At 72.9% G+C, this 224,344-nt stretch carries 225 protein-coding genes, 5 tRNA genes and 2 pseudogenes (2 of these 232 only partly in view); 103 read left to right on the forward strand and 129 right to left on the reverse strand.

Annotated elements, in window-relative coordinates:
• Both FB388_RS29545 and FB388_RS29550 read left to right on the forward strand, forming a co-directional pair.
• Positions 1-816 carry the 3' end of a dynamin family protein gene (locus FB388_RS29545; protein ID WP_142105375.1) on the forward strand. Its footprint begins 990 nt before the window's first position, so 816 of the gene's 1,806 nt are visible here — the last part of the coding sequence; its start codon lies beyond the left edge, outside the window; it ends in the stop codon at positions 814-816.
• A complete protein-coding gene (locus FB388_RS29550; protein WP_142105376.1) occupies positions 813-2,306 on the forward strand; it encodes a dynamin family protein in 1,494 nt (497 codons plus the stop codon). The genes FB388_RS29545 and FB388_RS29550 overlap by 4 nt, the downstream gene beginning before the upstream one ends.
• Positions 2,307-3,029: 723 nt before the next feature.
• Here the strand turns inward: FB388_RS29550 and FB388_RS29555 are convergent.
• Together FB388_RS29555 and FB388_RS29560 are read right to left on the reverse strand one after the other, a co-directional pair.
• Entirely contained in the window at positions 3,030-5,624 is a 2,595-nt protein-coding gene (locus tag FB388_RS29555) for a helix-turn-helix transcriptional regulator (RefSeq protein ID WP_142105377.1), read from the reverse strand.
• A 198-nt stretch (positions 5,625-5,822) separates the two neighbouring features.
• A complete protein-coding gene (locus FB388_RS29560; protein ID WP_142105378.1) occupies positions 5,823-6,509 on the reverse strand; it encodes a hypothetical protein in 687 nt (228 codons plus the stop codon).
• Positions 6,510-6,701: 192 nt separating this feature from the next.
• Between FB388_RS29560 and FB388_RS29565 the strand changes: the two genes are divergently transcribed.
• The 4 genes from FB388_RS29565 to FB388_RS29580 all read left to right on the forward strand — a co-directional run bounded on the left by FB388_RS29565 (position 6,702) and on the right by FB388_RS29580 (position 11,205).
• A complete protein-coding gene (locus tag FB388_RS29565) occupies positions 6,702-8,489 on the forward strand; it encodes an Hsp70 family protein (protein ID WP_142105379.1) in 1,788 nt (595 codons plus the stop codon).
• Positions 8,490-8,615: 126 nt separating this feature from the next.
• Positions 8,616-9,635 (forward strand): LLM class flavin-dependent oxidoreductase, encoded by a 1,020-nt coding sequence (locus FB388_RS29570; protein ID WP_142105380.1) that lies wholly within the window; start codon positions 8,616-8,618, stop codon positions 9,633-9,635.
• A 44-nt stretch (positions 9,636-9,679) separates the two neighbouring features.
• Entirely contained in the window at positions 9,680-10,312 is a 633-nt protein-coding gene (locus FB388_RS29575; RefSeq protein WP_142105381.1) for an NYN domain-containing protein, read from the forward strand.
• Between the two features lie 182 nt (positions 10,313-10,494).
• Positions 10,495-11,205, forward strand: a complete 711-nt coding sequence (locus tag FB388_RS29580) for a helix-turn-helix domain-containing protein (protein ID WP_142105382.1) — start codon at positions 10,495-10,497, stop codon at positions 11,203-11,205.
• On the opposite strand, the gene FB388_RS29585 is transcribed toward FB388_RS29580, so the two are convergent.
• On the reverse strand, positions 11,187-11,765 hold the full coding sequence (locus FB388_RS29585; protein ID WP_142105383.1) for a dihydrofolate reductase family protein: 579 nt from the start codon (positions 11,763-11,765) through the stop codon (positions 11,187-11,189). The two genes, FB388_RS29580 and FB388_RS29585, sit on opposite strands and share 19 nt — an antisense overlap.
• A 156-nt stretch (positions 11,766-11,921) precedes the next feature.
• Complete coding sequence (locus tag FB388_RS29590) at positions 11,922-12,356, reverse strand: Rrf2 family transcriptional regulator (protein WP_142105384.1); 435 nt, start codon at positions 12,354-12,356, stop codon at positions 11,922-11,924.
• Between the two features lie 124 nt (positions 12,357-12,480).
• Between FB388_RS29590 and FB388_RS29595 the strand changes: the two genes are divergently transcribed.
• On the forward strand, positions 12,481-13,230 hold the full coding sequence (locus tag FB388_RS29595) for an SDR family NAD(P)-dependent oxidoreductase (RefSeq protein WP_142105385.1): 750 nt from the start codon (positions 12,481-12,483) through the stop codon (positions 13,228-13,230).
• Between the two features lie 24 nt (positions 13,231-13,254).
• On the opposite strand, the gene ychF is transcribed toward FB388_RS29595, so the two are convergent.
• Entirely contained in the window at positions 13,255-14,328 is a 1,074-nt protein-coding gene (gene ychF / locus FB388_RS29600; protein ID WP_142105386.1) for a redox-regulated ATPase YchF, read from the reverse strand.
• 85 nt (positions 14,329-14,413) lie between these two features.
• Between ychF and FB388_RS29605 the strand changes: the two genes are divergently transcribed.
• The 6 genes from FB388_RS29605 (at position 14,414) to FB388_RS29630 (ending at position 20,014) form a co-directional block, all read left to right on the forward strand.
• The gene (locus FB388_RS29605; protein WP_142105387.1) at positions 14,414-15,142 is read left to right on the forward strand and encodes a DedA family protein; all 729 of its coding nucleotides are present in this window, start codon (positions 14,414-14,416) and stop codon (positions 15,140-15,142) included.
• Between the two features lie 31 nt (positions 15,143-15,173).
• Complete coding sequence (locus FB388_RS29610; RefSeq protein ID WP_142105388.1) at positions 15,174-15,569, forward strand: hypothetical protein; 396 nt, start codon at positions 15,174-15,176, stop codon at positions 15,567-15,569.
• Positions 15,570-15,635: 66 nt separating this feature from the next.
• A complete protein-coding gene (locus FB388_RS29615; RefSeq protein WP_142105389.1) occupies positions 15,636-17,132 on the forward strand; it encodes an AlkA N-terminal domain-containing protein in 1,497 nt (498 codons plus the stop codon).
• The gene (locus FB388_RS29620) at positions 17,129-17,644 is read left to right on the forward strand and encodes a methylated-DNA--[protein]-cysteine S-methyltransferase (RefSeq protein ID WP_142105390.1); all 516 of its coding nucleotides are present in this window, start codon (positions 17,129-17,131) and stop codon (positions 17,642-17,644) included. Before FB388_RS29615 ends, FB388_RS29620 begins: the two co-directional genes overlap by 4 nt.
• Positions 17,645-17,843: 199 nt before the next feature.
• Positions 17,844-19,382, forward strand: a complete 1,539-nt coding sequence (locus FB388_RS29625; RefSeq protein WP_142105391.1) for a DNA recombination protein RmuC — start codon at positions 17,844-17,846, stop codon at positions 19,380-19,382.
• On the forward strand, positions 19,379-20,014 hold the full coding sequence (locus tag FB388_RS29630; protein ID WP_142105392.1) for a DUF6542 domain-containing protein: 636 nt from the start codon (positions 19,379-19,381) through the stop codon (positions 20,012-20,014). Before FB388_RS29625 ends, FB388_RS29630 begins: the two co-directional genes overlap by 4 nt.
• Before the next feature lie 13 nt (positions 20,015-20,027).
• Here the strand turns inward: FB388_RS29630 and FB388_RS29635 are convergent, their stop codons facing one another.
• Positions 20,028-20,984 (reverse strand): 4-hydroxy-3-methylbut-2-enyl diphosphate reductase, encoded by a 957-nt coding sequence (locus tag FB388_RS29635; RefSeq protein ID WP_142105393.1) that lies wholly within the window; start codon positions 20,982-20,984, stop codon positions 20,028-20,030.
• 196 nt (positions 20,985-21,180) lie between these two features.
• Between FB388_RS29635 and FB388_RS29640 the strand changes: the two genes are divergently transcribed.
• From FB388_RS29640 to FB388_RS29650, 3 genes are read left to right on the forward strand one after another with little or no spacing between them, the layout of a single operon-like run.
• On the forward strand, positions 21,181-21,768 hold the full coding sequence (locus FB388_RS29640) for a lipid droplet-associated protein (RefSeq protein ID WP_142105394.1): 588 nt from the start codon (positions 21,181-21,183) through the stop codon (positions 21,766-21,768).
• Positions 21,765-23,045, forward strand: a complete 1,281-nt coding sequence (gene xseA, locus FB388_RS29645) for an exodeoxyribonuclease VII large subunit (RefSeq protein ID WP_142105395.1) — start codon at positions 21,765-21,767, stop codon at positions 23,043-23,045. Before FB388_RS29640 ends, xseA begins: the two co-directional genes overlap by 4 nt.
• Positions 23,042-23,260: an exodeoxyribonuclease VII small subunit gene (locus tag FB388_RS29650; protein ID WP_142105396.1), complete on the forward strand. Its 219-nt coding sequence runs from the start codon at positions 23,042-23,044 to the stop codon at positions 23,258-23,260. Before xseA ends, FB388_RS29650 begins: the two co-directional genes overlap by 4 nt.
• A 99-nt stretch (positions 23,261-23,359) precedes the next feature.
• On the opposite strand, the gene FB388_RS29655 is transcribed toward FB388_RS29650, so the two are convergent.
• Positions 23,360-24,583, reverse strand: a complete 1,224-nt coding sequence (locus tag FB388_RS29655; protein ID WP_142105397.1) for an FAD-dependent monooxygenase — start codon at positions 24,581-24,583, stop codon at positions 23,360-23,362.
• 179 nt (positions 24,584-24,762) lie between these two features.
• On the opposite strand from FB388_RS29655, the gene FB388_RS29660 reads away from it, so the two are divergent.
• From FB388_RS29660 to FB388_RS29675, 4 genes are all read left to right on the forward strand, one after another.
• Positions 24,763-25,662, forward strand: a complete 900-nt coding sequence (locus FB388_RS29660; protein WP_246122498.1) for a TetR/AcrR family transcriptional regulator C-terminal domain-containing protein — start codon at positions 24,763-24,765, stop codon at positions 25,660-25,662.
• Between the two features lie 71 nt (positions 25,663-25,733).
• Positions 25,734-26,435, forward strand: coding sequence for a hypothetical protein (locus FB388_RS29665; RefSeq protein WP_142105399.1), 702 nt, complete (start codon positions 25,734-25,736; stop codon positions 26,433-26,435).
• A gap of 30 nt (positions 26,436-26,465) precedes the next feature.
• The gene (locus FB388_RS29670) at positions 26,466-26,879 is read left to right on the forward strand and encodes a hypothetical protein (RefSeq protein WP_211362264.1); all 414 of its coding nucleotides are present in this window, start codon (positions 26,466-26,468) and stop codon (positions 26,877-26,879) included.
• Between the two features lie 12 nt (positions 26,880-26,891).
• On the forward strand, positions 26,892-27,887 hold the full coding sequence (locus tag FB388_RS29675) for an FAD-dependent oxidoreductase (protein WP_142105400.1): 996 nt from the start codon (positions 26,892-26,894) through the stop codon (positions 27,885-27,887).
• Here the strand turns inward: FB388_RS29675 and FB388_RS29680 are convergent, their stop codons facing one another.
• Complete coding sequence (locus FB388_RS29680; RefSeq protein WP_170225882.1) at positions 27,888-28,475, reverse strand: DUF4245 domain-containing protein; 588 nt, start codon at positions 28,473-28,475, stop codon at positions 27,888-27,890. It abuts the gene before it with no gap.
• Positions 28,476-28,620: 145 nt separating this feature from the next.
• Between FB388_RS29680 and glpX the strand changes: the two genes are divergently transcribed.
• From glpX to FB388_RS29695, 3 genes are all read left to right on the forward strand, one after another.
• A complete protein-coding gene (gene glpX / locus FB388_RS29685; RefSeq protein WP_142105402.1) occupies positions 28,621-29,697 on the forward strand; it encodes a class II fructose-bisphosphatase in 1,077 nt (358 codons plus the stop codon).
• Between the two features lie 314 nt (positions 29,698-30,011).
• Positions 30,012-31,421, forward strand: coding sequence for a class II fumarate hydratase (locus FB388_RS29690; protein WP_142105403.1), 1,410 nt, complete (start codon positions 30,012-30,014; stop codon positions 31,419-31,421).
• A 957-nt stretch (positions 31,422-32,378) separates the two neighbouring features.
• Complete coding sequence (locus FB388_RS29695; RefSeq protein ID WP_142105404.1) at positions 32,379-33,542, forward strand: EAL domain-containing protein; 1,164 nt, start codon at positions 32,379-32,381, stop codon at positions 33,540-33,542.
• A gap of 3 nt (positions 33,543-33,545) precedes the next feature.
• On the opposite strand, the gene FB388_RS29700 is transcribed toward FB388_RS29695, so the two are convergent.
• On the reverse strand, positions 33,546-34,538 hold the full coding sequence (locus tag FB388_RS29700) for a zinc-dependent alcohol dehydrogenase family protein (RefSeq protein WP_142105405.1): 993 nt from the start codon (positions 34,536-34,538) through the stop codon (positions 33,546-33,548).
• A gap of 193 nt (positions 34,539-34,731) precedes the next feature.
• Here FB388_RS29700 and FB388_RS29705 point away from each other — a divergent pair, with 193 nt between their 5' ends.
• From FB388_RS29705 to FB388_RS29715, 3 genes are read left to right on the forward strand one after another with little or no spacing between them, the layout of a single operon-like run.
• A complete protein-coding gene (locus FB388_RS29705) occupies positions 34,732-36,240 on the forward strand; it encodes an ATP-dependent DNA ligase (protein WP_142105406.1) in 1,509 nt (502 codons plus the stop codon).
• Between the two features lie 49 nt (positions 36,241-36,289).
• On the forward strand, positions 36,290-36,790 hold the full coding sequence (locus FB388_RS29710; protein ID WP_142105407.1) for a hypothetical protein: 501 nt from the start codon (positions 36,290-36,292) through the stop codon (positions 36,788-36,790).
• A 12-nt stretch (positions 36,791-36,802) separates the two neighbouring features.
• Positions 36,803-38,242 (forward strand): GuaB1 family IMP dehydrogenase-related protein, encoded by a 1,440-nt coding sequence (locus FB388_RS29715; protein WP_142105408.1) that lies wholly within the window; start codon positions 36,803-36,805, stop codon positions 38,240-38,242.
• 58 nt (positions 38,243-38,300) lie between these two features.
• Here the strand turns inward: FB388_RS29715 and phoH2 are convergent, their stop codons facing one another.
• Positions 38,301-39,638, reverse strand: coding sequence for an RNA 5'-3' helicase PhoH2 (phoH2, locus tag FB388_RS29720; protein WP_211362265.1), 1,338 nt, complete (start codon positions 39,636-39,638; stop codon positions 38,301-38,303).
• Positions 39,639-40,455: 817 nt separating this feature from the next.
• On the opposite strand from phoH2, the gene FB388_RS29725 reads away from it, so the two are divergent.
• A complete protein-coding gene (locus FB388_RS29725) occupies positions 40,456-40,866 on the forward strand; it encodes a hypothetical protein (RefSeq protein ID WP_142105409.1) in 411 nt (136 codons plus the stop codon).
• A gap of 86 nt (positions 40,867-40,952) precedes the next feature.
• Here the strand turns inward: FB388_RS29725 and FB388_RS29730 are convergent, their stop codons facing one another.
• On the reverse strand, positions 40,953-41,723 hold the full coding sequence (locus FB388_RS29730) for an isoprenyl transferase (protein WP_170225883.1): 771 nt from the start codon (positions 41,721-41,723) through the stop codon (positions 40,953-40,955).
• Between the two features lie 234 nt (positions 41,724-41,957).
• On the opposite strand from FB388_RS29730, the gene trhA reads away from it, so the two are divergent.
• The gene (trhA, locus tag FB388_RS29735; protein ID WP_142106380.1) at positions 41,958-42,581 is read left to right on the forward strand and encodes a PAQR family membrane homeostasis protein TrhA; all 624 of its coding nucleotides are present in this window, start codon (positions 41,958-41,960) and stop codon (positions 42,579-42,581) included.
• Positions 42,582-42,621: 40 nt separating this feature from the next.
• Entirely contained in the window at positions 42,622-43,053 is a 432-nt protein-coding gene (locus tag FB388_RS29740; RefSeq protein WP_142105410.1) for a PPOX class F420-dependent oxidoreductase, read from the forward strand.
• 22 nt (positions 43,054-43,075) lie between these two features.
• Here the strand turns inward: FB388_RS29740 and FB388_RS29745 are convergent, their stop codons facing one another.
• The 4 genes from FB388_RS29745 to mca all read right to left on the reverse strand — a co-directional run bounded on the left by FB388_RS29745 (position 43,076) and on the right by mca (position 47,088).
• Positions 43,076-43,684, reverse strand: a complete 609-nt coding sequence (locus tag FB388_RS29745) for a hypothetical protein (RefSeq protein ID WP_142105411.1) — start codon at positions 43,682-43,684, stop codon at positions 43,076-43,078.
• Between the two features lie 203 nt (positions 43,685-43,887).
• A complete protein-coding gene (locus FB388_RS29750) occupies positions 43,888-45,906 on the reverse strand; it encodes a thioredoxin domain-containing protein (protein ID WP_142105412.1) in 2,019 nt (672 codons plus the stop codon).
• A gap of 12 nt (positions 45,907-45,918) precedes the next feature.
• Positions 45,919-46,194 (reverse strand): hypothetical protein, encoded by a 276-nt coding sequence (locus FB388_RS29755; RefSeq protein ID WP_142105413.1) that lies wholly within the window; start codon positions 46,192-46,194, stop codon positions 45,919-45,921.
• Between the two features lie 21 nt (positions 46,195-46,215).
• Positions 46,216-47,088 carry a mycothiol conjugate amidase Mca gene (mca, locus tag FB388_RS29760; RefSeq protein WP_246122500.1) on the reverse strand — a complete coding sequence of 291 codons (873 nt, stop codon included), beginning with the start codon at positions 47,086-47,088 and terminating at the stop codon, positions 46,216-46,218.
• A 566-nt stretch (positions 47,089-47,654) separates the two neighbouring features.
• Between mca and greA the strand changes: the two genes are divergently transcribed.
• Positions 47,655-48,149 (forward strand): transcription elongation factor GreA, encoded by a 495-nt coding sequence (gene greA, locus FB388_RS29765; RefSeq protein ID WP_142105415.1) that lies wholly within the window; start codon positions 47,655-47,657, stop codon positions 48,147-48,149.
• Between the two features lie 81 nt (positions 48,150-48,230).
• Here greA and ilvA read toward each other — a convergent pair whose 3' ends face one another.
• Complete coding sequence (gene ilvA, locus FB388_RS29770) at positions 48,231-49,463, reverse strand: threonine ammonia-lyase (RefSeq protein WP_142105416.1); 1,233 nt, start codon at positions 49,461-49,463, stop codon at positions 48,231-48,233.
• A 117-nt stretch (positions 49,464-49,580) separates the two neighbouring features.
• On the opposite strand from ilvA, the gene FB388_RS29775 reads away from it, so the two are divergent.
• The gene (locus FB388_RS29775; protein WP_142105417.1) at positions 49,581-49,808 is read left to right on the forward strand and encodes a hypothetical protein; all 228 of its coding nucleotides are present in this window, start codon (positions 49,581-49,583) and stop codon (positions 49,806-49,808) included.
• A gap of 5 nt (positions 49,809-49,813) precedes the next feature.
• Here the strand turns inward: FB388_RS29775 and FB388_RS29780 are convergent, their stop codons facing one another.
• Both FB388_RS29780 and FB388_RS29785 read right to left on the reverse strand, forming a co-directional pair.
• On the reverse strand, positions 49,814-50,170 hold the full coding sequence (locus FB388_RS29780; RefSeq protein WP_142105418.1) for a nuclear transport factor 2 family protein: 357 nt from the start codon (positions 50,168-50,170) through the stop codon (positions 49,814-49,816).
• Positions 50,171-50,242: 72 nt separating this feature from the next.
• Positions 50,243-51,391 (reverse strand): cystathionine gamma-synthase, encoded by a 1,149-nt coding sequence (locus FB388_RS29785; protein WP_142105419.1) that lies wholly within the window; start codon positions 51,389-51,391, stop codon positions 50,243-50,245.
• 221 nt (positions 51,392-51,612) lie between these two features.
• Between FB388_RS29785 and FB388_RS29790 the strand changes: the two genes are divergently transcribed.
• The 3 genes from FB388_RS29790 to FB388_RS29800 are packed head-to-tail and all read left to right on the forward strand — an operon-like array spanning position 51,613 to position 54,991.
• Positions 51,613-52,317 (forward strand): hypothetical protein, encoded by a 705-nt coding sequence (locus FB388_RS29790; RefSeq protein ID WP_142105420.1) that lies wholly within the window; start codon positions 51,613-51,615, stop codon positions 52,315-52,317.
• Positions 52,314-54,341 (forward strand): ATP-binding protein, encoded by a 2,028-nt coding sequence (locus FB388_RS29795; protein WP_142105421.1) that lies wholly within the window; start codon positions 52,314-52,316, stop codon positions 54,339-54,341. The genes FB388_RS29790 and FB388_RS29795 overlap by 4 nt, the downstream gene beginning before the upstream one ends.
• Complete coding sequence (locus tag FB388_RS29800; RefSeq protein ID WP_142105422.1) at positions 54,338-54,991, forward strand: response regulator; 654 nt, start codon at positions 54,338-54,340, stop codon at positions 54,989-54,991. The genes FB388_RS29795 and FB388_RS29800 overlap by 4 nt, the downstream gene beginning before the upstream one ends.
• Position 54,992: 1 nt before the next feature.
• Here FB388_RS29800 and FB388_RS29805 read toward each other — a convergent pair whose 3' ends face one another.
• A complete protein-coding gene (locus tag FB388_RS29805; RefSeq protein ID WP_142105423.1) occupies positions 54,993-56,357 on the reverse strand; it encodes a cystathionine beta-synthase in 1,365 nt (454 codons plus the stop codon).
• Positions 56,358-56,623: 266 nt separating this feature from the next.
• Between FB388_RS29805 and shbA the strand changes: the two genes are divergently transcribed.
• Complete coding sequence (gene shbA, locus FB388_RS29810; RefSeq protein WP_246122502.1) at positions 56,624-57,253, forward strand: RNA polymerase sigma factor ShbA; 630 nt, start codon at positions 56,624-56,626, stop codon at positions 57,251-57,253.
• 25 nt (positions 57,254-57,278) lie between these two features.
• Here shbA and FB388_RS29815 read toward each other — a convergent pair whose 3' ends face one another.
• The 3 genes from FB388_RS29815 to FB388_RS29825 form a co-directional block, all read right to left on the reverse strand.
• A complete protein-coding gene (locus FB388_RS29815; protein ID WP_142105425.1) occupies positions 57,279-58,526 on the reverse strand; it encodes an RNA polymerase sigma factor in 1,248 nt (415 codons plus the stop codon).
• A complete protein-coding gene (locus tag FB388_RS29820) occupies positions 58,523-58,882 on the reverse strand; it encodes a YciI family protein (protein ID WP_246122504.1) in 360 nt (119 codons plus the stop codon). Before FB388_RS29820 ends, FB388_RS29815 begins: the two co-directional genes overlap by 4 nt.
• A gap of 85 nt (positions 58,883-58,967) precedes the next feature.
• On the reverse strand, positions 58,968-59,423 hold the full coding sequence (locus tag FB388_RS29825; protein ID WP_142105426.1) for a pyridoxamine 5'-phosphate oxidase family protein: 456 nt from the start codon (positions 59,421-59,423) through the stop codon (positions 58,968-58,970).
• A gap of 136 nt (positions 59,424-59,559) precedes the next feature.
• Between FB388_RS29825 and FB388_RS29830 the strand changes: the two genes are divergently transcribed.
• Positions 59,560-60,780, forward strand: coding sequence for an acetyl-CoA C-acetyltransferase (locus FB388_RS29830; RefSeq protein ID WP_142105427.1), 1,221 nt, complete (start codon positions 59,560-59,562; stop codon positions 60,778-60,780).
• Positions 60,781-60,877: 97 nt separating this feature from the next.
• Entirely contained in the window at positions 60,878-61,498 is a 621-nt protein-coding gene (locus FB388_RS29835) for an antibiotic biosynthesis monooxygenase (protein WP_142105428.1), read from the forward strand.
• Between the two features lie 58 nt (positions 61,499-61,556).
• Here FB388_RS29835 and FB388_RS29840 read toward each other — a convergent pair whose 3' ends face one another.
• On the reverse strand, positions 61,557-62,369 hold the full coding sequence (locus FB388_RS29840; protein WP_142105429.1) for a Bax inhibitor-1/YccA family protein: 813 nt from the start codon (positions 62,367-62,369) through the stop codon (positions 61,557-61,559).
• 100 nt (positions 62,370-62,469) lie between these two features.
• The gene (locus FB388_RS29845; protein WP_142105430.1) at positions 62,470-62,868 is read right to left on the reverse strand and encodes a hypothetical protein; all 399 of its coding nucleotides are present in this window, start codon (positions 62,866-62,868) and stop codon (positions 62,470-62,472) included.
• A gap of 152 nt (positions 62,869-63,020) precedes the next feature.
• Between FB388_RS29845 and FB388_RS29850 the strand changes: the two genes are divergently transcribed.
• Together FB388_RS29850 and FB388_RS29855 are read left to right on the forward strand one after the other, a co-directional pair.
• The gene (locus FB388_RS29850; protein ID WP_142105431.1) at positions 63,021-63,263 is read left to right on the forward strand and encodes a hypothetical protein; all 243 of its coding nucleotides are present in this window, start codon (positions 63,021-63,023) and stop codon (positions 63,261-63,263) included.
• Position 63,264: 1 nt separating this feature from the next.
• Complete coding sequence (locus FB388_RS29855; protein ID WP_211362266.1) at positions 63,265-63,741, forward strand: OsmC family protein; 477 nt, start codon at positions 63,265-63,267, stop codon at positions 63,739-63,741.
• 4 nt (positions 63,742-63,745) lie between these two features.
• On the opposite strand, the gene FB388_RS29860 is transcribed toward FB388_RS29855, so the two are convergent.
• Complete coding sequence (locus FB388_RS29860) at positions 63,746-64,450, reverse strand: alpha/beta hydrolase (protein ID WP_142105432.1); 705 nt, start codon at positions 64,448-64,450, stop codon at positions 63,746-63,748.
• A gap of 237 nt (positions 64,451-64,687) precedes the next feature.
• Entirely contained in the window at positions 64,688-65,512 is an 825-nt protein-coding gene (locus tag FB388_RS29865) for an SAM-dependent methyltransferase (RefSeq protein WP_142105433.1), read from the reverse strand.
• A gap of 224 nt (positions 65,513-65,736) precedes the next feature.
• Here FB388_RS29865 and FB388_RS29870 point away from each other — a divergent pair, with 224 nt between their 5' ends.
• A complete protein-coding gene (locus tag FB388_RS29870; RefSeq protein WP_142105434.1) occupies positions 65,737-66,630 on the forward strand; it encodes a helix-turn-helix domain-containing protein in 894 nt (297 codons plus the stop codon).
• Positions 66,631-66,713: 83 nt separating this feature from the next.
• On the opposite strand, the gene FB388_RS29875 is transcribed toward FB388_RS29870, so the two are convergent.
• Complete coding sequence (locus FB388_RS29875) at positions 66,714-66,950, reverse strand: DUF397 domain-containing protein (RefSeq protein WP_142105435.1); 237 nt, start codon at positions 66,948-66,950, stop codon at positions 66,714-66,716.
• A gap of 557 nt (positions 66,951-67,507) precedes the next feature.
• Here FB388_RS29875 and FB388_RS29880 point away from each other — a divergent pair.
• Positions 67,508-67,747, forward strand: coding sequence for a hypothetical protein (locus FB388_RS29880; RefSeq protein ID WP_142105436.1), 240 nt, complete (start codon positions 67,508-67,510; stop codon positions 67,745-67,747).
• Positions 67,748-68,035: 288 nt separating this feature from the next.
• Here the strand turns inward: FB388_RS29880 and FB388_RS29885 are convergent, their stop codons facing one another.
• From FB388_RS29885 to FB388_RS29905, 5 genes are all read right to left on the reverse strand, one after another.
• Entirely contained in the window at positions 68,036-68,827 is a 792-nt protein-coding gene (locus FB388_RS29885) for a class I SAM-dependent methyltransferase (RefSeq protein ID WP_142105437.1), read from the reverse strand.
• A gap of 27 nt (positions 68,828-68,854) precedes the next feature.
• Positions 68,855-69,220 (reverse strand): DsrE family protein, encoded by a 366-nt coding sequence (locus tag FB388_RS29890; RefSeq protein WP_211362267.1) that lies wholly within the window; start codon positions 69,218-69,220, stop codon positions 68,855-68,857.
• Between the two features lie 129 nt (positions 69,221-69,349).
• Positions 69,350-70,432: an alpha/beta fold hydrolase gene (locus tag FB388_RS29895; protein ID WP_142105439.1), complete on the reverse strand. Its 1,083-nt coding sequence runs from the start codon at positions 70,430-70,432 to the stop codon at positions 69,350-69,352.
• A 19-nt stretch (positions 70,433-70,451) separates the two neighbouring features.
• Positions 70,452-72,005: a hypothetical protein gene (locus tag FB388_RS29900; protein ID WP_142105440.1), complete on the reverse strand. Its 1,554-nt coding sequence runs from the start codon at positions 72,003-72,005 to the stop codon at positions 70,452-70,454.
• Between the two features lie 260 nt (positions 72,006-72,265).
• On the reverse strand, positions 72,266-72,982 hold the full coding sequence (locus FB388_RS29905; RefSeq protein ID WP_142105441.1) for a TioE family transcriptional regulator: 717 nt from the start codon (positions 72,980-72,982) through the stop codon (positions 72,266-72,268).
• A 64-nt stretch (positions 72,983-73,046) separates the two neighbouring features.
• Here FB388_RS29905 and FB388_RS29910 point away from each other — a divergent pair, with 64 nt between their 5' ends.
• The gene (locus FB388_RS29910; RefSeq protein ID WP_142106383.1) at positions 73,047-73,592 is read left to right on the forward strand and encodes a putative immunity protein; all 546 of its coding nucleotides are present in this window, start codon (positions 73,047-73,049) and stop codon (positions 73,590-73,592) included.
• A gap of 27 nt (positions 73,593-73,619) precedes the next feature.
• On the opposite strand, the gene FB388_RS29915 is transcribed toward FB388_RS29910, so the two are convergent.
• The 3 genes from FB388_RS29915 to FB388_RS29925 all read right to left on the reverse strand — a co-directional run bounded on the left by FB388_RS29915 (position 73,620) and on the right by FB388_RS29925 (position 75,273).
• Positions 73,620-74,480 (reverse strand): FAD-dependent thymidylate synthase, encoded by an 861-nt coding sequence (locus tag FB388_RS29915; protein WP_142105442.1) that lies wholly within the window; start codon positions 74,478-74,480, stop codon positions 73,620-73,622.
• A 123-nt stretch (positions 74,481-74,603) separates the two neighbouring features.
• Complete coding sequence (locus FB388_RS29920; RefSeq protein WP_142105443.1) at positions 74,604-74,954, reverse strand: DoxX family protein; 351 nt, start codon at positions 74,952-74,954, stop codon at positions 74,604-74,606.
• Positions 74,955-74,967: 13 nt separating this feature from the next.
• Positions 74,968-75,273, reverse strand: coding sequence for a hypothetical protein (locus tag FB388_RS29925; protein ID WP_142105444.1), 306 nt, complete (start codon positions 75,271-75,273; stop codon positions 74,968-74,970).
• Between the two features lie 100 nt (positions 75,274-75,373).
• Between FB388_RS29925 and FB388_RS29930 the strand changes: the two genes are divergently transcribed.
• Complete coding sequence (locus FB388_RS29930) at positions 75,374-76,285, forward strand: LysR family transcriptional regulator (RefSeq protein WP_142105445.1); 912 nt, start codon at positions 75,374-75,376, stop codon at positions 76,283-76,285.
• A gap of 23 nt (positions 76,286-76,308) precedes the next feature.
• Here the strand turns inward: FB388_RS29930 and FB388_RS29935 are convergent, their stop codons facing one another.
• Positions 76,309-76,743, reverse strand: a complete 435-nt coding sequence (locus tag FB388_RS29935) for a VOC family protein (protein WP_142105446.1) — start codon at positions 76,741-76,743, stop codon at positions 76,309-76,311.
• An 86-nt stretch (positions 76,744-76,829) separates the two neighbouring features.
• Here FB388_RS29935 and FB388_RS29940 point away from each other — a divergent pair, with 86 nt between their 5' ends.
• A complete protein-coding gene (locus FB388_RS29940; protein ID WP_142105447.1) occupies positions 76,830-77,828 on the forward strand; it encodes a helix-turn-helix transcriptional regulator in 999 nt (332 codons plus the stop codon).
• Between the two features lie 29 nt (positions 77,829-77,857).
• Here the strand turns inward: FB388_RS29940 and FB388_RS39685 are convergent.
• The 9 genes from FB388_RS39685 to FB388_RS29980 all read right to left on the reverse strand — a co-directional run bounded on the left by FB388_RS39685 (position 77,858) and on the right by FB388_RS29980 (position 85,915).
• A tRNA-Ser gene (locus FB388_RS39685) sits at positions 77,858-77,969 on the reverse strand.
• Between the two features lie 357 nt (positions 77,970-78,326).
• Positions 78,327-79,013, reverse strand: a complete 687-nt coding sequence (locus FB388_RS29945; protein ID WP_142105448.1) for an alpha/beta fold hydrolase — start codon at positions 79,011-79,013, stop codon at positions 78,327-78,329.
• A 446-nt stretch (positions 79,014-79,459) separates the two neighbouring features.
• Positions 79,460-79,533: transfer RNA gene (locus FB388_RS29950), tRNA-Leu, on the reverse strand.
• Between the two features lie 38 nt (positions 79,534-79,571).
• Positions 79,572-80,849, reverse strand: a complete 1,278-nt coding sequence (locus FB388_RS29955; protein ID WP_142105449.1) for an FAD-dependent oxidoreductase — start codon at positions 80,847-80,849, stop codon at positions 79,572-79,574.
• A gap of 1 nt (position 80,850) precedes the next feature.
• Entirely contained in the window at positions 80,851-81,390 is a 540-nt protein-coding gene (locus tag FB388_RS29960; protein WP_170225884.1) for a TetR/AcrR family transcriptional regulator, read from the reverse strand.
• A 201-nt stretch (positions 81,391-81,591) separates the two neighbouring features.
• A complete protein-coding gene (locus FB388_RS29965; RefSeq protein WP_142105451.1) occupies positions 81,592-82,962 on the reverse strand; it encodes an NAD(P)/FAD-dependent oxidoreductase in 1,371 nt (456 codons plus the stop codon).
• 10 nt (positions 82,963-82,972) lie between these two features.
• Positions 82,973-83,701 carry a uracil-DNA glycosylase gene (locus tag FB388_RS29970; RefSeq protein WP_142105452.1) on the reverse strand — a complete coding sequence of 243 codons (729 nt, stop codon included), beginning with the start codon at positions 83,699-83,701 and terminating at the stop codon, positions 82,973-82,975.
• Between the two features lie 28 nt (positions 83,702-83,729).
• Positions 83,730-84,950: a YncE family protein gene (locus FB388_RS29975; protein ID WP_170225885.1), complete on the reverse strand. Its 1,221-nt coding sequence runs from the start codon at positions 84,948-84,950 to the stop codon at positions 83,730-83,732.
• 11 nt (positions 84,951-84,961) lie between these two features.
• Positions 84,962-85,915 carry a Ppx/GppA phosphatase family protein gene (locus FB388_RS29980; RefSeq protein ID WP_142105453.1) on the reverse strand — a complete coding sequence of 318 codons (954 nt, stop codon included), beginning with the start codon at positions 85,913-85,915 and terminating at the stop codon, positions 84,962-84,964.
• Between the two features lie 162 nt (positions 85,916-86,077).
• Here FB388_RS29980 and FB388_RS29985 point away from each other — a divergent pair, with 162 nt between their 5' ends.
• The gene (locus FB388_RS29985; RefSeq protein ID WP_281290507.1) at positions 86,078-87,700 is read left to right on the forward strand and encodes an acyl-CoA dehydrogenase family protein; all 1,623 of its coding nucleotides are present in this window, start codon (positions 86,078-86,080) and stop codon (positions 87,698-87,700) included.
• Positions 87,701-87,800: 100 nt separating this feature from the next.
• On the opposite strand, the gene FB388_RS29990 is transcribed toward FB388_RS29985, so the two are convergent.
• The 3 genes from FB388_RS29990 to eno form a co-directional block, all read right to left on the reverse strand.
• Positions 87,801-88,277, reverse strand: coding sequence for a DUF501 domain-containing protein (locus tag FB388_RS29990; protein WP_211362372.1), 477 nt, complete (start codon positions 88,275-88,277; stop codon positions 87,801-87,803).
• 29 nt (positions 88,278-88,306) lie between these two features.
• Positions 88,307-88,711, reverse strand: coding sequence for an FtsB family cell division protein (locus FB388_RS29995; RefSeq protein ID WP_342787938.1), 405 nt, complete (start codon positions 88,709-88,711; stop codon positions 88,307-88,309).
• A 120-nt stretch (positions 88,712-88,831) separates the two neighbouring features.
• Positions 88,832-90,130 (reverse strand): phosphopyruvate hydratase, encoded by a 1,299-nt coding sequence (eno, locus tag FB388_RS30000; RefSeq protein WP_142105454.1) that lies wholly within the window; start codon positions 90,128-90,130, stop codon positions 88,832-88,834.
• A gap of 159 nt (positions 90,131-90,289) precedes the next feature.
• Between eno and FB388_RS30005 the strand changes: the two genes are divergently transcribed.
• From FB388_RS30005 to efeB, 4 genes are all read left to right on the forward strand, one after another.
• Positions 90,290-90,700: a tetratricopeptide repeat protein gene (locus FB388_RS30005; RefSeq protein ID WP_142105455.1), complete on the forward strand. Its 411-nt coding sequence runs from the start codon at positions 90,290-90,292 to the stop codon at positions 90,698-90,700.
• A gap of 113 nt (positions 90,701-90,813) precedes the next feature.
• Positions 90,814-91,635: an iron uptake transporter permease EfeU gene (gene efeU, locus FB388_RS30010; RefSeq protein ID WP_142105456.1), complete on the forward strand. Its 822-nt coding sequence runs from the start codon at positions 90,814-90,816 to the stop codon at positions 91,633-91,635.
• A gap of 17 nt (positions 91,636-91,652) precedes the next feature.
• Positions 91,653-92,795, forward strand: a complete 1,143-nt coding sequence (gene efeO, locus FB388_RS30015) for an iron uptake system protein EfeO (protein WP_142105458.1) — start codon at positions 91,653-91,655, stop codon at positions 92,793-92,795.
• On the forward strand, positions 92,792-94,030 hold the full coding sequence (efeB, locus tag FB388_RS30020; protein ID WP_142105460.1) for an iron uptake transporter deferrochelatase/peroxidase subunit: 1,239 nt from the start codon (positions 92,792-92,794) through the stop codon (positions 94,028-94,030). The genes efeO and efeB overlap by 4 nt, the downstream gene beginning before the upstream one ends.
• Positions 94,031-94,212: 182 nt before the next feature.
• Here the strand turns inward: efeB and FB388_RS30025 are convergent, their stop codons facing one another.
• The 5 genes from FB388_RS30025 to mfd all read right to left on the reverse strand — a co-directional run bounded on the left by FB388_RS30025 (position 94,213) and on the right by mfd (position 101,091).
• Positions 94,213-94,923 (reverse strand): lytic transglycosylase domain-containing protein, encoded by a 711-nt coding sequence (locus tag FB388_RS30025; RefSeq protein ID WP_142106388.1) that lies wholly within the window; start codon positions 94,921-94,923, stop codon positions 94,213-94,215.
• A gap of 114 nt (positions 94,924-95,037) precedes the next feature.
• On the reverse strand, positions 95,038-95,985 hold the full coding sequence (locus FB388_RS30030) for a nucleoside triphosphate pyrophosphohydrolase (RefSeq protein WP_142106389.1): 948 nt from the start codon (positions 95,983-95,985) through the stop codon (positions 95,038-95,040).
• Positions 95,979-96,884 carry a hypothetical protein gene (locus tag FB388_RS30035; RefSeq protein ID WP_142105462.1) on the reverse strand — a complete coding sequence of 302 codons (906 nt, stop codon included), beginning with the start codon at positions 96,882-96,884 and terminating at the stop codon, positions 95,979-95,981. Before FB388_RS30035 ends, FB388_RS30030 begins: the two co-directional genes overlap by 7 nt.
• 36 nt (positions 96,885-96,920) lie before the next feature.
• Positions 96,921-97,424 (reverse strand): RDD family protein, encoded by a 504-nt coding sequence (locus tag FB388_RS30040; protein ID WP_142105464.1) that lies wholly within the window; start codon positions 97,422-97,424, stop codon positions 96,921-96,923.
• Positions 97,425-97,533: 109 nt separating this feature from the next.
• On the reverse strand, positions 97,534-101,091 hold the full coding sequence (gene mfd / locus FB388_RS30045; protein WP_142105466.1) for a transcription-repair coupling factor: 3,558 nt from the start codon (positions 101,089-101,091) through the stop codon (positions 97,534-97,536).
• Positions 101,092-101,423: 332 nt separating this feature from the next.
• Here mfd and FB388_RS30055 point away from each other — a divergent pair, with 332 nt between their 5' ends.
• The 5 genes from FB388_RS30055 (at position 101,424) to FB388_RS30075 (ending at position 104,016) form a co-directional block, all read left to right on the forward strand.
• Positions 101,424-101,621, forward strand: coding sequence for a helix-turn-helix domain-containing protein (locus FB388_RS30055; protein WP_170225887.1), 198 nt, complete (start codon positions 101,424-101,426; stop codon positions 101,619-101,621).
• An 89-nt stretch (positions 101,622-101,710) separates the two neighbouring features.
• Complete coding sequence (locus FB388_RS30060; RefSeq protein ID WP_142105470.1) at positions 101,711-101,899, forward strand: helix-turn-helix domain-containing protein; 189 nt, start codon at positions 101,711-101,713, stop codon at positions 101,897-101,899.
• Positions 101,900-101,903: 4 nt separating this feature from the next.
• The gene (locus FB388_RS30065) at positions 101,904-102,101 is read left to right on the forward strand and encodes a helix-turn-helix domain-containing protein (protein WP_281290493.1); all 198 of its coding nucleotides are present in this window, start codon (positions 101,904-101,906) and stop codon (positions 102,099-102,101) included.
• A gap of 46 nt (positions 102,102-102,147) precedes the next feature.
• Positions 102,148-102,939 carry an SAM-dependent methyltransferase gene (locus tag FB388_RS30070; RefSeq protein ID WP_142105472.1) on the forward strand — a complete coding sequence of 264 codons (792 nt, stop codon included), beginning with the start codon at positions 102,148-102,150 and terminating at the stop codon, positions 102,937-102,939.
• 132 nt (positions 102,940-103,071) lie between these two features.
• Positions 103,072-104,016: an LLM class flavin-dependent oxidoreductase gene (locus FB388_RS30075; RefSeq protein ID WP_142105473.1), complete on the forward strand. Its 945-nt coding sequence runs from the start codon at positions 103,072-103,074 to the stop codon at positions 104,014-104,016.
• A gap of 26 nt (positions 104,017-104,042) precedes the next feature.
• On the opposite strand, the gene FB388_RS30080 is transcribed toward FB388_RS30075, so the two are convergent.
• Positions 104,043-107,357 (reverse strand): S41 family peptidase, encoded by a 3,315-nt coding sequence (locus FB388_RS30080; RefSeq protein WP_142105475.1) that lies wholly within the window; start codon positions 107,355-107,357, stop codon positions 104,043-104,045.
• A 68-nt stretch (positions 107,358-107,425) separates the two neighbouring features.
• Here FB388_RS30080 and FB388_RS30085 point away from each other — a divergent pair, with 68 nt between their 5' ends.
• Complete coding sequence (locus FB388_RS30085) at positions 107,426-108,661, forward strand: PQQ-dependent sugar dehydrogenase (protein ID WP_142105477.1); 1,236 nt, start codon at positions 107,426-107,428, stop codon at positions 108,659-108,661.
• Between the two features lie 208 nt (positions 108,662-108,869).
• Here FB388_RS30085 and FB388_RS30090 read toward each other — a convergent pair whose 3' ends face one another.
• The gene (locus tag FB388_RS30090) at positions 108,870-109,370 is read right to left on the reverse strand and encodes an Lrp/AsnC family transcriptional regulator (protein WP_211362268.1); all 501 of its coding nucleotides are present in this window, start codon (positions 109,368-109,370) and stop codon (positions 108,870-108,872) included.
• A 92-nt stretch (positions 109,371-109,462) separates the two neighbouring features.
• Here FB388_RS30090 and FB388_RS30095 point away from each other — a divergent pair, with 92 nt between their 5' ends.
• Positions 109,463-110,659, forward strand: a complete 1,197-nt coding sequence (locus FB388_RS30095) for an MFS transporter (RefSeq protein ID WP_142105479.1) — start codon at positions 109,463-109,465, stop codon at positions 110,657-110,659.
• On the opposite strand, the gene FB388_RS30100 is transcribed toward FB388_RS30095, so the two are convergent.
• The 6 genes from FB388_RS30100 to FB388_RS30125 all read right to left on the reverse strand — a co-directional run bounded on the left by FB388_RS30100 (position 110,577) and on the right by FB388_RS30125 (position 116,108).
• The gene (locus FB388_RS30100) at positions 110,577-110,960 is read right to left on the reverse strand and encodes a DUF2277 domain-containing protein (RefSeq protein ID WP_425468578.1); all 384 of its coding nucleotides are present in this window, start codon (positions 110,958-110,960) and stop codon (positions 110,577-110,579) included. The genes FB388_RS30095 and FB388_RS30100 overlap by 83 nt on opposite strands.
• 93 nt (positions 110,961-111,053) lie before the next feature.
• Entirely contained in the window at positions 111,054-112,079 is a 1,026-nt protein-coding gene (locus FB388_RS30105) for an NAD-dependent epimerase/dehydratase family protein (RefSeq protein WP_142105481.1), read from the reverse strand.
• Positions 112,080-112,136: 57 nt separating this feature from the next.
• Positions 112,137-112,817, reverse strand: a complete 681-nt coding sequence (locus FB388_RS30110; protein WP_142105483.1) for a PIG-L deacetylase family protein — start codon at positions 112,815-112,817, stop codon at positions 112,137-112,139.
• A 13-nt stretch (positions 112,818-112,830) separates the two neighbouring features.
• Positions 112,831-113,709 (reverse strand): sugar phosphate nucleotidyltransferase, encoded by an 879-nt coding sequence (locus FB388_RS30115; RefSeq protein ID WP_170225888.1) that lies wholly within the window; start codon positions 113,707-113,709, stop codon positions 112,831-112,833.
• Entirely contained in the window at positions 113,706-114,929 is a 1,224-nt protein-coding gene (locus FB388_RS30120; RefSeq protein WP_142106394.1) for a class I SAM-dependent methyltransferase, read from the reverse strand. The genes FB388_RS30115 and FB388_RS30120 overlap by 4 nt, the downstream gene beginning before the upstream one ends.
• 240 nt (positions 114,930-115,169) lie before the next feature.
• Positions 115,170-116,108 carry an acyl-CoA desaturase gene (locus FB388_RS30125; protein ID WP_142105485.1) on the reverse strand — a complete coding sequence of 313 codons (939 nt, stop codon included), beginning with the start codon at positions 116,106-116,108 and terminating at the stop codon, positions 115,170-115,172.
• 181 nt (positions 116,109-116,289) lie between these two features.
• Between FB388_RS30125 and FB388_RS30130 the strand changes: the two genes are divergently transcribed.
• A tRNA-Gln gene (locus tag FB388_RS30130) sits at positions 116,290-116,360 on the forward strand.
• A gap of 265 nt (positions 116,361-116,625) precedes the next feature.
• Positions 116,626-117,009 carry an EVE domain-containing protein gene (locus FB388_RS30135; RefSeq protein ID WP_142105487.1) on the forward strand — a complete coding sequence of 128 codons (384 nt, stop codon included), beginning with the start codon at positions 116,626-116,628 and terminating at the stop codon, positions 117,007-117,009.
• Between the two features lie 171 nt (positions 117,010-117,180).
• Here FB388_RS30135 and FB388_RS30140 read toward each other — a convergent pair whose 3' ends face one another.
• Complete coding sequence (locus FB388_RS30140) at positions 117,181-117,618, reverse strand: OsmC family peroxiredoxin (protein WP_142105488.1); 438 nt, start codon at positions 117,616-117,618, stop codon at positions 117,181-117,183.
• A 143-nt stretch (positions 117,619-117,761) separates the two neighbouring features.
• Positions 117,762-118,235, reverse strand: coding sequence for a L,D-transpeptidase (locus FB388_RS30145; protein WP_142105490.1), 474 nt, complete (start codon positions 118,233-118,235; stop codon positions 117,762-117,764).
• Positions 118,236-118,476: 241 nt separating this feature from the next.
• Between FB388_RS30145 and glmU the strand changes: the two genes are divergently transcribed.
• A complete protein-coding gene (gene glmU / locus FB388_RS30150; RefSeq protein ID WP_142105492.1) occupies positions 118,477-119,997 on the forward strand; it encodes a bifunctional UDP-N-acetylglucosamine diphosphorylase/glucosamine-1-phosphate N-acetyltransferase GlmU in 1,521 nt (506 codons plus the stop codon).
• 5 nt (positions 119,998-120,002) lie between these two features.
• The gene (locus FB388_RS30155; protein ID WP_142105494.1) at positions 120,003-120,974 is read left to right on the forward strand and encodes a ribose-phosphate diphosphokinase; all 972 of its coding nucleotides are present in this window, start codon (positions 120,003-120,005) and stop codon (positions 120,972-120,974) included.
• 76 nt (positions 120,975-121,050) lie between these two features.
• On the opposite strand, the gene FB388_RS30160 is transcribed toward FB388_RS30155, so the two are convergent.
• Positions 121,051-121,866 (reverse strand): DUF4190 domain-containing protein, encoded by an 816-nt coding sequence (locus FB388_RS30160; protein WP_142105496.1) that lies wholly within the window; start codon positions 121,864-121,866, stop codon positions 121,051-121,053.
• Positions 121,867-122,424: 558 nt separating this feature from the next.
• Here FB388_RS30160 and FB388_RS40065 point away from each other — a divergent pair.
• Together FB388_RS40065 and pth are read left to right on the forward strand one after the other, a co-directional pair.
• Positions 122,425-123,054 (forward strand): 50S ribosomal protein L25/general stress protein Ctc, encoded by a 630-nt coding sequence (locus FB388_RS40065; RefSeq protein WP_211362269.1) that lies wholly within the window; start codon positions 122,425-122,427, stop codon positions 123,052-123,054.
• 2 nt (positions 123,055-123,056) lie between these two features.
• Positions 123,057-123,641: an aminoacyl-tRNA hydrolase gene (gene pth / locus FB388_RS30170; protein WP_142105500.1), complete on the forward strand. Its 585-nt coding sequence runs from the start codon at positions 123,057-123,059 to the stop codon at positions 123,639-123,641.
• Here the strand turns inward: pth and FB388_RS30175 are convergent, their stop codons facing one another.
• Entirely contained in the window at positions 123,642-125,156 is a 1,515-nt protein-coding gene (locus FB388_RS30175) for an FAD-dependent monooxygenase (protein ID WP_142105502.1), read from the reverse strand.
• 84 nt (positions 125,157-125,240) lie between these two features.
• Between FB388_RS30175 and FB388_RS30180 the strand changes: the two genes are divergently transcribed.
• Positions 125,241-125,822 (forward strand): TetR/AcrR family transcriptional regulator, encoded by a 582-nt coding sequence (locus tag FB388_RS30180; protein WP_142105504.1) that lies wholly within the window; start codon positions 125,241-125,243, stop codon positions 125,820-125,822.
• Here FB388_RS30180 and FB388_RS30185 read toward each other — a convergent pair.
• Positions 125,808-127,475, reverse strand: a complete 1,668-nt coding sequence (locus FB388_RS30185) for a fatty acyl-AMP ligase (protein ID WP_142106395.1) — start codon at positions 127,473-127,475, stop codon at positions 125,808-125,810. The genes FB388_RS30180 and FB388_RS30185 overlap by 15 nt on opposite strands.
• Positions 127,476-127,518: 43 nt before the next feature.
• Here FB388_RS30185 and FB388_RS30190 point away from each other — a divergent pair, with 43 nt between their 5' ends.
• Positions 127,519-128,859 (forward strand): dipeptidase, encoded by a 1,341-nt coding sequence (locus FB388_RS30190; protein WP_142105506.1) that lies wholly within the window; start codon positions 127,519-127,521, stop codon positions 128,857-128,859.
• A gap of 156 nt (positions 128,860-129,015) precedes the next feature.
• Here FB388_RS30190 and FB388_RS30195 read toward each other — a convergent pair whose 3' ends face one another.
• On the reverse strand, positions 129,016-129,573 hold the full coding sequence (locus FB388_RS30195) for a TetR/AcrR family transcriptional regulator (RefSeq protein WP_142105508.1): 558 nt from the start codon (positions 129,571-129,573) through the stop codon (positions 129,016-129,018).
• A gap of 84 nt (positions 129,574-129,657) precedes the next feature.
• Here FB388_RS30195 and FB388_RS30200 point away from each other — a divergent pair, with 84 nt between their 5' ends.
• Complete coding sequence (locus FB388_RS30200) at positions 129,658-130,095, forward strand: nuclear transport factor 2 family protein (RefSeq protein WP_142105510.1); 438 nt, start codon at positions 129,658-129,660, stop codon at positions 130,093-130,095.
• A 4-nt stretch (positions 130,096-130,099) separates the two neighbouring features.
• Here the strand turns inward: FB388_RS30200 and FB388_RS30205 are convergent, their stop codons facing one another.
• The 3 genes from FB388_RS30205 to FB388_RS30215 all read right to left on the reverse strand — a co-directional run bounded on the left by FB388_RS30205 (position 130,100) and on the right by FB388_RS30215 (position 133,899).
• Positions 130,100-131,584, reverse strand: coding sequence for a glycosyltransferase family 39 protein (locus tag FB388_RS30205; protein WP_246122510.1), 1,485 nt, complete (start codon positions 131,582-131,584; stop codon positions 130,100-130,102).
• A 222-nt stretch (positions 131,585-131,806) separates the two neighbouring features.
• Positions 131,807-133,060, reverse strand: a complete 1,254-nt coding sequence (locus FB388_RS30210) for an MFS transporter (RefSeq protein ID WP_142105511.1) — start codon at positions 133,058-133,060, stop codon at positions 131,807-131,809.
• 47 nt (positions 133,061-133,107) lie between these two features.
• Positions 133,108-133,899, reverse strand: a complete 792-nt coding sequence (locus FB388_RS30215) for an MBL fold metallo-hydrolase (RefSeq protein ID WP_246122513.1) — start codon at positions 133,897-133,899, stop codon at positions 133,108-133,110.
• 88 nt (positions 133,900-133,987) lie between these two features.
• On the opposite strand from FB388_RS30215, the gene FB388_RS30220 reads away from it, so the two are divergent.
• Positions 133,988-134,590 (forward strand): ABATE domain-containing protein, encoded by a 603-nt coding sequence (locus FB388_RS30220; RefSeq protein ID WP_142105513.1) that lies wholly within the window; start codon positions 133,988-133,990, stop codon positions 134,588-134,590.
• Between the two features lie 33 nt (positions 134,591-134,623).
• Here FB388_RS30220 and FB388_RS30225 read toward each other — a convergent pair whose 3' ends face one another.
• The 6 genes from FB388_RS30225 to metG all read right to left on the reverse strand — a co-directional run bounded on the left by FB388_RS30225 (position 134,624) and on the right by metG (position 143,693).
• Complete coding sequence (locus tag FB388_RS30225; protein ID WP_142105515.1) at positions 134,624-136,396, reverse strand: ABC-F family ATP-binding cassette domain-containing protein; 1,773 nt, start codon at positions 136,394-136,396, stop codon at positions 134,624-134,626.
• Complete coding sequence (locus tag FB388_RS30230) at positions 136,396-137,361, reverse strand: 4-(cytidine 5'-diphospho)-2-C-methyl-D-erythritol kinase (protein ID WP_142105517.1); 966 nt, start codon at positions 137,359-137,361, stop codon at positions 136,396-136,398. Before FB388_RS30230 ends, FB388_RS30225 begins: the two co-directional genes overlap by 1 nt.
• Positions 137,362-137,537: 176 nt before the next feature.
• Positions 137,538-138,392 (reverse strand): 16S rRNA (adenine(1518)-N(6)/adenine(1519)-N(6))-dimethyltransferase RsmA, encoded by an 855-nt coding sequence (gene rsmA / locus FB388_RS30235; protein WP_142105519.1) that lies wholly within the window; start codon positions 138,390-138,392, stop codon positions 137,538-137,540.
• 16 nt (positions 138,393-138,408) lie between these two features.
• The gene (locus FB388_RS40970) at positions 138,409-140,655 is read right to left on the reverse strand and encodes a resuscitation-promoting factor (protein WP_142105521.1); all 2,247 of its coding nucleotides are present in this window, start codon (positions 140,653-140,655) and stop codon (positions 138,409-138,411) included.
• A gap of 280 nt (positions 140,656-140,935) precedes the next feature.
• Complete coding sequence (locus tag FB388_RS30245) at positions 140,936-141,820, reverse strand: TatD family hydrolase (protein ID WP_142105523.1); 885 nt, start codon at positions 141,818-141,820, stop codon at positions 140,936-140,938.
• Between the two features lie 79 nt (positions 141,821-141,899).
• Positions 141,900-143,693, reverse strand: a complete 1,794-nt coding sequence (metG, locus tag FB388_RS30250) for a methionine--tRNA ligase (protein ID WP_142105525.1) — start codon at positions 143,691-143,693, stop codon at positions 141,900-141,902.
• Positions 143,694-143,873: 180 nt separating this feature from the next.
• On the opposite strand from metG, the gene FB388_RS30255 reads away from it, so the two are divergent.
• The 3 genes from FB388_RS30255 to FB388_RS30265 all read left to right on the forward strand — a co-directional run bounded on the left by FB388_RS30255 (position 143,874) and on the right by FB388_RS30265 (position 146,817).
• A complete protein-coding gene (locus FB388_RS30255; RefSeq protein ID WP_142105527.1) occupies positions 143,874-144,350 on the forward strand; it encodes a cation:proton antiporter regulatory subunit in 477 nt (158 codons plus the stop codon).
• A 9-nt stretch (positions 144,351-144,359) separates the two neighbouring features.
• On the forward strand, positions 144,360-145,556 hold the full coding sequence (locus FB388_RS30260; RefSeq protein ID WP_142105529.1) for a cation:proton antiporter: 1,197 nt from the start codon (positions 144,360-144,362) through the stop codon (positions 145,554-145,556).
• A 208-nt stretch (positions 145,557-145,764) separates the two neighbouring features.
• Positions 145,765-146,817, forward strand: a complete 1,053-nt coding sequence (locus FB388_RS30265; RefSeq protein ID WP_142105531.1) for a polysaccharide lyase family 7 protein — start codon at positions 145,765-145,767, stop codon at positions 146,815-146,817.
• Here the strand turns inward: FB388_RS30265 and FB388_RS30270 are convergent.
• Positions 146,814-147,722 (reverse strand): LysR family transcriptional regulator, encoded by a 909-nt coding sequence (locus FB388_RS30270; protein WP_142105533.1) that lies wholly within the window; start codon positions 147,720-147,722, stop codon positions 146,814-146,816. The genes FB388_RS30265 and FB388_RS30270 overlap by 4 nt on opposite strands.
• Positions 147,723-147,800: 78 nt before the next feature.
• On the opposite strand from FB388_RS30270, the gene FB388_RS30275 reads away from it, so the two are divergent.
• Both FB388_RS30275 and FB388_RS41100 read left to right on the forward strand, forming a co-directional pair.
• A complete protein-coding gene (locus FB388_RS30275) occupies positions 147,801-148,979 on the forward strand; it encodes an MFS transporter (RefSeq protein ID WP_211362271.1) in 1,179 nt (392 codons plus the stop codon).
• A gap of 103 nt (positions 148,980-149,082) precedes the next feature.
• The gene (locus FB388_RS41100; RefSeq protein WP_342787939.1) at positions 149,083-149,322 is read left to right on the forward strand and encodes an SbtR family transcriptional regulator; all 240 of its coding nucleotides are present in this window, start codon (positions 149,083-149,085) and stop codon (positions 149,320-149,322) included.
• 34 nt (positions 149,323-149,356) lie between these two features.
• Here the strand turns inward: FB388_RS41100 and FB388_RS30280 are convergent, their stop codons facing one another.
• The 4 genes from FB388_RS30280 to FB388_RS30295 all read right to left on the reverse strand — a co-directional run bounded on the left by FB388_RS30280 (position 149,357) and on the right by FB388_RS30295 (position 153,693).
• Complete coding sequence (locus FB388_RS30280; RefSeq protein WP_142105534.1) at positions 149,357-149,956, reverse strand: hypothetical protein; 600 nt, start codon at positions 149,954-149,956, stop codon at positions 149,357-149,359.
• A complete protein-coding gene (locus FB388_RS30285) occupies positions 149,949-151,553 on the reverse strand; it encodes a vWA domain-containing protein (RefSeq protein WP_142105536.1) in 1,605 nt (534 codons plus the stop codon). Before FB388_RS30285 ends, FB388_RS30280 begins: the two co-directional genes overlap by 8 nt.
• Positions 151,550-152,653, reverse strand: coding sequence for a hypothetical protein (locus FB388_RS30290; RefSeq protein ID WP_142105538.1), 1,104 nt, complete (start codon positions 152,651-152,653; stop codon positions 151,550-151,552). Before FB388_RS30290 ends, FB388_RS30285 begins: the two co-directional genes overlap by 4 nt.
• A gap of 113 nt (positions 152,654-152,766) precedes the next feature.
• Positions 152,767-153,693 (reverse strand): LysR family transcriptional regulator, encoded by a 927-nt coding sequence (locus FB388_RS30295; RefSeq protein WP_142105540.1) that lies wholly within the window; start codon positions 153,691-153,693, stop codon positions 152,767-152,769.
• A gap of 100 nt (positions 153,694-153,793) precedes the next feature.
• Between FB388_RS30295 and FB388_RS30300 the strand changes: the two genes are divergently transcribed.
• On the forward strand, positions 153,794-154,792 hold the full coding sequence (locus FB388_RS30300; RefSeq protein ID WP_246122517.1) for an aldo/keto reductase: 999 nt from the start codon (positions 153,794-153,796) through the stop codon (positions 154,790-154,792).
• Positions 154,793-154,886: 94 nt separating this feature from the next.
• On the opposite strand, the gene rsmI is transcribed toward FB388_RS30300, so the two are convergent.
• Positions 154,887-155,741 carry a 16S rRNA (cytidine(1402)-2'-O)-methyltransferase gene (rsmI, locus tag FB388_RS30305; protein WP_142105542.1) on the reverse strand — a complete coding sequence of 285 codons (855 nt, stop codon included), beginning with the start codon at positions 155,739-155,741 and terminating at the stop codon, positions 154,887-154,889.
• A 24-nt stretch (positions 155,742-155,765) separates the two neighbouring features.
• On the opposite strand from rsmI, the gene FB388_RS30310 reads away from it, so the two are divergent.
• Positions 155,766-157,376 carry a dolichyl-phosphate-mannose--protein mannosyltransferase gene (locus FB388_RS30310; protein WP_142105544.1) on the forward strand — a complete coding sequence of 537 codons (1,611 nt, stop codon included), beginning with the start codon at positions 155,766-155,768 and terminating at the stop codon, positions 157,374-157,376.
• A 17-nt stretch (positions 157,377-157,393) separates the two neighbouring features.
• Here FB388_RS30310 and FB388_RS30315 read toward each other — a convergent pair whose 3' ends face one another.
• Positions 157,394-158,296: an EamA family transporter gene (locus FB388_RS30315; RefSeq protein ID WP_142105546.1), complete on the reverse strand. Its 903-nt coding sequence runs from the start codon at positions 158,294-158,296 to the stop codon at positions 157,394-157,396.
• 109 nt (positions 158,297-158,405) lie between these two features.
• On the opposite strand from FB388_RS30315, the gene FB388_RS30320 reads away from it, so the two are divergent.
• A complete protein-coding gene (locus FB388_RS30320; RefSeq protein ID WP_142105548.1) occupies positions 158,406-159,026 on the forward strand; it encodes a helix-turn-helix domain-containing protein in 621 nt (206 codons plus the stop codon).
• On the opposite strand, the gene FB388_RS30325 is transcribed toward FB388_RS30320, so the two are convergent.
• Both FB388_RS30325 and FB388_RS30330 read right to left on the reverse strand, forming a co-directional pair.
• A complete protein-coding gene (locus FB388_RS30325) occupies positions 159,023-159,589 on the reverse strand; it encodes a hypothetical protein (RefSeq protein ID WP_142105550.1) in 567 nt (188 codons plus the stop codon). The genes FB388_RS30320 and FB388_RS30325 overlap by 4 nt on opposite strands.
• Before the next feature lie 104 nt (positions 159,590-159,693).
• Positions 159,694-160,455: a TetR/AcrR family transcriptional regulator gene (locus FB388_RS30330; protein ID WP_142105552.1), complete on the reverse strand. Its 762-nt coding sequence runs from the start codon at positions 160,453-160,455 to the stop codon at positions 159,694-159,696.
• Positions 160,456-160,500: 45 nt separating this feature from the next.
• On the opposite strand from FB388_RS30330, the gene FB388_RS30335 reads away from it, so the two are divergent.
• Positions 160,501-161,232 carry a VOC family protein gene (locus tag FB388_RS30335; protein WP_142105554.1) on the forward strand — a complete coding sequence of 244 codons (732 nt, stop codon included), beginning with the start codon at positions 160,501-160,503 and terminating at the stop codon, positions 161,230-161,232.
• A 43-nt stretch (positions 161,233-161,275) separates the two neighbouring features.
• Here FB388_RS30335 and FB388_RS30340 read toward each other — a convergent pair whose 3' ends face one another.
• Entirely contained in the window at positions 161,276-161,701 is a 426-nt protein-coding gene (locus tag FB388_RS30340) for a PPOX class F420-dependent oxidoreductase (protein WP_342787940.1), read from the reverse strand.
• 99 nt (positions 161,702-161,800) lie between these two features.
• Here FB388_RS30340 and FB388_RS30345 point away from each other — a divergent pair, with 99 nt between their 5' ends.
• Genes FB388_RS30345 through FB388_RS30375 form a run of 7 tightly spaced genes read left to right on the forward strand, consistent with a single transcriptional unit; the run spans position 161,801 to position 170,974 of the window.
• Entirely contained in the window at positions 161,801-162,982 is a 1,182-nt protein-coding gene (locus FB388_RS30345) for a cytochrome P450 (protein ID WP_211362272.1), read from the forward strand.
• Positions 162,983-163,966: a 3-oxoacyl-ACP synthase III family protein gene (locus FB388_RS30350; protein WP_142105558.1), complete on the forward strand. Its 984-nt coding sequence runs from the start codon at positions 162,983-162,985 to the stop codon at positions 163,964-163,966.
• 2 nt (positions 163,967-163,968) lie between these two features.
• The gene (locus FB388_RS30355; RefSeq protein WP_142105560.1) at positions 163,969-164,709 is read left to right on the forward strand and encodes a glycosyltransferase family 2 protein; all 741 of its coding nucleotides are present in this window, start codon (positions 163,969-163,971) and stop codon (positions 164,707-164,709) included.
• A complete protein-coding gene (locus tag FB388_RS30360) occupies positions 164,706-165,821 on the forward strand; it encodes a cytochrome P450 (RefSeq protein WP_142105562.1) in 1,116 nt (371 codons plus the stop codon). Before FB388_RS30355 ends, FB388_RS30360 begins: the two co-directional genes overlap by 4 nt.
• Entirely contained in the window at positions 165,814-167,328 is a 1,515-nt protein-coding gene (locus FB388_RS30365) for a class I adenylate-forming enzyme family protein (protein ID WP_142105564.1), read from the forward strand. The genes FB388_RS30360 and FB388_RS30365 overlap by 8 nt, the downstream gene beginning before the upstream one ends.
• On the forward strand, positions 167,328-168,206 hold the full coding sequence (locus FB388_RS30370; protein WP_142105566.1) for an NAD-dependent epimerase/dehydratase family protein: 879 nt from the start codon (positions 167,328-167,330) through the stop codon (positions 168,204-168,206). The genes FB388_RS30365 and FB388_RS30370 overlap by 1 nt, the downstream gene beginning before the upstream one ends.
• 35 nt (positions 168,207-168,241) lie before the next feature.
• Positions 168,242-170,974 carry a hypothetical protein gene (locus FB388_RS30375; protein ID WP_170225890.1) on the forward strand — a complete coding sequence of 911 codons (2,733 nt, stop codon included), beginning with the start codon at positions 168,242-168,244 and terminating at the stop codon, positions 170,972-170,974.
• Between the two features lie 116 nt (positions 170,975-171,090).
• On the opposite strand, the gene FB388_RS30380 is transcribed toward FB388_RS30375, so the two are convergent.
• Complete coding sequence (locus FB388_RS30380) at positions 171,091-171,435, reverse strand: EthD domain-containing protein (RefSeq protein WP_142105570.1); 345 nt, start codon at positions 171,433-171,435, stop codon at positions 171,091-171,093.
• A complete protein-coding gene (locus tag FB388_RS30385) occupies positions 171,432-172,889 on the reverse strand; it encodes an MFS transporter (RefSeq protein ID WP_211362273.1) in 1,458 nt (485 codons plus the stop codon). Before FB388_RS30385 ends, FB388_RS30380 begins: the two co-directional genes overlap by 4 nt.
• Positions 172,890-172,990: 101 nt before the next feature.
• On the opposite strand from FB388_RS30385, the gene FB388_RS40070 reads away from it, so the two are divergent.
• Positions 172,991-173,872 carry a helix-turn-helix transcriptional regulator gene (locus tag FB388_RS40070; protein ID WP_211362274.1) on the forward strand — a complete coding sequence of 294 codons (882 nt, stop codon included), beginning with the start codon at positions 172,991-172,993 and terminating at the stop codon, positions 173,870-173,872.
• 5 nt (positions 173,873-173,877) lie between these two features.
• Here FB388_RS40070 and FB388_RS30395 read toward each other — a convergent pair whose 3' ends face one another.
• From FB388_RS30395 to FB388_RS30425, 7 genes are all read right to left on the reverse strand, one after another.
• Positions 173,878-174,654, reverse strand: coding sequence for a maleylpyruvate isomerase family mycothiol-dependent enzyme (locus tag FB388_RS30395; RefSeq protein WP_142105572.1), 777 nt, complete (start codon positions 174,652-174,654; stop codon positions 173,878-173,880).
• A gap of 96 nt (positions 174,655-174,750) precedes the next feature.
• Positions 174,751-175,440 (reverse strand): helix-turn-helix domain-containing protein, encoded by a 690-nt coding sequence (locus FB388_RS30400; protein ID WP_142105574.1) that lies wholly within the window; start codon positions 175,438-175,440, stop codon positions 174,751-174,753.
• A gap of 283 nt (positions 175,441-175,723) precedes the next feature.
• Positions 175,724-175,796 (reverse strand) — tRNA-Ala (locus tag FB388_RS30405).
• A gap of 45 nt (positions 175,797-175,841) precedes the next feature.
• On the reverse strand, positions 175,842-176,795 hold the full coding sequence (locus FB388_RS30410) for a gephyrin-like molybdotransferase receptor GlpR (RefSeq protein ID WP_142105576.1): 954 nt from the start codon (positions 176,793-176,795) through the stop codon (positions 175,842-175,844).
• A gap of 138 nt (positions 176,796-176,933) precedes the next feature.
• A complete protein-coding gene (locus FB388_RS30415) occupies positions 176,934-177,614 on the reverse strand; it encodes a GNAT family N-acetyltransferase (protein ID WP_142105578.1) in 681 nt (226 codons plus the stop codon).
• Positions 177,615-177,623: 9 nt separating this feature from the next.
• Positions 177,624-178,850 carry a molybdotransferase-like divisome protein Glp gene (gene glp, locus FB388_RS30420; RefSeq protein WP_142105580.1) on the reverse strand — a complete coding sequence of 409 codons (1,227 nt, stop codon included), beginning with the start codon at positions 178,848-178,850 and terminating at the stop codon, positions 177,624-177,626.
• Between the two features lie 4 nt (positions 178,851-178,854).
• On the reverse strand, positions 178,855-179,754 hold the full coding sequence (locus FB388_RS30425) for a UTP--glucose-1-phosphate uridylyltransferase (RefSeq protein WP_142105582.1): 900 nt from the start codon (positions 179,752-179,754) through the stop codon (positions 178,855-178,857).
• Positions 179,755-179,790: 36 nt separating this feature from the next.
• On the opposite strand from FB388_RS30425, the gene FB388_RS30430 reads away from it, so the two are divergent.
• From FB388_RS30430 to mscL, 4 genes are all read left to right on the forward strand, one after another.
• Complete coding sequence (locus FB388_RS30430; RefSeq protein WP_142105584.1) at positions 179,791-180,396, forward strand: 5-formyltetrahydrofolate cyclo-ligase; 606 nt, start codon at positions 179,791-179,793, stop codon at positions 180,394-180,396.
• A 65-nt stretch (positions 180,397-180,461) separates the two neighbouring features.
• Complete coding sequence (locus tag FB388_RS30435) at positions 180,462-180,773, forward strand: FmdB family zinc ribbon protein (protein ID WP_142105586.1); 312 nt, start codon at positions 180,462-180,464, stop codon at positions 180,771-180,773.
• Between the two features lie 81 nt (positions 180,774-180,854).
• On the forward strand, positions 180,855-181,496 hold the full coding sequence (locus FB388_RS30440; protein WP_246122519.1) for an SAF domain-containing protein: 642 nt from the start codon (positions 180,855-180,857) through the stop codon (positions 181,494-181,496).
• A gap of 1 nt (position 181,497) precedes the next feature.
• A complete protein-coding gene (gene mscL, locus FB388_RS30445; protein ID WP_142105588.1) occupies positions 181,498-181,905 on the forward strand; it encodes a large conductance mechanosensitive channel protein MscL in 408 nt (135 codons plus the stop codon).
• On the opposite strand, the gene FB388_RS30450 is transcribed toward mscL, so the two are convergent.
• A complete protein-coding gene (locus FB388_RS30450) occupies positions 181,896-182,054 on the reverse strand; it encodes a hypothetical protein (RefSeq protein WP_246122520.1) in 159 nt (52 codons plus the stop codon). The genes mscL and FB388_RS30450 overlap by 10 nt on opposite strands.
• 34 nt (positions 182,055-182,088) lie before the next feature.
• Between FB388_RS30450 and FB388_RS30455 the strand changes: the two genes are divergently transcribed.
• Positions 182,089-182,376: a hypothetical protein gene (locus tag FB388_RS30455; protein WP_142105592.1), complete on the forward strand. Its 288-nt coding sequence runs from the start codon at positions 182,089-182,091 to the stop codon at positions 182,374-182,376.
• 30 nt (positions 182,377-182,406) lie between these two features.
• Here FB388_RS30455 and FB388_RS30460 read toward each other — a convergent pair whose 3' ends face one another.
• From FB388_RS30460 to FB388_RS30475, 4 genes are all read right to left on the reverse strand, one after another.
• Positions 182,407-182,895: a MogA/MoaB family molybdenum cofactor biosynthesis protein gene (locus FB388_RS30460; RefSeq protein WP_425468593.1), complete on the reverse strand. Its 489-nt coding sequence runs from the start codon at positions 182,893-182,895 to the stop codon at positions 182,407-182,409.
• Positions 182,896-183,151: 256 nt separating this feature from the next.
• Complete coding sequence (locus tag FB388_RS30465) at positions 183,152-184,612, reverse strand: S1C family serine protease (protein ID WP_142105596.1); 1,461 nt, start codon at positions 184,610-184,612, stop codon at positions 183,152-183,154.
• 41 nt (positions 184,613-184,653) lie between these two features.
• Entirely contained in the window at positions 184,654-186,117 is a 1,464-nt protein-coding gene (locus FB388_RS30470; protein ID WP_142105598.1) for a sensor histidine kinase, read from the reverse strand.
• Positions 186,114-186,815: a response regulator transcription factor gene (locus FB388_RS30475; RefSeq protein WP_142105599.1), complete on the reverse strand. Its 702-nt coding sequence runs from the start codon at positions 186,813-186,815 to the stop codon at positions 186,114-186,116. The genes FB388_RS30470 and FB388_RS30475 overlap by 4 nt, the downstream gene beginning before the upstream one ends.
• Positions 186,816-187,071: 256 nt before the next feature.
• On the opposite strand from FB388_RS30475, the pseudogene FB388_RS40625 reads away from it, so the two are divergent.
• Positions 187,072-187,716 (forward strand): annotated as a pseudogene (locus FB388_RS40625) (tRNA ligase subunit PheS family protein); the annotation flags it as partial.
• A 107-nt stretch (positions 187,717-187,823) separates the two neighbouring features.
• Positions 187,824-188,210 (forward strand): hypothetical protein, encoded by a 387-nt coding sequence (locus FB388_RS40630; RefSeq protein ID WP_246122521.1) that lies wholly within the window; start codon positions 187,824-187,826, stop codon positions 188,208-188,210.
• 122 nt (positions 188,211-188,332) lie between these two features.
• Here the strand turns inward: FB388_RS40630 and FB388_RS30485 are convergent, their stop codons facing one another.
• Entirely contained in the window at positions 188,333-189,055 is a 723-nt protein-coding gene (locus FB388_RS30485) for an SIR2 family NAD-dependent protein deacylase (RefSeq protein WP_142105601.1), read from the reverse strand.
• A 95-nt stretch (positions 189,056-189,150) separates the two neighbouring features.
• Here FB388_RS30485 and FB388_RS30490 point away from each other — a divergent pair.
• Positions 189,151-189,226: transfer RNA gene (locus tag FB388_RS30490), tRNA-Arg, on the forward strand.
• Between the two features lie 111 nt (positions 189,227-189,337).
• Here FB388_RS30490 and FB388_RS30495 read toward each other — a convergent pair.
• Complete coding sequence (locus FB388_RS30495; protein ID WP_142105603.1) at positions 189,338-189,775, reverse strand: RrF2 family transcriptional regulator; 438 nt, start codon at positions 189,773-189,775, stop codon at positions 189,338-189,340.
• Positions 189,776-189,851: 76 nt separating this feature from the next.
• Between FB388_RS30495 and FB388_RS30500 the strand changes: the two genes are divergently transcribed.
• Positions 189,852-190,712, forward strand: a complete 861-nt coding sequence (locus tag FB388_RS30500; protein WP_142105605.1) for an NAD(P)H-binding protein — start codon at positions 189,852-189,854, stop codon at positions 190,710-190,712.
• 55 nt (positions 190,713-190,767) lie between these two features.
• Complete coding sequence (locus FB388_RS30505) at positions 190,768-191,991, forward strand: multidrug effflux MFS transporter (RefSeq protein WP_142105607.1); 1,224 nt, start codon at positions 190,768-190,770, stop codon at positions 191,989-191,991.
• A 43-nt stretch (positions 191,992-192,034) separates the two neighbouring features.
• Here the strand turns inward: FB388_RS30505 and FB388_RS30510 are convergent, their stop codons facing one another.
• Genes FB388_RS30510 through FB388_RS30545 form a run of 8 tightly spaced genes read right to left on the reverse strand, consistent with a single transcriptional unit; the run spans position 192,035 to position 199,430 of the window.
• Positions 192,035-192,235 carry a hypothetical protein gene (locus FB388_RS30510; RefSeq protein WP_170225891.1) on the reverse strand — a complete coding sequence of 67 codons (201 nt, stop codon included), beginning with the start codon at positions 192,233-192,235 and terminating at the stop codon, positions 192,035-192,037.
• A gap of 47 nt (positions 192,236-192,282) precedes the next feature.
• Entirely contained in the window at positions 192,283-193,062 is a 780-nt protein-coding gene (locus FB388_RS30515; protein WP_142105611.1) for an ABC transporter ATP-binding protein, read from the reverse strand.
• A gap of 27 nt (positions 193,063-193,089) precedes the next feature.
• Positions 193,090-194,229, reverse strand: a complete 1,140-nt coding sequence (locus FB388_RS30520; protein ID WP_142105613.1) for a FecCD family ABC transporter permease — start codon at positions 194,227-194,229, stop codon at positions 193,090-193,092.
• Positions 194,226-195,497, reverse strand: a complete 1,272-nt coding sequence (locus FB388_RS30525) for an MFS transporter (protein WP_246122522.1) — start codon at positions 195,495-195,497, stop codon at positions 194,226-194,228. The genes FB388_RS30520 and FB388_RS30525 overlap by 4 nt, the downstream gene beginning before the upstream one ends.
• Complete coding sequence (locus FB388_RS30530; protein ID WP_142105615.1) at positions 195,494-196,792, reverse strand: opine metallophore biosynthesis dehydrogenase; 1,299 nt, start codon at positions 196,790-196,792, stop codon at positions 195,494-195,496. The genes FB388_RS30525 and FB388_RS30530 overlap by 4 nt, the downstream gene beginning before the upstream one ends.
• A 31-nt stretch (positions 196,793-196,823) precedes the next feature.
• Positions 196,824-197,609: a class I SAM-dependent methyltransferase gene (locus FB388_RS30535; RefSeq protein ID WP_142105616.1), complete on the reverse strand. Its 786-nt coding sequence runs from the start codon at positions 197,607-197,609 to the stop codon at positions 196,824-196,826.
• Entirely contained in the window at positions 197,602-198,441 is an 840-nt protein-coding gene (locus FB388_RS30540; RefSeq protein WP_211362275.1) for a histidine racemase CntK family protein, read from the reverse strand. The genes FB388_RS30535 and FB388_RS30540 overlap by 8 nt, the downstream gene beginning before the upstream one ends.
• On the reverse strand, positions 198,438-199,430 hold the full coding sequence (locus tag FB388_RS30545; protein ID WP_142105618.1) for an ABC transporter substrate-binding protein: 993 nt from the start codon (positions 199,428-199,430) through the stop codon (positions 198,438-198,440). The genes FB388_RS30540 and FB388_RS30545 overlap by 4 nt, the downstream gene beginning before the upstream one ends.
• Before the next feature lie 298 nt (positions 199,431-199,728).
• On the opposite strand from FB388_RS30545, the gene FB388_RS30550 reads away from it, so the two are divergent.
• The gene (locus tag FB388_RS30550; RefSeq protein WP_211362276.1) at positions 199,729-200,358 is read left to right on the forward strand and encodes a TetR/AcrR family transcriptional regulator; all 630 of its coding nucleotides are present in this window, start codon (positions 199,729-199,731) and stop codon (positions 200,356-200,358) included.
• 25 nt (positions 200,359-200,383) lie between these two features.
• Here the strand turns inward: FB388_RS30550 and FB388_RS30555 are convergent, their stop codons facing one another.
• Entirely contained in the window at positions 200,384-201,250 is an 867-nt protein-coding gene (locus FB388_RS30555) for an alpha/beta fold hydrolase (protein ID WP_142105620.1), read from the reverse strand.
• Entirely contained in the window at positions 201,247-202,446 is a 1,200-nt protein-coding gene (locus tag FB388_RS30560) for an MFS transporter (protein ID WP_246122523.1), read from the reverse strand. The genes FB388_RS30555 and FB388_RS30560 overlap by 4 nt, the downstream gene beginning before the upstream one ends.
• Positions 202,447-202,557: 111 nt before the next feature.
• Between FB388_RS30560 and FB388_RS30565 the strand changes: the two genes are divergently transcribed.
• Entirely contained in the window at positions 202,558-202,977 is a 420-nt protein-coding gene (locus FB388_RS30565) for a winged helix-turn-helix transcriptional regulator (protein ID WP_246122524.1), read from the forward strand.
• Positions 202,978-203,087: 110 nt separating this feature from the next.
• On the opposite strand, the gene FB388_RS30570 is transcribed toward FB388_RS30565, so the two are convergent.
• The 7 genes and pseudogenes from FB388_RS30570 to FB388_RS30600 all read right to left on the reverse strand — a co-directional run.
• A complete protein-coding gene (locus tag FB388_RS30570) occupies positions 203,088-205,478 on the reverse strand; it encodes an ATP-binding cassette domain-containing protein (protein WP_142105624.1) in 2,391 nt (796 codons plus the stop codon).
• A 32-nt stretch (positions 205,479-205,510) separates the two neighbouring features.
• Positions 205,511-205,723 (reverse strand): hypothetical protein, encoded by a 213-nt coding sequence (locus tag FB388_RS30575; RefSeq protein ID WP_142105626.1) that lies wholly within the window; start codon positions 205,721-205,723, stop codon positions 205,511-205,513.
• Positions 205,724-205,725: 2 nt separating this feature from the next.
• Positions 205,726-206,145, reverse strand: coding sequence for a VOC family protein (locus tag FB388_RS30580; RefSeq protein ID WP_211362277.1), 420 nt, complete (start codon positions 206,143-206,145; stop codon positions 205,726-205,728).
• 5 nt (positions 206,146-206,150) lie between these two features.
• Positions 206,151-206,600, reverse strand: a complete 450-nt coding sequence (locus tag FB388_RS30585) for a helix-turn-helix transcriptional regulator (RefSeq protein WP_142105630.1) — start codon at positions 206,598-206,600, stop codon at positions 206,151-206,153.
• A 36-nt stretch (positions 206,601-206,636) separates the two neighbouring features.
• On the reverse strand, positions 206,637-207,497 hold the full coding sequence (locus FB388_RS30590) for an alpha/beta fold hydrolase (protein ID WP_246122525.1): 861 nt from the start codon (positions 207,495-207,497) through the stop codon (positions 206,637-206,639).
• Positions 207,498-207,537: 40 nt separating this feature from the next.
• Entirely contained in the window at positions 207,538-208,350 is an 813-nt protein-coding gene (locus FB388_RS30595; RefSeq protein WP_246122526.1) for an SAM-dependent methyltransferase, read from the reverse strand.
• Positions 208,351-208,424: 74 nt separating this feature from the next.
• Positions 208,425-208,636 (reverse strand): annotated as a pseudogene (locus FB388_RS30600) (IMP dehydrogenase); the annotation flags it as partial.
• On the opposite strand from FB388_RS30600, the gene FB388_RS30605 reads away from it, so the two are divergent.
• Positions 208,614-208,814, forward strand: coding sequence for an MmyB family transcriptional regulator (locus FB388_RS30605; protein WP_170225892.1), 201 nt, complete (start codon positions 208,614-208,616; stop codon positions 208,812-208,814). The pseudogene FB388_RS30600 and the gene FB388_RS30605 overlap by 23 nt on opposite strands.
• A 15-nt stretch (positions 208,815-208,829) precedes the next feature.
• On the opposite strand, the gene FB388_RS30610 is transcribed toward FB388_RS30605, so the two are convergent.
• Positions 208,830-209,570 carry an SDR family oxidoreductase gene (locus tag FB388_RS30610; RefSeq protein WP_142105634.1) on the reverse strand — a complete coding sequence of 247 codons (741 nt, stop codon included), beginning with the start codon at positions 209,568-209,570 and terminating at the stop codon, positions 208,830-208,832.
• 58 nt (positions 209,571-209,628) lie between these two features.
• Here FB388_RS30610 and FB388_RS30615 point away from each other — a divergent pair, with 58 nt between their 5' ends.
• Positions 209,629-210,099 carry an RrF2 family transcriptional regulator gene (locus tag FB388_RS30615; protein WP_142105636.1) on the forward strand — a complete coding sequence of 157 codons (471 nt, stop codon included), beginning with the start codon at positions 209,629-209,631 and terminating at the stop codon, positions 210,097-210,099.
• A gap of 53 nt (positions 210,100-210,152) precedes the next feature.
• Here the strand turns inward: FB388_RS30615 and FB388_RS30620 are convergent, their stop codons facing one another.
• Both FB388_RS30620 and FB388_RS30625 read right to left on the reverse strand, forming a co-directional pair.
• Positions 210,153-210,998, reverse strand: coding sequence for an NmrA family NAD(P)-binding protein (locus FB388_RS30620; protein ID WP_142105638.1), 846 nt, complete (start codon positions 210,996-210,998; stop codon positions 210,153-210,155).
• Between the two features lie 18 nt (positions 210,999-211,016).
• The gene (locus FB388_RS30625; protein ID WP_246122528.1) at positions 211,017-211,961 is read right to left on the reverse strand and encodes a nucleoside hydrolase; all 945 of its coding nucleotides are present in this window, start codon (positions 211,959-211,961) and stop codon (positions 211,017-211,019) included.
• A 199-nt stretch (positions 211,962-212,160) separates the two neighbouring features.
• Between FB388_RS30625 and FB388_RS30630 the strand changes: the two genes are divergently transcribed.
• Together FB388_RS30630 and FB388_RS30635 are read left to right on the forward strand one after the other, a co-directional pair.
• The gene (locus FB388_RS30630; RefSeq protein ID WP_246122529.1) at positions 212,161-212,919 is read left to right on the forward strand and encodes an alpha/beta fold hydrolase; all 759 of its coding nucleotides are present in this window, start codon (positions 212,161-212,163) and stop codon (positions 212,917-212,919) included.
• Positions 212,913-213,719 (forward strand): MerR family transcriptional regulator, encoded by an 807-nt coding sequence (locus tag FB388_RS30635; protein ID WP_142105642.1) that lies wholly within the window; start codon positions 212,913-212,915, stop codon positions 213,717-213,719. The genes FB388_RS30630 and FB388_RS30635 overlap by 7 nt, the downstream gene beginning before the upstream one ends.
• Here FB388_RS30635 and FB388_RS30640 read toward each other — a convergent pair.
• The 7 genes from FB388_RS30640 to FB388_RS30670 all read right to left on the reverse strand — a co-directional run bounded on the left by FB388_RS30640 (position 213,685) and on the right by FB388_RS30670 (position 219,720).
• On the reverse strand, positions 213,685-214,275 hold the full coding sequence (locus FB388_RS30640; RefSeq protein WP_142105643.1) for a TetR/AcrR family transcriptional regulator: 591 nt from the start codon (positions 214,273-214,275) through the stop codon (positions 213,685-213,687). The two genes, FB388_RS30635 and FB388_RS30640, sit on opposite strands and share 35 nt — an antisense overlap.
• Positions 214,276-214,284: 9 nt before the next feature.
• The gene (locus tag FB388_RS30645) at positions 214,285-215,511 is read right to left on the reverse strand and encodes a cytochrome P450 (protein ID WP_142105645.1); all 1,227 of its coding nucleotides are present in this window, start codon (positions 215,509-215,511) and stop codon (positions 214,285-214,287) included.
• A gap of 79 nt (positions 215,512-215,590) precedes the next feature.
• Positions 215,591-216,562, reverse strand: a complete 972-nt coding sequence (locus FB388_RS30650; protein WP_142105647.1) for a VOC family protein — start codon at positions 216,560-216,562, stop codon at positions 215,591-215,593.
• Between the two features lie 14 nt (positions 216,563-216,576).
• Positions 216,577-217,602, reverse strand: a complete 1,026-nt coding sequence (locus FB388_RS30655; protein ID WP_246122531.1) for a PrpF domain-containing protein — start codon at positions 217,600-217,602, stop codon at positions 216,577-216,579.
• Positions 217,599-218,285, reverse strand: a complete 687-nt coding sequence (locus tag FB388_RS30660; protein WP_142105651.1) for a 4-carboxy-4-hydroxy-2-oxoadipate aldolase/oxaloacetate decarboxylase — start codon at positions 218,283-218,285, stop codon at positions 217,599-217,601. Before FB388_RS30660 ends, FB388_RS30655 begins: the two co-directional genes overlap by 4 nt.
• On the reverse strand, positions 218,282-219,019 hold the full coding sequence (locus tag FB388_RS30665; RefSeq protein ID WP_142105653.1) for a PIG-L deacetylase family protein: 738 nt from the start codon (positions 219,017-219,019) through the stop codon (positions 218,282-218,284). Before FB388_RS30665 ends, FB388_RS30660 begins: the two co-directional genes overlap by 4 nt.
• 89 nt (positions 219,020-219,108) lie before the next feature.
• Positions 219,109-219,720: a TetR/AcrR family transcriptional regulator gene (locus tag FB388_RS30670; protein ID WP_142105655.1), complete on the reverse strand. Its 612-nt coding sequence runs from the start codon at positions 219,718-219,720 to the stop codon at positions 219,109-219,111.
• 54 nt (positions 219,721-219,774) lie between these two features.
• On the opposite strand from FB388_RS30670, the gene FB388_RS30675 reads away from it, so the two are divergent.
• From FB388_RS30675 to FB388_RS30690, 4 genes are all read left to right on the forward strand, one after another.
• Complete coding sequence (locus FB388_RS30675) at positions 219,775-221,043, forward strand: TIGR03618 family F420-dependent PPOX class oxidoreductase (protein ID WP_142105657.1); 1,269 nt, start codon at positions 219,775-219,777, stop codon at positions 221,041-221,043.
• Between the two features lie 83 nt (positions 221,044-221,126).
• A complete protein-coding gene (locus FB388_RS30680; protein WP_246122532.1) occupies positions 221,127-221,954 on the forward strand; it encodes a methylenetetrahydrofolate reductase in 828 nt (275 codons plus the stop codon).
• A gap of 253 nt (positions 221,955-222,207) precedes the next feature.
• The gene (locus FB388_RS30685) at positions 222,208-223,692 is read left to right on the forward strand and encodes a hypothetical protein (protein ID WP_142105659.1); all 1,485 of its coding nucleotides are present in this window, start codon (positions 222,208-222,210) and stop codon (positions 223,690-223,692) included.
• A 33-nt stretch (positions 223,693-223,725) separates the two neighbouring features.
• A protein-coding gene (locus tag FB388_RS30690; RefSeq protein ID WP_142105661.1) for a hypothetical protein crosses the window boundary here: on the forward strand, positions 223,726-224,344 show its 5' portion. Its footprint extends 59 nt past the window's final position; 619 of the gene's 678 nt are visible here — the first part of the coding sequence; it begins with the start codon at positions 223,726-223,728; the stop codon falls past the right edge of the window.

The raw sequence follows: 224,344 nt of genomic DNA on the forward strand, positions 1-224,344 counted from the left end.
CGCTGGCAAGTCACCCTCAACGACGCCATCGCCGACCTGTCCTCCGACGTCGACCACGACCTGCGCGACCGGCTCCGCACGGTGATGCGGGAGGCCGAGACGCTCGCCGACGACGCCGACCCCGCCGACGTGTGGGACCAGCTCGCGAAGTGGGTGCAGCACCAGGTCACCTGCGCCGCGTCGGCCAACTTCGTCTGGGCGAGCGAGCGTGCCGGTGCCCTCGCGCGCCGGGTGGCCGCGCTGTTCGCCGAGGACGGGCAGGTCGCCCTCCCCGACCTGCCCGTTGCCACGGCCGGCCCCGCGCCCCGGGTCGCGGCGCTGGAGCCACCCGACATCCAGCGGATGAGGTTCGGCGAGGCGGTCCTCACCGGGATGCGCGGCGGGTACGGGGGCGCGCTGATGTTCTTCATGCCGCTCAGCCTCATCCCGGGGCTCGCCATCGCCGCGCCGTTCGCAGCGATCGGCGGCGCGCTGCTCCTGGGGGGCAAGCAGCTCAAGGAGGAGAAGCAGCGGGCGCTGCAACGGCGGAAGGCCGAGGCCAAGATGCTCGTCCGCAAGCACATCGACGAGGTCCAGTTCCAGGTCGGCAAGGACTCCAAGGACCTGTTGCGGCGCACCCACCGCACGTTGCGGGACCACTTCACGGCCCTCGCCGAGGAGATGCAGACGTCGATGGCCGAGTCGGTGGCGGCGGCGCAGAGCGCGGTGAAGGCCACCCAGTCCGAACGCGGCACCCGGATCGGTGACCTCAAGGCGGAGCTCGAGCGCGTCGAGCACCTCGCCAACCGGGCTCGCGCCCTGATGGAGGCATCGTGACCGCGGCGGCCGGGGGCGGCTCCCCCGTGCTCCGGGACTCCGTCCGTGCGGTGCTGCGGCGTGCGGTCGAGACCTACCGGGACAGCCCGGACGCCCTCCGCTGGCTGCGCCACCACCTGGACCGCTACGACGAGCCGCTGCGCCTGGCCATCGCGGGCAAGGTGAAGGCCGGCAAGTCGACGCTCCTCAACGCGCTCGTCGGGGAGGAGATCGCCCCGACCGACGCGGGCGAGTGCACGCGCGTCGTCACGTGGTACCAGGACGGCCACGCCCCCGCCGTGACGCTGTACCCGCACAGCAGCCCGCCCCGTCCGCTGCGGATCGCGCGCGATGACGGCGCCCTGCAGATCGAGATGGGCGTGCCGGCGGACACGGTGGACCGGCTGGAGGTCACCTGGCCGTCGGCCAGCCTGCGTGCCACCACGCTGATCGACACCCCGGGCATCGCCTCGCTGTCCCTGGACGTCTCGGCCCGCAGCGAACGGTTCCTCGCCCCCGAGGACGCGCCGTCGGCCGCCGACGCCGTGCTGTACCTGATGCGCCACCTGCACTCGGCCGACATGCGGTTCCTCGAGTCCTTCCACGACAAGGGCGTCGCGCGGGCGGCCCCGGTCAACACCATCGCCGTGCTGTCGCGCGCCGACGAGATCGGCGTCGGCCGCGTCGACGCACTGCGCTCGGCCCGCGTGATCGCAGCGCGCTACCGGTCCGACGAGACGCTGCGCGCGTTCTGCCAGACCGTCGTCCCCGTGGCCGGACTGCTCGCGGTCACCGGTCGCACCATGCGCCAGGACGAGTTCGCGGCGCTGACCAAGCTGGCCGCCCTCCCGCCGGAGCAGCTGGACGCCCTGCTGCTCACCGTCGACCGCTTCGTCACCTCCGACGACGGCACCGAGCTCCCGACCGCGACCCGCGCGAAGCTGCTCGAACGGTTCGGGATGTTCGGCCTGCGGCTGTCGACCACCCTCATCCGGCAGGGTGTCGCCGACTCCTCGGCGCTCGCCGCCGAGCTGGTGCAGCGCAGCGGGCTCGTCGAGCTGCGCGAGGTGCTCGCCAGCCAGTTCTCCCAGCGCCGGGACGTGCTGAAGGCGCGCTCGGCCCTCATCGCCCTCGACCTGGTGCTGCGCCGCGAGCCCCGGCCGACCGCGGCGCCGCTCGTCGTCGACGTCGAGCGGATCCTCGCGGGCGCGCACGAGTTCGCCGAGCTACGGCTGCTGTCCGACCTGCGCGGCCGGGTCCTGCGGCCCCCGAAGGATCAGGCCGGGGAAGCGGAGCGGCTCATCGGCGGCGACGGGAACGCACCCAACCAGCGACTCGGCCTCCCACCGGACGCCGCCCGGGACGAACTGCGCGCCGCCGCACTCGACCGGCTGACGGTGTGGCGACGGCGCGCGGAGAGCCCGCTGGCCAGCCGGGCCATGGCCAACGCCGCACGCGTGGTGGTACGGAGCTGCGAGGGCATCCTCGCGGGGCTCGACCAGCGGCTGTAGATCGTTCACGGCCATGATCAGCAAGCTGGCCGCGTACTGCCCAGGACCGCTGGTCACGACCTCGGCGGGCGTTCCGCGGAATGCAGGGGTGTCGTTGTGGTGGGAACCGTTCCGGTGGGCGCGCCGTTCCGGCTCTGGCCTCCCGGCGCTCGCTTCCGCCCCCCGGGCGCCCGATTGGTGCCGGGTTGGTCTCGCCCGGCCATGCAGGATTGGCTGAGGATGAGGGTCGGGACCACCGCAGGTCGCGTGGCACCCTGGGCGGCGGTGTTGTCCCGACCGCCGTGCCCCCGCGTCGGGGACGGCCGTCCACGCAACCACGGAATTCGGTAGTGAACCCAACGCGGCCCCCCTGACAAAGGCGAGGGGCCCCGGAAATAGGCGACTCACCCGAGAGACCGGCAGCGGGAGGGATCGCCGGGAGGCCCGAGCCGGGAACGGCGCGCCCACCGCGGCTTCCTGACCAGGCCAACTCGACGGGAACCGATCAACAAACGCAGGGACCGCACCGGTCGGACGACCATGATTCGAACTGGAGGTTGTCCACGGTCGTCCCCACGACCATGGAGACCCGACACACCGGGTCTTGACCACCAAGATCACGTGTATCGGTTGCTCACGGCTGTCGGCACAGCCATAGCGAACCGATACTCCGGATCATGGTCACGGCCACCGCCGAACGGGCCACGGTGGGAGCACCGAGCGGAACTCCCGGTGTACCAGCGGCTACTTGCCCTCGTCGACCAACATGCGGAGGTGGGCGAAGAGCTCACCGCGGCTGCCGGAGCCCAGCCGTTGCCGCATCCGCGCCACGTGGTTCTCGACGGTCTTCGCGGAGATGAACAGCTGCTCGCCGATCTGCTTGTAGGTGAGCCCGGACAGGACGAGCTCGGCGACCTCCCGCTCCCGCCCGCTGATCGCGCCGGCTGCGCTGTCCGTGCTCTGCTGCTCCGGGACCTTCACGCGACGTACCGGCTGGGCTCGGCCGGGTGCGGCTTCCGCGGGCGCTGCGCTGGGCGCCGCCTCGGCACCGGCCTGCAGGGCGCGGGCGCAACCGAGCAGGGCGTTCATGCTCTTGCGGTCCCGGCAGCGGATGGCCGCCTGGCTGGCGAGCCGCCCACCTTCCCAGCTGAGACCGGCCGAATGCAGACCCCGTGCGGCGGATTCCACCGCGTCGGCGTCGACGTCGCCCGCGAGGCTCCGCAGCCACTCCCGCCCGGCCCCGGCCACCGCCGTGGCGTACCTGCTGGTGGGGGCGGTGCGGTCCAACGCGGCCGCGTGCCGCTGCGCGGTGGCGCCGGCATTGGAAGCGATCGCGGCCTGCAGCCCGGACCAGTGCAACGCCACCGCCCACAGCGGCGGCTTGCCCAGCCGGTCGAGCAGCGCCTCGGCCTCGTCGAGGTACGGCTGCACCCAGCCCTGCTCGTTCAGGCGGGCCGCGCCGACCACGAGCTCGCCGAGCGGCTGCAGCGAGTACAGGTCGACGGGGTGCCGGACGACGGCTTCGCGGGCCCGGCGCCATCCGGCGAGCAGCCCGGCGAGGTCGCCCGCCCGGCGCGCGAGCCCGACGTCGAGCGCGGCGGCCAGCAGCTCGTCCCGCGGCTCCAGCCGTCCCGGGTCCGACGCCGACTGCAGCAGGGCCCTCGCCTGGACGCTGGCCCCGCGGTGCATCGCGACCAGCGCCTGCAGCAGGAGGTGCCGGGCCGCGACCACGCGACCGCCCAGCTCCGCGGCGACGGCCTGGCCCAGCACGGACTGGGCGACGTCCAGCTCCCCGCAGTGGATCGCGACCAGCGCGGCCAGCGCGGCGGGGCTGTCCGGCAGCAACGCCGCCCGCCCGGACGCCTCCAGCAGCGCGGCCGCACGCGTGAGCTGGGAGAGCGCGGCCGTTGGCGTGCCGGCGACCGTGTCGTGGATGCCGTGGGCGAGCAGCGCCTCGGCGCCGGCCAGCACGGTGGGCAACCGGCCGGACGTCGCGTCCAGGATCTCCCGGGCCTCGTCGAGCGCCCCGATGCCGACGAGCGCCGGCACCGCGAGCAGGGTGGGGCCGCCGAACGGCTGCGTGGCGAGCCACCGGTACAGCTCGGCGCTGCGGCTGAGCATGCCGCGGTGCGCGAGCACCGCCGCGGCCACCTCCACGGCCCGCCGCGCCGCGGCGCCGTCCACCGCCGCCGGTTCGGCGAGCACCTGGTCGGCCCGCCGCAGCGCGGCGTCCAGGTCGCCGACGAGCAACGCGGCCTCGGCCCGCCGCGCGGCGAGTGCCAGCGGAGGCGCTCCGGCCTCGACCGCGGCGGCGAACAGGTCCGCCGCGACGGGCAGGCACTCCCGCAGCGCCTCGTCGCCAGCGCGTTCGAACGCGCTGGCCACCCGCGCGCCGGTCGCCCCGCTGCCGATCAGGCCCCGCGCGGCGACGAGCACACTGCCACCGGCGTCGAGCTGGATCTCGGCCAGCCTGCGCTGGAGCACGAGCCGGTGGGCGGCCGGGACCACCCGCTGCATCGCGTGCCGCAACAGCGGCACGACCGCGCCGTCGGTCGCCATCAGACCGGTGGCCGCAGCCTGGTCCAGCAGCTCCCCCACCGCGCCGGGGGGCACGTCGAGCAGCGCGCCGAGCACCTCGGGGTCGAGGGGCGCGCCGACGGTGCGTCCCAGCAGCAGCTCGCGGACGGCCACCGGCTGCGCGTCGATCTCGTACCCCAACTGCCGGACGACGGCGGTGGGCGGCTCACCCGCGGACCCGAGCCGGTCGAGAGCCCGGTCGTCGCGCAGTCCCACGAGCAGCCGGTCGACGAGGTCGGGCGAACCACCGGTCTGCTCGAACACCAGGTCCACCAGCTCGGCGGTGGGTCGCTCGCCCAGCAGGAGGTTCGAGCGGGCGGCGACGCCGGGGCGGTCGAGCGGCCCCAGCACGACCGGGCCGCGGCCGGCCCCGAACGCGACGGCGATCGAGGCGAGCGGGCCACCGCGCGGCCATGGCCGGTGGGCGAGCACGACCTGGGACCCGGGTTCGGCGGCCCAGGCCCGCACCCGTTCCAACGCCTCGTCGTCGAGCTTGTGGGCGTCGTCGACGAGCAGAGCAGCGTTCGGGTCGAACGGCTCGTCGGGTCCGGGGACGTCGCGCCGCACCGTGACCCCGGCGGCCCCGTAGAGCGCCTCCAGCACGCCGAGCAGCACGGACTTGCCGCTGCCGCCCGGTCCGACGACCACCCTGCGGCGCTCCGTCCTGGGCGCCGAGGCGACCTCCCGGTAGAGCCTGCGGGCGGCGGGTGCGCCGGCGAGCGCGCTGTCGGAGGCAGCGCCCTCGGACTTCACTGCGGTCATCACGGTCCGGCCGCCACTGATGTGCACCGCAGCATGCCCTCCCGTGTCGATACCGTCGTCCGTCGCCGTACCTGACGTGTCGCTGCGAACCCGGGGAAGCCCGATGAGAGTAGCGACCCGACCTGGTACAGGAGACGGCCGAACGGGCCCTGATACACAGTGCGCGCGGTGTATCCCTCGGATGCCGCGCTCGAGGCGTTAGCTCACCGGGAAAGGCTCGCCGGGGTCGTCCGCGCCCGCAGGGACACCGGGGTCGGGAATGCCCCCGTCGATGGGACCGTCGTCGAACGTGTCGTCGGTGTCGGCCGCGTCGGTCGGCTGCGCCGCGAACGGGTCGTCCTGCGCGAGGTCGGGAAGGTCCTCGTCCGCCTGACCGGCCGTGGCGTCGTCGAGTTCGACGATCTCGTGGGACGCGGTCTCGCCGGGAGCGTCCATGAAGGCCGCGCCCTGGCCGGGGTCGGTGTCGAGGTCCGTGTCGAGGTCCGCGTCGAGATCGATCTCCGAGTCGAGATCGTCGTCGAGCTCGGTGTCGGCGTCCAGGTCGGCGCTGTCCAGGTCGGGGTCGTCCAGGTCGCTCTCGGTGGTGCCGAGCGTCTCGTAGCCGACGACGTCGAGGTGCTCGTTCTGGGCGAGCTCGCGCAGGTAGCGGTCGGCGTGCTCCTCGGGGGTCTCACCGGGCTGCTGCGGCGGCGGGACGAGCGCGGGTGCCGGCCCGTCGGCCGATGCGAAGTCGGCGCGGAGGTTGTCGAGGAAGATGGGGAGGAGCTCGGCGACCTCGGCCGCGCTGAACCCGTGCGCGTGCGCAATCACGGACGGACTGGTCCCGGGACTGTCCAGGATCATCCGCGTGACCTCCCAGATGGAGGCGCTCGGCTCAGCAGACACGTGGCAACCCTACGAAGTGCGGGGCGCGTCGCAATCAGGGATGCGACGGATTCGGAACGTGCCCGCACCGGACCCCGGTGGCCGTCCGCCTTGGGGGGTTTAGGGGATCCGACCGCGACTTGCGGTCCGGGGGATGACCGCGGCCATGCGGCCATGGAGGCTCCGATCGGAACGGGCGTAGGGGGCCAACCCATGAGCTATCAACTCGGGATCGATCTCGGAACCACGTACACGGCGGCGGCGGTGTCGCGCGCGACGGAACAGCAGCACGCCGATCCGGAGATGGTGTCGCTCGGCGACCGCTCGGTGCAGGTGCCGTCGGTGCTGTACTTCGCCCCTGACGGCTCGGTGCTGGTGGGTGAGGCGGCCGAGCGACGGGCGTCGACCGACCCGGATCGCGTGGTGCGCGAGTTCAAGCGGCAGGTGGGCGACGAGATCCCGTTGGTGGTCGGCGGTCGGCCGGTCCGGGCCCACGAGCTGGCCGCGACGCTGGTGGTCTGGGTCGTCCAGCGGGTGGCCGAGCGGGAGGGCGGCCCTGCCCGCCGGATCGCGCTGACCCACCCCGCCTCGTGGGGGCCGCACAAGAAGGAGCTGCTGCACGGGGCACTGGCCGCGCGTGGGCTGAACGTGGCGTTCCTGGCCGAGCCGCAGGCGGCCGCGCTCAGCTACGCGGCGGCGGAGCGGGTCGAGCGCGGGTCCACCATCGCGGTCTACGACCTGGGCGGCGGCACGTTCGACTCCGCGGTCGTGCGCAAGAACGGCACGTTCGCGCTGCTGGGCCGGCCGGAGGGCATCGACCGGCTCGGTGGCGTCGACTTCGACGACGCGGTGTTCACGCACGTCCGTGATGCGGTCGGGAGCGCGTTCGACGAGCTCGACCCCGCCGACGACACCGTGCTCGGCGCGGTGTCGCGGCTGCGGCGCGAGTGCAAGGAGGCGAAGGAGGCGCTGTCGGCCGACACCGAGGTGCGGATCGCCGTCCTGCTGCCCGGGATGCAGACCGCGGTGCGCCTCACCCGCGGCGAGTTCGAGGCGATGATCCGCCCGCAGCTCGAGGAGAGCGTCGACGCGCTGCACCGCGCGGTGGCGTCGGCCGGGCTGTTGCCATCGGACCTGACCGCCGTGCTGCTCGTGGGCGGTTCCTCGCGGATCCCGCTGGTCGCCCAGCTCGTCTCGGCTGCGTTCGACCGTCCGGTCGCGGTGGACGCCGACCCGAAGAACGCGATCGCGCTCGGCGCCGCGCTGTCCGTCTCGCCACGCCCGGAGTCGTGGCCCGCGGCCAACATCCCGCCGATCCCCCGGACCGCGCCGCCGACGCCCACACCGGTGCCGGCCGCCCGGACGGAACCTCTGTCGCCAGCGGCCGACCCGCCGCGCCCGCCGGTGCCCTCCCTCGCGTCGACCGTCTCCCCGCCGCTCAGCGCGAGCGGCGCGCGGCGGCCGGTGGTGGTGTTCGGTGCGGGCGGTCTGCTGGTCGCGGCGGCGATCGGCGCCGCACTGCTGTACGGGCCGAACGGGACGGCTCCGGCTCCCACGAGCGGGACGACCACGGCCGTGGTGGAGGTCCCCCAGCTGACGGAGATTCCCGCCCCCGCGCCCGCCGCCGTCGAGGAACAGGGTGGCGGCCAGGCCCCGGCGCAGAACCAGGGCCGGGCGGCACCGCGGCCGCAGAACGGCGGCGCCCGCCCTGCGCCGCAGCAACCCGCCGGGAACGACGACAACGGCGACCCAGGAACCGAGCCGACCACCACGACGACCACGACGACCACCACGACGCCGCCGCCAACCACCACGACCACCACGACCACACCGCCCCCGGTGGTGACGACATCGGCTCCACCCGTGATCGACCCCGGGAATGGGAACGGGAACACCGGCCCCTCGTCGGTGGAAGGCCAGCCGAACGAGAAGGGCGGCGCGACGGACGTGCCGGTCAAGGACCCCGCCGACGACGACCAGGAGAGCACCCCCACGGAGTAGAGGCGGACTTCACAAACCCAGCCGGTACTTCACAAAGGGCCGGCCTTTGTGAAGCGGGGGCTGGGTCTGTGACGTCGGTGTTCCGGCGCGTGGAATGCCGCTCGACGCCCCAGAGTTGGTTGCACCGTGAAGAAGATTGGGTTCCTGTCCTTTGGGCACTGGTCGGACTCGCCGCACTCGCTGGTCCGGTCCGCCGCGGACGCCCTGGTGCAGTCGGTCGAGCTCGCGGTGGCCGCGGAGGAGGCGGGCGCCGACGGCGCGTACTACCGCGTGCACCACTTCGCCCAGCAGCTGGCCTCCCCGTTCCCGCTGCTGGCCGCGGCCGGGGCGCGGACCAGCCGGATCGAGCTGGGCACCGCTGTGATCGACATGCGGTACGAGAACCCGCTCTACATGGCCGAGGACGCAGGCGCCGCGGATCTCATCTCCGGTGGCCGGCTGCAGCTCGGCATCAGCAGGGGATCACCGGAGCAGGTGGTCGACGGCTTCCGCTACTTCGGTCACGTGCCGACCGATGGCAGGAGCGACGCCGACATGGCCCGCGAGCACACCAAGGTGTTCCTCGAGGTGCTCAAGGGTGAGGGCTTCGCGAAGCCGAACCCGCGTCCGATGTTCCCCAACCCGCCGGGCCTGCTGCGGATCGAGCCGCACTCGCCGGGGCTGCGGGACCGGATCTGGTGGGGTGCAGGCACCCGTGCGACGGCGGAGTGGACGGCCGAGCAGGGGTTGAACCTGATGAGCTCGACGTTGCTCACCGAGGACACCGGTGTGCCGTTCCACCAGCTGCAGGCCGAGCAGATCCAGCGGTTCCGGGACGCCTGGAAGGCGGCCGGGCACACGCGCGAGCCGCGCGTCTCGGTGAGCCGCAGCATCTTCCCGATCGTGAGCGACATCGACCGGCAGCTCTTCTGGCGGGACCGCGACAGCACCGACCAGGTCGGCTGGCTGGACGGGGGCACCGCCCGGTTCGGCCGGAGCTACGCGGGTGAGCCGGACAAGCTGGTGGCCGAGCTCGCCGAGGACGAGGCGATCGCCGCCGCCGACACGCTGCTGCTCACGGTGCCCAACCAGCTGGGCGTCGACTACAACGCCCACGTCATCGACAGCGTGCTCACCGATCTCGCCCCCGAGCTCGGCTGGCGGTGATCTCGCATGCCGGAACTGTCAGGGTGGCCCGATAACGTTTTCAGGTGCGCACGAACGTCTACGTGGACGGGTTCAACCTGTACTACGGGTGTCTGAAAGGCACGCCCTACAGGTGGCTCGACCTCGAGGCGTTGTGCTGCCGGTTGCTCCCCACCAACTCGATCCACCGCATCAGGTACTTCACCGCCCGGGTCGCCGCGCGGCCGAACAAGGCGCACGACCCGATCCACCAGGAGATCTACCTGCGTGCGCTGCGAACCCTTCCCACGGTCACGATCCACCTCGGTCACTTCCTGACCAAGCCGGTCACGATGCCGCTGGCCGCCCCGGCCCCGGGTGGACCCAGGTTCGCCGAGGTCATGAAGACCGAGGAGAAGGGGTCGGACGTCAACCTCGCCACGTACCTCGTCGCAGACGCGTTCCGGAACGATGCCGACTGTTTCGTGCTCATCAGCAACGACAGCGACCTGACGGAGCCGCTGCGGATCGTCCGTCACGAACTGGGGAAGGTGGTCGGACTTCTCAATCCGCAGCCCCCGGCGAAACGCAGTCGCGCACTTCTGGCGTGCAAACCGAGCTTCTTCAAGCAGATCCGGGCCGGCGTCCTGGGAAGGAGCCAGTTCCCCCCGAACATGAAGGATGGCGCCGGGGCCTTCACGAGGCCACGCGGCTGGTGAAGGGGGCCGGAAAAGCAGAGGCCCCGCCTTCCGGCGGGGCCTCGCACCCAGGACCCGAAGCTCCTGGGGGGATGCCTTCACGATACATGCTCAGCGTGGCTTGTCCACCTGACCCGATCACCATGACGGGACACCTCCGCACCACGTTGAGCCGGCCGCACCGGGGCCTGGAGACTGCGCACATGGGACTGCGGTTCACCACCCGCCTGTCGGACTCACCGTGGGTCGATGCCGTGTGGACCTGCACCAGCGACCGGGTCGGTGAGATGACGTCGGTGGCGGCGACCCGATGCGGGCTGATCTTCTGGGAGTGCGACGGGCGGTATCACGCCGGGGTCACCGGTCCCGAGACCGCGACCGGTACCGCGCCGGTCCCGGAGGACGCGACCTTCGTGGGCATCGAGCTCGCCATCGGTACCTCCCTGCGGGGTGTTCCGCTGCCGTCCGTCGTCGACGGTGCGGTGGAGCTCCCGGACACGACCCGCAGGTCTTTCCGGATCGCCGGGTCGCGCTGGGAGAGACCGGGTCCGGACGACGCCGAAGCCCTGGTCGAGCGCCTCGTCCTGGACGGCGCGGTCGTTCGGGACCCGATCGTCGACGAGGTGCTGCGGGGTGGTCGTCCCGAAGTCTCCGATCGCACCCTCGAGCGGAGGTTCCGAGCGGCGACCGGCCTCACCCGGGGTGCCGTGCGCCAGATCGAGCGAGCCCGCGAGGCGGCCCACCTGCTGGCGGCCGGGAAAACCGCCGCCGATGTCGTCGCCTCGCTGGGCTACTTCGACCAGCCGCACCTGGCGCGAGCGCTTCGACGCTACGTCGGGCGTACGGCCACGCAGCTGCACGAAGGAAGTGGCGGCGCCCTCGCGCTGGACCTCCCTCAGGCGACCACGTCGTAGAGCAGCTTCACGATGCCGTTCGGGTAGGCCTGGGACTCGCGCAGCCGCAACTTCTGCCTGTCGCGGTCGGCGTCGCTGAACAGGCTCTTGCCTGCACCGAGCAACAGCGGGAAGACCAGCAGGTTGTAGCGGTCGACCAGTCCCGCGTCCGAGAGCCTGCGGGCCAGCTCGGCGCTGCCGTGGATGAAGATCGCCCCGCCTTCACCCTCCTTGAGCTTCGCGACGTCGGCGCTGGAGCGCAGGATCGTGGTCTCGCCCCAGCCCTCGACGAGGTCGGTCTCGGAGATCGTCGAGGAGACCACGTACTTCGGCAGTTCCTTGTAGGCCGCGTGGTCCTGCGAGTCGCGCCACGTCGGGGCGAAGGCCTCGTAGCTGCGCCTGCCGAACATCAACGCCGTGGTCTCGGCGAGCTCCTCACCCTTGAGCGCGAACGCCTCGGGCAGGAACTCGACGTCCTTGAACACCCAACCACCGCTGCGGTGCTCCTCACCCGGCCCACCGCCGGGTGAGTCCACGACGCCGTCGAGCGACATGAAGGCGGTGTAGACGAGGTCGCGCATGCTGCGGTTCTCCTTCCGGTTCGACGGCAGGCCGCCGTCGACGTCCTCTGCGCGCGGACGTTATGCGGCGGAGGGCCGCGGGTCTTGGACAGAACCGACACCCGGACCGGGGTTACCCGTACAGGTGTGCCGGGCTCGTGATGCCTTCCTGCTGCCTCAGCGCGGTACCGCGAGGACGTCCCGGAGCACGTCCTCCATCGTGACGCGGGCCAACTCGGCCCTCAGCGTCTCCTCGATGCCCCCGTAGATGCCCTGCATCGCCGGCCGGATGCCGTGGCCCACCACGCACCCCTGGTCCGGCGTGGCGCGGTGCATCGCGAACAGCGGGCCGGGCTCCACCGCCTCGTACACGTCGAGCAGGGTGATCGACTCCAGCTCGCGCGCCAGCGACCAGCCGGCACCCACGCCACGCCGGGACTCCACGAGCCCCGCCTTGCGCAGCTCGCCGAGCAGCCGCCTGATCACCACGGGGTTGGTGTTCGCGCTGCCCGCGATCTGCTCGGACGTGGCCACCTCATGGCCCTGGCGCTGGTAGTGGCCGATCCAGGCGAGCGCGTGAGCGGCGATGGTCAACCTGCTGTTGGCGCTCACGAACCCTCCCCTCGGCCGTAACGCGCCATGTTACGACCGCCCTGTCGTAACAACAACAGTTGCTACAGTCAGTCGTAACAACTAGTGTTACGACTACGACTGATCGAGCAGCGAGGTGGGAAGAATGAACGGATCGCTCAACGGCAAGGTCGCCCTGGTCACCGGAGGGTCTCGCGGACTGGGAGCCGCTACCGTCAGGCTCCTGGCCGAGCAGGGCGCCGACGTGGGGTTCACCTACGTCAGCTCGGAGAAGCAGGCACAGGCCGTCGTCGACGAGGTGCGCGGCACGGGCGCGAAGGTCGCGGCCTTCCGGTCCGACCAGGCGGACACGAGCGGGGCGCCGGCGCTGATCGACGAGGTGGTCGCGTACTTCGGCGGCCTGGACATCCTCGTCAACAACGCGGCGATCGGTGCGCAGGGCCGCGTGGACGACCCGGACGCCGACACCGCCGCGCTGGACCGCATGCACGCCACGAACTACCTCGGCGTGATCGCGATCATCCGGGCCGCCTCCCGGGTGCTGCGCCCGGATGGCCGCATCATCACGGTGAGCTCGGGACTGGGCACCCGGGTCGGCGTCCCCGGCCTCGCCGACTACTCGGCGACCAAGTCCGGGATCGAGCGGTACACCATGGGCGTCGCTCGCGACCTCGGACCCCGGGGCATCACGGCCAACGTGGTGGAGGCCGGACTGATGGAGAGCGGGATGGAACCGCCCGACCCCGAGACCCTCAAGGCGATGCTCAGCGCACTGTCATTGCAGCGCATGGGCCATCCGCGGGAGATCGCCGCCGCGATCGCCTTCCTGGCGAGCCCTGCCGCCTCCTACGTCACGGGCGCGGTGCTGGACGTCCACGGCGGCTACAACGCCTGACCCGAGGCCGTTCTCGTGGGCGGGCTACACGTTGAAGCGGAACTCGACCACGTCACCGTCGGCCATGACGTAGTCCTTGCCCTCCATCCGCACCTTGCCCGCGGACTTGGCCGCGGCCATCGAGCCGGCCTCGACGAGGTCATCGAAGGAGACGATCTCGGCCTTGATGAACCCGCGCTCGAAGTCGGTGTGGATCACGCCGGCGGCCTGCGGGGCGGTGGCGCCCTTCTTGATCGTCCAGGCGCGCGACTCCTTCGGGCCCGCGGTGAGGTAGGTCTGCAGGCCGAGGGTGTGGAAGCCGGCGCGGGCCAGCGAGTAGAGCCCCGGCTCGTCCTGGCCGATCGACTCCAGCAGCTCGCGGGACGACTCCTCGTCCAGCTCCAGCAGCTCGGCCTCCACCTTGGCGTCGAGGAACACCGCGTCGGCGGGCGCCACGAGCGCGGCGAGCTCCTTGCGGCGGCCCTCGTCGGAGAGCACGGCCTCGTCGGCGTTGAAGACGTAGAGGAAGGGCTTCGTGGTGAGCAGCGACAGCTCGCGGAGCGGCTCCCGGTCGACGCCGGCCGCGAACAGAGTGGTGCCGCCGTTGAGGATCTCCACGGCACGCTCGGCCGCCTCCAGTGCCGGGCGGCGGTCCTTCTGGGTGCGCGCCTCCTTCTGCAGGCGCGGCACCGCCTTCTCCAGGGTCTGGAGGTCGGCGAGGATCAGCTCGGTGGAGATCGTCTCGATGTCGCTCGCCGCGTCGATGCGGCCCTCGACGTGCACGACGTCCGGGTCGTCGAACACGCGCACGACCTGGCAGATCGCGTCGGACTCCCGGATGTTCGCGAGGAACTTGTTGCCGAGCCCCGCGCCCTCGGACGCGCCCTTCACGATGCCCGCGATGTCGACGAACGACACGGTGGCCGGTACCGTGCGCGCCGACGCGAACATCTTCGCCAGCACGTCGAGGCGCGGGTCGGGCAGCGGTACCACCCCGACGTTCGGCTCGATGGTGGCGAACGGGTAGTTCGCGGCGAGCACGTCGTTGCGGGTGAGGGCGTTGAACAACGTCGACTTGCCGACGTTGGGCAGCCCGACGATGCCGAGGGTGAGTGACACGGGGCTCCAGGGTAGTCGCGTTAGCGGCGACCACCCCTGGCCCCGGGGTAAGGGTCTCCCCGAGGCCGATCGGGGGGTTGCCCCGATGGTGCCCGTGATCTCGGGACGGCAGCGTGACCAGCGTGATCAGCTGCCAACCACCGCCGTGCTGACGGCCCTCCTCGACACCGTCGCCGGCTGGCCGATACCCGTCGTCCTGACGGTGGCGAGCGCGCTGCTGATCGTGGAGAGCGGGGCGCTCGTCGGCATCCTCCTGCCCGGCAGCACGCTGCTGGTCGCACTCGGGCTGTGGTCGCACACCGCGCCGCACGTGCTCGTCCCCGCCGTGGTCGCGGCTGCGGCCGCGACCGTCACCGGCGCGCATCTCGGCTGGTTGCGAGGACGGTCCGGGGCGGCGGTCGGCCGAGCCGGCAGCAGGCTCGCCGCGCCCCGCGTCCAGCGGGCAGGCGCCTGGCTCGCCGAGCGGGGCCCGCCGGCCACCGCGTTGCTGCTGGCGTGCGGCCACTGGGCCGCGGCCGCCCGGCCCGTGCTGCCACGCGTCGCGGGCGCGGCCGGGGTGCCGTACCGCACGGTCGGCCCGGCGCTGGTCGTGTCCGGCAGCGGATGGGCGACGACCCTCGTGCTGCTGGGCAACCGGGTGGGCGCGTTCGTGGTCACGACCGCGGCCTGGGTCCCGGTCCTGCTGGTGGTGCTGGTGATCACGGCGCTGGTGCTCCACTCCCGCATCGGCGACAAGGCGATGCGCCGCTCGGCGCGCCCGTTCGGCCGTTCGCGGAACCGGGATAACGCGGGCGGACCCGGTCCGATGGTCTGAGTGGACCTGCTGCTGAATGAAGGGTGTCGTCGTGCGGTTCCCGCCCCGACTCGTGCTCGCTGCTTCGGCCCTCTGCATGGTCGCCGCCAGCAGCGGCACGGCGCTGGTGATGTCCGGGAAGGCCGACGTAGCGCCCGTGCCGGTCCCCGAGATCACCTCGGTGAGCCCGGAGGTGCAGTCGCCCGCCCCTTCCGAACAGGTCGGGTCCACCGGGCCCGCGATCACCGGCGCGCAGATCGCCGCCCTCGCCCTCGCGCCTGCGCGCGACCGGGCCGCCGCGCTGATCGAGGAGCAGGTCCGCGCCGAGGCCGAGCGGGCCAGCGACGAAGGGGATGACTCCGACGACGAGCGGTGGGACGAGCTGCGCGACAAGATCCGCGAGGCCTGCGACGACGGCCGGCTCCGCGGCCCCATCTGCCGCTCCTGAGTGGACGCATCGGCCGCGGCCGATTTCCGCCAGTCCTAGGCGGCTGCGGGTGGCAGAGTCGATGACGTGCTGCTCGACCAGGAACGTTGCTACCGCGCCGTCGCCTCGCGCGACGCCCGCTTCGACGGGCATTTCATCACCGCTGTGCGCACCACCGGCATCTACTGCCGGCCGTCGTGCCCGGCGGTCACGCCGAAGCGGCACAACGTCGAGTTCCTGCCGACGGCGGGCGCGGCGCAGCAGCGCGGGTACCGCGCGTGCCGGCGCTGCCAACCCGACGCCGTGCCGGGATCGCCCGACTGGAACCTGCGGGCCGACCTCGCCGCACGGGCGATGCGCCTCATCGCCGACGGGGTGGTCGAACGCCAGGGCGTTCCCGGGCTCGCCGCCCGGCTCGGCTACTCGGAGCGGCACCTGAACCGGGTGCTCACCGCGGAGCTCGGCGCCGGTCCGCTCGCCCTCGCGCGGGCTCACCGCGCCCACACCGCCCGGCTGCTCATCGAGACCACCCCGCTCGGGATGGCCGACATCGCGTTCGCGGCCGGTTTCGCCAGCGTCCGGCAGTTCAACGACACCGTCCGCGAGGTCTACGGCGTGGCGCCCACGACCTTGCGCACCGAGGCGGGGCGCCGCGGCGGCACCGTGCCGGCCGTCGCCGGCACGCTCGTGCTGCGACTGCCCTACCGCAGGCCGTTCGACGCCGACGGGCTGCTCGCGTTCTTCGCCGCCCGGGCCGTCGAGGGCGTCGAGTCGGTCGAGGACGGCACGTACCAGCGCACGCTCCGGCTGCCGCACGGCGCGGCGACGGTGGCACTCGACCTCACCCCCACCCCGCGCAACGGCCACGTCGTCGCCACGCTGCGGCTCGCCGACCCGCGCGACCTCGGCCCCGCGGTCGCCCGGCTGCGCAGGCTGCTCGACCTGGACGCCGACCCGGAGGCCGTCGACGCCGTGCTCGGCGCCGACCCGGACCTCGCACCGGCCGTCGCGGCGGTGCCCGGGATCCGGCTCCCGGGCACGGTCGACGGCGTCGAGACGGCACTGCGGGCGGTGCTGGGCCAGCAGGTGTCGGTGGCCGCCGCCCGCACCGCGGCGAGGCGGCTCGCCGCCGCGCTCGGCGAGCGGCTCCCGCCCGGCCTGGCGGGCGACGGACCGGACCTGCTGTTCCCCACCCCGGAGGTGATCGCCGAGCGCGGAGCCGAGGTGCTCACCGGACCGCAGCGGCGGATCGCGACCGTGCTCGGGCTCGCCACGGCCGTGGCCGACGGCTCGCTCGTGCTCGACCCCGGCTGCGACCCCGCGCAGCTGCGAACCACGCTCTGCGCGCTGCCCGGCGTCGGGCCGTGGACGGCGGGCTACCTCGCGATGCGGCTGCTCGGCGACCCCGACGAGCTGCTCGCCACCGACCTCGGCGTGCGCCGCGGCGCCGCTGCCCTGGGCCTCCCGTCCGACCTCGCCGGTCTGACGGCCCGAGCCACCGGCTGGGCGCCATGGCGCTCGTACGCCGCAACCCACCTCTGGCGGGCCATGCCCGTCACCACCTCGAAGCGGAGGACATCATGAGCGCCGAGAAGAACACAGCGACCTGGGCCACGATCGACACGAAGATCGGACCGTTCACCGCCGTCGTCGACGCCGACGGGGCCGTGCTGGCCTCGGGCTGGACCAGGGAGCTCGACGAGCTGCTCCCGCAGGTCCACCCGACGTTGCGGCCGACGGAACTCGTCGAGGGCGACCTGGGCCCCGTCGCCGCCGCGATCGTCCGCTACCACGACGGCGACCTCTCCGCGATCGACGACGTGCCCGTCCGGCAGCGGTCGGGCGAGTTCCTCGAGCACGCGTGGGGCGTGCTGCGGACGGTGCCGGCCGGCGCACCGGTGACCTACACGGAGTACGCCGCCAAGTCCGGCCGCCCCCTGGCCGTGCGCGCGGCCGCGTCGGCCTGCGCCCGCAACGCGGCGGCCCTGTTCGTCCCGTGCCACCGGGTGCTGCGCACCGACGGCACCCTCGGCGGCTTCCGCTGGGGTGTGGACGTCAAGCGGGCGCTACTGGCCCACGAGACCCAGTCGGCCTGACGGACGCACCCAGAGCGCGACTCGCCCGCACCCACACCGCGACTCGCGGGGAGTGGCACCACCCTCTCCGCGAGTCGCGGTCTGGGTGTACGCGAGTCGCGGTCTCCGCTCGACCGTTCGTTCGACCGTTCGGCGATCGACTCGCCCGTGCCCCGCGTGCCTTCCGCGGATCGGCGACCCCGTCGGTGACGCTGGTCGGATGGACACCGCGACCGCATCCGTGCTGCTCATCGGCCTGATCCTGGGCGGGGTGCTCGGCGCTGGGGCCGTCTGGTTCCTCCTGACGTCGCGCGCCCGGCTGTCCGCCGCCGAGGCGGCGCGGGCCACCGCCGACGCCACCGCGATGCTGCGCGCCGACGCCGCCGGCCTGCGCGCCGAGCGGGCCGGCCTCGTGCGGCGGCTCGACGAGCTGACCGCCGCTCACGACGTCACGGTCGAGCGGCTCCGGCAGGCCGAGGCGGAGGCGGCGGCCGCCGCGGCGGCACTGCGCAGCGAGCGGGAGGCGGGCGCTCAGCGGGAGGCCCTGCTCACCCGGCGCGACGCCGAGCTGAAGCAGGCGTTCCAGGCGTTGTCGGCCGACGCGCTGGCCCGCAACAACGAGCAGTTCGTGGCGCTGGCCGAGGGCCGGATCAAGGAGGCGACGGCGGCGCTCACCGCGAAGGCCGACGGCGACGCGGCGGCTCGTGCGCAGGCGATCGGCCAGCTGCTCGACCCGGTCTCCGCCACGCTGCAGCGGGTGGAGGGCCAGCTGCGCACGGTCGAGAAGGAGCGCGAGTCGGCCTACGCGGGCCTGCGGGAGCAGGTCACCGCGATGCGCGCGAGCTCGGAGCGGCTGCAGGACGAGACGAAGGCGCTGGTCAACGCGTTGCGCGCCCCGCAGGTGCGCGGACGGTGGGGTGAGCTGCAGCTGGAGCGGATCGTGCAGCTGGCCGGGATGGTCGAGCACTGCGACTTCTCGACGCAGGTCGTCGCGCAGGGCGAGGACGGCGGTGTTCGCCCCGACCTGGTGGTGCACCTCGGCGGTGGCAAGCAGATCGTGGTGGACGCGAAGGTGCCGTTCGCCGCGTACCTGGAGGCCGTGGAGTCGCGCGACCCCGAGGTCCACCGCGAGCGCCTAACCGCGCACGCCCGCCAGCTGCGCCAGCACGTCGACTCGCTGAGCGCCAAGAGCTACTGGGCGGCGTTCCAGCCGTCACCGGAGTTCGTGGTGCTGTTCGTGCCAGGGGACCCCTTCCTGGAGGCCGCCCTGCAGTCCGACCCGGCCCTGCTCGAGCACTCGTTCTCGAACAACGTCGTGATCGCCACCCCGACGACGCTCATCGCGCTGCTGCGCACGGTCGCGTACACGTGGCGGCAGGAGGCACTCGCGCGCAACGCCGCGCAGGTGCACCAGCTGGGCAAGGAGCTGCACAGCAGGCTCGCGACGATGGGCACGCACGTCGCCAAGCTCGGGCGGAGCCTCGACTCCGCGGTGGCGAGCTACAACCAGACGGTCTCGTCGCTCGAGGCACGGGTGCTGGTCACGGCGCGCAAGCTCACCGACCTGGGGGCGGCCGACGGCGACATCGACGAACCGCAGCAGGTCGAGCGCGCCCCGCGGACCGTCGCCGCCCCGGAGCTCGTGGCGTCGGCGGCCGACTCGCTGATCGCGTTGCACGAGCTGAACCGGGTGGACCGCCCGGGTGAACGGCTCGGCGGTGACGGTCGCGCCGAGTCGCGGGCTACCGTGACGGGATGACCGACCCGGCCGGCGAGCGCCCCCGACGCCGCCCGTCCACCGCCTCGGCGCGGGGCGGCTCCTCCCGCCCGCGGTCCGGCACCTCCGACCGGCCCGCGAAGGCCCGCACCGCGAGCCGGCCCGCGGACGACGAGGCACCCGCGAGGCCGCGCAGATCCGCGACGACCGTCGAGAAGCCGGTGAGCGAGCGCCCGGAGCGGGAGCGCGGAGCGGGGGGTCGCTGGCCGATGGCCGACCGCTCGGTGCTGCCCACCGTCCTCGGCGTGCCACCGATCGCGGCGGTCGGCCTGGCCACCGCGCTCACCGCGATCGGCGTTCTCGTCGACCTGACGCGGATCGGCAACCTCGGCACCGTGTTCACGATCTGCCACATCAGCGGGTGTGTGCTGGCGGTGATCTGGGTGCGCCGCAACGGGTTGTTCGGGCCGATGGTCCAACCGCCGCTGCTCGTGGCCGCCGCCGTGCCGGTCGTGGTGCTGCTGGCCGGCTCCCCCCGCCCCGGTCAAGGCGTGGCCGAGCAGCTGCTGGTGATCGGGGCGCCGCTCGTCAACGCGTTCCCGGTGATGGCGTGGGCCACCGGGATCGTGCTGGTGCTCGGCCTGCTGCGGATCGTGCTGCAGCGCGCCGCGTGACGGCGGCCGCACGCTAGCGGGCCGTGCGCGCGGGGCGCAGCTCCCTCGGCAGCGAGAACCTGAGGGTCTCCTCGGCGGTGGTGACCTCCTCGACCGACTCCCAGCCGCGCTCGGCGAGGTGGTCGAGCACGCCGCGCACGAGCACCTCGGGCACCGACGCACCGCTCGTGAGGCCGACCGTGGTGACGCCGTCCAGCCAGGCGTCGTCGATCTCGCGGGCGTAGTCGATGAGGTGCGCCGCCCCGGCGCCCGCGGTGAGCGCCACCTCGACTAGGCGCACGGAGTTCGAGGAGTTCTTCGAACCGACGACGAGCACGAGGTCGCACTGCGGCGCCATCGCCTTCACCGCCACCTGCCGGTTCTGCGTGGCGTAGCAGATGTCGTCGCTCGGCGGGTTCTGCAGCGACGGGAACCGCTCGCGCAGCGCCCGCACCGTCTCCATCGTCTCGTCGACCGACAGGGTGGTCTGCGAGAGCCACACGACCTTGTCCGGGTCGCGGACCGTCACGCTTGCGACGTCCGCGGCGGTCTCCACGAGCTGGATGTGCTCGGGCGCCTCGCCGGAGGTGCCCTCGACCTCCTCGTGCCCGTGGTGGCCGACCAGGAGGATGTCGTAGTCCTCGCGTGCGAAGCGCTTGGCCTCGCCGTGCACCTTGGTGACGAGCGGGCAGGTGGCGTCGATCGTGCGCAGGCCGCGGTCCTTCGCCTGGTCCCGCACGGCGGGTGAGACGCCGTGGGCGGAGAACACGACGAGCGCGCCCTCCGGCACCTCGTCGGCCTCGTCGACGAAGATCGCGCCACGCTCGGTGAGGGTCTCGACGACGTGCACGTTGTGCACGATCTGCTTGCGCACGTAGACCGGAGGGCCGTGCTGCTCGAGCGCCTGCTCGACGGCCTCGACGGCCCGGTCGACACCCGCGCAGTACCCGCGCGGTGCGGCCAGCAGGACGCGCTTGGAAGCAACGGACATACCTCCAGCCTACGGACGCACCGCGCGTGCACGACGCCCCCGCGACGAACCCCACTCCCGTTCCGACGAACGGCGCGTTCGTCGGTACCTATCCGACGAACGCGCCGTTCATCGGAATTGCTGCCGGTCGCAGGCATCCGGTTGGTCCGCACGCCCCAAGGGTTGAGACGCCGGACTTGCGGGGGAGACTGTGGGTATGAGCCCGCTGCCGCTGCCGGTCCGTGTCGCCGCCGGCCTCGTCGCGTCCGCCGTGGAACAGGCCAGGGAGCTGCCGCGCCTCGTGGTCGAGCTGCCGGTCACCGCCGTCAGCCAGGCCCTGCAGGCGTCCATGCGCGTGCAGCAGAAGGTCACCGAGCTGGCGATCAAGGGCGACCAGGCCCTGAGCACGCTCCGGCCGGCGGAGGAGCGGCCGAGCTGGGCCACGTTCGACGACGAGGACGAAGACCTCGCCTCCGGCAACGGCGCGAGCGCGGTCAGGGAGCTGCGGCCGCACCGTACGCCCGCTCCGCCCGCTGAGACGGCGGTGGAGACGGCCGCCGCGGCCACCGCGGCCGCAGCCGAGGGCGACACCCCGGAGCGCGCCGAGCCCGCGCAGCCCACCGCGTCCGGACCGAACGCGCTTCCCGGCTACCAGGACCTGACGATCCCGCAGCTGCGCGGCCGGCTGCGCCACCTGACGGCCGACGAGCTGCGCACGCTGCTCGAGTGGGAGACCACGCACGACAACCGCGCGCCGTTCGTCACGATGCTCACCAACCGGATCACGACGGTCACCGAGGGGTGACGGGACCGACGACTCCGGAGCAGCCCTGGCCGGTGCGCACGGTGGCCCGCAAGATCGCCGAGTGGGTCGACCGGCTCGGCGCGGTGTGGGTGGAGGGCCAGCTCGCCCAGGTCACGGCCCGGGCCGGCACGGGCACCGCGTTCCTCGTGCTGCGGGACCCGGCTGCCGACGTGTCGCTGCAGCTCACCGCGCCGATCGGCCTGGTGCGCGACGGCGGCCCCGCGGTCGCGGAGGGCAACCGGGTGGTGGTGCACGGGAAGCCGTCGTTCTTCCTGGGCCGCGGCACGCTCTCCCTGCGCGTCGACGACATCCGCGCCGTCGGCATCGGGGAGCTGCTCGCCCGGATCGAGCGGCTGCGCCGGCTGCTGGCCGCCGAAGGCCTGTTCGACACCGCCCGCAAGCGCCGCCCGCCGTTCCTGCCGCGCTGCATCGGGCTGGTCACGGGCCGGGCGTCGGCCGCGGAGCACGACGTGGTGACGAACGCGCAGGCCCGCTGGCCCGCGGTCCGGTTCCGCATCGAGTCGGTCGCGGTGCAGGGTGCGCTGGCTGTGCCGCAGATCGTCGACGCGCTCGGCGTGCTCGACCGCGACCCGGACGTCGACGTCATCGTGCTGGCCCGCGGCGGCGGCAGCGTCGAGGACCTGTTGCCCTTCTCCGACGAGACGCTCTGCCGCGCCGTCGCCGACTGCCGTACGCCGGTGGTCTCGGCGATCGGGCACGAGCCGGACACCCCGCTGGTCGACCACGTCGCCGACCTGCGCTGCTCCACCCCCACCGAGGCCGGTCGCCGGCTCGTGCCGGACATCGCCGAGGAGACCGCCCGGATCGCCGGCCTGCGCGACCGCGCCCGCCGGGCACTGGCGGGCTGGGTGGACCGGGAGGAACGGCTGCTCGCCGCGTTGCGCCACCGGCCGGTGCTGGCCGAGCCGTTGCGCGCGATCGACGCCCGCGGGGTCGAGGTCGAGCGGCTCCGCGATGCAGCGCGCGCGTGCGTCGAGCGCGGGCTGGACCGGCGCGCCCACGACCTCGAGCACGTCGGCGCCCGGCTGGCCACCCTCGGCCCGGCCGCCACCCTCGCCCGGGGCTACGCGGTGGTGCAGCGGGTCACCGACGACGGTGCCGGCCCGCTCCCGGTGCTGCGGTCGGTCGACGAGGTCGGGCCGGGCGACCGCCTGCGGATCCGGGTGGCCGACGGAGCGGTGGCCGCGACGGTCGGGGACGCCGCCACGAAGCGGAACGGCGCACGCACGAAGAAGACGAAGGCGAGCACGACATGAATGAACGCCCTGCCGTCGAGGGGCTGGGCTACGAGCAGGCCCGCGACGAGCTCGCCGAGGTGGTACGGGCCCTGGAGGCCGGTGGCCTCGGCCTCAACGAGTCCGTGGCGCTGTGGGAGCGCGGTGAGGCGCTGGCCCGCCGCTGCGAGGAGCAGCTGGCCGGCGCCAGGGAGCGGGTGCAGAAGGTGCTGGACGAGGCGGAGTCCTCCGACTGAGGCCCTGTCCTCTTCCGACGAGCGGCGCTGTCGTGCCACTGATGGCTCCGCGCTTGCTTCGCGGCGCGCGCAGCCATCAGACATGCATGGCGTCGGTACCTATCCGACGAAGGCGCCGTTCGTCGGAAGGGTCGGTTCGTGGTCGGGGAGCTCGATCGCGTCGGCCTTGCCGAACTGGGCCGCCATGAGGTTCCGCAGCGGCCAGCGGGTCATCCACCGAACCATGTGCGCCCGTAGCGCGATCGCAAGGCGCGTCTTCGGCACGAACCCGTTCACGCCGCCGGGCGGCAGCTCCTGCGCCTGGGCGGTGTAGGGCCGCATCACGTCCTCGTAGGCGGCGAAGGCGGCCCGGTGGTCACCCCCGGCCCTCGTGAGCTCGCCGGCCAGCACGTAGGCGCCCACCAGCGCGGCGCTGGTGCCGAGGCCGGTGAGCGGCGACGGGCACCACGCGGCGTCGCCCAGCAGCACGACGCGGCCCGCGGACCAGGAGCCGACCCGGACCTGGCCGAGCTCCTCCAGCACGAGGTCGTCGGTGTCCCGGAGGTCGGCCACGACCTGGTCGGCGACCCACCCGGTGCCGGTGAACGTCCGGGTGAGCAGCGCGCGGTGGGCGTCGACGTCGCGCCGGTGCACCCCCGCGGGCGGCGTGCGCAAGGCCATCATGGCCTTGGCCCGACCCGGCGCCCGGTCCGGGCGCAGCGCCAGCATGGTGCCGGGCTCGTTGTACATCCGCATCCACCCGTCGAGCCCGTACCGGTCCGGAACCGTGAAGAAGGCCAGGACGCAGCCCAGCGGCCGGACGAACTGCTCCTCGGGACCGAACGCGAGCGCCCGCACCCCCGAGTGCAGCCCGTCCGCGCCGACGACCAGCCCGAACCGGCGCTGCGGGGAGCGCTGGAAGCGCACCGTGACGCCCTCGGCGTCCTCGTCGATGCCGGTGATCGCATCGTCGTAGAGGTACTCGACGCCGTCCTGGGCGGCGTCGAGGAGGACCTGGGCGAGGTCGCCGCGCATCACCTCGATCTCCGCGACGATGCCCTCCCCACCGAACGCCTCAGCGGCCATCCGCCCGAGCGACCGTCCCGCGGTATCGACGTAGGAAATGCCGCGCTCCTCGACGGTCACCGCGCGGACGGCGGGCATCAGTCCCATCCGCTCGACGACGGTGCGCCCGGCGCCCCGGAGGTCGACCGTCTGGCCGCCGGGACGCGGCGCGGGGGCGCGCTCGACGATCGTGGGCCGGTAACCGGCGCGGACCAGCCAGTAGGCGAGGGCGGGACCCGCGATCCCTCCGCCGGAGATCAGAACACTCTTCTCGTGCACCGTACGACTCCCTTCGGTTTCCGGACACCGCCGACCGTACGGCGTACAAACACACCTAACAAGCACCGTTCCCGTCTTGAGCTGCGTCTTTATGGGAGGAGCACTAGTGCACTATGGTCATGACGAGTGCTCCGCCGGACTCGGCCGCACTAGTGCACCTGCAGCAGGGAGGCCCTCACGTGACCGAGACCACATCCGCGCGGATCGCCGCCGACCTCCGGTCCCGGATCGCCGCGGGCGAGTTCGGCCCCGGCGACCGCGTTCCGTCCACCCGGGACCTCACCCGGCGATGGGGCGTCGCGATGGCAACGGCCACCAGGGCGCTCTCCCTCCTGCAGGACGAAGGTGTGCTGCGGTCGGTGCGCGGGGTCGGCACGGTCGTCGCCGCCCGCCCGGCCGGCACCCGCCCCGCCCGGCGCCGCGCCACGGCGAGCCCGGCCCGGGACGACGTCGTCCGGGCCGCGATCGAAGTGGCGGACGCCGAGGGGCTCGCGACGCTGTCGATGCGCCGGATCGCCGCCGAGCTCGACATCCCCACGATGTCGCTGTACCAGCACGTGGCGGGCAAGGACGAGCTGATCGTCCTCATGATCGACCGTGCGTTCGGCGAGCAGCCGCTGCCCGCGGAGCCCGCGCCGGACTGGCGTGCCGCGCTGGAGATCGCCGCACGGCTGGAATGGGCCGCCTTCCGGCGCCACCCATGGCTCGCGCCCGCGATGTCGCTCACCCGTCCCCAGCCCGTCCCGAGCGCGCTCGCCTACACCGAATGGGTGCTCGGTGCCCTCGACGAGCGCGGGTTGGACCCGATCACGGCCTTCACCGTGCACGTCATGCTCTTCAGCCACGTGCGAGGCATGGCGGTGAACCTCGAGTCGGAGGCCCAGGCCGAGGCCGAGAGCGGCCTGACGGCGGACGAGTGGATGGACGCGCACGTCGGTGCGATCACCGCCCTCGCCGAAGGCGCCGAGTTCCCCTTCGTCACCCGGATGACCGGCCTCGACTTCGACCTCGACCTCGACGCCCTGTTCGAGCTCGGCCTGCGCTGCCTGCTCGACGGTCTGCGCGGCGTCCTGCCCTGACCCGAGGACCAGGGCTCGGGTCAGGGTCGTTCCCGATCACACCGCCCGTCCGCCGGGGCACCGTTCCGGGCGTGTCCGGAAACGATCGAACCTGGCGGCAGCTGACGGTGTGGCTGCACGTCGTCTCATCCGTCGGCTGGATGGCTCTTGCGCTGACGTTGCTCGCGCTGCTCGCCCTCGCCACCACCGAACCCGGCAGCGCGCCGAGCGCGACGGCGATGGCCCACTTCCTCGACACCGTCCTGCTCGCGCCGCTGGCCAACACGTCGGCGTCCACCGGTCTGGTGCTCTCGCTCGGCACCGCGTGGGGGTTGGTCCACCAGCGCTGGGTACTCACCAAGTTCGCCATCACGCTCGTTCAGCTCTACGCCGGGATCTTCCTGCTCTCCAGGGCGCTCGACGACGCGGCCACCGCCGCTGAGGCAGCGCCCGCGATGGTCGGCGGGACACTGGCGATGGCGGGCGCGCTCGGCTTCCAGGCGTGGCTCTCGGTCACCAAGCCGTGGCCGCGGACGCGTTGGGCCCGGCACCGCCGGACCGGCCGCCCGGTCCGGCTCCCGACCGCCCCGCCCGCGCTCTTCGCCTTCGCCGTGCTCGCCCCGCTCGTCGACATCGCCGTGGGGACGTTCGTCGGCTTCCCGACGCCCGTCCTGTCGCTGCTGTCGGTGGTGGCGGCGGCCGTGATGCGGCAACGTTCGCTGCGTGCCCCGGAGGCATCCGGACGGGTGCAGACGAGCCCCACCGTCCCCGCGATCGGCGAGACTCGTCCGTGACCCACCGGTCGAGGCGAGTGAGGTGCGGCGATGAGCTTGACCAACGTGTGGGTGCAGACCGGCTCCGACGGGCTGGTGCGCGCCGACCAGGTCGTCGGCATCGAGGCGCACTCGACCGCGGGTCTGCGGGACACGCAGTCGCACTGGCTGCTCGACGTCGTGCTCGCCACCTCGGTCGGCAGCGGGTACCGCGAGGCCTGGAACGTCACGGCGCTGCACCGCACCCTCGCCCAGACCACGGCCGCGCCGGAAGGAGCCTCCGTCGCGCTCGCCCGGCTGCTCGCCCAGCTCGACACGGTGAGCGCAGCCGGCGTCGTCACCACCGAGAAGGTGGGCACCCGGCAGAACGACGGGTTCAGCACGAGCGCTGGGAGCATCCGCTTCCGGTTCGTACCGTTCGAGGCACCGGTGCGGGACGACCGCACCGACGCGGAGTACCTCTGAGGGGTGGCGGGGATGCGGGTAGCCGTGGTGGGTGCGGGTGTGGTGGGCCTGTCGGCGACCGCCGCGCTCATGCAGCGCGGCGCGGAGGTGGTCTGCTACGAGCGGGCCGACGAGCCGATGACCGGGCGCTCGGTCGGGTCGTCACGGATCTTCCGCCTCGCCCACCGGGAACCCGAGCTGGTGCGGCTGGCGGTCGACGCCCGCGCCGGGTTCGACCGGTGGGCCGAGCAGGCCGGCCGTCCCATGCTCGTCCCGAGCGGATGCGTGATCAGCGGCGCCGACGTCGCGGAGTGGGCGGCTGGCATGGAGGCGGCGGGCGTGCCGCTCGAGATGCCGGCGACCCCCGACCGGCTGCGGCTGCCCACGCGCCGGCCTCCGAGCGAGGCGCTGCTCGACCCGTCCGGTGGGGTCGTCGACGTCGACGCGGTCCGCGAGTACCTCACCGGGCTGACGAAGCGGGCGCTGCGCCACGAACCCGTCGACGCCGTCGACGACGATGGGCACGTGTGGACCCGGAGCGGGCCCGCCCGGTTCGACGCCGTGGTCCTGGCGGCGGGGGCGGGCACTCCGCAGCTCGCCGCACAGGCGGGGATCGCGGTACCGGGCGAGCTCCAGCACCACGCCCGCTTCACCTTCCCCGTCGACCCCACGGTCGCGTGGCAGAGCTGGATCGACCTCCCCGCCAACGGGCTCGGCACCTACCAGCACGCGAGCGGCCCGGGCCGGTGGGCCGTCGGGGGCCACCTCGACGCGGCCGTCACGGCGTGGGAGGTCGGGCGGGACGCGGCCACCACGGCCTCGCGGGAGGCGGTGCTGGAGTACGCGCGCGAGCACCTCGCCGTGGAGCCGCGGATCGTCGAGACGGTCTACTGCACGCCGATGCCCGGCCTCGGCGACGGGTTCCACGTCCAGCGTGCCGGCCGGGTGGTGGCGGTGCACGGGGAGAACCTGTTCAAGTTCGCCCCGGTGCTCGGCGCGGCCCTCGCGGCGGCGTGCGAGCTGGTGTGATCAGCGGCTGACGACCTCGCCGCGCACCGCGGCCACGGCGAGCGTCCGGAAGTCCGCGTCGCTCGCGCTGCCGGTGACCAGCAGCCGCACCCCGTCGAGGTCGGTGATCCAGATCGGTTCGGCGCGCTCACCGGTGTAGGCCACCCACTGCTGGCCTTCGACGTCCACGGTGCCCTGCGCGGGTGCCGCCCCGCCGCCCGCCTCGGCGCGCAGCATGGCCTCCTCGGTGGCGTCGCCCTGCTGCAGCCGCAGGTACCGGCCGTCCGGGGTGAGGAAACCGGTGCTGACGACGCGGCCGCCCTCGGGGATCGAGGTCCGGTTCACGGCGTTGGCCCGCCAGCCGTCCGGGACGGCCGGGACGCGCAGCGGGAACGTCGAGCCCGGTGCGAGGCGCGTGAGCTCGGCGGCGACGGCGACCGTCGGGAGCCGGGAACCGTCGACGGTGGGGCCGGTCGGCGCGAACGTGCACGAGCGCGAGACCCCGCCGGCGGCGAGCACCACCAGCGCGAGCACGACGAGGGCACCGACCATGTCGCGCATGGTCAGTGCGGAACGCGGAGGCTTCGCCGAAGGGCCGGATTCGCTCACGGTCTCCATCGTGCAGCACGAGTGGATGACCCGTCGTGCCGATGGTCTCAGTGTGGATCGACAGGACCGCGGAGCGTGGCGGCATCTGCGAGGATCGGACTCCACGATTCCCGCGCCGTCGTCGCCGCGGGAGAAGGAGGGCGAGATGACGACATCGGAGGGCGTGGCGACCCCACGCGAGAGCCGACGCGAGGCACCGGACCGCAACCTGGCCATGGAGCTCGTCCGCGTCACCGAGGCGGCGGCGATGGCGGCGGGCCGGTGGGTGGGCCGCGGCGACAAGAACGGCGGTGACGGCGCGGCGGTCGACGCGATGCGCCAGCTCATCGGCACCGTGTCCATGCGCGGCGTCGTCGTGATCGGCGAGGGCGAGAAGGACGAAGCGCCCATGCTGTACAACGGCGAGCCCGTCGGCGACGGCACCGGGCCCGACTGCGACGTGGCCGTCGACCCCATCGACGGCACCACGCTGATGGCCAAGGGCATGCCCGGGTCGGTCGCCGTGCTCGCGGTGGCCGAGCGCGGCGCGATGTTCGACCCGTCGGCCGTCTTCTACATGGAGAAGCTCGCGGTCGGACCGGAGGCGGCCGACGTCATCGACATCACCGCGCCCATCGGCGAGAACATCCGCCGCGTTGCCCGCGCGAAGCGGCTCGAGGTCAGCGACGTCACGGTCTGCGTGCTGGACCGGCCGCGGCACGAGTCCATCGTGAAGGAGATCCGCGCCACCGGGGCGCGCATCCAGTTCATCTCCGACGGCGACGTCGCCGGCTCGATCTCCGCCGCCCGCCCCAACACCGGCATCGACCTGCTGGTCGGGATCGGTGGCACCCCCGAGGGCATCATCAGCGCGGCCGCCCTCAAGTGCATGGGCGGCGCCATCCAGGGCCGGCTGTGGCCGCGCGACGACGAGGAGCGGGAGAAGGCCGTCGCCGCAGGGCACGACCTCGACCGCGTCCTCAGCACCGACGAGCTCGTCCGCGGCGACAACGTCTTCTTCTGCGCGACCGGCGTCACCGACGGCGACCTGCTGCAGGGTGTGCGCTACTGGGCGGGCGGCTGCACCACGCAGTCGATCGTGATGCGCTCGAAGTCCGGCACGGTGCGCATGATCGAGGGCTACCACCGGCTCACGAAGCTGCGCGAGTACTCCTCGGTGAACTTCGACTTCTCCGCCGAGCAGCTCGCGGCGTTCGAGCACACCCCGCCACCGCTGCCCTGACCCGCCGGACCAACTCACCCGCGCGGAGGACCGGACCGCAGGGCCAGCGGACACCAGCACCGCGGCGCCGCCCGTGCGCAGCACGCTCCGGGCGGCGCGGTGCCGGGCCCGTCACGCGCAGTCTTCTCGCGTTCGGAGAACCCGCTCCCGGCCCCCGGACCGGGCCGCTCGCGGGGGCGGGAGCGGGAGAACGGCATGCACCGATCGTTGCGGCTCCGGGCCGGGGGCGGGATACGCACATCTGCGTACCCGGGCGGGGTGGGCGCCGCCACCTCCTGATGCACTCCGGCACGGGGTGGGACGAGACTGGGCACATGTCCACCGACGACGGGTTCCGGATCGAGCACGACACGATGGGCGAGGTCAAGGTGCCCGTCGACGCACTGTGGCGCGCGCAGACCCAGCGCGCCGTCGAGAACTTCCCGATCTCCGGGCGCGGCCTCGAACGCGCCCAGATCCGCGCTCTCGGCCTGGTCAAGGGTGCCGCCGCGCGGGTGAACAAGCAGATCGGCGTGCTCTCGCCCGAGCTGGCCGACGCGATCGCCGCCGCGGCCGACGAGGTCGCAGCCGGAATGCACGACGAGCACTTCCCGGTCGACGTGTTCCAGACGGGCTCGGGCACCAGCTCCAACATGAACGCCAACGAGGTGATCGCGTCGATCGCCGCCCGTGCCGGCGTCGAGGTGCACCCGAACGACCACGTCAACGCGTCGCAGTCGTCCAACGACGTCTTCCCGACCACGATCCACGTCGCCGCCACCGAGGCGCTGCTGAACGACGTCGTCCCCGCGCTGGAGCACCTGGCCGCCGCGCTGCGCCGCCGCGCCGAGGACTGGGCGGACGTCGTCAAGGCCGGGCGCACGCACCTCATGGACGCCGTGCCGATCACGCTGGGCCAGGAGGCGGGCGGCTGGGCGACGCAGATGGAGTACGGCGCCAACCGGGTCCGCGACGTGCTGCCCCGGCTGGCGCAGCTCCCGATCGGCGGCACCGCGGTCGGTACCGGGCTGAACGCGCCCGAAGAGTTCGCCCGGCGGGTGGTCGAGGAGCTGCGCACCGCCACCGGCCTGCAGGAGCTCACCGAGGCCGAGGACCACATCGAGGCCCAGGGCGCACGCGACGGGCTCGTCGAGGCCTCCGGCGCCCTGCGGACCGTGGCCGTATCCCTGTTCAAGGTCGCCAACGACATCCGCTGGCTCGGCTCCGGCCCGCGCACCGGCCTCGCCGAGCTGCGCCTGCCCGACCTGCAGCCGGGCAGCTCGATCATGCCGGGCAAGGTCAACCCGGTGATCTGCGAGGCCACGATGATGGTGGCCACCCAGGTCATCGGCAACGACGCCACGGTCGCGTTCGCGGGATCGCAGGGCAACCTCGAGCTGAACGTGATGATGCCGGTCATGGCGCGCAACCTGCTCGAGTCGGCCCGGCTCCTCGCGGCAGCGGCGCGGGTACTCGCCGACAAGGTCGTCGACGGCACCGAAGCCGACCTGGAACGCACCCGCGAGCTCGCCGAGTCCTCACCGTCGATCGTCACCCCGCTCAACCGGTACATCGGCTACGAGGAGGCGGCCTCGATCGCGAAGCAGTCGCTCAAGGAGCGCAAGACGATCCGCGAGGTCGTGCTCGAGCGCGGGCACGTCGACGACGGCAAGCTCACGATGGAGCAGCTCGACGCCGCACTCGACGTGCTGGCGATGGCGCGCGGGGGCAGGTCAGCGGGGTAGTTCCGACGCGCTCAGGACGCTTCGGTGGCACCAAACCCGTCCAGGCAACCTCCCCGCCAGGCCTTCGGTGGCGCCGCGCATCATGCGGGGCCGCCCCTCACGCCTCAAGGGCGCTCCGCGATCGCTACCGCGACCCTTGACCCGTGAGCCTCTGCGGCCCCTGATGGCCCGCTTCGCGGGCAGGCCACAGGCCAGCCCCTTCCTGCGCGCGGCGCCACCGAAGGCCGGCCTCACCATCATGATCACGGCTTCGGTGCGAAAACGGCGATAACCAGCCGGGAACGCGCCGAACCGCCGATCATGGGGTGGGAGCCAGGTCGCGGCGACCCTGATCGGCGCGAGGAGCACACCAGGGCCGCGGGCGAGGCCGTCACGTACTTCTCGGGAGTAATCCGCAAGGTTCACGCACACGTTCTCGGGCCGCGCGGCCCGTCGACCGGTTGTGTGGACCGACAAGGGATGCGCGAGCACATACCCGGTGCGCGAAGGCAACCAGATGCCCGACACCGGCCTCCTGACGGCGCCGCGCGCCCAGGAGGGCAGGCCCTTGGGCCTGCCCGCGAAGCGGGCCTGAAAGGGGTCGCAGAGGCTCGCAGGTCAAGGGTCGCGCCAGCGATCGCGAAGCGACGCGCAGCGCCCTTGAGCTGTGAGGGGCGGCCCCGCACAGTGCGCGGCGCCGCCAGGAGGCCCTAGAGAAGGGCAACCTTGAGCCAGGAGACCTTGAGCTGGGCACGGACTGACGGTGCACCGCGTGCGGGATGCGCAGTGGGCAGTGGCCCTGCGGGCCGGCGAGCAGCGCCCTCCTGGCTCTCGATCTGGCTGATCGCGGGACACCCTCGACTGCTCCGAACAGGGGAGAACCTGGCTACGAACCGTGAGGTTTCACTCAGCGTTCACCACTCCCCGCAGCCGTTCGTGATTGCATCCCCGGGCGGGCTGAAGGGAAGTGCATGCACGATGGGTGACCACGGTCGTTTCGCGTTCGAGCCGCTCCTGAACCTCACCAACGGCCGGCCGGTCGGCCTGGAGGTGCTGCGTTGCCAGGCGCGGGACCAGGTCGAACACGTCGCACGCAACGCCGTGTGGGGCACCCGCCAGCTCGCCGAGTTCGACTCGGGCATCGCGATCGCGTCCGTCCTGCACGGGGCCGACTACGACGCCACCGTGCCGCTGCACGTCGACGTGCTCGCCGACACGGTGGTGAACGCGCGGCGGCGGATCGCACAGGTGCGCGCCTCGCTCGTGTCCCGGAGCGGGCCCCACCCCGTGCCCCCGATCCTGCTGGAGATCAGCCCGGCGCTCTCGGCCGCGCCCGCTGCCGCGCTCACCGAGGGTGTGGCCGAGCTGCGTGCCGCCGGTTTCGGGATCGGTCTGGACGGCCCGGCCCGTGGCTTCGGCCTCGACACGGTCGCCGACCTGGCACCCGATCTCGTCAAGCTCGACCGCGACCTGGTGGCCCGCCTGCCGTACCAGCCGCTGGCCCGCACGGTGGCGAAGGCACTGGTCGAGGTGTGCCGGGAGGTCGGCGTGCGGGTCGCCGCCACCGGCGTGAGCACGCCGGAGCAGCTCGCCGCGGTACGGGACCTCGGGATCACCTGGGCCCAGGGCTCGCTGCTCGCCGAGCCGCGCAGGCGCCCGTCCACCGAGGGCATCCTCCTGCCCGCCGACCTGATGCCCCGCAGGCGTCCGGCCGTTCCCGCGCAGCGGACGGCGGCCCGGGCCGCACCGGTGGCGGGCCTCGGCCAGGCCGCGGTCACCCTGTGGGACGACGTGCCGGCCGAGAGCGTGCGGCAGGCGCTCGCCGATCACCCGCAGGCCGGCAGCGTGGTCCTGCTCGACGCCGCGGGCCGCCCGACCGGGTTCCTCGACCGCAACCGGTTCATGCTCGCGATCTCGGGGCCGTTCGGGAGGGCGCTCTACGCCAACCGACCTGCGCAGACGCTCGCGGAGCCGCCGCGCACCCTCCCCGCCCGCACCGACGTCCGCACCGCCCTGCAGTTCTGCCTCGGTGGCGACCGCGAGCGCAGCTACGACGACATCGTCCTGCTCGACGACGCCGGTGCCTGCAGCGGCATCGTCCGCGTCACCGATCTGCTGCAGGAGGCGACGGTCGCCGCCTGACCTTCAGGGCACGAGGACGGCGGCGCCGGTGATCCGGTCGCCCGCGAGGTCGGCGAGGACCCGGTCGGCCTCGGTGAGCGGCCGTGGCGACACGGTCGGCCGCACGCGCAGCGCCGCGGCCAGCCGGAGGAACTCCTCGCCGTCGGCGCGGGTGTTCGCGGTGACGCTGCGCAGCTGCTTCTCCCGGAACAACTCGTCGGCGTAGACGAGACGCGGCACGTCCGTGAGGTGGATCCCGGCGACGGCGAGCGTGCCGCCCTGGTCGAGCGCGCGCAGCGCAACCGGGACGAGGTCGCCGACCGGCGCGAAGAGGATCGCCGAGTCCAGCAGCTCCGGTGGGACATTCGAACCGGCAGACGCCGCTCCCAGCTCTCGGGCGAGCTCCTGCGCCTCGGCCGAGCGCGTGACCACGTGCACCGTGGCGCCCTGGGCGACCGCCACCTGCGCGACGACGTGCGCCGACGCCCCGAAGCCGTAGATCCCCAACCGCCCGCCCGGCGGCACCTCGGCCCGCAGCAGCGCCCGGTAGCCGACGATCCCGGCGCACAGCAGCGGCGCGGCCGTCACGTCGTCGAGCGCGTCGGGCAGCCGGTAGGCGAACGCCTCCGGCACCACGGCGTGCTCGGCGTAGCCGCCGTCGGCGTCCCAGCCGGTGAAGACCGCGGAGGGGCAGAGGTTCTCCCGACCGGTCCGGCACCAGCGGCACCGCCCGCACGTACCGCGCAGCCAGGCGATCCCGATCCGCTCCCCCGGCGCGAACCGCTCGGAACCCGGGCCGATCGCGTCGACCACGCCGACGACCTCGTGCCCAGGCACGGTCCGCGGCCGCCGCGGCGCCAGGTCACCCTCGGCCAGGTGCAGGTCTGTGCGGCACACCCCGCACGCCGTCACGCGAACCCGCACCTCCCCCGGGCCCGGCTCGGGATCGGGCAACGTCACGGCCTGCAACGGCCCCTGCGCGACCGGCCCCGGCCGCTCCACCACCCACGCGCGCACCCCATCATCCTGGCGCCGAACGAGCACACCCAGAGCGCGACTCGGACGCACCCAGACCGCGACTCGCGGACACAAGGCGCGCCCGACCTCCGCGAGTCGCGGTCTGAGTGCACGCGAGTCGCGGTCTGGGTGCAGGTGAGTCGGGGTCTGGATGCGGACGCCGGATGTCGGTGCCCGCTGTCAGGATGTATCGGTGCTGCTCACCGACGTCGTCGCCACCTCCGCCGCTGTCGGGGCCACGCGCGCCCGCACGGCGAAGACGGCCGCGCTGGCCGCGCTGCTGCGCCGCGCCGACGGCGACGAAATCGAGCCCGCCACCGCGTGGCTGGCCGGCGAGCCGCGGCAGAGCCGGCTGGGCACGGGCTGGCGCACCCTCGCCGGCATCGATGCCCGCCCGGCGCAGCGGCCCACGCTGGAGGTCGCGGCGGTCGAGCAGACCCTCGACGAGCTGGCGGCCACCACCGGCGCAGGCTCCACGGCCCGCCGTGCCGCGCTGCTCGGCGAGCTGTTCGGCGCCGCCACCGCCGACGAGCAGGCCTTCCTGCGCCGGCTGCTCACCGGGGAGCTGCGCCAGGGCGCCCTGGAGGGCGTGATGCTGGAGGCGATCGCCGCGGCAGCCGAGGTCCCGGCCGCGGTGGCGCGGAGGGCGTTCATGCTCTCCGGGCAGCTCCCGGCCACCGCCCGGCTCGCGCTCACGGAGGGCGTCGCAGGCCTCGAAGCGGTTTCGCTGCAGGTGGGCAGGCCGGTCCGGCCGATGCTGGCCTCCCCCGCCGACACGCTCGACACCGCACTCGCCGAGCTCGCGCCCGAAGCGAGCGTCGAGTTCAAGCTCGACGGCGCGCGCGTCCAGGTCCACCGCGACGGCGACGTGGTGCGGGTCTGGACGCGCACGCTGCGGGAGATCACGTCGAGCGTCCCGGAGCTGGTCGAGGTGGTGCGCTCCCTGCCCTGCCGGTCGGTGGTGCTCGACGGCGAGACGCTCGCGCTGCGCGACGACGGCAGGCCACGCCCCTTCCAGGAGACGATGAGCCGCTTCGGTGCGGCCGCGGGCGAGCTTCTGCTGCAGCCGTTCTTCTTCGACTGCCTCCACCTCGACGGCGCCGACCTGCTCGACGAGCCGCTGCACGTCCGGCTCGACGCGCTGGAGCGGGCCGCGGGTGCCCATCGCATGCCAGGGGCCGTACGGCCGACCGCGGAGGAGGCTGCCGACCTGCTCGAACGCGCCCTCGAAGCGGGGCACGAGGGCGTCATGGTCAAGTCGCTCACGGCCCCGTACGCGGCGGGCCGGCGTGGCCGGGCGTGGCAGAAGGTCAAGCCGGTCCACACGCTCGACCTCGTCGTGCTCGGCGCCGAGTGGGGCTACGGCCGCCGCACCGGATCCCTCTCCAACATCCACCTCGGCGCGCGCGACCCGGACGGCGGCGAGCCGATCATGGTCGGCAAGACGTTCAAGGGCATGACCGACGAGCTGCTCGCCTGGCAGACGGCCACGTTCCCGGCGCTCGCACGGGAAGAACGCGGCCACGAGGTGCTGCTGCGTCCCGAGCTGGTGGTCGAGATCGAGCTCGACGGCGTGCAGCGCAGCCCGCGCTACCCCGGCGGCGTCGCGCTGCGGTTCGCCCGCGTGCTGCGCTACCGGCCGGACAAGACGCCCGCGGAGGCCGACACGATCGACGCGGTCCGGGCGCTGCTGCGCGACTGATCCGAAACGGCTTGCCGGTCGTCGAGGCGATCCACGAGGGTGGCGAGCCGTGCTCCTGTGGACGTTCCAGCCGCTCGAACGGGTCGGCGTGCTCGAGGCCGGGGGCGAGCTCGTCGGCTCGTGGGAGCACGTGCCGTCCAGCACCGGCGATGCGATCCTGGTCGCGTACCGCGAGATGGTCGCCGCCATGGAGCGGGCGGGCGTGGCCACGGCAGGCCGTCCGCCGGTCTGGGCGTGGGGCGGCGGGGGCGGCGTCACCGTCCAGGACGCGCTCATGCTCGTCGGCGAGCCCCTCTGGGACGGCTACGCCACCGTCGAGTTCGCAGCGCCGGAACGGCTGACCCACGTCACCGGGTACGGCGCGTGGTGCGACTACCTGTTCGCCCTGTTCGACGGCCCCGCCGATCCGAGCGGGTGGGACGTCCCCACCGCGATCCAGGGCGAGCTCGTGCAGGTGTGCCTGCCTGTGTTGCGTGCCGGGTGGGTGCACGAGGTCCGGCCGCTCCCCCGTTCTCCGGAGGAGGTCACGAACTGGTCGGCACGCGCGTAGACTCGTCGTCTCGTGCGCTTCCTCGACGGGCAAGACCCCAACCACGACCTCACCTACGACGACGTCTTCCTCGTCCCGGGCCGGTCGTCGGTGGCCTCCCGCTTCGACGTCGACCTCACCACCGCCGACGGCAGCGGAGCCACGGTCCCGGTTGTCGCCGCGAACATGACGGCGGTCGCCGGGCGCCGGATGGCCGAGACCCTCGCCCGCCGCGGCGGCCTCACCGTGCTGCCGCAGGACGTGGCACCCGAGGCGGTGGCCGAGATCGTCGCGTGGATCAAGTCACGGCACCCGGTGTGGGACACCCCGCTGGTGCTCACGCCTGAGGACGCCGTTGCCGACGCGCTCAACCTGCTTCCCAAGCGGGCGCACGGCGCGGTCGTCGTGGTGGACCAGGGCGGCCGGCCGGTCGGCACCGTCGACGAGGCAGCCTGCAGCGGGGTCGACCGCTTCACCCGGCTCCGCGACGTGCTCGACCCCGGTCCGCTCACGCTCCCGCTCGACACGCCCCCGCGCGAGGTGTTCGAGGCGCTCGGGTCCCGCCGGGTGGCGCTCGGGCTCGACTCGGACGGCCGCCTCGCGGGCCTGCTCACCGGGCTCGGCGCGCTCCGGGCGGAGCTCTACCGGCCCACGCTCGACGGCGCGGGCCGGCTGCGCACCGCCGCCGCGGTGGGGATCAACGGCGACGTGGGTGTCAAGGCGAAGGCCCTGCTGGAGGCGGGCGTCGACGTGCTCGTCGTCGACACCGCGCACGGTCACCAGGACAAGATGCTCGACGCGCTGCGCGCGGTCCGGAAGGCCGTGTCCGACACCGGCTCGGCCGTGCCGGTCGCGGCGGGCAACGTCGTCACCGCGGAGGGGGTGCGCGACCTGGCAGCCGCGGGCGCCGACATCGTCAAGGTGGGCGTCGGGCCCGGCGCGATGTGCACCACGCGGATGATGACCGGCGTCGGCCGTCCGCAGTTCTCCGCGGTGCTGGAGTGCTCGGCAGCGGGCCGGGAGCTTGGCGTGCGGATCTGGGCGGACGGCGGGGTGCGCCACCCGCGTGACGTGGCGTTGGCGTTGGCGGCGGGCGCGTCCGCCGTGATGATCGGTTCCTGGCTGGCCGGCACCTACGAGTCGCCGGGCGACCTGCAGCGCGACGAGAGCGGGCGCCCGTACAAGGAGTCGTTCGGCATGGCGTCGAAGCGGGCCGTGAGCGCCCGCACCCGGGACGAGAGCACGTTCGACCGCGCCCGCAAGGCCCTGTTCGAAGAGGGCATCTCCAGCTCGCGCCAGCTGCTCGACCCGGTCCGCCCCGGGGTGGAGGACGTGCTCGACGAGATCTGCTCCGGCGTCCGCTCGGCCTGCACCTACACGGGCGCCCGGACCCTCGACGAGCTGCACGAGCGCGCGGTGGTGGGCGTCCAGACGACGGCCGGCTTCGCCGAGGGAACGCCGCACGGCCTCTGAACCGACGAACGGCGCGCTCGTCGGAACCTATCCGACCAGCGCGCCGTTCGTCGGATTGCTACGCCGCCGGCCCCTCCAGCATCTCCGTCACCAGCGCCGCGATCGGGCTGCGCTCGCTGCGGGTGAGCGTGACGTGGGCGAAGAGCGGGTGGCCCTTCAGCGCCTCGATCACGGCGGCGATGCCGTCGTGGCGACCGACGCGCAGGTTGTCGCGCTGCGCCACGTCGTGCGTGAGCACCACGCGGGACGCGGTGCCGAGCCGCGAGAGCACGGTGAGGAGCACGTTCCGCTCCAGCGACTGCGCCTCGTCGACGATCACGAACGCGTCGTGCAGGGAGCGCCCGCGGATGTGCGTGAGCGGGAGCACCTCGAGCATGCCGCGGGCGATGACCTCCTCGAGCACGTTCGGGCTGACCAGCGCGCTGAGGGTGTCGAAGACGGCCTGGGCCCAGGGGGCCATCTTCTCGCTCTCGCTGCCGGGCAGGTAGCCGAGATCCTGCCCGCCGACGGCGTACAGCGGCCGGAACACGACGACCTTCCGGTGCTGCTGGCGCTCCATCACCGCCTCCAGGCCCGCGCACAGCGCGAGCGCGGACTTGCCGGTGCCGGCCCGGCCGCCGAGGGAGACGATGCCCACCTCGGGGTCGAGCAGCAGGTCGAGCGCGATGCGCTGTTCCGCGGAGCGACCGTGCAGGCCGAACGCCTCGCGATCGCCGCGGATCAGCCTCACCCGCTTGTCCGCGGTGACGCGTCCCAGCGCCGCCGACGATCCGCCGACCAGCCGCAGCCCGGTGTTGGCAGGCAGCTCGCGGGCGGCGTCGTGGTCGATCACGCCGTCGCGGAAGAGCGCGTCGACGTCCTCGGACGCGACCTCCAGGTCCGCCATGCCCGTCCACCCCGATGGCACCACGTCGAGGGCGTGGTACTCGTCGGCCTGCAGCCCGACGGCGGCGGCCTTCACCCGGAGCGGCATGTCCTTGCTCACCAGCACCACCTCGCCGCGCCCTTCGACCTTCCGCTCGGCGGCGAGGTTCAGGGCGCAGGCCAGGATCCGGCTGTCGTTGGAGTCGGTGCGAAAGCCAGCGGGGAGCACCTCCGGGTCGGTGTGGTTGAGCTCGACGTGCAGGGTTCCGCCTGCGGTGCCGATCGGCACCGGCGCGTCCAGGCGGCCGTGTTCGATGCGCAGCTCGTCGAGCATGCGCAACGCCGTGCGGGCGAACCACCCCAGTTCCGGGTGGTGCCGCTTGCCCTCGAGTTCGGAGATCACCACGAGCGGCAGGACTACCTCGTGCTCGTCGAACCGGGTCAGCGACCACGGGTCGGACAGCAGTACGGAGGTGTCGAGCACGTAGCAGCGGGTGGTGGGCGAAGCGGGGGCAGTACGACGGTCGGTCACGGAGGCTCCTCGCTAGCGCTCGCTACGACCGCCACCCGTGCCCGTGGTGCCGGGCCCGGACGAGCGGCCGACGAGTGCTCCCTGGTGGACACGGCACCGCGTCCACGTCACCGGTGGGCCGGTCGGCCCTGGCTCGGACGCTTCCGACGACCTGGAGCTCGTCGCCGAACACGCCCACGAGGGCCGGGTGCCGGCCCTCACTGGTGCAACAGCCACCACGACCAGGGCCTCCCCGACGGTCCGCATCGGGTACGAACCGCCAACGTGAACGCTACCGGCGGTCACCCGGGTGCGGTCAACAGCAACGCTGTGTTGTCCTTCGACAGCGAACCGAGAATTAACAGAACGGACTACCGTTCATCGCTCCGCAGACACCGCCCGTCGTGGCGCGTGTGGGCGGCCTGACCCGTTCGGCCGCGCGCGGCGAGACCTCCCGGCACCCCTGGCGCTCGTGCCCCCGGGCGGCCGGCGGGGCGATCCGATGACTGCGGCGCAAGAAGGCCGGAATGGGCCTTCGAGAGGCGCGAACACGCTCCGTCTCCATCGAAAAGGATACGCACGCATTCGAGTGATTACCCCTCACGGCACGTGTCGATCAAGCACCGAAGCAGGGCTCGGGGCCGACGCCCGGCACCCCCGAAAGAGGGCGTAACCAAACGGAGAGTATTCGATTCATCCGATAGTGGTAGGTAGTTTGTTCTGACCCGGCGCGGCCCGCTAGCTTTTTCCTCAGTCAGCGAGGGCTCCCCGGTCATAAACGCTGACTCTGAATGGGATCGGCTCCGGTCGACTCCGGACACTCAACAGGAGATGAACTGTGCTGAAGAAGGCTGGAATTGTCGTGGCTGCGGCCGCTGCCGGTCTGCTCGCGGTGAGCCCGCTCGCCTTCGCTGGCGACAAGGATGACCACAACGGTCACGGGCACCACGGCAAGAGCAAGGTCGAGGACGTCAACGCCGTTGACCAGTCGAACGAGGGCCTGATCAACGTGGCCGGCAACAACATCGCCGTTCCGGTCAACGTCTGCGACAACCAGGTGCCGATCAACGTTCTGGGTGTCCAGGTGCCGCTGAACGACACCCACGTGCTCGCCGACCTGACCGGTGCGCTCGGCCTCGGCCTGCTGGGCGACGCCGACACGGACGCCGACTCCGACGGCGACAACACGATCGACGACTCCTGCACCGCCGCCGCCGACACCGGCGACAGCGCCGAGATCGACGACTGATCTTCGGATCTAGCGCGACAGCGGCGCCGGGCCTTCGGGTCCGGCGCCGTTTTCGTGTTGCCGTGATCTGATTTCACTCGCTGATTTCAGGAGCCGAATCGGCGATGCCGGGCCGCGTAGTCGCGCAGCGCGCGCAGGAAGTCGACGCGGCGGAACTCGGGCCAGTAGGCCTCGCAGAACCAGAACTCCGAGTGTGCGGACTGCCAGAGCAGGAAGCCGGACAGCCGCTGCTCGCCGGACGTGCGGATGACCAGGTCGGGATCGGGCTGGCCCGAGGTGTACAGGTTGGCGGCGATGTGATCGACGTCCAGCACCTCGGCGAGCTCCTCGATCGAGGTACCCGACTCCGCGTGCTGCAGCAGCAGCTTGCGCACGGCGTCGGCGATCTCCTGCCGGCCCCCGTACCCGACCGCGACGTTGAGCTCGAGCCCCGGCCGCCCCTGCGTGCGCGCCGCCGCGGTGGAGAGCTTGTCGGCCATGTCGCCCGGCAGCAGCTCGAGGGCACCCACCACGCGCAGCCGCCAGCGTGCTGCGGGCCCGGAGAGCTCGTCGACGACGTCGGTGATGATCTCCAGGAGCGGCTCGAGCTCCCCGGGAGGGCGCTTGAGGTTGTCGGTGGACAGCAGCCACAGCGTCACGACCTGGACGCCCGCCTCCTCGCACCACGCGAGCAGGTCTGCGATCTTCGCGGCACCGACCCGGTGCCCGTCGTTGACGTCGACGAACCCCGCGTCCCGCGCCCAGCGACGGTTGCCGTCGAGCATCACCGCCACGTGCCGGGGCCGGGCGGCCGAACCGGCCAGCTCTCGGCTCAGCTTGCGCTCGTACACCGAGTACAGCAGGTCGCGGACACCCACGGCGGAACAGCGTACGCCCGGCCCGTCGACCGCTAGCAGAGGAGCGAGCTTGCGAGCGGATCCGTGTCACAGCGCCTGCGCGAAGCGCCGGGCGAGCGCAGCGAGGCCGAGCGAGGAGCAGGTGCGTTCACGCACAGGACACCTCGACGGCGCCGCTGCTCCCGTAACCTCGGGTGGGTGACCACCGGAACCGTGGGCTCGCCATCCCCGGGCGGGCCGCTGCTCAAGCCCCGGATGCGTGGCTGGCTGCACTTCTGGTCGTTCACCGTCTCGGTCGCGGCGGGCGCCACCATGATCGCCGTGTCGGCGGCCCTGGTCGGAACGGCCGCCGCGCTCGCCGCCACGGTGTACGCAGTCACCACGCTCGGCCTCTTCGGCGTGAGTGCGCTCTACCACCGGCGCACGTGGCGCACCCCGCGCAGCCGGGCCGTGATGCGCAGGCTCGACCATTCGATGATCTTCCTGTTCATCGCAGGCACCTACACCCCCGTGGCGGCCCTCGCCATGGACCCGGCCACCGCCCGCACGGTGCTCACCGTCGTGTGGGTGGGCGCGCTCGCCGGTGTCGTGCTGAAGACGGCCTGGCCGAATGCGCCCGCGTGGATCGGCGTCCCGATCTACATCGCCCTCGGCTGGGTCGCCGTCTTCGTCATCCCCGCGATCCTCGTCGGCGGTGGCGTGGCGGCGCTGGTGCTGATCCTGACGGGCGGCCTGCTCTACACCGTCGGCGCGGTGTTCTACGCGACGCGCCGACCGAACCCGTGGCCCGCCACGTTCGGATTCCACGAGTTCTTCCACGCCGCCACGGTGGTCGCCGCCATCTGCCACCACGTCGCGATCTGGCTCATCCTGTTCTGACCGGCGGAATGCAGACCGCCACACCGCGGTTGGCCGGGGCATGACCGCCACCGACTTCGATCCGCACGAGCTGCTCGCCGCGAGCCGGATCGGCGTGCTCGCCACCCTCCGCGCCGACGGCCGGCCGCAGCTCTCCCCCGTCACCCCGTACTACGACCGGGACGCGGGGATCATCTACGTCTCGATCACGGAGGGCCGGGCGAAGACGACCAACCTCCGGCGCGACCCGCGCACCGCGCTCGAGGTGACCAGCGCCGACGGTTGGGAGTGGGCGACCGCCGACGGCACGGCCGAGCTGATCGGGCCCGGCACCGACCCGCACGGGCCCGAGGTGGAGGCCCTCGTCGGCTACTACCGGTCGGCCGCGGGCGAGCACCCCGACTGGGACGAGTACCGCGCGGTGATGGTCGCCGACCGGCGGGTGCTCCTGGCCTTGCACGTCGAGCGCGTGTACGGCCAGAAGATCCGCTGACGCAGGCCCACCCGGATCAGGCTCAGGCGCTACCGCTGCCACTGCCGCTGGTCGGACCCTTGCTCCGCAGCTCGTCCACCCGCGCCATCGCGTCCCGCAGCTCGCTCAGCCACTCGTCGGCGTGCTGGCCGACCAGCTTCACCGCCCAGGCCAGCGCGTCCGATCGGGAGCGCGCGACGCCGGAGTCGACGAGCGTGTCGAGCACGATGCGCTCCGGCTGACGCAGCCGCGTCATCACCGGCACCGAGGCCACCGTGAACAGCTCCTCGGTGTCGCCGATGCGGGCACCCCACGCCACCTTCCGCTGGTAGCGGTGCTCGGCCTGGCGCGCGATCTCGATGCGCTCCTCCCGGGTGGTCTCGCGGAACCGCGAGATCCGGCCGGCCACGGCCGCCGCCCGATCAGCCCGGCCTGCCTCGGTGTCCGGGAAGTCGCCCTCGACCGGCGGCAGCTCCCCGACGACGACGATCTCCTCCCGATCGACCGTGACCTCGGGAGTGCCCGTGAACCACCCGTCGGGCAGCCGGCCCTGGAGCCACGCCGCCGCGTCGTCGGCGCCGGGCAGGTCGGCCTGCTGCCAACCACCCCGCCCCGGCCCGCGCCCCCGCCCGCCGGGCCACCCGCGATGCATCCGTCCGCTCATCATCCCTACCTCCGACCTCGATGCTTACGAGATTACACCGCAACAGGCCCTGCGCAGAGGTGTTCTCAGCAGGCGAACGGGCGCGAGCGGACCGCGACTCGCGTACACCCAGAGCGCGACTCGCGGGGTAGGGGCCGAACGCCCGCGAGTCGCGGTGTGGGTGCGCGCGAGTTGCGCTGTGGGTGCAGTCGTCAGGGGCGCAGGAGGAGGCTCGCGGTGAGCTCCTCCGACGTGGTGGCCGGGCGGTCGCAGACGAAACCGCGGCAGACGTAGGCGGCCGGCGCGCCGTCGACGAGGGGGCGGTCGGCGAGGAGGGGGACACCCGGGGCGTCCGGGCGTCCCGGCACGACGACCGTGCCGCCGGGGGCCAGCAGGCGGGCATGGGCGAGCAGCTCGTCCCGGGCCGGGTCGCCGTCCGCTCCGACCACCGCGACCTGCAGCGGGCCGCGCACCATCGCCTCCGCCGCCGTGAGCCAGTGGCCGGCGAACCGCGGGTGGTTCTCCGCCACGAAGCCCGCGGAACGCAGGGCCGCTTCAGCAGCTGTCCGGTACCGGTCCGGCTCCGCCACGAGCACCGATGCCGTCAGCAGGGCGGACGCGAGCGACGACGCCCCGCACGGCGAGGCGTTGTCCGTGACGTCGCGGGGCCGGTGGAGCAGCGCCTCGGCGTCGTCGGCGGTGTCGAAGAACGAGCCCGGCTGATCCGTGTCGGCGAAGTGCGCGAGCGCCGTGTCGAGCAGGTCGGTGGCGGCGTCCAGCCAGCGCGGCTCGCCGGTGGCCTGGTGCAGCGCGAGCAGGCCGTCGGCGAGGCAGCCGTGGTCCTCGAGGACGCCCGCTGCCGCACCCACCGTGCCGTCGCGCGACGAGCGCCGCAGCCGCCCGTCCACCAGGTGCAGCCGCAGCAGCAGGTCGGCGGCCTCACCCGCGGCGGCCACCCAGTCGGGGCGCACGAGGGCGGCCCCGGCCTCGGCGAGCGCGAGGATCGCCATGCCGTTCCAGGACGTGACGACCTTGTCGTCGCGGGCGGGCTGCGGCCGCTGCGCCCTGGCCGCCAGCAGCGCGGAGCGCACCCGCTCCCAGCGGGTCGGATCGTCCGGGTCGGCGAGCAGCTGCAGGGTGGACGAGCCGTGCTCGAACGTCCCGGTCTCGGTGACGGTGAGCAGCGCGGCCGCCCACTTCCCGTCCTCGTCACCGAGCACGTCGCGCAGCTGCTCGGGGGTCCAGGCGTAGGTGAGGCCCTCGACGCCCTCGGTGTCGGCGTCGAGGGCGGAGGCGAACCCGCCCTCCGCCGTGCGCAGGTCGCGCAGCAGGAATGCCGCCGTCTCCTCGGCGATCCGCCGCGGGAGCGGGTCCTGGGACACCCGCGCGAGGTGCGCGTACACGCGCAGCAGCAGGGCGTTGTCGTAGAGCATCTTCTCGAAGTGCGGCACCACCCAGCCCGCGTCGACGCTGTAGCGGGAGAACCCGCCCGCGAGCTGGTCGTACATCCCGCCGCGGGCCATCCGCTCGCACGTCACCGCGACGCCGGCCGGCACCTCGTCGCCGCCCACGCGCTCGTGCCGCCGCAGCAGGAACTCCAGCGCCATCGACGGCGGGAACTTGGGCGCGCCGCCGAATCCGCCCGATCGCGGGTCGAACTGCCCTTCGAGGGTTGCGGCGGCCCGGTCGAGCAGGTCGGGGTCGATCCCCGCCGACGGCAGCACCGCGGCCGCGCTGTCGGCGAGCCGTGCCGCGATCTCACCGGCGGCTCCGCGCAGGCGGGCACCGTCCTCCCGCCACGCGGTGGTGACGGCATCGAGGAGCTGGCGGAAGCCGGGCAGCCCGCCCCGCGGGGTGGGCGGGTAGTAGGTGCCGCAGTGGAACGGCTCCCCGGCCGGGGTGAGGAAGCACGTCATCGGCCAGCCACCCTGACCGGTCAAGGCCTGCGTCGCCGACATGTAGACGGCGTCGATGTCCGGTCGTTCCTCGCGGTCCACCTTGATCGCGACGAAGTCGCCGTTGACCTGCTCGGCCGTGGCCGGGTCCTCGAACGACTCGTGCGCCATCACGTGGCACCAGTGGCACGCGGCGTAACCGACCGAGAGCAGCACCGGCACGTCCCGGCGCGCGGCCTCGGCGAACGCCTCGTCCGACCACTCCCACCAGTCGATGGGGTTGTCGGCGTGCTGGAGCAGGTACGGACTGGTGGCCGAGGCCAGGCGGTTCGGCATGCTTTCAGCCTGTCAGGCGGTGTCGCCGTTCGCTGGTTCGCCGCCCGCCTTCTCCTTCTCGCCCTTCTCCTGCGGGGTGTCGAAGCTCGCGGGCAGGCGGCGGATGCGCTTGCTCATCCCCCGGATCAGCAGGATCGTGACCAGCGCCAGCGAGAGGATGACGACGAGCGCGACCGGCGACGCCTTGCCGAACTCCTCACCCTTCCCCGGCGGCGGGGCGGGGTTCTGCACCGGCACGGCGATCTGTGCCGCGGCGGCTGGAACTGCCTCGACCAGCAACGGACTCACCCGGCAAACGGTACGCGCCTCTCAGACCGCCGGCCGCACCGCCACGGGCGAGCGGATGCCGGCGAACAGGTCGTCCTCGGGAGTGGGCGAGTCGACGAAGCTGCGGACGAGCTCGTAGTCCTCGGTGGGCCAGATCTCGCGCTGGATCTCCAGCGGCACGAAGAACCACCGGCTCGTGGGGTCGATCTGGGTCTCGTGGGCGAGCAGCGCCTTGTCGCGGGTCTCGAACCAGTCGGCACACCGCACCCGGGTGGTGACGCGGTCGGCGGGGTCGGCCCGGTCGGCCGGCCAGTTCTTCAGCCACTCCTCGTAGGGCGACTCGAGCCCGCGGGCCAGCAGCGCCTCGTGGAACGCCACCATGCGCCTCTTGGAGAACCCGTGGGAGTAGTACAGCTTGAGCGGCTGCCACGGCTCACCCGACTCGGGGAAGCGGTCGGGGTCGCCCGCCGCGTCGAAGGCGGCCACCGAGATCTCGTGGCAACGGATGTGGTCGGGGTGGGGGTAGCCACCGTTCTCGTCGTAGGTGACGAGCACGTGCGGCCGGAACTCGCGGACCACCCGCACGAGGCGCTCGGTGGCGACGTCGAGGGGCTGCGTGGCGAAGCAACCCTCGGGCAGCGGCGGCTTGGGGTCGCCCTCCGGCAGCCCGGAGTCGACGAAGCCGAGCCACCGGTGCTGCACGCCGAGGATCTCGGCGGCCCTCGCCATCTCGGCGCGGCGGATCTCGGCCATGTTGTCCAGCACTTCGGGCCGGTCCATGGCCGGGTTGAGGATGCTGCCGGCCTCGCCTCCGGTGCACGTGACGACCATGACCTCGTGGCCTTCGGCGACGTAGCGCGCCGTGGTGGCCGCGCCCTTGCTCGACTCGTCGTCGGGGTGCGCGTGCACCGTCATGAGTCGCAAGGGCCCGGCGCTGCTCGGGTGGATCGAGGACATGGGAACGGCCGCGTTCCTTCCAACTCGGGCCCGGGTGGACGGGCCGATGCCATGGATGATCGGGGATGTCGATGGTTCCAGACACGCCCGACAGTTCTTGCAACGCGGCCAGGGTCCCGCCCCTTCCCTGCCTGGTGGTCACGCTCCGTGTTCGGCCGCTCTCACCTGCGGGAGGAGGCATCCCGACCGTCGCAACGCTCGCGTCCCCCGCGCGAGATCGCTACGATGAGCGGCCTTCCTGCGGCCGATCGGCGCAGGGCGCTGTGCGCGCAGGTGCACGTGCAGCGGCTTGACCAGCAGCTATGTACCCCTCGGGAACTTCATCGGGTACCCAACCGTTCGTCGAAAGGCTGCGACGAGCGGCAGGCCCCGTGTTACCGTGGAACCCACACGGCCCGCAGGCGGGTCGTGTTTTTCCTTACTCGGGGCTTTGCCGCCCTCGAACCGGGCCGCCCTCGCGGGCGGTCGTGGCCGCGGGCGAAGTGGTCCGTGAGTCACATGGACCCCGACAGGCTGGAGGAGTGATGACCGTGACGGATACCCAGGCGACCTGGCTGACCCAGGATGCCTACGACCGGCTCAAGCAGGAACTCGATGAGCTGATCGCCAACCGCCCGGTCATTGCAGCCGAGATCAACGCCCGCCGCGAGGAGGGCGACCTCAAGGAGAACGGCGGCTACCACGCCGCACGCGAGGAGCAGGGCCAGCAGGAGGCCCGCATCCGCCAGCTGCAGGAGCTGCTGCGCACCGCCAAGGTCGGCATCGCCCCCACCGACTCCGACACGGCCGCTCCCGGAATGGTGCTGAAGATCCGCTACGAGGGCGACGACGACACCGAGACCGTGCTCCTCGGCTCCCGCGAGGAGGGCAGCCGGGCCGACCTCGAGGTCGTGTCGCCCAACAGCCCGCTCGGCGGGGCGCTCCTGGGAGCCCACCCGGGCGACACCCGCAGCTACCAGCTGCCCGACGGCGGCAGCATGCAGGTCACGCTGGTCTCCGCGGAGCCGTTCCGCGCCTGACCACCCCTCCGGCCCGCGAGTGGACACGCTCCGCTCGCGGGCCGGCGGCGTTCCGGGGTGAGCCGCCGGACGGCGGGTCGATCAGACGCTCTCCACCACGGCGTGGCCGGCGGCGTGCAGCGCGTCCACCAGTTCGGCGCAGTGCTCGGGGCCTCGGGTCTCCATCGACAGCGCCACCTCCACGTCGCCGAGCGGGAGGGCGCCCGCGATCCGGGAGTGGGACACGTCGAGCACGTTGGCCCCGTGGGATCCCACGAGCGCGAGCAGCTCCGCCAGCGCTCCGGGCCGGTCGCCCACGCGCACCCGGAGTGACAGGTAGCGGGCCGCGGCCGCCATGCCGTGCTCGATCACGTGCAGGAGGACCAGCGGGTCGACGTTCCCGCCCGAGAGCACGGCCACGGCGGGCGTCGCGAAGCGCTTCGGGTGTTCCAGCAGCGCCGCCACCGCCGCCGCTCCCGCGGGCTCCACGAGGAGCTTCGCGCGTTCCAGGCAGTGCAGCAGGGCGCGGGAGAGCGCGTCCTCCCCCACCGTCACGATCTCGTCGACGAGCGCGGCGACCTGCGGGAACGTCACCTCGCCGGGCCGGCCGACCGCGATGCCGTCGGCCACGGTGCGCATGCTGGGGAGCGCGCGCGGCTCACCGGCGGCGAGCGACGGCGGCCATGCGGCGGCGCCTTCGGCCTGCACTCCCACCACGGTGATCTCCGGTCGCTGCCCCTTGACGGCCGCGGCGATCCCGCCGACCAGCCCGCCGCCTCCCGTGCAGACGACGACGGTGCGGACGTCCGGCACCTGCTCCAGCACCTCGAGGCCGACCGTGCCCTGCCCGGCGATCACGTCCGGGTGGTCGAAGGGGTGCACGAACACCGCGCCGGTGCGCGCAGCGAAGTCGGTGGCGGCCTCGATGCTGCCGTCGATCGTCTCGCCGACCAGGTGGACCTCGGCGCCGTAGCCGCGGGTGGCGCCGACCTTCGGGATCGCGGCCCGCTCGGGCATGAAGACGGTGGCCTTGATGCCGAGCATCTGCGCGGCGAGCGCCACACCCTGCGCGTGGTTGCCGGCGCTCGCGGCGACGACCCCGCGGGCCCGCTCCTCCGCGTCCAGGCGGGCGATCCTCGTGTAGGCCCCGCGGATCTTGAACGAACCGGTCCGCTGGAGGTTCTCGCACTTGAGCCACACCGGCCCGCCGCACAGCTCGGACAGCGCGCGGGAGCCCGCCACGGGCGTGGCCGACACGACGCCGGCGAGCAACCGACGCGCCGCTCGGACGTCGTCGACCCCGACCGGGGGAACGCGCGTATCGGCGGGGCCCATGCGGGCATCCTCGCACCAGCCGGCGACCACCGTCGCGGCACCACGAGCGCCCTCCCGGTAACCTCGGGAGGCGAGGAGTGGCGCGCCGTAGGGGCCGCCACTGCTGGGGAGGTCGGGATGACACGGCTGCGGGCCATCGCTCCGCTGCTCGTGGCCGCGGTGCTCACCGCGATCGCGGTGGTCACGGTCAAGAGTGCGGGATGCGACGACCCCGGACGCTACGAGCTGGTGGCGGGCGGCTACCAGCTCGTCGGCGGTTGCATCGCGCCCGGCGACATCGTGGTGCCCGAGCCGGCACCGGTGGCCCCGCTGCCCGCCGCGGGCTCCGCCCCGGCCAAGGGCTGACCGGCCTAGGAGGCCTTCCGCACCTCGTAGGTGTCGAACACCAGGGTGTCGGAGACGATCAAGCCGTCCTCGACGACGAGGTGGTCGACGGCGCGCAGGGTGCCGAACGGCCCGGTCGCCATCTCGTACATGATCATGGCGCGCTCATCGTCACCGACGACGGCGACGATCGACACCCCGGCCACGACCTGCGCGAACTCCGCCATCGCCGCGAGCACCGGCTGCGCGCCGGTCAACGTGGTACGAGGGCTCTCGAATACGACGTCGTCGGCGAGGTAGCCGGCGACGGCCGCCATGTCACGGCGTCCGAACGCCTCGACGAACGCGGACGCCACGGCGGCGGGGGTGCGGTTCGCACTCACGGATGGTTCTCCCTCGGCTCGTTCCGATCGGGCGGGTACCCACCGACGACAGACCCGCGGAACGGGGAGAAATCATCGATCGGCAGCGCTCAGGGCCTGCCGGAGGTCCTCCGCGAGATCCTCGACGTCCTCGATTCCCACCGAGAGGCGCACCAGGTCGTCCGGCACCTCCAGCGCCGAACCCGCCACCGAGGCGTGCGTCATGGCCCCGGGGTGCTCGATGAGCGACTCGACGCCGCCGAGCGACTCGGCGAGCGTGAAGATCTCGGTGGCCGCGCACACGCGCAGCGCCGCGTCCCGGCCGCCTGCCACGGTGAACGACACCATCCCGCCGAAGCGGCGCATCTGCTTGGCCGCGATCTCGTGACCGGGGTGCTCGGCGAGGCCGGGGTAGTACACGCGCGTGACGGCCGGGTGGGCGGCCAGCAGCTCGGCGATCCGCTCGGCGTTGTCGCTGTGGCGCTCCATCCGCACCGCGAGGGTCTTCACCCCGCGCAGCGTGAGCCACGCGTCGAACGGCCCGGGCACCGAGCCGACGGAGTTCTGCGTGAAGCGGATCGCATCGGCGAGCTCGTCGTCGCCGGTGACGAGTGCGCCGCCGACCACGTCGGAGTGCCCGCCGACGTACTTGGTGGTGGAGTGCAGCACCACGTCGGCGCCGAGGGCGAGCGGCTGCTGCAGGTACGGCGACGCGAACGTGTTGTCGACGACGAGGCGTGCGCCCGCCGTCCGGCTGACGTCCGCGACGGCGGCGATGTCGGCGATCCCGAGCAGCGGGTTGGTCGGCGTCTCGCACCACACGACGCGCGTGGTGGGCCGCAGGGCCGCGCGCAGCGCACCGATGTCAGCGAGGTCGACGGGCGTGTACTCCACGCCCCACAGCGCCAGCACCTTGTCGACCAGCCGGAACGTGCCGCCGTACGCGTCGTGCGGGATGACGACGTGGTCGCCCGGCTTGAGCAGCACCCGCATCAGCACGTCCGAGGCGCCCATCCCGGAGCCGAACGCGACCGCGTGCCGGCCGCCCTCCAGCGCCGCCAGGCACTCCTGCAGCGCGGTGCGGGTGGGGTTGGCACTGCGCGAGTACTCGTAGCCCGATCGCAGGCCGCCCACGCCGTCCTGGGCGAAGGTCGACGACACGTGGATCGGGGTGATCACGTCCCCCGTGCTGGGGTCCGGTTCCTGGCCTGCGTGAATCGCGTTGGTCGAGAAGCCGCGCATGGGGTCACGTTACGCGCCGGGGAGCGGCGGGAACTCGCCGGCCGCCGGCCGAGCTGATCGGTTCAGGAACGCCACGTTCCTGTCCTCCAGGTTCAGGAACGTGGCTTTCCTGAACTTCGGCCCGGGTCGACGGGACCCCACTCCCTGGTACCCGGGACACCGGGCGGCAGAGCCTCCCCCCGACCGCCGGGCGACGGGCCCGGCCGGCCAGAGGAGTGGACATGCAGACCGAACCGATCGAGGCGATCCCGGGCGACCGCAGGACCGTCCGGGGACCGGGGCGGGGTTGGGCCGCGGCGGGCGTGGTGGCCGGGGTGGCCGGGTTCGCCGGCATGGAGGTGCAGGCGCGGCTCGCCCCGGTGGACCCGGCGGTGAACGTCGACGCCGCACTGCTGGTCGACGGCTACGTGGTGCAGGGACCGGGCATGATCGCCGCGGTGCTGGCCTTGTTCGTGGTCGCGGCGTTCGCGGTCGTCGTCTTCGGGGCCGGCCTGCGCCGGACGCTCGCCGCGCAGTGCCCGGCGGGCAGCCTGGTGCCCGACGTGGCAGCTGCCGGGACCCTGCTGGTCGCTGCGCTGTGCCTGGTGGGGTCCGGACCGGCCACCGAGGTGTTCTTCGCACTCATGCACGCCGCTGAGAGCGACCCGGACATCACCGCGTCGCTGATGCGCATGATGGACACGCTGCCCTGGGTGTGGGGTGGGCTCGCGCTGACCGTCTCGGCCGTCGCACACGGCGCGCTGCGCCACGGAGCCGCACCGCGCTGGCTCGGGGTCGTGAGCATCGTCTTCACGGTGCTGGTCGGCGGCCTTGCGATGGCGCCGCTGCAGTACCTGGCCGGGTACGTCGGCGCGATCTGGCTCGTCATCGCGGGCGTGACCTACCTGGCCACCCGCGGTGCGCGGGCTGCGACGATGGGGGCGTGACGGCAGCCTCCCCGAGCGGCGCGGAGGCGATCAGACGGAGCCCGGTCGCCGCCGTGGCCGTGGCCGTCGTCGCGTGGTTGCTCGCCGCGCTGGCCGTGCTCGCGCTCCCGTGGAGCGAGTTGTACGAGGGCGGCGAGGCGCTGTTCTTCCTGGTCGACGTCGTCGTCGCCGTCGTGTACGGGCTGGTGGCCCGCGTGCTGCTCGCCCGGCGCGCGGTGGCGGTGGCGTGGTGGGTCGCACTGGCGGCGATCGGCGACGGCGTGGCCGCCTTCGCCGCCGCATACTCCCGGGCCACGGTGCAGGGACTCCCGTTGCCGGGGGCCGATGCGGTGGCGTCGCTGACCTCGGTGGCGTGGGTACCGGGCACGGTCGGCCTGATCGTCGTCGTGCCGTGGCTCGTGCGCGATGGCAGCCCGTCCCCCGTCGCACGGGTCGCGGTGTGGGTGGGTGCCGCGGCGTGCGTCGTGATCACCGCCGCGAGGCTGCTCGTGCCGGACGGGATACCGGTGGTCGACATACCGGCCGGGCCGGCGTCCGTGGCGGGCTCGCTCCCGCTCCAGATGGGCGTCGTGGTGGTACTCGGTGCGCTCGCCACCGCGGACGCAACCGTGCGCTGGCTGCGCGGCTCGGCCGAGGCGCGGCGCGGTCTGGGCTGGCTCGCCCTGGGCTCCGGGCTGATGACGGTGTCGTTCGTGCCGCTCGCACTCCCGCTGCCGCTCGTGATCGCGTTGGTGGAACCGGGGATCGTGCCCGCGGTCCAGCTCGCGGCGCAGGCGTTCTTCCCGGCGGCGATCCTCGTGGTGGTGCTGCGCCAGCAGCTGTGGGGCATCGACCTCGCCGTCAGCCGAGCACTGGTGTGGGCCCTGCTCACCGCGGGGTCGGCCGCCGCGTACCTGCTGATCGTGTTCGTCGCGACCACGGTGTTGCCGGTCGGCACCGGCACGGGTGGCGTCCTCGCCGCTGCGGTGCTCGCCGGCCTCGCCGTGCCCGCGCGGGCATGGCTGCAGCGCCGCGTCGACCTGCTGGTGAGGGGCCCGTCGGCCGCGCCGGGGGCGGGCGCCGAGCGGATCGGCCTGCGGCTGGGCAGCGCGGCGCCCGCCGAGCTGGTGCAGCGGGTGCTCGAGTCGGTCGTCGAGGCGCTGCGCTGTGCCGGCGCGGAGATCCGGTTGGACGACGGCCGTCGGCTGGCCGCGGTGGGCGGTCCGGGCGGGCCGCCGCTGCCGGTGCCGCTGACGCACGCCGGTGAGCACGTCGGGGACCTGACGGTCTGGGGCGTGCGCGGCGAGCGCCTCGACGCCCGCACCGAACGCGACCTGCAGCCGCTCGCCGGCGTCGTGGCGGCGGTGGTGCGGCTCGCGCTGCTCACGGCGGAGCTGGAGGCCACCAGGGCGCGCATGGCGGCCGCGCGGGCCGAGGAACGCCGGCTGCTGCGCCGCGAGGTGCACGACCACCTCGGCCCCGTGCTGACCGGCGTGGCGCTCGGGATCCACGGCGCTCGGAACCTGCTCGCGACGGGCGACACCGCCACGGCGGGCCGGCTGCTCGACGAGCTGTCGTCCGAGGTGGAGCGCGGCGTGCAGAACGTGCGCAGCCTGGCGCGGGCCTTCCTGCCCCCTCAGCTGGAGGAGCGCGGGCTGGCCAGCGCGCTCGAGGACCTCGCGGCCCGGTTCGACTCGCCGGAGCTCGCGGTGGAGGCGGAGGTCGAGGCCGCCACCGCTGCGGCGCTCGCCGCGCCCGTGGCGGTCGGGCTCTACAGCGTGGCCGCCGAGGCCGTCACGAACGTGCACCGCCACGCTGCAGCCACCCGCTGCATCGTGCGGCTCGAATGTGCAGATGGAACGGTGCGGCTGCAGGTCGTCGACGACGGCGTCGGTATCGACCCGGACGATCGGCCGGGCGTCGGGCTGCGCTCGGTCCGCGAGCGGGCCGCCGAGCTGGGCGGTGCCGCGCGGATCGGGCCGGGACCGGAGGGCGGGACGCTGGTGGAGGTGTCGGTGCCGGCGCACGAGGTGGTCAGGGCATGACGGGCGAGCCGATCCGCATCCTCGTCGTGGACGACCACCCGACGTTCCGGCTCGGGATGAACGCGCTGCTGTCCTCGATCCCCGGCCTCACCGTCGTCGGCGAGGCGGCCGACGCCCCGGAGGCGGTCGAGCTCGCCCGCCGGGTACCGGCCGACGTGGTGATCATGGACCTGGACCTCGCCGGCACTTCGGGCATCGACGCGACGCACGCCGTGCTGCGCGAGCGGCCCGAGCTGCGCGTCCTCGTCGTCACGATGCTGGAGGACGACGACTCGGTCTTCGCCGCGATGCGCGCGGGCGCACGCGGCTACGTGCTGAAGAGCGCGTCGCCTGCGGAGGTGGAGCGCGCCGTGCGGGCGGTGGCGGCCGGGGACGTGCTCGTCGCGTCCGGTGTGGCGGAGCGGATGCTCGGGTTCGTCACGGGGGCCCGCAGCGCGACCACCCCGTTCCCCGAGCTCACCGAACGGGAGCGCGAGGTGCTCGACCTGGTCGCGCGCGGGCTGGACAACCTCGCCGTGGCCCGGCGCCTCTCGCTCTCCGACAAGACCGTGCGCAACCACCTCTCGACCATCCTCGCCAAGCTGCGGGTGGCCGACCGGTCCCAGGCGATCGTGCGTGCACGAGAGGCGGGCCTGGGTGGCGGCCCCTGACTCAGCTGCCGAGGAACGCCAGCACGTCCGATCGGGTCACCACACCGGCCGGCTTGCCGTCCACCAGCACCAGGGCGGCGTCGGCCTCGGCGAACGCGCTCATCGCCGTGTCAAGCGCCTCGCCTGCACCGATCGTCGGCAGCGGCGCCGACATGTGGTTCTCCAACCGGTCCGACAGCTGCGCGCGCCCGGTGAAGAGCGCGTCGAGCAGGTCGCGCTCCACCACGGCCCCGGCCACCTCGGCCGCCATCACCGGCGGCTCGGCCCGCACGACCGGCATCTGCGACACGTGGAACTCCCGCAGGTACTGCACGGCGTCGGCAACCGTCTCGTTCGGGTGGGCGTGCACGAGGGCGGGGATGGTGCCGCCCTTGCGGCGGAGCACGTCGCCGACGGTGGCGCCCTCGGTGGGCGGGAGGAAGCCGTAGCTCGCCATCCACTTGTCGTTGAAGACCTTGCCCAGGTAGCCCCGGCCGCCGTCGGGCAGCAGGACGACGACGACCGCGTCGGCCGGCAGCTCCCGGGCCACCCGCAGCGCGGCCACCGTGGCCATCCCGCACGAGCCGCCGACCAGCAGCGCCTCCTCCCGCGCGAGCCGCCGCGTCATCTCGAACGAGTCGGCGTCGGAGACGGCGACGATGCGGTCGCAGACGCTCTTGTCGTACGTGGCGGGCCAGAAGTCCTCGCCGACACCCTCCACCAGGTACGGGCGCCCGGTGCCACCGCTGTACACGGACCCCTCGGGGTCGGCCCCGATCACCTGCACGCGGCCGTCCGACACCTCCTTGAGGTAACGGCCGGTGCCGCTGATCGTGCCGCCGGTGCCGATCCCCGCCACGAAGTGCGTGATGCGCCCCTCGGTCTGCTCCCACAGCTCGGGGCCCGTGCCGTGGTAGTGCGACTCCGGGTTGTGCTCGTTGGCGTACTGGTTGGGCTTCCACGCGCCGTCGATCTCGCCGACGAGCCGGTCGGAGACCTTGTAGTAGGAGTCCGGGTGGTCGGGGTCCACGGCGGTCGGGCACACGACGACCTCGGCGCCGTAGGCGCGCAGCACGTTGCGCTTGTCCTCGCTGACCTTGTCCGGGCAGACGAACACGCACTTGTAGCCCTTGCGCTGCGCGATCATCGCCAGCCCCACGCCGGTGTTGCCGGACGTCGGTTCGACGATCGTGCCGCCCGGCCGCAGCTCCCCGGAGGCCTCGGCCGCCTCGACCATCCGCAGCGCGATGCGGTCCTTCACACTGCCACCGGGGTTGAAGTACTCCACCTTGGCCAGCACGGGTGCGGCTATGCCCTCGGCCACCGCGCCGAGCCGGACGAGAGGGGTGTTCCCGACCAGGTCGGCGACGTGCTCGACGTAACGCATGGCGCCCATCGTCGCACCCCGCTCCGAATCGCCGAGCGGCCCTCCGGCGCCCGGCGACCCGGATGGATGGCCCCGATCCCCACCGGACGCCGTGTCAGGCCGCCGAACGGCAGCGCGAAAGGCCGCGTACGGACTACTGTTCGCCGTCGGGAACTAACCCGGTCGAGGGCGTGGCGACCGGACGAAGCAGACATCCGGGAGATCCGGCGCGGCCCGCCCGTCGCGCACCCCGATCCAACCGGCCGCGAGCTGCAGGAGGGGCGCCGGTGTCAGCCACCGGGGACGAGGTGATCGGTGTCGACGAAGCCGACCGGGCCGCCCATGCCCGGTCGGCCCGTCGTGATGCCGAGCTCAACCACCTCGCCGGCCTCGCATCGGGCGGCGACCAGAAGGCGCTGGAGGTCCTGCTCGGCCGGATCCGCCCGATGGTCGTGCAGTACTGCCGCGCCCGGATCGGCCTCGGGACGCTCGGCACGCAGTCCGCGGAAGACATCACCCAGGACACCCTGTTCGCCGTGGTCGGGGCGCTCGAGCGATGGCGGCCCGAGAAGCGCGTCATGGCGTTCGTCTACGGGATCGCCAGCAACAAGGTGGTGGACGCCTACCGGGCGGCCGGCCGCGACCGGTCGGTGCCGACCGACGTCGTCCCGGACGAGCCGGACGTCGACCACGGTCCGGAGCAGGCCGTCCTCCGCGGCGGTGTGGTGGCCGAGCTGCGCGAGCTGCTCGACCAGCTCCCCGAGCAGCACCGGGAGATCCTCGTGCTGCGCGTGGCGCTCGGGTTGACCGCCGTGGAGACCGCCGCAGCGGTCGGCTCCACTTCCGGCGCGGTCCGGGTTACCCAGCACCGGGCACTGGCGAAGCTGCGCGAGCTGGTGGAACGCCGCACGGCGTGAGCCCGCAACGTCGGCGGGAGCTCCCTCAGCCGCCTCGCGTCTCCTCCGCGCGGCGCTCCAGGTACGCCCGCTCCGGCCCGTTCCCCACCACCGCCAGCGCCTCCTCGTACGCGGCAGTGGCCTCGGCGCGCCGACCGAGCCTGCGCAGCAGGTCGGCCCTGGCCGCGGGCAGCAGGTGGTAGCCGCGCAGCCGCTCGTCGGTGGCGAGCGCGTCCAGGAGCTCCAGTCCGGCAGCCGGCCCGTCCCGCATCGCCACCGCGACGGCCCGGTTCAGCGCCACCACCGGGGACGGGGCGACGTCGGCGAGCACGTCGTAGAGCGCCACCACCTGCGGCCAGTCGGTGGTGGCGACGTCGGCGGCCTCGTCGTGCACGGCCGCGATCGCCGCCTGCAGCGCGTACGGGCCGGGCGGGCCACCCCGCAACGCGGTGACCACGAGGCTCCGCCCCTCCTCGATGAACGCGCGGTTCCACCGCGACCGGTCCTGCTCGTCGAGCAGCACCAGCTGCCCGTCGGGGCCGGTGCGCGCCTCCCGCCGGGCGTCGACGAGCAGCATCAGCGCCAGCAGCCCGGTGACCTCCCGCTCCTGCGGGAGCAGCCGGTGCAGGATCCGGGCCAGCCGGATCGCCTCGTCGGCGAGGTCGCCGCGCACCAGCTCGGGGCCCGCGCTGGCCGCGTAGCCCTCGGTGAAGATCGCGTAGACGACCCGCAGCACGCCGGGCAGCCGCGCGGGCAGCTCGTCGGCCTCCGGCACCCGGAACGGGATCCGGGCGCCCTTGATCTTGCGCTTGGCCCGCACGATCCGCTGCGCCATCGTGGCCGCCGGCACGAGGAACGCGCGCGCCACCTCCGGGGTCGAGAGCCCGGCGAGGCAGCGCAACGTGAGCGCCACCTGCGCCTCGGACGGCAGCGCCGGGTGGCAGCAGGTGAAGAACAGGCGCAGCCGCTCGTCCGGCACGTCCCCGTCGTCGGTCGGCCGCACGACCGGGTCGTTGCGGTCGGCCTCCGCCTGCAGCACCGCGATCCGCGCCGCGTAGGCCTTGTCGCGACGCAGCCGGTCGACCGCCTTGCGCCGCGCCGTGGTGAGCAGCCACGCGCCCGGCCGGCCCGGTACGCCGTCGACCGGCCAGCGTTCGAGCGCCGCAGCGACGGCGTCCGATGCGACCTCCTCGGCCAGGTCGAGGTCGCCGAACTGCCCGACGAGCGTGGCGAGCAGCCGGCCCCGTTCCTCCCGGAACACGGCCTCGACGGAGCCTGCCACCCCCCGGGTCACGGCTGCTCGAACTCCATGACCGGCCGCACCTCGATCCGGCTCCCGTGCTGGGCGCCGGGGCAGCGGGCCGCCCAGTCGAGCGCGGCGTCGAGATCCGGCACGTCGAGCAGGTAGTAGCCACCCAGGATCTCGCGCGTCTCCGCGAACGGACCGTCGGTGACCACCCGCTCGCCGTCGTCGCGCACCTCGACCGTCGTGGCGGTCTCGACGCCCTGGAGCGCGTCGCTCGCGATGCGGACGCCCGCGTCCGCCACGGCCTTCTCGTAGGCCCAGTACTCGTCCATCACCTGCTGGACGGCATCCGGCGTCTGCGGTGCCACGTCCTGCGAACCGTAGATCAGCAGCATGTACTTCACTTCTCGGCTCCTCGTCTACTCGGCCGGTGGCCGGACGCCACCAGCATGACGACGAACGGGCGCGCCGGGAATCGACAGGCCGTCCCTACTCGCGCTCGACGCGCCGCAGTCCCCTGCCCGGGGTCCAGCTCTCGACCACCAGCTTCGTCGCGTCGGCGTTGAGGCCGGTGTGGACGACCTCGTCGATGTCGGCGTGGAACTGCTCCCCGTCGGCGTCGCCGCCCACCGGCCCGGCGGGGTGGGCCCGCCCGGCGATCTTCGCGTCGCCCGTCCAGCCGGCCGGGTTGCCCTCGGGTGGGTCGACCGAGGGGCTGTGCAGCGCGAACCGGGGGTCCCGGTGCAGGTCGGCGCCCTTGCGGGCGTGGGCCATGGAGCCGAACCTCAGCTGGCCGTCGACGAACTCCGCCTCGATGCCCGAGATGCGGGGCCCGCCGTCGGCGCGCAGCGTGGCGATCGTCTTGTGCTTGTGCGCTTCGAAGATCCTCCGGACCCGGGCGGCGAACTCGGGCACGGCCTCCTCGACGTCCTTCCAGGCGGTCATGCGGACGATCGTCCCGCACAACGCTGCCAGGAGCTGTCAGAGTTCTTCCCGTCCCGCACACGGTTACCGCCGCGTAGGCTCCCCGGTAGCTAGTGCCCCCCACCGGGAGCCACCGACCGTGCGAGGAGGAACGACGATGCCCGAAGCCGTGATCGTCGCGGCGGCCCGGTCCCCGATCGGCCGCGCGCACAAGGGGTCCCTCACCACGATCCGCCCCGACGACCTGACGGTGCAGATGGTGCGGGCAGCCCTCGCCCAGGTCCCCCAGCTCGACCCCACCGACATCGACGACCTCATGCTCGGCTGCGGCCTCCCGGGCGGCGAGCAGGGCTTCAACATGGCCCGCGTGGTCGCCGTCCTCCTCGGCCACGACACGCTGCCGGGCACCACCATCACCCGCTACTGCTCCTCGTCCCTGCAGACCACGCGCATGGCCCTGCACGCCATCAAGGCAGGCGAGGGTGACGCCTTCATCTCGGCGGGCGTCGAGACGGTCTCCCGCTTCACCAGGGGAAGCTCCGACTCCCACCCCGACACCCGCAACCCCGTCTTCTCCGACGCGGAGGACCGCACCCGCCACATCGCCGAGAACGGCGCCGACTCGTGGAACGACCCCCGTGAGGACGAGCACCTGCCCGACATCTACATCGCGATGGGCCAGACCGCGGAGAACCTCGCCCGGCTCAAGGGGGTCACCCGCGAGGACATGGACCACTTCGGGGTCCGCTCGCAGAACCTGGCCGAGAAGTCGATCGCCAACGGGTTCTTCGCCCGCGAGATCAGCCCCGTCACGCTGCCGGACGGCACCGTGGTGGAGAAGGACGACGGGCCACGCGCAGGCGTCACCTACGAAGCCGTGTCCGCGCTCAAGCCGGTGTTCCGCCCGGACGGCCGGATCACCGCGGGCAACTGCTGCCCGCTCAACGACGGCGCCGCCGCGCTGGTGATCATGTCCGACACGAAGGCCGCCGAGCTCGGGATCACCCCGCTCGCCCGCGTGGTGTCCACCGGGGTCTCCGCGCTCTCCCCCGAGATCATGGGTCTCGGCCCCGTCGAGGCCTCGAAGCAGGCGCTCGCCCGGGCCGGCATGACGATCGACGACGTCGACCTCGTCGAGATCAACGAGGCGTTCGCGGCGCAGGTCCTGCCCTCGGCCCGCGACCTCGGCATCGAAGAGGAGAAGCTGAACGTCAACGGGGGCGCCATCGCGCTCGGCCACCCGTTCGGCATGACCGGCGCCCGCATCACCACCACCCTGCTCAACGGCCTGCGCACCCACGACAAGACCATCGGCCTGGAGACGATGTGCGTCGGCGGCGGCCAGGGCATGGCGATGGTCCTCGAGCGGCTGAGCTGACGCGGCGAGGCTTGCCCGCCGTCGGAGGCCGGAGGATGGTGTGGGGTCGCCGGCGGCGCCGCCGGGGCGCTGCCCCGACCCCAAGAGGGGGTGGGTCGTGTACGCACGCTCCACCACGATCCGCGCGCACCCGGAGTCGATCGAGCAGGGCGTCGCGTTCATGCGTGACGAGGCCATGCCGAACGTGCTGAGCATGGAGGGCTGCGTCGGCATGTCCCTGCTCGTCGACCGCATGTCGGGTCGCTGCATCACCACCACCGCATGGCAGTCGAAGGAGGCGATGGAGGCCACTGCCGAACAGGTGCGACCGATGCGCGAGCACGCGGCCGAGATGCTGGGTGGTAGGCCGCAGGTCGACGAGTGGGAGATCGCGGTCATGCACCGCGACCACACCTCGGCGCCCGGCGCCTGCGTCCGGGCCACCTGGGTGCGGATGGCGCCCGACCGGATCGACCGGGGCATCGACGTCTACCGGATGGGGATCCTGCCTGCGACGCAGGAGATGGAGGGGTTCTGCAGCGCCAGCCTGATGGTGGACCGCACCGAGGGCTATGCGGTGTCGTCGGTGACGTTCGACAGCCGCGAGGCGATGGAGCGCAGCCGCGCGATGGGCGAGGAGCTGCGCGAGCGCGGAGCGCGGGAGATCGGTCTCGAGATCGTCGAGGTCGGCGAGTTCGAGCTCGCGCTCGCCCACCTGCACGTGCCCGAGATGGCCTGAGAACGCGAACGGCGCCCGCCCCCTGCTGGGGACGGGCGCCGCGGGCGTCAGACGGAGGTCACTCCTGGCGGAGGTAGCTCAGCAGTCGCAGGATCTCGATGTACAGCCAGACCAGGGTGGTCATCAGGCCGAACGCGATGTACCAGGCGAACCTCGCCGGGGCACCGTCGCGGACGGCCCGGTCGGCCATGTCGAAGTCGAGCAGCAGGCTGAACGAGGCCACCCCGATGCAGACGATGCTGAACAGGATCGCTAGCGGCGAGCCGTCGCGCAGCCCGAGGCCGCCGGTCGTGAAGAAGCTGGCCACCAGGTTGACGACCATCAGGATGACGACGCCGAACATCGCGCCGATCAGCCACTTGGTGAACCTCGGTGTGACCCGCACGGCGCCGGTCTTGTAGACGACCAGCATCCCGACGAACACGCCCGCCGTGCCGACGACGGCCTGGAAGCCGATGCCTTCGAAGTTCGGGATGCTCTCGAAGACGCCGGTGATCCCGCCCAGTGCGACACCCATGGCGGCCGAGTACGTGAGCACGAGGCCGGGGTTGGTGCTCTGCTTGAAGATGACGATCAGCGAGACGACGAACCCGACGATGAACGCCGGGAGCACGAGCCAGTACATCCCGCTGAGCGCGGTGAGCACACCCGTTGCGAGCGCGACACCGCCGGTGATCGCCGTCTTCGTGACGACGTCGTCCATCGTGAGCGGGCGCTCGCCGACCCCTGCCCGCCCGTACTCGACCCCCACGGCCTGGGCGTCGGCGTAGGCGGCGGCGCCGCCCATCGCGCCGCCCTGGCGGTCGAACGTGGCGTACCCACCCTGCCCGGTGGGCAGGTTGCGGAACGCCGGGTTGCTACTGGTGCGCACCTGGGTCCTCCTCGGAAGCGGGTCAAGCGTCCGTGCAGTTCAACGAGGGAGCGCCCTGCGGCGTTCCCGTTTCGGTAAAGGCGACTTTACTGCGATTCGGTCACGACGGGTCCAACGCGATCCCCGCGTCCTCGAGCGCCGCCTCGGTGAGGAGCCGTGCGAAGGGCCGGTCGCCCGCGTCCGCCGTGGCGAGCGGGGCGTCGATGTCGACGAGCCTGCAGCACTCGAGCAGCGTGTCGTCGTACGCGGCCTGCACGGCCACGCGCCGCACCTGGGTGCGGTAGCACCCGCAGCACACCTCTCGGCGCAGCCGGCGCAGGTTCGCGACGACGGACTCGAGCGCGGGTCCCGCCGGAGCCTGCCGGCGCCTGCGACGCTCCGCGATGTTGGAGACGGCAGCGGGAAGCAGTCGCAGCACCACCCAGAACGCGACGGTGGGCGTTGTCGCGACGAGAAGGTAGAGCATCAGCCCGAGCAGGACCGGACGGTCGCCCGCCATCGAGCGATGGTAGCCCGTTGCGACGGCGTCGCGGGAGCCGTTTGCGCCGGTCGTACGGGGGAACGGCCTTCCTTGCACGTGCACCGTCCGGCAGCGGCGCCTACGCTCCGGATCTAGGGATTCTGCTGGAACCGGCTGGAGGTGGCCTTGCGATGTGGGCGTTCCTGTCCGCGCGGCTGCGATGGTGGCTCATCCTCGCGATCGCGGCCCCGTTGCTCGGCTGGGTGCTCGGCCGGATCGGTGACCTGATCGAGTCCCGCCGGGGCCCCAACACGCTCAGCAAGGTGCTGCAGACGTGCAGGGGCTGGCTGCAGCGGCGCTCCCGGGGCCCGCTGGCGTCGCGCCGGGCAGGCGACCCGGCCGGCGTCCGCGACGCCGGTGCGCCGGCCCGCTGACGTGTCGGAACAACCGGTCCACGCGTTCAGGGCACTGTGCGCGTGGTCCGGCTCCACGGCGGACGGCTACCCGGCGTACGACCGGGCGCACCGCGGGAGCGCACCGCCCGCGGAGCCGGAGCTCGCGCTGTCGTCCGACCCGGCGTTCCTCGGCGACCCGGCCCGGCTCAACCCGGAGCAGCTCGTGGTGCTCGCCGCTGCGTCCTGCCAGTTGCTGTCGTTCCTCGCGGTCGCCGCGCGGGCCCGGCTCGACGTCCGCGACTACCGCGACGACGCCACCGCACTGCTGCCGGAGGCGGTGCGGCCCGTCCGGCTCTCCGAGATCGTGCTGCGTCCCCGGATCACGCTCGTGGAAGGACCTACCGAGGAGCGGGTGCGGCACCTCGTCGAGGTGGCCCACCGCGAGTGCTTCATCGCCAACAGCCTGGCCACGCCGGTGCGCGTGGAACCGCTGATCGCCTTCGTCGAGGCGGGATGACGAGTCAGCGGGTGACCGGCGCGCGGCTCGCCGCCACCAGCTCGGCACGGAGGATCCCGGCGAGCTGAGCCGGCCGGGACAGGAACGGCGAGTGCGACGTGGGCATCCGCAGCACCCGACCGGCGCGCTCGGCCATCATCTCCTGCGCGACCACGGGGATCGCGGCGTCCCGTTCGCACACGACGTACGTGCTGGGCACCGTGCGCCACGCCGCGCGCGTGAGCGGCTGCTCGAACGCCGCCAGCCCCTGGTGGCCGAGCCGCGCGACCGCTCCGCGCGCCGTGTGCGGGCGCACGTCGGCGTAGAAGGTCTCGAAGGGGCGCAGCGGGTCGACGTACCCCTCCGTCCGGTGGATGTCCCACCAGCTCGGCGCGCTCCCGCCGACCGCGGAGAGCAGGGACTCGCCGACGTCGAGCTGGAAGGCGCACAGGTAGACCAGACGGGCGACGTTCGCCACTCCCGCCAGGCCCTCGGTGGCCGGAACACCGCCGTAGGAGTGGGCGCACACGACGACCGGACCGTCGACCAGGCTGACCGCGGTGCGCACCGCCTCGGCGTCGGTGCGCAGGTCACCGAGCGCGGCGGGATCGGGACCGACCGACGGCAGCGTGACCGTGCGGACGTCGACGTCGGCGAGCTCGTCGACGAGCCTGCGCCACGCCCACGGCCCGTGCCACGCACCGTGCACGAGGACCAACGTGGGCGCCATGGCCACCTCCAGGAAGCGCGCTCCGGGGGTAGCAGCCTCACGAGACCACCGACGGCCGGGCAACATCACTTTCGGTGGGCGGAAGACCCGTTGCCCGATCGTCGCTCAGGACTCGATCACGAGACGCACGGCAGCGCAGGATCGGCGCGGCGGCGTGCTCCTCGCGCCTGTCCTCGGCCGTCCGCGAGCGGTGCAGCGCTCGCGTGGACGAACTGTGCTTTCGGCCAGGGACCGCGGTCAGGGCTTTCGCCCGACGGCGCCCACGATGGTGTTGGAGATCGGCGGCAGAGGCTTCACGCGCGGCCCGTCCGGCCACCAGTTGCAGCAGAGCACGAGGCCCGGCTCGACGAGTTCGAGTCCCGGAAGCATGCTCATGATCTGGGCCTCGGTGCGGAACGAACCGCTGCCCATCGGGCTGTGGATGAATACCTCCTCAAGCCTGCGCGCAAGGGGGCTGTACTCGTCGGTTTCCGGATCGTAGAAGTGGCTCAGCGCAACGTACGAGCCGGACGGCAGCGCGTCGATGTACTCCTGCATTATCTCGGCGTACCGATCGCCGGTGTAATGGTGCATCGTTCCGCACTGGTACAGCGCAATTGGTTCGCTGAAATCGAGGTGCTTGCGCACCACCTCGTTCTGCAACACCTCACCCGGCTCGAAGATGTCCGCACCGATGAGATGGGTCTGGTCGTTCTCCTCGAGCAGTGCGCGACCGTGCGCCAGCACCACCGGGTCGTTGTCGACGTACACGACCTTGGCCTCGGGGTTGATGCGCTGCACGACCTGGTGCGTGTTCTCGGCGGTGGGGAGGCCGGAACCGCAGTCGAGGAACTGGTTGACACCGGTCTGGCTGGCGAGGAATCGACTGGCCCGGATGAGGAACTCGCGGTTGTCCCAGCCGAGCTGCGTGGCCTCGGGCGCAACCTTCTGGACGCGCCGCAGGACCTCGCGGTCGATCTCGTAGTTGTCCTTGCCATTCAGGAAGGCGTCGTACACCCGCGCAACGCTGGCCTTCGACACGTCGATGTAGTGCGGAACTACCTCTTCCTCGGTACCCGGCACACTCGCCTCACTCGGTAGTCGATCTCGGAACGCGGGAGTCTACGGCGGCCAGTCGAGTGTAGGGCAAGGACTGATCAGGTTGAACCTCGGACGTGATCCGCCACTTGTCCTTCTCTGCGTGTACGGTCATCGTCCAGCAGAGTGCCGGCCCTGCTCGTTCTGCCATCAGTGGGAAGTGGGGTGGGCTCGAGACAACCGGGCCGGAAGTCCGCGAGGAGGAGCAGATGGCGGAGCTTGGCCGCTCCGAACCGGGTTCCGTGCTGCCCGCGGAGGGCCGTGGTGTCACCGCCCGCCGCATCGTGCTCGGCACCCAGCTGCGCAGGCTGCGCGAGAACGCGGGCATCTCCCGCGCGGACGCGGGCTACACGATCAGGGCGTCCGACTCGAAGGTCTCCCGTCTCGAGCTCGGCCGGGTCGCGTTCAAGGAGCGCGACGTCGCCGACCTGCTCACCATGTACGGCGTCAGCGACCCCGAGGAGCGCGAGCAGTTCCTCGCGATGGTCCGCAAGGCCAACGAGCCGGGCTGGTGGCGCCGCTACACCGACGTCATCCCCAGCTGGTTCCAGGAGTTCGTCGGGCTGGAGGAGTCGGCCAGCCGGATCCACACCTACGAGCTGCAGTTCGTGCCCGGCCTGCTGCAGACCGAGGATTACGTGCGCGCGGTGCTCACCCGCGGCCGGCCCGACTACGCGCCGCCCGACACCGAGAAGCGGATCCACCTGCGCATGCAGCGCCAGGCGCTGATCACCGGCCCGAACCCGCCGCGGTACTGGGCGGTCGTCGACGAGTCGGTGCTGCGCAGGCCGATCGGCGGCCGCAAGGTGTTGAAGGAGCAGCTCCAGTTCCTGCTCGAGCAGTCGAGGCAGCCGCACGTCACGATCCAGATCGTGCCCATGCAGCTCAGCGGCTACGCCGCCGAGAGCCCGTTCCAGCTCCTCCGGTTCGCCGAGCCCGAGCTGCCCGACGTCGTGTACATCGAGCACCTCGGCGGGGCCGTCATGCTCGACGGCGTCGAGGAGATCGAGATCTTCAGCCGCGCGCTCGACCGCCTCACCGTCGACGCCGAGACCCCGGACCGCTCGCGGCAGATTCTGGCGAAGGCGATCGCCGAGCTCTGACTCGTGCAGCGGCCCGGACATGCCAGCGCCCGGCGTGGATCCACGCCGGGCGGCTGTTCGGAGCTGCTGGGGAACCTCGACGGTCAGTGAGCCGGGCGCTCGCCGAACTCGCCGTGCCAGGCGCCCTGGAGGAACGCCGACCATTCGTCGGGCGTGAAAACGAGTGCGGGACCCGAAGGCTGACGGGAGTGGCGCACCGCCACCTCTCCACCGTTCAGCATCGCGACCTCCACGCAGGCGTGCTGCCCACTGAACGTGCTCTTGCGCCAGTCAGCACCTTCGATCTGCTGCGCCGGCACGACCATGCGCTCGTTCGCCATCTTGATCACCTTCCGGGGGCCAACTGAAGAGGCGGATGCCACCGAAGGTAGCAGCCTGCATCTGCACGTGCATATGGCGTAAGCACTTGCAGTTGGCAGATGCGGACCTGGTTCATCCGATTGGCGGCCCCCGATTACGCCGCAGGCCACCAATTGCCTGCATCCTGCCTGCATCGCCCGGAAGTTATCGATCACGCGGCCACGGCGCGCACGACGCGCGTGCATCGTGCAGCTGCACGTGCACAGACGCACGTGCACTCACGGGTTGCATCTGCAGCCCGTGACCGGCAGACTGCTCTCTGTGTCCGGAGTCTCACGCAGGGAAGCCCGGCCACAGCCCAGGGGAACGGGCGGCACGGGCCGCCTCATGAGCGCTCCGGGTTCGCCGCTCGCGGCCGGCACGAGGCCCGGGCGGTCGACGGCAGGGTGAGCACGGAGCGCCAATCGGCGAGAGGAGCAGCGGTGTTGCGGGGAACAGCGAGGGGGAGCTCGCGAGCAGGTCGGCGAGGCACACGCCCAGCACGGCCGACAGACCACTGCAACTACCGGCTCGCGTGATGGGAGCGCGTCCAGTGGCCCGGGAACCGAGCGACCAGATCCACAGCATCGCCGAGGTCCTCGCAGCGACGTTCACGTCGTCGGCGGTGCGCCACATCCTCGCTGAGCACAGCCCGGACGCCACGGGCCACTGCCGCGGATGCCGGCTCCCCACCACGGTCGCCCCCGTGTGGCCCTGCCGCCTCTGGGAGATCGGCAAGGAGATGGAGCGGCTCCGCGCCGCAGGCGGGCGCCGCTAGCAGGCGCCCGGCCCCGAAGACCCGGCGGCGGGCGTCCCCAGAGGGGTGCGCTCGTCGCCGGCCTGTCTCCGAAGACCGTTGCTCGACCTGTCGAAGGGGCGCTACGTCACCGACGACACGGGGAACGTCACCGGCGTGGCGCGCTGACCGGGTCACGGACGAACCCGGCGCGCCGTCCGGACGTGTACCCCCCATGACGCTCTGGATCCTCGGGGGTCTCCTGGTCTGGTGCGGACTCGCCGTGCTCACGGCGCTGCTGATCGGGGCCGTGATCAGGCACCGCGACGGTCACCTGGTCCCGCGGACCGCCCACGCCCGCGCTGACAACGCGATCGACCCGTCGCGTGCGACGGGGAGCCGTTCGCGCAGGAGCGCCTGCAGCGCGGCGCGCCGGTCCTCGTCGAGCATGCTGACGTACCCGGGTGCCGGGCCCTGCCCGCCGAGGAACGGCGCCCAGTAGTCGTCGAGGTCGCGGAACCTCGTCGGCACATCGACCGGCTCGACCTCGACGCCGGTGAGGCCTGCGCCGGTCCACAGCGAGCGCAGGGCCTCCGGCCGGCACAGCGGGAAGCGGCGCCCCTCGTCCAGCTCGGCTGCAGCGGGGTCGGACGCCGCGGCCGCCTCCCAGAAGTGCTTGATCATCTGCATGCCGTCGGCGTAGTCCCACAGGTACGCCGCCACCACGCCCCCTGGAGCCGCGACCCTCGCCAGCTCCGCGACGGCAGCCTCCGGCTCGGGCACGAAGTTGAGCACCAACCCGCTGACCACGGCATCGAACCGGTTGTCGGGGAACTGCAGCGCGCAGGCGTCGCCCACGGAGAACCGGGCGCGGGGGTCGTCGATCTCCCGCCGCGCGTGGGCGAGGAAACCGTCCGAGGGGTCGACGCCGTGCACCTCGGCGGGATCGGCGATGCGCAGGACCGTGGCCGTGAGCGCGCCGGTGCCGCAGCCGACGTCCAGCCACCGCCCGCCGGTGGACACGCCCAGCCGCCGCACGAACAGCTCGGCGACCGGCCGGCTCCACCGGCCGACGTAGCGCTCGTAGGCCTCGCCGACGTTCCAGATCCCGGATCCGCTCATGACCTGCCCAACGTACGCGCGAGCGCCTCAGTAGCTGAACGTCGTCGCGCCCTCGCCGATCCACCGCCACATCGGCACGGTGCCGCCGAGCTCGGCCGACTTGATCAACCGGCTCTCGTCGAGCTCCTTGGCGTTGAAGCAGATCGGGCAGACCAGGAAGGTGCCACCGGCGGCCTGGTAGCGCTCCACCAGTCCCGGCAGCGGTGGGCATCCCGCGCAGGCGGTTCCCGTGGCGACGCCGGTCGTCGCCAGACGGACGGCCTCCTTGGTGAGGAACATCAGGGTCGGGCGGCCCTCCTCTGCGGCGCCGACCGCCACCAGGAAGGCCACGGTGACCTGCTCGGCGTCCTCGAGGCCGGTGCTGAGGCTGATCACTGCCTTGTTCTGCGTCATCATGTCGGTCCCTTCTCGTATCGGTCTGGACCGTGATGACGCTATGGATCGCTTGGGTGAGCGGAATCGGTGTCAGCCGCCGACATTCCCGCGTCGTTCCCCCCGGCGATGGCGGTCGACACGTAGCCGTCAGTCGTGCGTGAGCAGGCGGGCCACCGCGGCGGCGCGAGCGGCACGCCCCGTCAGGCCGAGCTTGGCGTAGACGCTGGTGAGGTGCCGCTCCACCGTGCGGACGGAGAGCGAGAGCTGCTGTGCGACCTGCTGGTTGTCGGCACCCCTGCCGACCAGGTGCAGCACGTCGAGCTCGCGGTCGGTGAGCGATCGCAGCATCGAGTCCGAGGTGCGGGCTGCGATCCGATCGCCTGCCATGAAGGCCGCCAGCTCGGCGACGAACACCGGCCACGCCTGCTCGTCGGCGAGCGTGATGTGGTTGTCGCTGTCGAGCATGACCAGCCGGGCGCCGGGGATCCGCGCCGCCAGCTCCCGGCCTCGGGCGAAGTCCACCATGCGGTCACCGCGGGCGTGCACCACCAGCGTGGGTACGGAGACGCCGGGCAGGAGGTCGGCGACGTCAACCTGCACCCGGGCCGCACGGGACCGGACGGCGTTCTCGGTGCAGGTCGCCATCGGTTGCAGGTCGTCCAACCAGCCGGCCTGCTCCTCCGTCGCTCCGGGGATCATGAGCGAGGTGAACACCCGCCGGAAGGTGCTGTCCTTGCGGCCGAACCCCACCTTGATCATCTGCTGGAAGGTCTGCTCCAGCTCGACGCTCTCCGGGTCACGGCAGAGCTGGCCGGGGTGCGTGCCGTACAGGACGAGCCGGGTGAGCCGGGTCGGGTGGCGCGTGGCGTAGGAGATCGCCACCGGTCCGCCCTGCGACATGCCCAGCAGCGCGAACCGCTCGAGGCCCGCCGCATCGGCGATGGCCTCCAGGTCGGCGATCCGGGCGTCGAGGCCGTGGTCGGACACGTCCCAGTCCGACAGCCCGTAACCGCGCTCGTCGTACCGGATGACGGTGGCGAACCGGCCGAGGTCGAGCAGGAAGTGCCGCCAGACCGGGCTCTGCCAGTCGAACTCCAGGTGGCTGAGCCAGCACGAGGCCAGCAGGAGCGGAGGGCCCGCACCGTGCACGGCGTACGCCAGACGTGTGCCGTCCGCGCTGCGGCAGAACCTCACGTCCTGCGGCGGCGTGTCGGCGACGCCCGGCGGCATTCGGCAAGGGTAGCGGCGTTCAGCTGGTTCGCCGGAGGATCGTGTAGCCCTCACCGTGCGCGACCGGCCGGTACGCCGGACCGAGTTCCTGCTCGATACCGGCCAGATCGGACGGACACGCGATCGCCTGGACGTACGGGTGGTCGGCGGCGATGGGCAGCACCGCGCCCGGCACCTCCGCCAGCGTGGGCGCGAGGACCGTCATCCCGCCCTCGGCCGGCCCCTCGGCTCGGACGATGGAGGTCTCCTCGACGTTGACCCTGGCCTGTCCGGTCTCGATCGCGTGGTCGACGCCGAACCACTTGAGCACGGGCACCCCGACGGACAACCCGGGCGCGGCCTCGCAGCCGTACCGCGACGGGACCGTCAGGTACAGCAGCGGCGCGCCGGCCGGAACGGCGGCGTCGGTGGCGGCGTCCACCCGCGCGATCCGGCCGCCGACGTCCACGTACTCGACGGCGTGCAGACCGAGGACGGCCACCACGAGGACCGCGGTCACCCCCGTCGCGGCCGGCCGCACGGCGCGGTACGGCAGCGCCGCGACGGCCAGCAGCAGCGCCGGCATGACGAACCGCTCGTCGGGCTTGATCAGGTCGTTGACCATGCTGACCGGCAGCACCAGCGCGATCCCGACGAGCAGGCCGGCCAGCCAGAGCACCGGCCTGCCCTCGAAGGCGGCCCGCAGCGCGGACCGGTCGAGCTGGAACAGGACCAGCGCCGCGAAGACCAGCACGAGCAGCACGTTGACCCAGAAGATCGGGAAGACCGGGGGGAACGGGTCGAGCCGCAGGAAGGGCTGGAGCGTCTCGCTGAGGGAGATCGCCTTGTCGAACCACGACGTGTAGAGCACGACGCCCGTCCCGCCGTGCTCCGCCAGCACGTACCAGGCCGCCAGTACGACGCCGGGGAGGACCGTGCCGACCAGCGGCAGGGCCCGGCGACCGCGGCCGGTGCGCGCGAGGACGAGCACGTGCACCAGGACGGCCAGCACACCGATCCCCCAGGCCAGCAGGTGTGACAGGTAGAGCACCACGCCGAGGACGCCCAGCAGCACCAACGTCCGCCGGCCCGGCCCGCCCTGCGCGGCGACCGCCTGGTGCAGCACCGCGACGACGACGAACACGAGGGCCATCCCGACCATGAAGCTGAGGTAGCCCTTGTAGAGGTAGAACCCAGGAGCCCACAGGAAGCCCAGGTACTCGATCGCCGTCGGCCTGCCCTGCAGCGTGCGCACGAGATATCCGAAGGAACCGGCGAAACCGAGCACGGTGAGGACGACGAACAGCTGCCCGGCGGCCTCGATGGGCAGGAACACGTTGAGCGCGCCGATGCCGAGCGGCGCGGCGAGGTTGGGCACCGGCACGGGGTCGAGCGAGTAGGCACCTGCGAAACCGGTGGCGTCGGCCCCCCCGAACAGCAGGTCCGCCACCACGTGCCCCTGGAAGAGCCACTGGTAGTAGTCGTAGAACGGGAGGAAGTGCGAGCTGTAGAGCGCGCCGACCGTTGCGGCGGTCAGGACGAGCCAGATCACGGCACCGTCGAGACGGAGGCCCGGGCGGACTGACATCGGCATCCCGGCATGCTCCGCCCGGGTCGCTGTGGGTTCCCTGAACCCGTCACCCGGACGCGGTTCAGGCCTTCGGTGGCGCCGCGCATCGTGCGGGGCCGCCAGGAGGCACTGACAAGGCAGACCCGGAGCCAAGAGGCAGAACGCCCGACTCGCCGTGTCGGTGAGTTCGACTCGCCGGGGTGGGGTCAGCCGTTCTTCGCGATGTCGGCGGGTGCGGAGCCTCGCCGGAATCGGCGCACCATCGGCCGTGTGCGGCGGCGCCGTCAGTCGGCTCTCGGCCCGCTCAGGTAGGCGTCGAGTGCGGCGGCGCCGGCGAGCATGGCGCGGCCTCTGCCCGAGAGGCGGGCCTGCCAGTCGCGGAGCGCCGACTCGAGCGGTGCGACGCCGCCGGCGGAGCGGACCTGCGCGACCAGCGGGGCGATCTGCTCCAGCAGGTACCCGCCCCGTCTGAGCTGGTGGACGAGCTGGGCGTCGCGCACGTCGGCCGAGCCGTAGACGCGGTAGCCGGTCTGCGGGTCGCGGCGCGGCAGCACCAGGCCGGCCCGTTCCCATTTGCGCAGGGTGGCCGGGCGGATGCCGAGCTTCCTGGAAAGGGGTCCGACGAACGTCTCGCCGCGTTCCTCGGGCACGGGTTCCAGGTCGCGAAGCGCGGCTTCGACGGCCCGGAGGGTGCGGCGGTCATCGAGGAGCTGGGCATGGCTCTCGTCGATGAGCCGGAACGCGTCCTCGGTGTCGTCCCGGTTGACCGCCTGCATGATCGACGTGGCCGTCGAGTGGCCGTGCCCGCGCACGAGGGCCAGGAACGCGCGCAGCGCTTGCGCGTGCAGCGGCGTGTAGGTGCGGTAGCCGTGGGGGGTGCGGGCGGCCGCCGGCAGGATCCCGGCCGCCTCGTAGTTCCGCACCGCCTGGGTGGACAGGCCGTGCTCGCGCGCGAGGTCGACCGGCCTGAGCCGTTCCCGGCCTTGAAGGTTTCGCCGCACCGTCCCACTGCTGCCGCCGAGAAGTTCCAACCGTCGGTTCAACGATACTGTTCAGGCGGTGGACATGGCTGACGAGGGCTCGACGATCGAGCTCGGCATCGCCGAGCTGCGCGAGGTCACCGGCTTCGCCGTGGCCTGCGCCGAACCCGCGGTGGCGATCTTCGAGCGCGACTGCCCGGATGATCCGCGGGTGCTGGCCGTGCTCGAAGAGGCACGCAGGTTCGCGGCCGGAGGCAGGCGGACGAAGGCGTTGCGGGTGACCGCACTGGCAGCGCACCGGGCAGCACGGACGGCTCGCGACACCGGACACGGGGCCGCAGCCGAAGCGGCGCACTCCGCCGGTGCCGCCGGAGCAGCGGCGTACCTCCACCCGCTGGCGAGGTCCACCCAGGTCCTGCACATCCTCGGGTCGGCCGCCCACGCGGCGCGAGCACTGGAGATCGACGCGGGCGAGGACCGCGGCGTCGGCGCCGAGCGCATCGAGAAGGCACGAGGCCTGGCCGGACCCATCGTCGTGCGCGTCCTGCTGCGATATCCGAACGCGCCGGGTGGTCGCGGGCGGGTGGGAGAGCTGGCGCGGGAACTGGACGCCTCGTTGCGGCGGCCGTGAGCAGCGGAATGAGCGCCGGCTGCGGCACTACGGCTCTCGTGAGGACCGGCTCGCCTCGACGTCGGCGCGCCACTGCCGCCAGCCGGTGAAGTTCCCGCTTCCCGGTGTGGCCGGGGTCGCCACGTGCTCGAACGGGGAGAGGTGCGGCGCGGATCCCTGCCCCGGGTCGAGCAACCGCTCGCACAGCCGCAGGTCCGCCTCGAGCGAGGGGCCCGCACCGACCACCCGATCACCGGTCGGCGTGAAGTAGGAGACCCGCGCACTCCGCGCCGCCGCCACCGCCCGAACCTGGTCCGGCTCGAGCACGTCCCGTTCGTCCTTCGCGATGAACGGCGTGTGCCAGTCACCCTCGGCGACGGATCGAGGGGTGGAGCCCGCCAGGGCGTCCCGCATGGCCGCGGCAGCGTCGAAGATCGGCAGGTACGCCAGTGGAGCGCCGGCCTCGTCGGTGGCGAGACGCTGGTCGAAGAAGTTGTCCCACTCCGTGCTGGAGACGACCACGGTGTGCATCAGGTACGGCTCGAGAATCCGGTTGACCTCCTGCTTGTGCACACCGAGCTCCAGCCCGGCCCGCGCCTGGCGCACCGCGGTCTCCACGCTCTCCATCCACCACTCGAGCACGTCCGCCCACTGCGGCGAGCCCGGCTCGATGAACTCGTGCGCGTTCATCCCGGGCTTGTTCACCGAGAACGCCCGCGGCACGTACGGCGAGCGCTGGACGTACTCGATCATCCGCTTGACGGGGACGGCCCGCGAGGATGCCGAGTTGCGGGAGAAGACCCGGTGGGTGTTCAGCTCGGCCAGCGCGGAACGCGGCAGCGTCACGACCATCGTGGTCAGCCGGTCACCCGCCTCGTTGACCGAGTCCGCGACGACCTCCGCGTTCACCTGCGTGACCTCTGGCAACCCCGACCCCCATGCCTCCGACCGCTAACAGCCCTGTGACCTGCAAGAACATATCAGCGGTCGCGACGAGGGAGCCGACCCGGTGCACGTGGGCGGCGCTTCGGGTCAGCCGGCGGAGGACAGGGCGAGCGAGGCGACGGCCAACGCGAGGAAGCCTCCCGGCACGGCGATGTTGTTGTACACGCGGGCGGCCACGTGAGTGACGATCGCCCCGACGAAGAACAGCACGAGCCCGGCCGCGGCGGCGACGCCGATCAACTCGACCCCCGCGAGGCCGAGGAGGAGCCCGACGGCGCCCGCCGCTTTGAGCGTGGCGAGCACCGGGAGCCAAGACCGCGGGACGCCCACCTCCGCCATGTTGGCGAGGACGTATCTGACCTGCAGGAAGTCCGCTACTGCGATCGACAGGTTGGCCGCGGCCGTGATCACCGACACGATGACGTACGCGATGTACATCCTGACCTCCGCGTCAGTCGAACAAGCGGTACGAACCGAGGACCTCGAACGGTGTCGGTGTCGGTGCCGCACCCACGGCCCACTTCGCCACCGTGGCCTGCAACTGCCGCGCCTCCGCGATGCCGGGCAGCGGGTTCTCGACACCGGCAGCCAGCTCCACGAGCGCGACGAACTCCGTGGAGCCGGTGCGGTGCAGGTAGGCGTACCGGATGTCGTCGGGTTGCTGCGCCTGCACCGCCGCGAACGCCGTCTCGATCGCCTCCACCACTTCGGCGACGCCCTCGTCGGCCACCCGGTACTGAACCACCAGGACGGGCATGGCATCTCCCTCGGCTCTTCCTGCAGACCTGATCGCGTGCTGACCAAGCCTCGCGAAACGCCGAAAGGGCGTCCAATACCTGCAGGTATAACCTGGCGGCATGGACGTCGACACGCGGCTCCTGCGCTACTTCGCGGCGGTTGCCGAAGAAGGCAACCTCACCCGTGCCGCGGCGCGGCTGTTCGTGTCCCAGCCGGCGCTGACCAAACAGGTCAAGCAGCTCGAGGCTCAGCTCGGCGTCCAGCTCTTCGTGCGATCCCGTACCGGAATGGTCCTCACCGAGCCGGGGCGCGCGTTGGCGGCGCGAGTGCCGGCGCTACTGGCGGGCTGGGAGGAGGTCGTGCGGGAGACCAAGGGCGCGGCCAGCCGCATCGCGAGCGTCCTGCGGGTGGGGTTCCTGGCCAACGGCGCCAACGAGGCAACGCCGCGGATCATCAGCTCGTTCACCCGCCGACGACCCGGCTGGCGGGTGGACATGCGGCAGGCGGCGTGGTCCGACCCCACCGGAGGCCTGACGGACGGCGACGTCGACGCGGCCCTGCTCCGGCTACCGTTCCCCGGCCAGGACGGGATGCGGGTGGCGGAGCTCCTCACCGAACCGCGCTGGGTGGCGCTCCCGTCCGCCCACCCTCTCGTCGCACGCGACGAGATCCCGTTCCACGAGCTGTGGGACGAGCCGTTCGTGGCCGCCCCGGCCGCGACCGGCTGGTGGCGGGACTACTGGCTGGCCACCGACGAACGCGACGGTCACCCGGTCCGCGTCGGCGCCGTCACGGAGCACCCCGACGAGTGGCTCAGCGCCATCGCCAACGGCTACGGCATCGCCCTCGCGCCCCGGTCCGCTGCACGCTTCTACGCCCGCCCGGGCGTCGCCTACCGGCCGGTGACCGGGGTGAGCCCCAGCCGCGTCGGCGTCGCGTGGGCGCCGTCCGCGGACGCCGACCCGGTCGTCCAGGACTTCGTCCGCTGCTGCCTCGAGGACGCAGGACTCGGGCCCGAGGAGGGTCGGTAGCCCAGCCCGGTTCCGGGCGTGGGTCACGCCGGGGCGGTCCTCTCCAGGATCTCCAGGTAGTGCGGGTTGTACATGATGCCCAGGATGTTGCCGAAGGGATCGACGACGGACGCGATCACGAAGCCCGACTCCGGCTCGGGTGGGGGCGGCATCGGCGTGATGGGCTGGTACTCGGTGGCGCCCATCGACAGCAGCCTGCTGAATGCCGCCTCGATGTCGTCCACGTGCCAGTTCATCACGACCCCGCCCGGGGTGGTCGCCGCGCCTCCCGGGGCGAATCGGCGGTCGAGCAGCCCCAGCTCGGCCTGGTAGTCGCCGATGCGGAACTCGACATAGGCGGGCGGCCCGTCGACGGGGCGCACGAAGTACGGCTCGACGCCCAACAGCTCCGTGTACCACCGCGTCGCCGCCGGCATGTCGTCGGCCCAGTAGGTGATCGTGCAGAAACCTCGCAACACGACAGCGCTCCTTCCTCGATGACGACCCCTACTGTCACAGCGGTACATGACACCCTTCGTCATATAGCGGAGGAAGTTTCCGGGACATGAGATCCGACCGGCTGCTCTCGATCATGCTGCTGCTGCAGACCCACGGGCAGCTGCCCGCCGGCGAGCTGGCCGCGCGGTTGGAGGTGTCGGTCCGCACGATCATGCGGGACGTGGAGGCCCTGTCCGCGGCCGGCGTTCCCGTCTACACGGTGCGCGGCCCGCACGGCGGCATCGCCCTGCTGCCCGGCTTCCGCACCGACGTCACCGGGCTGACCGCGGACGAGTCCCGCGCCCTCTTCGTCCTGCTCTCCGGCAGCGCCCACGCCGATCTCGGCCTCGGCCAGGCCATCGGGTCCGCGCTGCGGAAGGTGATGGCCGCACTGCCCGCGCCGCACCGGCCGGGCGCCGACCTGGCCAGCCGTCGCATCCTCATCGACCCGGCCCGCTGGAGCGGGACACCCGGGCCGGAACGTGCCGCCGACGAGCTGGTCGTGTTCCAGCAGGCCGTCTTCACCGACCGGCGCCTGCGGATGCGCTACCGGCACCGCCGCGACAACCGCGTCCGCTCCTACACCCTCGACCCGTACGGCCTGGTCAACAAGGCCGGTGTCTGGTACCTCGTCGCCGACCACCGCGGCGAACCCCGGCTCTTCCGCACCGACCGCGCACTGTCCGCCGGCATCGTCGACGAGCCCGTCCAGCGCCGTGACGGCCTGGAACTGGCGGAGGTGTGGGACACCCTCCGGCGCAGCATCGACGACATCCCCGCTCCGCTCGCGGTCACCGTCAGCGTGCGACGCGAGGTCCTGGCCAAGCTCCTCCGCGTCCACGAGGCCGACCTGGCCCCGCCCCCGGCCGACGGCCGGGCCCGTGAAGCCATCGGCGGTCCGGAACGGGAGATCGTCGAGCTGCGCTTCCGCTCCCTGGTCGCAGCCGAGGCGCTCCTCGCGTTCGGCCCTGATGTCAAGGTGCTCGCCCCGGACGAACTGCGCCAGACCCTCGCCGCCAAGGCGGCCGAAACCGCCGCGCTCTACGGCACCGTCGAAGACGGTTGAGGGCGCGAGAAGCCGAGGTCGGATCGCGGTGCCCCCGGTGGGATTCGAACCCACACAGCGACCCTTTCAAGGGGAAGGCCGGCCCCGCCAACACAATGCTTTGACCTGCGTAAACCTATCAGCGGCTGTGCCAACGGGGCCGACCTGGACATCACTTGGGCACGGCGCCCGGCTTGGGGCGTTCCGCCGGTGGCCGGGCACGACGGCGCGGAGCGCGGCGTCGTGGAGGCGCGGATGGCTGCGGATCGAGCGCGTCTCGCCGCGCGCCCGGTGCTTGAGCTGTCGCTTTTCGCGGCGCACCGCTGTCTGTCCAGGCCGCCCCAGCCGTCGGCGTCGAGAACTCGATGAGGAGTTCGCACCAACCTGACGGGGGCAGGAGAGGGTTCGAGCGGCGCCAGGCCCACGACCTCTACCGCACCGGGGGCCAGTCGTGAGCGGCGACGCGAGCCCGCCGACGGCGCGGAGCTCCCGCCCGGGGCCTCGCAGCCCGACGTCGGTTCAGTGGACTCGACCGAGAGCATCCGCGAGCTCGTCAGGCATCGACGCCATGGGCGTGTGCGATGACGGGAGCCGGTAACGGTTGTCTGCGGCAGCAGCCATCTGCTCCTGGGCGGCGGGGGGCAGGACCCGGTCCTGTTCGCAGATGATGTAGGTCGTGGGGTGACCGCGGTCAGGTGCGGTGCTGGGGGCGGTCCCGCTGGCGATCGACTGTGGCACAAACCGACGCAGGAAGGCATATGCGTGCTGCTCGTCGACGTCGGCGCACAGCGTCTGCCGGAGCAGCTCCAGATCGTCGGTCGTCCTTGTCGTCCCGTCGTCGTGCGGCGACACCCATGTCGGCAGCGGTCCCGCCGCGAACAGGTCCATCGCCGACTGCCCTCGCTGCGGCCAGAACGCGCAGAGGTAGACGCTGTGGGCGACCGCGGGGTGATCAGCGAGTTCGGTGATCACCATTCCGCCATAGGAGTGTCCGACGAGGACGACGGGTTCCCCTACTCGCTCCACGGCTTGCTTCACGACCTTCGCGTCGGCGGCCAGGTCGCCGAGTGCCGCCGGGTCGGTCCCACCGCTCGGCAACTGCTCGATCACCTCGACGCGATGCCCGGCCTTCCTCAGCCGGTCGGCGACCTCGCTCCAGCACCAGCCGCCGATCCAGCCGCCGTGGACGAGGACGAAGTTCGTCATCGCGCGATTGTGGTACTCACCGTCGCTGATGGCGACTATCCCGCCCGGAGGGCTAGGCCGCGTGCGGCGCACGCGCAGCGTAGACGGAGCGCAGCAGCGCCGTCACTGGCGGCGCCACGGCCCGTCCACCCCGTCGCACCCGCTGTGACCTGCGTATTGTCCGCCGGTGGGAGAGCTGCCGGGCATCGCCGGGCTCGAGTACCCGGTCCGACCGATGCTCGCCGTGCCCGCGCTGCAGCTACCCACCAATCACCCCTGCGGCTGGGCAGCGGAACCCAAGCTCGATGGCTTCCGCCGCATGCGCCGTCGTCACGCAGGACTTGGGCACGCGTTGGGCACAGCCGGCCGTCGAGCACCGGGGACAGTCGGACCCACCGGCCAGGGATTGATCGCTTGCAGCGCGGGTTCGCGCCGGTCAGCGACCGAATCGATACGTTGGATCGCGGTGCCCCCGGTGGGATTCGAACCCACACAGTGACCCTTTTAAGGGGCCTGCCTCTGCCGATTGGGCCACGGGGGCGCGCGACCCAGCCTACGGACCGGACCCGGGGGAGCTCCTCACGCCGCCGCCGGCGCAACGCCGTGCTCCCACGCCCGCGCGGCGGCAGGCGCCGCCCATCCCTTCGCGAACGCGCGCCGCCGCAGCGGCCCGACAGCGGCGCACAACCGGAAGAACGTGCGCGCCGCCGTCGTGGCCACGGCCCCGGACGACAACAGCTGCTCCGACTGCTCCAGCGCGTAGCGCACGGCCGCAGTGCCGTAGTCGCGCATCTCGGCCTCGTACTCCGCAACCGCGTCGAGCAGCGGGCGCTCACCGCGGTCGGCCGCCGGGAGCAGGCGGCCCAGCAGGTGCGCGTCCCGCAGCGCGGTGTTGCCGCCGAGGCCACCGATCGGCGGCATCACGTGGATCGCGTCACCGAGGACGGTCACGGGACCGCTCCCCCAGGTGGGCACGGGCGGCGCCGCACTGAAGGCGACGGCGCTGCGGCTCGCGGGATCGGAGCTCGCGAGCGCGCGACGCAGCCGCGGATCCCAACCCGCCACCAGGACGTCCACCACGGCGCGCAACGCGTTCCGGTCGAGCTCGGCGACATCGGGCGGGAGCAGCTCCGGGCGGGTGACCAGCGCGCACAGCAGGTACGGCCGCTGACCGGTGGCCGCGGGCGGCTCGAACACCGACGTGAACAGGAACACCGGCGCATCCAGCTGCACCGCGTTCATGCCCTCGGCCAGCCGGCCCAGCTCGGCCCGCGTCGCACCGTCGAGCCAGACCTTGTGCGCGATGCCGACCACGCGCGCGTCGGCCGGGGTCGCGTGCGGCAGCAGCTGCGCGCGCACGCGCGAGGACGCCCCGTCCGCACCGACGAGCACGTCGGCGACGGCGGTGCTCCCGTCGGCGAAGCGCGCCTCGGCCCGGCCGTCGGGCAGCAACTCGTAGCCGACGAACTCGGAGCCGAGCCGCACGACGTCGTCAAGGCCGCTCGTCAGCACGCGTCGCAGGGTGGCGCGGTCGGCCGCGTAGTGGTTCTCGGCGGGATCGGTGGCTCCCGGATACATGATCGACTCTTCGACGACGACCAGCTCGTCGAGCTGTTCGGTGAGGAACCCGAAGTCGCCGCCGGGCCCTGCGGTCGCGAGGAACTCCTGCCAGCCGTCGGGCGGTAGGAGGGCGTGCAGCGCCCTGGCGCCCGCCGGGTTGATGTGGATGCGGTAGCCCTCCCAGCGGCTGCCGACCCCGTGGTCGCGCTCGTGGACCGCGACGTCGACGCCCGACCCCCGCAAGCCCTGGGCGAGCGCGAGGCCGCCGATGCCACCCCCGATGATCAGTACGCGCACGTCATCCCCTCCTGTCTCCGATCAGCTGCTCCGCGAGCAGGTCGAGCACCGGACCCGCTACGTCGGGCAGCAGGCGCACCCCCTTGACGACGGCGATCACGAGCTCCGCGGACATCGCCGGATCGGGCACCAGGTCGGTGAGGATCTCGACGAGCGCCGCCCGCCACCCCGACTCGTGCTGCGCCATCGCCGCGGCCACGGCCGGGTCGCGCCGGGCGCGCAGGTCCAGCTCGACCGTCACGGCGAACAGGTCCGGTCGCTCCACCATCATCTGCTGCAGAACACGCAGGTGCCCCCGCAGCGCGGATGAGCGATCCGGGGCAGGCGGGCTGGCTCCCCAGAACTGGCGCGTGGTGTAGGCGGCGACCGCCTCCACGAGGCTCTGCTTCGTGGAGAAGTGGTGGTGCAGCGTGGAGTGGTCGATGCCGACGTCCTCGGCGACCTGCCGCAGCCGCAGCCCTTCGAACCCGGACTCCGCGACCCGCCGGAACGCCGCAGCCACGAGCTGCGCACGCCGCCCCTCGGTCTCTCCACCAACCACTTGGTTGAGGTTAGCGGGCACACGAGGTCATGTCGAGCACACCGAGAGCGCGACTCGCGCGCACGCAGACAGCGACTCGCGCGCACCGAGACAGCGACTCGCGGACGGGGAGGTGCCCTTCGTCCGCGAGTCGCGTTGTCAGTGCGCGCGAGTCGCGTTGTCAGTGCGCGCGAGTCGCGTTGTCAGTGCGCGCTAGTCGGGTCAGGCGCCTTTCGGGGCCGCGGCGACCGGCTCCGGGGCCTTCTCCGCGGGCTTGCTGGCGCCCGCGACCCGGCTGAACTCCGCCTTCGGGTCCATGATCTGGCCGAGCGCCACGACCTCGCGGCCGAGGAACAGCGCGCCCGTCCAGTCGAAGAGGATGCGGATGCGCCGGTTCCACGTGGGCATGCGGCTCACGTGGTAGGTGCGGTGCATGAACCACGCGACCGGGCCGCGGAGCTTGACGCCGTAGATCTCGGCGACACCCTTGTACAGCCCGAGGCTCGCCACCGATCCCGCGTAGCTGTGCTTGTACTGCGTGAGCCGGCGGCCGCGCAGGTAGGCCACCACGTTGTCGGCGAGCACCTTGGCCTGCCGGACGGCGTGCTGGGCCGACGGGCTGGTGCGGGCCTCCGGGTCCTCCTTCGACAGGTCGGGCACCGACGCGCAGTCGCCCGCGCTGAACACCTCGGGCATGCCGACGACCTGCAGCTCCGCGGTGCACTCGACGCGGCCGCGCGCGTCGCGGGGCAGGTCGGTGTGCTCGAGCATCGGGCTCGGCTTGACGCCCGCGGTCCAGACGATCGTGTCGGTGTCGAACTCGGTGCCGTCGTCGAGGACGACGTGCCCGCCCTCCATCGTCTTGACGCGGGTGTCGAGGAAGACCTCGATCCCGGCCTCCAACAGCCGCTCGACGGTGTAGCGCCCCATCCGCGGGCCGACCTCGGGCATGATCCGCCCGGCGGCCTCGACGAGCACCCAGCGCATGTCCTCGGGGGCGATGTTCTCGTAGTAGCGGGTGGCGTAGCGGGCCATGTCCTGCAGCTCGGCGAGCGCCTCGATCCCGGCGTAGCCGCCACCGACCACGAGGAAGCTGAGCAGCCGCCTGCGCAGCTCGGGGTCGATCGTGGTGGCCGCGGCGTCGAGCCGCGACAGCACGTGGTTGCGCAGGTAGATGGCCTCGCCGACGGTCTTGAAGGCGATGCCGCGCTCGGCGAGCCCGGGGACCGGGAGCGTGCGGGCCACCGATCCGGGCGCCACGACGAGCACGTCGTACCCGAGCGTGGTGACCGTGCCGGAGATGAGCTCGGCCGTGACCTCGCGCGCGGCGTGGTTGATCGACGTGACCCGGCCGGTGAGGTGGTGGCACTTGCGCAGCACCTTCCGCAGCGGCACGACCACGTGCCGGGGCTCGATCGAGCCTGCCGCCGCCTCGGGGAGGAACGGCTGGTAGGTCATGTGCGGCTGCGGGTCGATCACGGTGACGTCGGCCTCACCGCGCCGCAGCTTCTTCTGCAGCCGCAGAGCGGTGTACATGCCGACGTACCCGCCACCGACCACGACGATCCGCGTGTTGCGCGCCATGACACCCATGTTCCCACCCTCACGTGGTGGACACCTCCCTCGCGGGGGTGAGGCTGGCTACGCCTGCCGCCCGACTCAGGACGTCCTCGAGCATCGCGGGCGTCAGCCGTCCGGTGAAGGTGTTCTGCTGGCTGACGTGGTAGCAGCCGAACAGGTGCAGCGTCTCCCGCTCGCCCGCCAGCTCCACGTGGGCGCCGTGGGCGAACCGCGGCCGCGGGCGCGGCACCGCCCAGCCTGCCGCGGCGAGCACTGGGAGGAGCGCCTGCCAGCCGAACGCGCCGAGCACCACCACCGCCCGGGGGCGCAGCAGCGCCAGCTCGGCGCGCAGCCACCCGCCGCACCGATCCCGCTCGTCCGGGGTCGGCTTGTTGTCCGGTGGCGCGCAGTGCACCGGCGCGGTGATCCGGGTGCCGATCAGCTCGAGCCCGTCGCCCGCGTGCACCGCTGTCGGCTGGTTCGCCAGGCCGACGGCGTGCAGCGCGGCGTACAGCACGTCGCCGGAACGGTCGCCGGTGAACATCCGGCCGGTGCGGTTCCCACCGTGCGCCGCCGGGGCGAGGCCGACGATCAGCAGGGGCGCGTCGGCCGGGCCGAGCCCGGGCACCGGCCGGCCCCAGTACTCCTCGTGCCGGAACGCGGCGCGCTTCTCCCGTGCCACCTGCTCGCGCCAGGCCACCAGCCGCGGGCAGGCGCGGCAGTCGACGATGGCCGCGTCGAGCTCGGCAACGCTCGTGAAGGTCGTCCCCACGCCCCACACGCTACGCAGGCCGGCGGCGCTACCGGGTGATGCCGGTGTGGCCCAACGAGTACCGCCCGGGCTGGGGCCAGACGCAGAGACCGTGCGGGCCGTTGCCGACCGGGATCTTCTGGATGAGGTGGCCGTCGGTCGTGGAGAGCACGTAGACGCTGCGGTCGTACCGGCCGGAGAGCCACAGCTGGGAGCCGTCGGCGGTCACGTTGCCCATGTCGGGGCTGCCACCGCCGGGGATCTGCCATTTCGTGATCGGGGCGCCGGTGTAGGCGTCGAGCACGCTGACGGTGCCCTCGTGGCGGTTGGTGACGTAGAGCTTCGTCGCGTCGCGGGACAGGTAGATGCCGTGGGCGCCACCGCCGGTGGGGATCTCGCGGAGGACGGTGGTGGCGGCGCCGTCGAGGACCCAGAGCCCGTTCTGGTCGGAGTCGGCGATGTAGAAGACCGAGCCGTCGGGGGCGAGCTTGATGTCCTGCGGGCCCATGTTCGTGTTCCGGTGCGGCATGTCGATCATCCGCAGCAGCGTGCGGTTGACGATGTCCACGACGGCGACGCGTCCGGCGAACTCGCAGGTGAACATGGCCGTGCGCCCGTCGGGCGTGAAGTCGGCGTGGTCGATGCCCGCGCAGTCGGGGGTGCGCAGCTCGCCCTGCAGGGCCCAGGTGTGCGGGTCGTAGAAGACCAGACGCCGGAGTCGCTCGGCCACGGAGATCGCGGTCGAGCCGTCGGGGCTGAAGTACATGTTGTACGGGTCGGTGACCGGGATCGGGGCCCCGGGCGCTCCGGTGGCCGGGTCGAACGGGACGATCTTGTTCCCGGTGTCGTCCGTGGCGTAGAGCCGCGTCATGTCCCAGGACGGGACGACGTGCTGCAGCTCGCCGCCGAGCCGGTGGGTGGCCACCGTTGCGAAGGTGGCCGGGTCGATCACCCGGACCTCGCCCGACTTCGTGTGCGGCACGTAGACCAGCGGCTTCGCCGACCTCACCGCCTCGGAGAGCATTCCCGCGCCTGCGGCCGCGTAGACGTTGTGCGGGTCCGTGACCGCCGGCATGCCCGGCAGCCCGTCCGCCATCGGGGCGACTGCCGGTGGCTCCGGCGGCGGCGCCGACGCCGGGAGCGGCTCGGGAGGCACCGGCGCCGCGTCCGAACCGCACCCGGTGCACAGCGTCAGTGCCGTGCACAGCACGGCCGCCACCGTCACGGCGCGCCGGAGCCGCCGTCCACGGGGTTCGGGCGTCAGGTGCATGCGAGTCGGGTTCAGGCGACGGAGCGGGCGATGCCGTCCAGGATGTCGTGCTCGCTCACCACGAGCTCGTCGATGCCCGCGCGTTCGTGCAGCGCGGCGGCCAGCACGTCGACGATCAGCGCGCCGCCGCCGATCACGTCGATGCGGCCCGGGTGGATCCCGCCGTACCGGCCCCGCTCCTCGCGCGACATGCCGAGCAGCTCGTCGGCGATCCGGTGCAGGTCGGCGCGCGGGATCCGGGACAGGTGCACCGCGTCCGGGTCGTACTCGGCGAGGTCCTGCGCCACGGCGGACAACGTGGTGATCGTCCCCGCGACGCCCACCCAGGTGCGGACACCGTCGACGGGCACGGCGGCGAACGCCTCGTCCAGGATGCTGGTGGCCAGCTCGCGGGCCTGCGCCACCTCGTCGGCGCTCGGCGGGTCGCCGTGCAGGCACCGCTCGGTGATGCGGACGCTGCCGATGTCGACCGACCGGGCGGCGCGCACCGCCGCCTTGTCGACCTCCAGGGTGCCGACGACGAGCTCGGTGGAGCCGCCACCGATGTCGACCACGACGAACGGACCGTCGTCGGGATCGAGGTCGCCGACCGCCCCGGTGAACGAGAGCTGCGCCTCCTCGTCGCCGGAGATCACCTCGGCCTCGATGCCGAGGGTGTCGCGGACCATCCGGAAGAAGTCGTCCCGGTTGCGGGCGTCGCGGGTGGCGCTGGTGGCCACCATCCGCACGCGTTCGGCGCCCTTGCGCAGCAGCACCGCGGTGTAGTCGGCGAGCGCGGCGCGGGTGCGTTCGAGCGCCTCCGACGCGAGCTCACCGGTGGCGTCGACGCCCTGCCCGAGCCGGACGATCCGGGTCTCGCGGTGCACGTCGCGCAGCGCCGCCGTGCCGTGCGAGCCGGTCGTCACGTCGGCGACCAGGAGGCGGATCGAGTTCGTCCCGCAGTCGATCGCGGCCACTCGTGACATGTGCCCTCCTTCTCTCGCGGATCACCGTACGCACGAAGCGGCCTCAACGCGTCAACTGGCCGCTAGGCTCGGCGGGTGGACCAGAGAGCGCCGACGGTCCCGGCCCCAGCCGGCCGCAACGGCCGCGGCGGGCCCGGCCCTGCCCGCCCGCCCGAGCCACCCCTGCACCCGGGCGACCACCGCACGCACCGGGTCGAGAACCAGCCGCCCCCGCTCGCCGGGGTCGACCTCATGGCCTGCGACCCCGCGCTCACCGACGCGGTCGGCCGGGAGGGCGCGGAGGAGGCGCTGCCCGCGTTGCGGCAGCTGGCCGCCGTCGTCACGTCCCCGGAGGCCCGGGAGCACGCCCGCCTCGCCAACACCCACTCGCCCGTGCTGCACACCCACGACCGGTACGGCCACCGGATCGACGAGGTCGAGTTCCACCCGTCGTGGCACTGGCTCATGCGCACCTCGGTCGGCTGGGGGCTGCACGGGGCGCCGTGGGTCGCCGAGCCGGGCACGGGCGCGCACGTCGCACGGGCCGCCGGGTTCTACCTGATGAGTCAGCTGGAACCGGGCCACGGCTGCCCCATCTCCATGACCTACGCCGCGGTGCCCGCCTTGCGCCGCGACCCGGAGCTCGCCGCGCGGTACGAGCCCGGCCTGCGGTCCACCACCTACGAGTTCCCGCTCGCCGAGCCGTCGACGAAGGCCGGCCTGCTCGCCGGGATGTCGATGACCGAGAAGCAGGGCGGCTCCGACGTGCGCGCCGGCACCACCACGGCCACGGTCACCGCCGACGGCACGTACCGGCTCGTCGGGCACAAGTGGTTCACATCGGCGCCGATGAACGACCTGTTCCTGACGCTCGCGCAGGCCCCGGCGGGGCTCACCTGCTTCCTGCTCCCCCGCGTGCTGCCCGACGGCACCCGCAACGCGATCCGGTTGCAGCGGCTCAAGGACAAGCTCGGCAACCGGTCCAACGCCTCGGCCGAGGTCGAGTACACCGGTGCGACCGGGTGGCGCCTCGGCGACGAGGGCCGGGGCGTGCAGACGATCATCGAGATGGTGTCGATGACGCGGCTGGACTGCGTGCTCGGCTCGGCCGCCCTCACGCGGGCGGCCCTCACCGAGGCCGCCCACCACGTGGCCCACCGCAGCGCGTTCGGCACCCGGCTCGCCGACGCACCGCTCATGCAGGCGGTGATCGGCGACCTCGCCCTGGAGTCCGAGGCCGCCACGGCCCTTGCGATGCGGCTCGCCGGGGCCGTCGACCGCGAGGAACGCCAGCTGCTGCGGCTCGCGCTCCCGGCGGCGAAGTACCTGGTGTGCAAGCGGGCCCCTGCGGTGGTCGCGGAAGCTCTGGAGTGCCTCGGCGGCAACGGTTACGTGGAGGACTCGGGCCTGCCGCGGCTCTACCGGGAGGCCCCGCTGAACTCGATCTGGGAGGGATCGGGCAGCGTCACCGCCCTCGACGTCCTGCGCGCCGTCACGAAGGAGCCGGAGTCGGTCGACGCCGTGTTCGCGGAGATCGAGGCCGCGTCCGGGCGCGACTCCTGGTTCGACCGGGGCGTTCGCGAGCTGCGCACGGAGCTGCGCGGGCGCGAGGAGCGGCGGGCGCGCAGGCTGGCCGAGATGCTCGCGCTGTGCCTGCAGGGGTCGCTGCTGCTGAGGTACGCACCGGACGAGGTGGCACGGGCGTTCGTCGCCAGCCGGTTCCTGCCCGACGGCCCGTGGCGCACCGCCGGCACGTTGCCGGCCGAGGCGCAGACCGACGTGCTGCTGGCCCGCGTCACGCCCTGACCGCGACTCGCGTACACCCAGACCGCGACTCGCGTGCATCCAGAGCGCGACTCGCGTGCATCCAGAGCGCGACTCGCGTGCACTCAGAGCGCGACTCGCGTCAGGGGTGCACGCAGGGGCCGGCCCGCCACCATTCGCCGATCTCGGCCAGCGCCTCGTCGCCGAAGGAGTTCACACCGGGTCCGGCCGCGAGCGCGTGGGCGACGCAGACGTGCAGGCACTTCACGCGTCCGGGCATGCCACCGGCGCTGACGTCGGTGCCGAGCGGCTCGATCGCGTCCCGCTCCGCGAGGTACGACTCGTGGGCGCGGCGGTAGGCCGCGGCCAGCTCGGGGTCCTCGGCGAGCCGCTCGGTCATCTCTCGCATCCGCCCGGCCGCCTCGAGGCCGCCGATCCGGGAGTTCAGCCGCGAGCAGGTCAGGTAGTAGAGCGTGGGGAACGGGGTGCCGTCCTCCAGCCGCGGCGAGGTCTTCACGACCGCCGGCAGCCCGCACGGGCACCGGTGGGCCACCTCGCGCACCGCGCGCGGCGTGCGGCCCAGCTGGGCGGTGACGGCCTCGACGTCCGCGTCGGCGATGTCCTGCTGCCTGGTCGATGGTTCCGGGGTCACTGCGGTCCTTCCGCGACTTCCCGCCACAACACCCGGTACCAGGGCACGCCCGCGTTCGCGGCTGCCGCCGGGTCCCGACCGGGCGCGACCGGCAGCTGCACGACGTAGGGCACCTCGCCCGGCATGACGTACCCGAGCCGGGACCGGGCCTGCGCCTCGATCTCGGCGGGGTCCGACAGCCGCGCCCGCTCCTGCTCGAGCCGCTCGACCTCCGCCGCGAGCACCTGCTGCTGCTCCGACACCGCGGCCAGCTCCTGGCGCTGGGCCACGTAGTTGCGCAGCGGCACCGCGACGGTGAGGGCGAGCGCGCACATGACGAGGGCCAGCACGGCGGCCCGCCTCGTCGAGGACAGGCCGAGGAATCCCGTTGTGGCCGCGACGACGCCGCGGGCGCGGGGCACGCGGGTCAGCTGCGGTTCCCTGGCCCGGCGCCCCGGCGCGGCGGTGCCCGAACGACGCGGACGCGGGGTGCGGCGCGTGCGCTCCCCGCGTGCCTTCGCCCGCTCGTCCCCCACGTGCGCCTAGGCCCCGGTCTCGGCCGCCGAGTTGTAGCGCGGGAACGCGAGGTCGCCCGCGTACCGGGCGGCGTCGCCCAGCGCCTCCTCGATGCGCAGCAGCTGGTTGTACTTCGCCACGCGCTCCGAACGGGCGGGCGCGCCCGTCTTGATCTGGCCGCAGCCGGTGGCGACGGCGAGGTCGGCGATGGTGGTGTCCTCGGTCTCGCCGGACCGGTGGCTCATCATGCAGCGGTAGCCCGACGACTGCGCGAGCGTGACGGCGTCGAGGGTCTCCGACAGCGTGCCGATCTGGTTGACCTTGACCAGCAGCGCGTTGGCCGCGCCCCGGCTGATGCCCTCGTCGAGCCGCTCGGGGTTGGTGACGAACAGGTCGTCGCCCACGAGCTGGACCCTGTCGCCGATCGCCTCGGTGAGCGCCACCCAACCGTCCCAGTCGTCCTCGGACAGCGGGTCCTCGATCGAGACCAGCGGGTAGGCGTCGATGAGCTCGGCGTACACGGCCGAGAGCTCCTGGGCGGACAGCTTCTTGCCCTCGTAGGAGTAGACGCCCTCGCTGTGGAACTCGGTCGCGGCCACGTCGAGCGCGAGCGCGACGTCGCGGCCGAGCGTGTAGCCGGACTTGTCGATCGCCTCGGCGATGAGGTCGAGCGCGGCGCGGGTGCCGGCCAGGTCGGGGGCGAAGCCGCCCTCGTCACCCAGCCCGGTGGGCAGGCCCTTGCTCTTCAGCACGGACTTGAGCGACTGGTAGACCTCGGCGCCCCAGCGCAGCGCCTCCCGGAAGGAGTCGGCGCCGACCGGCGCGATCATGAACTCCTGCACGTCCACGGACGTGTCGGCGTGCGCGCCGCCGTTGAGGATGTTCAGCATCGGCACCGGCAGCACGTGGGCGTTGGGTCCGCCGACGTAGCGGAACAGCTCCAGCCCGGACGACTCGGCCGCCGCCTTCGCCACGGCGAGCGACACGCCGAGCAGGGCGTTGGCGCCGAGCGCCGACTTGTCCGGGGTGCCGTCGAGGTCGACGAGCCGCTGGTCGACGAGCCGCTGGTCGACCGCCTCCATGCCGGTGAGCTCGGGGCCGATCGTGTCGAGCACCGCGGAGACGGCCTTCTCGACACCCTTGCCGCCGAAGCGCAGCGGGTCGCCGTCGCGCAGCTCGACCGCCTCGTGCTCACCGGTCGACGCACCCGACGGAACCGCCGCACGCGCAAGCGTCCCGTCGTCGAGTGCGACCTCGACCTCGATCGTCGGGTTGCCCCGCGAGTCGAGGATCTCGCGTGCGCCGACCTGCTCGATGACCGCCACCAAGTGCTCCCGTCGGAAAGGTTCGCTCGTCCGGGGGCGAGCCTAGTCGCCGGGTGCAGGAGGCCCGCGCAGGAACCCGCACGTCGCCTGCGGTTTCCCCGCAGGACTCCTCGTCAGCCCTCGCAGATCGCGCCGGGGACACCTAACGTAGTAACGACCATGACGAGCCAGCCAGCATCCGACGGCCTCTTCGAGTCGTTCCGCCGCGCCGAGATGCTGATCGCGCGCAGCCGACCGCTCGACGCGCTGCAGGCCCTCTCCCCCGTCCTGGAAAGCCAGCCGAACGACGCATCCGTCCAGCTCCTCGCCGGTCGCGCGTACCTGAACTCCGCGCAGCTCCAGCGTGCCGAGGAGGCCTTCGGCCGGGTGATCGACCTCGACCCCGCCGACCACTACGCCCGCTTCGCGCTCGGCAAGGCCCTGCAGCGCCAGGGCCGCCTCGCCGAGGCCCACGCCCAGCTGAAGATGGCGGCCGCGATGGACCCGCGCCCGGAGTACCAGGAAGCGCTCGGCGAGCTGCGCGTCCGGATGGCGGTCGACGGCGAGGGCGAACCGGGTGATCCGGACTGAACCGACGGGCCGCGCCTCAGCTGCGGTGATGTGCTCCGCGTGACCCTTCCCCACGTCGATTGGGCAGGCTAGCCTCACCGAGCTACTGGTCAGCCTGACCTCAGGGAGCTGGCGTGCTCGGAAACGCACTGATCGGACTACGCGAAGGCCTCGAGGCCGGGCTCGTGGTCAGCATCCTCGTCGCCTTCCTGGTACGCACCGACCGCCGCTCGGAACTGCCGAAGGTCTGGCTCGGCGTGGGGATCGCGGTCGCGGTCAGCGTGGGCGTCACGCTCGCGCTCGCCCTCGCGCAGCAGCAGCTGACGTTCGAGGCGCAGGAGACGTTCGGTGGCGCGCTCTCGATCATCGCGGTCGGCTTCGTCACCTGGATGATCTTCTGGATGCGCCGGGCGGCCCGCTCGATCTCCGCGGAGCTGCGGGGCAAGCTCGAGGGTGCGCTCGCCATGGGCCCGGCAGCCGTGGTCGTGATGGCCACGCTCGCCGTCGGCCGTGAGGGGCTCGAGACCGCGCTGTTCTTCTTCACCGCGGCCCAGGCCGCCGGGGAGACCACCCAGCCGCTGATCGGCTTCCTGATCGGCATCGCCACGGCCGTCCTGCTCGCCTACCTCATCTACCGCGGGGCGATCAGCCTCAACCTGAGCCGGTTCTTCACCGTCACCGGAGTGCTGCTGATCTTCGTGGCCGCGGGGATCCTCGCCTACGGCGTGCACGACCTGCAGGAGGCCGGGCTCGTGCCGGGCCTCACCACCCTCGCCTTCGACGTCAGCGCTGTGATCCCGCCGGACTCGTGGCACGGCACCCTGCTCAAGGGGATCTTCAACTTCTCCCCGCAGACCACGGTGGCAGAGGCCGTGGTCTGGGTCGCCTACGTGGCGGTCGTCCTCCCGCTGTTCATCCGTCCCCAGCGGACCCGCGCCGCGACCCCCACCACCTGATCCGCTCGAGGAGCACCATGTCCCGCACGTTCCATGTCGCGGTCCTCGTGACCGCAGCCGCTGCTCTCGCGGCCTGCACCAGCACGGCGCCGCCCGCAGGCGACGCCGCGGGCGGAGGGGGCCCGATCCCCGTCACGGCAGCGGACGACCGCTGCGAGGTCGGGGCCACCGAGGCGCCGGCCGGCAAGATCACGTTCGCCGTGCGCAACGCCGGCAGCAAGGTCACCGAGTTCTACCTCTACGGCACCGGCGGCCGGATCATGGGCGAGGTCGAGAACATCGGTCCCGGCCTCACCCGCAACCTGATCGTCGAGGTTCCGGACGGCGGCGCCTACACCACGGCGTGCAAGCCGGGCATGGTCGGCGACGGGATCCAGGCGCCGTTCACGGTCACCGGGTCGGCCACGCGGTCCGTCGACGAGAACACCCGGCTCGCCGAGGCGACCACCGGCTACCACCGGTGGGTCACCTCGCAGATCGAGGCGCTGGTGCCGAAGACGCAGGAGTTCGTCGACGCCGTCAAGGCCGGCGACGTCGAGACCGCCAAGGCGCTGTTCCCCGTCGCGCGCACCTACTGGGAGCGGATCGAGCCCGTCGCCGAGTCGTTCGGCGACATCGACCCGAAGATCGACGGCCGGGAGGACGACGAACGCGACCCCGGCGTGCAGTTCACCGGCTACCACCGGCTCGAGAAGGACCTGTGGGTCGACGGCCTGCAGCCCGACTCGCCCGCGATGGCCGACCAGCTGATGGCCGACATCCGCGACCTGCAGTCGCGCACCGCGACCGTCGAACTGACGCCCGTCCAGCTCGCGAACGGGGCGAAGGAGCTGCTCGACGAGGTCGCCACCGGCAAGATCACCGGTGAGGAGGACCGCTACTCGCACACCGACCTGTGGGACTTCAAGGCCAACGTCGAGGGTTCCCAGGGCGCGGTCGCCGCGCTCCGGCCGGTGATCGACGAGAAGGACCCGACGCTGGGCCCGGTGCTCGACGAGCGCTTCGCCGCCGTCGATGCCCTGCTCGAGGAGTACCGCGTCGGCGACGGGTACCGGCTCTACACCGAGCTCACCGAGGACGACATCCGGCGGATGGCCGAGTCCGTCGACGCGCTGGGCGAGCCGGTGAGCCAGGTCGCGGGGGTGGTGACGACGCCGTGAGCGTTCGACTCTCCCGGCGACGGCTGCTCGGCTGGGCGGGCGCCGGGGCGGCGCTCGCCGGAGCAGGCGCGGTGAGCGCGTGCTCGGCCTCGGCCGCGCCCGTCGCCGAGGGGGTCGTGCCGTTCCGCGGCGACCGGCAGGCCGGCATCGTCACGCCGGCGCAGGACCGGTTGCACTTCGTCGCGCTGGACCTCACCACCGACAACCGCGAACGCGTCCGCGCCCTGCTGCAGAAGTGGACGTCCGCGGCCGAGCGCATGACCGCCGGGGCCGAGACCGCGCCGGGCGGTGCGGTCGGCGGCAACCCCGACGGTCCGCCCGCCGACACCGGCGAGGCGCTCGGGCTGCCGGCGGCGAAGCTCACGCTGACGTTCGGCGTGGGGCCGGGGTTCTTCGACAAGCTCGGCCTGGACCCCGCGCTGCGCCCGGCCGGGCTGGCCGAGCTGCCGCGTTTCACCCTCGACCAGCTCGACCCGGCCCTGTCCGGCGGGGACCTGTGCATCCAGGCGTGCGCCGACGACCCGCAGGTGGCCGTGCACGCCGTGCGCAACCTCGTGCGGATCGGGTTCGGCACCACCTCCGTGCGGTGGTCGCAGCTGGGGTTCGGGCGCACGTCGTCGACGTCCACGGCGCAGGCGACGCCGCGCAACCTCTTCGGCTTCAAGGACGGCACCCGCAACCTCAAGGCCGAGGACGGGGCCGAGCTGCTGGACCAGCACGTGTGGGTGCAGCCCGGCGACGGGCCCGCGTGGCTCGCGGGTGGCACCTACCTCGTGGCCCGGCGGATCCGCATGCACGTCGAGATCTGGGACCGCACGTCGCTCGCCGAGCAGGAGGCGATCGTCGGCCGCACGAAGGGCGAGGGCGCACCGCTGGGCGCGGCAGGTGAGTTCGACACCGCCGACTTCGCCGCCATCGGGCCGGACGGACTGCCGCGCATCGGGGAGGTGGCGCACATCCGGCTCGCCTCGCCCGAGGCGCTCAACGGTGTGCGGATCCTGCGGCGCGGCTACAACTTCGTCGACGGCAGCGACGGCCAGGGCCACCTGAACGCCGGCCTGTTCTTCGTGGCCTTCATGCGCGACCCGCACGCCCAGTTCGTCCCGATGCAGCGGGCGCTGGCCAACAAGGACGTGATGATGGAGTACATCGAGCACACCGGCTCCGCCGTCTTCGCCTGCCCACCCGGGTTGTCCGACGGCCAGTATTGGGCCCAGCCCCTCCTCGAGGCCTGACCCAGCGCGACTCGGCCACACCCACACCGCAACTCGCGTACATCCAGAGCGCGACTCGCGTACATCCAGAGCGCGACTCGCGGGAGGAGGGCGCCCGACATCCGCGAGTCGCGGTCTGAGTGCACGCGAGTCGCGGTGTGAGTGCGCGCGAGTCGCGCGATCAGCGCGCGCGAGTCGCGGCCTCAGGCGGCGGTGGCCTCTGTGTAGCGGTCGGCCGCGGCCCAGACGAGGCGGGCGTAGTCGACCGAGCTGTTGTAGGTGAGCACCCCGGCCCACCAGCCCTCGCCGCTGGCCGTGTCGCGGCCGTCCGCGCAGAGGTAGCGCGCGGCCGCGAGGGCCGCGTCGTCGAGCTGGTTGGGGTCGCGGTTGCCGTCGCCGTTGCCGTCGGCGCCGTAGCGGGCCCAGGTGGTGGGCAGGAACTGCATCGGGCCGACGGCGCGGTCGTACGTGGTGTCGCCGTCGAGGCGGCCGCCGTCGGAGTCGCGGATCTCGCGCACCCCGGGCGAGCCGTCCAGCGGCGGCCCGATGATCGACGGGCGGGTCAGGCCGTCGGCGTCCGCCCGAGCGCCGCCGAACCGGCCGTGGTCGGACTCGACGCGCCCGATCCCGGCCAGCGTGCTCCAGGAGAGGCGGCAGTCGGGGGTGGTTGAGCGCTGGGCAAGCTCCGCGGCGGCGTAGGCGCGCAGGGCGCGGGCGGGGACGCCGCTGCGCTCGGCAGCGGTGACGGACCAGGCGACGAGGTCGGTGCCTCCCGCGAGCGGCGGCGGTTGCGGAACGGGGGTGTCGGGGTCGACGTCCGCGGCGGTGAGTCCGTCGCCGCGCTGCGGCCGCTCGGCCCGGTGGTCGCGGCTGTCGCGGTCCGAAAGGATCGACACCCCGATGAGGGTCACCATCACCGCCAGCACGATCGCGGCTGTGTTCCAACCGCTGACTCTCCGCCTCGCTCGGCGGCGGCGCCCGGTCACGGACAGGCGAGAGCGTCCACGACGTGCCGTCACCCGACCAGGTTAGCCAGCCGCCGGCCAGTAGCGCCGCCACCCCGCGGCGTCGAGGGCGTGCGGGTCGGCACCGTCGGCGACGGCGGCCTGCTCGGCGGCACGCACCCGGTCGGCGAACCGGCGCGCGGCGGTCCGCAGCTCGGCCTCCGGGTCGACCCCGGCGAGCTTGGCCTTGGCGGCCAGCGCGAAGAGCTGCTCCCCCACGCTCGCGCCGGCCGGCAGCAGGTCGGTGGGCAGGTGGGCGCGGGCGGTGCGGCTGGTGAGCTTCGCGGCGAGCGCGACGGCGGGCTGGCCGAGCGGCACGCCGTCCACGCTGGACCCACGCTGCTTCTCGGCGCGCTTGAGCTCCTCCCAGCGGCGCTCCTGGCGTTCGGCCGTGTCGATCTGCTCGCTGCCGGCGAACACGTGCGGGTGCCGCCCGACGAGCTTGGCGACGAGGTCACCGGCGACGTCGTCGATCGTGAACGGCCGGGCGTCGTGCTCCGCCGCGACGCGCGCGTGGAACAGCACCTGCAGCAGCACGTCGCCGAGCTCCTCGCGGATGGCGTCGCGGTCGCCGTCCTCGATCGCCTGGTACAGCTCGTAGCACTCCTCGACGAGGTACTGCAGCAGTGACTCATGGGTCTGCTCGGCGTCCCACGGGCAGCCGCCGGGCGAGCGCAGCCGGTCCATCACCGCGACGGCGTCGAGCAGCGCGGCGCCTTCGGGTAGCCCGACGACCGCCCCACCGTCGGCTCGGGACGGGTCGGTGGTCAGCAGCACCTCGGCCACGCCGTCGTCGCCCCAGCCGTCGGCACGGACCGCACCCGTTGCGGTCACCACCTCGTCCGGCACGGTGGCGTCGGCGAGCACCCGTTCGGCCGCCCGCAATGCGGGGACGGCGGCAGCGGGCAGGATCCCGCTCCACCGCTCGGGCAGGACGACGACCGTGCGCTGCGCGACCCCGGTGGTCACCAGCCGGCGACGGGCGGCAGGACCGAGCCGACCTGCTGGTCCTCGGCGACGATCCGCAGCTGGATCGGGTCCCACACGCCGTAGCGCGGGTTGACCCGGATCCCGACCTGGTCGGCGGTGGGCTGCAGCAGCCGTTCGCCGATGGCGATCAGCTGCGCCTGGCTGATCCCGTTCACCGCGGCCGGGTCGGACGGGGCGTCCGTGCGCCGGTCGACGACCCGCGCGACGATCCAGGTGCTCTGCTGCGGGTTCGGCTGGAACGTGACCACGGTGCCGACCGGCACGCCGAACAGCACGGTGCTGGCGTTGTCCGGCGAGCTCGCCGCGTCGAACGTCTGGGCGCGGGCCGACGTGCGCGGGTCGGCGAACAGGGCGTCGGCCTGGGCGCCACCGGCCTGTATGGCGGCCGCTGCCTCGTCGGCGCTCGCCCGGGAGGTGGCCGCCACGAGGTCGGCGGTGACCGCGAGCCCGCCGACCTCCCGCTGGGCCAGCTGCGCCGCGATCAGGTCGTCCCGCACGCGCTGCCGCAGCATCGGCAGGTCGTACAGCGAGCCGTCGAGGAGGGCGTCCGCCCCGCCGTTCTGAGCGATGTGCGCGTCGATCTGGGGGTCGGTGACGACGATGCCCTCTTCGGCCGCGCGCCGGTCGAGCAGGTCGTGCAGGACGGCGCGCGTGACGATGCTGCGGGCGAGCTCGCCCGTTGTGCCGCCCTGCGCCGTGAGCTGCGCCATCAGGTCCTTCTTGCCCAGCGCCGTGTCGAGCTGGCTCTGGATGTGCTCGATCGGGACGGCGTCGGCCCCGACGATCACAGCCGTGCCCGCCTGGTTCGGCCCACCGCACCCACTGACCACCGCACCGATGACGGCGACGGTCGCCGCGACGCGTCCCACCTGCATACGCACGATCGACAGCCTCTCACGCTCGGAGTGAGGCCCGGATCAGAGGTCGGCCTGCACCACGAGCGTCGAGCAGACCTTGTCCGCGAACGTCTGCCGCTGCTCGTCCCACAACGGCCAGAGGTAGCCGAGACCGAGCGGGATCCCGTTCAGCAGGTGCGCGACCTGCCGCCCGAACGCGCGGGCGAACCCGATCGGCTCCCCCGATCCCGCGCTGACCAGCCGCGTGCCGAGCACGCTCTTGCCGAGGCTCTGACCCGAGCGGCCCTGCCGGTACCCGCTGTTCCACACGAGGAACGCCAGCCCGACGGCGGCGGCGACCGGGTAGACGACGCCGACCACGACGACGTTCCGGGTGAGGAGCGCGCCGATCAGCACGACGGCCAGCAGCCCACCCGGGATGCCGATGTCGATGAGGAAGCCGCCGACCCGCTGGCTGTAGGTGGCGAGGAGCGGGAAGCCGTAGCGCGCGGGCGGCTGCGGGCGCGCCGCACCACCAGGGGCCTCCCGGCGCAACGGCTCGGTCTCCGGACGGGGATCGGGCACGCACTCTCCCGCGTGTCATGCCCGTCCAGGCCGGTCCCGGAGGGCTCCAGCTGGTTGATCGTCGTAGTGCGCCGTCCGTTACTCCGCGCAGGTGACCGGATGCGGGGGGTCAGACCCGCGCGGGCACGAGGAGGTCCGTGACGAGCTTCGTGCACCACTCCAACAGAGCAACGTCCCGCAGTGGCGCCCCACCGACCCGACCGCTCTCCGTGGGCTTCGGGACGGTGATGAGCTTGGCCGCGGGCTTGTAGGTGGCCTTCGGGTGGAGGCGCTTGAGCCGCATCTGCGCCGAGTCCGGGAGCTCGACCGGTCCGATCCGGACGTTCGTGCCCGCCACCGCCACCTCTGCGACGCCCAGCGTCCGGCACGTCTGCCGGAACGCGGCCACGGCGAGCAGGTTGCGCACCGGGGCGGGCGGCTCGCCGTAGCGGTCGGTGAGCTCCTCGACGATCGCGTCCAGCGCGGCGCCGTCCGGGGCCTCGGCGATCTTGCGGTAGACCTCCAGCCGCAGCCGCTCGCCGGTGACGTAGTCGTGCGGCACGTGGGCGTCGATCGGCAGGTCGACCCGGACCTCGGCCAGCGCCTCCTCCTCCTCCTCGCCCTCGCCTGCCCCGGCCTGCTTGCGGAACGCCGCGACGGCCTCGCCGACCAGCCGGATGTAGAGGTCGAAGCCGACGCCTGCGATGTGGCCGGACTGCTCGGCGCCGAGGATGTTGCCCGCCCCGCGGATCTCCAGGTCCTTCATCGCGACGGCCGCGCCGGAGCCCAGGTCGGAGTGCTGGGCGATCGTGGCGAGCCGGTCGTGCGCGGTCTCGGTGAGCGGGTGCTCGGGCGGGAACAGGAAGTAGGCGTAGCCGCGCTCGCGGCCCCGGCCGACCCGGCCGCGCAGCTGGTGCAGCTGCGAGAGGCCGAGCGTGTCGGAGCGCTCCACGATCAGCGTGTTGGCGTTGGAGATGTCCAGGCCGTTCTCGACGATCGTGGTGCAGACCAGTACGTCGTACTCCTTGTGCCAGAACCCGTTGACGGTGCGTTCGAGCAGGTCCTCGTTCATCTGACCGTGCGCGATCGCGACGCGGGCCTCCGGCACGAGGTCCCTGATCTTGCGGGCGGCCCGGTCGATCGTGGACACCCGGTTGTGGACGTAGAACACCTGGCCGTCGCGCAGCAGCTCCCGGCGGATCGCCGCGGTCACCTGCTTCTCGTCGTACGCGCCGACGTAGGTGAGCGTGGGGTGGCGGTCCTCGGGCGGGGTGGCGATCGTCGACATCTCCCGGATCCCGGCGAGGCTCATCTCGAGGGTGCGCGGGATCGGGGTCGCGGAGAGGGTGAGCACGTCGACGTGCGTGCGCATCGCCGTGATGTGCTCCTTGTGCTCCACGCCGAAGCGCTGCTCCTCGTCGACGATCACGAGGCCGAGGTCCTTCCACCGCACACCGGTCTGCAGCAGCCGGTGGGTGCCGACCACGACGTCGACGGTGCCCTCTGCGAGGCCCTCGATCGTCTGCTTCGCCTCGGCGGCGTCGGTGAACCGGGACAGGCCCTTGACCGTGACGGGGAACGCGCGCATGCGGTCGGCGAACGTCTGCAGGTGCTGGGTGGCGAGCAGCGTGGTGGGCACGAGCACCGCCACCTGCTTGCCGTCCTGCACCGCCTTGAACGCGGCGCGCACGGCGATCTCGGTCTTGCCGAACCCGACGTCGCCGGAGATCACCCGGTCCATCGGGACCGCGCGCTCCATGTCCCGCTTGACCTCCTCGATGGCGGCGAGCTGGTCGGGCGTCTCGGTGAACGGGAAGGCGTCCTCCAGCTCGCGCTGCCACGGCGTGTCCCTGCCGAACGCGTGCCCCGGCGAGGACTGGCGCGCCGCGTAGAGCTGCACGAGCTGGGCCGCGATCTGCCGGACGGCCTTGCGGGCGCGGCCCTTCGTCTTGGCCCAGTCGGCGCCGCCGAGCTTGTTGAGGCTGGGCACCTCGCCACCGACGTAGCGGCTCACCTCGTCGAGCGAGTCGGTGGGGACGAACAGCCGGTCGGCCGGCTGCCCGCGCTTCGAGCTCGCGTACTCCAGCACCAGGTACTCGCGGGTGGCCCCGCTCACGGTGCGCTCGCGCATCTCGACGAACCGGCCGATGCCGTGCTGGGAGTGGACGACGTAGTCGCCGGGCTGCAGCGTGACGAGGTCGACGGCGTTGCGCCGCCGCGACGCGAGCTTGCGGGGCTCGGCGCTCGACGCGCGGTTGCCGGTGAGGTCGGCCTCGGTGAGGAGCACGAGCCCACGCGCGGTGAAGCCCTCGGTGAGCCGCCCGCACGTGACGGTGACCAGCCCCGGCTCGGGGTCGCCCACCAGCTCCTCGACGTGCTTGGCAGGCACGTCGGCCTCGCGCAGCTGCTCCAGCGAGCGCTGCGCGGTGCCGTGCCCGGCGACGACGAGCACCGCCGTGCCGCCGGTGACGACGTGCGCGCGGAGGTCGACGAGCGCGCGGTCGATGTCCCCGCGGTAGCTCTCGACCTCGTGGACGGCGGGTGCGAGCACGTCCTCGCGGCCGGACACCAGCGGGCTCAAAGTCACGACCGGCCTGCCCGTGGCCGACGAGTGCTCCAGCACCTCGCCGAGGTCGCGGTAGGCCGACGCGCCGACGTCGATCGGCGAGTCGCCGCCGACGCCCGCGGCGAACCAGCTCGCCTCCAGGAACTCCTGGCCGGTGCGGACCAGGTCGGCGCTGCGGGTGCGGATGCGCTCCGGGTCGGCGAGCAGCACCAGCGACGCGGCCGGCAGCAGGTCGGTGAGCAGTTCCAGCTCACCGGCCACCAGCGCCGGCACCAGCGACTCCATGCCCTCGCTCGGGATGCCCTGCGCGAGGTGCTCCAGGAGCTCCCGCAGCTGCGGGTTGTTCTCGTGGGTGCGCGCGAGCGCGGCGGCCCGCTCGCGCACCGGCTCGGTGAGCAGCAGCTCCCGGCAGCCGGGGGCGAGCAGCTCGTCGACGGGCGCCACCGAGCGCTGGTCGGCCACCGAGAACGAGCGCAGCTCGCTCACCTCGTCGCCCCAGAACTCCACGCGCACGGGATGCTCTGCGGTGGGCGGGAAGACGTCGACGATCCCGCCGCGGACGGCGAACTCGCCGCGCGCGGTGACCATCTCCACGCGGGTGTAGGCGAGCTCGACGAGCCGGACGAGCAGCGCGTCGAAGTCGTGGGTGTCGCCGACCCGCAGCCGGACCGGGTCGAGCGTGCCGAGGCCGGGCGCGATCGGCTGGATGAGGCTGCGGGCCGCCGCGACCACCACGCGGGGCGCCGTCGCCTGGTCGGCGAGCCTGCGGAAGATCTCCAGCCGCCGCCCGACCGTGTCCGGGCGCGGGGACAGCCGCTCGTGCGGCAACGTCTCCCAGGACGGGAGCACGGCGACTGCGTCCGGCCCGATCAGGTCGGCGGCGGCAGCACCGGTGTCCTCCGCCTCGCGATCGGTGGCGGTGACGACGAGGACGGTGCGACCGGCACCGCCGTCGCCGTCGGCCGTGCCGAACGCCGCCGCGAGGAACGGGCGCAGCGCGGCCGGCCCCTCCACGGACAGTGCCGGCACCTCGGCGGCGCGGACGTCGCGGGCGGCGTCGACGACGGCCCGCAGATCGGGATCGGACAGAGCGGAACGGAGCAGACCGGAGAGCTTGGCCACGACTGGAAGACCCTCGCAAGGCAGAGAAGCGCACGCAGAGCAGACCCCTGCCCGGGAACCTCCCCCGGCCGGGGCCTGACCTCCAGCCTACGCGCAGCGACGCCGGCAGGATCGATCAGCATGCAGCCCAGGCACCACGGGCGAGCCGGCTCGCGAGCTGGTGCTCTCCGCGCGATCGCTCGGACGCTGGGCGCAGGAAGGTCAGCTGAACCCCACCCTCGTCACTCCGGGCGGGCAGTACCGCTGGGAGCTCGAGGACGTCCGTGAGCAGCTGCGGCAGCTCCGCCAGCAATCGGATTGACCCGGTGGCGGACCGGGCAGAACATGCCGCCGTGGGCCGTCCCGACGATCAGCCGCTTCTCACCACGGCGGAGCTGGCGCGGCGGCTCAACGTCACATCGGGCACCGTGCAGCGGTGGGTCAGAACCGGCAGGATCCGGCCGACCCTCGTGACTCCGGGCAACCAGTTCCGGTTCAACCTGGACGACGTCCTGGAGCAGCTGAGTCAGCCGCGGAAACGACCGGACTAAACACCGGTGCCGAGCCCGGCCGCAAGCCAAAGGTGCTATTCCCTGCCATTCGGCTGATCAGGACGGACGGGCAGACGTACGGTCCAGGCATGACGGCGGATCGGCTCCTGACCACGGGCGAGCTGGCTCGCGAGCTGGGGCTCTCCGCGCGTTCGCTTGCACGCTGGGCCCAGGAAGGTCAGCTCAAACCCACCCTCGTCACACCCGGCGGGCAGTACCGCTGGGAGCTCGAGGACGTTCGGGAGCAGTTGCGGCAGCTCCGCAGGCGTTCGGACTGACCCGGTGGCAGACCTGCTGACGACCACCCAGGCGGCACGGGAGCTCGGGGTGTCGGCACGTTCCCTGGCGAGGTGGGCCCAGGAGGGCAGGCTCAGACCGGCTCTGATCACCCCTGGCGGGGACAAGCGATCAGGCCGGTACCTGTGGGACCTCGAGGACCTCCGCGATCAGCTGCTCAAGCTCCGGACTCGCCCCGAGTAGCTCCGCCGGGTGGACCGCGGGCCACTCCGTCAGGACGATCGACACCATGACCGACCTGTCGAAGCTGCCCGGGGTCGACCCCGAAGTGCCCAACGCCGCCCGGATGTACGACTACTACCTGGGCGGGTCGCACAACTTCGCGGCCGACCGCGCCGCTGCGGAGCGGGTCAAGTCGGCGATGCCGTTCGCGGTCGACGTGGCCCGCGCCAACCGGTTCTTCATGATCCGAGCGGTCCGGTTCTGCGTCCAGGAAGGCATCGACCAGTTCCTCGACCTCGGCTCCGGGATCCCGACCGTCGGGAACGTCCACGAAGTCGCGCTGGGTATCAATCCACAGGCGCGGGTGGCATATGTGGACAACGAGCCGGTCACCGTCGCCTCCGCGGCAGCCCTGCTCGAGGGCGAGCCGCGGGTCACGATCACGATGGCCGACATCCGCGATGTCGACGCGGTCTTCGCCGCGCCCGGCGTCCGCGACCTGCTCGACCTCACCCGCCCGGTCGCCCTGCTCATGGTCGCCGTGCTGCCGTTCATCCCGGACGAGGACGACCCGGCCGGACTCGCCGAGCGCTACCGAAGTCGGCTCGCCCCCGGCAGCTTCCAGGTGCTCTCGCACGGCTCCGCGGATCAGGACTCGTCCGGGACGGCCGCGGCCGCCGAGGTGTACCGGAGGACGGCGAACCCCGTCAAAGCCCGTACCCGCTCCGAGATCGCCGAGATGCTCCGCGGCACCGAACTCGTCGAGCCGGGCCTCGTGGACGCCACGGAGTGGCGCCCGGAGGACACCACCGGGGGCCAGCACCGCATGATGCTGGCGGCCGTGGGCCGCATCCGCTGACCACCGGCCCGGCGTCCCATCGATCGACTTCACACATCCAGCCCGGACTTCACACAGGGCGGGCCTTGTGTGAAGTCGGGGCAGGGTGTGTGAAGTCCGTGACGGCGGGCGTGGCGCGCCTACGATCGCCCGATGAGGTTCGGGATCGGGATCCCCCAGTTCTTCTCCGACCACGAGTTCGACCCGGAGGCGTTCCGCCGGTTCCTGCGTCGCGCAGAGGACCTCGGCTTCGAGAGCGGCTGGACCCAGGAGCAGGTGCTGGGGGCGTCGTCCCAGCTGTCCCCGCTCGAGACCATGACGTACGCCGCGGCGTGCACCGAGCGCCTGCGCGTGGGCTGCGCGGTGTTCGTGACCACGCTGCACAGCCCGGTCCACCTCGCCAACAGCCTGGCCACGCTCGACCAGCTGAGCGGCGGACGGCTCGACGTCGGCGTGGGCAGCGGCGGACCGCGCGGAGGGATCTTCCCCGCGTTCGGCGTCGACCGCGAGCGGTACATCGCCCGCTTCACCGAGGGCGTCGAACTGATGAAGGCACTGTGGACGGAAGATCCCGTGACCTTCACCGGCGAGTTCTGGCAGGTGGAGAACGGCGGGATGCACCCGAAGCCGTTCCAGGAGCCGCACCCGCCGATCTGGATGGGCGGCGGCGCCGAGGCGGCCCTGCGCCGCGCGGTCCGGCTCGGCACGGGCTTCTTCGGGGCGGGTTCGTCCCCGACGTCGCGGTTCGCCGAGCAGGTCACCACGGTGCGGCGGCTGCTGGCCGAGAGCGACCGGGACCCCGCGACGTTCCCGATCGCCAAGCGGATCTACACCCTCGTCGACGACGACGCGGATCGCGCCCGCACCCGCATGAACGCCGCGCTGGAGTCGATCTACGGCGCCCGGGTCGAGGCCATCGAGTCCGCCGCGGTCGCCGGAACCCCCGCGGACTGCGCCCGGGCGGCGCAGGAAGTGATCGACGCGGGCGCAGAGCTCGTCCTGTTCACCCAGATCGGCGATCCCGAGGAGCAGATGGAACGCCTCGCGGCCGAGGTGATCCCCCAGCTCGTTCCGACGAACGGTCCGTTCGTCGGATAGGTTCCGACCAACGGACCGTTCGTCGGTCAGGGCCTCGGCGGGAGCTCAGGTCGGCGCCGGGACGGGCGGGTGGCCGGGTCGGGCGGGCGCACTGCCGGGCGCTCCTCCAGCGCGGCCAGGGCGATGTCGACCGCGCGCTCCAGCTGCGGGTCGCGGTCCGCCACCCAGTCCTGCGGGCGCACGACCACCTCGACGTCCGGGTCGACGCCGTAGTTCTCGACCGCCCAGCCGGAGTCGTCGAACCAGGTGGCGTAGCGCGGCTGCGTGACGCCGGTGCCGTCGACGAGGCGGTAGCGGCTGTCGATGCCGATCACGCCACCCCAGGTGCGCACCCCGACGACCGGGCCGATCCCGAGACGCTTGATCGCCGCGGTGACGATGTCGCCGTCGGAGCCCGCGAGTTCGTCGGCGAGCGCGACCACCGGGCCGCGCGGGGCGTCCTCCGGATACGTCGTGGCCTGGCGGTGCCGCGCAGCGTCCCAGCCGATCACCTTGCGGGCCAGCTTCTCGATCACGAGCTGCGAGGTGTGGCCGCCGCCGTTGCCCCGCACGTCCAGGATCAGCCCGTCCCGCGAGGTCTCCCGGGACAGGTCGCGGTGCAGCTGCGCCCAGCCCTGCGCCGCCATGTCCGGGACGTGCAGGTACCCCAGCCTGCCCTCGGAGCGGTCGGCGACGAATGCGCGGCGGCCCGCCACCCAGTCCTGGTAGCGCAGCGCCGCCTCGGAGTCGAGCGGCTTGACGACCACCCGTCGCACGGCACCGGCGTCGGGGCGGTCCGGCCCGGAGCGCACGGTCAGCTCCACGAGCGTGTCGGCCCCCGAGAGCAGCAGCGGAGCGGGCCCGTGTCCGGGGTCGACGGGTCGGCCGCCGACCTCGAGGATCACGTCGCCCGCCCGCACGTCGACGCCCGACCCGGACAGCGGGCTGCGCGCGGCGGGTGCCGAGGTCTCCGGCGGCAGCACCCGCACCACGCGCCAGCCCTCGCCGTCGGGGGCGGGTTCGAGGTTAGCGCCGAGCAGGCCCGGCCGCCCGCCAGAGTCCCCCGCCTTGCCGGCCTGGACGTACGCGTGCGACGTGCCGAGCTCGCCGTGCACCTCCCAGAGCAGGTCGACGAGGTCGTCGTGGCTGCCGACGGCGTCGACGAGCGGGCGGTAGCGGGCGAGCTCGGCGTCCCAGTCGACGCCTGCCATGTCCGCCACCCAGAAGTGGTCGCGCATCAGCCGGCCGGCCTCGTCGAACATCTGGCGCCACTCGGCGGTCGGGTCCACGGTGACGACGACCCGGCTCGTGTCGATCTCGAACTCGTCGGCGTCGCCGGACGACGGTGTGTCCGAGCCGGAGCGGTCGGTGCGCAGCACCCGCAACGTCCGGCCGTCGCGCACGACGATCCTGGTGCCGTCGCCGCTCACGGCGAACGCGCTCACCGGGTCGGCGATGACGTCGAGCTTGCGGCGCACCAGGTCGAAGCGCTCCAGCACCGGCCGCTCTGCGCGGTCGTCGGTGTCGGCGAGCGCGTCCCCGAGCACTCCCGAGACGGGGATGCGGTACCAGAGCAGGCAGTCCTTCCCCGCCTGCATCCCGCTGTAGCGGGCGGCGGGGACCGGAACCGGCACGACGCGGGCGGTGAGCCCCTCGACGTCGACGACCACCTCCGGCGGGGCGTCGCCGTCCTTCTCCTTCTCCTTGCCCTTCTCCTCCTCCTTCGGCTCCTCGGTTGCGGGCAGGTCGGCCTCGCCCGCCTCGCCGGGCGTGACCGGTCGTCCGTCCGGGCTCGCCCCGAACGGCGACGGTGTCCGGGCCGCCAGGGGCACCAGGAACGGGCGCCAGGACGCGGGGAACGTGAGGTCGAAGGCGTGCTCGTCGTAGATCGGGTCAAAGCTGCGCCGGGACAGGAAGGCCAGGTACTTGCCGTCGGAGGTGAAGACCGGGTCCGTGTCGGCGAACCGCGGCTCGGTGACGGCCACGAGCGTGTCGTCGGCCAGCCGGGCCATCATGATCCGCGAGAGGCCCGCCTCCGCGGGGTCGCTGTAGGCGAGCCACGCGCTGTCGGGCGACCACGCGAGGTCGGCCAGCTCCCGGTCGGCACCCTGCGCGAGCTGCCGCAACGTGCCGGCGGCCACGTCGAGCACGAGGAGCCTGCCGTCGTGCGTGGCCAGCGCGACCGCCGACGCGTCCGGGGCGGGCGCCAGCTCCAGCACGCGGCCCACCTCGCCTGCGCCGAACCGCCGCGGCGGCTCGGTCCCGTCGGCCCGCTCGTCGAGCGGGGCGATGCAGATCGCGTCCTCGCCCTCCGCGTCGTCGACCCACACGGCCCGGTCCGTGCCGAGCGGCCGCGCCAGCCGGGCCCGCACGCCGGGTTCGGCGAGCAGCGTGCGCGCCGGGCCGTCCCGGTGGGTGAGCCGGTGCACGGTGCCGCGGACCAGCGTGATGCTCGTGCGCCCGGTCTTGTCCGGCGCCGCCCAGGTGAGCTCCCGCGCCGCCGACACCCGGTACGGCTCCCGGTTCGTCCGGGGTCCGCCGAGGCGCACCTCCAGCCGCCGCGGTTCGGCGTCGAGCGAGTCGAGGATCCACAGCTCGCCCGCGGACTCGTAGACCACCCGCTGCCCGTCGCTGCTCGCGTGCCGGGCGTAGAACGCGGGCGCGCCGGGGCCGCCGTGGTCGGTGTGCCGGCGCAGCCCCGTGCCGTCGGCGGCGAGCGAGTACAGGTTGCCCCAGCCCTCGTGGTCGGACAGGAACGCGATCCGCGATCCCACGTGCATCGGCGAGCCGAGCTGCCCGCCGACGTCGGCCGCGAGCCGCTCGAACTCGCCGTCCCCTGAGCGGTCCCACCAGAGCTTGCCCGCCGTGCCGCCGCGGTAGCGCTTCCACCAGGCCGGTTCGCGGACCATGAGCGTGCTGGCGACGACGGTGGGACCGCCGACCGCGAGTGCCACGTCCGACACCGGCCCGTAGGGCAACCTGCGCGGTGTCCCGCCCTCGAGCGGCACCGCGTAGGCCCAGGTGCGCCGCGAGGACGCCTGCCCGGCGGCGCTCAGGGCGAGCACGTCGCCGTCCGGCGTCCAGCCAATCGACTCGGCCCGCGGGTCGCCCCAGTACGTCAACCGGCGCGCACCGCCCCCGTCGACGTCGCTCACGTAGACCTCGGCCGCGCCGTTCTTCCACGACGTCCAGGCCACCAGCGTGCCGTCCGGCGACAGCCGCGGGTGGGCGACCGGCACGTCGTCGGCCGTGAGCCGGTACGCGCGACCGCCGGACAGCGGGGCGGTCCAGACGTCGTCCTCGGCGGTGAACACCAGCGTGTCGCCGCGCAGGTGGGGGAAGCGCAGGTAGCTCGGGGGCATGAGCTCGACCGTATCGAGGGGTGCCCCGCCTACGGCACGTTCACCCGGGCGGCGGCAGGATGGCCGGCATGCGACGGTTGTGGCAGGTGATGGTGGCGGGCGTCGTCGCGACGCTGGGAGTGGCCGGCTGCGGTGCGGCGGGCCCCAGCGCCGTGGACGACACCGCTCCACCGGCGACGCCCGCCGCCCCCGCCAGCCTCGCCCCAACCACCCGTACCGGTATCCCGGAGCTGCAGGTCGAGCTCGTGGCGAGCGGCCTGTCGCACGTCTGGGACATCGGCTTCCTCCCCGACGGCCGAGCCCTGGTCACCGAGCGCGACGGGCGGATCGCGCTGCTGTCCGGCATCGGGCCGGGCGCCACCGTCCGGGAGGTCGACGCCGACCTCAGCGACGTGTACGCCCGCGGCGAGGGCGGCCTGATGGGGATGGTCGTGCACCCCGACTTCGCGCAGTCCCGGCGCTTCACCACCTGCCAGACGCACATGCAGAACGGCAGCCCCACCGACGTCCGGCTCGTCAGCTGGGAGCTGTCCGCCGACGGCGCCTCCGCCAGGAGGGTGGCCGACCCCCTGGTCGGCGGGCTGCCGATCGCCCAGTCGGGCCGCCACTCCGGCTGCCGCCCCACGATCGCCCCGGACGGGGCGCTGCTCGTCGGCACCGGCGACACCGCACGCGGCGCCGTCGCCCAGGACCTGAACTCGCTCGGCGGCAAGGTGCTCCGTGTGGACCTCGCGACCGGCGGGCCCGCCCCGGGCAACCCGTTCGCGGACGCGCAGAACCCCGCCCAGCGGCTGATCTGGACCTACGGGCACCGCAACGTGCAGGGCGTGGCCGTGCAACCGGGCACCGGCGACGTCTACACCGCTGAGCACGGCCCCACCATCGACGACGAGATCAACCTGCTGCGGCCGGGCGCCAACTACGGCTGGGACCCCTCGCGGGGCGGCACCGTAGGCGGCTACGACGAGTCGGTACCGATGACCGACCCCGAGCGCTTCCCCGACGCCGTACCCGCCGCGTGGAGCTCGGGCCGTCCGGTGGAGGCGATCAGCGGTGCCGCCTTCCTGTCCGGCGGGCAGTGGGGCGACCTGAACGGCGCACTGGCCGTGGGTGCGCTCCGCGGGCAGAAGCTGCTGCTCATGACGCTCGGCCCGGACGGCGCCGTCGCCGACGTGCGCAAGCCCGCCCCGCTCGACGACGCGTTCGGCCGGCTGCGCGCGGTGCGCCTCGGCCCGGACGGCGCGCTCTACGTGTCCACGTCGAACGGCTCCGACGACGAGGTCCTGCGCATCACCCCGATCTAGTGCCCCGCCCCGGAAGGTTGGCGCGTAAATCGGTGGATCCAGGCGTTCGCGTGAGCTGGCGCCGCACGAGCCTCGTACCGGGCGTACTCGGCTCGTGCGGCAACGCGGCCAGCGGGCGTCTGGGCCGCCGAGTTATGTGGTGAACCTTTTCGGGGCGGGGCACTAGCACCGGGGTGGGCGTGCACGGATGTGACGACCCACCGGAGGACTAGGAGCTCCACCCCTCCGACCGCGTCACCGGCCGCTCCGGGGCGACGGCCGAGACCGGCCTCCCCTCGAACGCCGTGGAAAGCACGACGTAGGTGTTGATCTGGCCGTGCTCGCCGATCCGCTCGATCACGCCCTCGAGGTGGCCCAGTGACGCGGCCCGCACCTTGAGGACGGTGCAGTGCTCCCCGGACAGTTTGTGGATCTCCACGACCTCCGGGTAGGTGTCCGCGGTGGTCGTCTTGAGCAGGCAGCGCCCCAGTGAGCAACGCAGCTGGATGAACGCGAGCAGCGGCTGCCCGGCACGGGCGGGGTCGACGGTGGCCCGATAGCCGGAGATCACGCCCGCCGCCTCCAGCCGGCGCACCCGCTCGGCCACCGCGGGCGGTGAGAGGTGCACGCGCTTGCTGAGCGCGTTGTACGAGAGGCGCGCGTCGGCCTGCAGCGCGTCGAGCAGCCGCCAGTCGATTTCGTCCAGTTCGAACGATCGTGAAGCGTCCACCACGAAACTCCTCGCGTTCGTGAACCGGGACGGGCTCCGGACCCCCGCGGCGTCCCTTCGTCGGGCCGCCCGTCCTTCCTACCGTCATCCGCATGGCGACGCTGTGGATCGTGAGCCTGCTCGGTGGTCTCGCCCAGTCGCTCGGCGGCGCAGCGGCCGCCCTGCTGGCCCGGGACCTCAGCGGTTCGGACGTGGTGGCCGGGCTGCCGCAGGCCGTCCTGGTGATCGGGTCGGCGGTGGCGGCGCTGGGGATGTCGGCGCTGAGCAGGCGGTACGGCCGCCCACGGGCGCTCGCCGCCGGGTTGGCGGTGGCGACGGGTGGGAGCCTCGTCGTACTCGCAGGCGACCTGCTCGGGCTGCTGACGGGCACCCTGCTGTTCGGCGCGGGCAACGCCGCGGTGATGCTCGGCCGGTACGCGGCGGCGGACGGCGCGCCGGAGGGCTCGCGGGCCCGTGCCATGGCCACGGTGCTCGTGGCCACCACCGTCGGCGCGGTGGCCGGGCCGAACCTGCTCGTGCCGGCGGACGCGCTCGGCCGCTCGCTCGGGATGCCCGGTCTGAACGGCGCGTACGTGGTCGCCGCCCTGTGCTTCGCCGTGGCCGCGTGCCTGCTGCTGCGTCTGCCGGCCCGTCCGCCCGTGCTCGAACCGGATCCGCGCGGCGCGGCGCCGGGTGGCACGGCCGTGCGCGGGCTCGTCGTGCTGGCGCTCACGAACCTGGTGATGGTCGGCGTGATGAACATGGCGCCGGTGCACCTGCACCACCTCGGCGTCGGGCTGGGCGCGATCGGGCTGGTGGTGAGCCTGCACATCGCCGGGATGTTCGCGCCGTCGCCGCTCTCGGGGTGGCTGGCGGACCGGTGGGGCCCCGCCCCGACGACGGCGCTCGCCGGGGGCGTGCTCGCGATGGCGGCGCTGCTCGCCGCGGTGACCGCGGACGTGCCGCTCGTGCTCGGGGTGGCGCTCGTGCTGCTCGGCGTCGGGTGGAACCTCGGGCTCGTGGCCGGCAGCACGCTGCTCACCGCGGGTGTTCCCGCCGCGGAGCGCCCGCGGCGGGAGGGCTGGGGCGAGGTCGCGATGGGCGTGACCGCCGGTGGCGGCGGCGCCGCGTCCGGCGCGGTGATGAGCGGTGGCGGCTACGGGCTGCTCGCCGCGGCGGGGGCGGCGGTGGCGGCGCTCGTCGTTGCGGCCGCGTGGCAGGCGCGGGTCAGCGGGAGCCGTAGCGCAGTGCGGCCTTCTCCCGCGCCTTCGCCGCCTCGATCTCACGGTTCTTCGGCGGCGCGGTGGTGACGAGCTCGTCGAGCAGCCGGCGGGTGGCCTCGGTGACGGCGTCGACCGCCCGCGCGAAGGCCTCCTCGTTGGCCTGCGACGGCTTCGCCGCCCCGCTGACCTTCCGCACGTACTGGATGGCAGCAGCACGCACCTCGTCGGTGGTGGCAGGCGGCTCGAAGTTGTGGAGCGTTCGGATGTTGCGGCACACGGGACGGGCCCCCTCGTGGACGAACAGCGTTCTCGCTCGAACGTACTGGACCGCGTGGGTCAGGGGGATCGCCATGAGCGACATCGACAGCCACCGCCGCTCCGCCGACATGTTCAATAGCCGCGACCGGGACACCACGACCGGCTGAGCATGCTCACCCGTCTCGGCCACATGCGGCCGCCCGGGTGACGCAACGAGCCTCGCTCAGGCGACGACCCGCATGCTCTCGTCCAGCTCGCCGTTCTGCTGGCGGGCGGCCAGTACGGCGAGGCGGGTGAACTTCTTCTCGAACGTCTCCCGGATGAGTCCGCGCGCGCGGTACTCCTTCGCCAGCTGGGCGGCGCCGTCGGGGATGGACCACTGCGCCTCGAACCCGAGCTCCTTGCGGGCGCGGGCGAAGTCGACGCGGTAGGAGCGGGGGTCGTTGCCGGCCTCGCCGGTGATCAGCAGCTCCGAGCCGGGGACGGCCTCCACCACGGCCTGCGCGATCTCGGCGACCGTGCGGTTGTTCTTCTCCGTGCCCACGTTGTAGGCGCGGGCGCGCACCACGTCGGCCGGCGCGGAGAGCGCGGCCACCACGGCGCCCGCGATGTCCTCGGCGTGGGCGAGCGGGCGCCACGGGGTGCCGTCGGAGAGCACCTTGACCACGTTCGACAGGATCGCGTGGCCCACGAGGTTGTTCAGCACGATGTCGGCGCGCAGCCGCGGCGAGAAGCCGAATGCGGTGGCGTTGCGCATCGAGACCGGCACGAAGTGGCTGTCGGCCAGCTCCGCGAGGTCGTCCTCCACGCGGACCTTGGAGATCGCGTACGGGGTGACCGGCTTGAGCGGGGCGTCCTCGTCCACGAGCTCGTCGCCGGACTGGGCGCCGTACACGGAGCACGTGGAGGCGTAGACGAACCGCTCGACCCCCGCCTCCTTCGACAGCCGGGCCAGCCGGGTGGAGGCGTGGTGGTTGATGTCGTAGGTGATCTCCGGGGCGAGCGAGCCCAGCGGGTCGTTCGACAGCGCCGCCATGTGGACGACGGCGTCGAAGCCCTCCAGCTGGTCGACGGTGACGTCGCGCAGATCGGTGGAGAGGCCCTCGACGTCCGGCACGTCGAGGGAACCCAGCACGCACTCGGCGAACAGGCCGCTGTCCAGGCCCGTCACCTCGTGCCCTGCCGCGGCGAGGATCGGAGCCATCACGGTGCCCAGGTAGCCCTGGTGGCCGGTCAGCAGGATGCGCACGGGTGTCGGTTCCCTTCGATCGTCGTCATCTGTCACTCGGGCCGCTCGGCGACCCCGTTAACGGATCCCGTCCATGGGCTCGCCGCTCGGGAGCGGCGCCACTCCGAGCACCAGCTTCCCCACGTGGAACGCCTCGGCGTACCGGGCGTGGCACTGCACGCCCCGGATCCGGGCCAGGCCGCCGAACGTCTCCGTGTCGAACCACGTGCGGTCCCGCTGCGACCCGTAGTGCTCGTGCAGCTTGGAGATCTTCTCGCGCAGGACCGGCTCCGCGAGCGGGAGGTACGCGGTGGGCTGGGCGAGGTCGCCGTCCCACTTGAGGATCTCGTAGCCGAGCGTGAGGTGATCCCGGAACACGGTGGGGACGAGCTCGGCCAGCGTGCGGTGGTCCTGGTGGGCGTCGTGCGCCGACGGCGCGAGCACGAGGTCCGGCTCGCAGTGCGTGCGCAGCTCCTCGAGCGCGAGCTTGGCGCGCTCCCAGCGGGTCGGCACGCGCCCGTCGGGCAGGTCGAGGACCGTGACGTCGAGCTTCGCGCCCGGGCAGAACGCGGTGAGCGCCGCCCGCTCCTCCTCCTCGCGCAGCGAACCGCCGCCCGTGAGCACGAGCGCCGTCACCGTGACGCCGGGGTGGGCGCGGCACAGCTCGAGGAGCGCCCCACCCGCGCCGATCGCGATGTCGTCGCAATGGGCACCCAGCAGGAGCATCTGGTCGAGACGTTCGGGCAGCAGGCTCAGCACGTCGGACGCCCGGTCAGCGCTCGACCAGGGAGCCGCGCATGGCCGCGGCCTGCAGCGGGTCGTGCCCCGGTGTGACGAGGTCCGGCTCGTCGTCGGCGGGGTCGTCGATGGAGTTGTCGACGTTCTGCTCCCAGAGCATCCAGGGCCGGTCACCCGCCCGGTAGGCCGCCTCGAGCGCGTGCCGCTCCTTGACCGTGTCGGCAGGCTGCCAGAAGCCCTGGTGCCGGAAGGCCATCAGCCGGCCCTCCTCGGCGAGCGGCCGGCACGCGTCCATGATCAGGTCGCCGTTCGTGGGCAGGTAGTCGAAGATCTCCGGCCGCAGCACGAAGTAGCCGCCGTTCTCCCACAGCGGCATCTCCTGCAACGTGGTGATCCCGGCGACCCGGTCGTCCTCGCCCACGTCCACGCAGTGGAACGCCGACTGCGGCGGCACGGCCAGCAGTGCCCCCACCGCATCCGATGCGTGGAACTTGTCGACCATGACGTCCAGCGGCAGGTCGGTGAGCACGTCGGCGTAGTTGGCGAGGAACATCTCCTCGTCCTGCACGTGCCTGCGCACCCGGCGCAGCCGCTCCCCGATCGGGGAGTCGAGCCCGGTGTGCACGAACGTGATGGTCCAGTCCGAGATGTCGCTGCTCAGCAGGTGGACGTCCCCGCCGCGCAGGACGAAGTCGTTCGACGCGGTCTCGGAGTAGTTCAGGAAGAAGTCCTTGATGTGGTGCGCCCCGTAGCCGAGGCACAACACGAAGTCGGTGTGGCCGAAGTGCGCGTAGTAGCGCATCACGTGCCAGATCAGCGGCCGCGGTCCCACCGGGTGCATCGGCTTCGGCAGGTCGGACACGCCGTCGCGCATCCGCATCCCGTAGCCACCGCAGAACAGCACGACCTTCACGACACCACCTCGAGCTCGGGGATGGGGAACACGAGCTTGCCGCCCCACTCGCGGACGTAGGACAGCTGCTCGATCAGCTCGTCACGCAGGTTCCACGGCAGGATGAGCACGTAGTCCGGCCGGTCGGCGGCGATCCGCTCCGGCGGCAGCACCGGGATCCGCGTCCCGGGGGTGAACCTGCCGTGCTTGTACGGGTTGCGGTCGACGGTGTACGCGAGCAGGTCGGGCCGGATGCCGCCGTAGTTCAGCAGCGTGTTGCCCTTGCCCGGGGCGCCGTAGCCGACGACCTTCTTGCCTGCGCGCCGCGCCTCGATGAGGAAGGCGACCAGGTCGTCGCGCACCCGCGACACGGCCTCGGCGAACCCGTCGTGGCCCTCCGGCGTGTGCAGCCCGGCGGCCTCCTCAGCGGCGAGCACCGCGCGCACGCGCTCCGACGGCTCCCCCGCCACCTCGCTGGGCCGCGCCCACATCCGGATGGACCCGCCGTGGGTGTCGAGGAGCTCGACGTCGACCAGGGTGAGCCCGCCCGTGGCGAGGGCCCGCTGGCCGGTGAGCAGCGTGTAGTACTGGAAGTGCTCGTGGTAGATCGTGTCGAACTGGGTGCGCTCCACCAGCGTGAGCAGGTGCTGCACCTCGATCGAGACCCACCCGTCGTCGGCCACCATCGACCGCAGCCCGCGCGTGAACCCGATGACGTCCGGGATGTGCGCGTAGACGTTGTTGAGACAGACCAGGTCGGCGGGGCCGTGCTCCTCGCGCACCTGCTGACCGGTCTCCGGGGTGAGGAACGCGGTGAAGGTGGGCACGCCCTTCTGCCGCGCCGCCTCGCCGACGTTCACCGACGGCTCGACGCCGAGGCAGCGGATGCCCCGCTCCACGACGTGCTGCAGCAGGTAGCCGTCGTTGCTCGCCACCTCGACCACGAACGACTCCGGCCCGAGCTCCAGCCGCTTCACGGCGTCGTCGACGAACCGGCGGGCGTGGTCCACCCACGACGTCGAGTACGACGAGAAGTAGGCGTACTCGGTGAAGGTGTCCTCCGGCGTGATCAACGGTGGGAGCTGGGCCAGCAGGCACCGGCCGCACACCCGTACGTGCAGCGGGTAGGTGACCTCCGGCGCCTCGGTCTCCTCCGCCGTGAGGAACCGCTCGCAGGGCGGGGTGGCTCCGAGGTCGAGGAAGCTCCGCAGCTGCGTCGACCCGCACAGCCGGCAGGTCAGGGCCGGGACGTCAGCGCCCGGCTCCCGCACTTCCGCGTCGGACTGAGCAGCATTCTCGGTCAGCACCGCGTCGACCCTCCGGTTGTCGCAACGGTGCGCACTGTCTCCACGCGCACGGCGGCCAGTGTTCCACGCTCCGCCCCGTGCCCCGCCCCGGGTGCGAACCGCCCCGGCGCCCGCCGAACCCGGCCGCCCACGCCGCCGGTGCGGTTCGCCCTGGTCAGACGGGTGCCGCGAAGGTCAGTTCACGGTGAGGCGCGCCAGCCGGCGGCTGGTCGGCCAGCGCACGTCGTAGGCCCAGCCGAAGCGCTCGAACAGCCAGATGACCCGCGCGGAGATGTCGATCTGGCCGCGCAGGACGCCGTGGCGGGCGCACGTCGGGTCGGCGTGGTGCAGGTTGTGCCACGACTCCCCCATGGAGAGGATCGCGAGCGGCCAGAAGTTGCGCGAACGGTCGCGGGAGCGGAACGGGCGCTCCCCCACCATGTGGCAGATCGAGTTGATCGACCACGTGACGTGGTTGGAGACCGCGAGCCGCACCAGGCCACCCCAGAAGAACCCGGTGATCGCCCCGGCCCACGACCACGACAGCAACGCGCCGAGCACCGCAGGCAGCAGCAGGCTGACCGCCACCCACACCCCGAACGTCTTGCTGACCCGCACGATCGCGCGGTCGGCGAGCAGGTCGGGGATGAAGCGGCGGTGGTTGGTCTCGTTGCGGTCGAAGAACCAGGTCATGTGCGCGTGCAGGAAACCGCGTGCGACCGCCAGCGGCGAGGTGCCGAAGAGCCACGGCGAGTGCGGGTCGCCCTCCCGGTCGGAGAACGCGTGGTGGCGGCGGTGGTCGGCCACCCAGTTGAGGACGTTGCCCTGCACCGCGAGCGAGCCGGTGATGGCCATCGCCACCCGCAGCCACGGCTTCGCCTTGAACGACTTGTGCGTGAAGTGCCGGTGGAACCCGACGGTGACCCCCAGCACGGCGATCACGTAGAAGATCGCGAGCAGCAGCAGGTCGTGCCAGTCGACGCCCCAGCCCCACACGAGCGGGACGGCGAGCACCAGCGCGACCATCGGCGTCGCGACGAACACGTAGATCATCGCGTGCTGGAGCGCGGTGCGCCGCCCGGAGATCACCGGGTTGGGACCGGCAGCGAGCGGGTCCTCGGCTGTGACGGTCATCTGGCTCCTCGGGGCTCGGGGTCGACACCGGTCTCGCGCGGCGAGGCTAAGGGATCACCGTGTCGTCCACCGTCCCCGAACGCGAACTCCCGGCGAACCGCCCGAAGCGCTCAGACGTCGCTTCCCGTCAAACGCGGCGCCGTGCGAACCGGTTCCCGGCCCATGCCAGGATGAAGGCCTGTCCGCCGTGGTGTAACGGCAGCACCTCGGATTTTGGTTCCGATGGTCCAGGTTCGAATCCTGGCGGCGGAGCAGCACGCCGGCGAGGACCGGCGCGGCCCCTCGGCCCGGTCGCGCGGGTCCCGCCGTCACTTGCGGAACAGCAGGTACAGCACGAGCAGGATGATCAGCAGGGCGAACAGCCCGCCGCTCCCGTCGGAGCCACCGTCGGCCAGCACCAAGTCCACGGTTCCTGCCACGGTCCGCCCCTCCGGAGAGTGTCCGCATCGGATCGGGTAACGCTATCGGGGTACCCCGCCGGGGGAGTGGGTGACACGCGAGGACGGAGGCGGCTGCTGTGACGAGCGGGCGTTGGGTGTGGACGAGCCGCCCCGGTGCCGAGGCCGAGCTGGGCATCGGCGAGCGGTCCTGGTGCTGTTCGCCCGCCACGCGCGCAGGCGACGTGGGTGTCGTCTACCGCTCGCGCGAGCGCAAGGACGTCAGCCACCTCGTCGCCGTCCGCTCCGACGCCGACCTCACGGGCGATCGCCCCGCCTGCCTGGTGCGCGTGGTCGCGCGGTTCCCCGAGCCGCTGCCGCTCGCACGGATGCGGGCCGACCCGGTCCTGCAGCTGTGGCCCGCGCTACGGGCCTGCTTCGTGCAGCGGTGCTCCCCCGTGCCCGATGCGGTCTGGGCCCGGTTGTGCGAGCTGCTCCCCATCGACGCCCTCGACGACGAGTGACCGCTGCGGAACGACGAACGGCACCCCCGCCGGTGCGCGCCGGCGAGGGTGCCGTGTGGTCGTGGGCCGGTTCAGCGGCCGCCGGGACGCGGCGGCGGCTCAGGCGGACGCCCGTTTCCCGTGCACCTCATGTCCGAACTCCTTCACCCCTCGTGACCCGCGGGCGCCACCTCACTCGAAGGCGGCGTCCAGCGTGATCGTGGTACCGGTCAGCGCCTTGCTGACCGGGCAACCGTCCTTGGCCGCCTGGGCGGCGGACTTGAAACCGTCTGCGTCGAGGCCCTCGACCTCGGCGCGAACTGTGAGAGCGATCTCCGAGATCCGGAACCCTCCCGCGGGGTCCGGTGCCAGCGTGACTGCCGCGGTGACGTCCAGAGACTGCGGCGTGCCCCCCGCACGCCCGATCTCGGCCGAGAGCGCCATCGAGTAGCACGCCGAGTGGGCGGCTGCGATGAGCTCTTCCGGGCTGGTCGTGCCGTCGGCGTCGTCTGCCGCCCGCTTGGGGAAGCTGACGTCGTACGTCCCGACGCCGCTGCTGGTGAGTTCGACCTGGCCGGACCCGTTCTGCAGGTCACCGTTCCAGGCCGTCCGGGCGGTACGCGTCGGCATATGAATGCCCCCTCCTCGTCGTCGCTCCACCCTGACAACTGTTGAGTCGCCACGGCAGTCCCGGATGACACATCCGTTGAGCCGACCGGTGGGTGATCTACGGCGAGTGGTCGTTCCGACCGGGTAACGGGTGGTCGGGGTCCCTAATGGACTTCGACCGCGTCGCCGACCTCGAGGACGTTGTAGAACTCGACGGCATCGTCGTGCCCCAGGCGCACGCACCCCTTCGACGGGCTGTCGAGCCTGCCCTCGTGGAACGCGATGCCGCCCTCGGCGAAGAAGACGGCGAACGGCATCGGCGCGCCGTCGTACTCGACGCTGCGGTGGTTCGTGTCCTTCCACTCCACGCGGAAGTCGCCCTTGGGCGTCTCGTGGCCGGGGCCGCCGGGGCTGATCTTCACCGGACCGCGGACGACCACCCCGTCGTCGATCAGCCACGCCTGCTTCGAGCCGAGGTCGACGCACGCCTGCACGTCGTCCTTGCACGGGGTGCCCTCGACGAGACCGTCGTCCGCCTGGGCCGTACCGGCCACGCCGAACCCGCCGAGAACGACCAGCACGGCCGCCGCCACCACCGATCGCGCGCGAAGGCGTGCCGCCCTGCTGTGCTTGCCCATCGAAGCCTTCCGAGTCGAGACGGCGCCGGTCTGTGACGATCCCGGCACACAGAGTGCCCGGCCCGGACAACGAGCGGTTTCCGTCCCGGTTACGAGGCCGCCCCGCGGAGCGGCACACGGTCGGGTGAGCCCGTACGATCGGTCGGTCCCGGCCGCCGGCACCGGCGCGTCGTGCCGCGCCGTTGCGGTATCGCCGTCCCGCTCGCCGCGCTGGTCCCGACCAGAACCAGGAGTGGGATCCATGCTCGACCCGCACGGGCGAGGATCGTCCGGCGCACCATCCACCGGGGCGGCACCGTCCCGGCCCACCGCTGCGATCGTGTTGGCGGCGGGTGAGGGCACGCGGATGCGGTCCGCCGTCCCGAAGGTGCTGCACCCGATCGCCGGCCGCAGCCTGCTCGGCCACGCGGTGCACGCCGTCGCCGCCCTCGAACCCGAGCACCTGGTCGTGGTCGTGGGCGCAGGGGCCGACCAGGTCCGGGAGGCGGTCGACGGCATGGTCGCCGAGCTGGCCCGGCCGGTGCTCACCGCCGAGCAGCACGAGCGCAAGGGCACCGGGCACGCCGTCCGGTGCGCGCTGGACGCACTGCCGGCCGGCCTCACCGGGCCGATCGTCGTCACCTACGGCGACGTGCCGCTGCTCGAGCCGGTCACCCTCGCCGCGCTGCTCGCCGACCACGCGACCTCGGGTGCTCCGCTCACGCTGCTCACCAGCGATGCCGACGACCCCACCGGCTACGGCCGGGTGGTGCGCGAGTCCGACGGCACCGTCACGCGGATCGTCGAGGAGGTCGACGCCACCCCGGAGCAGCGCGCCCTCCGCGAGGTCAACTCGGGTGTCTACGCCTTCGACGCCGCGTTCCTGCTCGCGGCGATCGACCGGCTGCGCAGCCACAACAGGAAGGGCGAGCTCTACCTCACCGACCTCGTCAAGATCGCCCACGACGACGGCTCCGACGTGCGCGGCGTCCGCTGCGCCGACGACTGGCAGGTGCGCGGCGTCAACGACCGCGTGCAGCTGGCCGCCACCCGCGCCGAGCTCAACCGGCGCCTGCTCGAGCACTGGATGCTCGCGGGCGTCACCGTGATCGACCCCGCCACGACGTGGGTCGACGTGCAGGTCCGGCTCGAGCCCGACGTCGTGCTGCACCCCGGCACCCAGCTGCACGGATCGACGTCCGTCGCGGGCGGCGCGGAGATCGGGCCCGACACGACGCTCACGAACTGCGAGATCGGCGCGGGCGCGGTGGTCGTGCGCACGCACGGCAGCGAGTCGCTGATCGGGCCCGGCGCGTCCGTCGGGCCGTTCGCCTACCTGCGCCCCGGCGCACGGCTCGGCGAACGCGGCAAGATCGGCACGTTCGTGGAGGTCAAGAACTCCGAGATCGGGGCCGGCACGAAGGTGCCGCACCTCACCTACGTCGGCGACGCCACGATCGGGGAGTACAGCAACATCGGCGCCTCCTCGGTGTTCGTCAACTACGACGGGGTGCGCAAGCAGCGCACGGTCGTCGGCTCGCACGTGCGGACCGGGTCGGACAACACGTTCGTCGCACCCGTGCAGATCGGCGACGGCGCCTACACCGGCGCCGGCACCGTCGTGCGCGAGGACGTCCCGCCGGGGGCGCTGGCCGTGTCGGCCGGGTCACAGCGCACCATCGAGGGGTGGGTCGCCCGCAAGCGGCCCGGTACCCCGGCCGCGGAGGCCGCCGCACGCGCGGCCGACCCGGCCATCGACGTCCACGGAGGCACAGCACGGTGAGCGTGATGTCGGCGACGCCCAAGAAGAACCTCATGCTCTTCTCGGGGCGCGCACACCCGGAGCTCGCCGAGCAGGTGGCGAAGCACCTCGATGTGACGATCACCCCGCAGTCGGCGTACTCGTTCGCCAACGGGGAGATCTTCGTCCGGTTCGAGGAGTCCGTGCGCGGATGCGACGCGTTCGTGCTGCAGGCGCACTCGGCGCCGATCAACGACCAGATCATGGAGCACCTGATCATGGTCGACGCCTTGAAACGGGCGTCGGCCAAGCGGATCACCGTCGTGATGCCGTTCTGGGGATACGCCCGCCAGGACAAGAAGCACCGCGGCCGCGAACCCATCTCAGCCCGGCTCGTCGCCGACATGTTCAAGGTCGCGGGTGCCGACCGCATCATGACCGTCGACCTGCACACCGCCCAGATCCAGGGCTTCTTCGACGGCCCGGTCGACCACCTCTTCGCGCTCCCGGTGCTCGCCGAGCACATCAAGCGCACCTACGCCGACGAGCAGCTCGCCGTCGTCTCGCCCGACTCCGGCCGCGTCCGGCTGGCGGAGCGCTGGGCCGACACCCTCGGCGGCACCCCGCTGGCCTTCATCCACAAGACCCGCGACCCCCGCAGGCCCAACGAGGCCGTCGCCAACCGCGTGGTCGGCGAGGTCGACGGCCGGCTCTGCGTGGTGATCGACGACATGATCGACACCGGTGGCACGGTGGCCAAGACCGTCGAGGTGCTGCTCAAGGAGGGCGCCAAGGACGTCGTGGTCGCAGCGACGCACGGCGTGCTCTCCGGGCCCGCCCCGGCGCGGCTGGCCGACTGCGGGGCCCGCGAGGTGATCTTCACCGACACCCTGCCGATCCCCGACGAGAAGCGGTTCCCGACGATGACCGTCCTGTCGATCGCCCCGCTCCTCGCCCGCGCCATCCACGAGGTCTTCGACGACGGCTCGGTGACGAGCCTCTTCAACGGCAACGCCTGACCCGATCCCGCGAGTCGCGTTCTGAGTGCGCGCGAGTCGCGTTCTGCGTGCGGACGTGTCGTGGTCGCTGCAGCGGCTAGACCCGGCCGGAGAAGATCGCGGGATCACCGATGATCCGGGGAGTGACGTCGACCTGCAGGTCGGCGACGTCCTTCCCGACCGACACCGCGACCGGGAACGTGATCGACTTCCCGGGCAGCACGGTGCCCTGCGGTGGGCCGTTCATGCCCTTCTGGGCGTCGAAGACCAGCGGGGCGTCCCGGCCGGCGTGCGTGGCCCGGACGATCGTCGTGACCGCGTCGAGCGGCTGGTCGGATCCGTTGACGACGGTGATCTCGAAACTCACGGCACGATCGCGGTCGTTCCCCATCGCGTACCGGCCGGGCTTGAACGACTCCGGCGACGTGACCTCGATGGCCACACCGTCGTCGAACGTCACGCGCTGGCCGAACGCGACGACACCCGGGTCCGCCGACGCCACCTGACCCGGTGCGCCACCAGCTCCTGCCGCCGGCCCGGCAGAAACCGCTGCGGGTCCTTGCAAGGTCTTGACCAGCTCGTTGGTGGCCTGGAACACGATCACGACGCCCCACACCCCGAGAGCGAGCGCGACAACTCCCGACACGAGACCGGTCATGGCGGTCCGGCCGTTGGTGGCGAGCCCCTTCTTGTAGCGGGACCGGCCGGCGATCGCGAGCGGGACGGCGACGAGACCGCAGATCACGGCCACGAACCCGGTGAGCGGGACGAGTCCGAAGAGGATGCCGATCGGCGCGACGATGGCGGCCGCCAGGCCCAGTCCGTTGCGCGGCTCGGGGTGCCGGTCCACCGGCTCCGGCGTCGGCTCGGACCGCAGGTGCGCGGGCTCCGGCGGCTCGTACGACCGCTGCACGGGCGGCTCGTACGCCTGCCGCCGTTCGTACTCGGGACGTCTCGGGGACGGCGGCTGCTGCGGCGGCCGCGGGTACGAGCGCTGTGGAGGCGGTCCGTACGGCGGCCGGCCCTGCGGATGGGGACCGGGCATCGGCCCGCGCGACCGCTGTGGGGGCGGGCCGTACGACTGGTGACCGTTGCCCTGTTGGGGAGTCCACGGCTGAGTCATGGGGAGCGTTCTCCGGATCTTGTCGGCCCCGACGCCGATCAAGGAGTCGGCGGCGGTGTGACCGCCGTTACCCCCTCGCGCGCGTCTCCAGCGCGACTCGCGCACACCCACAGCGCGACTCGCGGAAGTGCGGGCCCCCCTTCCCCGCGAGTCGCGGTCCGGGTGCGCGCGAGTCGCGTTCTGAGCGGGACCCGGAGGGCGGGGCACCGGAGACGGTCGCGTATCGTTGACGATCGTTCCGCGGCGAGGGTGGGTGCACGCTGGCCCGCCGTGATCGACGCAGTCCCGGCATTCCGGTCTGCCTCGTCGCGCGCGTCCACCGCAGCAGTTCTGATCGAGGAGACAACCGTGGCCGAGGCCCGTATCGACGCCGAGACCCGCACGGAGTTCGGCAAGGGCGCCGCCCGCCGCACCCGTCGTGCCGGGAAGATCCCCGCCGTGCTCTACGGGCACGGCACCGACCCGCAGCACCTCTCGCTCCCGCAGCTCGAGTTCGCGCGCGTGATCCGCGAGCAGGGCCGCAACGCCGTGCTGACCCTGAACATCGGCGGCGACACCCAGCTGGCGCTCACCAAGACGGTGGTCACGCACCCGATCCGCCCGTACATCGAGCACGTCGACCTGCTGGTGATCCGCCGCGGCGAGAAGGTGTCGGTCGAGGTGCAGCTCGTCGTCACCGGCGATGCCGCGCCCGGCACCATGATCTCGCAGGAGCTCAACACGCTCGAGGTCGAGGCGGACGTCTCCAGCATCCCGGAGCAGATCGAGGTCTCCGTGGAAGGGCTCGAGGTGGGGGCCCAGATCCACGCCTCCGACGTGCCGCTGCCCGAGGGCACCGAGCTCAAGGCCGACCCGGAGCTGCTGGTCGTCAACGTCGTGTCGTCGCCCACCGAGGCGCAGCTCGAGGGCGAGATCGACCTCGAGGGCGCCGGTGTGGTCGAGGAGGCCCCTTCGACCCCGGCCGGCTCGGAGAGCTGAGGATGACGCCGGGCCCCGCGCTCGTCGTCGGGCTCGGCAACCCGGGTCCGGACTACGCCGACACCCGGCACAACGTCGGGTTCGGCGTCGTCGAGCTGCTCGCCGCGCGAGCGGGCGGCGGGCGGTTCTCGAAGCACCGCACCAACGCGGACGTTCTCGAGGGCAGGCTCGCCGGCCGCCGCGTGGTGTTCGCGAAGCCGCGGACCTACATGAACGTGTCGGGCGGCCCGGTGGCAGGCCTCGTCCGGTACTTCTCGGTGCCGGCCGAGGACCTGATCGTGATCCACGACGACCTGGACCTCGGCTTCGGCGTGATCCGGCTCAAGCGCGGCGGCGGGGAGGGCGGCCACAACGGTCTGCGCTCGATCAGCTCCTCCCTCGGCACGAAGGACTACCTGCGCGTCCGGTTCGGCATCGGCCGCCCGCCGGGCCGGCAGGACCCCGCCGACTTCGTGCTGAAGCGCTTCTCGGGTGCGGAGCGCAAGGAGCTGGAGTTCGTCGTCGACCTGGCCGCCGACGCCGCCGAGGCACTGCTCTCCGACGGCCTGGAACCCGCGCAGAACCGGTTCCACGCGCTGAGCGGCTGATCAGCTCCTGCGCACGAAGATCCGGTCGAGGTGGGCGGTGAGCGCATCTAGGTCGTCGGCCGGCCCGGCGTAGCCGATGTGGCCGTCCGGGCGCACGAGGACCAGCCACGGCGGTCGGGCCCGGTACTGCCGGCGCAGGCCGTGCTCCCCCGCCGGGACGACCTCGACGCTCACCGGCACGGCGTACGCGTCGAGCGCCGCCTCGACCGCCCACCCCGCAGCGGGGTCGCCGAACACCAGCAGGTGGTGGCGCAGGCCCGCGCGTGGCCCGCCGCACGGTGCACGGCCGCCTGCCCGCACCCCGCCCGTCGCCGGGTTGTCCCGGTAGGTGATCCAGGTCTGCGAGAACAGCCGGAACACGGCGTGGCGCACCGGGGGCAGCCGCTGCGCGAACGTGATCGCACGTCCGGCGAGGTGCGCGCGCCCCCACACCGCAGCCGGGTGCGCCGCTGTCTCCAGTGCGAAACCCCGGTCGGCGCCACGCAGCACGGTGACGGCGACGGGCATCCGCTCGGCCTCGTACGAGTCGAGCAGCCGCTCGTGCGCCTCGCCCCGTGCCACCAGCCCGAGCTTCCAGGCGAGGTTCACCGCATCGCCGATGGCGAGGTTCATCCCCTGCCCGCCTGCGGGGCTGTGGATGTGCGCGGCGTCGCCGGCCAGGAATACGGGCCCCGATCGGAACCGCTCGGCGAGCCGGCTGTGCACCCGGAAGAGCGCACTCCAGTGGACGTCCCGGACGGCGGTGCCTGCCACCTCGGCGCACCAGCGGCGCAGCCGGTCCTCCGGGACGTCGCCGTACGGTTCGTGGGAGATCTCGGTGCCGGCGGGAGCGAGCCCGCGCGGTAGGGCGCCGAACACGCGGTGGCGGTCGGGGCCGAGCCGGAACAGGCCGACGAACCCGCCGGGTGTGAGGTGCAGCCGGATCGTGCCGTCGGCCGGCGGGTCCCCGTCGAGCCGGACGTCGGCGAGCACGCCTGCCTGGTCGTAGGTGCGACCGGCGAACCCGATCCCGAGCGCCCGGCGCACGCTGCTGCTGGCTCCGTCCGCACCGACGACCCAGCGCGCCTCGATGGGTTCCGCCCCGCGCACGACGGCCCGGACACCGGACGGCACGCGGTGCAGGCCGATCAGCTCGGTGTCCCACTCCACGCGGACACCCAGCTGGCCGAGGCGCTCGACGAGCAGGCGCTCGGTGCGGTCCTGGGCGAGGCCGAGCGCGAACGGGAAGGGGGTCCGCCCCTCGGACCCGCGCCCCACGAGTGGGAAGCCGGCGATGCGACGCCCGCGCTCGAACACCTCCACGGCGGTGGTCCGCACGCCTTCCGCGACGGCGCGCTCCGCGACACCGATCCGGTCCAGCAGCTCCAGCGTGCGCACGTGCACGATCGCGGCCCGCGACTGCTCCACGGGACCGGCGTCGCGGTCGACGATCCGCACCGCCACCCCCAGCTCCGCGAGCACGGTGGCCGCCACGAGCCCGGCCGGACCGGCGCCGACCACCAGGACGTCGGTCATCACGCCCTCCTAATGAACGTTGCCGTTCCTTATTGGAACGATGGCAGGTCCAAGAAGGGAACGCAAGCGTCTACTATCGCCGTCATGCCGGCCCGGACCCGCCGCCGCGGCGAGGCCCTCGAACACGCGATCCACCGAGCCACGCTCGACGAACTGGCCGACGCCGGCTACGCCGCGCTCACGATGGACGGGATCGCCCGCCGCGCGCAGACCGGGAAGGCCGCGCTCTACCGGCGCTGGGCTGGCAAACGGGAGCTCGTCCTCGACGCGCTCCTCGGCGTGCTGCCCGACCCCGGCGAGGTGGCCCCGTCCGCATCCGTGCGCGACGAGCTGCTCGCCACGCTGACGATCATGGCCGACACCGTCGCCGGCCGGAGCAGGTTCCCGAGCCTCGACGTCCTCCTCGAGGTGCTGCGGGTTCCGGAGCTGCGCGATGCGTTCGCGAGCCGGGTGATCGAGCCGCGGCTCCGCATGGTCCACGGCATCCTGCGGCGCGGCGCCGAACGCGGCGAGATCGACCCGGCCCGGATCAGCACGCTGGTCGCCCGGGCCGGCCCGGCCCTGGTCATCGAGACGTTCCTGCTCACCGGTGCGCCCCCACCCGGCGACGAGCTCGCCCGGATCGTCGACACGATCGTGATGCCCCTGCTGTCACCGATCCCGTAGCAGCTGGGCGGTGGCGGCGCGGCGCAGCTTGCCCGACGGCGTCTTGGGCAGCGTTCCCGGACCGAGCACCACGACCTCGGCGGGCCGCACGCCCACGGCGGAGACCACCCGGCTGATCACGTCCTTGCGGATCAGCTGCTCGGCCTCGGGGTCGCCGGCCTTGCGCGACTCGACGGCCACCGTGAAGGTCTCGCGGTGGCGCCCGCCGTCGCCGCCCGCCAGCACGCGGACGGCGACCACGTTGCCCGCGCGCACGTTCTCCGCGGTCGCGGCGGCGCGTTCGATGTCGGTCGGGTAGATGTTGCGGCCGCCCATGATGATCACGTCCTTGCGGCGGCCGCAGACCACGACGTCGCCGTCGGCGACGTAACCCTCGTCGCCGGTGTCCAGCCAGCCGTCGGCGTCCTGGGTGTCGACCGGGCCGTCGACGGTGAGGTACCCGGGCGTCACGGAGTCGCCGCGCAGCTGCAGCACGCCGACCTCACGCTCGCCGAGCACGCGCCCGTCGTCGCCGACCGCGCGGGCCTCGATCCCCGGCAACGGCGGGCCGAGCCGCGGGAACCGACGCGCGGGGGCGTCGCCTGCCGGCACCGCGCGGCGGTGCGACTCCAGCTGGTCGGCGTCGATCGTGTCGACCTGCAGACCGGTCTCGACCGGCGCGAACGACACCCCGAGCGCCGTCTCCGCCATCCCGTACGCCGCGAGCACCGACTCGGGTCGCAGCCCGAACTTCGCACCCGCACTGGTGAACGCCTCGACGGCGTCCGGGTCGATCGGCTCTGCACCGTTGAGGGCGATGCGCAGCGTCGAGAGGTCGAGCGACCCCTCCTCGGCCCGTGCGAGCTGGCGACCCAGCACCGCGTAGGCGAAGTTGGGCGCCGCGGTGACGGTGCCCCCGTACTTCGAGATGAGCTCCGCCCACAGCAGCGGCCTGCCCAGGAAGTCGGACGGCGTGACCGTCACGAGCTCCAGGCCGGTGGTCATCGGCACGGTGAGGAACCCGACCATCCCCATGTCGTGGAACAGCGGCAGCCACGACACCATCACGTCCCGCTCGACGTCGAGCTTCGAGGCCTCGACCATCCCGGACAGGTTGGCGAAGAGGTTGCGGTGCGTGATCCGCACGGCCTTCGGCTCGGCGGTGGACCCGCTCGTGAGCTGCAGGAGCGCGGTGTCGTCCTCGGCCGCGACATCCGCATCCGGTTCGACGTCGCCGTCGCCGGCCAGGCCGTCGAGCGTCCGGAACGGGATGCCGCGCTCGGTGAGCACCGGCGCGAGAGCGTCGAACGGGGCACCGAGCAGCACGAGCCGCGCGTCGATCATCCGCAGCACCGACACGGTGTCCTCGGCCCAGCCGGCGAGGTCGGTACGCGCGGTGGGCTGGTGCAGCATCGTGACGCTGCCCCCGCACAGCCACACCGCCTGCGCCGCGGGAGCGATCGACACCGGCTCGCCCGCGAGCACGCCGACCGCCGAGCCGTGCCCGAGGCCGGCCTGGTCGGAGGTGCCGGCGCGCAGTGCGGCCGCCATCCGGCGTGCGGTGACGTGCACCTGCGGCCACGTGTGCCGGACCGGGTTGTTCGGCTCTCCGGTCGTCATCCCGCGGGGCGAACGCGCGGCGGAGTCCAGCAACATCGCGAGGAACCGGGACATGGTCACCGAGCCTACGGTCTTTCGAGCACTAGCATCGGAGCACATGTCAGAGCAGCTCGCGGCGTCCGTGGCCGCAGTCCTCCCCGGTGCCCGAGCCGACCTCGAGCGGCTGGTGCGGATCCCGAGCATCTGGGCCGACCCGGCCCGCGCCGAGGACACCCGGCGCAGCGCCGAGGCCGTCGCCGAGCTCGCCCGCGACGCAGGGGCGGCCGACGTCACGATCATCGCTGCCACCGGCGGTGCGCCGGCCGTCGTAGCCCACTTCCCCGGCCCGGCCGGCACGCCGACGGTGCTGCTCTACGCCCACCACGACGTGCAGCCGACCGGCGACGTCGGCCGCTGGACTAGCCCGCCGTTCGAGCCGACCGAGCGCGACGGCCGCCTCTACGGCCGCGGCGCCGCCGACGACAAGGCCGGCGTGATGACCCACCTCGCCGTCCTGCGCGCATACGGCGGACGTCCGCCGGTGGGCGTCACGCTGTTCATCGAGGGCGAGGAGGAGTCCGGGTCGCCCACCCTCCCGGCACTGCTGCAGGCCCACAAAGACCTGCTGACGTGCGACGTCATCGTGATCGCCGACGCATCCAACCCGGCCGTCGACGTCCCGGGCCTCACCACGACCCTGCGCGGGCTCGTCGACGTCACCGTCGAGGTGGCGATGCTGGAGAACCCCGTGCACTCCGGTGTCTACGGCGGCCCGGTCGGTGACGCGCTCACCGCGCTCGTCAAGGCGCTGGCCACCCTGCACGACGCCGACGGTGAGGTCGCCGTGCCCGGGCTGGTGCACAGCACCTCCTCCGCCCCGGACCTCGACGAGGCCGTCTTCCGCTCCGACGTCGGCCTGCTCGACGGCGTGCAGCTGCTCGGCAGCGGCACGATCCCGACGCGCGCGTGGGCCAAGCCCGCGGTCGCCGTGCTCGGGATCGACGCCCCGCGCGTCGCCGAGTCGTCGAACGTGCTGCTGCCACGCGCCCGCGCGCGCGTCGGCATGCGGCTCGCTCCTGGCGACGACGCGGTCAAGGGGCAGCGCGCGCTCGCCGAGCACCTCGAGGCGAACGTGCCGTGGGGCGCGCAGGTGACCGTCACGCTCGAGCCGGGGCGCGCCGAGCCGTTCACGATCGACGGCACCGGAGCCGCGTACGACGCCGCGCGGCGCGCCTTCACGGAGGCCTACGGCAACCCGGTGGTCGAGACCGGCATCGGCGGCTCGATCCCGTTCGTCGCGGAGTTCGCGCGCCAGTTCCCCGGAGCGGCGGTGCTGGTGACCGGCGTCGGCGACCCCGCGAGCCGGTGGCACGGCATCGACGAGAGCCTCGACGTCGCGATGTTCGGCCGTGCCGTGCTGGCCGAGGCACTGATGCTGGAGGAGCTGGCTCGTCGATAGCGGCCGGCCGGTGCGCCGACCGGCCCGCTGCCGCCGTCGGCACGGCAGGGGCCGGTCGCGCTGCGCGGGTCTCCCCCCGAGTCCCCCAACCCGATCCGCGCGTGACATCACGTTATGCGGCCGTGCGCGTCACCGGATCGGTCGAAAGGTTGATCCTCACCCCTCCTTCGGTCGGAGCCCGTCGCGCACCACGGCGAGCAACCGGTGCCGGACGTCGGGGTCGGGATCGGTCCGCACGGCGTGCAGCAGGCCTTTGAGCAGCGCGATCAGATCCTTGACGGACACGTCACGGCGCACACCGCCCGCCTCCTGCGCCTTCGCGAGCAGGACACCGAGCGCCTCGTGCACCTCGGCCACGGCCCCGGCCACCGCGTCCGCGCCCGCACCGCCGAACGCGTCCGGGAGATCGCGCTTGGCGAGCGCCTGCTCGGCCAGAGCGTCCAGGAACTCCGTGAAGGCGCGGGCCGGATCGGCCGCTTCCGCACGAGCGCGGGCGTCGGCGGCGAGCTCCTCGACGTTCGCGACCGAAACGGCCTCGAACAGGGCCTCCTTCGTCGGGAAGTGCCGGTAGACCGTGCCGGGCCCCACTCCCGCTGCGACCGCGATCTCGTCGAGCGGAACCGCGTAGCCCTGCTCGGCGAACGCCCGCCGGGCGGCGGCGAGCACGCGCTCCCGGTTGCGGCGGGCGTCGGCGCGCAGCGCTCGCTCAGCCATGGTCGTTGCCAAGCGGGGCGCGCGTTCCGTATCGTCTAAGCGGGGTCACCGTTCCGATTCTAGTTCTGCAACAGGAGGGGTCACATGAGCCGTAGCCCGCGTGAGGTCGTGGAGGACGTCCGGCGCATGGTCGCCGGGGAGGGCGTGGTCTTCGGCGACCTCTTCGCCGAGGACGGGGTGCTGCGCTACCCCTTCGCTCCCCCCGGGATGCCCCGCGAGCTGGTGGGCCGCGACACCATCCGCGAGTACCACAGCGCCGCCTCCGCCCGGCGGTCGCTGCTCGAGATGGAAGGCGTCGACATGCTCGTGCGGGACACCGACGACCCGGAGGTGGTCGTCGTCGAGATCGAGCACCACGGGTACTCGCACGGCATCGGAGGGCCCTACCGCTTCCGCGCGCTCGGGGTGGTCCGGGTCCGCGACGGTGAGATCGTGGAGTACGACGACTACATGGACCCGATCGCGATGGCGGCGATGCTCGGCCGCACCAAGGACCTGGTCGCCGCGCTCACCGCGGCCTGACCGCTCACAGGTGGTGGGCCGACTCCCACAGCTGCGCCCACGGAACGCGCCTGCCCTCCAGCAGGTGGATCGGGGTGCCCTGTACCAGGTTGTTGACGCGCTCGTCGTTGTCCAGCCGACCCACCGCCGTCACGGTCTCGAACGCCGCGGCCACCGGTGACGGGTCGCCGACGAACACGACGGCACCCGAGTCCTCCGGCGGCGTGCCGAACCAGGCGGCGCCGCGGTGGAAGCTGAAGGACCGCAGCTCGGGCGCGAACCCCTGGACCGCCGAGTAGGTCCAGTAGTCACCGGTGACCACCACGGCGTCGCGCGCCACGTCCGGCGGTAGCGCGCGGTAGGCCGCTCGCACGTCGGCCACCACGGCGGGCCAGCCGATCTCGTCGAGCTGGAAGTTGCCGACCTGCAACGGCCGGTCGGCGTGCGCGGACACCGGCTGGACGGGCAGCACGTTCCCCATCAGGAGCGCGGCCGCGGTCAGGGCGTACACGGGCCACGTCGGAACCCAGCGCCACCAGACCGCGGGCCGCCGCTGCTCGACGGACGCCGCGCCCGCGGCCCAGAGCAGCGGCAGCAGTCCGGCCACGTAGTACGGCCGGCCGCCTACCAGCATGAACAGCAGGGCCACGCCGAGCGCCGTGACCCCGAGGAACCGGTGTTCGGGGGCCCGCAGGAGCCGGACGACACCGACCACGCCGAGCACCGAGCCGACGAGCAGCCCGGCCGCGAAGAACCCGAGCGGGAGGAATCCGAGCATCCCGCCCGCGTAGCCGCTCTCCCCCGCGACGACCCGCCCCATCTCCAGCTGGGGCCAGCCGTTGCGCGCCTGCCAGACGAGGGTCGGGATCGTCGTGAGCGCCGCGACCGCGCCGCCCGCCCACAGCGCCTGCCTACGCAACAGCTCCCGTGGCCCGCAGATGAACACGGCGACCACCGCAACCGCCCAGAACGCCACGATCAAGAACTTCGCCTGCAGGCCGACCGCAGTGACGATCCCGGCGGCGAGCAGCAGCCCGTCCGCGCGGGTGCGGAGCCAGCGGACCAGCAGGTACGTCACGGCGACCCAGACCAGCGGGTCGACCGTGGACGTGGCGAGCAGGTGGCCGGTGGCCAGGAACCCGGGCGAGACCGCCACCGCGCCCGCCGCCAGCAGCTGCGCCCGCCGACCGCCGCCGAACTCCCGCGCCAGGAGCGCGGCGAGCACCACCGCCGTCACGATCGCGAGCGTCGCCGGGATGCGCAGCACCGCAACGGAACCAGGGGCGAGGGTGTCCATCAGCAGCGCGATCAACGGCAGCAACGGCGGCTGGTCGGCGTAGCCCCAGTCCAGGTGGTGGCCCGCCGCCACGAAGTACAGCTCGTCGCCGAAGTACCCGTACCGGCCGCTCACGGCGGTCAGCACGAGTCCGACCGAGGCGGCGACGGCGAGCACGGGCCCGCGGGAGAACGCGGGCAGCACCCGCACCGGCACCTGCTGAACGACGGTCACGCGATCGACGCTAGGGCGGCCGCGCGCGGAGCGACTCGATCGATCGGTTGACCCACCCGTCCACCGGCAGCCGGGCGAGCGGCCCGACTCGCCATGCCCGGACGCCCGACTGGCCGCGCCGGAACGTCGGACTCGCCGCGCTGGAACGTGGGACTCGCGCCCGCGAGGGTGAGTCCGGCATCGAGCACGGCGAGTCCGGCACACCGACACGGCGAGTCCGCCTCATCCGTTGCGCGCGGCGACGACGACCATCGGTACGACGGCCAGCGCCAGGAGGCCGCCCCCGAGGGCGAGCACCGGGAATCCGGCAGCGGCGACGACGAGTCCCGAGACCATGCCGCCGCCGGCACCGGCGACCGCGATGACGACGTCGACAAGTCCCTGGGTCCTCGCCCGGGTGGCCGGCGGCGCGACGTCGGTGATGATCGCGGTGCCGGTGACCAGGCCGAGGTTCCAGCCGAGACCCAGCAGCGCGAGGGCCACGGCGAGGAGTGCGACGGAGTCGTCGGGGGCGCTCGCGGCAACGATCCCGGCGGCCAGCAGGGTGAACCCGGCCGCAGTGGCGATCGCGGGGCGGTTGTAGCGGTCGACGAGCCAGCCGGCCAAGGGCGACGGCAGGTACATGGCACCGAGGTGGACGGCGATGACCATCCCGGTCGCGGCCGTCCCGTGGCCGTGGTCGTGCATGTGGATCGGGGTCATCGTCATGATCGCGACCATCACCAGTTGGGTGAGCGCCATGACCAGCGCGCCGACCAGCAGTTCGGGACGATGCGCCCGCAGGCTCGGCCGGGTGCCGGGCTGCCCGTCCGCCACCGCCTGCCGCCCGGCTTCGAGGGACCGGGCCAGCAGCAACGGGTCGGGCCGCAGCCAGACGAGCAGGACGAGGGCTGCCATCGCGTAGGCCACGCCGGCGAGCAGGAACGGCCCGGCCAGGTGGGGAACGCCGAGGGCGCGCGCCAGGTCGCCGGTCGGCGCCGCGAGGTTGGGGCCGACCACGGCGCCGAGGGTGGTGGCGACCAGCACCGTGGACACGGCGCGAGCACGGCGGGTGGGGGCGGCCAGATCGGCTCCGGCGTAGCGGGCCTGCAAGGTGGTGGCCATGCCGACGCCGTAGACGAACAGCGCCAGGAACAGCAGGAGGGGTTGCTCGGAGATCGCCGCCACGATGACGCCCGCGCTCCCGACGGCCCCGGCCAGGTACCCGGCAGCGAGACCGGGGCGGCGCCCGTGGGAGTGCGAGAGGCGCCCCACGACCACAGCGCCCAGAACGGAGCCGGCGGTACCCAGGGCGCTGGGCAGGCCGGCGAGGCTGGTGGAGTCGAGCATGTCCTGCGCGAGCAGGGAACCGACGGTCACCCCGGCGGCCAACCCCGCACCGCTGAGGACCTGGGCGACGCCCAGGACGATCAGACTGCGGCGCTGCGCGGGAGACCCGCGGAGATCGTCGATCGCGGCACGGGCGTTGGCCGTCACCGGCGAGTTCCTCCCTGGAGCGTGGTCCGCTCGGCGCGTCCGACCCGTCACCCGGGCTCGCCCAGGTCCAGGCGGTCGGCCAGGCCGGCGGCGGCGAACGCGGCCACCAGCTCGTCGCGGCCCTCGCTGTAGTGGTCCCAGCCCTCGTAGTGGACGGGAACCACCCGGCGCGCCCGGAGGATCGTGGCGGCCTCGGCGGCCTGGGCGCTGTCGAGGACGATCGGTGCCCCGTCGAAGAGGACGGGAAGGCGCGGAGCTCCGGCGAAGAGGATGGCCGTGTCCACCGGCCCGAAGCGCTCGGCGATCTCAGTCACCGCCTCGAGCGAGGCGTTGTCGCCGCTGACGTAGACCGTCGGCAGGCCCTCCCCCGTCAGGACGAACCCGACCACCTCGCCGGTGACGGGTTCGACCTCCGCGCGTCCACCCGGCCCGTGGACGGCGGGCACGCCCGTCACGGTGATCACGCCGCCGGCGGGGCGGTCCAGCTCGATCGTCTCCCACTCGGCCAGCCCCGTAGCCCGGTCCCCCAGGCGCTGCGCGCCGCCGGGGGTGGTCAGGGTGAGCGGGATGTCGGCGAGCAGGGCCCGACCGGCGGTGTCGAGGTTGTCGGGGTGCTCGTCGTGGGAGAGCAGGACCACGTCGATCCGGCCGAGGCCGGCGGGGCCGCCGGCAGCGGGCGCAGTCTTGGTCAGGATCGTGCGCCCGTCCCTCTCGTAGCCGCCGGGAGCGTCGAACGTCGGATCGGTCAGGAACCTCAGCCCGCCGTACTCGAAGAGCGCGGTCGGGCCGCCGAAGACGCGGACCGGGAACTGAACGGTGGTCGGGCCAGCAGAAGCCACGGGCGAACTCCTCACGGATGGTCTTCGAGTTATCCGTGAGGAAGCTAGGCGGTTCTCACGGATGAAAGCAAGCCGTACCATGAGAAACATGAGCCCGACTGCGACGGCCGAGCCCGCGCTGCCGCCCGCACCGGGCGCCGAGCAGTACCTCGCGCTCGATTTCGCCAACAGCGCGATCGCGCTGCCCGGCGGGCAGTTCGTCGATCTCCTCGGCAGCCCCGCGGCGGCCAACCGGTGGCTCGCGGAACGCGGTCTCGCCCCGGCCGACGCCGGGGTGCAGGAGATGTGCGTGACACAGCTGCGGTCGCTGCGCGAACACGTCAAGGCGTTGTTCGCCGCGCGCGTCGCCGCACTTCCCGCCTTGCCCGCGGCCCTGTCAGCCGTCAACGACGCGCTGACCAGGGTCCCCACGGCCGCCCTGCTGTTCTGGGACGAGAAGGACGGCCCCTACCGCGCCGCGCCGTGTCCCACCAACGAGATCCTCGACCACGCTCTCGCGACCCTCGCAGCGAACACGGCCGACCTGCTCACCGGCCCCGACGCCGAGTGCCTCGCCTGCTGCGACGCCACGCCGTGCAACCGCTACCTGCTCCGCCGCCGCCGTCGCCAGTGGTGTTCCACCCGCTGCGGCGACCGCGCCCGCGCTGCCCGCGCCTACGCCCGGCGGCGCAACCACCCCGGGCCGGGATGACGAGCGCGCGGCCGGCCCGAGCCGCCCTGCGATCTAGGACTCGGCGAGCTCCGCAGCGGCCAGCCACTCCAGCTCGACCTCTTCCCGCTCCGCCACCACGGCCTTGAGATCGCGATCGAGCGCCATCAGGCGTTCGGGGTCGGTGGCCGCTTCCACGAGCTGCTCGTGCAGCCGCGCCTCGGTGGCGGCGAGCGCCTCCATGCGCCGCTCCAGCCGGGCGGCCTCCTTGCGGGCGGCCCGCTGCTGCGCGGCGTTCGAGACCGGCTTCGCCTGGGCCGCGGGGGTGGTCGTGTCCCCGTTCTCGGCACGGCGCCGCAGGTACTCGTCGATCCCGCCCGGGAGGTGGGTGATCCTCCCGTCGCCCAGCAGGGCGACCACCGTGTCGCAGGCCCGTTCCAGCAGGTAGCGGTCGTGGCTGACGACGACGAGCGTGCCCGGCCAGCCGTCGAGGAGGTCCTCGAGCTGGGTGAGGGTGTCGACGTCGAGGTCGTTGGTGGGCTCGTCGAGCAGCAGGACGTTCGGCTCGGCCATCAGCAGCCGCGTGAGCTGCAGGCGCCTGCGCTCCCCACCGGACAGGTCGCCGACGGGCGTCCACTGCCGCGACGCCGGGAAGCCCAGCCTCTCCAGCACCTGCGACGCCGTCATCTCGGCCCTGCCGAGCCGCACGTACTTCGCGACCTGCTCGGTGGCCTCCAGCACCCGCATGTCGTCGGGGAGGTCGACGAGCTCCTGGGTGAGCTGGGCGAGCTTGACGGTGCGCCCGCGCACCAGCCGGCCGCCGTCGAGCGGGCGGTCGCCGCTCAGGCTGCGCAGCAGGGTGGTCTTGCCGGACCCGTTGACGCCGACGATCCCGATCCGGTCGCCGGGGCCGACCCGCCAGGTGACGCGGTCGAGCAGCGTGCGCCCGGCCACGACCGCGGTGGCGTCCTCCAGCTCCAGCACCGTGCGGCCGAGCCGGTTGGTGGCGAAACCGAGGAGCTCGACGCTGTTGCGGGGCGGCGGGACGTCGGCGATCAGCGCCTCCGCGGCCTCGATGCGGAACCGCGGCTTCGACGTGCGGGCCGGCGCGCCGCGGCGCAGCCACGCGAGCTCCTTGCGGGCGAGGTTCTGGCGGCGCGCCTCGGCGGCGTCGGCCTGCCGAGCGCGCTCCGCACGGGCGTACACCCAGTCGGCGTAGCCACCGAGGTAGCTCTCGACGCGGCCGTTCGCGACCTCCCACGTCCGGGTGCAGACCGCGTCGAGGAACCAGCGGTCGTGCGTGACGACCACCACCCCGCACCGGCGCGAGATCAGGTGCTCGGCGAGCCAGGTGATGCCCTCGACGTCGAGGTGGTTGGTGGGCTCGTCGAGCACGACGAGGTCCGGGTCGCCGACGAGCGCGGCCGCCAGCGCGACCCGCCGCTTCTCCCCACCCGACAGACCCTCGACGCTCCGGTCGAGATCGGTGAGGCCCAGCCCGTCGAGGACGTCGCGCACCTTCGCGTCGCCCGCCCACTCGTGCTCGGCGGCGCCGGCCCACGCGGCCAGCACGACGTCCCGCACGCGCGCGCCCGCGGGCAGCACGTCGGACTGGGCGAGGTGGGCGAGGTTCAGGCCGCCGAGGCGGCTGACGCGCCCGCCGTCGGGCGCGCGGGATCCGGTGATGATGTCGAGCAGGGTGGTCTTGCCACCGCCGTTGAGCCCGACGACGCCGATCCGCTCGCCCTGCTCGACCCCGAGCGACACCCCGTTCAGCAGCACCCGCGAGGCGTCACCGGGGACGTGCGCGGTGACGGTCTCGAGGTTGACGAGGTTCTGTCCCGCCATCAGGCACGCACCGGCGGCCAGGCGGTGGGCGGCGGCGGCATGGTCGGTGGATCGTGGTCGACGACGCGGGCGCCGGGCACCGGGCCGTGCGCGATCCGGACCGTGCGGCACACGCCCACGCCGGCCAGCTCGGTGGCGACGTCGAGGGCCGCCTCGGCACTCGTGCACAGGAAGGCGCAGGTCGGACCCGAGCCGGACACCAACCCGGCGAGCGCGCCTGCCGCCACGCCTGCGCGCAGCGTGCGGCGCAGCTCGGGGGCCATGGTGACGGCCGCCGCCTGCAGGTCGTTGCCGAGGCTGAGCGCGAGCTGGCGCGGATCACCGCCCGCCAGCGCCTCCAACACCGGCTCCACCGGCCGCTCCGCGGGCGTGCTGTCGCCGCGCAACCGGTCGAGCTCGCGGAACACCGCGGGCGTCGACAGGCCCCCGCGGTGCAGCGCGATCACCCAGTGCTGGGTGTGCCGCGACAGCACCGGGACGATCTGCTCGCCGCGTCCGGTGCCCACGGCCGTGCCGCCGTAGAGCGCGAACGTGACGTCACTGCCCAGCTCGGCGGCGAGCACCGACAGCTCGTCCCGGGTGAGATCGAGCTTCCAGAGCGTCGAGAGCCCGACCAGCGCCGCAGCCGCATCTGCGCTGCCACCCGCCATCCCGCCGGCGACGGGGATGCCCTTGCGCAGCACCAGCCGCACGTCCGGGTCGCGGTCGGCCTTCTCGGCGAGCACCTGGACGGCCCGCCAGGCGAGGTTCGTCTCGTCGGCGGGCACCTCGGTGACCCCCTCGCCGTGCACCTCGATACCGGGCGCGTCGCTCGCCGCGACCGTGACCTCGTCGAACAGGCTCACCGCGTGGAAGACGGTGACGAGGTCGTGGTAGCCGTCGGCGCGCAGGGGGCCGACCGCGAGATGCAAGTTGATCTTGGCAGGCACACGCACGGTGACCGGTGGTGGGACGGCGGCGAGCACCGGTCAACCCTACGTGCGTCCACCCAGGACGTGCCGTGCCCCGCCTCGCACGCACCCACACCGCGACTCGCGCGCACCCAGAGCGCGACTCGCACGCACTCAGAGCGCGACTCGCGGGGCGGGCGACGCCCACCGCCCGCGAGTCGCGGTCTCAGTGCGCGCGAGTCGCGGTGAGCTCAGGGGGCGGCCGCGGCGAGGCGGGCGAAGTCCTCGACGGAGAGGGTCTCGGCGCGGGCCAGCGGGTCGATGCCGGCAGCGCGGAGGGCGGTCTCGGCGGCGGCCGGAGAGCCCGCCCAGCCGGCGAGGCCGGAGCGCAGGGCCTTGCGGCGCTGGGCGAACGCGTGGTCGATCAGGCGGAACACCGCCCCGCGGTCACCGGGCGGCGGGTCGCGCCGGTCGAAGGCGAGCAGCCCCGAGTCGACGTTGGGCACCGGCCAGAACACCGCCCGCGGCACGGGCCCCGCCCGCCGGGCCGCCGCGAACCAGGCGAGCTTCGCGCTCGGCACCCCGTACGTGCGACTGCCCGGCGTCGCCGCGAGCCGCTCGGCGACCTCGGACTGCACCATCACCAGGCCGCGGCGCAGCTGCGGCAGCTCCGCGAGCAGGTGCAGCACCACCGGCACGCCGACGTTGTACGGCAGGTTCGCCACGAGCGCGGTCGGGGCGGGGCCGGGCAGGTCGCCCGCGCGCACGCCGAGCGCATCGGCGGCGGTCACGGTGAGCCGGTCGGCTAGCGCGGGTGCCCGGTCGGCGGCCGTCGCGGGAAGGCGGGCCGCGAGCACCGGGTCGATCTCCACGGCGTGCACGGCCCGCACGGCGGGCAGGAGGGCGAGCGTGAGCGAGCCGAGCCCGGGACCGACCTCCACGACGACGTCGTCCGGTTCCAGCTCGGCCGCTTTGACGATCCGGCGCACCGTGTTCGGGTCGTGCACGAAGTTCTGGCCGAGCCGCTTGGTCGGCCGCAGGCCGAGCTCGGCGGCAAGGGCCCGCACCTCGGCCGGGCCGAGTAGCCGGGACTGCGTGTCGGTCACCTGGGAAGCATGCGGGTCAGCGCTGGAGGCCCAGCCGCCGGGAGCACGCGGGCCATGCGCCGTAGCCGCCCCGGTCGTCGCGAACCCGCGACGCGACGGCGATCTGCTCCTCGCGCGACGCCTGGTGCGGGAGCGGCGCGTAGTCGGTGCCGCCGTACGCGCGCCAGGTACCGGCGTCGAACTGCAGGCCGCCGTAGTAGCCGTTGCCGGAGTTGACCGCCCAGTTCCCGGTGGCCTCGCACTGGGCGAGGCGGTCCCACACGCTGCCGTCGGCGACGACGGGGGCGCGGAGGCTGTCGTTCGTGCCCAGCCGCACGACCCGCGGGTGCGGCTGCGTCATCCCGCCTGCGCGCACCTGCTCGCGGCGGACCTCCTGACCGTTCTGGACGTAGACGCGCATGATCGCGGTCTGCTCGCCCGGAATCCCCTTGTCGACGACGACCCGCTTGCCGCGCGGCAGCGAGCCGTCCTCGATGACCTGCTCCGGCGGCGCGATCGGCCGGACCTCGACCACCTCGCCCTCACCGTTGCGCACGATGTGCACGTCGAGGCCCTCGGTGAGCGGGGTGTCCGCCGACGGGACGGACACGTCGTCCGGACCGAGCTGGATGCCCTTCTCCACGAGCAGCCCGGCGACCGTGCCGGACATCGTGGTGACCTCGGAGGGCGCTCCGGTGCCGTCGGTGAACTTCACGGTCCGCGGCACCCGCAGCTCGAGCCGGAACCCGTCGAGGGGGATCCGGGTGGCCGGCGGGGCGGACATCTGGGTGGGCAGGGCCTCGAGGCCCAGGATCTGCATCGCCTCCTCCACCGTGGTGGCGGGGATCGGCAGGTCTCGCTGGGAGCTGCCCTCGACGAGCGTGAGGGTGCGGGCGTGGGTGAAGATCACCTCGTCGCCGTCGACGACCTCGGTGGTGGCCGCGGGCTCGACGCGGTCCCGGGGCGTGACCTCGATCCCCGCGGCCTCGAGCGTGGAGGCGACGTCGGCGGCGAAGGTGTGCACGATCCGGTTCTGACCGTCGACGGTCACCGTGATCGTCTTGTCCGCGGCGAGCGCGCTCGCCCCGCCGCCGATCATCATCAGCACGACGGCGACGACCACGACGCGCAACCGGTTGCTGTGCTGCGGGGCCTCCTCGGCCGCACGCCGGTCGCGGCGCGAGCGCCGGGGCACGACATCGGTAGCGGCGACGAGCTCGGCTGCGGGCCGCGGCCGGGGCGCGACGGCGGGTTCGAGGTCCTCGGCCGGCGCAGGTGCGACCGGTGCCGGCGCGACGGGTGCCGGGGCGACCGATGCCGGAGGCGCCGCCACGACCGCGACCGGCGCGGTGACGGCGACGAACGGGTGGGTGAACGCGGCCTCGTCGATCACCGGCATCGGACCGGTCGGCGTGTCGTTGAGGTACGCGGTCCAGGCGGGCTTGCCGGCGCGCGCCTCCACCCGTGCGAGCGCCTCGGCCGTGGCCCAGCCCGGCTCGGGGGCGGGGTCGGCGGGGAGCGCCGGCTGCGGGCCGGTGATCTCGGTAGCGGCCGGCGGGAGCCGAGCGTCGGTGCGCTCGGCCACCCCGTGGGTGCCGGTAACCGAGCTCGAAGCGCGGCGGCCGCTGCGCTCGACCGCCGGCTGCGTCCCGGTGCCGGTGGCCGCGATGTGGGTCCCGGTCCCCTCGGCCCGCGGGGTCGGCCGGCTCGGACGCTCGACCGCCGGTTGCACCCCGGTCCCCGTCGCCGCGACGTGGGTCCCGGTCCCCTCGGCCCGCGGGATCGGCCGGCTCGGACGCTCGACCGCCGGCTGCACCCCGGTCCCCGTCGCCACGACGTGGCTCCCGGTTCGCTCGGGAAGCGGGTGTTGACCGGTCGTCCCGGCTGCGTGCGCGCCTCCGGTCCGCTCGACGGCCGGGTGTGCGCCGGTACCGCGCTCGACGGCCGGCAGGCGCGCTCCCGTCCGCTCGGCGGGCATGGCGGGGAGCGGGCCGGTGAGGTCGTCCGGGGCGACGGCGGGCATCTCGCCCGTGACGGGGTCGGCTGAGGCGTCCTCGGCCGAGCCGTCCGTCGGGTGCGTGACGATCGGCCGGAACTGCCCGGTGGCGAGCCTGCTGTCGGGATCGGGCTGGGCCCGCCGGTGCGCGCGGGAGCGGGTCAGCATCGAGCGGGCCGCCGGGGTGACCGGCGGGACGACCTCGAGGGCCGACGTGACGACCGCCTCGGGTGCCTCCGGGTCGCCGCCCGCGTACCAGGCCGCGTACGGGTCCTCGCCGGGCTCCACGTCCGCAGCGGCCCGACCGAGCCGAGCGCGGACGTCGGCACCTCGCCGAGCACGCGTTGGGACGTCGACCACGGGCTTCCAGACTTCGTCGGACCGGGCAGGGGAGGAGTCGCGGTCACGGTGGCCCGGAGGCTGTGATCCTGGGGGAGCGCCCCGGACCACCGTGACCGCACTAGCTGGGGAGCGATTCCCCACCCCGGCTTGCGATCACGGAACCGTAACGCGCTGTGAGCGCCGAGGTCGAATCCAGACACGCCGGCAGCGCCGAACGGCCCGCCCCCTACGCCGAGCGCGAGGCGTCGCCGGTGGACGTCGCGGGCGCCGCGGCGGGCGGCAGCTCGGCGAGCCCGAAGACCCGTTCGGCGTTGCGCCCGGCACTCGCCGCCAGCTGCTCCTCGGGAACTTCGCGCAGGTCCGCCAGCCCGCGGACGGTCCACGGCAGGCAGTACGGCTCGTTGGCGCGCCCGCGGTGCGGGTGCGGGGTGAGGAACGGCGCGTCGGTCTCGACGAGCAGCTGTTCCTCCGGCACCACGACCGCCGCCTCCCGCAGCGCGCGGGCGTTGCGGAACGTGACCGGCCCGGCGAACGACAGCACGTACCCGGCGTCGGCGCATTCGCGCGCCATCGCCGCGTCACCGGAGAAGCAGTGGAACACGACGGTGTCCGGCGTGCCCTCCTCCCGGAGGATGCGCAGCACGTCGTCGTGCGCGTCCCGGTCGTGGATCATGAGCGGCTTGCCGAGGCGTTTGGCGAGGTCGATGTGCCTGCGGAACGACTCCTGCTGCGCCTCGGGCGGCGAGTGGTCCCAGTAGTAGTCCAGGCCGGTCTCCCCCACCGCCACCACTCGCGGGTCGCGGGCGAGCCGCTCGATCTCGGCGTGGTCGTCCTCCGTGAGCGCGGCCGTGCGGGTGGGGTGCAACGCGACGGCCGCGACGACCCGGTCGTCCCAGTGCGCGGCCTGCACGGCCCACCGCGCCGAGGCGAGGTCGTCGGCCACGGTGACCGCGCGCGTGACGCCCACGGCGGCGGCCCGGTCCATCGCCGCACGGACGTCCTCCGCGGACACGCACCCGCACGCATCGAGGTGCGTGTGCGCGTCGACGGTGGGCGAGGTCAGCGGTTCGGGAGGCGGCGGAGGTTCCCGCCGCCCGTACGCCCCGCTCACGCCCCCATCCCCTTCCGACGAGCGGCGCGTTCGTCGGTACCTATCCGACGAACGCGCCGTTCGTCGGAACGGGCAGGGCTCACTTCTCGATCGGGGCCCACTCGGGCCCGGTCTCCGCGAGCTCGGGCTCGAGCTTCCGGAAGATCGGCGTGGGCTTGGCCAGCGGCCGTCCGACCTCGATCGGCGTGGACGCCCAGCGCGCCTGCTCCTTGGTGTAGTCGCCGGTGAGGATCGGGTTGATCCGGCCGGGGATGTCGAGGTCCTCGACGTCCTGCAGCTCCGGCTGCGCCGCCCACACGCCGGTGCCACCCAGCGCCTCGTGCACGGTCTGCGCCGAGTGCGGCAGGAACGGCGTGAGCAGCGTGTTGGCGTCCTGCACGACCTGCAGCGCCGTGTGCAGCACCGCGTCGCGGCGGCCCGGGTCGTCCTTCAGCTTCCACGGCTCCTGGTCGGACAGGTACCGGTTGGCCGCGGTGACGACCTTCATCGCCTCGCTGATGCCGGCGCGGAACCGGGAGCGCGCGAGGTGCGCGCCGACGGTGCCGAACGCGGCCTTCGACAGCGCCAGCAGCTCCGCGTCGGCCGGCGCCGGCGTGGTGGGCGCCGGGATGGCCCCGTTGTTCTTGTGGGCCATCGAGATCGACCGGTTGACCAGGTTGCCCCACTCGTTGGCCAGCTCGAAGTTGACGCGGCGGACGAACTCGTCCCACGTGAAGTCGACGTCCTGGGTCTCCGGTCCGCCCGCGGAGATGAAGTACCGCAGGCTGTCGGGACCGAACTCGCGCAGGAAGTCGTGCAGGTAGATCACGGTGCCGCGCGAGGTGGAGAACTTCGAACCGCTCATCGTGAGGAACTCGCTCGACGCGATCTCCGACGGCAGGTTCAGCACCCCGTACGGCCCTGGCTCGCCACCGTGGTCGCCCTGGCCGTTGTGGCCGAGCAGCAGCGCGGGCCAGATCTGGGCGTGGAAGGTGATGTTGTCCTTGCCCATGAAGTGCACGATCTCGGCGTCCGGGTCGTTCCACCACGCCTTCCAGGCATCGGCGTCGCCGGTGCGCCGCGCCCACTCGACGCTCGCCGAGAAGTAGCCGATCACCGCGTCGAACCAGACGTAGAACTTCTTCAGCGGCTGGTCGCGCCAGCCGTCGAGCGGGATCGTGACGCCCCAGTCCAGGTCGCGCGTGATCGGCCGCGGCCGCATGTCGTCGACCAGGTTCTTCGTGAAGTTCAGGACGTTCGGGCGCCAGCCGGTCTTCGTGGCCAGCCACTTGCCGAGCGACTCGGTGAACGCGGGCAGGTCGAGGAACAGGTGCTCGGTCTCGACGAACTTCGGCACCTCGCCGTTGATCCGCGACCGGGGGTTGATCAGGTCGGCGGCGTCCAGCTGGTTGCCGCAGTTGTCGCACTGGTCGCCGCGCGCGCCGTCGTAGCCGCAGATCGGGCAGGTGCCCTCGACGTAGCGGTCGGGCAGCGTGCGTCCGGTGGACGGGCTGATCGCCCCGGTGGTGGTCTTCGGCACGACGTAGCCGTTGCGGTGCAGCGCCAGGAAGATCTGCTGCACGACGTCGGAGTGGTTGCCGGTGGTGGTGCGGGTGTAGAGGTCGTAGGTGACGCCGAGCCCGCGCAGGTCCTCCGCGATCACGCGGTGGTACTTGTCGACGGTCTGCTGTGGCGTCAGCCCCTCCTTCTCGGCCTGCACCAGGATCGGGGTGCCGTGCTCGTCGCTGCCGGAGACCATGAGCACCCGGTTGCCGGCCATCCGCTGGTAGCGGGCGAACACGTCGGAGGGCACACCGATACCGGAGACGTGGCCGATGTGCCGAGGGCCGTTGGCATAGGGCCAGGCCACGGCGGTCAGCACGTGGGAGCTCATGCACCCAAGCCTATGCCGGGGCCACAGCGGGTTTCCGCGGCCCGCTCGGACGGTGGCAGAGCCGCCTCCCGGACGACGCGCTCACCGGGAAGTCGATCTTCTCGTCGACCTCGTCGTCCTCGAACGGGATCCCGAGCACGAGCTCCGCACCCCCGGCCCCGCGTCAACTACCGTGGAGACGTGAACGTGGAGGTCACCCCCCTGCCCGGCATCGGTGTGCGCAAGGACTTCGCGCTGCGCAACGGCAGGCGGATCGGCGTCGTCACCCACCGGGACGGCAAGATCGAGCTCATCGTCTCGAAGTCGGACGATCCGGACGCGTGCCTCGCCGAGCTCCCCCTCACCGCCGACGAGGCGGCCGCGCTGGCCAACCTGCTCGGCGCCCCGCAGCTCGTCGCGCAGCTCAGGGAGGAGCACCGCGACCTCCCCGGCATCCACACCCGGCAGCTCCCCGTCGGCCCGCCGTTCGACGGCCGCACGCTGGGCGACACCGCGCTGCGCACCCGCACCGGCGTCTCCGTGGTCGCCGTGATGCGGGCCGGGCAGGTGCACCCCAGCCCGACGCCGGACTTCACCCTGACCGCGGGCGACCTCATGGTCACCGTCGGCACGGCCGAGGGGCTCGACAACGCCGTCAAGATCCTCAAGCGCGGCTAAGTGCCCCCCGTGGACAACACCGCTCTGGAGCTGATCGAGCTCGGGGCCGTCTTCTTCGCGCTCGGTCTGCTGGGCCGCATCGCCGGCAAGATCGGCCTCTCCCCCATCCCGCTCTACCTGCTCGGCGGCCTGTTCTTCGGCACGGGTGGCGTGGTGCCGCTGCACGGCATCGAGGGGTTCACGACCATCGCGGGCGAGGTCGGCGTCATCCTGCTGCTCCTGCTGCTCGGCCTCGAGTACTCGGCCACCGAGCTGATCGACGGCATGCGCCGCTCGTGGACGGCGGGGATCCTCGACGTCGTGCTCAACGCCGCCCCGGGCGTGGCCGTGGCGCTGATCCTCGGCTGGGGCCCGGTGGGGGCGCTCGTGATGGGCGGGGTCACCTACATCTCGTCGTCCGGGATCGTCGCGAAGGTCCTCGGCGACCTGGGCCGCCTCGGCAACCGCGAGACGCCGGTGGTGCTGTCGATCCTCGTGTTCGAGGACCTCGTGATGGCGCTGTACCTGCCGATCCTGACCGCCGTGCTGATCGGCGTGACCCTCGCGGGCGCGCTGAGCGCGGTCGGCATCTCCGTGGCAGTGCTGGTCGTCGTGCTCGTCGTGGCGCTGCGCTACGGGCGGTTCGTCTCCGCCGTGGTCGACTCGCCCGATCGTGAGGTGTTCCTGCTCAAGGTGCTGGGTCTCGCGTTGCTGGTGGCAGGCTTCGCCTCCGCGATGCAGGTCTCGGCCGCGGTCGGTGCGTTCCTGCTGGGCATCGCGATCTCCGGCTCCACGGCCGAGAACGCCACGAAGCTCCTCGAACCGCTGCGCGACCTGTTCGCCGCCGTGTTCTTCGTGGTGTTCGGACTGCACACCGACCCGGCGTCGATCCCGCCGGTACTCGGCTGGGCCGTCGTCCTCGCCGTCGCGACGACCGCGACGAAGCTGGTCACCGGCTGGTGGGCCGCGGGGCGCGTGGGCATCGGCCCGCTGGGGCGGGCTCGCGCCGGTGCCGCGCTCATCGCGCGCGGGGAGTTCTCGATCGTCATCGCCGGGCTGGCGGTGACCTCCGCCGCGGTGGACGACCGGATGATCGCGCTCGCCACCACGTACGTGTTGCTGATGGCCGTGATCGGCCCGGTGGCGGCCCGGCTGGTGGAGCCTGCGGCGGCCTGGGTGCGAACCCGGCGCCCCTCGGCCACTCCCGCACCCTCCGCAGGTAACTGACAAAGCTGCTACGCCAAATGGCCTAGTGGCCGAACCACTCATCGCAGAGATCATCCCTCTCGTCGGAGCACGGGCAACCCGGGACGATCCCGCGGATAGCTTTCCTGCAGACCGGACCGGTCACGAAATGGACACGGGGCCTCCCCACCCCCGCCGGCACCCCCGAGCCGGGCGTCCCCGACCGGTCACCGATCCGGAAGGCAGGTTCGTGGCCCGGCACCGCTCCCCCGGAACGCGCCACGCGCCGCCGCCCGCTCCGTCGTACGAACAGCAGTCGGAGCAGGGCGACCGCGCGCGTGGTGCGCGCACCCCCGCGCACCACACCACCGTTCTCGTCGCCGTCGCCATGGCGGCGGTGATCGCCGTCATCGGCAGCATGCTGTCCTTCGCAGGCGCGCTCGGCCCGCCGTCGCAGGAGGGCGTCAACCTCGCATCGCGGGACCTGGCGGTCCTCCCCACGGCGGATCCGCCGCTCCCCGAGCTGCCGACCCCCGAACCCGAGCCGACCACGGAGGCGCCCCCCACCTCGGCGCCCCCGACGGAGGAGAAGAAGGACGACGAGGAGGGCAAGAAGGAGGAGGGGCTCGGTGCGGCCGTGGCGCGCGCCGTCCGCTTCCCCGCCGAGCTCATCGATCCCAGCAAGTGGTACCTCACGCTGCCCTCCGGGTCCGAGGGCAAGCCGGACACGGTCGAGACGAACGACCTCGCCACCTACGCGAGCAAGTGGTTCCAGCTCAACGACTCGAAGGACGGCGTCGTGTTCACCGCGAACGCCGGCGGCGCCACCACCGTGAACAGCCACTACCCGCGCTCCGAGCTGCGGGAGATGATCAACGGTGAGAAGGCGAGCTGGGACGGCCGGTCCGGCACGCACACGATGGAGCTCGAGGAAGCCATCACCAAGACCCCGGCCAACAAGCCGGACGTCATCTCCGCCCAGATCCACGGCGGCGACGACGACATCATGCAGATCCACCTGTCCGGCACCAGGCTCACGGTGAAGTACGCCGACGGCGACAAGGACGTCGAGCTCGACCCCTCGTACAAGCTGGGCGAGCGGTTCCGCGTCAAGATCCAGTCGGCCGAGGGCCGCGTGAAGGTCTGGTTCAACGGCGCACTGAAGGCGGACCTGCCGATCTTCGGCGCCGAGAGCTACTTCAAGGCCGGGGCCTACGTGAACTCCAACCCGTCGAAGGGCGCCGACCCCTCGGACGTGGGTCAGGTCGTGATCTACGACCTGAAGATCACGCACACCGCCTAGCCACTGCCCGCAGGAGGCTCCTCGGTCCCGGCGCCAGCCGGGATGTCGAGGATCGCGAGGAAGGCGGTTGCCGCCGGTGTGCAGCTGCCTTCGCTCCAGATGACGTACTCCACCCGCGCCGGTGCGTCGACGACCTCGATGGTGGTCACGCCGCTGAGCTGAGGTGCGTAGGCGGAGGGCAGCATCGCGACGCCGAGGCCCTGCTCGACCAGCCGGGACATGAGGTACGCGGTGGTCACCTCGAAGGCGACCTCCCGGGTGAGACCGGCGGCCGAGAACGCCTGATCGGACTGGATGCGTCCGGCCGTCCTGGCCGGCAGGTCCACGAACACCTCCGAGCAGAGCCTGCGCAGGGTGACCGTCGACTCCCCGGCGAGCGGGTGGTCGGGCGGGACGACCGCGACGAGCCGGTCCCGGGCGAGCTCGCGGGCGCCGACGCCGTGGAGGCGCGCCGTGGTCGGCAGCCCGAGGAAGGCCACTTCGACGGCGCCATCCCTGACCTGCTCGACGAGATCCTCGCTCGCGCCCACTCGCAGGCTGATCCGGACGTGCGGGTACCGCCGGCGGAAGTCCCGCAGAGCGCCCGGCAGATCGACCGCGGCAACGGTGGGGATCAGGCCCACCTCCAGCCGTCCGCGTATCTCGCCGGCAGCCGCGGCTGCCTCGGCGGCGGCCCGCTCGGCGGCGTCCAGGCATTGACGGGCGGCGGGGAGGAACGCGGCACCGGCCGGTGTCAGCCGGACGCGGCGGCTCGTGCGCTCGAAGAGCCGCACCCCCAGCTCTCGTTCGAGGCGCGCGACCTGGTGGCTCAGGGCCGACTGGACGACCAGGCACCGCTCCGCGGCGCGGGTGAAGCTGTTCGTCTCGGCGACCGCGACGACGTAGCGCATCTGCTGGAGCTCCACCGATCCATCTTGCATCGAGATCGATGAGTTGACAAACATGTATTGGACTCATCGATCCGTCCTGATGAGACTTCGAATGTGGACGTCACCCAGAACGAACGCACGCACTCGACCTCGAGAGGATGGATCGGCGTCGCCGCTATCACGGCCAGCCTTTTCGTCTTCCTCACCACAGAACTCATGCCGGTCGGACTGCTCACCCCGCTGAGCGACAGCCTGGGCATCTCGGTGGGAACCGCCGGTCTGATGGTGACCCTGTACGGAATCTCGGCCGGACTGGGCGTGCCGTTCATCGTCGCTTGGACTAGACGGGTCAACAGGCGGGCACTGCTCGCCACGCTGCTTGCGCTGTTGACCGCGGGAAACCTGGTCACCGCGATCGCCCCGAACTACCCGCTGGTCCTGACGACCCGGCTCGTCATGGGGTTCGCCAGCGGCGTGTTCTGGGCGATCGGTGTGAGCATGGCGATGCGCATCGTCCCGGAACGCCACGCGAGCAGGGCGGCCGCGATCGTGATGTCCGGCATCTCGATCGCCACGGTGGTGGGCATCCCGCTCGGGACGGTCGTCGAGAGCATCACCAACTGGCGAGCCACGTTCATCATCTGGGCAGGGCTCAGCGCCCTGGTGCTCGTCGCGGTGATTGCCGCGGTTCCGTCGCTGCCGTCGGACAACGCGGTCCCGGTCCGGGAGGTCTTCGGACTCCCACGCCGGAACACCCGGCTGAGGACCGTTCTGTTCATCGTCGTGTTGTTCGTGCTGGGCCATTTCGGGGCCTACACGTTCCTGCGCCCCTTCTTGGAGAGCAGCGCGTCCGCCACACCCACGTTCATCACGGTATCGCTGATGATCTTCGGAATCGGCGGGGCGATCGGCAACTTCATCGCCGGGTACACGGTCGCCAGGAACGTCCGCGCCAGCTTCATCATGGGCGGTTCAGGGCTCGTGGGCTCTTTGCTGCTGCTCCTCGTGATCGGCCACGGACCGGCCGCTCCGATCATCCTGCTCGCCGCGTGGGGCGTTTCCTACGGCGTCGCACAACTGAGCCAGCTCACCATGACGCAAGCCGCGGCGCCCGACACCTTCGAGGCTGCGATGTCGCTCAACACCATGGCGTACAACACGTCCATCGCGATCGCAGCGCTGCTCGCCGGACTGCTCGTCGACAACGTCGGGCTCAGAAGTGGTATCTGGTTCGGCGTGGCGCTGACGGCCGCTGCATTGCTCGTCACGGCCTGCACCCGCTCGCCGAGGTGAGCCGTCACGCTCTCATCTGCTGAACCCACCCATGAAGATCCTCGAGGTGCCGGCTGCGGACCGGGGTGGGCGAGCGACGTGAGTCCCCGACGGCTTCAGCGGGTTGCGGCGGCGAGGGCGTTGCGCACCTTCTCGGCGTTGCCGGGTTCAGCGACCTGGATCGTCTGCCCGGCGTAGACGACGTGGGCCGGCCGCCCAGAACGCGGGGAAGGCCCGCAACGACGTCGGCTTCGAGGATGTACGGCTCCTGATCAACGGCATCGCGAGCTCGATCTTCGCGAACGATGCCCAGCGAGAACGAGTCCTCGGTGTGGCGCTGGACGGCATCAGGACGCGGGGCTGAGGCCGTCGCGCCCTTCGGTCTTCTCGAACACGCTCTACGGACGCTCGCGCCGGCGGCGCATCTCCCGCGTCAGATCCTCGGCGCGCTGCACGTGGACGTCGGGGACCTGCGTGACGAGCCGCTCGGTCCGGTCGGCCACCAGCGCCAGCTGGGTCCGCAGCTCCCGGGCCGCAGGCTCCTCCGGGGAGGACGGGCTGCGACCGAGGTAGGTGTCGAGGCACGCGGGCAGGTCGACGCGCACGATCTCGGCTGCGTCGGCGAGCCGCTCGGGCGCGGCGATCCGGTCGGTCTCCTGGTCGGCCACCTGGTCGAGCCGGGCGAGCACGAGGCGGACGGCGTCGAGGATCCGCGTGACGTCGGTGGCCGCGCCCTCCGGAAGTGCGCCCGCCCGCCCCTGTGCGCGGCGCAGCAACGCGGTGGCATCGGCGCGCAGCGAGTCGGTCAGGCGGGGCTCCGGCTCCGTGCGCGGGTCGCTCGGCCCGACGAGCGCGCCCACCCCGTACAGCCCGGCGGCGACCACCGGCCACACGTCGCCGATCACGCCGGCGACATGCAGGCCCACGCCGACCAGCGCGCCTGCCATCCCCGCGATGTTCTTCCGCGAGCCGAGGTAGCGGCGCACCCGGTCAGACATACCCGCGGATCTCCTTGAAGACCTCCGCGAGCGGCGCGGTGCGCGCGTCGAACGTACGGCCGCCGGTGAGGCGGGCGACCTCCTCCATCTCGTCGACGTTGCTCTCCCCGAACAGCACGCAGAACACCGGCACGACGGCCCGGGACCCGATGAAGGCCTTGAACGACTCGAGGTCGGCGCCCGAGGTGTTCTCACCGTCGGTCATCAGCACGATGGAGGTGAACCGGTCCGGGTCTGCCGCGCTCTGCTCCCCCGCGATCCGGTACGCCTCCTCGAGGCTGTCGTAGATCGCGGTCTCACCCCCCGGCTGCAGGGCGGCTCCCGCGTCGGCGATCCGCTGACGATCCGGGCCCGGGTTCTCCTCGGCCACCGTGAACGTCTGCGGCGACTCCGGCGTGGTGGAGAACGGCAGCAGCGTGACCTGCTCCCGGCCGCGGAAGCGCCGGAACTGCCCCGTGAGCGAGGGGTCCGCCCCTGCGAGCCCGGCGAGCGCGCGCTGCAACGCCCCGATGCGCTCGTCGCCGGCCATCGAGCCGGACGTGTCCAGCACGTAGATCGTGCGGGACGGGCGGCGCAGCTTGTCGAAGTAGCTGGTGAGCAGCGCGTCGACGACGTCTGCCTGCGCCGGGAACGGCAGCTCGACGGCCGTCCCCGACGACGCGGGGAGAACACCGGGGACGGCGGGTTGCCGGTGGGTGCGCTCGGCGATCGTCCGCTGCACCGCGGGCGTGCGCAGGTGCTCGACGAGCCTGCGGTGCGCGTCCCGGGCCTCCGGCGACGCCGCTGCGAGCACGGTCAACGGGTACTCGGCCGTGACCACCCCGTCCGCGGGCCGGATCAGCTCGAGCGGTTCGGGGAGCGTGCCCGCCGCGTTCATCCCCAGCAGCACCGACTCGTAGTTGATCAGGCCGTCGACCGGCCCGCCCGGGTCGGCGCCGGTGGCCCGCCGGACGAAGGACTCCTGGAGGAAGCCCGACGATCCGGCGGCGAGCGTCTGGGCGGCGAAGAAGTCGCGCAGCGCGGGCACCGTCGACTGCGCCTGCTCGAGGGTGAGCGCCGACCCGGCTCCGACGAGCGCGGTCGCCACCGCGACCACCGCCGAGAACCCCGAGTTGGACGCCGACGGGTCGGTCATCCCGTACGTGAACCGCCGGGCACCGGCAGCGGCCGCGATCTCCGACCACGTGACGGGGCGGCCGACCCAGCCGAGTCGCTCGGCCACCGATCGGCGCAGGCCGAGCACGACCGGCGAGGACATGATGTCGGTCGCGGTGCCGAGCCGGGCCTGCGCCCCGGGCTGCAGCGCGAGGTAGCGGTTGGAGGAGAACCAGATCGCGTCGTGGTCCGCCTCGGCGGCGCCGGACGACACGGCCTCGGCGCCGTCGAGCGTGCCGACGGGGTCGAGCCGGATCCGCACACCGGTGGCCTCACCTGCCTCGGCGAGGACGGGTTCGAGGTCGAGCAGCTCGCTCCCGGCGAGCACCCGCAACGTGACGGGGGCGTCGGACGGCCCCACGTCCAGCTGTGGCCCGGTGCTCTCGGCGCCGGCGCAGCCGGCCGCGAGCACGAGCACCAGTGCGGCGGCGATCCGCTTCACGGGGTGCACCCGAGCAGCGCCAACATGCCCTCCAAGGTGTCGAACGACGGTGGCTCGACGACGTTGACGAGCGCGGGTGGCTCCGGCAGGCCGCGGTCCCGGAACGCCGCGGCGAACGCGCGGGGGTCGGTGGGCCGGAAGCCGTGCTGGGCGGCGAGCGTGGCGAGCTGCGGATCGCTGGTCAGGAGCTCCCCGACCCGGTCGCCGGCCGGGGTGAGCGGCACGAGGGTGTGCCGCGAGAAGATCGTCGGGCTCGGGTAGAGCAGCCGCGCGTCGGCGGGCAGCACCGGGTCCGGCGAGAGCGCCTCGGCCAGGTACTGGGCCTCGTAGACCACGGCCATCGGCACCCGGCCCATCCCCGCCGACAGGTAGTCCTCGAACAGCACCTCCGTGGTGGGCGGCAGGTAGCCCTGGTCGCGGAAGAGCGGCTGGACGGTGGGGGTGACCTGCGCGGCGACCGTGCGGTCGGTGACCACCCCGTCGGCGTTCGCCACGTAGGAGGCGATGCCGAGGTACATCGCCGCGGAGTTGGACTGGCACGGCGCGGTGGTCGAGAGGAGCACGTCCTTGCGCGCCGGGAAGGTGGTGTTGCCCGGCAGCTGGTCCCACCGGGTGCCGGCCGCGGCGAGCTCCAGGTACCGGTGGACGTCGAAGGTGGTGCTGCCGGGCGCGACGACGCCGGCCTGCGTGAGCAGCTCGACGATCGGCCCGAACGTGGCCACCGCCATCGGGGAGGAGAACGGGGCGTACGTCCGCGGGGTGGGGTGCTGCGCGAGCAGCTTGTCGGCGGCAGGCGAGCTGGAGGGGAACGCGAAGTCGTAGCCCTCGAGCCGCACGGTGGTGGCGATCTGGCGCGACCCAGCCGGGTCGATGCGCAGCTCGAGCCCGTGGGCCCGGAACGCATCCCGCACCCGCTCGTCGGCGAAGAACGCCTCCTTCTCCGACCCGATGACGCCGGTGACCACCGTCAGCGCCGCAGGCTCCGGCTCCTGTCCGCCGATGTCGCGCAGCACCACGAAACCGATCACGCCCAGCAGGGCGAGCGCGAGCAACCAACTGAGGACCCGCCTGCCGGAACGCCGGCCCGCCGGAGCGGTCATGCCGTGATCGTCACCTGGTGGGGTGAACGAGCCATGAACACGAGGCCCCGACTTCGTGCGCCTCGTCCCTACTCCGCAAGTCCCCATCCGACGAACGGCGCGTTCGTCGGTACCTATCCGACCAACGCGCCGTTCGTCGGAATCACGGGGCCCCGCATCGGCGCCTTGGCGCGGGCTATGCGGCAGAGCTCCAGCGCCGCCGGGCCCGCCCGCTCGTCCGCGCCGACCGCGACCGCCACCTCCCAGTCGATCGCCGCGCCGCCGGGGAGCGGCCGGACGGCGAGCCCTGCCGCGCTCTTCTTGCGGGCCACCGCCTCCGGGACGATCGCGATGCCGAGCCCGTGGTGGACGAGGTCGATGAGGCCGTGCACGTCGTTGACCTCGAGCGCGACCTCGCGAGGCCGACCCGCCTGCGCGAACGCCCGGTCGCCGAGCTGGCGGATGCTCCACTCGGGCGGGAAGTCGACGAAGACCTGGGCGGCCAGGTCGGCCCACGTCGGCTCCCCCGTCGCAACGGGGTGCTCGGGGTGGCACATCAGCACCATCGGGCTGCGCGCCACCGGGAACAGCAGCACGCCCTCCGGGACCGGGCCGGTGACCGCGACGAACGCGACGTCGACCCGGCTCGCCGGGATCTGTTCGAGCAGGGCGAGCGAGCCCTCGTGGCGCAGCCGGACGTCCACGCCCGGGTGCGCGGCGCGGAACGCCGCGAGCACCGCCGGGACGTCGACGCCCGTGATGCACTGCTCGGTGCCGACGACGACCGTGCCGCGCAGCAGGCCTTGCACCGCGGCGGCGGCATCGCGGGCCGCGGCGACACCCGCGAGCGCGCGTCGCGCGTCGGCGAGCACGGCCCGCCCGACCTCGGTGAGCTCGACGTGGCGCGTGGACCGCACGAACAGCGGCGCGCCGAGCTCGCGCTCGAGGGCCCGGATCGAGGCCGAGAGCCCCGACTGCGACACCATCGCGCGCTGCGCGGCCCTGGTGAAGTGCCGTTCCTCGGCAACCGCGACGAAGTACTCGAGCTGCCGGAGTTCCACGACTGAGAAGCGTAGGTGCTCACTGCGAGCAGATCCATCTGTTGGACAGGTGAATGCCGGGCGACGAGGATCGGGGCCAACACCGAGAACAGGAGGACGGGTGTCACTTCCGACAGCCGAGCTGGGTACGACCGGCATGGAGCTCACCAGGGTCGGGTTCGGGGCCTGGGCGATCGGGGGCGGCGACTGGGCGGCCTCGTGGGGGCCGCAGGACGACGACGAGTCCGTCGCGGCCATCCGGCACGCCATCGCGTCCGGCATCAACTGGATCGACACGGCCGCGGTCTACGGCCTCGGGCACTCCGAGGAGGTCGTCGGGCGGGCACTGGCGTCGATCCCCGAAGCCGAGCGGCCCTACGTCTTCACCAAGTGCGGGCTCGTCTGGGACGACGCCGACCGCAGCGCGCGGCCGCGCCGGGTGATGGAGCCGGCCGTCGTCCGCCGCGACGTCGAGACCTCCCTGCGCCGGCTCGGCGTGGAGCGGATCGACCTCTACCAGGTGCACTGGCCCGCCGAGGACGGCACGCCGCTCGAGGAGTACTGGCAGGTCATGGTCGACCTGCGGACCGAGGGCAAGGTGCGCGCGGTCGGGCTGTCCAACCACGACGTCGACCAGCTCCAGGCGGCCGAGAAGATCGGTCACGTCGACTCGCTGCAGCCGCCGTTCTCCGCGGTCAAGCGCGCCGCGGCACGTGAGCTGGCGTGGTGCCACGAGAACGGCACCGGGGTGATCGTCTACTCGCCGATGCAGTCCGGCCTGCTCACCGGCGCGTTCACCGCCGAGCGGGTGGCCTCGCTGCCCGCCGACGACTGGCGCCGCAGCGGCCCCGAGTTCACGACGAACCTGGACCGCAACCTCGCCCTCTCCGACGCACTCGAGCCGATCGCGCAGCGCCACGGCGTGACGCGCGGCGCCGTCGCCGTGGCCTGGACGCTCGCCTGGCCGGGCGTCACGGGTGCGATCGTCGGTGCACGCAGGCCCGAGCAGATCGATGGCTGGATCGCGGCGAACGACCTCGAGCTGACGGCGGACGACCTCGGCGAGATCGAAGAGGCGATCATCCGCACCGGGGCGGGCGAGGGCCCGACGCGCCCCTGAGGCCGCCCCACACCCGCCACCCGCATGTCAGCAAAGTGGCTTTACTGACGCATCACGTCAGCAAAGCCACCTTGCTGACACCGGGGAGGGCGGGTCACGAGGGGCGGGTCGCCAGCGTCGCCGCGTACAGCTCGCGCTTCCGGACGCCCGCCGCCTCCGCGACCGCGGCCACCGCGTCCTTCAGGCGCTCGCCGTCGGCCACCCGCTCCTGCACGGCGTCGACCAGCGACTCGACGGTGGGCGCCTCGGCGGGCGCCGCTCCGGCCAGCACCACCGTGATCTCGCCGCGCACCGGACCTTCGACCGCCCACCCGGCGAGCTCGTCGAGGGGCCCGCGCAGCACCTCCTCGTGCGTCTTGGTCAGCTCGCGGCACACCGCGGCCGCGCGCTCGGCGCCGAGGACGTCGACGGCCGCGGTCAGGGTGTCGGCGAGCCGGTGCGGCGACTCGAAGAACACCACCGCCCGTGGTTCGGTGGCGAGGCCTGCCAGCCAGCGCCGCCGCTCGCCGTCGCGACGCGGTGCGAAGCCCTCGAAGCAGAACCGCTCGGCCGGCAGGCCGGACAGCACGAGTGCCGTGGTGACGGCGGACGGGCCGGGCAGGCACGTCACGGGGAGATCGGCGGCGGCAGCGGCGGCGACCAGCCGGTAGCCGGGGTCGGAGACGGCGGGCATCCCGGCGTCGGTCACGACGAGGACGGTGCGTCCGGCGCGGACGTCGTCGAGCAGCCGGGGCAGCCGGGCGGCTTCCACCGCGTCGTAGTGGCTGATCACCCGGCCGGTGACCGCCACGCCGAGCGCCGCCGCGAGCGAGCGCAGCCTGCGCGTGTCCTCGGCGGCGACGACGTCGGCGGTGGCCATCGCGTCGCGCAGGCGTTGGGAGGCGTCGCGGGCGTCGCCGAGCGGGGTGGCCGCAAGCACGAGCCGACCGGGACCTGAACCAGAGGACACGGGCCACAGCCTACGATCGGGCGGATGGTCATCCGGGCGGTCGAGGCCTTGCGCACCCGGGCAGCCTCGAACGACCGGCCCGTCGGGGGTGTCGAGCCGCTCGGGGCGAGCCCTGAGGTGCCCCCGCGCCCGCTCGACCCCACCGCCGTCCTCGGACCCCCACCGCCCACCGACCGGCTGCGCGGATGGGCCGTCACGATCCTCCTCACGCTCGTCGCGGGCGTCGTGCGCTTCGCCGGGCTCGGCTACCCGACCGACGCCGGCAACCCGGTCTTCGACGAGAAGCACTACGTGCCGCAGGCGTGGCAGATGCTGCGCAACGGCGGTGTGGAGGACAACCCGGGCTACGAGCTGGTGGTGCACCCACCGCTCGGCAAGCAGCTCATCGCGCTCGGCGAGCTGCTCCTCGGCTACGACGGGTTCGGCTGGCGCGCCGCGTCCGCCCTCGCCGGCACGCTCGCGGTGCTGCTCGTCGTCCGCGTGGGGCGCAGGCTCACCGGGTCCACGCTGCTCGGCGGGATCGGCGGCATCCTGCTGATCTGCGATGGCCTCTCGCACGTGCAGTCGCGGATGGGGATGCTCGACAGCTTCTCGGCGTTCTTCGTGCTCGCCGCGTTCGCCGCCCTGCTCTGCGACCGCGACGACGTGCGCGCCCGCATGGCGCTCGTGATCACCGAGGGCCGGGTCGACGACACCCCCTACGGGCCGCGGTTCGGCGTGCGGTGGTGGCGGCTACTGGCCGGCGCGTTGCTCGGCTGGGGTGCGGCGGTCAAGTGGTCGGGGTCGTACTGGGTGGCCGGTTTCGCGTTGCTGGTCCTGCTGTGGGACGTCGGCGTCCGGCGGGCCGCCGGGGTGCGGCGGCCGTGGGTCGGCACCCTGCGCCGCGACCTCGGGCCCGCGGTGTGGGCGCTCGCCGTCGTCCCGGTCCTCGCGTACCTGTCGGCGTGGTGGGGCTGGTTCCGCAGCGAGACCGGCATCGACCGGCACGCGGTGGGCGTCGAGGTGGGCACCGGTGGCCCGTGGTCGTTCCTGCCGGACGCGCTGCGCTCGCTCTGGTACTACAGCGGCAAGGTGCTGGAGTTCCACTCGAGCCTCACCACCGAGGCCAGCGGCGTGCACCCGTGGGAGTCGAAGCCGTGGACGTGGCCGATGGGGCTGCGCCCGATGCTCTACCACTACGCGTCGGGCGACCAGGTCACCGGCTGCGGCCGCACCGACTGCATCAGCGCCGTGATGCTGATCGGCACTCCCGCGCTGTGGTGGCCCGCGGTCGTCGTGCTGTGCTTCGCCCTGTGGCGCCTGCTCACCCGCTTCGACTGGCGCTACGGGGCCGTGCTGCTCGCGTACGGCGCGGGCATCCTGCCGTGGTTCGCCAACATGTCCCGCCAGATGTACTACTTCTACATGGCACCGCTGGCGCCGTTCCTGGTGCTCGCCACGGTGCTGGTGATGGGCGAGGTGCTCGGGCCGGCCGGCGCCGGGCGGGAGCGGCGTCAGACCGGCCTGCTGGTCGTCGGGCTCTGGACCGGCCTCGTCGTCGCCAACTTCGCGTGGCTCTGGCCGATCCTGATGGGCGTGCCCATCACACCGGAGATGTGGGACTCGCAGCTGTGGCTGCCGTCCTGGCGGCAGTAGCTATCAGGCCCCAGTGATCAGGCGCCGGCCAGCAGAGCACTCGCCGTCAGCGCGAGGCAGGCGCTCAGCAGCTGGGTGCGGGTGAGGCGCTCGCCGAGCACCACGCGGGCCAGCAGCACGACCACCACGGGGTAGAGCGACACCACCACCGCGCTGATCCCCAGGTCGCCCATCCGCGTGGCCACGAGGAACAGCACGTTGGCCAGGGTGTCGAACACGCCGCTCACGACCATCAGCACCACCGGACCGCGCGCGCCCGGCCCGGCGACTCGCCGCGTCGGGACGCCGGACTCGCCGGGCACGGCCGCGGGACTCACGGTCCGGGCGCGGGTCGGCAGCGGCAGGTGGTGGCGCAGGACGAGACCGGTGAGCAGCACCACCGATGCGAGCCGGCCGGCGAGAAGCGGCCACAGCCCCGAGTCGGCAGGGGCGGCGTCCACCGCGACGAAGAACGTGCCGAAGCCGACGCCCGCAGCCAGTCCCAGCAGGACGCCGGTGCTGGCGGCCCGGTCGTTCCGGGTGCCGGTGGTGGCCAGCAGGATGGCCACGAGCGCGACCCCGACGGCGAGCACGGCGACCGGCCCGAGCCGCTCACCGCCCAGCAACCCCACGGCGAGCGGGAGCCCCGCGCTGACCACCGCCGACAGCGGCGCGACCACGCCCATCGGCCCCACGGCGAGCGCCTTGAGATACAGCAGCAGCCCACTCACCCCGACGAGGCCTGCGAGCACCCCGAACCCGAACGCCGCAGGCGACGGGCGCCCCGCGAAGAACCCGATCGCGAGCAGCAGGCTCACCAGCCCGGCGGCCTGCGCGACGACCGTGACGACCAGCACCGAAGCTCGTCGCGCCGCCAGCCCGCCTGCGAAGTCGGCGATGCCGTACGTGACGGCGGAGGGCAGGGCGAACGGGACGGACATGGGACCTCGGTTCAGTGGAGCGGACTCGAGAGGACAGCAGAATTGACGCTAACCGAGGAGAGCAGCGAAGTACAACGAACTATTCCCCGGGGTACGGCAGACTGTCCGCATGCAGTCCCCCGAGGACGTGGCCACGGCGGTCGGCCGCAACGTGCGCGCGCTGCGCCAGCAGCGGCGGATGACCATCGACGCGCTCGCCGCCGCGGCCGGAGTCAGCCGCGGCACCGTGATCCAGATCGAGACCGCGCGCGGCAACCCGAGCATCGCCACCCTCGTGTCGCTGGCCGCGGCGCTGCGCGTCGGCGTCGCGTCGCTCGTGGGCGGCGACGCGCAGCCGCGCGTCGTGGTCCGCCGGGGCGCCGAGGCCGCCACGCTGTGGAGCAGCACCGCCGGCAGCAGTGCCGTGTTCCGGATCGGCACCGACCCGCCGGACGTCGTCGAGCTGTGGGACTGGACGCTCCAGCCCGGCGACGGCTTCGACGGCGAGGCCCACCCGATGGGCACCCAGGAGGTGCTCTCGGTGCTGTCGGGCCGGCTCGGCCTGCGCGTCGGCGCCACCGAGCAGCACCTGGACACCGGCGACACGGTCCTGTTCCAGGCCCACGCCCCGCACCGCTACTCCGGCATCGGCGACGGGCCCGTCCGGTTCGTCATGGTGGTGCTGCAGCCCGGCGACGCCGGCCTGGTGCCCCCGACCAGCATCGCCGAGGCCGAGCTCCCCGTGCCCTAACAGGTGTCGGGGCGCAGCGCGCGGTACACCGGGTCGACGTCGAGGGTGACGGCCTCGACCTCGGACCGGTACACGCAGGGACCCGTGCGGACCTCCACCGTGTCACCGTCGACGAACCGGACGTCGGACGGCACGGGCCCGGCCTCGACGCCCTGGTAGACGACGGCCTCCTGCTCGAAGACCCCGCTGCCGGACCGGACCACCACCGCGTAGACGGGGCGGACGGCAGGCGGAGCCGCCTCCACCACCGCGAGCCGCCTGCCGCCGTCCGCCACCTCCGACACGGTGCGGTTCTCGACCGTCGCGTGCGTCGCCAGCACCACGATCCCGGCCCAGCCGAGCGCGGCGAGCCCGCCGAGGACCAGCACGATCAGCCGCAGCGCGCCCCGCGGCACGACCACCGCGAACGTCGCCGTGACGAACAGGACGGCCAGCAGCACGGCGGACGCGGTGAACCACCGGATGTGCCGCAGGTGGAACGGGTCGGCGAGCGCCACCCCCGCCGCCCCGACGACGAGCACGGCGCATGCCGCGAGGACGAGGGCACCGCGCAGTCTCCGCACGCGGGCATCCTGCCTGGCCTCGTGCCGGACCGCGTGATGAGCATGCCGCAACGAGCTCCCGCCCCGGTCGAAGATCGATGCGCGGCTGCACGGGCACGAAGGCCTCAGCGCGCGATGCGACTCCCGATCGCGTCGAGCACGAGGTCCAGCCCGAAGGAGAACCGGTCCAGCGCCCGCTGCAGCGTGTACGGCAGCGAGGTGTCCGACACCGCGAACGCCCCGGCCGCCTCCAGCGCGGCGAGCCGCGGGAAGCGCCCGTCCATGTGCTCGGCCAGTAGCGGGGCGCGATCGTCCCACCACTCGTCGTCGCTGCTCCCGGTCGCGGCGGGCGCCTGCTCGGCCTCGACCACCGCGCCGGCCGCTCCTCGGGTCTGCGCCTCGACCGCCGCGACACAGCCCGCGACCTCGATCCCCGAGAGGCCCGTCCCGTCGAGCAGGGCGAGTGCGGCGTCGTACCGGGCGATCACGTGCGGCCCGAAGACGGTGCGCGACGTCGCGACCTGCAGCAGCCAGGGGTGCGCCCGGTACGCGGCGAGGTCCGTCGTCGCCAGGTCGTGCAGCCCGGCGCGCCATCCGGCGTCGGCGACGGGCAGGGGCTGCGTCGCCGCGATGCGGTCGACCATGAGCTCGAGCAGCTCGGCCTTGCCGGGCACGTAGGTGTAGAGGGTGGCCGGGCCGATCCCGAGCGCCTGCGCGAGCGCGCGCATGGACAGGGCCGCCGGGCCTGCGCGATCGGCTTCGGCGATCGCGGCGTCGACGATCCGCTGGAGCTCGAGCCGCTGCCTGGGACCGCGCCTGGGTACCGGCACGCCCTCCCAGAGCAGGGCCATCGTGCGAGCGGGATCGCCGCGTCCCGCGTACTCCATGCCATCTCCTACCGCTGATACTCCGAACACTGTACGGTGTTGTCGGTGCCCTCCGCGACGGTGATCCCCACCCTGCCCTGCCGGGCCCTCGACGACTCACTGCCCTTCTACCGCGCACTCGGGTTCGACGTGACCTACCGCCAGGAGCGGCCGAACCCCTATGCCGCCGTCCGCCGCGAGGACGTCGAGCTGCACCTCTTCGGAGTGCCGGAGTTCGACCCGGCCCAGTCGATGCACTCGGTGATCGTGCTCGTCCCCGACACGGCGGCGCTGCACGCAGCGTTCGCGGCCGGTTTACGTGAGGCGTTCGGGAAGGTGCCGGTGTCCGGCATCCCGCGGATGACGCGCCCGCGCCGGATGCAGGGAACGCGCGGCGGGTTCATGGTGGTCGACCCGGGCGGCAACTGGCTGCGGATCAGCCGGCAGCGCACCGAGTCCGACGCCGACCTCGACGGCGGCCCGCAGGACAGGCCCGCTGAGGAGGAAGGCCGGCTGGCCCGGGTCGTCGCCGCGGCCGCGCGCCAGGCCGACTCCCACGGAGACGAGGCCGCCGGGATCCGCATGCTCGAGACCGGCCTCACCCGGCACGCGGCCGCCCCGCCTGCCCAACGGGTTCCCGCCCTCGTCTACCTCGCCGAGCTGCACGTCCGCACCGGCGACCGCGACGCCGCGGGCGCCGTGCTGGCGCAGGTCGACGCGCTGGAGCTGTCCGCCGCCGAGCGCGCGGCGCTGGCCGCCGACCTCGCGAGCGCCGCACAGCTGCTGCTCGATCGGTAGCGCTGGTTCTCGACCGCGCCGTCGCTTCGTGATCGGGACGGGACTAGGCGACGTCGCGGTTGTACTGGACCTGCTCGGGATCGAGGTGCCAGCTGCGGATGCGCCGGGGACGGATGCGGATGACCTCGTCGCTGAACCAGCTGCCGCCGTACGAGGGCGGTGCGTGGCCGGTGAGCAGCTCGGCCTCACCACGGATCTCGACGCCGCGGCCCCAGCCGGGTTTGACCGCGCCGGGCTCGTCCGGGGTCATGTCGTCCACGACGAAGGACACCGCCGGGTTCGCCGCGATGTTGCGCCACTTCTGGCTGCTGCTCAGCGCGGGACCGCCGATGTCGATCGTGCCGTCGTCGTTCACCGAGAAGCCGAGCGCCGTCAGCTGCGGTCCGTTCGGACCGATCGTGGCGAGCCTGCCCAGCGTCTGGCTCTTCAGGTAGGTCAGCTCGTAGTCCGTGAAGATCACGGACGTCATCCTCGTACTTCAACCGCAGTTCAGGTCAACCGTGCCGCCGGACGACCTGACGTAGTTCTACGGACGTCGCCGTCCGCCAGCGCCGCTAGCGTCAGCCGCGTGACGACCAGCGCGCGACGCCACGAGGCGCACCTGCTGTGGGCGAGCCGCCCGAGCCTGGCCCTGTTGCTGCACGCCGCGCGCTTCGCGCCCCCGATCGCCCGGGTGCCGAGGCTGGGCTGGGTCGTCCGCGACCCGGTGCTCTGCCGGGAGGTCCTCAACGGGCACCGGCACTTCACGCTGGTCGGCGAGGGCGGGGTCGGCCACCTGTGGGCGCAGGTGCTGGGGGACTACGTCACAGAGCTCTTCGACGGGCCGGGGCACCTGCGGCTGCGCACGAAGGCCCGCGACCTGTTCACCACGAAGACGTCGGCCGGCCTGGTCGCCGAGGCGTTCGACGCGCCGCTCACCGAGCTCACCGCGCGGCTGCGCGCCGGTGAGACCGTCGACATCGCGGACGCGTCCCGCGTGCTCGTCGGCCGGATGCTCGCCACCCTGCTGGGCCTGCCGACGGACCGGTCCGACGAGGAGTTCCGCGCGATCTTCGCCGAGGGCGAGCGGCTGGCCGCCCTCGCCTTGAGCACCACGTCCTCCACGGTGCTCACCCCGCAGGCGGTGACGGAGGCCCGGGAGATCGTGGACCGGATGACGGCCGGCATCCCCGCCGGCTATCGCGACGCGGCACCGGGCACGCTGCTGGGCCGCTGCCGCGAGCTGGACCTCGGCCCGGAGGTGACACGCGGTCTCGCGAGCCTCCTGCTCGTCGCCGGCACCGAGACGGCCGCCACCGCGATGAGCCGGGCCGTCGCGCTGCTGCACGACCATCGCCGGGTCGACGCGCTGCTCGCGGAGCCCGACCTGGTCGACGACGTGGTCCGCGAGGTCCTGCGCGTCGTCACGCCGGCACCGGTCATCGGCCGCCACGTCAGCGCGGACGTCGAGATCGGGGGCCGCCTGCTGCGCGCGGGCGAGCAGGTCCTGCTGCTGACGTACGCGGCCAACAACGCGGCCGGGCGCTTCGACCCGGGCCGGGACTACGTGCCCGAGACGCGGCAGCTGTGGTTCGGCGGCGGGCGGCACCTGTGCCTCGGGGCGGCCTTGGCGAAGGCCGAGATGGCGGCGTTGCTGCACGCGCTGGTCCGCACCGGCCGGCCGTGGCGGGTCGTGCACCGCAAGCCCGCCCGCCGGGTGCTCATCCCCCGCTACGAGTCGCTGCAGATCGCGCTGGCCGGGGGGTCGTAGATGGGATCGCGACTGGCCGGGGTGGCCGTCCACCTACCGGAGCGCCGCCTGACCAACGACGAGGTGGAGGCCCGCATCGGGCCGTACTCCGCGCCGCCGGGGCTGTTGCACCGGCTCACGGGGATCCGGTCCCGCCACGCGATGGCCGACCACGAGCAGGCGTCCGACCTCGCCGTCGCCGCGGCGCGCAAGCTGCTCGCCGAGACGGGCACGGCCGCCGAGGAGATCGACCTGCTGCTGTTCGCGTCGGCGAGCCAGGACATGGTGGAGCCGGCCACCGCGCACATCGTCGCGGCCGGGCTCGAGCTGCGCTGCCCCGTGATGGACGTCAAGAACGCCTGCAACAGCATGCTCAACGGCATCGAGGTGGCCGACGCGCTCATCGCGACGGGCCGCTACCGCACGGTGCTCGTGGCCGGCGGCGAGGCGCCGTCCCGGGCCGTGCGCTGGGACGTCCGGTCCCTCGGCGAGTACCTGCGCGCCTTCCCCGGCTACACGCTCGGCGACGCGGGCGCCGCGCTGCTCCTGACGGCGGGCACCGGGGTGCTCGCCACCGCCTTCACCGCCGACTCGCGGCATTGGGAGGTCGGCACCCTGCCCGCCGGGGGCTCGCGGCACCCGCGGGACCCGGAGCGGACCTACTTCGAGATGGACGGGGCCCGGCTCAAGGACGCGTTCCTCGGCCTCGGCACCGGCGTCCTCGACGAGACCCTCGACCGGCTCGGCCTGCGGTGGGCCGACTTCGCGGTGGTGTGCGTGCACCAGGTGTCGCTGCCGTACCTGCAGGTGTTCACGGAGCGGGCCGGCGTGCCGGCCGACAAGCTCGTCGTGACCCTGCCCGAGCACGGCAACGTCGCATCCGCGAGCTTGCCGCTGCAGCTGGCCACGGCGCTGGAGCTGGGCCGGTGCGGCCCCGGTGACCTCGTCGCGCTCGTCGGGCTGGCCGGAGGCGTGAGCCTGGGCATCGCGGTGGTTCAGCTGTGAGCATGGCCGTGGTGGTCCCGGCCTTCGACGAGGCGCGCGGCATCCCCGCCACCCTGCGCGCACTCGCCGCGCAGCACGACCGCGACTTCCACCTCGTCGTCGTCGACAACGCATCCACCGACGACACCGCCGCCGTCGTGCACGACGCGGCGGCCGCGCTCGGGCTGCCCGTGGAGATCATCGACGAGCCGGAGCGGGGCACCGGGGCGGCCGCCGACACCGGGATGCGGCACGCCATCGCCCGCGGCGCCACTCTGCTGGCCCGCACGGATGCCGACTGCCTTCCCGCACCCGACTGGACGGCCCGCATCAGGGCGGCGCACGCGGCGGGCTTCGAGCTCGTCGCGGGCAGGCTCCTGCCGCGCACCGACGAGGGGGTGCCGGCGTGGCAGCGGGCGGTGCTGGTCGGCGCGGTCGGGGTGGCCGCGGCCTTCGGCCGGGTACGCCCGGGCAACCGCGACCCCGCGTACCTCGGCCCGTACGTCATGACGCCGGGCTGCAACATGGCGATCTCCGCAGGCCTGTACGTCCGGGCCGGCGGGTTCCCGAGGACCCGGATCCAGGACCTGCACGAGGACCGCGCCCTCGTCAACGCCGTCCGCCGGCTCACCGCCCGCTACGGCACCCGCAGGGACGTCGTCGTGTACGGGTCGAGCCGCCGGGTCCGGGCCTGGGGCCTGGTGCGCACCCTCGCCTGGTACGCCGACCACCGCTACCGGCCCGAGCACGTGGACATCCGGTGACCGCCTGGGAGCGGCGCGTCCGGCTCGCGGCCCACCCCGTGGCGTACCCGCTGGTCCGGGCGGTGGCGCGGATCGGGCCCGTGGTGCGTGTCCCGCGCGTCGGGGTCGTGGTGAGCGACGCGGCGCTCGCCCGCGCGGTGCTGACCGACACCGCCTTCACCAAGACCGGGCCCGGCTCGCCCGCCGACCTGTGGACGCCCGTCGTCGGGCCGTCCGTGCTGCTCAACATGGACGGCGCGGAGCACGCCGAGCTGCGACGTCGCCTTGCGGACCTGTTCACGCCGCGTGCAGTGGCGGATCTGGTCGGCCGCGCGCCGCTCGTCCTTGAGCGGCCGCTCGACCTCGTCGCGATGACCCGCCGCCTCGCCGGCGCCGTGATCGCTGAGCTCGTCGGGCTCGACCCGGGCCTCGCGGCCGGCCCGGCCTTCGCGGCCGCCACCGCGGTCACCGGGCAGGTCCGGCTCGCCCGCCCGCGCCTCACCGCGTCCCAGATCGCGACGGCCCGCGCCGCGATGGCCGAGCTGACCGGCCCCGCCGAGGCCGCCTACCGCGCGGGTGACCCGGCGACCGTGCCCGGGCGGATGCGCTCGCTCGGACTGTCGGAGCACGAGGCGCGCGGGGCGGTGGCGGCGTTCGTGCTCACCGGCACCGAGACGCTGGTGTCGTTCGTGCCGCGGCTCGTCGCGCTCCTGCTGGACACCGGCTGGCTCGACCGGCTCGCCGCCGACCGGTCACGCACCGACGACGCGGTCGCCGAAGCGCTGCGGGTCACCGTGCCGTCGCCGGTGATGCTGCGCAGCGTCGCCGTACCCGCCCGGATCGGGCACCTGGACGTGCGCCCGGGCGAACGCGTCGTCATCGCCACGGTGTCGGCGGCCCGCGCGCTCGGCGGGTTCGACCCGGACCGCCCGCACCCGCCGGAGCTGCGCCGCCTGTGGTTCGGTGCCGGACCGCACTTCTGCCTCGGGATGCCGCTCGCCATGGCCGAGATCCGCACCGTGCTGGACGCCGTGCTCGCCGCGCACCGCGAACGGCCGTGGCGGATCGTGCGGCGCCGCGCCGCCTTCGGCGTGCTCGTCCCCGCCTACCGAGAGCTGGTGCTCGATGCCTGACCTGCTGCAGCAGATCCTCGGCGCCGCCGACGCGCACGGGCCCGCACCCGCGCTCACCGGGCCGCGGGGCACCACGCTGACCCACGCCCGGCTCGGCGCCCGCGTCCGAGCGGTCGCACACCGGCTGCGGGCGGCCGGGTTCGGGCCGGGCGAGCGGTTGCTGTTCTCCGTGCGCCCGTCGCCGGACGCGATCGTGCTCGCGCTGGGGACGGTCGCCGCGGGCGGCACGGTCGTCTTCGTCGACCCGGGCGCGGGCGGGGAGCTCTTCGCCGCCCGGGTCGCGCTGGTCGAACCGCGCTGGGCGGCGGCCGAGTCGGTGCTCTACGCCGCGAGCGCGCCGGGGCCGCTGCGGGCGCTGGCCCGCCGCCGCGGCGTGCTGCTGCCCGACTTCGGCGCCCTCCCCGTCCGGCACGTGCGCACGGGGTACTGGCTGCCGGGCGTTCCGCGGCGCGCGATCCCGCTGCGCGCGCTGACCCGTCCCGTCGCGCGGCCCGACCCGGTCCCGCCGGCACCCGACCAGGACGCCGCGATCGTGCCGACCGCCGGCACCACGGCCGCGCCGAAGGCCGTCGTCCACACCCGCGGCTCGCTCGGCGCCGCACTCGACGTGCTCGCCACCCGGTGCGAGCTCGCGCCCGGCACCCGCGTGCACACCGACCAGCTCCTGCTGGGCCTCCCTGCGCTGGTCGCGGGCGCGCACTGGACGATGCCGCCGTACGGGTTCGCCCCGGCGGCACGCCCGGCCGAGCTCGCCCGCGGCCTGGACGGCGCCACGCACACCTTCCTGGTGCCTGCCGACCTGGCCGCGGTGCTCGACGCGGTGGAACGCGGCGACGTGGCGCTCCCGTCGTCGCTGCGGCAGGTGCTGCTCGGGGCCGCCCCGGTGCTGCCGCCGCTGCTGCGCAGGGCGACCGCGCTGCTGCCGGGCGTCGAGTTCCTGGCGGTGTACGGGATGACCGAGATCCTGCCGGTGGCCATCGCGACGGCAGCGGAGAAGCTGGCGTACGCCGGGCCGGGCGACCTGGTCGGCGCCCCGCTGAAGGACGTGGCAGCGAGGGTCGACGAGCGCGGCGAACTGCACGTCAGCGGGCCGAACCTGGCGCGCGGCTACGCAGGCGGCCCGGAGTTCACCGAGCACGCGACCGGCGACCTCGCCCGCCTGTCCGCCGACCGGATCGTGCTCGTCGGCCGCGCCAAGGACATGATCATCCGTGGCTCGACCAACATCTACCCCGGCCTGTACGAGCCGGCGGTCGCTTCGTTGCCCGGGGTGGCTGCAGCGCTGATGGTCGGCGTACCGGACGAGATCGGCGACGAGCGGGTGGTGCTCGCGCTCGTCCCCGCACCCGACGCGGGGCGGGATCTGGCCGGCCGGGTTCGCGCCGCACTCCCGTCCCTGATCGACTCCGCCGCGCTGCCCGACGAGGTCGTCGTGCTGGACGCCATGCCGGTCGCTGGGCGCACCCGCAAGCCGGACCGCAGGGCCGTGCGCGAGATGTTCCGCTGATGCGGATCGCGGTGACCGGGGCCACCGGGTTCGTCGGAGGCGCCGTCGCCCGGGCCGCGTCGGCACGCGGGTGGACCGTGCACGGCTACGGCAGCGCCCGCTGGGACATCACGGCAGGCCCACTCACCGACCCACCGCCGGTCGACGCGGTCGTGCACGCCGCCGCGGCCGTCACCGACTGGGGCCCGGCCGCACCGGTGTGGCGGGCGAACGTCGACGGCACGGGGAACGTGCTCGCGTCGTTCCCGGACGCGCGGTTCGTGCACGTCTCGACGGCGAGCGTCTACGACCCGTTCGTCCCCACCGTGCAGGCGCCGGAGCCCGCCGCCCCCGTCGCCCGCTACCTCACGGCCTACGGGGCGTCGAAGGCCGCGGCGGAACGCCTGCTCACCGGCCGGCCAGACACGGTGGTGCTGCGCCCGCACGCCGTCTACGGCCCGGGCGACCCGACCCTGCTGCCACGCCTGCTCGGCGCGATCCGCGGCCGCACCCTCGTCCTGCCCGGGGACGGGCGCACCCGGCACACGCTGACCGCCGTCGGCACGCTCGTCGACGCCGTGCTGCGCGCCTGCGACCGGGCCGCCCCGCCGGGCGTCTACAACATCGGCGACGCCGAGCCGGTCGCCCTCGCCGACGCCGTGTCCACCCTGCTGTCCGAACGCGGCCTCGACGTCCGCCTCCGGTACCTGCCGCTCCGCGCGGCGTGGGCACTGGCCGCGCTGGCCGAGCGGCTGGCCCGACCGGCCGCCCCGCCGAGGCTCACCCGCTACGCCGTGAGCCACCTCGGCCTCGAACGCACCCTCGACCTGACGGCGGCCCGCACCCGACTCGGCCTCGCCCCCGCGTCGACGTCCTTCGCAGGAGCGGCCGGCTGGTGACGGGCACCGATCGCCCGGAGCGCTACCGTGCGTACGTGGTCCCCCGACGGTCTCCGACCGACGCCGTCGGCGGGCTCACGACCGACGAGCAGGACCGGTACGCGGAACTGGTGGTCTTCGCTCCTGACGTCCCCATACCGCTGGACGTGCCGGCCCGCCTGTGGGGCCGCACCGGTGGCTGGGACCGGGAGCGGGCGGCGGGGTTCCGGGACCGGCTGTCCGGGCTCGGGCTGCTCACCGTGCGGGTCGACGGCGGGATCGTGTTGCCCGCCCATCCCGGCGGGTGCTCCGCCGACGAGCTCGCGAGGCTGCACGGGGTGCTGCTGGACGCGCATCGTCCGCAGGTGCCGGTCCGAGACGGCCGCTCCGACTGGGCGTGGCTGCCGGACGGGCACTACCTGTGGAGCCGGCTGGCGACCCACCTGCTGGGCGCCGGCCTGACCGACGAACTGGATGCGCTGCTCGTCGATCCGCACTGGCTGGCCGGCAGGATCGAGCGGACCGGCCCGGCAGGCCTGGAGGCCGACCTGCTGCTCGGCAGCACTCCGATCGCGGCGGCCCTGGCGAGGGTGGTCCGCCAGGACGGACACCTGCTGGCTCCGTTGTCGCCCCGCGGCGCGGTGGTCGCCACGCTGGCCTCTCGGATCCCGCCTCGCGACGAGACCACGACGGCGCTGCGGACCGCGCTGCTGGCCCGCTCGCCGCGGCCGCGCCCGACCCCGGTCGGCGCACCGCCGGATCTGCCGGACCCGGCGCTGCGGCGGGTACTGACCGGGCACGCCGGTTCGGTGCTGGCGCTCGTCATCGCTCCGGACGGTGGGCTGGCCACCGCAGGCGAGGACGGCACCGCCCGGATCTGGGACCTCGCCTCCGGCACGTGCCGGCTCACCCTCATTGCGCACGTGGGCCCCGTGTCGGCACTGGCGGTCGCTCCGGACGGCTCGTGGCTGGCCACGGCGGGCTGGGACGGCAGCACGCGGATCTGGGACCCCGGCAGCGGCGCCCTCGTGCGCGTGCTCGACGGGCCCGACGAGCGGGTGAACGCACTCGTGGTGGCCCCGGACGGGACGTGGCTGGCCGTCGCGGCCGAGGGTGGCACGGCCAGGATCTGGGACCTGGACAGCGAGGTGTGCCGGCACGCCCTGCGCGGGCACACCGGCTCGGTGAACGCACTCGCGGTCGCCCCGGACGGGGACTGGGTGGCCACCGCGAGCAGCGACGGCAGCACCCGGATCTGGGACTCGACCACCGGGCACCGCCGCCACACCCTGCGCGGCCACCACGCCCCGTTGACGGCGGTGGCCGCTGCCCCGGACGGGAGTTGGCTGGCCACCACCGGTCTGGACGGCGTCACCCGGACGTGGGACCCGGCCACCGGCGCGGGCCGGCACGTCCTGCGCGCGTCCGCCGAGCCGGTGGTGCTGCTCGCCGTCGCCGCCGACGGCTCCTGGCTGGCCGGGGCGTGCGATGACGGCACCACCCAGATCTGGGATCCGGTGACCGGCGCCCGCCGGCACGTCCTGGACGGCCGCGCCGACACCGGCCCGTCGACCGCGCTCGCCGTCGCCCCGGACGGCTCATGGCTGGCCACCGCGGGCACCGACGGCACCACGCGGATCTGGGACCCGGACACGGGAACCTGCCGGCTCACCGTCCGCGGCCATACCGACCCGGTAGAAGCTCTGGCCGTCACCCCGGACGGCTCCCTGCTGGTCGCCGCCTGCGAAGACGGCACGGCCCGGATCTGGGACCCCGCCGCCGACCGGCCCGACCCGCAGGAGCCGGCCTGCCCGGTGTCGGCGCTGGTCCTCGCCCCGGACCGGACCTGGGTGGCCACCGCCGACACCGACGGCACCACCCGGATCTGGGACCCCACCACCGGAACCTGCCACCGCGCCCTCGTCGGGCACGGTGACCGCGTGGCGGCGCTCGCGGTCACCGCCGACGGCTCCCTGCTGACCACCGTGGGCTGGGACGGCACCGTGCGCGTGTGGGACCCGCGCACCGGAGCTCCCCTGCGCACCCGGACCGCCGCTCCCGGCCCGGTGTTCGCAGTCGCCGTCGCCCCCGACGGCGCGCGGACTGTCACCGAAGGCAGCGACGATGGCGACGGCACCGACACCGTCCACCTCTGGGACGCCACGGGTGCCCACCGGTTCGCCTTGGTCGGGCACCCGAACCCGGTGATGGAGTTCGGGGTGGCCCCGGACGGGAGCTGGCTGGCCACCGCAGGGGACGACGGCACCGCCCGGATCTGGGACCCAACCACCGGGCACTGCCGACACGTCCTCGTGGGGCACACGGCCCCGCTGGGGACGCTCGTGCTGGCTCCGGACGGGAGCTGGCTGGCCACCGCGGGCGATGACGGCACCGCGCGGATCTGGGACCCCGCGACCGGCGCCCACCGGCGCACGATCGACGCCCACACCGGGGTGGTGACGGCGCTCGCTGTCACCACCGACGGGTCCTGGCTGGTCACCGCCGGCCAGGACGGCACGACCCGGATCTGGGACTCCGCCACCGGGGACTGCCGGCACACGCTGCAAGAGCACACCGGGCCGGTCGCCGCCCTGGCCCTCTCTCCGGACGGCTCGTGGTTGGCCACCGCCGGCACGGACCGCACCGTGCGGATATGGGATCCGGCCACCGGCGCCGCCCGGGCGGCGCTGCGGTTGGGAACCGCACCGCGGCACGCCGCTGCGGTCGGTTCGGATCTGCTGGTGGTGGCCGGTGATGGCGGCCCCTGCTTCCTGCGGCTGACCGGATAGCTCCAGCGCCGGGGAACGCCGCGCCATCCACCCACCAGCTGCCGACGCGCATGGGCGTCTCGAAGGCCGAACTCGCCGCCGACGCGATCACCGACCACCTGGCGGTGATCGCCGCGCTAGCTGCGGTCGATGACCACGTCCTCCTCGCAGATGACTCGCCCGAACGTCGACAGGTCGATGAAGTTCTCGTGATCCGGGTCGACCTTCTTCAGGAAGTTGTCGCTGAAGAACAGGGCTTCGAGGTCGGCCATGCTGTCGAACCAGGCCTCGACCACCGAGTCGTACTCCGACTCGGGGTACCGGGGCGCCGGCACGGGGTACGACACGACGAACCGGCGGATGTACCGCTCCGATTCCGGGATCGCCATGAGCAGCGGTCGATGGATGTTCTGCTGGTAGTGCTTGAACTCGTCGTGGGTCATGCCTTCGCGACGCTTGAGCGTGATGATCATCTTGATCATGGATGGACGCCTTTCCCTGCTTGCTGGTTGAGGATCCGTGGGTGCCGTTGGTCTGCGCCCGGGGCGCAGTGGGCGTCGGAGCCGCGCGGTCGTCTGCGGAGCCGCCGCGCGAGCACCCAGAACAGCACGGTGGTGACCACCTGAACGCCGAGTGCGACCGCGAAGGCGCGCTCCCAGCCGAGCGGTGGGGCGAGGGTGCCGAAGATCCCGCCGATCGTGGCCACGCCGAGTGCCAGCGAGGCCTGTTGCGCAGTCGTGAACAGGCCTCCGGCCAGGCCCGCGACTCGATGGGGCACCGCTGCCATGACCGTCCCGACCAGGGGGCCGTACTGGCTCGCCTGCGCCAGACCGAGGAGCACCCCGATCACTTCGAAGCATCCGACCCAGATCGCCGCGCCCATGCCCTGTGTGAACCAGGAGACCAGGCCGAGCAGGACGAGGCCGGCGACCAGCAGGCCCGCGGCCAGCTCCATCGTGCGGTCCCCGAACCGCGCGGTGATGTGCGGCATTCGAAGTCCCGCGAGTGCGAATGCCCCCGCGAACGCGGCCAGCGCGAGCCCGGACTGGACCGGCGTCAACCCGAGGCCCACCTGGGTGAGCATCGAATACTCGTAGCTGAACGCGCCGTAGCCGGCGAAGAGCAGCACTGCCATCAGCAGGCCGAGCCGCAGCGCGGGCGGCCGCAGGCTGGAAGGCGCGACGAGAACCGGACGTCCCGCCAGCTCGCGCCGTCCCTGGTCGAGCCAGAAGCCGTACAACCCCAGCAACCCCATCGCCACCAGCGCAGGCGTCCACCAGGTCCAGCCCGTTGCCGGGCCGAGTGACAGACCGGCGACCAGGGCCAGGAGCGGGATCCCCACCCGGAGTGCGCCGCCGAGGTCGGGCCGTTCGGTGCCGTTCGGCGCGTGAACCCGGATCCGGCGCACGCCCAGCAGCGCCACCACACCTGGGAGCGCGGAGGTCAGGACCGCCCCTCGCCATCCGGCGAACGGCAGGCCCAGCCCCATCACGAGTCCGCCGACGACCTGACCCGCCACGGTGCCGACTCCGGAGCCGGCGGTGAACGCTGCGAGCCCGCGCGCCCGGGCGGGTACGCTGTCCGAGGTCTGGATGATCGCCAACGTCTGTGGCGTCACGATCGCCGAGGCCGCACCCTGCAGAACCCGTGCGGCGACCAGCCACCAGACTCCGGGAGCCGCCGCGGCCAGTGCCGACGTCAGCGCGAGCGCGACGAGCCCGATGGTCAGCAGCCGCCGGCGGCCGTACCGGTCGCCGAGACGCCCCGCGAGGATCAGCCCGGCCGCGAACGACACCGCGAAAGCGGCGAGTACGAGCGCGACCTCGCCCCGACTCGCGCCCAGCTCCGGTCCGAGGCGCGGGGCGGTCACGTTGCCGATGCTGAACGTGTACGTCGCGCCGAATGCCGCGACGAGAACCGGCCAAGTCCGTTGCACGGCACTCACCCTGCGCGCCCGCCGGGGGACTACCCAGAGTGCCGTGATGCTGGTGCTCCGACCACCACCTTGTTCCCGTCTCGCCCTGGGATGATCGTGCCGTGGCAGACGTGCGTTCTCGCGAGCTCGGCGCGTACCTGCGCGCACGGCGTGACCGGCTCGCCCCCGCAGACGTGGCTCTGCCCGGTGGCGGCGGCCGGCGTCGGGTCAAGGGGCTGCGCCGGGAGGAGGTCGCCGTTCTCGCGAACATCGGGTCGACCTGGTACACGTGGCTCGAACAAGGACGCGACGTGCAGCCGAGTGTCGAGGTGCTCGCAGCGATCGCAGATGCGTTGCGGCTCTCGAGCGCCGAACGCCGGCACCTGTTCCTCCTCGGCGGATACCCGGACGTAGAAACACCGTCGAGCGACGAGACAGCCGGTGGCCTCCTGCAGGGGCTACTGGACAGCCTCTCCCCGCACCCGGCGGTGGTGATGAATCCCTGGTTCGAGCCGCTGGCCTACAACGCGCCGTTCCGGTTCATGATCGACGACGTGGAGGCGCTGCCTGCGGCCGATCGCAACTGCGCCTACCTGCATTTCACCCACCCCGACTGGATCGCCGGGCACTCCGACCACGAGCAGGAGTGCGCGGCCATCGTGGCCAAGCTGCGCGCGTACTACGGCGAGTCGGTCACGGATCCGGCATGGGAGCCGTTGCTCGGCAGGCTCCGCGAGGAGTCACCGCTGTTCGTGCGGCTGTGGGACCAGGCGGACGTGTCCACCGATCCCCGACGGGTGAGGCGCATCCGGTCGCTGCACGTCGGCAACCTGTCCCTGCGCACGATCACGATGCTGCTCCAGGAGAACCCCCGCACCCGTGTCGTCGTGTACCAACCGGAGGATCGCACCACCCAGGAACGGCTCGAAGAGCTCGCCGGCCGAATCGCCCGCGGCGCCATCGACGGTCCTGCGAACGTGCGGCGGCTGCGTCCGGCGACCTGACGAGGTCAGTCGCTCACCCAGTCCATGTGTTCGATCCAGTGGTCGAGCAGTGCCTGATCGCCGTGCAGTTCCAGCCCAGGAGTCGCGGCCAGCGGGCGGCGCCTGCTGAGTACGAGCAGCAGCTCCGCGGCCGGGCCGCGTACCGCGACGTCCGCCTCGGCGTGCGTGCGTTCCAGGACGACCATGTCCGGTTCCCGGCGTGCCAGCCACTCCCCCGGCGCGTCGGTCGCGTGGAAGTGCAGGGTCTGGCCGGCGCCGCGCATCGCATCGGCGAAGTCCGGCCTGTTCTCCCAGTAGCCGCGGGACGTCATCGTGGCCAGCCAGTCCTCGATGGCCGCAACAGCGGGCTCCGGCGCCAGCTCGTACCGCGTGCCGAGCGCCGCGGCCGCGTCCGCGCGATGCACGGAGACTTCGCCGAACAGCCGACGTGACCAGAACGGCACGCCCGCTGCCGCGCCGGACGGGTCCCACACCGGCGTGTCATCGTCGACCGACTCGAACGCCCGCTTCGCCTCGGCCGCGCCCTCGGTCAGCCAGGCGTGCCACTGGGACGAATCGGTCGGACCCGGGACGTAGCCGGCGAACGCCCTGCTCGGCTCGGTCATCCGCTCACCCACGAGCATCGCCACCACACGCTGCGTCGCGCCGACGTGGTCGACGAGATCGGCCAGAGTCCACTTCGGACATGTCGGGACCGGGGCAGACGCATCCTTCCCGTGCACCCAGTCGGCGAACGTCCCCGTCTGTTCGACAACAGCCTTCACGTACGCGGACGTGTCCATCCGCACCTCCAGGTGCTCGGGTCGATGCCTGCTCGAGATCGTCCGGGAGCCAACCAGCCGGCTGATCGTCCGTCTTGTACCGAACCGAATCCCGGCTCACAACGCCAGGAACGGGATGCCGGACCTCAGCTCGCCCGGGGTGTGACCGGTCGCCCACCGCATCGCCCGCGCGAGCTGCGGCTGGTCGTAGTAGCCGCCGGCGGTCACCACGTCGGCGATCGATGTCCCCGCCATGAGGAGCTGCGCGGCGTGCCGTGCCTGCTCGATGCTGACGAGCTTGCGGTGCGAGATCCCGACGGCCCGGCGGAACCTGATCTGCGCGATCCGTTCCGACATGCCGCGTGGTCGTTCGCCGTGCCGGATCTCGTCGACGAGGGGGTCGAAGACCAACAAACCTGCGCGCACCAGCCGCTCGAGGAAGACGTCGACGTTCTGCTCGGTCGGCATCTCCCAGTCCCGGTTGTCCAGCAGGATCCGGCCGCCGGGCAGGGTCGGCAACACCGCATCGTTGAGGTCGGTCAGACCGGAGGGCGGGTACAGCGGCAGATAGGCACCGAGCCGCAGATCGACGCCGAAGAACTCCGAGCCCTCCGGGCAGATCATCGATGTGCCCGCCGTCTCCGGTCCGCGGAGGTGCACGGTCAACACGCCACCGCTCCGCGCGAACGCGATCATGGATGAGGACTTGGCCGCCGAGGTGAAGCCGCTCGCGGCGTCACAGCTCGCCGACCACACCCGCTGCACCATCGGGATGTCGCCGCCGACGGCGTTGAAGATCAGTCCCATCGGTCGCGAGCCTAGACCTCATAGCTGCCCGACCTTGGTTCCAGGAAGGACACGGCGAGCAGTAGGCGCTCCCGCACCCACCCGGACACGCGGACGGGGCCCCGGGCTTGCCCCCGGATGAGGGACGCGACAGGCGAGGAGGTGAACGCCCCCGAACCAACCCGGCTACATGGACGGGGGTCCGGGGGCGTGCCCCCGGCTGGGGGTCTGGGGGCTGGGCCCCCAGAAGGAACGCGACACGCGAAAGGGTGAGCGCTCTCCGCGAGCACACGTCCCCTGAGAGTGGAGCTGAGGGGAATCGAACCCCTGACCTACTCGATGCGAACGAGTCGCGCTACCAACTGCGCCACAGCCCCGTGTCCGACCACCGCGGATCGGACGGGAACGACCTTAGCAGGCGGTCACTCCCCGGCCGCACGGCGGTATCCCGGTCGGGCGGGGCCGTCGAGGTCGTAGAGCTCGGGGTCGTCCTCGTCGGCCTCGACGAGCGAGGTACCGGCGGGGAGCGCGGGCGGCGGGGCCGGGCGCAGGCGCGGGAGCGCGGGCTCGGTGGGGACGGGCTCGGCGTCGGCGCGGCTCGCTGCGCGGGTCCCGGTGGGGCGCTCGGGCTCCTCGTCGGGGACGTCGTCGTCGCCGTCCTGCCCGTCCCAGCCGTCGTACTCGTCGTCGTACTGGTCGTCGGGGTCGTCCTCGACCGCGTCGTACTGGTCGTCGCGACGGGTGAGCTCCCGGCCGCGGCGGGCCCAGGCGTCGAGCTCGGGGTCGTCGGCGGCGGAGGGCCTGCGGGTGCCGGCCATGCGGGCGGCTCGCCGTTCGCGGATCGCCTCCTCGAGCCGGACCTGGCGTCGCAGGTAGACGAGGTAGCCCACGAGCGCGATGTCGACGGCGCCGTGTGCCCACCAGATCCCGGGGACGGCGAGGGCCGCGATCAGGCCGGTGACGACCGCCGTGATCAGCATCGTGAGCACGACGCGCTGCCGGAACGCGTAGCGCGCTCGCGCGGCGAGCGCGGCCGCCTCCGGGTCGAACCCGCCGCGGCCGGGGCGGTAGCGCGGCCCCGGGCGCTCCCAGCGCCGGTCGTCACGCTCGGCGACCGTGTGGGTGAACAGATCGTCGGCCTGGTCGTGGTCGACGTGGTCCTCGACGCGGCCCGTCTCGTCGTCCATCCCGTCCACCTCCCGTTCGCGGCCCGTGGCCGGACCCTGCCCCGGAAGCCGGCGTGGTCGGTCGAGCACCCGCCCCGAGAGGGCGGCGACGCTCGGTCGTGCCACTTCCTGCCGGCGCCGCGCGACGGCTGGAACGAGGATCAGAAGCCAGAGCACCACCAGGCTCGCGAAGATCATCGAGCTCGGCACGGCTGCCTCCTACCCCTCCCCCGCGGCGCAGTCCGGGGCGATCCGGTTTCCCCGGCCAAGATCGCTCCCGCGCGTCAACGGTAGTGAGCACCACCGGGTGAGACCGGCAGCGACGCGCCGACGCGATGAGGTTCACCCCTACGCCGGTGCGCTGTGGACCCGTTCCGCCCGCCCGGCGGCCACCAGTCGCCCGGTGAGGCCGCCGGGACGGATCTCGTCGGTGGTGAGCGCGAAGCACGCGTGGTCGCGCCACGCCCCGTCGACGTCGAGGTAGTTGCGGAACAGGCCTTCCTCCCGGAACCCGAGCTTCTCCAGGACGCGAAGGCTGGCTGCGTTCTCCGGTCGCACCGTGGCCTCCATGCGGTGCAGGCCGACGCGGCTGAAGCAGTGGTCCACGACGAGCGCGACGGCGCCGGTGATCACGCCACCGCCGGCGACCGTGGAGTCCACCCAGTAGCCGACGTACGCCGACAGCAGCGGCTCGCGCACGACGTTGCCGACCATGACGTGGCCGACGAAGCGGTCGTCCAGCGTCACGGCGAACGGGAGGGCCGTGCCGCGCCGCCCGGCCGAACGCAGCTGCAGCCAGCGGGCGGGCCACTCACCCGGCGAGTGGCGCTCCGCCCAGCCGCCGGGCATGGTCGGTTCCCACGGCGCGAGGTACTCCTCGTCCCGGATCCGGATCGCGGACCACGCCCCGCCGTCTCGCAGCCGGACCGGCCGCAGTGCGACGACACCCGCGCGGACGCGCAGCGGGCCGAGCCGGGCGGGCCAGCCCGGGTGGCGGGCGGACGTACGCCCGGGGTGCGCGTGCGCCATCCCCGGCCCTCAGTGCGGAGCGGGCAGGAACGCCACGGTGACCTGCTCGTCCACGGTGGCCTCGGTGAGGTCCTCGGGGAGGATGATCAGCCCGTTGGCCTCGCCGATGGACGACAGCAGGTGGGTACCGGAGGTGCCGAGCGGCTGCACGAGGTAGTCGCCGGTCGCCTGCTCGCGCAGCAGCCGGCCGCGCACGTAGCCGCGCCGCCCCTTCACGGACGTGATGGGCGAGGTCAGTCGGGCCGAGATCATCCGCCGGTACGGGTCGGTGCGGCCGAGTGCGAGGCGCACGAGGGGGCGCACCAGCACCTCGAACAGCAGCAGGGCGGTTGCCGGGTAGGCCGGGAAGAGGAAGGTCGGCACGGCGTCCGGGCCGAGGCGGCCGAACGCCTGGGTGGAGCCGGGGTGCATCGCGACGCGGGTGGTGTCGATGTCCCCGAGGACGGTGAGGGCGGACTGCACCTCCGCGCCCGCCGTGCCCCCGACGGCGCCGCAGACCACGATCACGTCGCTGAACGGGAGCCGGTCCTCCAGCGCCGCGCACACGTCGCGCGCGTCGCCGCGGACGAGCCCGGCCCGAGCCGTCTCGGCGCCCGCCTCCCGGGCGGCGGAGGTGAGGGCGTGCGAGCAGACGTCGACGACCTGCCCGGCGCCCGGCGTGCGGGCCAGCTCCACTAGCTCGTCGCCGACCGAGAGCACCGAGACGCGCGGCTTCGGGTGCACGAGCACCTTGTCCCGGCCGGCCGCGGCCAGCATGGCGACCTGGGCCGCCCCGATCACGGTGTCGCGGCGGACGGCGACGTCGCCCGGCTGCACGTCCTCCCCGATGCGCCGCACGAAGGCCGCCGACGGCACGCCCTGGTGCACGTCGAGGCGCGCGGCACCCGCGTCGGTGTTCGCAACGGGGACGACGGCGTCGGCGAGCGTCGGCAGCGGCGCCCCAGCAGCCACCCGCACCGCCTGGCCCGGCTGCAACCGCAACGGCTGCCGGGAACCCGCCGGGATCTCCCCGACGACGGGGAGGGACACCGGTTCGGCCAGCGACGCGCCCGAAAGGTCGACGCTGCGCACCGCGTAGCCGTCGATGGCCGCCTGGTCGAAACCGGGAAGCGGCCGCGAGGAGACGACCTCCTCCGCGCAGCGGAGCCCGTGCGCGTCCGAGATCGCGACCCGCACCGGGGCGGGGCGCACCGCGGCGGCGAGGATCCGCTCGAGCTGCTCGTCGACGGTGCGCAAGTGCTCAGTCCTCGAGGCGGGCGGCCAGCCAGGCACGCAGGTCGGGGCCGATCTCCGGGTCGTCGAGCGCGAAGTCGACGAACGCGCGGACGAAGCCGGCGGGGTTGCCGAGGTCGTGCCGGCCGCCGCGGTGCACGACCACATGCACGGGGTGGCCCTCCCCGATCAGCAGCGCGATCGCGTCGGTGAGCTGCAGCTCGCCACCCGCGCCCGGCTCGATCCGGTCGATCGCGTCGAAGACGGCTCGGTCGAGCAGGTAGCGCCCGGCCGCGGCGTACGTGGACGGGGCCTCCTCCGGCGCGGGCTTCTCGACCATGCCGTGCACCCGTTTGACGTCCGGGTCACCGGTGTCATCGACCTCGAACACCCCGTACGCCGAGATCTCCTCGCGCGGCACGTCGAACGCGCAGAGCACGCTGCCGCCGAAGCGCTCGCGGACCTCGGCCATCTTGGTGAGGACGCCGGTCGGCAGCACGAGGTCGTCGGGCAGCAGCACGGCGAAGGCCTGTTCGTCGGGACCGATCGCATCGCGCGCGCACCCCACGGCGTGGCCGAGGCCCCGCGCCTCGTCCTGGGTGACCGTCTGCACGGCGATCAGCTCGTGGGCACGCCGCACCTTCGCGACCATGTCCTCCTTGCCCCGGGAGGCGAGCTCCTTCTCCAGCTCCGAGGAATCGGCGAAGTACGCGGCCACCGCGTCCTTGCCCGGCGAGCTGACGATCAGCAGCTGCTCGGCGCCCGCCTCCGCCGCCTCGGCGGCGACGAGCTCGATCCCGGGGGTGTCGATGACCGGGAGCAGCTCTTTCGGCACCGCCTTCGTCGTGGGGAGGAAGCGGGTGCCCAGGCCTGCGGCTGGAACCACAGCGGAGCGGAACGGGCTCTTCCCAGGCGCTGCTTCGCTCATGGTCGGCGAGCCTAATGGCGGGAGTAGGGTCGATGCGTGACGGGACGCGCCGTTCTCGCCGAGAAGAACCGCTGGCGTACCGCTGTCGTGGCAGCTCGGAGGGCGCTCCCGGCCACCGAACGGGCCGCGCGGGCCACGGCGCTCGCCGCCGCGGCCGTCGACCTGGCGGCCACGACCGGCGGCCCGGTGTGCGCGTACGTCCCGGTCGGCTCGGAGCCCGGATCCCTCGATCTGGTCGCCGCACTGCACGACGCGGGGCACGAGGTCCTACTGCCCGTCGTGCTCCCCGGCCGGGAGCCGCTCGACTGGGCCGCCTACACCGGCCCGGACTCCCTCGCGGCGGGCCCGCTCGGGCTGCGCGAACCGGCCGGACCGCGGCTCGGGCCCGACGCCGTCGGCCGCGCGCGGCTCGTGCTGGTGCCGGGGCTCGCCGCCGACCGCAGCGGGGTGCGGCTCGGCCGCGGCGCGGGCCACTACGACCGCAGCCTGCCGCTCGTGGGGCCGGACGTGCCGATCGTCATCGTGCTGAACGACGATGAACTGGTGGAACGGCTGCCCGCCGAGCCGCACGACCGGCCGGTGACGGGAGCCCTGCTCCCGGGAGCGGGCCTCGTCACGCTCGGGAACAACCGCCGGCCGTGAGGGGTTATGCTGGCACTCAGACTGTTCGAGTGCCAGCTCGTTCGTGTGTGCCTCCGGAGGGACACGTGCCGACCTACCAGTACGCCTGCACCGCCTGCGACCACCGGTTCGAGGCCGTGCAGTCCTTCACCGACGCGTCGCTGACCGAGTGCCCTGCGTGCTCGGGCAACCTGCGCAAGGTCTTCTCCTCGGTCGGGATCGTCTTCAAGGGCAGCGGTTTCTACCGCACCGACAGCCGGTCCGGTGGCGGTGGCGTGCCCCCGAAGAGCGACTCGGCGAAGAGCGACGCCCCGAAGAGCGACTCCGGCAAGTCCGACTCGAGCTCGTCCTCGGGCGGGTCGAAGGAGAGCTCGTCGTCGGCCGCGCCCGCTGCCTGAGTTATCCACCTCGCCCCCGGGTTGTCCACAGGTTCGGCAGCACCACCCCGCTGACGTCGCCGGCGCCCTAGCGTCGGTCCCATGACCGACTCCCGGCTCGCGCCCCGGCCGCTCTCCCGGCTCGGGGCGCTCGTCGTGGGCCCGGGGTGGCGCCGGGTCGCACTGCTGCGCCGGGTCGCCGCCGGAGTGCTCGCCACTCTCGCGCTCGTGCTGGCGCTCGCGCCCGGGCCCGATGCCGACGGCGTGCCGGTGGTGGTCGCCGCAGTCGATGTCATCGCGGGCTCCACCCTCGGCCCGGCCCACCTCGCGGTGCGTCGCTGGCCCGCCGAGCTGGTGCCCGGCGGAGCGCTCCCCGATCCGGCGGGCGCCGAGGGGCGCGTGCTCGTCGGTGCCGCCCGGGCGGGCGAGCCGATCACCGACACCCGCCTGGCAGGGCCGACAGCCGCACTCGGTGCGCCGGCCGGCGCGGCCGCCGTTCCGGTCCGGCTGGCCGACGCAGGAGCAGCCGCGCTGCTCGTCCCGGGGAGCACGGTCGACGTCGTCACGGTCGGCGGGGAGAGCGGCGAGCCGCTCGTGCTCGCCACCGCGGCGGCGGTGCTCGCCGTCCTCCCGCCCGACTCACCGTCGTCCGGGCGGCTGGTGCTGGTCGCGATGCCGTCCGAGATCGCGGCGCGGGTGGCGGCCGCATCTTTGACCGAGCAGGTCGCCGTTACCCTCCGCTAACGTGTTCAAAGGTTTCAAGGACTTCGTCCTGCGCGGGAACGTCGTCGAGCTGGCGGTGGCCGTCGTCATCGGTGCGGCGTTCGGCAGCATCGTCACGGCGTTCACCCAGCGCATCCTGCAGCCGCTGATCAACGCGGTCACCCCGCCGGAGAGCCCCGGGTTCGGCATCGAGATCGTCCCCGGCAAGGAGAGCACCTACATCGACGTCGCCTCGGTGATCTCGGCGGCGATCAACTTCCTCATCGTGGCCGCGGTCGTCTACTTCCTGATCGTGCTGCCGCTCAACCACCTCAAGGAGCGGCGCAAGCGCGGGGAGGAGGCCGGCCCCGCGGAGCCCACCGATGTCGAGCTGCTCAAGGAGATCCGCGACCTGCTGCGGGCGCAGCACGAACGCGAGCGTCAGTCCTGATCGTGGTGCGGGGGGCGGTTCGCCAGTAGCTCGTCGTCCCCGGCGCGCGGGTCCGGCCGGTCGTCGCGCTCGTCGGACGTGGTGCTGGGCAGCACGTCGCCGAACACCTCGTCGAGCCGGCGACGCACCGGTTCGGGTAGTTCGTCCACGCCACCATCCTGCACCGGTGCGACGATGGACCGCATGGGACTCACGGAGAAGGCCAAGGAGTTCACCGACACCGCGCTGCTCAAGGCGGGTGAGCTGTCGGAGGTGGCGCGCGAGAAGGCACCCGGCTACCTCGACCGGGCCGCCGACCTCGCCGTGAAAGCCGCGGACGCGACCGCGAGCGGCGTGGACCGGGCCACCGGTGGGCGCTTCCACGAGAAGATCGAGGAGGTCACCGCGAAGGTCGAGGCCTCGCTGGACCGCCCCCGCCCCGCCGACGGCCCCACCGTGGTGACCGTCGACCCGGACGAGCCGAAGAGCTAGGAGGGTCCTGTTCAGGGCGCTCCTAGGGGCTCAGTCCAGGCCGGACAGCTCCGAGATCACGTGCGAGACGAGCGGGGTGAGCGTGGCCATGCCGTCGCGCACCGCGGCGCGGGACGGAGCGAGGTTCACCACGAGCGTGCTGCCCGATACGCCCACGAGCCCGCGGGACAGCCCGGCGTCCACGGCGCCCGCGGCCAGGCCGGAGGCGCGAATGGCCTCCGCGATGCCCGGAATCGGGCGGTCGAGCACGCCTGCGGTGGCATCGGCCGTGACATCGCGCGGGGACACCCCGGTGCCCCCGACGGTCACGACGAGGTCGACGCCGCCGATCACGGCCGTGTTGAGGGCGTTGCGGATCGCCACCGGGTCACCCGGCACCACGACCACGCCGTCGACGACGAGGCGCGCCTCCTCGAGCAGCTCGGTGACCAGCGGCCCGATGGAGTCCTCGTGTTCGCCGTGAGTCACCCGGTCGTCCACGACCACCACTAGGGCTCGACCGATCTGGGGTGGCGCCATCTCCATGGCGCTCAACTTAGCGGTGCACCATCCGGGGCTCGGTCACCCGGTCCGTCGAACGCCAGGTCGCGTCGGCGCTGGGAGGGGGACCGGCGCCGACGCGACGGGCGTCCGGCGTGGGGCACCACGACCGGCACCACTGAAAGAGACCAGACGCCGCCATTCGCGTCAACAGCTGTCCACGCGATCCACCTGAGGGGGCGACGCGCGCACCGAACCTCCGCGAGTCGCGGTGTGGGTGCGCGCGTGTCGCGGTCTAGTTCGGGGCGGCCGTGAGGGTCGCCTGCACCGTGCGGTCGGCGAGCTGGACCTCGATCACCTCGCCCGGCGCCCGTGATCCCACGGCGGCCTGCAGGTCGGTGCCGGTGGAGATGCGCTGATCGCCGAAGCGCAGCACGATGTCGCCCTCGCGGATCCCGGCCTGCTCGGCCGCCCCTCCGGGGGTGACGCCCTTGATGACCGCTCCGGCCTGCCGCGGGTCGTCGATCACGGTGACGCCGAGGACGGCGCGGGACGCGCGGCCGGTGCGTTCGAGCTCCTCCGCGACGCGTCTGGCCTGGTTGATCGGGATCGAGAACCCGACGCCGATCGACCCGCCCTGCGCCCCGGTGGTGGCGATCGCGGAGTTGATGCCTACGACGCGCCCGTCCATGTCCACGAGCGGTCCCCCGGAGTTGCCCGGGTTGATCGCGGCGTCGGTCTGCAGGGCGTTGAGCACCGTGGGCGTGTTGGCGCCGGTCTCCTCACCGACGTTCACGGCCCGGTCGACCGCGCTGATGATGCCCGTGGTGACGGTGCCGCCCAGGCCCAGCGGCGCGCCGAAGGCCACGACCTGCTGCCCGACGCGGAGCGAGTCGGAGTTGCCGAGCTCGACCGGCACGAGCCCGGTCATGTTCTGCGCGCGGATCACCGCGAGGTCCGAGCTGGGGTCGCGGCCCACGATCGCCGCGGTGGCCGTGGCGCCGTCCTGGAACACGGCGGTGACGGTGCCGGACTCGGCGGCCTGCTCCACGACGTGGTTGTTGGTGAGGAGCAGCCCGTCGGCGCTCAGGACCATCGCCGAGCCCTCGCCGGACGCGGTGGGCCCGTCGACGCGCAGCTGCACGACGCTCGGCAGCACGCGGGCGGCGACGGCCTCGACCGGGGTGGTCGGGGCGGACGCCGTGTCGATCGACGGCAGCGGCAGCCCGAGCACGCCGATCGACCCGCCCCGGCCGCTGCCTGCGAGCGAGTGTCCGACGACCCCGCCGATCACCCCGGACAGCAGCATCGCCACCAGCGTGAGCGCGATCAGCGTGCCCCGGCGCGACGATCCGGTGCGGCTGCGCGGTTCCGGGTAGTACGAGCCGGGCGGCGGACCGTACGGGGGGATCTGCGGGGGGTGGTACGGGTGCGCGGGAGCCTGCGGTTCCGTGGGACGCGGGCCGTACCAGGAACCCTGGACGGGCGGTGCCGCCGGGGCGCCGTAGGTGGGCCACCCGCCCGACCACGCGGTCGTGGCGCCGTGCTCCGGCAGGCCGCTCGCGCGACCCGGCCAGCCGGCGGGCGTGGGAATCTCCGCCGTCGCGGCGGCCGGCGGGCCGCCGCCGTACGGCGCTCGGCCCTGGGCGCCCCACCCCGGCTGCGCGGCATGGTGTGCCTGCTCGCCGGGGCTGCGTTGCGCCCCGTCGTCCGGCCCTCCCGCAACCGCGTCGTGGTCGGAGGGGTGGTTCGCCATGCCATCACCGAATTCGCGTCAGGGGACGTGCGGGCCCCAGCCTAGCGACGACCCGACGGATACACCGATCTTCCGGGTCCGGTGAACAGCCGGTGCCCCGGCAGCCGCATCGCGAGCAGGGCCCCGCCCTCCGGAGCCCGACCCGCCCACACGGCGCCGCCATGCCGCACCGCGACCTGGCGGACGATCGCGAGCCCGAGCCCCGAGCCGGGCATCGTGCGTGACGTCGCGGCCCGGTAGAAGCGCTCGAACACGAGCGGCAGGTCCTCGTCGGCGATGCCGGGACCGGAGTCGGCCACCTCCAGCACGATCGACCACTCGTCCACCGGCCGCATCTGCACCCGCACCCGCCCTCCCGGCGGGCTCCACTTCGCCGCGTTGTCGAGCAGGTTGAGCACCGCGCGTTCGAGGGCCGTGGCGTCACCGGCGAGCGCCCACGGCACGAGGTGCGGGTCGAACTCGACGTCACCGGCGCGCCGGCGGGCCCGTTCGAGCGCCCGCATCACGACGTCGGTGAGCTCGACCGGCTCGTGCACGACCATCGGGGCGTCGTCACGGGCCAGCTCGACGAGGTCGCCCACCAGCGTGGACAGCTCGGCGACCTGGGCCTGGACGTCGTCGAGGAGCTCGGCGCGTTCGGCGTCCGGCAGGATCGGCGCACCGGGCCTGCTGGCGGCGGCGAGCAGCTCCAGGTTGGTGCGCATGGAGGTCAGCGGCGTGCGCAGCTCGTGCCCGGCATCGGCGACGAGGCGCCGCTGCTGTTCCTGGGACGCGGCGAGCGCGCCCAGCATCTCGTTGAAGCTGGCGGTCAGCCGGGCGAGCTCGTCGGATCCCTCCACCGGGATCGGACGCAGATCCCCGGTGGCGGCGACCCGCTCGGTGGCGGCGGTGAGCCGGTCGACGGGACGCAGCCCGGCGCGCGCGATGGCGACGCCCGCGATCGCCGCCGCCACCACACCGACCCCACCGACGATGGGCAGCGCGAACCCGAGCTTGGTGAGCACCTGCTGCGTGGCGTCGAGCCGCTGGGCCATCACGAGCGCCTGCCCCGGCCCTGCTCGGACCGCGACCACCCGGTACGACGCGCCGTCCTCGGTGGCCGTGCGCGTGGAGGAGTCGTCATCGCCCTTGGCGACCGCCAGCTCGTCGTCCCCCAGCGGCGGGGCGGACGCCGCCCCCTCCGCGGAGATCGCCTGGCCGTTCGCGAGCACCAGAGCCAGCCGGATGTCGCCCGCGCCGAGGACCTCGGTGGGGATGGTCGCGAGCACCTGGGGATCGCCCAACTCGCTCTGCGCGGCGGCGGAAGCGCGCTGCAGGAGGTTCGCGTCGAGCGTCTGCATGATGTTGACGCGGACGGTGACGAACGCCGCCGCGGAGACCAGCACCACAGCCAGCGCCGCCACGAGCGCAGCGAGCACCCCGACCCGGGTGCGCAACGAGAGCTGGTCGATGGCCTCCCGCCGAGAGGGCCTGCCCTGCCGCTGCTGCGCGGCAGGCCAGGTCACGGCGGCGTGTCGCGCAGGACGTACCCGACGCCGCGCACGGTGTGGATCAGGCGCGGCTCACCCTCGGCCTCGGTCTTGCGTCGCAGGTAGCCGACGTAGACCTCCAGCGCGTTGCCGGTGGTCGGGAAGTCGTAGCCCCAGACCTGCTCCAGGATCTGGGATCGGGTGAGCACCCGGCGCGGGTTGGCGAGCAGCAGTTCCAGCAACGTGAACTCGGTGCGGGTGAGGCTGATCGGCCGGTCACCACGCCGGACCTCGCGCGTGTCGGGGTCGAGCGAGAGATCGGCGTACTCCAGCGGCTTGCTCTGCCCAGCGGCCGCGGCGGCGATGTCGTCCGGGGAGCGGCGCCGCAGCAACGCACGCAGCCGGGCGAGCAGCTCCTCGAGCGCGAACGGCTTGGGCAGGTAGTCGTCGGCGCCCGCGTCGAGGCCCGCCACCCGGTCGGAGACGGCGTCGCGGGCCGTGAGCACGAGGATCGGCAGCTCGTCGCCCGCCGCGCGCATCCGCCGGCACACCTCGAGCCCGTCGAGGCGGGGCATCATCACGTCGAGGACCATCGCGTCGGGGCGCTGCGCGAGCACGGCATCGAGGGCTGCCTGGCCGTCGCTCGCGAGCTCGACCTGGTAGCCGTTGAAGGCCAGTGAACGGCGCAGCGACTCCCGTACTGATCGGTCGTCGTCGACGACGAGGATGCGCATGCGGTCAGTGTGAACGCGTGATCTGAGACCCGCCTGAGAGGTGCATGTGGCGCGGGCAACGTTCCCCACCCGGGTGACCAGCGAATTCGCAAGCGCCAGCAGACCCGCCGCGCTACCGTCGCCCCATGGCGAGCGCGCGTCGATTTCCGTGCCCCCGGCCGCTGTGCGGCCGCGCGGGCACCGATGCATCCGTCTGATCCGCGCGACCGGGGCGGCCGGGGGGTGAACCCACCCGCCACCACCCGTGAGGATCACCGTGACCGCCACCCTCTCCCCCGACCAGGTCGCCGCCGCCCTCGCGCTGCGCGACCTGACCGATCCCGCCCAGGGCACGCACGCCGTCGGGCTGCTGCTCGACGCCGCCGTCGACGCCCTCGCCGCCCGCTGGGGCAGCACGGTGCGCGTGCTGCGCCCGTCCCCCGCCGTGGCCGTCGAGGACAACTACGACCGACTCGGCTACCCGGCCGCCGCGATCACCCGTGACGCCCGCTACTCGCGCTACCTCGGCGACACCGTCATGCTGCGCAGCCACACCACGGCCGGCGTGCCACCCGCCCTGCGTGCCCTCGCCGCCGAGGCGGACCCGCCCGCCGACCTGCTGCTCGTGCTGCCCGGCCTCGTGTACCGGCGCGACGCCATCGACCGCATGCACGTCGGCGAGCCGCACCAGGTCGACCTGTGGCGCATCACCCGCGGCGCGGTCGATCTGCAGGACATGCTCGACACGCTCGTCGAGGCGGTCCTGCCCGGATCCGACCGGCGCACGGTGCCCGCGCGGCACCCGTACACCGAGCAGGGCCGCCAGCTGGACGTCCGCGTCGGCGACGACTGGGTCGAGCTCGCCGAGTGCGGGCTCGCCGCGCCGCACGTGCTGGCCACGGCAGGCCTGGACCCGGGGCGCTGGCGCGGGCTCGCCCTCGGGATGGGGCTCGACCGGGCCGTCATGCTGCGCAAGGGCTGCCGGACATCCGGCTGCTGCGGGCCACCGACCCGCGGATCGCGGAGCAGATGCTCGACCTCACCCCGTGGCGGCCGGTCTCGATGCTGCCGGCGGTCCGGCGCGATCTCTCGATCGTCGCGGCGGACGACGTCGACGACGAGCTGCTCGGCGACCGCGCCCGCGCCGCCCTCGGCCGGGACGCCGACGCGTTGGAGAGCCTCACGGTGCTGGCCCGCACGCCCCACGAGCGGCTACCCGAACCCGCCCGGACCCGCCTCGGCACCGGGCCCGGCCAGGACAACGTGCTGCTGCGGATGGTCCTGCGCCCGCTCGACCGGACCCTCACCGACGCAGAGGCCAACATCGTGCGGGACCGCGTCTACGCCGCCGTGCACGAGGGCCCACACCACGAGTGGGCCGCATTGCCGGAACGGCAACATTCGTCGACAAGCTGATCCGGCAAGGCGCACCGTGCCGATATGGACGAACAGGATGTCTTCTCACCGGAGAGCGAAGCCCGCTTGTGCGAGCAGATTCTCGGGGACGCCCGACACGGCCTGGTCGTTCCGGGATCCGACTAGCGCGCCCACTCCGCCAGCACGTCCTGGGCGTCCCCGACGACGCGGGCGTGGAAGGCGGGGTCGACGGGGCCGTCCGGGTGCAGGTCGACGTTCACGCAGAACGCCCCGGCCGCCCGGGCGGTGGGCGCCAGCCATGACGCGGGCGCCACCCGACCGGACGTGCCGATCGCGAGGAAGAGGTCGCACGCCGAGACCAGCCGCCGGGCCGCGCCGAGCGCCTCCGGGTCGAGCATCTCGCCGAACAGGACGACGGCCGGGCGGGCCGGCTCGGTGCACCGCGCGCACTGCGGAGGAGCGGCGCGCAACGCTTCGTCGGCGGGCCCCGCCCAGCCGCAGAACGCCTCGTCGAGGCAGCGGGCCCGGCCCGCAGAGCCGTGCAGTTCGACGACGTCGACCGAGCCCGCGGCCTGGTGCAGGCCATCGACGTTCTGGGTGATCACCGACGCCCCGGCCGCCGCGAGCGCCCGATGCGCCTGCGTCGGCCCGGCGGCCGCCGCCGTCTTCCACATCCCGCCCCACACGTCCCACAGCGCGTCGACGTTCCCGGGCAGCAGGTGGGCGTGCATGGCCCGCTCGACCTCGGGCGAGAGCGTCCAGAGCCCGTCCGGCCCCCGGAACGTCCCGAGCCCGGCCGCCACGCTGATCCCCGCGCCGGTGAGGGCGCAGACCCGCGCGAACCGCTCCCGCGGTGCGACCTCGACGAGACTGCTGACGTCCAAGACTGCTCCCTCCGACCCGCCGATCCTCACATCTGGACGGGCTCGCCGCCCGGGCCGGGCGGCGAGCCCGGTCACGGCTAGGATCGAGCCCGCAAGCCCTCGTAGCTCAGGGGATAGAGCACCGCTCTCCTAAAGCGGGTGTCGCAGGTTCGAATCCTGCCGGGGGCACCACATCTCTTGTTGAGCTCGGGTTGCCCGTCGGGGTCGCCGTGCTCGCTCGTACGACGGCGGACCGGCGTGTGCCCACCGCAGCCCCGGGTCGGTGCCCGCGCTCGGGGGAACTCAGACCCGCGGTCGGGCCGGCGACGGCTCGTCGGCGAGGAGGTCGTGCAGCGTGAGCTGTTCGAGCTCGGCAGTGATCGCGCCGGCCACCCGGCTGTCGAGAGCCACGAGCGCGGCCTGCACCCTGCGCCCCACCGCACAGGCCGGATCCGGGCCGTGCAGGCCCAGCACCGCATGTCCGTCCTGCATCAGCTGCCAGACCCGCGACAGCGGGAGGTTGCGGGCGTCGATGGTCAGTTCCCAGCCCCCGTGAGGGCCGGGACGTGATCGCACCAGGCCCGCATCGCGCAACGGACCCAGGACGCGGCGCACGTAGACGGGGTTGACGTTCGTGCTGGCCGACAGCTCGTCGGAACTGACCGCTCGCTCCTCGACACCTGCGAGATAGGTCAGCACGTGCACGGCGACGGCGAATCGGGTGTTGGTCGGACCGGGCACAGCACCCATCTTGCCAGACCGCAATCGATCCGGCTACGTTTAATTCGTAGCCATGTTGACTACAGATTGGACGGACATGACCATCGCCATCACCGGGGCGTCGGGTTCCCTCGGCCGGGCCACGGCGGAGCTGGTGCTCAAGACCGTCGATCCCCGCGGCGTCGTCCTGACGACCCGACGGCCCGAGAACCTCGCCGATCTGGCCGGAGCCGGGGCCGAGGTGCGTCACGCGGACTTCAGCGACCCGGCATCGCTCACGGAGGCGTTCTCGGGGGTGGAGCGGCTCCTACTCATCTCCACCGACGCGGTGGGGGCACGGGTCGACCAGCACCGCGCCGCCATCGCCGCGGCGACCGCCGCCGGAGTCGGGCACATCGTGTACACCTCGGTCCCGGAGCCGGTTCCCGGCAACCCTGCGATCGTGGTGCCCGACCACGCCGCCACCGAGGCCGCGCTGCGGGCGTCCTCGGCGACCTGGACGTTCCTGCGCAACAACCTCTACTCCGAGCTCCAGATCGCCGGGGTGCAGGCGGCGCTCGCGTCAGGAACGTTGCCGAGCAACACCGGTACGGGCGGGGCCGCCTACGTGAGCCGGGAGGACTGCGCCGCGGTCGCGGCGGCCATGCTGACCCAGGACGGACACGCCGGACGGATCTACGACGTCACCGGTCCGGTCGCCGTCCGGTCAGCCGACCTCGCGGCGCTCGCCGGCGCGCTCGGTGGCCGGGATGTCGAGCTGGTCGATATGGACGACGCCGGGTTCGCGGCGCAGTTGCGCGGACTCGGCCTGCCCGACGGCGCCGTCGAGCTCGTGGTGTCGTTCGGCGCGGCGACCCGCGATGGCTTCCTGTCCACGGCCACGAACATCGTGGAGGAGCTGACGGGGCACCACCCGATCCCCACCGCCGACGTCGTCCGTCGGGCCCTCGGGCGATGAGCCACCGGACCCCGGCGCTCGGCGCCACCGCGGCACCCGTCGAACGGGAACGACCATGACCCGGTCCACACCCGTCGACGAGCCGGTCCCCGACACTCCGGCGAGGGCGACGGTCGTCCTGGTCCTACTCGCCGGGCTGGTCGCGCTGGGGCCGCTGTCCACCGACGCCTACGTCCCGGGCCTGCCGATGCTGGCCGCCGATCTCGGCGCAACCGCGTCGCTCGCCCAGCTCACCGTGACCACGTGCCTGATCGGGCTCGCGGTCGGCCAGCTCGTCGCCGGCCCGCTCAGCGACGTGCTGGGCCGGCGACGGCCCGTCCTGGTCGGCCTCGTCGTCTACACGGCCGCGGGGGTGGCCGCCGCGGCCGCCCCCACCATCGGCACGCTCATCGCCCTGCGCGCCGTGCAGGGTCTCGGTGGATCGTTCTGCCTGGTCATCGCCTACGCGTGCGTCCGCGACCGGTTCAGCGGAGCGGCCGCGGCCCGCTACTTCTCGCTGCTGCTGCTCGTCACGGGCCTCGCGCCGATCCTCGCCCCGCTCGCAGGCGCGCAGATCATCGGGCTGGCCGGCTGGGAGGCGGTCTTCGTCGCGCTGGCCGCGTTCAGCGGTCTGCTGCTCGTCGCCTGCGCGGTGGCGCTGCCGGAGACCCTCCCGGCGCAGCGCCGCCGGTCCGGAGGGCTCTCCGCCGCCGGCGCGTCCTACCTGCGAGTGCTGTCCGACCGGGCGACGGTCGGCTACACGGCGGTCAACGCCGTCGTCTTCGCCGCGATGTTCGCCTACATCTCGGGGTCGCCGTTCGTGCTGCAGGACGGCTACGGGCTCAGCCCCCAGCAGTACGGCCTCGTCTTCGCCGTCAACGCGTTGGGCCTCGTCGCCGCCGCCCAGCTCAGCGGGCGACTGGTCGGCAGGCTCGGTGCCCGGAAACTGCTCACCGGGGGCGCCGTCGGGGCCTCGGCGGCCGGTCTCGCGTCGATCCCCGTCGTGGTCGCCCAGCTCGGGCTGTGGCCACTGCTCGCCTGCTTCTTCGTGCTGGTCACCTGCGTCGGGTTCGTCCTGCCCAACGCCGCGGCGCTGACGCTCGAGGACCACGGCACGAACGCAGGAGCCGCCGCCGCGGTGCTCGGATCGACCCAGTTCCTCGTCGGCGGCCTGGCCGCACCACTGGCGGGCACGGGAAGCGCCGCCCTGGCGACCGCGGCTGTTGTCGGCGGTGCCGGACTCGTGACCCTGCTGCTCCTCGCCTGGCTCCGCGTGATCTCGATGAAGGTGACGCGGTGATTGCTCGGACGGTTGCTCAGCCGGTCGGTGTGGCTGCGGGCTCTCACAGCGCGGTGCGCACGCGGAGGACCGCGAACGCCGCGAGCGCCGAGAACACCGCGCCGACGACGAATAGCGCGCTGTAGTTCTGCCCGCTGCCGCCGATGGTCAGGAAGATCGGCGCGATGGCCGGGGCCAGGGTGTGCGGCAGCGCGTGGAGACGTTGACCAGGCTGCGCCGGGTCGTCGGCGACGCGTGCGCGCACCTCGCCGGATGACCGCCACATCCCCGCGCGCCGGGTGAGATCGGCCGCTAGCTCGGACCCGGTCCGGGCTCGTCGATCGGGCTGAAGATCAGCTGCATGCGGCCACCGCCGTACACGCGCTCGACGTGCATCCCGTACACCGCGCGCACCGCCTCGACGGTGAGGACCTGCTCCGGCGACCCGGCGCCGACGACCCGGCCCCGGTCGAGCAGGACGAGTGCGTCGCAGTAGCGGGCGGCGAGGTTGAGGTCGTGCAGGACGACCACCGTCGTGACCGGCAGCCGGCCGACCAGGCGCAGGATCTCGTGCTGGTAGCGGATGTCGAGGTGGTTGGTCGGTTCGTCGAGGAGCAGGTGCTCGGCCTGCTGGGCCAGCGTCCGCGCGACCAGGACCCGCTGCCGCTCCCCGCCGGACAGCGTGGCGTACCGGCGGTCCGCCAGGTGCCGGGCGCCCACGCGGCTCAGGGCGGCGGCCACCGCGCGGTGGTCCTCGCGGGTGAACGGGGCGAAGGCCCGGCGATGCGGGGAACGGCCCAGCAGCACCATGTCCGCGACGGTGATCGGCAGATCCGACGGTGTCTCCTGGGCGACCACCGCCAGCCGTCGGGCGAGGTCCGCTCCGCTCAGCGTCGCGACCGGGTCGTCGTCGACGGTGACCAGACCGGCACGCGGGCGCAGGGCCGCGTACAGGGTCCGCAGGAACGTGGTCTTCCCGCTGCCGTTCGGCCCGATCAGCCCGACCACCTCGCCCGGCCCGGCGCGCAGCCCGACGCCGTCGATCACCAGTTTGCCATCATAGGCGAAGGAGACATCGGTTGCGGTGATCATCTTCGAGGTGCCCGTCGGGTAGTGGGGTCAGCGGGTCGGGTCGAGCCGGCGGACCAGCAGGAACAGCAGCGGCGCCCCGGCCAGCGCGGTGACGATGCCCAGCGGCAGTTCCTGCGGGACCATGGCGATCCGCGCGAGCACGTCGGCCCAGACGAGGAAGATCGCGGCCAGCAGAGCGGCCACGGGAAGCAGCCGACGGTGGGCGGTGCCGACGCACAGCCGGGCGACGTGCGGGATGATCAGGCCCACGAACCCGATCCCGCCGGACGCCGCCACGAGGGCTCCGACGCATAGCGCGACCACGATCATGGAGCGGGCGCGCAGCCGGGTCGGGGAGATCCCCAGCGACTGCGCGGTGTTGTCGCCGATCGACAGGGCGTCCAGGTGGCGGGCCCAGGCCATCAGCAGGACCAGGGAGCCCGCCACGACCGCCGTGGTGACCAGCGCGGACCCGCCGCTGGCCAGCGTCAGCGAGCCGAGGATCCAGAACAGGACGGCGCGGCCTGCGTCCGGATCGTCCGATGCGAAGATCAGGAACGACGTCATCGCGTGAAGCACGTAGCCGATCGAGACACCGGCGAGGACCAGCCTGGTCGAGGTCATCTGGCCACCGACGCGGGCGAGTAGGAACACCCCCGCCCCCGCCAGCAGTGCACCGACGAACGCGCTGGCGGCCAGTGAGCTCGTTCCGATCCCCGCGCCGAGCCCGAAGAGGATCGACGCGGCCGCCAGCGTCGAGGCCCCGGAGGTCACCCCCAGCAGGTAGGGCTCGGCCAGCATGTTGCGGGTCATGGCCTGCAGCACGACCCCGGCGACCGCCAGGCCGGCTCCCACGACGGCACCCAGCAGCACGCGTGGCACGCGCAGCAGCCAGACGATGGCGTCCTGGGCCGGGGTCCAGGTGACCTCCTGCGGAATGCCGATCAGCGGGCGGCTCACGATCTGCGCCACCGTGTCCGGCCCGATGCCCACCGGCCCGATACCCACCGCAGCGGGCAACGAGACCAGCAGCACGAGCGTCAGCCCCCCGACCCAGATCCGGGTGTGCCACCGCCGCCGGTCGTGGTCGAGGTCGTCGACCTCGCGGGGATCCGCCCCGGGCGGTACCACATCCGGCTCCACGGCGACGGAGTCCGGGTGGCGGCGGAACTCCTCGGTGGCGCTCATCGGAGCGTCAGCGCGGCACCCAGCGCGAGCAGGGTGAGCAGGCCGAAGACGGTGGCGGCGGCGAGGTAGCCCCCTGCGGCCAGCGCCGCGCCACCGACCGCCGCGCCGAGGAACAGGGCCAGGCTCATGCCGGAGGAGTTGAGGCTGAGGGCCGTCCCCCGCACCGCGCCGCACCGGCGCACCAGCAGGGTCACCACCGCCGCGGCGATCACGGCGTGGCTCGCCGACAGCGCCGCGGTGGCGAGCAGCGTCATCCACAGCGCAGGCGCCAGGTACACCGCGAATAGTGCGACCAGCGCCGTCAGCAGGCTGATGCGCATCGCGCGGTGCGCCCGCTCGTCGGAATCCGTGGTGTTCACCAGCCGGCCGGCGACGAGGTGGCCGAGGAAGAACGACCCCCCGCTGAGGGTCCACACGAATGCGAACGCTCCGGGCGCCAGGCCGAACTCGTCGGTGTAGAACGGGGCCAGGAACGCCAGGTGCCCCATGAAGGCCCCCGTTCGCCCGAACGCCACCAGCAGCAGCGGGCGCGCACCGGGCACTGCGGCCAGCATGCGGAAGGCCACGAAGTAGCCGGGGCGCTTCTCGCCGGTGACGTGGGCCTCGCGGCCGTAGCGGAGCAGAACCGGCGTCAGCAGCAACGCCATCACCGCGATCGCGATCAGGTCTCCCTGCCAGCCCCACCACAGCGCGGGGAACGCGATCAGCGGCGCGGCCAGCGTCGCGGCCAGCGTCTGGGTCGTCATCACCAGCGTCGCGGCTCGGCCGGCGGCCGGGCCGGTCCCGAACCGATCCGCGGCCGCCGTGGACAGGGCCGGGTAGAGCGCCGAGTTCGCCACGCCGATCAGGAGGCAGAACGCGGCCAGGGTGGGGATCCAGGCCAGCGTTCCGACGAAGGAAGCCGCGGCGATCAGCACCAGCGCCCCGGCCGCCACCCGGCCCGGCGCGATCCGGCCGATCAGCGGCGCCACCGCGATGCCCACCAGCACGGCGCCGACGCCGCCCAGACCGCGCAGCGCGCCAACGGCCGCGTCACCCTCGCCGACGGCGTCGGCGATCGACACCAGGAAGGTGCTGAACACCGTGAACGGCAGGAGGCCGACCACGGATGCGAGCAGCGCCGGCCAGATCGCCCCTGCGATCCGCCGGTCGCTGGGCAGCGGCTCGGCCGGCGCCCCGGTCCTCGTCGTCGGGGTCGTGTTCTCGGTGGTGCGGACGACGTGGTCGCGCTGCGTACCCTCGCCCGGTTCCCGATGGTCGTCGCTCACGGGGCTCCCGCAATCTCCGCGCGGATCATGCTCAGGTCGTCCTCGAAGTCCTGCACCAGGAAGGCGTCGGAGAACCGCTCGCCTGCGCGCGCCCGGGCCGCGGCCGTGAGCGTCTTCTCGTAGCTGGTCAGGAGCTTGTCGATCGTCGGGCACGGCGATCCCAGGTGGCGCGCCACGCCTTGGATGATCTTCGTGCGGTAGTGGTCCTCCTTCGGCATCCTCGGGACGTCCCACCGCCCCGCGCTGTCGACGAAGATCGGCCGGATGGGGATCGCCGAGAAGTCGAAGTACCGCCCGTTCTCATCCGGCTCGGAGAACGGGTCGACCAGCAGCGAGGCGTACCGCACGTACACCAGGTACTCCTGGTGGATCACGGGTAGCTGTTCGAACCGGTCGATGTCCTCCGGGGGCACGCTCTCCGGCCGCACGGGATAGCTGTCCTCGACCATGAACCGGAGCAGGTTGACCCCCGTGCCCCCCATCTTCGCGACGAGGGCGGTCAGCTCCTTCCACAGCGCCACCATGTCGCGGATCAACGACGGCGTGATCGGACCCTCGGGGAACAGCTTGTAGACGTACCTGGTGGGCTCGGGCTCGAGGAACACCGCGTTCAACGACAGTTCGTTCATGAACAGCAGCGGGTGGACGTACAACGAGATGTTCCTGCTCTCCGCCTCGACCGGGCGGTCCATGACGCCCACCGCGATGCCGAGCCGCTCGTGCAGCCCGCAGAGCCCGTCGACGTTCCCCGATCCGCCGTGACTCGAAGCCAGGTACAACCTCCTCTTGACCCCGGCGGTCAACACGTGGGGTGACGGGGAACCGTCTGACCAGCGGGTGTCGCCCAGATAGCTGGAGAAGCTGACCACCTCGGCGTTCGCCCCCTGCCGTCGCAGGTAGTTCCGCACGAGGCTGTTCGAGCCGAAGGTGGGCGAGACCAGGACGACGCATCCGAGCTGCTGCAGGACGCGGCGGTCCAGCCGGTCCAGGACCGCGACGTACGCGTCGGCGGTGACCGTCAGGACGAGGGTGCACCATTCCCCGGTGACGCTCTCGTAGCACCGGAAGACCTCGTCGACCCCGCATTCCCCGGCCAGCTCGCGGTGCGTGCTGTTCTGGACGTCCACGCGGAGCGCACCGGCGCTCTCCGCCAGCGCCGCGAAGAACTCCTCAGAACGCTGGGACTCCCTCCCCGCGATGCCGACCGCGCACCCCAGACGGTTCTTCACGAGGACGGCCAACTGCACGGACGTCGGTCCGGTTCCGGCGATCAGGACTCGCCCGAAATCGTTCATCTGCCACCTTGTCGATAAGCCTGGAGAACGTTCACGCCTTCACGTACAGCGCGATGTCGAACACCTGCTCCGGGCGGCGGATCGTGTCGACCAGCCGCCACTTCCGCTGATCGACCTGCCGCATCGGGAAGTTGAAGAGCGACTTCAGCCGATCGCCGAACCTCATCGCCACGACAACCTCGTCGCGGGTCAGGGCGTGCAGCAGATCCAGCAGGTCGTACTTCGCCTCGACGGTCGAGCTGAAGATGACGTGGGTCGCCTCGCCCGTGAACGGGAGTGCCTCCACGGGGACGTGCTCCAGCGTGATGTCGAAGCCGCCCCCCAGCCGCTGCACGACCCGCCGTCCGAGCTCGACGGCCTCGACGTCGATGTCGACACCGACCACGCAGGCCCCGATGCGCTCTGCGAGGTGGAGCGGCGTCATCGGGAACGCCCCGGAGCCGACGAGCAGCACCTTGGACGCCGAGGTGAGCTCGAACGCACCGAACTCCTGCTCGATGCAGGACTCCACGTTGTCGAAGTAGCCGGCCGACCGGGCGCGACCGTCCAGCAGGTCGAGCGCCCGGTACTTCTCCATGATCGAGGCGCAACGTGCGGACTGCGTACGCAGACCGGCCACCAGGTCGGCGATGTCCGCCGGCTGCTCTCGTTCGAGAGCGGCGAACGGACCCTGGTTGTGCTCGTCGGTCACGAAGGCCGAGTACTCGCCCATGAGCTGCTCGAGCTCCGCGGCGCGGCGGGTCGATCCGTCGTAGCCCTGCGCCAGCGCGGTGAACCGCTGCCGGTAGTCGCTCAACGCCAGTAGCAGGTCAGGCATGGACGTACGCCTTCCCCTCGGCCACGATGCGGACCGATCCGGCGACCCTGAGCTCGGCCAACCTGCCGTGCTCGTAGTTCGCCGTCACGCGCATCGTCCCGCCGGGCTGGGTCACGTCCGTCGCGATCGGACCCCGCTGCTTCAGCGCCAGGTACGCCCCGAGCGACCCCGTACCGGAACCGCAGCTCCGCTCCCACACCATGCAGTCGAGGGACGGGATGTGGACGAGCGGAGTCAGCCTCTTGCGGCGCGGCTCGTACACCATGACCCCGATCAGCGGAACGCTCCAGGACTCCCCCAGCCGCAGCGCCGTCGCCTGCGCCCGGTCCCTGGTCTCCTGGTCGACCCGATCGGCCTCGATGACGACGTGCAGCGCGTCCTCGTACAGGACGAGCGCCGACCCGGCGCCGGCCGTCCACGGCTGGACCCGTCGCGGGAGCGGCACCGCGATCTCGCAGAAGTAGTCCGGATACCGGCGCTCGACCCGGCACCTGACGACGTCCTCCGCCCCCGACGACTCGAGCACGAGATCCGTCGGGCCGGTGACGCCCAGGCCGTCCTCGGACGCGCTCACGGCGGCGAGTGCCATGCAGGCGTTGCCGCAGAACTCGCCTGCGGCCATGTGCAGGCCTGCATCGGCCCCGGGTGACGTCGGCTTCCGGACGAACCCGACCTGCTCGGCGTGCACGTGCCCGGCCGACATGATCGCCGTCGCGATGCCCCCGTACTCCTCGACCGGATGCTCCGACCTGACCAGCAGCGTCATGTTCTGCGTCGGGCTCACCTTGACGAAGTCGATCTCCCTGGTGGCCACCGACCTTCCCCCGGTCACGCACCGACGATCTGGTCGGCCAGCAGCTCGAGCCCGTCCACGGCGAGCGGGCTCGCCGAGGTGTAGTAGTAGTTCAGCGGCACCACCGCCCGGTCGTCCGCAACGGCCTGCAGACCGGCCAGCTCCGGCCGACCACGCAGCTCCGCCACGACGTCGCTGTCGGTCTCCAGTGCCGACGACCCCGTCGGGACGAACATCGCGAAGACCAGATCCGGAGCCGAGTCGACGATCTCCTCCGCGTTCGGCTCGAAGTAGCGCTTCGGCACATCGGCGAACACGTTGTCCAGTCCCAGCACCCTCATCTGCTCCGAGACCAGCGCCTGACCGCCGTAGGCACCGAGCGGGCCGTCCGCGCTCATGTACAGCGGGATCGCGCTCTGCCCGGACCGGGCCGCCGTCCGCTCCTCGACCGCCGCGACCCGCTCTCGCAGACCCTCGATCGCCTTCGCCGCGACCTGCTCGGTGCCGAAGAGCCGTCCGTAGGCCTCGATGTCGCGGTAGATCAGCTCGAAACCGGACCGCCCCTCCACCGAGGCGGGGTTGACGGCCGCGCAGTAGCCGCTCACCGTCAACAGCTGCACCCCGGCCTGGGCGAGCCGGTCCGCCAGCGCGTTGATGTCGGTGGCCGACGAGATGTCCGTTCCGATCGCGACGTCCGCCCCGGAGCCGATGATCGTCTCGAACGACACGTCGTGCGAGTCCTCCAGGACCCGCTGCGCCCGCTCCACCACGGGACGCACCTCGGCACCGAAGGGCGCCGCCAGGGTCCCGGCGTAGTGCGTCACCGCAGCACCCGCTCCCGCCGCGGCCAACAGTCCCGGCGCCTCCGACCCGATCGCGAGGACTCGCTCCGGCGGCGAGTCGAAGACGACCTCCCGCCCGCAGCTGTCCACCACGATCGAACCCGTGCCGCCCTGCGTGCCGGCCCCGCACCCGGCGACCAGCACCACTCCCACCACAACAGCGACACCGGACCGGAAACGCCCCATCAGACCAGCTCTCCACTCTCGTCCACGCGTTCGAACCCCCCGAGCCCGTACCGAAGGAACGTCTCGTTCCGCCCCGCACCGATACGGGCGCTTCACACCGGCCTGCCCGCCGAGCAACACCGGTCGCCCCGGCGCGGAATGGCGACAGCCAGGCCGACCGCGTGCCGACGCCCGTGGAAAGCCCTCGCTACGTCGCCACCCTCGCGTTGAAACCTTCCACGAACGTAGGTGGAACGATATTCATTGTCAATACGCTGCCCACTGGGCGGCGGGGCGGGGATCGGATAACCTCAGTGAGGTGACTGACTTGGCCCAGGGCGGCGGATCCGCGTCGGCCACCCGGCCCGGCAAGCGAGAGCGGCTGGTGAGCGCCGCCCGCGAGCTGGTGTACTTCAAGGGCATCGCCGGCACGAGCCTGGCCGACATCGCGAACGCCGCGGACGTGCCGGTGGGCAACGTCTACTACTACTTCAAGACGAAGAACGAGATCGTCGGTGCGGTCGTGCGCACGTACGAAGATCAGCTGCAGACGCTGGTCTCCGAGGTCGAGCGCCGGCACCAGAGCCCCGAGGCACGGCTCGAGGCGTTCGTCGCCGTGCTGGTCGAGCACGCTGTCGCAGCGACCGAGCGGTACGGCACGCAGTACGGCTGCCCGTACGGGACGCTCTCCTCCGAGCTGGCCATGCGCGCCGAAGGCCCGGACCCGCTGGCCGCCACCCTCATGCGGATCCAGCTCGACTGGACCGAGCAGCAGTTCCGCGCCATGGGACGAGCAGACGCGCGTGACCTCGCGATCGAGCTGCTGGCCGCCTACCAGGGCGCCGCCGTGCTCACCAGCACCCTCGGCGACGCCGAGCTCCTGACTCGTAGAGGCCAACGCCTGCAGCAGTGGATCGACGAGCTGGCGGTCGGCCGACCGGCGCGTTGACCCGGCGGCCGACCCCTACCGGCAGCTACCGGCTCGCGAGACCGGCGGCGAACCGCTCGATGTGAGCGGCGATCTCGGCGGTGTGGTCCTCGAGTGCGAAGTGGCCTGCGTCGAGGATGTTGAGGTCGACGTCGGGGAGGTCGCGGGCGTACGGGTACGCGCCGGACTCCGGGAAGATCTCGTCGTTGCGGCCCCAGACGACCAGCGTGGGCGGCCGGTGGGTGCGGAAGTACTCGTGCCATTCCGGGTAGCGATCGGGGTTGGTGCGGTAGTCGACGAGCAGGTCCAGCATGGCCTCCCGGTTGCCGGGGCGGTCCAGCAGCGCGCGCTGCAGCACCCAGCTGTCGGGGCTGACCCTCGACGGGTCGGTGCCGTGCGTGTAGTTCCACGCGAGGGCCTCGTCGGACATGGCCGCATCGGCGAGCACGGCCCGGTGCTCCGGCGACGGGTCGGCCCAGACCTGGCGCGGGACCTTCCAGAAGTCGTCCGGCAATCCCTCCTCGTAGGCATTGGCGTTCTGCACGACGAGGAACGAGACCCGCTCGGGATGCCGCACCGCGAGCCGGAAGCCGACCGGTCCGCCGAAGTCCTGGAGGTACAAGGCGTAGCGGTCGAGGCCGAGCTGCTCGGTGAACCGCTCGACGACGTCGGTGAGGTGCTCGAACGTGTACGCGAACTCGGTGTTCGACGGTGCGGCGCTGTGGCCGAAGCCGGGGTAGTCGGGCGCGATGACGTGGAACCGGGCGGCCAGCAGCGGGATCAGGTCCCGGTACTGGAACGACGACGCGGGGAACCCGTGCAGCAGCAGGATCACCGGGTCGGCCGGGTCCCCCGCCTCCCGGTAGAAGATCGACAGCCCGTCGATGTCGGCGGTGCGGTAGTGGATCGTCATCGGGTTGCTCCTTCGTGTCGGGTGAGCGCCCAGAACAGCAAGGCGGTGCAGGTCACGGCGGCGCCGAGGACGCAGACGCCGGTCCAGCCGGCCGAGGCGTAGACCACGGTGGACGTGATGGCGCCGGTGGCCGAGCCGATCGAGTAGAAGACCATGTAGGCGGCGGTGAGCCGGCTCTGCGCAGCGGGCCGGGCCCGCAGGGTCAGGCTCTGGTTGGCCACGTGCACGGCCTGGAGTCCGAAGTCGAACACGAGCACGCCGATGATCAGGCCCCACAGCGACCACGGGAGCAGCCCGATCACCGGCCAGGACGCCAGCATGAGCGCCAGCCCGATCCCGGTGGCGCGCTGCGCGTGACCGCGGTCGGCGAGCCGGCCGGCCCGGGCGGCGCCGAGGACACCGGCGATCCCGGACAGCCCGAACAGCCCGATCTCGGTGGTGGACAGGGAGAACGGCGGCGCGCTCAGCGGGAGCACCATCGGGGTCAGCAGCACCGTGAACGCCGTGAAGCCGAGCAGTGCCAGAACCGCGCGGATCCGCAGCACGCGGACCTCGACGAACAACCGGAACACCGACCCGATCAGTCGCGCGTACGAGACCCGCTGCCGCCCGCCGGTGTGCCGGGGCAGGGCTCGGACCAACAACGTGGTGATCACGAGCGTCGCGGCCGCCGAGGTCAGGTACACCGAGCGCCACCCGGCGAGATCGGCCATCGCCCCCGCCACGGTCCGGGCGAGCAGGATGCCGAGCACGATCCCGCTGGTGACGATCCCGACGATCCGGCCCCGTTGCGCGGGGTTCGCCGCGCTCGCCGCGTACGCGATCAGCACCTGCGCCAGCACGGCGAGCGCCCCGACCACCGCCAGGGCGGCCAGCAGCGCCGGGCCGGTCGGGGCGAACGCGACGGCGACCAGCGCGAGCGCCGAGAGCAGCGCCTGCGCGCGGACCAGCCGGCGGCGGTCGAGCAGATCGCCCAGTGGCACCAGGAGCAGCAGCCCGAGCCCGTACCCCACCTGCGTGACGGTCGTGACGATGCCGATCGTCGCGCGGCTCATCCCGAGGTCCCCGGCCATGTCGGCGAGCAGCGGCGGCGCGAAGTACAGGGCGGCCACGGCATTGCCGGCGGCCGCTGCGATCAGCAACGCCGTGCCCCGGGGGAGCACGGGCGCCGCGATGGCCACCTGCCTGCCGTCCACACGCCCTCCAAACGGTTTCAAGTTGCTACCATCGCACCGTAACAGGAGCTGGTTTCAACATGCAACCGTCAGAGAGGAGGCCTCGTGGTCAAGAGACGGAGTCACATGGACATGAGCTGCCCCGTCGCGCGGCCGCTCGACGTGATCGGCGACAGCTGGTCACTGCTGATCATCCGCGACGCCTTCGACGGCCTGCGCCGGTTCGGCCAGTTCCAGAAGAGCCTCGGCCTGGCGAAGAACATCCTGTCCGCTCGCCTGTCCAGCCTGGTCGCGCACGGCATCCTGCACACCGTCCCGGCAGGTGACGGGAGCCAGCACCACGAGTACGCACTGACCGAGAAGGGCCGCGCCCTGTTCCCGGTCATCGTCGCGCTGCGGCAGTGGGGCGACGAGTACTTCTTCCAGGCCGACGAGGATCGGTTCCGCCTCGTCGACCGGGAGCACCGCGAGCCGGTGGCGAAGGTGGAGATCCGCGCCGCCGACGGCCGCCTGCTCACCCCGGAGGAAACGGTCATCGAGATGTACCGGTGATCACGTCGGGGCTTCGGGGAGTTCAGGAAAGCCACGTTCAGGGCCTTGAAGGCCTGGAACGTGGCTTTCCTGAACTTCTGGGAAGGGCGGTACGGCGCAGAGGATCGCGGTCAGGCGCCGACGTACGCCGCGAGGTGCTCCCCGGTGAGGGTGGATCGGGCCGCGACGAGATCGGACGGCGTGCCCTCGAACACGACGCGGCCACCGTCGTGCCCCGCGCCGGGGCCGAGGTCGATGATCCAGTCCGCGTGGGCCATGACCGCCTGGTGGTGCTCGATGACGATCACCGACTTGCCGGACTCGACGAGCCGGTCGAGCAGGCCGAGCAGCTGCTCGACGTCGGCGAGGTGCAGGCCGCTGGTCGGCTCGTCGAGGACGTAGACGCCGCCCTTCTCGGCCATGTGGACCGCGAGCTTGAGCCGCTGCCGCTCGCCGCCGGACAGGGTGGTGAGCGGCTGGCCGAGGGTGAGGTAGCCGAGCCCGACGTCGGCGAGCCGGGCGAGGACCGCGTGTGCAGCGGGGGTACGGGCCTCTCCTGCGCCGAAGAACGCCTCGGCCTCGGTCACCGACATCCCGAGCACCTCGGTGATGTCGCGACCGCCGAGCCGGTACTCCAGCACGGCCGCCTGGAACCGCTTCCCCTCGCACTCCTCGCAGGTGGTGGCGACGGTGTCCATGAACCCGAGCTCGGTGTAGACGACGCCCGCACCGTTGCAGGCGGGGCACGCCCCTTCCGAGTTGGCGCTGAACAGCGCGGGCTTCACGCCGTTGGCCTTCGCGAACGCCTTGCGGATCGGATCCAGCAGGCCGGTGTACGTCGCGGGGTTGCTCCGGCGCGAGCCGCGGATCGAGCCCTGGTCGATCGACACCACGCCGTCGCGGCGGGCCACCGAGCCGTGGATCAGCGAGCTCTTGCCCGACCCGGCCACGCCGGTGACCACCACCAGCACGCCGAGGGGGATGTCGACGTCGATGCCCTGCAGGTTGTGGGTGCTCGCCCCGCGCACCTCCAGCGCACCCGACGGCGTCCGCACCGACGGCTTGAGACGAGCCCGGTCGTCCAGGTGCCGGCCGGTGATCGTGTCGCTCGCCCGCAGCCCGTCGACGGTGCCCTCGAAGCAGACGGTGCCGCCCGCCGTGCCGGCGCCGGGGCCGAGGTCGACGACGTGGTCGGCGATGGCCATCACCTCCGGCTTGTGCTCGACGACGAGCACCGTGTTGCCCTTGTCGCGCAGCTGCAGCAGGAGGTCGTTCATGCGCTTGATGTCGTGCGGGTGCAGCCCGATCGTGGGCTCGTCGAAGACGTACGTGACGTCCGTGAGCGAGGAGCCGAGGTGGCGGATCATCTTGACCCGCTGCGCCTCACCGCCGGACAGCGTGCCGGACGGCCGCTCGAGCGAGAGGTAGCCCAACCCGATCTCGACGAACGAGTCGAGCGTGTCCCCGAGCGCGGTGAGCAGCGGCGCCACCGATGGCTCGTCCAGCCCACGCACCCAGGTGGCGAGGTCGCGGATCTCCATCGCGCAGGCGTCGGCGATGCTGATCCCCTCGATCCTCGACGATCGCGCCGCCTCGTTGAGGCGGGTGCCGTCGCAGTCGGGGCAGGTGGTGAAGGTCGCGATCCGCTCGACGAATGCGCGGATGTGCGGCTGCAGCGAGTCGATGTCCTTCGACAGGTACGACTTCTGGATCTGCGGGACGACGCCCGAGTACGTCAGGTTGACCCCGTCGACCTTGATCTTCGTGGGTTCCTTGTACAGGAGGTCGTGGAGCTCCTTCTTCGTGAACTGGCGGACCGGCTTGTCCGGGTCGAAGAAGCCGCAGCCGCGGTAGATGCGTCCGTACCAGCCGTCCATGCTGTAGCCGGGGATCGTCAGCGCGCCCTGGTTGAGCGACTTGCTCCCGTCGTACAGCTGCGTCAGGTCGATGTCGGACACGCTGCCCATGCCTTCGCAGCGCGCGCACATACCGCCGTGGTAGACGGCGTTGCGCACCACCGTGCGCTCCCCCTTGCCCTTCTCCGTGAGCAGCGAACCGCTCGCCCTGCGGGTCGGGACGTTGAACGAGAACGCGATCGGGGGACCGACGTTGGGCCGGCCGAGCCTGCTGAACAGGATGCGCAGCATCGCGTTGGCGTCGGTGACGGTGCCGACCGTGGAGCGGGGGTTGGCGCCCATCCGCTCCTGGTCGACGATGATCGCGGTCGTGAGCCCGTCGAGGACGTCGACGTCCGGGCGCGCCAGCGTGGGCATGAAGCCCTGCACGAACGCGCTGTAGGTCTCGTTGATCAGCCGCTGCGACTCGGCCGCGATCGTGCCGAACACCAGGGAGCTCTTGCCCGACCCGGAGACGCCGGTGAACACCGTCAGCCTGCGCTTCGGGATCTCGACGCTCACGTCTTTCAGGTTGTTCACGCGCGCTCCGTGCACGCGGATCAGGTCGTGGCGGTCGGCGACGTGCTGCGCAGCCGACTGGGTGTCGGCTCTCGTGGCCGTGCTCATCGTCTCTCCAGTGGTCGGTGGGGGTTCGGTGCTCAGCTCTCGAGTACGGCTCGCCGCCGGACGACGTACGGCAGCGCGAACATGTACAAGCCTGTGAGCATCAGCAGGAGGAGCGGGAGCAACGGAACGTAGAACACCCAGAAGGGCAGGATCCCGGTCAAGGCGACGAAACAGACGATCACGGTCACGGTGAAGGCGATGGCCACCCAGCGGTGGATCTGCCGGACCCACTTGTTCGCACTCATGATCAGCGCACCTCGAAGATGCGGATCATGTTGCCGGCGGGGTCGCGGAAGGCGCAGTCGCGGACGCCCCACGGCTGGTCGGTCGGCTCCTGGACGACCTCGGCCCCGCCCGTGACGCCTGCCTGCAGCCGCTCGAACGTGCTGTCGATGTCCTTGGTGGCCAGGTTGATGCCGGCGAAGGTGCCCTTGGCCATCATCTCCGTGATGGTGCGGCGCTCGTCATCGGTGATGCCGGGGTCGGCGGCGGGCGGGTGCAGGACGATGGACGTGTCGGGCTGGTTCGGCGGCCCGAGGGTGATCCAGTGCTGGCCGCCGTACTCGACGTCGTTGCGGACTTCGAACCCGAGCGTGTCGCGGTAGAAGGCGAGGGACGCCTGCGGGTCCTCGTGCGGGAGGAAGGCCTGGTGAATGGTGAGGTCCATGACGGTCACGTTAGGTGCGGCTGCGGAGCCCGTGCTTCTCGATTCCTGACCGGTCTGCTCACCCGCTTCGCCACGCACGGCGGCATCCCCGCCAGCTCGTCGCTCGCCTGCCGGCGGTAGACGCTCGGCGGCACCCCGACCAGCTCCGTGAAGCGGGTGCTGAACGTGCCGAGCGACGAGCAGCCGACCGCGAAGCACACCTCGGTGACGCTGAGGTCGCCGTTGCGCAGCAGCGCCATGGCGCGCTCGATCCGCCGCGTCATGAGGTAGGAGTACGGCGACTCGCCGTACGCGGCGCGGAACTGGCGGCTGAGGTGCCCCGCCGACATGTTCACGCCACGGGCGAGCGCCTCAACGTCGAGCGGCTGCGCGTACTCCCGGTCCATCCGGTCGCGTACCCGGCGCAGCCGCGCGAGGTCGCGGAGGCGCTCCGCCTCGGCCGGTCTGCTGGTCACCCGCGAGATCGTGCCACGTCCCGCGAAATCAGGCGTTCACCCGAGCACCTCACGCAGCCTCCGCGCGAACGCCTCGGGCTGACCGGGGTAGCCGAACTCGGGGCCCGCGAAGCCGCCGTGGTGGCTCGGGAACACCGTGACCGCCTGGCCGAGCAGCTCGGCGGTAGCCACCGCGGTGCGTCCGGTGAAGGTGTTGCCGGTCTCCTCACCCACCGCGATAACCACCCGGGTGGGTGCCGCGGCGAGCGCGTCGACGTCGGGGCGGTAGCTGCTGACCGCCCAGGACAGGTCGGACAGCAGCGGGTCGTCGCGGGTGCCGTCGTCCTCGGTGGGCAGCCCGAACGCGGCCGGGTCCGGCGGGGGCTGGTCGAAGAACTCCTCGGTGAACTCGCCCTCCCACGACGTCACCGCGATGAACGCCGCCATCCCGGCCCCGAACCCCTTGGCCTCGTACGCGTCCCGGAACCAGGCCCGTGCGCGCTCGCCTGCGGCCGCGTCCGGCAGCACCGGGATGATCGGGGGCTCGTGCGCCACCAGGACGGTCACGTCGTCGGGATAGGCCGCCACGAGGGCGAGTGCGGTGATCGCACCCCCGCTGCTCGCGAACACCTCGACCGGGCCGGCGTCGAGCGCCCGGACGAGTGCGTGGATGTCGGCGGCCTGGACCTCGGGGTCGTGGTCGGTGCGGCCGTCCTTGCGGGTGCTGCGCCCCAGACCGCGCGGGTTGTAGGTGACCACGGTGCGGTCGGGGAAGTGGGGGGCGAGCGAAGCGAAGCCGTCGGCCTGCATGGGCTGGCCGATCATGAGGAGCGGCGGGCGCCCGTCCGCAGGGGGTAGCTGGCCGCGGACGTCGTAGACGAGGTCGACCTCGGGCAGCACGAGGGTGTCGGTGTTCACGGTCGATGGGACTCGGCACGAACCGAGAACTCATCGGCGGTCACGGCTTGCGGCCCACGGCCCCGGTCGTCTCCTCCAGTGGTGCGACCTCCCCGATGTCGGTGGGGTCGGGCCGCCACTGCGTGATCGGCACGACGCCGGGCTCGACCAGCTCCAGGTCGGCGAAATAGCTGCGGATCTGCGCGATGGGCTGCGGGATGTACGGCACCGCCCCGGTCGCCTTGTAGTTCTCGCACAGCCGGACGAAGTCGGGGTTGATGTCGTTCGAGTCGTTCACCGCGAGGTAGCTGCCGGACGGCGTCGCGTCCATGACGCGCGCCACGATCGACCGCGCCGCCTCGAAGCTCCGCGCGTGGCCGAGCACGCCCATGAACAGCACCGCGATCGGCTCGTCGAGGTCGAGGACCTTCCGGGCCTCGGCGATGACGAGGTCGGGGTCGTGGTAGTCGGCGTCGACGTAGGTGGTCACGCCCTCCGGGCTCGTGTTGACCAGCAGCGCCCGCGCGTGGGCGAGCACTATCGGGTCGTTGTCGACGTAGACGACCCGCGCGTCCGGCGCGATCGCCTGCGCGATCTCGTGGGTGTTCTGCATGGTGGGCAGGCCGGTGCCGACGTCGAGGAACTGCCGGATCCCGGCCTCCGCGGTCAGGAACCGCACCACGCGGATGAGGAACTGCCGGGACTGGGTGGCCACGGCACGCATGTCGAACAGCTGCAGCGCGGCGTCCCCGGCCGCCCGGTCGGCCTCGTAGTTGTCCTTGCCGCCCATCCAGTAGTTCCAGATGCGGGCGGCACCCGGCACGTCGGGCCGGATCCGGTGGTTGGGTTCCAGCTCGTCCCGCGCGTCGGCCACGTGAAGCTCCCCCTCGGCTCCTGTCGTGGCGCGGATCCTTCCGGAGATCGGCATCGGCGACAACGGCCCACCGCTCAGGGCCGGATGAGCACCTTCAGCGCGTGCGGTCGGCCATCGCGCGGTAGCCGTCGGGCACGTCGTCGAGGCCAACCGTGCGGTCGAACACCCGGCCCGGTTCGACCCGACCGTCGAGGACGTCGGGCAGCAGCTGCTCGATGTAGGCGCGAGCCGGAGCGGCACCGCCGGTGAGCGTGACGTTCCGCATGAACGTGTCGAAGCCCATCGGGACCCCCGTCGTCGGCGACATCGTCCTGGCGTACGAGTCGATGGACCTGCCTGCGGACCCGGGCCTCACGCTGCAGGCGTACAGCGCCGAACCGGGCTCTCCGTCGGCGGATGCGCTCGGCCTGCTCGCCAGCTGGGCGGCGACGGAGGAGCGGGCCCCGCACGCTCCCGTCACCTGACGACCGGGGTAGCGCTCAGGCGCTCTTCAGCCACTCCTCGAACGTGGTCAGCATGATGCGGGCGTCGTCGGCGGGCAGCAGGACGTCGCCGGCCATCCCGAGGCCGAAGACGCCGGACCACGTGGGCACCAGCGTCACCGCCCGACCGCGGGCCTCGAACGTGCGTCGGGCCATGTCCACGAGGTCCTGCGGCTCCGGGCCTGCGACGTCGCGGTAGCGGCCCTGCGGCTCGCCGGTCGCGATCTCGGCGAGGACCTCGGCGACGTCCGCGGGCGCGATCGGCTGCACCAGCAGCGGCGCGATCGAGGCGACACCGTCCTGCTCGGTCCAGCCCGCCACCATCTCGGCGAAGTCGTGGAACTGCGTGACCGGCACGATCGTCCAAGGCACCGGCCCGGCCGACACCAGGCGTTCCTGCTCGCGCTTGCCGGCGTAGTGGGCGTTGCCCCCGATCTCGTGGATCCCGACGATCGAGAGCAGCACGTGGTGCCGCACGCCCGCCTTCTCCTCGGCGGCCAGCAGGTTCCGGGTGGCGGCGCCGAAGTACGCCACCACCTCGGCCTCGTCCGTGGCCGGGCTGTTGGTGGCGTCGAGGACGGCCTCGACGCCGGTCAGCGCATCGTCGAGGCCGTCGCCGGTGGTCAGGTCCACGCCGAGTGAGCGGCTGATGCGCACGACCTCGTGGCCGTCGCGCTCCAGGGCGGCGACGGTGAGTGCTCCGATGTTGCCGGTGGCTCCGGCGACTGCGATCCGCATGCCACCGACCGTATCTAGGACTAAATAGATCCGCAATATCCACGATAAGATGTGACGCGTGAAGCTGCCCGTGAGCACGGAGTGGGTCCTGCACTGCGCCACGACCCTGGCCCAGCTGGAACCGGGGGCCACGGCGTCGACGAAGCAGCTCGCGGACTACTTCGACCTGCCCGGGCCCTACCTCGCCAAGCAGCTGCAGGCGCTCGTCAAGGCCGGCCTGCTGGCGGCCACCACCGGTCCCCGCGGTGGGTTCCGCCTCGCCCGTCCGCCGGCGGAGATCACGCTGCTGCAGCTCGTCGAGGCGGTCGACGGCGCGGCCTCGCCGTACGAGTGCCGGGAGATCCGCCAGCGCGGCCGCGGCGCCCTGCCGCGCGAGGACTGCCGCGACACCTGCATCCTGGCCCGCAAGATGGCCGAGGCACACGACGCGTGGCGGCAGCACCTCGGCGGGATCACGCTCGCCGGCATCCTCTCCGAGCTACCGCCCACTGCGCCGACCCGCACGCGATCGCTCATCGCCCCGCGCTGACCCCCGGCCCTGCGGCCCCTCGGACGAGAGCGGCGCTCGTGCGAGCGCCGGCCCTACGGGGGCAGCACGCCCTGAGCAGGCTGTGAGGCGGTGTGGAAGTGCTCGGCGTGTTCGGCCACCCACTGCGCGAATGCGCGTGCCGGCCGACCTGTGACCTGCTCGACGGTGTCGACGACGGTCGTCGCGTCGGCGGTGGGCGCCGCGTACCAGCCGATGACGTACTCGGCATCCGCGCGGGACACACCGGTGGCCACCAGCCGGTCGACGGCCTGTTCGTGCATGATCGGGACGAATGCGATGTCGCGCCCGACCGCCCGGGACAGGATCGCGATCCGTTCCCGCGGGGTCAGCGGTTCGGGCCCCGTCAGGTTGTACGCACGTCCGGCGTGGCCGTCGTCGAGAAGTGCGACCGCCGCAACGGCGCCGATGTCGGCCTCGTGCACCAGCGCGCTGGGGAAGTCGTACGGCTCGCGAACCACTCCCTCGGTCCGGATCGAGTCGGCCCAGGTCAGCGTGTTCGACATGAACTCCTGCGGTTCCAGGCGCGTCCATTCCACGCCCGACTCCGCCACGGCCTGCTCGACCGGCCCCACCGCGCCACCCCACACCACGGTGATGCGTCGGACGCCCGCGTCGCCCGCTCGCCGGACCAGCTCGGGTCCGACCTCGGCGAGCCCGGCCGTCACCGTGATGTGCAACCGGTCGACGCCGTCGAGCGCGCCGTCCAGCTCCTCCGGCCTGGTGTGCGTGCCGGCCGCCAGCTCCACCTCGGCGGGAAACCTCGCCGCTGCCGCGGCCGGATTCCGCGTCAACGCCCGTACCCGTTCCCCGCGGCGTACGAGCTCCGAAACAACGTGGTATCCGGTGTTCCCGGTCGCACCCGTCACAAGTGTGGTCACAGCAGCGACGCTAAGAGCTCAACTCGACTCCAGGTCAAGATCCGGTGCAGCCACATTCGCGAGCGCGGCCACGAGCCGGTCCCAGAAGCGCGGCACGTCGAGCCCGACGGCCACCTTCGCGTTCGGCACTCCGCCGAGGTCGACGACGGTGGCACCGCGGGTGAACCGGCCCACCACCTCGATCGCCACGTGCGCGTCCACGCACTCCACGAGGGACGGGTCGATCACCCGCGCCACCGCAACTGGATCGTGCAGCGGCGGCGCCTCGAAGCCGAACACCTTCCGGTACGCCGAGGCGAAGAACGTCATCAGCTCGACGCACACCGGGCCGATGGCGCCGCCGAGCGCCTCCAGCCGCGCGACGACGTCCGGCGTGACGAGCGCCTGGTGCGTGACGTTCAGGCCGCACATCGTCACCTGCACGCCGCTGCCGAACACGATCGCCGCGGCCTCGGGGTCGACGAAGATGTTGAACTCGGCGTACGGGCTCACGTTGCCGCGCTCGGTGGAGCCGCCCATCAGCACGATCTCGCGGATCCGCGGTGCGTTCTCCGGGTACCGGGTGAGCAGCAGGGCGATGTTGGTGAGCGGCCCGGTCGGGACGAGGGTCACCGGCTCCGGGTGTTCCTGCAGGATGCGGTGCACCAGGTCGACGGCGTGCTCGCCGCTCACCCGCACGGTGGGTTCGCCGAAGCGCGGCCCGTCCAGGCCGGATTCGCCGTGCACGTCCTCGGCCACCTGCAACGGCTGCGTCAACGGACGCGGGCACCCGGCGGCGACGGGTACGTCGTGGATGCCGGCGAGCGTGCACACCCGCAGCGCGTTGAGGGTGGTCTTGTCGAGCGTCTGGTTCCCGGCGACCGTCGTGATCGCCAGTAGGTCGACGGCCGGGTCGCCGGCGGCGAGCATGATCGCGATCGCGTCGTCGTGGCCGGGGTCGCAGTCGAGGATGATCGGCGTCACGACCGGTGAGCCAACCAGTGACCGCCGAACCGGTCACGTGATCGGCTCATACAGCCGCCGCTGGAGTGGCGAGTGTTCTCCGGGGTGGACGTCCCGCGACACGCCCCGGGAGGCCCCGATGACCAGCTCGGGCTGGATCGGGTACGGGCCCGCCCGCGGCTTGACCCTGACCCCGGGTCAACGTCGCACCATGCCCGCCATGACCACGACCACCTTCACGATCCGCCACGACGGCGTCACGATCCCGGTGTCCCGCGGCGGGCGGGGGCGACCGCTGGTCCTGTGTCCGGGGCTGTGCTCCACCCAGGCCGATCTGCACGAGCTGACCGAGCTGCTGCGTCGCGACCACGACGTGGTGACGTTCGACCTCAGGGGCCACGGCCTCGCCACACGCGCGGACCGGTACTCCTTCGACGCGTTCCTCGGCGATCTGGACGCCGTGATGGCCGAGCTCGACCTGCCGTCGCCGCCCCTGCTGGTCGGCTACTCGCTCGGCGCGGACCTGGTCGTGCACCACGCCGCCGAGCGCCCCAACCCGGTCGCCGGGCTCGTACTCGTCGACGGGGCGAACCCGGTGCCCGAACCGTTCCTCACCGAGGCCGACCTGCCGGTGTTCCGCGCGATGTGGGAGGACCAGGTGGCGCGGCAGGGATCCGAGGTGTCGCTCACGGCACAGGACATCCTCGACCTCAACCTCGAGCTCGACGTGCTCCGGCCCGCGATCCTCGACCGGTACCGGAAGATCGACCGCCCGATCAGCATGATCGCGTCGACCTCCATGGCCGGCGGTGGCGACGGGCCTGCGCAGCGGTACAACCGGCTCTGGCGCGCAGGCGTCGAGCGGCTCGCCCGCGAGCTGCCGCACGTCTCCACGTCCTGGCTCGACGCCGATCACGGGCTGGTCTTCACCCACGCCCCGCAGATCGCCCGGATCATCCGGAGACTGGTGCGGTGCTGACGATCGGCGAGCTGGCGTCGTACGCCGGGGTGACCGTGCGCGCGGTGCGGCACTACCACGCCAGAGGGCTGCTGCCGGAACCGGAACGGGACCACTCCGGCTACCGCAGGTACGACGCGTGCGCCGTGCTCGAGCTGGTCAGGATCCGGACCCTGGCCGAGGCCGGGGTCCCGCTCGCCCGCGTGCGGGAGCTGCTGCAGGCCGACGAGGAGGGGTTCGCCACGGCGGTCGCGGAGATCGACGCGCGGCTGCAGGCCGAGATCCGGGAGCGGCAGCGGCACCGGGAGCGGATCGCGCGCCTCACCGCTGGGGACGGCCTCGCGCTGCCACCCGAGGTGGTCGAGTTCCTGGACCACCTGCGGGCGCTCGGGGTCGACGAGCGGATCGTCCAGGTCGAACGGGACGGCTGGATCCTGCTGGCGGCGCGCTCGCGCGATCGGCTCCCGGAGTGGGTGGCACGCAAGCGCCAACAGATCGCCGACCCGCGGCTCGTCGACTTCTACCGCACGCTCGGCCAGGCGCTCGACCGGAGCGACGACGACCCGAGGCTGGTCGAGCTGGCCGACGAGATGGCCGCGTACATCACGCAGATGGCCGACGAGCAGGGCGACGACCACGTCGACGACGCCGACGTCGAGCCACCGTTCGTCGAGCTGATGGATGCACTGGCGTTCGACACCGCCCCGCCCGCCCGTCGGCTCGTGGAGCTGCTGCGGGAACGCGGCTGGACGGGCTGGACGAAGCTCGAGCGCGTGGACCCGGCGTTCACCCGTCCGTCCGGCCCAACCAGCTCCGCGTGAGATCGCGGACGGACGACCGCCACCGATCCGCCCCGTCGCCGGCGGCGATGGCATCCGCGGCTGCATGCACGACGGCGAAGAGGAACGCGGCGGCGGCGCGGGCGTCGACCGCCCGGAAGGCGCCCTCCTCGATGCCCCGGCTGAGGAACCGGGCGATCGCCCCGATGATGTCCACGTCGTCGTCGATCGGTGCGAGCACGGCGGCGGAGTGGAAGACCGCGTGGTGGAGGCCACTCGGCTGGGCGATGAAGTCGATGGCGGCGTCGCACTCGGCGTCGAGGACGGCCCACCAGTCGAGGCGCTCGGGCGACTCGGCGAGCTCCCGGTACCGCGTCACGTACTCCTGCTGCACCCGGTCGCGCACCGCGACGAGCATGTCGTCCCACGAGGAGAAGTAGAGGTAGAACGTCCCCTTCGCGGCATCGGCCTCGGTGGTGACCGCCTGCGCCCAGTTCGACACCTCCCGTCCGGACCGCAGGAGCCGGACGGCCGCGTCGATCAGCTCGGCGCGTCTCTCGTCCGGGGTGAGGCGACGACGCGTCCGGGGGATGCCCACGGCCAGAGGCTAGGACCTGTGCACGATCGGCAGCTCGCTCGGCCCGCGCAGGTTGACGTGTTCGCGGTACGGCGGCGGGTCGAGGACCAGCTTCGGCTCCCGCACGCGCTGGGCGAACCGGGTCAATGCGATCCGTCCCTCGAGCCGCGCCAACGGGGCACCGAGGCAGAAGTGCGGGCCGAACCCGAAGCCGAGGTGGCGGATCTCGGTGCGATGCGGGTCGAAGCGATCCGGGTCGGGGTTGGCGTCCGGGTCGCGGTGCGCGGCGGCCAGCAGGAGGATCAACATGCTCCCCCCGGGCACGACCACGTCGCCGATGGGCACGTCCTGCTTCGCGATGCGCGCGGTGAGCTGCACGGGCGGGTCGTAGCGCAGGACCTCCTCGACGACCGCGGGTGCCGAGCCGGGGTCGGCGCGCAGTCCGGCCAGCTGGTCGGGGTTGCGCAGCAGGGCGAGCACCCCAGCCGCGATCAGGTTGACGGTGGTCTCGTGCCCGGCCACCAGGAGGAGCACGACGGTGGACACCAGCTCGTCGTGGGTCAACGCGTCGCCGCCCTCCTCCGCCGCGAGGAGCGCCGAGATCAGGTCCTCGCCGCCGGCGTGAGCCCGCCGGTCTGCGACGAGGTCGTTCACGTACCGGTGCATCTCGATCAGCCCCGGCACCCACCCCGGCGTCTCCCCCGCAAGGTCGCCGACCGGCGTGAACCCGTCGAGGAACTGCGTGAGCTGCGCGGACCATCGCCGGAAGAGCGGCTCGTCGGCCAGCGGGACGCCGAGCATCCGACAGATCACCGTCACCGGCAGCGGGTGGGCGAAGTCGGCGAGCACGTCGAACGAGTCGCGCCCGGCGGTGCGATCCAGGAGCTCGTCCACCAGATCGACGATGGTTGGCTCCATCCGAGCGACGGCACGAGCGGTGAACGGCCGGCTTGCGAGGCGCCGCAGCCGCGTGTGGTCCGGCGGGTCCTGGGAGAGGAACCAGGGCTGCCGCACGGACGACGGTGTGCCCGGCGGGAGCGCGACGCCGTCCAGGAACGACCCGGTGCGCCGCCACCGCTCCGCGCTCAGCCGCGGTTCGCGCAACAGCCGCTCGCAGTCGTCGAACCCGCTGACGATCGCGGTGGACATCTCCTCGATCCACACCGGCCCCAGCTGCCGCAGCCGCGCGTAGATCGGGTACGGGTCGGCACGCGACGCCGGGTCGAGCAACGAGCCGACCAGCTGGGATCCCGACACGGCAACGCTCCCGACCTCGACCTAATGACTTGAGGTCAGTATTGCTGACCTCAAGTCATCAGGTCAACGCCCGCGCGCCTCATTCCGATGGCGCCTCCACCGGCGGGGTGCCGTGGGTGTGGAAGGACGAGATGGTCTTCAGACCCCACGCCTGCCCCTTGGCCCGTTCCGCCTCGGTCCAGGTCACCGGCTCCCAGTCCGGGGCGAAGATCAGCCGAGCGGTCGGGTTGCACAGCTCGATGCGGTTGCCACCCGGCTCGTAGACGTAGAGGAAGAAGGTCTGCTGGATCGCGTGCTTGTGCGGGCCGGTCTCGATGAACACGCCGTTGTCGAGTGCGATGTCGGCGGCGCGGAGGATGTCCTCCCGCGTGTCGGTTGCGAACGCGATGTGGTGGAGCCGGCCGGTCGAGCCGGTCCAGTCGTTCGTGTAGACGAGGTCGTAGGACTTCTGGGCGAAGTTGGTCCACTGGCCGGAGATCACGCCGGTGTCGAGCTGGATCTGCTCGGTGACCCGGCCGCCGAGCGCGTCGCAGATGAACCCACCGTTGGCGGCCGCGTCCTTGGCGAGGTAGTTCACGTGGTCGAGCCGCCGCACGCTGACGCCGCGGCCGGGGTAGGCCTGGGCCTGGTTCTTCAGGGCGGGGCGCAGGTGCTCCGGCGGCTGGTACCGCTCGGTCTCCCAGTAGATCTCGATCTCGTGGCCGTCGGGGTCGCGGAAGAGGTAGGTGGGGCCGATGCCCGGGTCGCCGTCGACCCAGCCGATGCCCAGACCTCGCTCCTCAACGGCCGCGACCCGTCGCTTCAGCGCCTCCTCGCTGGACGCGCGCAGGGCGGTGCGGCCGACACCCGAGGTCTTCGACGCCGTCAGCTTGATGCTGTGGTGCTCGTAGTCGTCCCAGGTGCGCAGGAAGACCGAGTCGCCGTGGCTACCGTTCTCGGTGAGCCCCAGGATCCGGACGAAGAAGTCGAGGCTGCGCTCCGGCTCGGGGGTGAGGAGCTCGACGTGGCCGAGGTGGGCGATCTCGTGGCGGGGGGACTTCTCGGGGGACATCGTCGCTCCAGGCGTCAGGGACGGGGGAAGGCGGTGCCGTCGAACAGGGCGCGGGCGGTGCGGATCACGGCGGAGCGGCGCACGCGCGGGGGATCGCTCCCCTGGTCCACGTCGACGTCGACCTCCAGCACGCCGCTCGGGTGCTCCACCACGAACGGGCGGCCGTCCTCGGGCCGGACCAGCAGCTCGTGCCCGACAGCGCCGTCGAGCAGCGCCGCGGTGACCACGCTGACGGCGCCGAACACCCCGATCGACGGGTGCTGGCGCACCGGGTCGAAGGCGTTGAACGTGCGGGTGGCGATCGCCCCGCCTGCCCGCGGGGCGGAGACGAGCGTGATCTTGGGGACGGCGGAGCCGGTGACGTCACCCAGGCCCATCAGCTTGCCGGCCTGGATCCGCAGGGACCGGATGCGCTCGGCTCCGAGGTCCTCGGCGCGGGTGACGACGACCGGCATCCCGTTGTCGATGCACGTCACCGGGAGGCCGTCGATCTCGTCGACGAGCCGGCCGGTCGGCAGCAGGCTGCCGCAGACCGAGCCCTCGGTGCCGGCGAAGGCCAGCGCCACCGGGGCCGCCGTGCCGGGCACGCCGGCCACCGCCGTGTCGCCCGCGTAGTCGACGCGCCCGCCGGGCGTGGCGAACGTCGACTCCGCGCGGCCACCGGTGTTCACCAGCCGGATCCGCACGCTCGTGCGCTCGGCCCCGGCGGCCACGAGGCCACGCTCGACGGCGAACTGGCCGACGGCGGCCAGTAGGTTGCCGCACGTCTGGCGGTCCGAGACGGTGGCCGCCTCGATCCCGACCTGCAGGAACAGGTAGTCCACGTCGCAGTCCGGCTCGGCGGAGCGCGACACGACGGCCACCTTGCTGGTCACCGGCTGGGCGCCGCCGAGCCCGTCGATCTGAGCCGGGTCGGGGCTGCCCATGATCCGCAGCAGCAGGTCGTCGCGCTCGGCCGCATCGGCCGGGAGGTCGGCGGCCAGGAAGAACGCGCCCTTCGAGGTGCCGCCGCGCATGAGGAGGCAACGAATCCCGGTCACTGCTGGGCCTTCACGTACTCGACCCCCAGCTCGGCCAGGGTGGCGCGCAGGCCGTAGCGGTCGAGGCCCAGCTCGCCGTCGCGGAACGCGCGGCGGGTGGCCTCCTCCTTCTCCAGCCGGGCCCGGCCAGCGGTGAGCGCCTCGCCGACCCGGTCCCGCGGCACGCACACGACGCCGTCGTCGTCGGCGAGCACGGCGTCGCCGGGCCGCACGACCTGCCCGCCGACCACGATCGGCACGTTCACCGCCCCGGCCGTCGCCTTGACGGTGCCCTGCGCGCTCACCGCGGCCGACCACGCCGGGAAGCCCATCGCGCGCAGGTCGGCCACGTCGCGGACGCCGGTGGTGGTGACGACCCCGCGCACGCCGCGGTGGGCGAGCGCGGTGGCGAAGAGCTCACCGAAGAGCCCGTCGGTGCAGGGCGAGGTGGTGGTGACGACCATCAGGTCGCCCTCGCGGCACTGCTCGACGGCTGCGTGGATCATCAGGTTGTCCCCGGGCCAGCACAGCACGGTGACGGCCGTGCCGCCGACGCGTGCACCCTGCTGGATCGGCCGCAGCTCCGGGCCGAGGTAGCAGGTGCGCCCCAGCGCCTCGTGCACGGTGGCCACCCCGAGCTCCGCCAGCGCGTCGACGTCGGTGAGCGCGGCGCGCGGCGGGTCGGTGAGGATCACCGGCTTCACGTCAGCTCCCCGGTGACCTGCGGGTACAGCCGCACGAAGGCCTCGGCCATCGTGTTGTGGGGCAGGCCGAGGTTGGGGCCGGCGTTGCGCTTGAGCTGCACGCCGCGGCGCTTCGCCAGGTCGGTGTAGTAGTCCCACATGTGCTGCTGCGCGGGCAGGCACTCCATCGCCTTGCGCTTGCGGTCGAACACCCCTGAGATGTCCAGCAGCACGTCGGGGCGGAAGTCGCACTGCTCGGGCTGGTGCGGCTCGAAGAAGAAGACCGGCGGGGCTCCGAGTGGCTCGCCCGGGGCGTCGTAGCCGATCGCCTGGGCGAGGACCCGCGCCTGCAGCGCCATCCGGGCGGCTGCGGGATGGTCGCCGTTGTACGGGTCGGCGAGGGTGTGCGTGAGCACGACGGTCGGGGCGAGCTCGCGGTAGACGCGCACCAGCCGGTCGACGAGCTCCTGCGACTCCACGAGCGGGTAGTCCCCCGCGTCGAGGAACCGGATCTCGGCACCGAGCGTGCCCGCGGCCTTCTCCGCCTCCTCGCGGCGGATCGCCTTGATCTCGTCGAGCGTGCGGCCCTCCCGCCAGGCCTTGGCCGACTCGCCGCGCTCGCCGAAGGAGAGGCACACCACCGTGGCGCGTTCCCCGCGCTCGGCCGCGAGCGCGATCGCCCCGCCCGCGCGCCACACGAAGTCCCCCGCGTGCGCGCTGACGACCAGCAGGCTGCCGTTACCCGAGGTGGACATGCCCCTCAGCATCGGCTCGCCCGGAAGGGCTTGTCATCGATCTCGGTGCCCGCTTCCTCCGAGTCGAATGTCGCACCCCGGCCCCGGGCTCACGCCGCGAAGGCACGCAGGAACGTGTCCACCGCCGCTCGCGCCACCGCCCACAGCTCGTCGTCCGCGACCCGCCTCGTCCCCAGCCTCGAACGGGCCTCGATCGGGCCGGTGAGCAGCGCGAGGAACTGCTCGGCCGCCTGGGTCGGGTCGAGCCTGCGCAGCCGGCCCGCCAGTGCGAGCCGGGCGAGCCGGTCGGCCAGTGCATCGGTGACCCGGTCCGCAGCTCGCCCGCGGACGATGTCGATCAGGTCGGGGAACCGGCCCAGCTCCGCGTTGAGCAGCCGCCGCAGGGCCACGGACCGCTCCTCGCAGTGGCACACGAGCATGTGGTGCGCGACGTTCTCGAGCGCGGCGCGCAGGTCGTCGCCGTCCCGCAGCTGGTCGACCACGGCGAGGTGCTCGGCCAACACTCGGTCCGCCTCGGCGGCGATCGCCTCGCGGAACAGCGTCTCCTTGTCACCGAAGTGGTTGTAGACGGTCGGCTTGGCCACGCCCGCCTCGGCCGCGATGACGTCGACGCCTGCTTGTCCGTACCCCTCGCGGGTGAACACCTCGGCCGCGGCCGCGAGGATCGCCGCTCGCTTGTCGATCCGGCCCCGGACGGTCACGGTTGCATCCTAGGGTCCGTTGTTCGTTACTGACTCGAACAGTAGATTGAACTCATGAGTTCAAAGCGATTCGTGGTCACCGGCGGCACCGACGGCATGGGACGCGCGGTCGCCCTCGACCGCCTCCGGCGTGGGGACGAGGTGGCGATCGTCGGGCGCAACGCGGACAAGGGGGCCGCCTTCCTCGACCTCGCGGCGCGGGACGGCGCGGCCGGGCGGGCCCACTTCGTGCACGCGGACCTCGGCCTGGTGGCCGGGACCAGGGCGGCCATCCGGGAGGTCCGATCCCTCTTCCCCGCCGTCGACGCCCTGGTGCTGTGCGCGCGGCACTACCGCTCGACCAGGGCCGTCACGGCAGAGGGCGTCGAGAGCAACTTCGCGCTGTTCTACCTGAGCCGCCACGTCATGAGCTACGAGATGACGGACCTGCTCGACGCCGCCGATTCGCCGATCATCGTCAACGTCGCCGGGCCGGGCGCCCGCACGCCCCGGGTGCGCTGGCACGACCTCGAGCTCGAGCACGGCTACGACGGAACGACGGCGATGATGCACGGCGGCCCGCTCAACGACCTGCTCGGTGTCGGGTACGCCGACGAGGCGCCGTCGCGCAAGGTCCGCTACGCCCTGCTCAACCCGGGCACCGTCAGCACCAGCTTCTCCGGCGAGTACGACGTCACGACCGCAGCGCAGATCGACGCCATCCGCGCGACCGCCACGCCGGTCGAGGAGGGCATCCGACCGATCCTCGCGTTGCTGGACCGGCCTCCTGCGGAGCCGGTGAGCGCCTGGGTGCGGCACGAGCCGCTGCCGCTGACCGGCCCGAACTTCGACGTCGCTGCCGCCCGCCGCCTGCGCACCGAGACGCGGCGCCTGTTGGCCGCACTGCCCCGAGGAGGCCGTCGTCCGTACGTGGTCTCGGGTGTGTCGGCCGAGCGGCTCCGCGAGGTGCTCGACTCCCCGATCTTCGCCACGGTCGCGACCATCCAGCCGGACGGCACACCGCAGCAGTCCGTCGTCTGGGTGGAGCGCGACGGTGACGACGTGCTCTTCATGGTGGGCATCGGCAGTCGCAAGGAACGCAACATCCGCCGCGACCCCCGGGTGAGCGTGCTGGTCTGCCCACCGGACGCGCCCTACGGCTACGCCGCCATCCGAGGCAGGGCGGTGTTCGAACCGGCGCTCTCCGAGCGGCTCCGCGACGACCTCACGAAGAAGTACGTGGGCGTGCCCTACGCCGAGCACGTCGCGCGGACCCCGGAGGCCGAGGCGGGCGACGTGATCGCGGTGCGGCTCGTCCCGGAGCGAACGGCGGGGAGGCTGTAGCGCGGCTACCGAGGCCCTCGCCCGGTCCTGGGGGCTCTGCGAGGACACCAGCCGGCGCGGATTCTCGCCGTAAGCTCCCGGGCGTGGCCGATCTCGCGAGTGCGTTGCGGCGCGTCACCTACGAGGTGTTGCCGCTCGGACGCACCGAGGAGGCCGTGGTCGCGCACGTGCCGCACGACGTGCCGCTGACGATCAGCACGAGCCACGCCAAGGGGCCGGAGCCGACCGTCGACCTCGCGGTCCGGCTCGCCGGGCACGGCTACTCCGTGACCCCGCACCTGGCCGCCCGGCAGATCCGGGACGGCACGCACCTGTCCGACCTGGTGGCGCGGCTGCACGACGCCGGTGTGGACAAGGCGTTCGTCATCGGGGGCGACTCCCCGGAGCCGGCCGGATCGTTCGGCGACGCCCTCTCGTTGCTGGAGGCGCTCGACGGCGTCGGCAACCCGTTCCAGAGCATCGGGATCGCCGGGTACCCGGAGGGCCACGCCCGGATCCCGGGCGCGCTGCTCGAGACGGCGCTCGAGCGGAAGGCGCCGTACGCCACCCACGCCATCACGCAGATCTGCTTCGACGCCGACGCCACCATCGGGTGGGCGAGGCACGTGAAGCAGCACGGGATCCGGCTCCCGATCCGGGTGGGGCTGCCGGGGGTGGTGAGCCGGCAGAAGCTCGTCCGGATCTCGGCAGGCCTCGGGCTCGGGCAGTCGGCGCGGTTCCTGCTGAAGCAGCAGAGCCTGTTCTGGCGGTTCTTCCTGCCCGGCGGCTACCACCCCGGTCGCCTGGCAGGACGCCTCGCGCCCCACCTCGAGCAACCCGACGCCCACCTGGAGGGATTCCACTTCTTCACCTTCAACGAGGTGGCGAGCACCGAGGCGTGGCGCCGCTCCCTGCTCGCCCGGATCTCCTGAGGAGGACACGTCGTCGCCTGCCCACGTCATCGACGCCGCGCGGCCGCGCACCGCCTGAAGGCGGAGCTGGCCGCCGAGGTCGGGCAGGCACGCGCCGCCGGCGTCGAGGTCGGCCTCGCGACGGTACTGGTGGGAGGGCAGACTTCGAGCTGTCGTTCGGCGACGTCACGGCAGGCACCGCCACGTCGGTGACCTGAGGGCCTCCCCACCCGGATCCTCAGCCGGACGCGGCCCGGTTAGCGTGCGGCGCGTGATGACCCGGGGGGCAATGGCCGTGCTTGTCGCGCTGACAGCACTGGCCACGGCGTGCGCGTCACCCATCGCGGGAACACCGCACCCGGCCTCGGCAGCCGCTGCCGGTGGCGGGCTCCCGCTGGACCCCGAGCAGACGCGGCTGGCCGAGCTGTCCGCGCAGGTTCGCTCGTGGGACATCTGCGCGATGCACGACACCGAGGCAGCGGCCCGGGCCACCGGTTACGTCCCCGACGAGCTGCTGCCCTACCGCGAGCCCGGTATCTGCCGCCTCGTGACGAAGGACCCGAACGGGGTGCAGGAGTGGGAGCTGCAGCTGGCCGTGGTCCGGGTGCTCCCCACGGAGGGCGGCGGGCAGCCGCTCGACGTCGGCGGGGTGCAGATGCCCCAGGTGGGCGAGAGCGGCGAGTCGAACTGCGCTTACAGCTACCCGATCGAGCCCGCTGGGCAGGGCGACGCCCCGTGGGGCATCGAGGTGGCCGTCTTCAGCATCGCCGGCAACAAGGCGCCTTGCGACGTCGCGGGTGAGTACGCCAAGGCGCTCGCGCCCCGGCTGGCGGACCCGCCGCTGCGCAGCGCGGGCGGCACGAAGCCTGCCCTGGGCATCACCGCGTCCGATCCGTGCGCCGTGGCGGCGGCGATGGTGCCGGCGATGGCAGGCGGACCGACAGGCCCTGGTGCCGTCGCGGTATCGGATCTCGAGCCGTACAAGTGCAGCATCACCGTCGACGTCGGCAGCGGTGCGGGCGTGCGCCGGGTGAGCGGGTCGGCCGAGTTCACGCTCGCGTCCGCCTCCGACGTCGGGAGCGTCACCATCGGCCGCTTCCCGGGCGCGCGCAACCAGCTCGGCATCAACTGCCAGGCGGAGTTCGCCCCGTTCGACACCCTGCTGGCCGGCAACCCCGGGATCCCGCCCAGCATCCCGGTGGTCGAGGTCGTCGGGGAGTGCGACCAGATCGACGCGATCGCCACGGCGGCGGCAGGCGCGATCGCACCTGCGCCCGGGGGCGCGCCGCGGGACAACGCGCTGGCGCTCGGCGACCTGGACCCGCCACCGACGGCCGAGAGCGCCGGATCGCCGTTCGACCCGTGCACCGTCGTCGACGGCTGGCAGGCCTACCCGACGGACGTGCAGCCCGACAGCCCGCGCCCCGCGGTGCCGATGGACGTGCGCCCGGACGACCCGTTCAAGGTCGGATGCAAGTTCAACGCAGGCGACATGTTCTCCTCACTGGTGTGGGGTCTGCCCACCGAGGACGGTTTCTCCGCCGACCCGGCCGCCCGCCGCGCGGGTGCGGTCGCCAAGCAGTACGCCGGCAAGCCGGGCGTGGAGGAGGTCAGCACGAACAAGGCCAACGGCGAGCCGACCTGCTACAGCGCCGTCCAGATCTCCCAGGGGATCGCGGCCATGGTGACGACCCTGCCCGGCGACCCGTGCCGGGTGAACCGCGCGGTGCTCGAGCAGGTCGCGCAGAAGGTGCCATGAGGGCACGGATCTGCGATGTGGTGCACTGAACGAGTGAAGATCCGTCTCGCCGCGGTAGTGGTCGCGCTGGCGGCACTCGCCGGCTGCTCCACCCCGCCCGGCCCGGCACCCGCGTCACCCGCACCCAAGCTCCCCGAGGACGCGATCGCATACGACGACCTGCTCTCCACCGACCGCGAGTTCCCCTTCGACAACACGTGCGACAAGGTGAGCGCCGGCACGCTCGACGAAGTGGGCGCCACGGGCATGGACACCATGCAGGGCATCGCCGGCCCGGGGGGATGCGCTGTCGAGTTCGGCGGCGCAGAGCTCGACCAGCTGTGGATCGAGGCGAAGGGCCCGCCGAACCCGTCCGAGCCGCGGTACTTCCCGCTCGCATGGGACGGCACTGTCACCAGCAACAGCTACCACCGGAGGCTCCTGCTCGACGGGCGCTACTACGCGGTGGAGACGATCGACTTCTACGGTGGTCAGCCCGGCTGCTACCTCACCGTCGACACGGGCTCGCCGAACTCCGTCCAGTTCCGCGGGATCCTGCCCGAGCAGTTCGCGGCGGGCTACGGCGAGCTGAACCACGCCGCCACGAACTACGTGATCGACCACGTGGGGGTCAACCGGTTCATGGAGGAGAACTGCCCGGCCGTCGAGAAGG

It is taken from the genome of Pseudonocardia cypriaca (genome assembly GCF_006717045.1).
GTDB lineage: Bacteria > Actinomycetota > Actinomycetes > Mycobacteriales > Pseudonocardiaceae > Pseudonocardia > Pseudonocardia cypriaca.

Bases quoted from the DNA above. Each gene is read 5' to 3' on its own strand.
- efeO (WP_142105458.1), top strand. From the start codon at position 91,653: ATGTCCCGCACGTTCCATGTCGCGGTCCTCGTGACCGCAGCCGCTGCT.
- FB388_RS29890 (WP_211362267.1), bottom strand. From the start codon at position 69,220: ATGACGCAGAACAAGGCAGTGATCAGCCTCAGCACCGGCCTCGAGGAC.
- FB388_RS30155 (WP_142105494.1), top strand. From the start codon at position 120,003: ATGTCGGCGACGCCCAAGAAGAACCTCATGCTCTTCTCGGGGCGCGCA.
- FB388_RS29675 (WP_142105400.1), top strand. From the start codon at position 26,892: ATGCGGGTAGCCGTGGTGGGTGCGGGTGTGGTGGGCCTGTCGGCGACC.
- FB388_RS30400 (WP_142105574.1), bottom strand. From the start codon at position 175,440: ATGGGACTGATCTTCAACGCCGTCGGCGGCGACATCCCGATGGTGCAG.
- FB388_RS29585 (WP_142105383.1), bottom strand. From the start codon at position 11,765: ATGCGCGACCTCGTCTACACCGCCTTCATGTCGCTCGACGGCGTCGTG.
- FB388_RS30395 (WP_142105572.1), bottom strand. From the start codon at position 174,654: ATGGACACGTCCGCGTACGTGAAGGCTGTTGTCGAACAGACGGGGACG.
- FB388_RS30475 (WP_142105599.1), bottom strand. From the start codon at position 186,815: ATGCGCATCCTCGTCGTCGACGACGACCGATCAGTACGGGAGTCGCTG.
- FB388_RS30570 (WP_142105624.1), bottom strand. From the start codon at position 205,478: ATGAGCACGGCCACGAGAGCCGACACCCAGTCGGCTGCGCAGCACGTC.
- FB388_RS29825 (WP_142105426.1), bottom strand. From the start codon at position 59,423: ATGACCGCCTGGAAGGACGTCGAGGAGGCCGTGCCCGAGTTCGCCGCC.
- FB388_RS29965 (WP_142105451.1), bottom strand. From the start codon at position 82,962: ATGGGTGTCATGGCGCGCAACACGCGGATCGTCGTGGTCGGTGGCGGG.
- FB388_RS30515 (WP_142105611.1), bottom strand. From the start codon at position 193,062: ATGATCACCGCAACCGATGTCTCCTTCGCCTATGATGGCAAACTGGTG.
- FB388_RS30185 (WP_142106395.1), bottom strand. From the start codon at position 127,475: ATGTCCCGGTTCCTCGCGATGTTGCTGGACTCCGCCGCGCGTTCGCCC.
- metG (WP_142105525.1), bottom strand. From the start codon at position 143,693: ATGAGCTCCCACGTGCTGACCGCCGTGGCCTGGCCCTATGCCAACGGC.
- FB388_RS30535 (WP_142105616.1), bottom strand. From the start codon at position 197,609: ATGCCTGACCTGCTACTGGCGTTGAGCGACTACCGGCAGCGGTTCACC.
- FB388_RS29975 (WP_170225885.1), bottom strand. From the start codon at position 84,950: ATGCACCTGACGCCCGAACCCCGTGGACGGCGGCTCCGGCGCGCCGTG.
- FB388_RS30225 (WP_142105515.1), bottom strand. From the start codon at position 136,396: ATGGCGGGACAGAACCTCGTCAACCTCGAGACCGTCACCGCGCACGTC.
- FB388_RS30365 (WP_142105564.1), top strand. From the start codon at position 165,814: ATGCCTGACCTGCTGCAGCAGATCCTCGGCGCCGCCGACGCGCACGGG.
- FB388_RS30630 (WP_246122529.1), top strand. From the start codon at position 212,161: ATGACCACGACCACCTTCACGATCCGCCACGACGGCGTCACGATCCCG.
- mca (WP_246122500.1), bottom strand. From the start codon at position 47,088: ATGACGGTGCACGCGCACCCCGACGACGAGTCGAGCAAGGGCGCGGCC.
- FB388_RS29945 (WP_142105448.1), bottom strand. From the start codon at position 79,013: ATGACGAACTTCGTCCTCGTCCACGGCGGCTGGATCGGCGGCTGGTGC.
- FB388_RS29745 (WP_142105411.1), bottom strand. From the start codon at position 43,684: ATGCATCGCGGGTGGCCCGGCGGGCGGGGGCGCGGGCCGGGGCGGGGT.
- FB388_RS30315 (WP_142105546.1), bottom strand. From the start codon at position 158,296: ATGTCCGTCCCGTTCGCCCTGCCCTCCGCCGTCACGTACGGCATCGCC.
- FB388_RS29845 (WP_142105430.1), bottom strand. From the start codon at position 62,868: ATGGCGGGCGACCGTCCGGTCCTGCTCGGGCTGATGCTCTACCTTCTC.
- FB388_RS29670 (WP_211362264.1), top strand. From the start codon at position 26,466: ATGAGCTTGACCAACGTGTGGGTGCAGACCGGCTCCGACGGGCTGGTG.
- FB388_RS30610 (WP_142105634.1), bottom strand. From the start codon at position 209,570: ATGCGGATCGCAGTCGCCGGAGCCACCGGCAACATCGGAGCACTCACC.
- FB388_RS30200 (WP_142105510.1), top strand. From the start codon at position 129,658: ATGAGCCGTAGCCCGCGTGAGGTCGTGGAGGACGTCCGGCGCATGGTC.
- FB388_RS30070 (WP_142105472.1), top strand. From the start codon at position 102,148: ATGACCGACCTGTCGAAGCTGCCCGGGGTCGACCCCGAAGTGCCCAAC.
- FB388_RS29595 (WP_142105385.1), top strand. From the start codon at position 12,481: ATGAACGGATCGCTCAACGGCAAGGTCGCCCTGGTCACCGGAGGGTCT.
- FB388_RS30145 (WP_142105490.1), bottom strand. From the start codon at position 118,235: ATGGGCAAGCACAGCAGGGCGGCACGCCTTCGCGCGCGATCGGTGGTG.
- FB388_RS30605 (WP_170225892.1), top strand. From the start codon at position 208,614: ATGAACGTGTCGAAGCCCATCGGGACCCCCGTCGTCGGCGACATCGTC.
- FB388_RS30220 (WP_142105513.1), top strand. From the start codon at position 133,988: ATGAGCCCGACTGCGACGGCCGAGCCCGCGCTGCCGCCCGCACCGGGC.
- FB388_RS30095 (WP_142105479.1), top strand. From the start codon at position 109,463: ATGGCGACGCTGTGGATCGTGAGCCTGCTCGGTGGTCTCGCCCAGTCG.
- FB388_RS29635 (WP_142105393.1), bottom strand. From the start codon at position 20,984: ATGTCCGTTGCTTCCAAGCGCGTCCTGCTGGCCGCACCGCGCGGGTAC.
- FB388_RS30290 (WP_142105538.1), bottom strand. From the start codon at position 152,653: ATGACCGCTCCGGCGGGCCGGCGTTCCGGCAGGCGGGTCCTCAGTTGG.
- FB388_RS29790 (WP_142105420.1), top strand. From the start codon at position 51,613: ATGCAGACCGAACCGATCGAGGCGATCCCGGGCGACCGCAGGACCGTC.
- FB388_RS30685 (WP_142105659.1), top strand. From the start codon at position 222,208: ATGACCCGGGGGGCAATGGCCGTGCTTGTCGCGCTGACAGCACTGGCC.
- FB388_RS30380 (WP_142105570.1), bottom strand. From the start codon at position 171,435: ATGATCAAGATGATCATCACGCTCAAGCGTCGCGAAGGCATGACCCAC.
- FB388_RS30505 (WP_142105607.1), top strand. From the start codon at position 190,768: ATGACCCGGTCCACACCCGTCGACGAGCCGGTCCCCGACACTCCGGCG.
- FB388_RS30555 (WP_142105620.1), bottom strand. From the start codon at position 201,250: ATGACGATCCACTACCGCACCGCCGACATCGACGGGCTGTCGATCTTC.
- FB388_RS30175 (WP_142105502.1), bottom strand. From the start codon at position 125,156: ATGACCGACGTCCTGGTGGTCGGCGCCGGTCCGGCCGGGCTCGTGGCG.
- FB388_RS30005 (WP_142105455.1), top strand. From the start codon at position 90,290: ATGACGAGCCAGCCAGCATCCGACGGCCTCTTCGAGTCGTTCCGCCGC.
- FB388_RS30330 (WP_142105552.1), bottom strand. From the start codon at position 160,455: ATGGAGTACGCGGGACGCGGCGATCCCGCTCGCACGATGGCCCTGCTC.
- FB388_RS30425 (WP_142105582.1), bottom strand. From the start codon at position 179,754: ATGAGCGAAGCAGCGCCTGGGAAGAGCCCGTTCCGCTCCGCTGTGGTT.
- FB388_RS29630 (WP_142105392.1), top strand. From the start codon at position 19,379: ATGACCGACCCGGCCGGCGAGCGCCCCCGACGCCGCCCGTCCACCGCC.
- FB388_RS29900 (WP_142105440.1), bottom strand. From the start codon at position 72,005: ATGCCGATGTCAGTCCGCCCGGGCCTCCGTCTCGACGGTGCCGTGATC.
- trhA (WP_142106380.1), top strand. From the start codon at position 41,958: ATGCGTGGCTGGCTGCACTTCTGGTCGTTCACCGTCTCGGTCGCGGCG.
- FB388_RS30190 (WP_142105506.1), top strand. From the start codon at position 127,519: ATGTCAGAGCAGCTCGCGGCGTCCGTGGCCGCAGTCCTCCCCGGTGCC.
- FB388_RS30565 (WP_246122524.1), top strand. From the start codon at position 202,558: ATGAGCTGCCCCGTCGCGCGGCCGCTCGACGTGATCGGCGACAGCTGG.
- FB388_RS30195 (WP_142105508.1), bottom strand. From the start codon at position 129,573: ATGGCTGAGCGAGCGCTGCGCGCCGACGCCCGCCGCAACCGGGAGCGC.
- FB388_RS29940 (WP_142105447.1), top strand. From the start codon at position 76,830: ATGAGATCCGACCGGCTGCTCTCGATCATGCTGCTGCTGCAGACCCAC.
- FB388_RS30320 (WP_142105548.1), top strand. From the start codon at position 158,406: ATGCAGTCCCCCGAGGACGTGGCCACGGCGGTCGGCCGCAACGTGCGC.
- FB388_RS29565 (WP_142105379.1), top strand. From the start codon at position 6,702: ATGAGCTATCAACTCGGGATCGATCTCGGAACCACGTACACGGCGGCG.
- FB388_RS30350 (WP_142105558.1), top strand. From the start codon at position 162,983: ATGGGATCGCGACTGGCCGGGGTGGCCGTCCACCTACCGGAGCGCCGC.
- FB388_RS30060 (WP_142105470.1), top strand. From the start codon at position 101,711: ATGACGGCGGATCGGCTCCTGACCACGGGCGAGCTGGCTCGCGAGCTG.
- greA (WP_142105415.1), top strand. From the start codon at position 47,655: ATGACCGTGACGGATACCCAGGCGACCTGGCTGACCCAGGATGCCTAC.
- FB388_RS30100 (WP_425468578.1), bottom strand. From the start codon at position 110,960: ATGTCGGCGGAGCGGCGGTGGCTGTCGATGTCGCTCATGGCGATCCCC.
- FB388_RS30140 (WP_142105488.1), bottom strand. From the start codon at position 117,618: ATGCCGACGCGTACCGCCCGGACGGCCTGGAACGGTGACCTGCAGAAC.
- FB388_RS30665 (WP_142105653.1), bottom strand. From the start codon at position 219,019: ATGTCCACCTCGGGTAACGGCAGCCTGCTGGTCGTCAGCGCGCACGCG.
- FB388_RS30580 (WP_211362277.1), bottom strand. From the start codon at position 206,145: ATGGACCTCACCATTCACCAGGCCTTCCTCCCGCACGAGGACCCGCAG.
- FB388_RS30440 (WP_246122519.1), top strand. From the start codon at position 180,855: ATGACCGACTCCCGGCTCGCGCCCCGGCCGCTCTCCCGGCTCGGGGCG.
- FB388_RS40630 (WP_246122521.1), top strand. From the start codon at position 187,824: ATGCTCGACCTCACCCCGTGGCGGCCGGTCTCGATGCTGCCGGCGGTC.
- FB388_RS30180 (WP_142105504.1), top strand. From the start codon at position 125,241: ATGCCGGCCCGGACCCGCCGCCGCGGCGAGGCCCTCGAACACGCGATC.
- FB388_RS30355 (WP_142105560.1), top strand. From the start codon at position 163,969: ATGGCCGTGGTGGTCCCGGCCTTCGACGAGGCGCGCGGCATCCCCGCC.
- FB388_RS30075 (WP_142105473.1), top strand. From the start codon at position 103,072: ATGAGGTTCGGGATCGGGATCCCCCAGTTCTTCTCCGACCACGAGTTC.
- FB388_RS30025 (WP_142106388.1), bottom strand. From the start codon at position 94,923: ATGGTGACCCTCATCGGGGTGTCGATCCTTTCGGACCGCGACAGCCGC.
- FB388_RS29650 (WP_142105396.1), top strand. From the start codon at position 23,042: ATGAATGAACGCCCTGCCGTCGAGGGGCTGGGCTACGAGCAGGCCCGC.
- FB388_RS29805 (WP_142105423.1), bottom strand. From the start codon at position 56,357: ATGCGTTACGTCGAGCACGTCGCCGACCTGGTCGGGAACACCCCTCTC.
- FB388_RS29885 (WP_142105437.1), bottom strand. From the start codon at position 68,827: ATGAGCGGATCCGGGATCTGGAACGTCGGCGAGGCCTACGAGCGCTAC.
- FB388_RS29875 (WP_142105435.1), bottom strand. From the start codon at position 66,950: ATGGCGAACGAGCGCATGGTCGTGCCGGCGCAGCAGATCGAAGGTGCT.
- FB388_RS30280 (WP_142105534.1), bottom strand. From the start codon at position 149,956: ATGTCTGACCGGGTGCGCCGCTACCTCGGCTCGCGGAAGAACATCGCG.
- FB388_RS29860 (WP_142105432.1), bottom strand. From the start codon at position 64,450: ATGGCGCCCACGTTGGTCCTCGTGCACGGTGCGTGGCACGGGCCGTGG.
- FB388_RS29750 (WP_142105412.1), bottom strand. From the start codon at position 45,906: ATGCCGAACCGCCTGGCCTCGGCCACCAGTCCGTACCTGCTCCAGCAC.
- glmU (WP_142105492.1), top strand. From the start codon at position 118,477: ATGCTCGACCCGCACGGGCGAGGATCGTCCGGCGCACCATCCACCGGG.
- FB388_RS30455 (WP_142105592.1), top strand. From the start codon at position 182,089: ATGGGACTCACGGAGAAGGCCAAGGAGTTCACCGACACCGCGCTGCTC.
- FB388_RS29850 (WP_142105431.1), top strand. From the start codon at position 63,021: ATGTGGGCGTTCCTGTCCGCGCGGCTGCGATGGTGGCTCATCCTCGCG.
- FB388_RS29555 (WP_142105377.1), bottom strand. From the start codon at position 5,624: ATGACCGCAGTGAAGTCCGAGGGCGCTGCCTCCGACAGCGCGCTCGCC.
- FB388_RS29695 (WP_142105404.1), top strand. From the start codon at position 32,379: ATGGGTGACCACGGTCGTTTCGCGTTCGAGCCGCTCCTGAACCTCACC.
- FB388_RS29830 (WP_142105427.1), top strand. From the start codon at position 59,560: ATGCCCGAAGCCGTGATCGTCGCGGCGGCCCGGTCCCCGATCGGCCGC.
- FB388_RS29880 (WP_142105436.1), top strand. From the start codon at position 67,508: ATGGGAGCGCGTCCAGTGGCCCGGGAACCGAGCGACCAGATCCACAGC.
- FB388_RS30125 (WP_142105485.1), bottom strand. From the start codon at position 116,108: ATGACCGTCACAGCCGAGGACCCGCTCGCTGCCGGTCCCAACCCGGTG.
- FB388_RS30415 (WP_142105578.1), bottom strand. From the start codon at position 177,614: ATGGCGCACGCGCACCCCGGGCGTACGTCCGCCCGCCACCCGGGCTGG.
- FB388_RS29625 (WP_142105391.1), top strand. From the start codon at position 17,844: ATGGACACCGCGACCGCATCCGTGCTGCTCATCGGCCTGATCCTGGGC.
- FB388_RS29895 (WP_142105439.1), bottom strand. From the start codon at position 70,432: ATGCCGCCGGGCGTCGCCGACACGCCGCCGCAGGACGTGAGGTTCTGC.
- FB388_RS30465 (WP_142105596.1), bottom strand. From the start codon at position 184,612: ATGGCGAACCACCCCTCCGACCACGACGCGGTTGCGGGAGGGCCGGAC.
- FB388_RS30340 (WP_342787940.1), bottom strand. From the start codon at position 161,701: ATGACGTCCGTGATCTTCACGGACTACGAGCTGACCTACCTGAAGAGC.
- FB388_RS30370 (WP_142105566.1), top strand. From the start codon at position 167,328: ATGCGGATCGCGGTGACCGGGGCCACCGGGTTCGTCGGAGGCGCCGTC.
- FB388_RS29785 (WP_142105419.1), bottom strand. From the start codon at position 51,391: ATGCGCGGCTTCTCGACCAACGCGATTCACGCAGGCCAGGAACCGGAC.
- FB388_RS29640 (WP_142105394.1), top strand. From the start codon at position 21,181: ATGAGCCCGCTGCCGCTGCCGGTCCGTGTCGCCGCCGGCCTCGTCGCG.
- FB388_RS30460 (WP_425468593.1), bottom strand. From the start codon at position 182,895: ATGGCGCCACCCCAGATCGGTCGAGCCCTAGTGGTGGTCGTGGACGAC.
- FB388_RS30500 (WP_142105605.1), top strand. From the start codon at position 189,852: ATGACCATCGCCATCACCGGGGCGTCGGGTTCCCTCGGCCGGGCCACG.
- FB388_RS29980 (WP_142105453.1), bottom strand. From the start codon at position 85,915: ATGTCACGAGTGGCCGCGATCGACTGCGGGACGAACTCGATCCGCCTC.
- FB388_RS29925 (WP_142105444.1), bottom strand. From the start codon at position 75,273: ATGCCCGTCCTGGTGGTTCAGTACCGGGTGGCCGACGAGGGCGTCGCC.
- FB388_RS30530 (WP_142105615.1), bottom strand. From the start codon at position 196,792: ATGAACGATTTCGGGCGAGTCCTGATCGCCGGAACCGGACCGACGTCC.
- FB388_RS29910 (WP_142106383.1), top strand. From the start codon at position 73,047: ATGGCTGACGAGGGCTCGACGATCGAGCTCGGCATCGCCGAGCTGCGC.
- FB388_RS30545 (WP_142105618.1), bottom strand. From the start codon at position 199,430: ATGGGGCGTTTCCGGTCCGGTGTCGCTGTTGTGGTGGGAGTGGTGCTG.
- pth (WP_142105500.1), top strand. From the start codon at position 123,057: ATGACGCCGGGCCCCGCGCTCGTCGTCGGGCTCGGCAACCCGGGTCCG.
- FB388_RS29870 (WP_142105434.1), top strand. From the start codon at position 65,737: ATGGCGGAGCTTGGCCGCTCCGAACCGGGTTCCGTGCTGCCCGCGGAG.
- FB388_RS29775 (WP_142105417.1), top strand. From the start codon at position 49,581: ATGACACGGCTGCGGGCCATCGCTCCGCTGCTCGTGGCCGCGGTGCTC.
- FB388_RS29920 (WP_142105443.1), bottom strand. From the start codon at position 74,954: ATGTACATCGCGTACGTCATCGTGTCGGTGATCACGGCCGCGGCCAAC.
- FB388_RS29620 (WP_142105390.1), top strand. From the start codon at position 17,129: ATGAGCGCCGAGAAGAACACAGCGACCTGGGCCACGATCGACACGAAG.
- FB388_RS30080 (WP_142105475.1), bottom strand. From the start codon at position 107,357: ATGCCCCCGAGCTACCTGCGCTTCCCCCACCTGCGCGGCGACACGCTG.
- FB388_RS29740 (WP_142105410.1), top strand. From the start codon at position 42,622: ATGACCGCCACCGACTTCGATCCGCACGAGCTGCTCGCCGCGAGCCGG.
- glpX (WP_142105402.1), top strand. From the start codon at position 28,621: ATGACGACATCGGAGGGCGTGGCGACCCCACGCGAGAGCCGACGCGAG.
- FB388_RS29580 (WP_142105382.1), top strand. From the start codon at position 10,495: ATGGGACTGCGGTTCACCACCCGCCTGTCGGACTCACCGTGGGTCGAT.
- FB388_RS30085 (WP_142105477.1), top strand. From the start codon at position 107,426: ATGCGACGGTTGTGGCAGGTGATGGTGGCGGGCGTCGTCGCGACGCTG.
- FB388_RS30310 (WP_142105544.1), top strand. From the start codon at position 155,766: ATGGTCATCCGGGCGGTCGAGGCCTTGCGCACCCGGGCAGCCTCGAAC.
- FB388_RS29690 (WP_142105403.1), top strand. From the start codon at position 30,012: ATGTCCACCGACGACGGGTTCCGGATCGAGCACGACACGATGGGCGAG.
- FB388_RS30520 (WP_142105613.1), bottom strand. From the start codon at position 194,229: ATGAGCGCCACCGAGGAGTTCCGCCGCCACCCGGACTCCGTCGCCGTG.
- FB388_RS29605 (WP_142105387.1), top strand. From the start codon at position 14,414: ATGGTGCCCGTGATCTCGGGACGGCAGCGTGACCAGCGTGATCAGCTG.
- FB388_RS30650 (WP_142105647.1), bottom strand. From the start codon at position 216,562: ATGTCCCCCGAGAAGTCCCCCCGCCACGAGATCGCCCACCTCGGCCAC.
- FB388_RS29800 (WP_142105422.1), top strand. From the start codon at position 54,338: ATGACGGGCGAGCCGATCCGCATCCTCGTCGTGGACGACCACCCGACG.
- FB388_RS29930 (WP_142105445.1), top strand. From the start codon at position 75,374: ATGGACGTCGACACGCGGCTCCTGCGCTACTTCGCGGCGGTTGCCGAA.
- FB388_RS30575 (WP_142105626.1), bottom strand. From the start codon at position 205,723: ATGAGTGCGAACAAGTGGGTCCGGCAGATCCACCGCTGGGTGGCCATC.
- ilvA (WP_142105416.1), bottom strand. From the start codon at position 49,463: ATGGGCCCCGCCGATACGCGCGTTCCCCCGGTCGGGGTCGACGACGTC.
- FB388_RS30675 (WP_142105657.1), top strand. From the start codon at position 219,775: ATGAGTTCAAAGCGATTCGTGGTCACCGGCGGCACCGACGGCATGGGA.